Annotated in this window: 138 protein-coding genes, 2 pseudogenes and 1 riboswitch; of the genes and pseudogenes, 74 read left to right on the top strand and 66 right to left on the bottom strand. The window is 70.8% G+C overall.

The annotated features are described in order from the left end of the window. Positions 1-315: 315 nt before the first annotated feature. On the top strand, positions 316-732 hold the full coding sequence (locus tag LR393_RS24245) for an NUDIX domain-containing protein (RefSeq protein ID WP_231486823.1): 417 nt from the start codon (positions 316-318) through the stop codon (positions 730-732). 2 nt (positions 733-734) lie between these two features. Here LR393_RS24245 and LR393_RS24240 read toward each other — a convergent pair whose 3' ends face one another. Further along, positions 735-1,157: a MarR family winged helix-turn-helix transcriptional regulator gene (locus tag LR393_RS24240; protein WP_231486820.1), complete on the bottom strand. Its 423-nt coding sequence runs from the start codon at positions 1,155-1,157 to the stop codon at positions 735-737. Positions 1,158-1,470: 313 nt separating this feature from the next. Between LR393_RS24240 and LR393_RS24235 the strand changes: the two genes are divergently transcribed. The 5 genes from LR393_RS24235 (at position 1,471) to dapF (ending at position 8,096) form a co-directional block, all read left to right on the top strand. Continuing rightward, the gene (locus LR393_RS24235) at positions 1,471-1,674 is read left to right on the top strand and encodes a hypothetical protein (protein ID WP_231486817.1); all 204 of its coding nucleotides are present in this window, start codon (positions 1,471-1,473) and stop codon (positions 1,672-1,674) included. A 26-nt stretch (positions 1,675-1,700) separates the two neighbouring features. Continuing rightward, a complete protein-coding gene (locus LR393_RS35670) occupies positions 1,701-4,994 on the top strand; it encodes a helix-turn-helix transcriptional regulator (RefSeq protein ID WP_269327783.1) in 3,294 nt (1,097 codons plus the stop codon). 425 nt (positions 4,995-5,419) lie between these two features. Further along, a complete protein-coding gene (locus LR393_RS24220) occupies positions 5,420-6,067 on the top strand; it encodes a class III extradiol ring-cleavage dioxygenase family protein (protein WP_231486814.1) in 648 nt (215 codons plus the stop codon). 248 nt (positions 6,068-6,315) lie between these two features. After that, positions 6,316-7,227, top strand: a complete 912-nt coding sequence (miaA, locus tag LR393_RS24215) for a tRNA (adenosine(37)-N6)-dimethylallyltransferase MiaA (RefSeq protein WP_345718935.1) — start codon at positions 6,316-6,318, stop codon at positions 7,225-7,227. After that, entirely contained in the window at positions 7,224-8,096 is an 873-nt protein-coding gene (gene dapF / locus LR393_RS24210) for a diaminopimelate epimerase (protein WP_231486799.1), read from the top strand. The genes miaA and dapF overlap by 4 nt, the downstream gene beginning before the upstream one ends. A gap of 174 nt (positions 8,097-8,270) precedes the next feature. Here the strand turns inward: dapF and LR393_RS24205 are convergent, their stop codons facing one another. Next, positions 8,271-8,912, bottom strand: a complete 642-nt coding sequence (locus LR393_RS24205; protein ID WP_231486773.1) for a class I SAM-dependent methyltransferase — start codon at positions 8,910-8,912, stop codon at positions 8,271-8,273. A gap of 139 nt (positions 8,913-9,051) precedes the next feature. Here LR393_RS24205 and hflX point away from each other — a divergent pair, with 139 nt between their 5' ends. Further along, on the top strand, positions 9,052-10,536 hold the full coding sequence (gene hflX / locus LR393_RS24200; protein WP_407937344.1) for a GTPase HflX: 1,485 nt from the start codon (positions 9,052-9,054) through the stop codon (positions 10,534-10,536). 3 nt (positions 10,537-10,539) lie between these two features. Here hflX and LR393_RS24195 read toward each other — a convergent pair whose 3' ends face one another. Next, positions 10,540-11,058: an ATP-binding protein gene (locus LR393_RS24195; protein ID WP_231486757.1), complete on the bottom strand. Its 519-nt coding sequence runs from the start codon at positions 11,056-11,058 to the stop codon at positions 10,540-10,542. Positions 11,059-11,189: 131 nt separating this feature from the next. Between LR393_RS24195 and LR393_RS24190 the strand changes: the two genes are divergently transcribed. Then, a complete protein-coding gene (locus LR393_RS24190) occupies positions 11,190-13,400 on the top strand; it encodes an ATP-dependent DNA helicase (protein ID WP_231486754.1) in 2,211 nt (736 codons plus the stop codon). Between the two features lie 3 nt (positions 13,401-13,403). On the opposite strand, the gene LR393_RS24185 is transcribed toward LR393_RS24190, so the two are convergent. Together LR393_RS24185 and lexA are read right to left on the bottom strand one after the other, a co-directional pair. After that, positions 13,404-13,664: a hypothetical protein gene (locus LR393_RS24185; RefSeq protein ID WP_231486752.1), complete on the bottom strand. Its 261-nt coding sequence runs from the start codon at positions 13,662-13,664 to the stop codon at positions 13,404-13,406. 389 nt (positions 13,665-14,053) lie between these two features. Next, positions 14,054-14,806, bottom strand: coding sequence for a transcriptional repressor LexA (gene lexA / locus LR393_RS24180; RefSeq protein ID WP_231486749.1), 753 nt, complete (start codon positions 14,804-14,806; stop codon positions 14,054-14,056). Between the two features lie 190 nt (positions 14,807-14,996). On the opposite strand from lexA, the gene LR393_RS24175 reads away from it, so the two are divergent. The 3 genes from LR393_RS24175 to LR393_RS24165 all read left to right on the top strand — a co-directional run bounded on the left by LR393_RS24175 (position 14,997) and on the right by LR393_RS24165 (position 19,505). Beyond that, positions 14,997-15,563: a LysM peptidoglycan-binding domain-containing protein gene (locus tag LR393_RS24175; protein ID WP_231486736.1), complete on the top strand. Its 567-nt coding sequence runs from the start codon at positions 14,997-14,999 to the stop codon at positions 15,561-15,563. Positions 15,564-15,941: 378 nt separating this feature from the next. Beyond that, the gene (gene nrdR / locus LR393_RS24170) at positions 15,942-16,436 is read left to right on the top strand and encodes a transcriptional regulator NrdR (protein ID WP_231486733.1); all 495 of its coding nucleotides are present in this window, start codon (positions 15,942-15,944) and stop codon (positions 16,434-16,436) included. Positions 16,437-16,595: 159 nt separating this feature from the next. Next, positions 16,596-19,505: a vitamin B12-dependent ribonucleotide reductase gene (locus tag LR393_RS24165; protein WP_231486731.1), complete on the top strand. Its 2,910-nt coding sequence runs from the start codon at positions 16,596-16,598 to the stop codon at positions 19,503-19,505. A gap of 69 nt (positions 19,506-19,574) precedes the next feature. Here the strand turns inward: LR393_RS24165 and LR393_RS24160 are convergent, their stop codons facing one another. Beyond that, entirely contained in the window at positions 19,575-20,195 is a 621-nt protein-coding gene (locus tag LR393_RS24160) for a DUF6518 family protein (RefSeq protein ID WP_231486728.1), read from the bottom strand. Positions 20,196-20,243: 48 nt separating this feature from the next. Further along, positions 20,244-21,122 (bottom strand): helix-turn-helix transcriptional regulator, encoded by an 879-nt coding sequence (locus LR393_RS24155; protein ID WP_231486725.1) that lies wholly within the window; start codon positions 21,120-21,122, stop codon positions 20,244-20,246. Positions 21,123-21,224: 102 nt separating this feature from the next. Between LR393_RS24155 and LR393_RS24150 the strand changes: the two genes are divergently transcribed. Then, positions 21,225-22,157 carry an SDR family NAD(P)-dependent oxidoreductase gene (locus tag LR393_RS24150; RefSeq protein ID WP_231486723.1) on the top strand — a complete coding sequence of 311 codons (933 nt, stop codon included), beginning with the start codon at positions 21,225-21,227 and terminating at the stop codon, positions 22,155-22,157. A 22-nt stretch (positions 22,158-22,179) separates the two neighbouring features. Further along, on the top strand, positions 22,180-22,650 hold the full coding sequence (locus tag LR393_RS24145; RefSeq protein ID WP_231486669.1) for a hypothetical protein: 471 nt from the start codon (positions 22,180-22,182) through the stop codon (positions 22,648-22,650). Positions 22,651-22,653: 3 nt separating this feature from the next. Here LR393_RS24145 and LR393_RS24140 read toward each other — a convergent pair whose 3' ends face one another. The 5 genes from LR393_RS24140 to LR393_RS24120 all read right to left on the bottom strand — a co-directional run bounded on the left by LR393_RS24140 (position 22,654) and on the right by LR393_RS24120 (position 29,596). Beyond that, positions 22,654-23,706, bottom strand: a complete 1,053-nt coding sequence (locus tag LR393_RS24140) for a HEAT repeat domain-containing protein (protein ID WP_231486668.1) — start codon at positions 23,704-23,706, stop codon at positions 22,654-22,656. A 52-nt stretch (positions 23,707-23,758) separates the two neighbouring features. Next, positions 23,759-24,424: a response regulator gene (locus LR393_RS24135; protein ID WP_269327809.1), complete on the bottom strand. Its 666-nt coding sequence runs from the start codon at positions 24,422-24,424 to the stop codon at positions 23,759-23,761. Positions 24,425-24,435: 11 nt separating this feature from the next. Then, positions 24,436-25,593 carry a sensor histidine kinase gene (locus LR393_RS24130; protein WP_231486663.1) on the bottom strand — a complete coding sequence of 386 codons (1,158 nt, stop codon included), beginning with the start codon at positions 25,591-25,593 and terminating at the stop codon, positions 24,436-24,438. A 50-nt stretch (positions 25,594-25,643) separates the two neighbouring features. After that, positions 25,644-27,728 carry an MMPL family transporter gene (locus LR393_RS24125; RefSeq protein WP_231486661.1) on the bottom strand — a complete coding sequence of 695 codons (2,085 nt, stop codon included), beginning with the start codon at positions 27,726-27,728 and terminating at the stop codon, positions 25,644-25,646. Positions 27,729-27,955: 227 nt separating this feature from the next. Next, complete coding sequence (locus tag LR393_RS24120) at positions 27,956-29,596, bottom strand: dihydroxyacetone kinase subunit DhaK (RefSeq protein WP_231486660.1); 1,641 nt, start codon at positions 29,594-29,596, stop codon at positions 27,956-27,958. Between the two features lie 160 nt (positions 29,597-29,756). Between LR393_RS24120 and LR393_RS24115 the strand changes: the two genes are divergently transcribed. Beyond that, a complete protein-coding gene (locus tag LR393_RS24115) occupies positions 29,757-30,146 on the top strand; it encodes a DUF2500 domain-containing protein (RefSeq protein ID WP_231486658.1) in 390 nt (129 codons plus the stop codon). A 7-nt stretch (positions 30,147-30,153) separates the two neighbouring features. On the opposite strand, the gene LR393_RS24110 is transcribed toward LR393_RS24115, so the two are convergent. Continuing rightward, positions 30,154-30,681, bottom strand: coding sequence for a calcium-binding protein (locus tag LR393_RS24110; protein ID WP_231486656.1), 528 nt, complete (start codon positions 30,679-30,681; stop codon positions 30,154-30,156). Positions 30,682-30,836: 155 nt separating this feature from the next. Here LR393_RS24110 and LR393_RS24105 point away from each other — a divergent pair, with 155 nt between their 5' ends. From LR393_RS24105 to LR393_RS24090, 4 genes are all read left to right on the top strand, one after another. Further along, positions 30,837-31,721, top strand: coding sequence for a LysR family transcriptional regulator (locus LR393_RS24105; RefSeq protein WP_231486654.1), 885 nt, complete (start codon positions 30,837-30,839; stop codon positions 31,719-31,721). A 480-nt stretch (positions 31,722-32,201) separates the two neighbouring features. After that, positions 32,202-33,203 carry an ABC transporter substrate-binding protein gene (locus LR393_RS24100; protein WP_231486651.1) on the top strand — a complete coding sequence of 334 codons (1,002 nt, stop codon included), beginning with the start codon at positions 32,202-32,204 and terminating at the stop codon, positions 33,201-33,203. Beyond that, complete coding sequence (locus LR393_RS24095) at positions 33,200-34,402, top strand: quaternary amine ABC transporter ATP-binding protein (RefSeq protein WP_231486650.1); 1,203 nt, start codon at positions 33,200-33,202, stop codon at positions 34,400-34,402. Before LR393_RS24100 ends, LR393_RS24095 begins: the two co-directional genes overlap by 4 nt. Then, on the top strand, positions 34,395-35,315 hold the full coding sequence (locus tag LR393_RS24090; protein WP_231486649.1) for an ABC transporter permease: 921 nt from the start codon (positions 34,395-34,397) through the stop codon (positions 35,313-35,315). The genes LR393_RS24095 and LR393_RS24090 overlap by 8 nt, the downstream gene beginning before the upstream one ends. A 76-nt stretch (positions 35,316-35,391) precedes the next feature. Here the strand turns inward: LR393_RS24090 and LR393_RS24085 are convergent, their stop codons facing one another. Then, the gene (locus LR393_RS24085; protein ID WP_231486647.1) at positions 35,392-35,613 is read right to left on the bottom strand and encodes a hypothetical protein; all 222 of its coding nucleotides are present in this window, start codon (positions 35,611-35,613) and stop codon (positions 35,392-35,394) included. 169 nt (positions 35,614-35,782) lie between these two features. Here LR393_RS24085 and LR393_RS24080 point away from each other — a divergent pair, with 169 nt between their 5' ends. Further along, complete coding sequence (locus LR393_RS24080; RefSeq protein ID WP_231486646.1) at positions 35,783-36,175, top strand: ASCH domain-containing protein; 393 nt, start codon at positions 35,783-35,785, stop codon at positions 36,173-36,175. 88 nt (positions 36,176-36,263) lie between these two features. After that, positions 36,264-36,410 carry a hypothetical protein gene (locus tag LR393_RS24075; RefSeq protein WP_231486645.1) on the top strand — a complete coding sequence of 49 codons (147 nt, stop codon included), beginning with the start codon at positions 36,264-36,266 and terminating at the stop codon, positions 36,408-36,410. On the opposite strand, the gene LR393_RS24070 is transcribed toward LR393_RS24075, so the two are convergent. The 7 genes and pseudogenes from LR393_RS24070 to LR393_RS24040 form a co-directional block, all read right to left on the bottom strand. Then, positions 36,407-36,610, bottom strand: a complete 204-nt coding sequence (locus LR393_RS24070; RefSeq protein ID WP_231486644.1) for a hypothetical protein — start codon at positions 36,608-36,610, stop codon at positions 36,407-36,409. The two genes, LR393_RS24075 and LR393_RS24070, sit on opposite strands and share 4 nt — an antisense overlap. 4 nt (positions 36,611-36,614) lie before the next feature. Continuing rightward, the gene (locus tag LR393_RS24065; RefSeq protein ID WP_231486636.1) at positions 36,615-37,541 is read right to left on the bottom strand and encodes an SGNH hydrolase domain-containing protein; all 927 of its coding nucleotides are present in this window, start codon (positions 37,539-37,541) and stop codon (positions 36,615-36,617) included. Positions 37,542-37,636: 95 nt separating this feature from the next. After that, positions 37,637-37,783: pseudogene (locus LR393_RS24060) on the bottom strand (alkene reductase); the annotation flags it as partial. Next, the gene (locus LR393_RS24055) at positions 37,780-38,520 is read right to left on the bottom strand and encodes an aspartate/glutamate racemase family protein (protein ID WP_231486631.1); all 741 of its coding nucleotides are present in this window, start codon (positions 38,518-38,520) and stop codon (positions 37,780-37,782) included. The pseudogene LR393_RS24060 and the gene LR393_RS24055, both read right to left, overlap by 4 nt. Beyond that, positions 38,517-40,022 carry an NCS1 family nucleobase:cation symporter-1 gene (locus LR393_RS24050; RefSeq protein WP_231486617.1) on the bottom strand — a complete coding sequence of 502 codons (1,506 nt, stop codon included), beginning with the start codon at positions 40,020-40,022 and terminating at the stop codon, positions 38,517-38,519. Before LR393_RS24050 ends, LR393_RS24055 begins: the two co-directional genes overlap by 4 nt. Positions 40,023-40,101: 79 nt before the next feature. Beyond that, a complete protein-coding gene (locus LR393_RS24045; RefSeq protein WP_231486606.1) occupies positions 40,102-40,824 on the bottom strand; it encodes a GntR family transcriptional regulator in 723 nt (240 codons plus the stop codon). Between the two features lie 367 nt (positions 40,825-41,191). Next, complete coding sequence (locus LR393_RS24040; protein WP_231486602.1) at positions 41,192-42,259, bottom strand: 5'-3' exonuclease; 1,068 nt, start codon at positions 42,257-42,259, stop codon at positions 41,192-41,194. A gap of 170 nt (positions 42,260-42,429) precedes the next feature. Here LR393_RS24040 and LR393_RS24035 point away from each other — a divergent pair, with 170 nt between their 5' ends. Beyond that, positions 42,430-42,921, top strand: coding sequence for a MarR family winged helix-turn-helix transcriptional regulator (locus LR393_RS24035; protein WP_231486579.1), 492 nt, complete (start codon positions 42,430-42,432; stop codon positions 42,919-42,921). 12 nt (positions 42,922-42,933) lie between these two features. Here LR393_RS24035 and hrpA read toward each other — a convergent pair whose 3' ends face one another. Beyond that, complete coding sequence (hrpA, locus tag LR393_RS24030; RefSeq protein WP_231486576.1) at positions 42,934-46,944, bottom strand: ATP-dependent RNA helicase HrpA; 4,011 nt, start codon at positions 46,942-46,944, stop codon at positions 42,934-42,936. Positions 46,945-47,040: 96 nt separating this feature from the next. Here hrpA and LR393_RS24025 point away from each other — a divergent pair, with 96 nt between their 5' ends. Further along, entirely contained in the window at positions 47,041-47,595 is a 555-nt protein-coding gene (locus LR393_RS24025) for a Rieske (2Fe-2S) protein (protein ID WP_231486564.1), read from the top strand. A gap of 48 nt (positions 47,596-47,643) precedes the next feature. Here the strand turns inward: LR393_RS24025 and LR393_RS24020 are convergent, their stop codons facing one another. Both LR393_RS24020 and LR393_RS24015 read right to left on the bottom strand, forming a co-directional pair. Further along, the gene (locus tag LR393_RS24020; protein ID WP_231486562.1) at positions 47,644-49,920 is read right to left on the bottom strand and encodes a FlgD immunoglobulin-like domain containing protein; all 2,277 of its coding nucleotides are present in this window, start codon (positions 49,918-49,920) and stop codon (positions 47,644-47,646) included. A gap of 561 nt (positions 49,921-50,481) precedes the next feature. Beyond that, the gene (locus tag LR393_RS24015) at positions 50,482-51,474 is read right to left on the bottom strand and encodes a ribose-phosphate diphosphokinase (protein ID WP_231486559.1); all 993 of its coding nucleotides are present in this window, start codon (positions 51,472-51,474) and stop codon (positions 50,482-50,484) included. 179 nt (positions 51,475-51,653) lie between these two features. Here LR393_RS24015 and LR393_RS24010 point away from each other — a divergent pair, with 179 nt between their 5' ends. Further along, complete coding sequence (locus tag LR393_RS24010) at positions 51,654-52,103, top strand: SRPBCC family protein (protein ID WP_231486556.1); 450 nt, start codon at positions 51,654-51,656, stop codon at positions 52,101-52,103. A gap of 53 nt (positions 52,104-52,156) precedes the next feature. Here LR393_RS24010 and LR393_RS24005 read toward each other — a convergent pair whose 3' ends face one another. Genes LR393_RS24005 through LR393_RS23995 form a run of 3 tightly spaced genes read right to left on the bottom strand, consistent with a single transcriptional unit; the run spans position 52,157 to position 56,269 of the window. Next, entirely contained in the window at positions 52,157-52,897 is a 741-nt protein-coding gene (locus tag LR393_RS24005) for a M50 family metallopeptidase (RefSeq protein WP_231486553.1), read from the bottom strand. Positions 52,898-52,914: 17 nt separating this feature from the next. Next, complete coding sequence (locus LR393_RS24000; protein ID WP_231486550.1) at positions 52,915-54,285, bottom strand: glycosyltransferase family 87 protein; 1,371 nt, start codon at positions 54,283-54,285, stop codon at positions 52,915-52,917. A gap of 46 nt (positions 54,286-54,331) precedes the next feature. Then, positions 54,332-56,269: a penicillin-binding transpeptidase domain-containing protein gene (locus LR393_RS23995; RefSeq protein WP_231486541.1), complete on the bottom strand. Its 1,938-nt coding sequence runs from the start codon at positions 56,267-56,269 to the stop codon at positions 54,332-54,334. 20 nt (positions 56,270-56,289) lie between these two features. Between LR393_RS23995 and LR393_RS23990 the strand changes: the two genes are divergently transcribed. From LR393_RS23990 to LR393_RS23975, 4 genes are all read left to right on the top strand, one after another. Then, a complete protein-coding gene (locus LR393_RS23990; protein ID WP_269327781.1) occupies positions 56,290-58,110 on the top strand; it encodes an alkaline phosphatase D family protein in 1,821 nt (606 codons plus the stop codon). Between the two features lie 269 nt (positions 58,111-58,379). Then, positions 58,380-59,411 carry a PadR family transcriptional regulator gene (locus LR393_RS23985; protein ID WP_231486538.1) on the top strand — a complete coding sequence of 344 codons (1,032 nt, stop codon included), beginning with the start codon at positions 58,380-58,382 and terminating at the stop codon, positions 59,409-59,411. 248 nt (positions 59,412-59,659) lie between these two features. Next, a complete protein-coding gene (locus LR393_RS23980; protein ID WP_231486536.1) occupies positions 59,660-60,589 on the top strand; it encodes a PAC2 family protein in 930 nt (309 codons plus the stop codon). Positions 60,590-60,646: 57 nt separating this feature from the next. Then, positions 60,647-60,847: a DUF397 domain-containing protein gene (locus LR393_RS23975; RefSeq protein WP_231486535.1), complete on the top strand. Its 201-nt coding sequence runs from the start codon at positions 60,647-60,649 to the stop codon at positions 60,845-60,847. An 84-nt stretch (positions 60,848-60,931) separates the two neighbouring features. Here the strand turns inward: LR393_RS23975 and LR393_RS23970 are convergent, their stop codons facing one another. From LR393_RS23970 to LR393_RS23950, 5 genes are all read right to left on the bottom strand, one after another. Further along, positions 60,932-61,768 (bottom strand): phosphatase PAP2 family protein, encoded by an 837-nt coding sequence (locus LR393_RS23970; protein WP_231486532.1) that lies wholly within the window; start codon positions 61,766-61,768, stop codon positions 60,932-60,934. Between the two features lie 268 nt (positions 61,769-62,036). Then, positions 62,037-63,629, bottom strand: coding sequence for an ATP-dependent DNA ligase (locus LR393_RS23965; protein ID WP_231486530.1), 1,593 nt, complete (start codon positions 63,627-63,629; stop codon positions 62,037-62,039). A 73-nt stretch (positions 63,630-63,702) separates the two neighbouring features. Beyond that, positions 63,703-65,358, bottom strand: coding sequence for an ABC-F family ATP-binding cassette domain-containing protein (locus LR393_RS23960; RefSeq protein WP_231486529.1), 1,656 nt, complete (start codon positions 65,356-65,358; stop codon positions 63,703-63,705). Between the two features lie 42 nt (positions 65,359-65,400). Further along, a complete protein-coding gene (locus LR393_RS23955; protein WP_345718933.1) occupies positions 65,401-65,805 on the bottom strand; it encodes a YccF domain-containing protein in 405 nt (134 codons plus the stop codon). 107 nt (positions 65,806-65,912) lie between these two features. Next, entirely contained in the window at positions 65,913-67,136 is a 1,224-nt protein-coding gene (locus tag LR393_RS23950; protein WP_231486525.1) for a pyrophosphate--fructose-6-phosphate 1-phosphotransferase, read from the bottom strand. 355 nt (positions 67,137-67,491) lie between these two features. Between LR393_RS23950 and LR393_RS36625 the strand changes: the two genes are divergently transcribed. From LR393_RS36625 to metX, 5 genes are all read left to right on the top strand, one after another. Then, a complete protein-coding gene (locus LR393_RS36625; protein ID WP_231486523.1) occupies positions 67,492-69,150 on the top strand; it encodes a GGDEF domain-containing protein in 1,659 nt (552 codons plus the stop codon). A gap of 131 nt (positions 69,151-69,281) precedes the next feature. After that, on the top strand, positions 69,282-70,139 hold the full coding sequence (locus LR393_RS23940; protein ID WP_231486515.1) for a matrixin family metalloprotease: 858 nt from the start codon (positions 69,282-69,284) through the stop codon (positions 70,137-70,139). Positions 70,140-70,243: 104 nt separating this feature from the next. Next, on the top strand, positions 70,244-71,389 hold the full coding sequence (locus tag LR393_RS23935; RefSeq protein WP_231486507.1) for a DUF4192 domain-containing protein: 1,146 nt from the start codon (positions 70,244-70,246) through the stop codon (positions 71,387-71,389). Between the two features lie 86 nt (positions 71,390-71,475). Next, a riboswitch (SAM riboswitch) is annotated at positions 71,476-71,587 on the top strand. A gap of 93 nt (positions 71,588-71,680) precedes the next feature. Beyond that, positions 71,681-72,997: a bifunctional o-acetylhomoserine/o-acetylserine sulfhydrylase gene (locus LR393_RS23930; RefSeq protein ID WP_231486505.1), complete on the top strand. Its 1,317-nt coding sequence runs from the start codon at positions 71,681-71,683 to the stop codon at positions 72,995-72,997. Further along, entirely contained in the window at positions 72,998-74,185 is a 1,188-nt protein-coding gene (gene metX, locus LR393_RS23925; protein ID WP_231486502.1) for a homoserine O-acetyltransferase MetX, read from the top strand. It abuts the gene before it with no gap. A gap of 133 nt (positions 74,186-74,318) precedes the next feature. On the opposite strand, the gene LR393_RS23920 is transcribed toward metX, so the two are convergent. Further along, the gene (locus tag LR393_RS23920; RefSeq protein ID WP_231486486.1) at positions 74,319-74,807 is read right to left on the bottom strand and encodes an NUDIX domain-containing protein; all 489 of its coding nucleotides are present in this window, start codon (positions 74,805-74,807) and stop codon (positions 74,319-74,321) included. 70 nt (positions 74,808-74,877) lie between these two features. On the opposite strand from LR393_RS23920, the gene LR393_RS23915 reads away from it, so the two are divergent. The 3 genes from LR393_RS23915 (at position 74,878) to LR393_RS23905 (ending at position 77,876) form a co-directional block, all read left to right on the top strand. Further along, complete coding sequence (locus LR393_RS23915; RefSeq protein WP_231486484.1) at positions 74,878-75,372, top strand: universal stress protein; 495 nt, start codon at positions 74,878-74,880, stop codon at positions 75,370-75,372. Further along, on the top strand, positions 75,369-75,950 hold the full coding sequence (locus LR393_RS23910; RefSeq protein ID WP_231486482.1) for an HhH-GPD-type base excision DNA repair protein: 582 nt from the start codon (positions 75,369-75,371) through the stop codon (positions 75,948-75,950). The genes LR393_RS23915 and LR393_RS23910 overlap by 4 nt, the downstream gene beginning before the upstream one ends. 315 nt (positions 75,951-76,265) lie before the next feature. Then, positions 76,266-77,876 carry an RNA polymerase sigma factor gene (locus LR393_RS23905; protein WP_331282974.1) on the top strand — a complete coding sequence of 537 codons (1,611 nt, stop codon included), beginning with the start codon at positions 76,266-76,268 and terminating at the stop codon, positions 77,874-77,876. Positions 77,877-78,044: 168 nt separating this feature from the next. Here LR393_RS23905 and LR393_RS23900 read toward each other — a convergent pair whose 3' ends face one another. After that, positions 78,045-79,271: an MFS transporter gene (locus LR393_RS23900; RefSeq protein WP_231486480.1), complete on the bottom strand. Its 1,227-nt coding sequence runs from the start codon at positions 79,269-79,271 to the stop codon at positions 78,045-78,047. An 82-nt stretch (positions 79,272-79,353) separates the two neighbouring features. On the opposite strand from LR393_RS23900, the gene LR393_RS23895 reads away from it, so the two are divergent. Next, positions 79,354-80,256, top strand: a complete 903-nt coding sequence (locus LR393_RS23895) for a LysR family transcriptional regulator (RefSeq protein WP_231486478.1) — start codon at positions 79,354-79,356, stop codon at positions 80,254-80,256. Between the two features lie 102 nt (positions 80,257-80,358). Next, on the top strand, positions 80,359-82,899 hold the full coding sequence (locus LR393_RS23890; protein ID WP_231486476.1) for a DNA gyrase/topoisomerase IV subunit A: 2,541 nt from the start codon (positions 80,359-80,361) through the stop codon (positions 82,897-82,899). 90 nt (positions 82,900-82,989) lie between these two features. Here LR393_RS23890 and LR393_RS23885 read toward each other — a convergent pair whose 3' ends face one another. Further along, the gene (locus LR393_RS23885; RefSeq protein WP_231486474.1) at positions 82,990-83,847 is read right to left on the bottom strand and encodes a class I SAM-dependent methyltransferase; all 858 of its coding nucleotides are present in this window, start codon (positions 83,845-83,847) and stop codon (positions 82,990-82,992) included. 76 nt (positions 83,848-83,923) lie between these two features. Here LR393_RS23885 and LR393_RS23880 point away from each other — a divergent pair, with 76 nt between their 5' ends. Then, positions 83,924-84,451: a CGNR zinc finger domain-containing protein gene (locus tag LR393_RS23880; protein ID WP_231486473.1), complete on the top strand. Its 528-nt coding sequence runs from the start codon at positions 83,924-83,926 to the stop codon at positions 84,449-84,451. A 69-nt stretch (positions 84,452-84,520) separates the two neighbouring features. Here the strand turns inward: LR393_RS23880 and LR393_RS23875 are convergent, their stop codons facing one another. Together LR393_RS23875 and LR393_RS23870 are read right to left on the bottom strand one after the other, a co-directional pair. After that, a complete protein-coding gene (locus LR393_RS23875; RefSeq protein WP_231486471.1) occupies positions 84,521-85,213 on the bottom strand; it encodes a GGDEF domain-containing protein in 693 nt (230 codons plus the stop codon). Positions 85,214-85,340: 127 nt separating this feature from the next. Then, the gene (locus LR393_RS23870) at positions 85,341-87,530 is read right to left on the bottom strand and encodes a DNA gyrase/topoisomerase IV subunit B (RefSeq protein ID WP_231486470.1); all 2,190 of its coding nucleotides are present in this window, start codon (positions 87,528-87,530) and stop codon (positions 85,341-85,343) included. 413 nt (positions 87,531-87,943) lie between these two features. Here LR393_RS23870 and LR393_RS23865 point away from each other — a divergent pair, with 413 nt between their 5' ends. Both LR393_RS23865 and LR393_RS23860 read left to right on the top strand, forming a co-directional pair. Further along, positions 87,944-88,171, top strand: coding sequence for a DUF7455 domain-containing protein (locus LR393_RS23865; protein WP_231486468.1), 228 nt, complete (start codon positions 87,944-87,946; stop codon positions 88,169-88,171). 58 nt (positions 88,172-88,229) lie between these two features. After that, complete coding sequence (locus LR393_RS23860) at positions 88,230-88,709, top strand: DUF456 domain-containing protein (RefSeq protein ID WP_231486466.1); 480 nt, start codon at positions 88,230-88,232, stop codon at positions 88,707-88,709. Here LR393_RS23860 and LR393_RS23855 read toward each other — a convergent pair. Both LR393_RS23855 and LR393_RS23850 read right to left on the bottom strand, forming a co-directional pair. Next, positions 88,699-90,588, bottom strand: a complete 1,890-nt coding sequence (locus tag LR393_RS23855; RefSeq protein ID WP_231486464.1) for an ABC transporter ATP-binding protein — start codon at positions 90,586-90,588, stop codon at positions 88,699-88,701. The genes LR393_RS23860 and LR393_RS23855 overlap by 11 nt on opposite strands. A 653-nt stretch (positions 90,589-91,241) precedes the next feature. Next, entirely contained in the window at positions 91,242-91,868 is a 627-nt protein-coding gene (locus tag LR393_RS23850) for a nitroreductase family protein (protein WP_231486462.1), read from the bottom strand. 186 nt (positions 91,869-92,054) lie between these two features. Here LR393_RS23850 and LR393_RS23845 point away from each other — a divergent pair, with 186 nt between their 5' ends. The 3 genes from LR393_RS23845 to LR393_RS23835 all read left to right on the top strand — a co-directional run bounded on the left by LR393_RS23845 (position 92,055) and on the right by LR393_RS23835 (position 96,521). Then, complete coding sequence (locus tag LR393_RS23845) at positions 92,055-94,694, top strand: bifunctional acetate--CoA ligase family protein/GNAT family N-acetyltransferase (RefSeq protein WP_231486454.1); 2,640 nt, start codon at positions 92,055-92,057, stop codon at positions 94,692-94,694. Positions 94,695-94,805: 111 nt separating this feature from the next. After that, positions 94,806-95,417 (top strand): DUF5998 family protein, encoded by a 612-nt coding sequence (locus tag LR393_RS23840; RefSeq protein WP_231486452.1) that lies wholly within the window; start codon positions 94,806-94,808, stop codon positions 95,415-95,417. Positions 95,418-95,420: 3 nt separating this feature from the next. Further along, the gene (locus LR393_RS23835; protein ID WP_231486443.1) at positions 95,421-96,521 is read left to right on the top strand and encodes an alkaline phosphatase family protein; all 1,101 of its coding nucleotides are present in this window, start codon (positions 95,421-95,423) and stop codon (positions 96,519-96,521) included. Between the two features lie 101 nt (positions 96,522-96,622). Here the strand turns inward: LR393_RS23835 and sepH are convergent, their stop codons facing one another. Then, positions 96,623-97,957, bottom strand: coding sequence for a septation protein SepH (gene sepH / locus LR393_RS23830; RefSeq protein ID WP_231486442.1), 1,335 nt, complete (start codon positions 97,955-97,957; stop codon positions 96,623-96,625). A 309-nt stretch (positions 97,958-98,266) separates the two neighbouring features. Here sepH and LR393_RS23825 point away from each other — a divergent pair, with 309 nt between their 5' ends. Continuing rightward, positions 98,267-99,409 (top strand): ferrochelatase, encoded by a 1,143-nt coding sequence (locus LR393_RS23825; RefSeq protein ID WP_231486434.1) that lies wholly within the window; start codon positions 98,267-98,269, stop codon positions 99,407-99,409. Beyond that, positions 99,406-100,257, top strand: a complete 852-nt coding sequence (locus LR393_RS23820) for an inositol monophosphatase family protein (RefSeq protein WP_231486432.1) — start codon at positions 99,406-99,408, stop codon at positions 100,255-100,257. The genes LR393_RS23825 and LR393_RS23820 overlap by 4 nt, the downstream gene beginning before the upstream one ends. 48 nt (positions 100,258-100,305) lie before the next feature. On the opposite strand, the gene LR393_RS23815 is transcribed toward LR393_RS23820, so the two are convergent. Then, positions 100,306-100,536, bottom strand: a complete 231-nt coding sequence (locus LR393_RS23815) for a hypothetical protein (protein ID WP_231486430.1) — start codon at positions 100,534-100,536, stop codon at positions 100,306-100,308. 600 nt (positions 100,537-101,136) lie between these two features. Here LR393_RS23815 and LR393_RS23810 point away from each other — a divergent pair. Continuing rightward, a complete protein-coding gene (locus LR393_RS23810) occupies positions 101,137-101,436 on the top strand; it encodes a DUF4193 domain-containing protein (RefSeq protein ID WP_231486427.1) in 300 nt (99 codons plus the stop codon). Positions 101,437-101,480: 44 nt separating this feature from the next. On the opposite strand, the gene LR393_RS23805 is transcribed toward LR393_RS23810, so the two are convergent. Beyond that, on the bottom strand, positions 101,481-101,942 hold the full coding sequence (locus LR393_RS23805) for a DUF3093 domain-containing protein (RefSeq protein WP_231486425.1): 462 nt from the start codon (positions 101,940-101,942) through the stop codon (positions 101,481-101,483). A gap of 102 nt (positions 101,943-102,044) precedes the next feature. Here LR393_RS23805 and dut point away from each other — a divergent pair, with 102 nt between their 5' ends. From dut to LR393_RS23785, 4 genes are all read left to right on the top strand, one after another. Further along, positions 102,045-102,563, top strand: a complete 519-nt coding sequence (dut, locus tag LR393_RS23800; protein WP_345718932.1) for a dUTP diphosphatase — start codon at positions 102,045-102,047, stop codon at positions 102,561-102,563. Further along, positions 102,563-103,345 carry a DUF3710 domain-containing protein gene (locus LR393_RS23795; protein WP_231486415.1) on the top strand — a complete coding sequence of 261 codons (783 nt, stop codon included), beginning with the start codon at positions 102,563-102,565 and terminating at the stop codon, positions 103,343-103,345. The genes dut and LR393_RS23795 overlap by 1 nt, the downstream gene beginning before the upstream one ends. Positions 103,346-103,593: 248 nt before the next feature. Beyond that, positions 103,594-104,025: an OB-fold nucleic acid binding domain-containing protein gene (locus tag LR393_RS23790; RefSeq protein ID WP_231486407.1), complete on the top strand. Its 432-nt coding sequence runs from the start codon at positions 103,594-103,596 to the stop codon at positions 104,023-104,025. Then, positions 104,025-104,774: a DUF3159 domain-containing protein gene (locus LR393_RS23785; RefSeq protein ID WP_231486405.1), complete on the top strand. Its 750-nt coding sequence runs from the start codon at positions 104,025-104,027 to the stop codon at positions 104,772-104,774. The genes LR393_RS23790 and LR393_RS23785 overlap by 1 nt, the downstream gene beginning before the upstream one ends. A gap of 20 nt (positions 104,775-104,794) precedes the next feature. Here LR393_RS23785 and LR393_RS23780 read toward each other — a convergent pair. From LR393_RS23780 to LR393_RS23770, 3 genes and pseudogenes are all read right to left on the bottom strand, one after another. Then, positions 104,795-105,073 (bottom strand): annotated as a pseudogene (locus LR393_RS23780) (GNAT family N-acetyltransferase); the annotation flags it as partial. Positions 105,074-105,440: 367 nt separating this feature from the next. Next, the gene (locus tag LR393_RS23775) at positions 105,441-106,103 is read right to left on the bottom strand and encodes a potassium channel family protein (protein ID WP_231486401.1); all 663 of its coding nucleotides are present in this window, start codon (positions 106,101-106,103) and stop codon (positions 105,441-105,443) included. Continuing rightward, positions 106,103-106,771, bottom strand: coding sequence for a potassium channel family protein (locus LR393_RS23770; protein ID WP_345718928.1), 669 nt, complete (start codon positions 106,769-106,771; stop codon positions 106,103-106,105). Before LR393_RS23770 ends, LR393_RS23775 begins: the two co-directional genes overlap by 1 nt. Before the next feature lie 169 nt (positions 106,772-106,940). On the opposite strand from LR393_RS23770, the gene LR393_RS23765 reads away from it, so the two are divergent. The 9 genes from LR393_RS23765 (at position 106,941) to dxs (ending at position 120,982) form a co-directional block, all read left to right on the top strand. After that, entirely contained in the window at positions 106,941-108,995 is a 2,055-nt protein-coding gene (locus tag LR393_RS23765; RefSeq protein ID WP_231486398.1) for an APC family permease, read from the top strand. Further along, positions 108,988-110,505, top strand: coding sequence for a class I SAM-dependent RNA methyltransferase (locus LR393_RS23760; protein ID WP_231486396.1), 1,518 nt, complete (start codon positions 108,988-108,990; stop codon positions 110,503-110,505). The genes LR393_RS23765 and LR393_RS23760 overlap by 8 nt, the downstream gene beginning before the upstream one ends. 331 nt (positions 110,506-110,836) lie before the next feature. Further along, positions 110,837-113,617 carry an aconitate hydratase AcnA gene (gene acnA, locus LR393_RS23755; RefSeq protein WP_231486394.1) on the top strand — a complete coding sequence of 927 codons (2,781 nt, stop codon included), beginning with the start codon at positions 110,837-110,839 and terminating at the stop codon, positions 113,615-113,617. A 354-nt stretch (positions 113,618-113,971) separates the two neighbouring features. Continuing rightward, a complete protein-coding gene (locus tag LR393_RS23750) occupies positions 113,972-115,090 on the top strand; it encodes a sugar ABC transporter substrate-binding protein (RefSeq protein ID WP_231486385.1) in 1,119 nt (372 codons plus the stop codon). An 84-nt stretch (positions 115,091-115,174) separates the two neighbouring features. Beyond that, positions 115,175-115,978, top strand: a complete 804-nt coding sequence (locus LR393_RS23745) for an ATP-binding cassette domain-containing protein (RefSeq protein WP_231486383.1) — start codon at positions 115,175-115,177, stop codon at positions 115,976-115,978. Beyond that, positions 115,975-117,237 carry a sugar ABC transporter permease gene (locus LR393_RS23740; RefSeq protein ID WP_231486371.1) on the top strand — a complete coding sequence of 421 codons (1,263 nt, stop codon included), beginning with the start codon at positions 115,975-115,977 and terminating at the stop codon, positions 117,235-117,237. The genes LR393_RS23745 and LR393_RS23740 overlap by 4 nt, the downstream gene beginning before the upstream one ends. After that, the gene (locus LR393_RS23735; protein ID WP_231486370.1) at positions 117,234-118,439 is read left to right on the top strand and encodes an ROK family protein; all 1,206 of its coding nucleotides are present in this window, start codon (positions 117,234-117,236) and stop codon (positions 118,437-118,439) included. Before LR393_RS23740 ends, LR393_RS23735 begins: the two co-directional genes overlap by 4 nt. A 55-nt stretch (positions 118,440-118,494) precedes the next feature. Continuing rightward, positions 118,495-118,875, top strand: a complete 381-nt coding sequence (locus LR393_RS23730) for a hypothetical protein (protein WP_231486369.1) — start codon at positions 118,495-118,497, stop codon at positions 118,873-118,875. A gap of 202 nt (positions 118,876-119,077) precedes the next feature. Continuing rightward, positions 119,078-120,982 (top strand): 1-deoxy-D-xylulose-5-phosphate synthase, encoded by a 1,905-nt coding sequence (dxs, locus tag LR393_RS23725; protein WP_231486368.1) that lies wholly within the window; start codon positions 119,078-119,080, stop codon positions 120,980-120,982. Positions 120,983-121,112: 130 nt separating this feature from the next. On the opposite strand, the gene LR393_RS23720 is transcribed toward dxs, so the two are convergent. The 6 genes from LR393_RS23720 to LR393_RS23695 form a co-directional block, all read right to left on the bottom strand. After that, positions 121,113-121,931, bottom strand: coding sequence for a hypothetical protein (locus LR393_RS23720; RefSeq protein ID WP_231486367.1), 819 nt, complete (start codon positions 121,929-121,931; stop codon positions 121,113-121,115). Between the two features lie 207 nt (positions 121,932-122,138). Then, positions 122,139-124,262 carry a 3-hydroxyacyl-CoA dehydrogenase NAD-binding domain-containing protein gene (locus tag LR393_RS23715; protein ID WP_231486366.1) on the bottom strand — a complete coding sequence of 708 codons (2,124 nt, stop codon included), beginning with the start codon at positions 124,260-124,262 and terminating at the stop codon, positions 122,139-122,141. After that, on the bottom strand, positions 124,259-125,476 hold the full coding sequence (locus tag LR393_RS23710) for a thiolase family protein (protein ID WP_231486365.1): 1,218 nt from the start codon (positions 125,474-125,476) through the stop codon (positions 124,259-124,261). The genes LR393_RS23715 and LR393_RS23710 overlap by 4 nt, the downstream gene beginning before the upstream one ends. Positions 125,477-125,728: 252 nt before the next feature. Next, positions 125,729-126,937 carry an HRDC domain-containing protein gene (locus LR393_RS23705; RefSeq protein WP_345718931.1) on the bottom strand — a complete coding sequence of 403 codons (1,209 nt, stop codon included), beginning with the start codon at positions 126,935-126,937 and terminating at the stop codon, positions 125,729-125,731. A 452-nt stretch (positions 126,938-127,389) separates the two neighbouring features. Next, positions 127,390-127,989: a response regulator transcription factor gene (locus tag LR393_RS36620; RefSeq protein ID WP_231486363.1), complete on the bottom strand. Its 600-nt coding sequence runs from the start codon at positions 127,987-127,989 to the stop codon at positions 127,390-127,392. A gap of 344 nt (positions 127,990-128,333) precedes the next feature. Continuing rightward, complete coding sequence (locus tag LR393_RS23695) at positions 128,334-128,903, bottom strand: DUF3000 domain-containing protein (protein WP_231486826.1); 570 nt, start codon at positions 128,901-128,903, stop codon at positions 128,334-128,336. 189 nt (positions 128,904-129,092) lie between these two features. On the opposite strand from LR393_RS23695, the gene hemE reads away from it, so the two are divergent. From hemE to hemQ, 3 genes are all read left to right on the top strand, one after another. Further along, positions 129,093-130,178 (top strand): uroporphyrinogen decarboxylase, encoded by a 1,086-nt coding sequence (gene hemE / locus LR393_RS23690; RefSeq protein ID WP_231486362.1) that lies wholly within the window; start codon positions 129,093-129,095, stop codon positions 130,176-130,178. 139 nt (positions 130,179-130,317) lie between these two features. Then, a complete protein-coding gene (hemG, locus tag LR393_RS23685) occupies positions 130,318-131,814 on the top strand; it encodes a protoporphyrinogen oxidase (RefSeq protein ID WP_231486361.1) in 1,497 nt (498 codons plus the stop codon). A gap of 17 nt (positions 131,815-131,831) precedes the next feature. Then, positions 131,832-132,551: a hydrogen peroxide-dependent heme synthase gene (gene hemQ / locus LR393_RS23680; RefSeq protein WP_231486360.1), complete on the top strand. Its 720-nt coding sequence runs from the start codon at positions 131,832-131,834 to the stop codon at positions 132,549-132,551. Here the strand turns inward: hemQ and LR393_RS23675 are convergent. Next, a complete protein-coding gene (locus LR393_RS23675; RefSeq protein ID WP_231486359.1) occupies positions 132,535-133,032 on the bottom strand; it encodes a GNAT family N-acetyltransferase in 498 nt (165 codons plus the stop codon). The two genes, hemQ and LR393_RS23675, sit on opposite strands and share 17 nt — an antisense overlap. 49 nt (positions 133,033-133,081) lie before the next feature. Beyond that, positions 133,082-133,510, bottom strand: coding sequence for a peptide-methionine (R)-S-oxide reductase MsrB (gene msrB, locus LR393_RS23670; RefSeq protein ID WP_231486358.1), 429 nt, complete (start codon positions 133,508-133,510; stop codon positions 133,082-133,084). 145 nt (positions 133,511-133,655) lie between these two features. Between msrB and LR393_RS23665 the strand changes: the two genes are divergently transcribed. Next, positions 133,656-134,429 carry a hypothetical protein gene (locus tag LR393_RS23665; protein ID WP_231486357.1) on the top strand — a complete coding sequence of 258 codons (774 nt, stop codon included), beginning with the start codon at positions 133,656-133,658 and terminating at the stop codon, positions 134,427-134,429. A 63-nt stretch (positions 134,430-134,492) separates the two neighbouring features. On the opposite strand, the gene LR393_RS23660 is transcribed toward LR393_RS23665, so the two are convergent. Continuing rightward, the gene (locus LR393_RS23660; RefSeq protein ID WP_231486356.1) at positions 134,493-134,978 is read right to left on the bottom strand and encodes a hypothetical protein; all 486 of its coding nucleotides are present in this window, start codon (positions 134,976-134,978) and stop codon (positions 134,493-134,495) included. A gap of 192 nt (positions 134,979-135,170) precedes the next feature. Here LR393_RS23660 and LR393_RS23655 point away from each other — a divergent pair, with 192 nt between their 5' ends. Further along, a complete protein-coding gene (locus tag LR393_RS23655; protein WP_231486355.1) occupies positions 135,171-136,463 on the top strand; it encodes an alpha/beta hydrolase in 1,293 nt (430 codons plus the stop codon). A gap of 56 nt (positions 136,464-136,519) precedes the next feature. On the opposite strand, the gene LR393_RS23650 is transcribed toward LR393_RS23655, so the two are convergent. Continuing rightward, positions 136,520-137,305 (bottom strand): dihydrofolate reductase family protein, encoded by a 786-nt coding sequence (locus LR393_RS23650; protein ID WP_231486354.1) that lies wholly within the window; start codon positions 137,303-137,305, stop codon positions 136,520-136,522. Beyond that, positions 137,302-137,769, bottom strand: a complete 468-nt coding sequence (locus LR393_RS23645; RefSeq protein WP_231486353.1) for a SufE family protein — start codon at positions 137,767-137,769, stop codon at positions 137,302-137,304. Before LR393_RS23645 ends, LR393_RS23650 begins: the two co-directional genes overlap by 4 nt. 82 nt (positions 137,770-137,851) lie before the next feature. Here LR393_RS23645 and LR393_RS23640 point away from each other — a divergent pair, with 82 nt between their 5' ends. After that, a complete protein-coding gene (locus LR393_RS23640; protein ID WP_269327780.1) occupies positions 137,852-140,722 on the top strand; it encodes a glycoside hydrolase family 2 TIM barrel-domain containing protein in 2,871 nt (956 codons plus the stop codon). Positions 140,723-140,796: 74 nt separating this feature from the next. On the opposite strand, the gene LR393_RS23635 is transcribed toward LR393_RS23640, so the two are convergent. From LR393_RS23635 to LR393_RS23615, 5 genes are all read right to left on the bottom strand, one after another. Continuing rightward, the gene (locus LR393_RS23635; RefSeq protein ID WP_231486351.1) at positions 140,797-141,666 is read right to left on the bottom strand and encodes a carbohydrate ABC transporter permease; all 870 of its coding nucleotides are present in this window, start codon (positions 141,664-141,666) and stop codon (positions 140,797-140,799) included. Then, a complete protein-coding gene (locus LR393_RS23630) occupies positions 141,659-142,600 on the bottom strand; it encodes a carbohydrate ABC transporter permease (protein WP_231486350.1) in 942 nt (313 codons plus the stop codon). The genes LR393_RS23635 and LR393_RS23630 overlap by 8 nt, the downstream gene beginning before the upstream one ends. A gap of 7 nt (positions 142,601-142,607) precedes the next feature. Then, a complete protein-coding gene (locus LR393_RS23625) occupies positions 142,608-143,912 on the bottom strand; it encodes an ABC transporter substrate-binding protein (RefSeq protein ID WP_231486349.1) in 1,305 nt (434 codons plus the stop codon). Beyond that, positions 143,909-145,096 carry a Gfo/Idh/MocA family protein gene (locus tag LR393_RS23620; RefSeq protein WP_231486348.1) on the bottom strand — a complete coding sequence of 396 codons (1,188 nt, stop codon included), beginning with the start codon at positions 145,094-145,096 and terminating at the stop codon, positions 143,909-143,911. Before LR393_RS23620 ends, LR393_RS23625 begins: the two co-directional genes overlap by 4 nt. Before the next feature lie 482 nt (positions 145,097-145,578). Continuing rightward, positions 145,579-146,367, bottom strand: a complete 789-nt coding sequence (locus LR393_RS23615) for a DeoR/GlpR family DNA-binding transcription regulator (RefSeq protein WP_231486347.1) — start codon at positions 146,365-146,367, stop codon at positions 145,579-145,581. 132 nt (positions 146,368-146,499) lie between these two features. On the opposite strand from LR393_RS23615, the gene LR393_RS23610 reads away from it, so the two are divergent. From LR393_RS23610 to LR393_RS23590, 5 genes are read left to right on the top strand one after another with little or no spacing between them, the layout of a single operon-like run. Next, on the top strand, positions 146,500-147,384 hold the full coding sequence (locus LR393_RS23610) for an SIS domain-containing protein (protein ID WP_231486346.1): 885 nt from the start codon (positions 146,500-146,502) through the stop codon (positions 147,382-147,384). Positions 147,385-147,432: 48 nt separating this feature from the next. Beyond that, complete coding sequence (locus LR393_RS23605; RefSeq protein WP_231486345.1) at positions 147,433-148,326, top strand: ROK family protein; 894 nt, start codon at positions 147,433-147,435, stop codon at positions 148,324-148,326. Beyond that, positions 148,323-149,444, top strand: coding sequence for an N-acetylglucosamine-6-phosphate deacetylase (locus tag LR393_RS23600; RefSeq protein ID WP_231486344.1), 1,122 nt, complete (start codon positions 148,323-148,325; stop codon positions 149,442-149,444). Before LR393_RS23605 ends, LR393_RS23600 begins: the two co-directional genes overlap by 4 nt. Next, positions 149,432-150,388 (top strand): 1-phosphofructokinase family hexose kinase, encoded by a 957-nt coding sequence (locus LR393_RS23595; protein WP_231486343.1) that lies wholly within the window; start codon positions 149,432-149,434, stop codon positions 150,386-150,388. Before LR393_RS23600 ends, LR393_RS23595 begins: the two co-directional genes overlap by 13 nt. A 10-nt stretch (positions 150,389-150,398) precedes the next feature. Continuing rightward, positions 150,399-151,232, top strand: coding sequence for a class II fructose-bisphosphate aldolase (locus LR393_RS23590; RefSeq protein ID WP_231486342.1), 834 nt, complete (start codon positions 150,399-150,401; stop codon positions 151,230-151,232). A gap of 14 nt (positions 151,233-151,246) precedes the next feature. On the opposite strand, the gene LR393_RS23585 is transcribed toward LR393_RS23590, so the two are convergent. Both LR393_RS23585 and treZ read right to left on the bottom strand, forming a co-directional pair. Further along, the gene (locus tag LR393_RS23585) at positions 151,247-151,687 is read right to left on the bottom strand and encodes a DUF4231 domain-containing protein (RefSeq protein WP_231486341.1); all 441 of its coding nucleotides are present in this window, start codon (positions 151,685-151,687) and stop codon (positions 151,247-151,249) included. A 2-nt stretch (positions 151,688-151,689) separates the two neighbouring features. Beyond that, positions 151,690-153,474, bottom strand: coding sequence for a malto-oligosyltrehalose trehalohydrolase (treZ, locus tag LR393_RS23580; RefSeq protein WP_231486340.1), 1,785 nt, complete (start codon positions 153,472-153,474; stop codon positions 151,690-151,692). 56 nt (positions 153,475-153,530) lie between these two features. Between treZ and LR393_RS23575 the strand changes: the two genes are divergently transcribed. After that, positions 153,531-154,292 carry an SDR family NAD(P)-dependent oxidoreductase gene (locus LR393_RS23575; protein ID WP_231486339.1) on the top strand — a complete coding sequence of 254 codons (762 nt, stop codon included), beginning with the start codon at positions 153,531-153,533 and terminating at the stop codon, positions 154,290-154,292. 13 nt (positions 154,293-154,305) lie between these two features. Next, positions 154,306-155,193: a PPK2 family polyphosphate kinase gene (locus tag LR393_RS23570; protein ID WP_231486338.1), complete on the top strand. Its 888-nt coding sequence runs from the start codon at positions 154,306-154,308 to the stop codon at positions 155,191-155,193. 94 nt (positions 155,194-155,287) lie between these two features. Here LR393_RS23570 and treY read toward each other — a convergent pair whose 3' ends face one another. The 3 genes from treY to LR393_RS23555 all read right to left on the bottom strand — a co-directional run bounded on the left by treY (position 155,288) and on the right by LR393_RS23555 (position 161,923). Beyond that, positions 155,288-157,696, bottom strand: a complete 2,409-nt coding sequence (gene treY / locus LR393_RS23565; RefSeq protein WP_231486337.1) for a malto-oligosyltrehalose synthase — start codon at positions 157,694-157,696, stop codon at positions 155,288-155,290. A gap of 9 nt (positions 157,697-157,705) precedes the next feature. Then, positions 157,706-160,015, bottom strand: coding sequence for a glycogen debranching protein GlgX (gene glgX / locus LR393_RS23560; protein WP_231486336.1), 2,310 nt, complete (start codon positions 160,013-160,015; stop codon positions 157,706-157,708). Between the two features lie 234 nt (positions 160,016-160,249). Next, complete coding sequence (locus LR393_RS23555; RefSeq protein WP_231486335.1) at positions 160,250-161,923, bottom strand: acyl-CoA dehydrogenase family protein; 1,674 nt, start codon at positions 161,921-161,923, stop codon at positions 160,250-160,252. Between the two features lie 209 nt (positions 161,924-162,132). On the opposite strand from LR393_RS23555, the gene LR393_RS23550 reads away from it, so the two are divergent. Together LR393_RS23550 and rsgA are read left to right on the top strand one after the other, a co-directional pair. Then, positions 162,133-163,431 (top strand): YihY/virulence factor BrkB family protein, encoded by a 1,299-nt coding sequence (locus tag LR393_RS23550; protein ID WP_231486334.1) that lies wholly within the window; start codon positions 162,133-162,135, stop codon positions 163,429-163,431. A gap of 348 nt (positions 163,432-163,779) precedes the next feature. After that, on the top strand, positions 163,780-164,844 hold the full coding sequence (gene rsgA, locus LR393_RS23545) for a ribosome small subunit-dependent GTPase A (RefSeq protein ID WP_231486333.1): 1,065 nt from the start codon (positions 163,780-163,782) through the stop codon (positions 164,842-164,844). Positions 164,845-164,913: the final 69 nt, after the last annotated feature.

Here is a 164,913-nt window from a genome sequence, read left to right as displayed (position 1 = left end):
AATTGAAGACAGTAATGGCGGCCCCCGCTGTATGAGGAAACTCAGGCAGCGGCGCGGGCCGCCATTACTGCTTTGACCACCCGAACACCCAGGTCCGGCCGGTATCCACCACCGCACGGCAGGGGCACATCGTCCTTCATCCCTGTGCACGATCACGGAGGGAAAGCAGGGAGGGGGAGTGCAGGCTGGGTTTTCGGTGACCGGAAGCGTGAGGGAGGCTTGCCTCGTCCTCAAACACCTCGTCCGTGATGATGCCAACGTTCCCCGCTACCCTGTCGTGATCATGCAATGTGTCCCCGGCGTTCTGGAACTCTGATGGCTCTGCATCATGTGGTCACCGGCGCCCTGGTCCGAGGTGATCGGCTGCTGCTCTGCCACCGTTCTCCGTCCCGGCGCTGGTACCCGAATGTCTGGGACCTGCCCGGGGGTCATGTGGACTCCGGTGAGAGTGAGCTGGAGGCTTTGCGTCGCGAGCTGCGGGAGGAAGTGGGCGTGGAGGCTGCCCACATCGACAATGAACCGTGCGCCCGTATCCGTGGCGGGTCGGATGATCTGCCGGAAGGCAGACTGCAACAAGGGATCTGGATTGTCCGGGCCTGGTCCGGGGAGCCCGTGAATCTCGAGCCTTTGGAGCATGACGAGATTTGCTGGGCGTCTCTGGACGATATGAGGGGTCTGACACTGGGGCATGCGTACTACCTCGGCGTCTTCGAGCAGATACTCCGGGGCTGACGTTACTTCCGGTCCCTCAACCGCCTCAGCACCTGAATGGCATTCTCGATGCTCTGGGTGTCGTCGCCGAACTCGTCCTCGATGCACTGGGCCAGCCAGCTGGCGCGCAGGTGCCGGTCCCGTTCCAGTTCGGTCCGGCCGACGGCGGTGAGCCGGTAGAGAACGGCGCGGCGATCGGTGGGGTGGGGTTCGGCCGTCGCTTCCCCGCGCTTGGCGATCTGATGCACGATCGCGGTCATCGACTGGTGCCGGATGTGGCAGGCGTGAGCGAGCTCTGCGATCGTGGCCGGCCCGGAGCGGTCGAGGTGGCCGAGGGCCGCCGCGTGATTGGCCGGGAGTTCGTCGGCGCCGCGGGCCCGGCGGACGAGTTCGCCGACGACGGTGCGCAACTCCTCGCCGAGTTCCAGGTACCCCCTACTGATCATCCTCTGACTCTAAGGCTCCGGAATACGGTCGGGGCGGGGTGTTGCGGGCGCCGCCCGTTCCGACGATGTCGTTCTTCCCCAAGATGCTGGCCGGCGGAGTGTCATCCGGCCGTTCGCGGTGCTCCGCCGGACCCCTTAGATGCCGATCCCATGTTCTCTGAGGCCTTAGGCCGCTGAGCCATGACCTTGATCGGAATCTGAGGTCCGAGTCCGGCCGGTGCTGCGTGATCTCCCGATCCGCCGGGTGCGGCCTTAGCGCGAAGGTTGATTCATCAGCAGACGAGAGCAGTTGAATCGACTGGGGGTAGTAGCGATGAGTACGTCGTGGAACGGTTTTCGGCGGGATCTGGCGGCCAGTACGGCGGTCGGTCTCACCCGTGGGGTGACGCTGCCGTACCAGAGGCTCGAGGGATCGGCCGAGGCAGAGATGCGGTATCGCCAGCAGCGGCTGCTCGAGGGGGCCGCGCGCAAGCGGCAGCAGAAACAGGCCCGTGAGGCGGCCAGGAAGAAGTCGTAGGCGATCGACCGGGAAGAGGTGACACGATGGGCGACGTGGCTTTCGTCGGTTCCGCCGCGCCGTTCGTCGCGAGAGTGGGGCAACTCGAGCGCCTGCGCGAACTCCTGACCCTTGCCCGGTCCGGCACCGCGACCGGGGTCATCATCGGTGGCGATGCCGGGGTCGGTAAGACCCGCACCCTCACGGAGATCGCAGAGCACGCGGCGGCGACGGGTTTCCAGGTCCTCACGGGGCGCTGCGTCGATCTGGGTACGGGTTCACTGCCCTACCTGCCGTTCGCCGAAGCTCTGAGCCAGCCGTTGCGGTGGGGAGAACGGGACAGCGAGGAGAAGGGGTGGATGGCAGAGGTCATCCGCCAGGTCTCGGCCGAACGGCAGGGGCTGGCCCAGATCGTCGGGTCGGCGATCGAGGTGATCCCGCGCAGCGTCGGTGAGGCCGGCCTGGATCGGCTGGCCCTGTTCGAGTCCGTCACCCACGTGCTGGGGCGTATCGGGGCCGAGGTCGCGCCGTTGCTCCTGATCCTGGAAGACCTGCACTGGGCCGACGCGTCCACCCGTGACCTGGTCCGGTTCCTGTTCAGCCGGCTGGGGCCCGACCGGCTGCTGGTGCTGGCCAGTTACCGTGCCGACGACCTGCACCGCCGGCATCCCCTGCGTCCGCTCGTCGGCGAGCTGGTGCGGTTGCCGCGGATAGAGCAGATGGATCTGCCGCCGCTCTCCGCCCGCGAACTTGCGCAGCTCCTGGCCGGTGTGAACGGCGCTCCGGTGAAGCCGGCGTTGCTGCGGCGCATCGTGACGCGGTCGGCGGGGAATCCGTACTATGCGCAAGAGCTTCTGGCCGCCGGTGAAGACGGCCGCCTGCCCGAGGGCCTGACCGACCTGTTGCTTGATCGACTGGAACAACTGTCCGACCCGGCCAAGAAGGTGGTGCGTCTCGCGTCGGTACTGGGGTCGGCCCGTATCGACGATGCGTTGCTGCGCGTGGTGATCAGCGGGCCGGACGTCCGGGGTTCGCTGTCGGCCGACGAGGCGGAGTCCGCGCTGAGGGAGGCGATCGCCCAGCAGGTGCTGGTGCCGGAAGAACTGGATCGCTATCGCTTCCGGCACGCTCTTCTGCAGGAAGCCATTTACTCGGACCTGTTGCCCGGTGAACGGGTTCGCCTGCACAAGAACGTCGCCGCGTACCTCAGGCCGCTGATCGGTACGCCGGGTGCCCGGGGAATCGCTGCCGAGGTCGCACGGCACAGTCTCGCGGCCAACGACATGCCGAGTGCCCTGAACGCCTCGCTCCAGGCGGCCTGGTTCGCCGCCTGCGGTAACGCTCCCGCGGAGGCGTTGGAGCACTACGAGCAGGCTCTCCAGCTGTGGGACGTCGTTCCCGACGACCAGCGGACCGAAGACGTCGCGCGCAGCACCGTCAGTCTGCGCGCGGCCGACGTGGCGAGTGACGCGGGGCGGTACGCGCGAGCAGTCGACCTGGCGGCGACCGCCACGGAAGAGGCGGAGGCGGACGGTGACACCATCGCTGCGGCGAAGGCCCGGGCCACGCTGTCCCTGCATCTGTACCAGGCAGATCGGCCCCGGGAGGCGCACTCCCACGCCGTGCAGGTCATCAACGATCTCGCCGGCGACCGGGCGCCGTCGCCCGCGCGGGCCATGGCCTGGGGCATTGTCGCCCGGGTACGTCTGGCGGACGATCCTCGCGATGCCATGAAGGCCGTGAACCAGGCGCTGGCAGAGAGCGAGCCGCTCGGTATGACCGCTCTCCAGGTTGAGCTGCTGACCACCCAGGCCGTGGCCGAGGGAGTGCTGGGGCGTGACGAAGACTCGGCGCGGTCCTTCCGCCTGGCCCGCGCCGCGACCGAGCTCTCCGGAGACACGGCGGCCACGGTGCGGGTGATCTATAACCTCGCCATCAATCATCTGGACGCCGGTGACCTGGATGCCGGTATCGCGGATCTGCTCGCGGCCATCGAGGTGGCCGACTCCAGCGGCCTGACTGCCAGCCCCTACGGGAGTAATGCCCGGTCGTTGCTCATCACCACGTTCTGGCACACCGGGCAGGTCGAGCGGGCGCTCGGCGTGATCCGGCCGGACGAAGGCGCGTCGCGGCTGCCGATGTCGCTGGTCAGTTACCTACGGCTGTATGAGCTTCCGGTCCTGGCCGCCCGCGACCCCGAGCAGGTGCTCCGGGCCGACGAGTGGCTGGTCATCACCGAGGATTCCTGGGAACGCCAGCTCCTGCACTCGGCCCGGGCCGAGGCGATGACGTGGCTCGGGCAGTGGGAAGAGGCCGCGGTCCAGGCCCGGCGAGCGCTTGACTACGTGCTCCGGGAGGCCGAACCCTGGCTGCTGTCCGGCATTGCCATTGATGTCCGGGCCATCAGTGCCCTGGCCGACGGCGCCTCGCGCGCCCGTGAGCTGCGCGACGCCGAGACCGAGCGGTCGGCTCTCGCCGACATCGAGTACTTCCTGGAAGACGGTCGTTCCCGGGGTCGTCTCGGGCTGCCACGTCGCGGCGTGATGGGGCCCGAGGGCAAGGCCTGGTTGTTGCGTATGGAACTGGAGTGGGCGCGGGCCCGGGCCGCTGACGAGACGGCCGGATGGCTCGACCTGGCCGAGGGTTTCGAGGGAGTGTCGGTCTACGAGGCGGCCCGGGCCCGATGGCGTGCGGCCCAGCTCTTGCTCCGCGAGAACCGTCTCACCGAGGCCTGCGAGCAGATCCGCGCCGCCCATGACCGGGCCCTGCGTCTCGGCGCCGCACCGCTGCTCCGAGAACTCGAAAACCTCGCCCTGCTGGCTGGAATGAGCCTGAGCGGGGCCACCGGCGTCCCGGGTGCGAACAGCCAGGACCGCCAGGACGAGCAAAACCTCCACGACGGGAAACTGCGCGGAGGTTCCGGGGGTCGCCGGGACAACCGAGATCTCCGGACCGGGGGAACCCCCGGGCGGTCCGACGGTCGCCAGGACGGCCGTGACCTCCAGGCCGGGGGACCGTACGGGGGTTCGGCTGACCGTCAGGCTTCAGCGGGTGCCGGATCGGGCGGTACCTCTCCGGCGACATTGCCCGGGCCGGGATCCTCCGGTGAACCGACCGGGGGCGCTGATGACGCACCCATCACTCCTCCCACGCTGACGCCACGCGAGCACGAGGTGATGGCCCTCGTCGCCGCCGGCCTGACCAATCGGGCCATCGGCGAGCGCCTTTTCATCAGTGAGAAGACGGCCAGCGTGCATGTCTCCAACGTCCTGGCCAAGCTCGGCGCCTCCGGCCGGGCAGAGGCAGTGGCCATCATGAGCAGGCTGGGGCTGATTCATTGAGAGATGGCATCTGGACCGGTCCGTTCTGGACCAGGGCGGAAGGGGGGCCGGACCGGGCGGTGAAACTCCGGCCTCCGGGTGCGGCATGAGCTGGCCCTCGGGTGCGGCGTGAGTCGGCCCTCAGGTGCGGGGCATGAGTAGGCCCGCGGTCCGTGCTGGCGCGGGTTTAGGGTCGGGGGATGCTCGCCGCCGCTTTCGTGCCCTGTCCGCCCTTGCTCGTGCCGGCATTGACCGGAGTCCGAGTGGGGCAGGAGGCAGCAGATACTCGCACTGCCGGCCGGTCCGACGCGACCGAGTCGTCCGGGCTGAGCGGGCAGCCTGAACCGGATCAGCAGAGTGGTCGGCCTCACCAGGCCGGGCCGACGGATCCGGTCCGGCCTTCGCTCGCGGACAGCGCCGGCGTGGTCGCGGGGGTGGGGGAGTCGTTGGCTGAGCTGACAGGTCCTCTGCTGGCGGCGTGTGAGCAGGCGGTCGCCGAACTGGTGGCGCAGGATCCTTCGACCCTGGTGCTGGTCGGCCCGGGAGAACGCACCTGGCGGCACGAGCCGCGGGAGTGGGGCACCCTGGCGGGCTACGGCGTGGCCGTCGAGGCACCGCGGGATCACCCGGCCACGGCACCTGGTCTGCCCTTGTCCCTGACCGTCGGACGCTGGCTTCTGGAGCGGGTGGGGTGGACCGGACCGGTTGTGCTGCAGGAGGTCTCGGTCTCGACATCGGTTCCGGACTGTCTGGAGCTAGGGCATTCGCTCGATCAGCAGGCCGGTTCGCGCGCTGCGTGGCTGGTGCTGGGTGACGGCAGCAACCGGCGCGGGGTGCGGTCGCCGGGATTCGAGGATCCGGAGGCGGAGTCGTTCGACGCCGCGGTGGTGAAGGCCCTGACCGGCGCCGACCCGAAGGAACTGGCCGACATCGCCCCCGCCGTGGCCGACGAGCTGGGATGCGTGGGCCGGGCCGGCTGGCAGGTGGCCGCCGGAGGGCTCGGCGGGCCCGGATCGGCCACGGCCACCCTGCGGTACGAAGGCGCGCCCTTCGGCGTCGGGTACTTCGTGGCCGACTGGCGGTTCCCGGCATGAGTAACCCGAGCTCGAGTGACCAGAAGATGAGTGGCCAGGACATGAGCAGTCAGCACGAGAACAGCCAGAGCCAGAGCGGTCAGGACCGGGGCGCCCAGAATCAGGGTGGCCAGGACCAGGGTGGCCAGGACCAGGGTGGCCAGGACCAGGGTGGCCAGGACCAGGCCGGTCTGAACCAGGGTCACCTGAACCCGGGCCGTCCGAACCAGGGCATTGGGCAGCAGTTGGACGACCCCACCCGGAACTGGCTGACCATTGCCGTGGTCGGTGCCACGGCGACCGGAAAGTCCGACCTGGCACTGGATCTCGCCGAGGCACTGAATGGTGAGGTGATCAACGCCGACGCCATGCAGCTGTACCGGGGCATGGACATCGGCACGGCCAAGCTCCCGGCCGATGAGCGGCGGGGAGTTCCGCACCACCTGCTCGATGTTCTCGACGTCACGCAGGAGGCCAGTCTCGCGGCCTACCAGCGCGACGCCCGCGCGTCCCGGGACGACATCCTGGCCCGGGGCAAGGTGCCGATCCTGGCGGGAGGTTCCGGGCTGTACGTGCGCGCGGTGCTCGACCAGCTCGAGATCCCGCCGACCGACCCGAAGGTCCGGCTGCGGCTGGAGCGGGAGGCCGAGAGCGCCGGGGCCCCGGAGATGCATCGCCGTCTCGCCGCGCAGGACCCGGCGGCGGCGATCGCGATCCTGCCGGGCAACCTCCGGCGCATCGTGCGCGCGCTGGAGGTGATCGAGCTGACCGGCCGTCCGTTCAGCGCGACGCTGCCCCGGCCGGAGTACGACGTTCCCGCCGTGCAGATCGGCCTGATGGCACCGCGGGAGGAACTCGACGACCGGATCGCGGCCCGGGTCGTGCGGATGTGGCGTGACGGCCTGGTCGAGGAAACGGCGCGCCTGGTCTCGGAAGGGCTGCTCGACGGGAAGACCGCCCCGCGGGCGCTCGGCTACGCCCAGGTGCTGCGGATGCTCGACGGGGAGATGGACGAGGTGGAGGCCCAGGTCGACACCGTGAACACGACGCGTAAGTTCGCCCGCCGGCAGGAGTCCTGGTTCCGTCGCGACGATCGCGTCACCTGGTTGCCGTACGACGCGGACGATCTGCGCGAGCGGGCGCTCGCGGTCGTCACCGGCCCGCGTAGCCTTACCCCGTGACGACGTTCGCGAAGGGCCATGGCACCGAGAACGACTTCGTGCTGCTCGACGACCCCGACGGCCGGCTCGACCTGACCCCCGAGCTGATCCGGCACCTCAGTGACCGCCGGGCCGGGCTCGGTGCGGATGGTGTCATCCGTGTCGTCCGGAGCGCCGCGGCCGGGCAGGACGCGGCCGGCGAGTGGTTCATGGACTACTGGAACTCCGACGGCAGCGCCGCCGAGATGTGCGGCAACGGCAGCCGGGTGTTCGTGGCGCACCTGCTGCGCCGGGGCTGGATCACGCTGGACGAGGGCGACGAGGTGCTCATCACCACGCGCGGCGGGGTGATGCCGGTGAAGCGCCGGGGCGACCTGTTCACCATCGACCTCGGTGCCTGGCGCGTGGCCGGGGGCCCGGCCGCGGTCGCGGCCGGCAGCGACGTGAAGGTCACCTTTCCCGGGATGCCGCCCCTGCCAGGGCTTTCCATCGCGCTGAGCAACCCGCACGTGGTGGTCGCGCTGCCCGACGTCGAGATCCTCGAAGCCCTCGACCTGACCGTGGCGCCGATCGTCGAGCCGGCTCCGCCGAACGGCACGAACGTCGAGATCGTGGTGCCGCTGCACGACCAGAGCGTGCGCTCCGAGCTGGGTCACCTGAAGATGCGCGTGCACGAGCGCGGTTCCGGCGAGACCCGTTCCTGCGGAACCGGAACCGTAGCGGCCGCCCTCGCCGCCCGGGCCTGGGGCGCGAACCTGGCCCCCGACCACTGGCGCATCGACGTGCTGGGCGGAACTCTCTACGTGGACACCGAGGGCACCGCCAGTGAGGGCGACTCAGCCAAGCTGTCCGGCCCCGCCGTGATCGTGGCCGAGGGCGAACTCGTCTGACCCGGATTCGCTTGTGATCATGCAAGGTGTCCTCGGAGTTCCGGAACTCCGAGGACACCTTGCATGATCACGAACAAAGGCGGGGTCCAGGGACGCCCGGGGAGGTTTTGCACGATCACGAAGAGGTTTGGGGCGCTTGGGCCACCCAGCGTGTGAAGGTGACCTACTCGTCCGTTAATTCGACGCAGGAGCCGTGACCCGCAAGACCCGGTAACCCTTCGCGCTGCCCGCCCGCACGACCGTCCAGCCGGACGGGAGCTGCGTCTGCAGCCAGCCCTGCAGGGAGTCGGCGCCGAGATTGCGCTGCACCACCAGGTGCGCGGAGGCCTCGGGCAGCAGGCGGGGGAGCCAGTGCAGCAGCATCGCGTGCAGTTCGGTCTTGCCGATCCGGATCGGCGGGTTCGACCAGATCGCCGCGAACCGCACGTCGTCGGGCACCTGGCCGGGCGTCGCCGTGCGCACGTTCGCTGCCTTCGCCCGGCGGGCGTTGAGCGCCGTCAGCTCGAGGGCCAGCTCGTTCACGTCGACCGCCCACACCGAGGCCTGCGGCGCGAGCAGGGCCGCGCTGAGCGTGATCGGTCCCCAGCCGCACCCCAGATCCAGGATCTCGCCCTCGGGAGGCGGCGGCGGGACCTCACGCAGCAGCACCCGCGTGCCGAGATCGATACGGTCGCCGCTGAACACACCCCCGGCCGTGGTGACGGTGAGTTCACGCCCTGCGAGCATGATCTCGACGTCCCGCCGGTGGGTGGTCTCTTTCGGCGTTCGGAAATAGTGGGCGCCCTCGGCGGGCGCTTCAGAAGATTCGCTGGTCATCGCGAGAAATACTGTAGAGCCACCCGCCGACAGTTCCGGCCACGCCGGCAAGGCCGTCGGGAATCTCAGTAGCCACCTGTGGTGTTGACATGCAAGGCTGGATGCCCTAGGCCAGCCACACCGAACTACGGAGGATGCCCTGAGTAACAAGGAACGCAGCATTGCCGACCGCAGCGAGGCCGTCGAGCGCATCCTGTCCCGCCAGGGGACGGCGCTCTCCGAGGGAACCACCCGCTGGGGCGAGCATGACGGGGACCAGACCGACCTGGCCGATCGCCAGGCCCTGCGGCGAGTCTCCGGGCTGTCGACCGAACTCGAGGATGTCACCGAGGTCGAGTACCGGCAGCTGCGACTGGAGAAGGTCGTGCTCGCGGCGGTCTGGACCACCGGGACCGCCACCGACGCGGAGAACTCCATCCGGGAACTCGCCGCGCTCGCCGAGACGGCCGGCTCGCAGATCCTCGACGGCGTCATGCAGCGCCGCACCTCACCCGACCCGGGCACCTACCTGGGGCAGGGCAAGGCCGAGGAACTGCGCGTCATCGTCGAGGCGACCGGGGCCGACACCGTCGTGTGCGACGGGGAGCTCTCGCCCTCGCAGCGTCGTGGCCTGGAAGACAAGGTGAAGGTCAAGGTCATCGACCGCACCGCGCTCATCCTCGACATCTTCGCCCAGCACGCCAAGTCCAAGGAGGGCAAGGCCCAGGTCGAGCTCGCCCAGTACGAGTACCTGCTGCCGCGTCTGCGCGGTTGGGGTGAGTCGATGTCCCGCCAGGCCGGTGGCCAGGTGGGTGCCGGTAACGGCATGGGCTCGCGAGGTCCGGGTGAGACGAAGATCGAGCTGGACCGGCGGCGCATCCGCACCAAGATGGCCAAGCTGCGCCGGGAGATCGCGGCGATGAAGACGTCGCGGGTGACGATGCGCGACTCCCGTCGCCGCAACGCCGTGCCCGCCGTCGCCATTGCCGGGTACACCAACGCCGGCAAGTCCAGCCTGCTCAACCGCCTGACCGGGGCCGGTGTGCTGGTGGAGAACGCGCTGTTCGCCACGCTGGACCCGACGATCCGCCGGGCGATGGCCCCGGACGGTCGCGAGTTCACCCTGGCCGACACGGTCGGGTTCGTCCGCAGCCTGCCCACACAGCTGGTCGAGGCCTTCCGCTCCACGCTGGAGGAGGTCAGTGACTCCGACCTGCTCCTGCACGTGGTCGACGGGAGCCACCCCGACCCGGAGGGCCAGATCAGCGCCGTCCGCGCGGTGCTCGCCGAGCTCAAGGGCGATGTGCCCAAGGAGATCGTCGTCATCAACAAGATCGATGCCGCCGATCCCGAGGTGATCAACCGCATCGTCCTGCGGGAGCCGCGGGTCATCGCGGTGTCCGCGCGCAGCGGTGAGGGCATCGACAAGCTGCTCGACCTGATCCAGGAAGAGCTGCCGCGCCCGGACGTCGAGATCGACGTGCTGGTGCCGTACGACCGCGGCGACCTGGTCAGCAAGATCCACGAGCGGGGCGAGGTGCTCACCTCCGAGCACGTCGAGCAGGGCACCCGGATCAACGCCCGGGTGAACGCCGGACTGGCCCACCTGCTCGCCTCGTACCGCGTGGGAACGCCTGTCGCCTAGGCGTTATCGATGACGTAGCCGGAGCGTCGCCGATACCACGCAGCCGCCCGCCGGGCGCGGGGTCACCACCAGGTCGTGCGTCAGCTGCGCGACCAGGTAGAGCCCGCGCCCGTGCTCGGAGAGCTCGTCGTCGGGGAGTTTCGGCACCAGACGGTGCATCTCGTCGAGGAGCCCCGGCCGGCGGCCGAAGCCCGGCCCGATGTCGGCCACGCTCAGCAGGGGATGCGTGCCGTTCCAGCTCAGCGTCACCCAGGCCGGTCCCGGGGTGTGGGCGAACGTGTTGGTCAGTAGTTCCGCCACGACGATCTCGGCCGAGTCCAGGTCACTGCCCAGGGCGGCCCGGCAGCGCAGGGCGGCGATCACCTGGTGTCGCACGGCCGGGATCCTCGCCGCGTCGCCGGCCTGCAGTACCCAGGTGGCCATGGCGGTCAGGGCCCAGGTCTCGCGGCGCCAGGCGGACAGCGCCGTGACGGTGTGGCGGCCAGATTTTCGCCCAGCCCCGGACCGCCGGGTGATGCTCATGCGCTCGCTCCTCGACATCTAATACCCGCATTCAGCACAGGCTCAGACCCACGGTGCAGTACGGGGGCGGTGTCCCGGGGGTCAGAGCGGCACATTCAGGTCTTTGGCCGACCGCCCATTAGGCTGGTCCGATGTCTTCCACCATCGATCCCGGGCACGACGAGCGGATCGAGGGGGAGAACACCGGTGCCGAAATTGAGGACGAGGCGGCCGGCGACGATGTCGCCGACACCCCCGCGCGAGCGGGCCGGCGTCCCCCAGCAGAAACCACCCCGAAGAAGACCGGCGGCCGCCGGCGCAAGGTGACCCAGCTGCTCTCCGCCGCGGTGAAGGAGATTGGGGGCGTGCCGCGCGAGGGCCAGGTGCAGATGGCCGAGGCCGTCGACGAGGCGATCAACGCCCGCAAGCACCTGCTGGTGCAGGCCGGTACGGGCACCGGTAAGTCGCTGGGCTACCTGGTGCCCGCGGTGAAGAAGGCCGTGAACTCCGAGCGCCCGGTGATCATCTCGACCGCGACGCTGGCTCTGCAGGCCCAGGTCGTCGAGCGCGACCTGCCCCGCCTGGCCGGTGCCCTGACCGACGAGCTCGGCCGTTCCCCCAGCTGGCAGCTGGTGAAGGGGCGCCGCAACTACGTCTGCGTGCACAAGCTGGCCGGCGGTTTCCCCGACGAGGACGCGCTGTTCGACGCCCCGGCCGAACTGCCGGTGGCCGACCAGACCGACCGGGGTGTCAGCCACCCGGCCCCGGGGACGGGCCAGACCGGGGTCACCTTCAGCGCGGCCGCCAGCCGGCTCGGGCGTGAGGTGGTGCGCCTGCGTGAATGGGCGGAGACGACCCGCACGGGCGACCGGGACGAGCTGGTGCCCGGCGTCTCGGAGAAGGCCTGGCGGCAGGTCTCGGTCAGCGCGCACGAGTGCCTGGGCGCCTCCCGCTGCCCGATGGCGGGAGAGTGCCACGTCGAGCTGGCCCGGGAACGCGCCCGGGACGTGGACATCGTCGTGACCAACCACGCGCTGGTGGCGATCGACTCGTTCGAGGGCCGCGCGATGCTGCCCGAGCACGACGTGCTGGTGCTGGACGAGGCACACGAGTTCGCCGACCGGGTCACCTCGGTGACGACCGACGAGATGACCCCGGCGATGGTGGAGTCGGCCGCCCGGATGGCCCGCCGCGTGGGCGTCGGCGACACGACGATGCTCGAGGTGGCCGGTGAGACGCTCGAGGCGGTGCTGGAGGACACGCCCGCCGGGCGCCTGGAGAACGGTGTGCCGGACGGGCTCCTGGCCTCGATCTCGCAGATCCGGGACTCCGCCCGGGCCGTCACCTCCTCGATCCAGCAGCTGGCCAAAGACGAGAAGGGCGGCGACGGCGAGGGCGCCCTCCAGGTGGCGCGGGCCGCGGTCACCGAGATCTTCGACGTGGCCGAGCGGTTCATCCAGGCCGCGGCGCAGGCCCAGGCCTACGACGTCATCTGGGTCTCCCGCACCCGGCGCCCGGACGGGGGCGAGCGGGTCAGCCTGCACGTGGCCCCGCTGTCGGTGGCCGGGCTGCTCCAGGAACGGCTGTACAGCGACCGCACCGTGGTGCTGACCTCGGCCACGCTGACCATCGGCGGCAACTTCGACTCGGCCGCCGGGGCGGTCGGGCTCGGCGGCGAGGGCGCGCCCGAGTGGACCGGCCTCGACGTCGGCAGCCCCTTCGACTACCCCAGACAGGGCATCCTCTACCTGGCCAAGCACCTGCCCCAGCCCGGCCGGGACGGCGCCTCCCCGCAGGCCATGGACGAGCTCGAGGAGCTCATCAAGGCCTCCGGCGGGCGCACCCTCGGGCTGTTCTCGTCCCGCCGGGCCGCCGAGGCCGCCGCCGAGGCACTGCGCGAGCGCCTGGACCTGCCGATCTTGTGTCAGGGCGACGACAGCATGAACACGCTGGTCAAGGAGTTCGCGGCGGATCCGCGCACCTGCCTGTTCGGCACGCTGACGCTCTGGCAGGGCGTCGATGTGCCCGGGCCCTCGTGTCAGCTGGTGGTGGTGGACCGCATCCCGTTCCCACGACCCGACGACCCGCTGGCCTCGGCCCGGCAGCGTGCTGTGGCCAAGGCCGGCGGCAACGGGTTCATGTCGGTCGCGGCCACCCACGCGGCCCTGCGCCTGGCGCAGGGGGTCGGGCGGCTGATCCGCTCGTCCGACGACAAGGGTGTGGTGGCGGTGCTCGACCCCCGCCTGGCCACGGCCCGCTACGGAAGTTTCCTGCGGGCGTCCCTGCCGCCGTTCTGGACCACGACCGACAAGGACGTGGTGCTCAAGGCACTGCGGCGGATCGACGAGGCCGCACAGGAGTAGGGCTCAGGCGCGCAGCGAGACCCGGACCGCGCTGGTCAGGTCGTTGACGGTGTGCACGCCGTCGAGGAAGTCGTCGGGGAAGGTCGCGTCGAGCGCCTCACCCATCGCGGTCAGCAGCGCCGGGCGGGCGGCGTCGTCGAGCACCGGGGCCAGCGGGCCGGCCCCGGCCAGGGCGTCGGCGGGGACCTGAAGCTGGCGGGCGAGCACAGCGCGCACGGTCGAGTCGATTTCCACGACCGTGAGGTCAACCACGAGATCGGACACAGCTCGATCCTTTCCGTCCGTCCGGCCCGCGTTTTCGGGCCGGTTCGGTGCCATATCTGCCGGTGGGGCGTTCACCGGTGTTTCTCCCGGGGCAACCGGAACGAAACACTTTCGACGCCCGCAGGACAGTAGCGCGACGCCGGGGCGCTCACCGGGCCCCGGCCGGTCAAACCCCTGAACGGCCCCGGTGAGATCGAACACCCGGACGCAGGCCGAACGGCCCTGGACACGGCGAAGCCGGCTCCGCTGGTCGGGCGGAACCGGCTCGGCTCTCGCGTCCACTTCCGTGCGGACGCCCTTCGGGTGGTGTTGCGGCAGTTGCTGCTGGTGTTCTCGACCCGTTGCCTCAGACCCGTTGTCTCAGACCCCGTTGCCTCAGATCTGTTGCTTCAGACCCGGCGCATGACCGCGACCACGCGGCCCAGGATCGTCGCGTCGTTCCCCGGGATCGGCTTGTACGCCTCGTTGTGCGGGAGCAGCCAGATGTCGTCGCCCTTGCGCTTGAACGTCTTGACCGTGGCCTCGCCGTCGATCATCGCGGCCACCACCTCGCCGTTCTCGGCCACCGGCTGACGGCGGACCGCCACCAGGTCGCCGTCGCAGATCGCGGCGTCGATCATCGAGTCACCGACGACCTTGAGCAGGAACAGCTCACCGTCGCCGACCAGCTGCCGGGGCAGCGCGAAGACGTCTTCCACGGCCTGCTCGGCCAGGATCGGGCCACCGGCCGCGATCCGGCCGACGAGGGGCACGTACGACGCCGCGGGCTGCGTGTCACCGGCGGTCTCCACCTGGAAGGCCGCCCCACCCGCGGTCGCGGTCCGGCCCAGGGTCGCCCGCTCGCCCGGCATGATCACCTCGATCGCGCGCGGCCGGTTCGGATCGCGGCGGACGAAGCCCTTCTTCTCCAGGCTGGTGAGCTGGTGGGCCACGCTGCTGGGGCTGGTGAGGCCGACCGCCTCACCGATCTCGCGCATGGTGGGCGGGTAGCCGCGCCGGTCGACGGTCTCCCGGATGGTCTCCAGCACCCGCCGCTGACGAACGGTGAGGCCGTCGCCGTCGGGAGGGCCGTCGGGGAGCGTGCGCACCGTCGCACTCCCCTTCTCCGGTACCGCCGCGCCGGCGGTCCGATCGTCTGCCATCTGCCACCTCCATGACCCTGTGCCCGGCGGTCCGCCGGACACGATCACCCTAGGAAAGCGCGGCGACACTTTCAAACAAGTGTTCGAACGTGTCGCGGATTTTCCGCCGCGCAGTGGTAGACATGGAACACCTGTTCGATCGAACCTGTGTTCGAACAGCTGGTCACAGGCCCGCCGATAGGAGTCGAGGATGAGCCTGACGTCTGCTCCGCCGTCCACCCGTTCCGGGGTCGCGCCGCGCGTGCGATCCGGCCGCTCGCGTGTGTCCCGGGTGCCGTCCCGGCCGCGCCGGGTCACGGCCCATCCGTTGCTGCGGGCCGCCGGCTCGCCCGGCACCGGAGGGGCTGCCGGTGCTTCCGGCGCCGTCGGTGTTCCGGGTCGGCGCCCCCGGCTGCGCGTCGTGCGCGACGGGGAGAGGGTTGTCCCTCGTCGGCCGGCCCCGGTGTCCGGGGTCGTGCCGCTGCGCCTGACCCGCCGGGGCCGGGTCGTCCTGCGCGGTGGGGGTCTGCTGCTCGCCGTCCTCGCCGTCCTCGCCGGGGTGCTGCTCCTCGACCGCCCCGCCGAGGCCGGGTCGCAGGCCCGGCCGGTTCCGGTCAGCTACCACACGGTGCTCCCGGGGGAGACGCTCTGGGGGATCGCCGGCCGGATCGCGCCGGACGCCGATCGGCGTGACACCGTCGCCGACATCATCGAGCTCAATGCTCTTCCCGGTCCGGCCGTGAGTGCCGGCCGACGCATCGCCCTTCCGGGCACCTGACGCCCGCCCGTTCGGGCCGTCGTCCGTCCTGGCCGTACCTCGTGATCATCCGCTATCCGGACGCCGTTGGGCCGCGACTTTCTGTAGCTTTATAGTTGCGCCAGGTAGTCACCCGACTGGAGTAGTTCTGCCCGTAAAGGCGCGGGCGGGTGTGTGGCTCGACAAATATCGCATCGGGGCTCCCACGTGGGCAGCTTGCAACGAGTCCGCCTCCGGCCTAGCGTTGCCCCCAGATGTAGTAGTTACAGAGCTGTAAAGCATCCACATCTAGTCAACAGCCAGTCAGTGGTTACCCACAGGGCGAAGTCACGCATCCTCGGGCCGTCCCCAGATCCACCCACGGTCCTGCCCTGCGAGTGTCCCGGAAGGAGTCGCGCCGTGAACTGTCCCTTCTGTCGTAACGCCGATTCCCGGGTCGTCGACTCGCGGAGCACGGACGACGGTGCCGCCATCCGCCGCCGCCGGCAGTGCCCCGAGTGCGGCCGCCGTTTCAGCACGCTGGAGACCGCCAGCCTGACCGTGGTCAAGCGGTCGGGAGCCACAGAACCGTTCAGCCGCGCGAAGATCGCGACCGGCGTACGCAAGGCGTGCCAGGGGCGCCCGGTCGGCGAGGACGATCTCGCCCGGCTGGCCCAGCGCGTCGAGGAGGCCATCCGGGCCACCGGGTGCGCCGAGATCGAGGCCCACGAGGTGGGCCTCACCATCCTGGTACCCCTGCGCGAGCTCGACGAGGTCGCGTACCTGCGGTTCGCCAGCGTCTACCAGGCCTTCGAGTCGCTCGAGGACTTCGAGTCGGCCATCACGGTGCTCCGGGCCGAGCGGGAACCGACCGGCGTCGAGCCGGGCTCCCCGTCCCCGTCGAGCACCTCTTGAATTACCGCTGAGTCACCGCCGTCGCCCGGCTGGGGAAGGCCGGGCGGCGGCGGTCCACAACAACGCACGTCAATTCGGTGAGCACGAGCCATGACTGGCACAACCACGCCGTCGTGCGGTCGCTGACACCGCCGGCAGCAACCAAAGGGGAACGGACGTATGACGGAGACCGCGTCGGGCCGAGGCTCGCGGAAGACCCGCGACGCCGCACCACAGGTGCGCCGCACCGGCCTGAACATCGAGCGGATCTACACCACCGAGGGGGTCCACCCCTACGACCAGGTGACCTGGGAGCGACGCGACGTCGTCCAGACCAACTGGCGATCGGGTGAGACGATCTTCGAGCAGAAGGGAGTCGAGTTCCCCGCCTTCTGGAGCCTCAACGCGTCCACCATCGTCACCACCAAGTACTTCCGCGGCGCGGTCGGCACCAACGCGCGCGAGTCGAGCCTCAAGCAGCTCATCGACCGGGTCGTGCTGACCTACACCAAGGCCGGCCGCGACAACGGTTACTTCCTGACCGAGGCCGACGGCGACGTCTTCGAGCACGAGCTCACCTGGATGCTGCTCAACCAGGTCTTCGCGTTCAACTCGCCGGTTTGGTTCAACGTCGGCACCAGCGCCCCGCAGCAGGTCAGCGCCTGCTTCATCCTGTCCGTCGACGACTCGATGGACTCGATCCTGAACTGGTACAAGGAAGAGGGTTTCATTTTCAAGGGCGGCTCCGGCGCCGGCCTGAACCTCTCTCGCATCCGGTCCTCGAAGGAACTGCTGAACAGCGGCGGCACGGCTTCCGGCCCGGTGTCGTTCATGCGCGGTGCCGACGCCTCCGCGGGCACCATCAAGTCCGGCGGCGCCACCCGCCGCGCGGCGAAGATGGTCGTGCTCGACGTCGACCACCCCGACATCGAGGAGTTCATCGAGACCAAGGCGCGCGAGGAGAACAAGATCCGCGCCCTGCGCGACGCCGGTTTCGACATGGACCTCGGCGGCCGCGACATTCACAGCGTTCAGTACCAGAACGCCAACAACTCGGTCCGTGTCAGCGACGAGTTCATGCGCGCCGTCGAGTTCGGCGAGCAGTTCGGCCTGACCAGCCGCACCAGCGGCGAGGTCATCGAGCACGTCGACGCCAAGGAACTGTTCGGCAAGCTGGCCCGGGCCGCCTGGGAGTGCGCCGACCCCGGCATCCAGTACGACGGCGTGATCAACGACTGGCACACCACGCCGGAGTCCGGCCGGATCACCGCCAGCAACCCGTGCTCGGAGTACATGCACCTGGACAACTCCAGCTGCAACCTGGCCTCTCTGAACCTGCTCAAGTTCGTCCAGGCCGACGGCGGTTTCGACGTCGAGAAGTTCACCCGGGCCGTCGAGATCGTGATCACCGCGATGGACATCTCGATCTGCTTCGCCGACTTCCCGACGCCGGCGATCACCGAGACCACCCGCGCCTACCGCCAGCTCGGCATCGGCTACGCAAACCTCGGTGCGCTGCTGATGGAGTCGGGCCTGGGCTACGACTCCGAGGGCGGCCGGGCGCTCGCCGCGTCGATCACCTCGCTGATGACCGGTGCGGCGTACCGTCGTTCGGCCGAGCTCGCCGGGGTGGTGGGCGCCTACGACGGTTACCAGCGCAACGCCGAGGCCCACCGTCGCGTCATGCGCAAGCACGCCGCCGCGAACGACACCATCCGCACCGTGCATCCGACGGACGCCGCGGTGCAGCGCGCAGCCACCCAGGAGTGGGAGGCGTCACTCAAGATCGGTGAGGTCAACGGCTGGCGCAACGCCCAGGCCTCGCTGCTCGCTCCCACCGGCACCATCGGCTTCATGATGGACTGCGACACCACCGGTATCGAGCCGGACTTCTCGCTGGTCAAGTTCAAGAAGCTGGTCGGCGGCGGCTCGATGCAGATCGTCAACCAGACCATCCCGCGGGCGCTGCGCAAGCTCGGCTACGCGGAGGAGACCGTCGAGGCGATCGTCGAGTACATCGGCGAGAAGGGTCACGTCATCGACGCGCCCGGCCTGAAGACGGAGCACTACGAGGTCTTCGACTGCGCGATGGGCGAGCGCGCCATCCGCCCGATGGGCCACGTGCGCATGATGGCCGCGACCCAGCCGTTCCTGTCCGGCGCCATCTCCAAGACGGTCAACCTGCCGGAGAACGCGACGGTCGAGAACATCGCCGACGTCTACTTCCAGGGCTGGAAGCTGGGCCTGAAGGCGCTGGCCGTCTACCGCGACAACTGCAAGGTCGGCCAGCCGCTCTCCGACGCCAAGGCGAAGAAGGCCGACGCCCCGGTCGAGAAGGTCGTGGAGAAGGTCGTCGAGTACCGTCCGACCCGCCGCCGTCTGCCGAAGTCCCGCCCGTCGATCACCACCCGCTTCACCGTGGGCGGCGCCAAGGGCTACATGACGGCCGGTTCCTACCCGGACGACGGCCTCGGCGAGGTCTTCATCAAGCTCGGCAAGCAGGGCTCGACCCTGGCCGGAATGATGGACTCTTTCTCCGTCGCCGTGAGTATCGCCCTGCAGCACGGGGTTCCGCTGCAGACGTACGTCGAGAAGTTCACGAACCTGCGCTTCGAGCCGGCCGGCCTGACCGACGACCCCGACGTGCGCATGAGCGCGAGCATCATGGACTACGTCTTCCGCCGCCTCGCCCTCGACCACCTGTCCTTCGAGGAGCGCTCGGCGCTGGGCATCTACTCGGCCGACGAGCGGGCCCGGGAACTGGCCACCGGTTCGTACCTGCCCCAGGACGAGGACGGCGAGGACGTCGAGGAAGAGCTCGAAAGCCTCGCCCAGTCCGCCCAGTCGCAGGAGACCTCCCAGCCCCTGACCACCGGCAAGGCCACCAGCCAGCTGCCCGTCGTCCACGTGAACGGCGCGGCCACGGCCAAGTCCGCCCCGACCGCCGTGCACTCCTCGGCCGAGCTGTTCGAGGCCATGCAGGGCCGCACCGCCGACGCCCCGATGTGTTTCACCTGCGGCACCAAGATGCGCCCGGCCGGTTCCTGCTTCGTCTGCGAGGGCTGCGGGAGCACCTCCGGCTGCAGCTGACGCTCCGGGCCACATCGGACAGAAGCCGTTGCCTCCCACCCTGATCAGGGTGGGAGGCAACGGCTCTTCTCACGCGTACGTGCCCACCGTCCCGTAGACCGGGATGAACACCACGATCACCGCCACCGCACCGGCCAGGGCCACGGCCGTCGGGAGGGGCCCGCGGATGCGCCGGGCGAGCATGGCGGCCAGGAAGGTGATCCCGGCGATCCCACTCAGGATCCAGTAGACCGGGCTGGTGGTCTCGCGCACGTAGGTGAGGCCGAACAGGGCCTCGCCGATCGTCACACCGGCCAGGGCCGCGGTGGCCAGGGCCGGGCGCACGCCGTCGCCGCGCAGCCAGGCCGCCGACAGGCCGATGAAAAGCCCTGCGACAGCGCTGGACAGTGTCCACAGCAGGGGGTCGTAGGGCTTGCCGTACAGGGCCAGGCCCGCGGTGAAGCCGAGCATGAGCAGCACCGAACTCGCCGATCCCAGCAGGGTGGCCAGAGCCGGGCCGGCCCGGACCCCGAGAATCAGCACGACGATCACCAGCACCCAGGCATTCGCCGAATTGGCCAGGGAGTACAGCGAATACGGCAGCACGGTCTGGGCCCAGGCGGTCAGGGCGCCGATCACGAAACTGAGGACGCCCACCATCAGTCCGGCGCGCAGGGAGTCGGTGACGTGGTGGCTGGTTGTCCGGGACACCCTCGCAAGGGTGGCCGCCCGCGGCGGGGCGGGCATCGTCCTCAAGTATCAGAGGCCTGGCTTCCCGGACAGTTTTTCCGCGACCAGCGACTGGGTTCCCAGGACCAGCGCCAGTTCCAGGCGCTCGGCGTGCCCGGTGCCGGGTTCGGCGGTGTACATCATGATCCGGATGTCGTCGGTGGCGACGAACAGGACGTCGCAGTCGAGATCGATCGGCCCAACCGAAGGGTGCAGCACCGTCTTGCGTTTCGGCGACGGTGGCCCGGCCGGGCGCTGTAGTCCGGGGGAGTCCCACAGCTGTGCGAAGAGCGGGCTGTGCCGGGTGAGCTGTTCCACCAGTCGTTGCAGGGCGTGGTCGGCCGGGTAGCGGCTCGCGGTCATCCGCAGGTCGGCGATCTGCCCGGCCCGGAGCGCGGCCAGCTCGTCGGCGCTGTGGACGACCCGGTTGCCCGGCCCGACCAGGTTGCGCCACAGGGCATTGCGCTCCAGGCCGCGCCAGGTGGTGGTCTCGCCCATCAGGGCGTCGTAGGCACGGTTGGCGATGATCAGGGTCCAGGTGGCGTCATAGACCGCGACCGGGGTGTGGTCGAGGCGGCCGAGTAGGCGCTGCACGCTCGGGGTGATGCGGGTGGGCACGATGTCCGGCCCCGGCGGTACGTGCCCGGCCAGGTGGAAGAGCAGGTGCCGCTCGGCGTCGTGCAGGTGCAGGCCCCGGGCGAGCGCCTCGACGACCGGGAGAGACGGTGCGGTGGACCGGCCCTGCTCCAGGCGGGTCAGGTAGTCGGTCGAGATCCCGGCCAGTGCGGCGAGCTCCTCGCGGCGCAGGCCGATGGCCCGGCGACGGCCACCCGGGGGCAGCCCGGCCGTCTCCGGCGATACCCGGTCACGCCACCGGCGTAGTGCCCGCCCGAACTCCCATGACTCCACCGGAACAGTCTGCGACAGGTCGTGGGCGTTGTCGTGGGTCTGTCAGTCCTACGACAACCAGGCTGCTGGCTGTGCCTCGGGGCCGGAGCCAGGATCAGGTCCATGAGCACCGGAACCGTACTGATCACCGGCCCGACCCGAAACCTGGGTCGCACCGCCACCCTCGCCCTGGCCCGGCGCCCACCCGCCGAGCGCCCTGATCTCCTGCTGGTGGGCCGCAGCGGTCCCGCCCTGAGCGAGGTCGCCGGCCGGGCCCGGGCGCACGGGGCCGTGGTCCACGAGATCGGCGCCGATCTGTCCCGGCTGGCCGACGTGCGAGCCGCCGCGGCCACGACCCGGGACCTGCTGGACGCCGGGTCCGTGCGCCCGCTGCGGGCACTGGTCGCCAACGCCGGCACGATGTCGGCCGACACCCGCTCCGCCTCGGCCGACGGCTACGAGATGACCTTCGCCGTCAATTATCTGGCCCACGCTCAGCTCGTCGGGGATCTGCTCGCCTCGTTCGAGCCGGCGTCCCGCATCGTGCTGCTGGGTTCGAACACGTATCACGCCAACATCTGGCGCCGACTGCTCGGTGTGCCGCAGGCCGACTGGCGCGACCCCGTCGACATCGCCCGTCCCGCGCCGCGGGACAGTGCGCCCGGTTTCAAAGCCTCGGGCGTCGCCTACTCCAACGCCAAGCTGGCGGTGCTCTACTACGCCCACGAACTGCAGCGCCGGGCCGGGGACGGCATCAACGTGTCGGTGTTCGAGCCCGGCTGGATGCCCGGCACCGCCCTCGGCCGTCAGACCCCGGCGGCTGCACAGGCGATCGGGCGTGGGCTGGGTCGTCTGCCGGGGGTGGCCACCCCGCGGGAGTCCGGGCCGCAACTGGCGTCGATGGCCGTGGACGAGCGGTGGGCGCACCTGCGCGACGGCGCCTTCGTGGTGCGCGGAAAGCTCCGCGAGACACTGCCGCCCGTCGCCCACGACCGGGCGAGGGAGGCACGGCTGTGGGAGGCGACGCAGGGACTCCTGGCCCGGGCGGCCGCCTGAGCTCCGCGCCTATGCTGGGGCCGTGGCGCTCGACTACGTCCTCTACATGATCACCGACCTCGAGCCCGAACACCTTGCTCACCGGCTGTTTCCGGGCGTCACCCCGACGACGGTGGATCCGGGGGACATCGGGGAGCGTGAGGTCATGTGCATGTGCTGCCAACCGGTGACATTGCCGCACGTGACCTACGACCTGGGGGACGAGCAGGGCATGTCGGTGCGGGTGGAGGCCAGCCCCCACCGTGCTCCGGAGCGCCGGGCGCTGGAGGCCGCCACCCACTTCGCCGGTTCGGGCCCGGAGAACTTCTACTACCTGCACAACCACCACTACCTGCTGCTCTCGCGGGCCCACGGCGAGCTGCGCCGGCACCGGCCGAAATGGTGGGAGTGGCACGGTGGCTTCGACGACCTCGTCCCCTCGGCCGTCCGGGCCCGCACCTACCCGGACCGTCCCGCGGCCCACGCGATCCGCACCCGGCGTCACCGGGGGTGAGGGTCAGAACCGCAGCAGGATCTTCGCCATCGAGCGCTCGGCGGCGAGGCGCACCTTCCGGGTGCCGTGCGCCAGGTGGTTGCGTAGTTCCGGCACGTCGCGGGTGTCGCCGAACCGGCCCAGGCCCTCCAGGCAGGCGGCCCGCACCTGGGAGTCGCCGGCCCACAGGCTGGTGCGGTACCACTCGCCCAGATCCAGGCCCAGTCGCTGGGCGTGCAGGCAGGCGAGCGCCCGGGTGGCCGGGGCCGGGTCGGCCAGCAAGGGCTCCAGGTCGGAGGCGTCGAGATCGTCGGCATCCTGCAGCACGATCCACCGCACGTCGGGGTCGGGTGAGGCGAGAAGTCCGGCGGGGACGGCGATCCGGTCTTCGGACAGCCATCCCGCACCGGCCCGCCGCAACCAGGCGTCGTGGTCGGACAAGGCGATCGTCACCATCTGCGGGGGCGACAGTTCCCCGAGCGAGCGGGCCAGGGAGTGGGCCCAGCGCCGTTCGCTGCGGCTGCCGATCCGGTCGAACGTCTCCAGGAGCACCGGCACCGTCATCTGCTGGAAGAGCAGGTCCAGCAGGGCGTTCAGCGCGGTGCCGGACTGGGCCCAGCGGCGGCGCCGGGCCTCGACCAGACATCGCAGGGCCGAAAGGTGTTGTGTCACGTCGAACCGGGGCAGCAGGGCGTCGGCGGCGGCCGTGCGCACCTGGGGTACCGGGTCGAGCAGGGCCAGAGCCAGGGCGGTGGCGACGGCGGAGGTGCCCGGCATCGCGGCGAGCACCTGGGTGGCCTGCTGCCGCACGTACCCGTCGGGGTGCCGGCTGAGCACCGCGGCGGCGACGACCGGGACCTCCGGCTGCCGCAGACGCTCGCGGGCCGCTGGTGCGGGGACCCAGAGCTTGTGGTCGGTGTGGTCGAGGTAGCCGCAGTACCGGCTCAGCGCCACCCAGGCCCGGCTGTCCATCCGGTCGAGCACGCGACCGGTGGCCGCCATCTCGCCGGCGTCGCCACTCGCGACGCTACGGATCACGTCGAGCACGAGGGTACTGCTGGAGAGGACCGTTACCACGGGGCCCATCCTGGGTTACGCAATCGCTTTCGGCCAGAGAATTTCGCGTATGTCACCCGCGGCCGACCAGTCCGCCCTCGTAGGCGATGACCACCAGCTGTGCCCGGTCGCGGGCCCCGAGCTTGCCCAGCACCCGGGAGACGTGGGTCTTCACGGTCAGGGGCGACAGCACCAGCTCCTCCGCGATCTCCTTGTTCGACATCCCGGCCGCGACCAGGCGCAGGATGTCGCGTTCGCGCTGGGTCAGGCTGTCGAGCCCCTCCACCTCCGTCCGTCCGGCCGGGGCCGGTGGGGGAGCGGTCTGCGCACCGACGTAGGCCTGGATCAGCCGGCCGGTCACCTGGGGCGCCAGCAGCGCCTGCCCGTCGTGCACAAGGCGGACCGCGTCGATGAGCGCCTCCGGTTCGATGTCCTTGAGCAGGAATCCCGAGGCGCCGGCCTTGAGGGCGCCGAACACGTACTCGTCGAGCTCGAACGTGGTCAGCACGATGACGCGGGTGCCGGACAGAGCGGGGTCCGCGGTGATCCGCGCGGTGGCCCGCAGCCCGTCGGAGCGTGGCATCTGCACGTCCATCAGCACCACGTCGGGCCGGGTCTGCCCGGCCAGCAGCACCGCCTGGTCGCCGTCGCCGGCCTCACCGACCACCTCGAGGTCGGGCACGGCCTTCATCAGGGCCCGGAAACCGGCGCGCAGCAACGGCTGGTCGTCGACGAGCATCACCTTGATGGTCACGGTGCCTCCTTCCTGGCCGACAGGGGCAGAGCGGCGCTGACCCGCCACCCGCCGGTGGGCCGGGGCCCGGCCTCGAGTGTGCCCCCGACGGCGGCCGCCCGTTCACGCATACCCCGCACGCCGTTGCCCGACCCGCTGGTACTCAACGGACCGGTGGACGCCCCACCCTCGTCCACCACCTCGACGACCAGCCGGTCCTGCACCGGCCGCACGCTGACCCGGGCGGTGGTGGGTCCGGCGTGCCGCAGGGTGTTGGTCAGGGCCTCCTGGACGATCCGGTAGGCGGTGGTGCCGACCGGGGTGGGAACCGGCCCGGGGTCCAGCTCGACGGTGACGTCGAGCCCGGCGGTGCGCAGGTTCTCGGCGAGTTCGTCCAGCGCCGCGATTCCCTGCACCGGAGGCCCGGGCTCGGAGACCGCCGGCTCACCCGCGTGCAGCAGACCGAGCGTGGAGCGCAGGTCTCCCAGGGCGTCCCCACTGACCTGCTTGATCGTGCGCAGCGTGGCGTGCGCCTCGTCCGGGTCGTTGCGCACCAGGTAGGCCCCGACCCCGGCCTGGACGTTGATGGTGACGAGGGCGTGGGCGACCACGTCGTGCACGTCGCGGGCGATGCGCAGCCGTTCCTCACCGGCCCGCCGCCGCGCGGTCTCCTCCTGGGTGCGCTCGGCCGTGCGGGCCCGCTCGACCAGGGCGGTCATGGCGGCCCGGCGCTCGTGGGCGGCCACGCCCAGGGCCAGCGGCAGCACCACCCAGGCGAGGTTCTGCGCGGTGGGCACGCTGAACAGCGCGTGGGGGCTGTAGATCTGCAGGATGGCCAGGGTCAGGGGCAGGCACGCGATCCCCGTGACGATCGCGGCCCGGCGCCCGTGCCGGTCGGCGACGGCGTAGGCGCAGAGCACGGCGGGGGCCGGGATGGTGGTGAAGATGTCGACCTCGATCTCGAGCCGGGCCAGCGCGTAGAGGGTGACGAAGGCCAGGACCAGCGAGGCCGTGGGGGCCCGCCAGCGGATCAGGGCCGGCAGCGAGGCGGCCACGATCAGGGACGAGCCCAGGACCCCCGGGAACTCGTACCGGTACACGGCCTCACCGAACATCGCGGCCGCGCAGAGCACGGTCAGTGCGACGTCCCAGGGGGCAGGACGGAACCGGATCATCCCCGACAGGTTAGCCGGGGATGATCCGGATCGACATTCGCTCATGAAAGTCAGCGCGCCAGAACCAGTTCGGGCCGACCCTCGGACAGGCCGACCTTGTCGTGCACGCGCCGCAGCCACATCGGCGACCACCAGTTCCACTTGCCCAGCAGCGCCATCAGGGCCGGGACCAGCAGCGAGCGGACGATGAACGCGTCCACCAGCACCCCGACGGCCGTGGCGATCCCGATCTGCTGCATGAACGAGATCTCGCTGGTGCTGAAGGCCCCGATGGCCACCGCGAGCAGGATCGCGGCCGCGGTGACGATGCTGCCCGTGCGCCCCAGACCCGAGGCCACGGCCTCCCGCTCACCCAGGCCCTCCTCCCGGGCCTCCTTGATCCGGCCGAGCAGGAACACGCCGTAGTCGGTGGAGAGGGCGAAGACCAGGGCGGCGGCGACCAGGAAGTTGGTCGGTTCCACCCCGCCGTTGGGCGTGTAGCCGAGCAGTCCGGTCAGGCGACCGTCCTGGTAGACGACGATGATCGACCCCAGCGAGACGCCGACGGTCAGCACGTTCATCAGCACGGCCTTGACCGGCAGCACGACTGACCCGGTCATCAGCCAGAGCACCAGCATGGTGAGCGCCACCAGCAGGGTCACGGCGATCGGCAGGGTGCCGGCGATGGCGTCCTGCTGATCGATGAAGGACGCGGCGGGCCCGGTCACCAGGGCGTCGACACCGGTGTCGGCGGCCAGATCACGGACGTCGTTCACGACGGAGCGGGCCTGGTCACCGGTGGCGTCGCCGTCGACGAGCAGGTCGAGCTGCCAGGTTCCCGCCCCCAGGTCGGCGGGCTCGGTCGGTTCTGCGCCGGCCGCCACGCCGGGCAGGGCGGACGCCGCCCCGGCGAAGTCCGTGACCCGGGCGGCGTCGTCACTGTGCACGGCAACGCTCACGGGGGTACCGGCGTCGGTGCCGTAGTGCTCGGTCAGGGTGTCGGCCACCACCCGGGAGCTGAGGCTCGGCGGGATGATGGTCTCGTCGACCGGGGTCCAGTTCGCCCGCAGGGCCGGGGCGGCCAGCAGCAGCATCACGGCGGCGGTCGCGACGGCGATGACCCCGGGCCGGCGCATCACCGCGTGGGAGAACCGGTACCAGCGGCCCTCGCCCGAGGTGCGCCGGTGGCGTGCGAGTTTCGCGCCCCACAGGCCGAACAGGGCCGGGGAGACGATCAGCGAGGCGAGCGCCGCGACCACGGCGACGGCGGCCCCGGCGATGCCCATCGACCGCAGGAAGCCCATCGGGAACACCGCGAGCGTGGCCAGGGCCACGGCGACGGTCGCGGCCGAGTAGACGACCGTGCGGCCGGCGGTGCGCATCGTGGTCAGCACGGCTTCGGCGCCGTCTCCCTGACGGGTCAGCTCCTCGCGGTAACGGCTCAGCAGGAACAGCGAATAGTCCACGGCCAGGCCCAGTCCCAGGCCGATGACGAGGTTGAGGGCGAAGATGCTCAGGCCGTAGAGCTGGTTGACGCCCAGCAGTGCCAGGAACGTTCCGAGGACGGTCGTGACGCCGACGACCAGCGGCAGCACGGCACCCCGCCCGCCGAAGAAGAGGATCGACAGCAGCACCAGCACCGGGAAGGCGAACAGCTCGGCCCGGGTCAGGTCCTTCTCGGTCTGCTCGCCCAGTTGGAGACCCAGCACGGCCTCCCCGCCGACGGTCAAGCCCCCGCGCCCGTCGAACGCCTGGAGCACGTCGTGGGCGATCTTCTCCTCGTCCAGACCGGCCCGCAGCGTGGCGGTGACCAGCGTGGAGCTGCCGTCGGTGGCGGGACCGGCGGGATCGGCCGAGGCCACACCGTTCACGGCGGACAGGGTGGCGACCGTGTCGGCGACCTTCGCCGGGCTCTCGACCAGTACGAGCACCCCGGCGCTGGGCTGCAGGCCGGTCGCGGCCTCGATCCGCTCGAGCGCCCGGGAGGACTCGGCGTCCGGGGGAGCGAAACCGCCCTCGGTCTGCAGGGCCCCGGCCACCGGACCCCCGAAAACCCCGGCCAGAGCGACGAACAGCAGCACGGCCAGCAGGGAGCGGCGGGGTGCGGCATGCAGGAGCCGCACGAAGCGGCTGATGGGTGAACTCTTCTCGTCCATGCCCCGAGCCTCGCCGGGAGAGGCCGGCCCCCGCGTCCGCCGCGAGATGGCATCCGGAGCGGCCCGGCCGGGCCGCGTACGACATGCGATGTACGCCGAGAGGGAACTCAAACCCCTCCGTGATCATGCAAAACCTCCCCGGAGTTCTAGAACTCCAGCGCCGACTGTTCTAGAACGCTGGGGAGGTTTTGCATGATCACGGAGGAAAAAGGGGGTGGCGGCTTGTCTCAGGCGGGGCGGGTGGTGGTGGCCGCGGCCCGGAACATCACCGCGATCGCCGCCGCGCCCGGGTCCTGGACGTCGGCCAGGTGCTCGGAGGGTACGTAGGCCGATCGGCCGGCGCGCGCCGACGTCATCGAAGCGGTTGCGGCGGCGCCCTTCTCGGCTGCCTCGGCAGCGTCTGTGACCGATCCGGACGACAGCGCGGCGACGGCCGGTACCAGGGCGTCGAGCATGGTGCGGTCACCGACCGAGGCCCCGCCGTACCGCTGCATCGCGCCGATCCCGGCCTGGAGTGCGTCGGTCACGGAAGCACCTTCCGCAGAAGCGGTTCCGGCGGCGGCGAAGAACACCGAGCCGAGCACGCCGCTGGATCCGCCCATGCTGGTGGCGAGGATCCCGGAGAGGGCGGAGAACAGGGCGGGGCGCTCGGCCAGGGGCAGGTCGTCCAGCCCGGCCAGAACCCGGCGCGCGGCGGTGCCGAACGTCGAGCCGGTGTCGCCGTCGCCGACGTACGAGTCGAGGGTGTTGAGCATGCCCTCGGCCTCGACGATGCCGTCGCAGACGGCGGAGAGAACTTTGCGGACGTCGTGGTCGGCGGACGCGGTGAACGTCGGGTGCCCGGCGGCGGGCACCTCGACGACGGCGACCTCACCCACCGGCAGGGCTCCCGGCCAGGCGACGTGCGCGGCCACCGGGGCCTGGAGCAGTGCGGTCAGCTCGGCGTCGACCGGCAGGGCCGAGACCGAGAAACCCTGGGCCGCGAGCGAGGTCATGAGCAGGGCGGGGCCGGTCAGCAGCGACGCCCGGGCCCCCAGGGGAGTGGCGAGCAGGTCGCGCAGCACGATGCCGAGCTCCAGGGCGGCCACGCCACCGAGGTTGTTCAGCAGGAGGGCGAGAGGCCCTGATCCCGGAAGCGCCTCCTCCAGGGAGGAGGCCATCGACGCAACGAGAGCAGCCGCGTCCTCAAGCTGGATGGTGTGGGCTCCGGGCTCGCCGTGGATGCCGAGACCCAGCTCGGCCGTGCCCGGCTCGACCCGCTCGGTGTAGGGGCGGCCCGGGATGGCCACGCCGGTCAGGGAGACTCCCAGTGTCCTGGCGGTGGAGGCCACGCGCCCGGCGACGGCGGCCACCTCGGCCAGCGACGCGCCCGACTCGGCCGCGGCCCCGGCGGTCTTGTGCACGAACAGGGTCCCGGCCAGGCCCCGCGGCTGAGGTGCGTCGGGCAGCGCGATGTCGTCGCCGACCACGACCATCTCCACGGCGAGGCCCAGCGCCCGGGCACGCTCGACGGCGAGGCCGAAGTTCAGCCGGTCGCCGGTGTAGTTCTTCACGATCACCAGGCAACCCGCGTCGCCGGTGACCGACACGATCGCGGCGAGCACCGCGTCCACACTCGGGGAGGCGAAGATGTCACCGCAGACGGCGGCGGTCAGCAGACCCTGGCCGACGAACCCCGCGTGGGCGGGTTCGTGACCGGCCCCACCCCCGGAGACCACGGCGACCCGGTCGCGCTGGGCATCGGTGCGGACGACCACCTTGATGTCCGGATAGCCGTCGAGCCGGGCCAGCTTGCCGCCCGAGGCCCGCACCAGCCCGTCGATCGAGTCCTGCACGGCGTGGTCGACATCGTTGACGAGGTGGCCCATGAATGCTCCTTCGCGCGGCGTGAATCCTCTTCGACACTATCGAAGCGCGCTGTGGGGCACATGAGGCGTCAGAAGTCACAGATCCTGCATGCATCGAATGACCCCTTCACCGTGTCTGTACGGTGTCGCGCCCAACCGCTCACGCTCAGGAGAACCACCGATGGATGGATTCAGGGACTTCGACGGCTCCATCGACCCGTTCTTCTACGTCTGGTTCGCCTTCGCGGGTGTGATCGCGCTGGTCTTCCTGGCCTTCGTGGTGGCAATCGGCAGGGCCACGATCCAGGGGATGCAGCAGCGGAGGCGGGACAACGCCGCGCCCGTGCTCACCGTGCCCGGCACGGTCGTGGCCAAGCGCCAGGACCACCGCCGGAGCAACGAACATTCACACACCGATTACTTCGTGACGTTCGAGATCCAGGGGCACGACCGCATCGAGTTCCCGGTCGAGGGGAACCAATGGGGGACGCTCCTGGAGGGCGACCGCGGTCAGGTCACCTACCAGGGCACCCGCTACCAGGGTTTCAGCCGCACCCCGCAGGACCGCTGAGGTCCCCTCAGTCGTTGTCCGGCTCCTCGCCCTGGTAGACGCGGTCGCGGCCGGCCCCGCCGGAGAGCTTGTCCTTGCCGGAGTCACCCTCGAGCAGGTCGTTGCCCGAGTTGCCCCACAGCCGGTCGTTGCCGGAGCCGCCCTGGATCTCGTCGTGGCCCTTGCCCCCGTGCAGCCGGTCGGCCCCGGAGTCCCCGTCGATCTCGTCGTTCCCCGACCCGCCGAAGACCACGTCCTTCCCGGAGCCGCCGTCGATCTCGTCGGAACCGGCCCCACCGCAGATCAGGTCGTTGCCGCCGTGGCCGTCGATCTCGTCCGCACCCCCGAGCGCCACGATCACGTCCCGGCCGCGGGTGCCCTCGATGTCGTCCGCCCCGCCGGTGCCGACGATGGTGGCCTTCACCCCGTTGCAGGTGCGGGTCGCCGCGGCGGTGGGGGCGGCGGCACTGGCCGGGCCCGCGAGCAGGAGGGTGCCGGCGCCGAGGGCGGCCGCGGCGGTGACGGCGAGGGGAAGGGTGCGGGTCATGCGCTTCATGGCTGGCTCCTGAGGTCTTCGGATTGTCCTTCCGGGCAAGAGAAGTTCACCGGGCGCAGGTGAGCGCCGCAGGAGAGGAACATGAAGGCCCTCTCATGAACCGGTGGGCGCTGGAAGACCCCCACCTGTAACAGGCGAGCCCTACTCTGTGGCCGATGGACCGTCGACAGCTGGAGTATTTCCTCGCGGTCGCGGAGTGCGGGAGTTTCACCCGGGCCGCGGCGGCCCTCACCATCGCCCAGCCCAGCCTCTCCCACGCCATCGGCCTGCTCGAGCGGGAGCTGGGTTCACCGCTGTTCGAGCGTCTGGGGCGGGGAGTACGCCTGACGGCGGCCGGGCAGGCTCTGATGGTGCCGGCCCGCCGGACCCTGCGCTCGTTCCAGCTGGCCACCACCGCCGTACGCAGCGTCACCGACATCGGGTTCGGGCGGCTCACGATCATCTCGAACACCCTGTGGGCGGTCGAGCCGCTGGTGCAGATCATCGGCGAGTTCCGGCAGGCCCACCCGGCGGTGCAGTTCAGCATCGGCGACCCGGCGCGGCGTTCCGACGTGCTCGACCAGGTCCGCTCGGGCGACGCGGACTTCGGCCTGGTCGACGGCACCCCGCCGGCCGGGGTGCTGGAGAGCCAGTGGCTGGTCGAGCACCGGCTGGTGGCGGTGCTGCCGCCCGACGCCCTGCCCGGCCAGACCACGGTGAGCGTCACCGAGCTGGTGCCGCTCGGCCTGATCTGTACGCTGCGGGGCACCGCGCTGCGGGAACTGCTCGACACCGAACTCCAGGTGGCCGGCGAGGCGTCGGAGCTGGCTGTGGAGACCGCGCACCTGGCCGCGGTGATCCCGCTGGTCCTGGCCGGGGCCGGGGCCGCCCTGCTGCCGGAAGGGCTGGCCGAGGACGCCGCCCAGCGCGGGGCCCGGGTGCTGCCGCTGCGCCGGCCCACGGTCGCGGCCGTGCACCTGATCTGGCGGGCGCGGGGGCTCAGCAGCCCGGGACAGCACTTCCGTACCCTCGCGGCGTCGATGTACGGCGACGAGGCATAGATAATCTCTATAGGATTGAGAGAGAATTGGTCTCTCTCTCCAGTTCGGGACTATCGACCCTGGTTCTCCCGGCTGCCACGATCAGGGGCAGCCGAGAGGACGGAGCTATGGGTCGTGGACGCGGACACCCCGCTGCGGACACGGGGACAACGTGTGGTAATCGGCGCATAATTCTCGCCCCCGGCGAGCTTCCGGGCGCGTTTCCTGGCAGGGTGGTGCGTCCCGTATCCACCTGCCGACGATGACGTGAACCCGAAGAACGACCCTGTTCGAGGCCATGACCCGCCCAGCGGGACCGGATCTTTCCGGGACCAGCAACCCTGCGGTGGTCCGGTTTCTTGCAGGACATGAACTTTCGGCCGCACCTTGACGTGTCTTGGTCCAAGAGCGGCCGCCCGGCGCAGTTTCTGTGACGCTCCGGCCCGGGTGGACCACTGAATCGGCAGCATCAGCAGCAGCACCGGAAGAAGGAGAAGTCCGATGAAGCCTCCCGGCCTACGCCGCGGTCGCAGGATGCTGGCCCTCGCGGTCTGCGTGACGGCGGTCGCGACCACCATGGCCTGCTCCAGCGCGCAGGACAAGGGCGACTTCGCCCTGGTCGCCGACAGCGGTGGCGGTGGTGACGACAGTGGTGGCGGCGCCGAGTCCGTCACCCTGATCCAGCAGCCCTGGGTCGACCTTCAGGCCGAGAACGAGATCAGCAAGCAGATCCTGGAGGGTCTGGGCTACTCGGTGAAGGTCGACGAGGTCTCGGTCGAGCTCGGCGCGCAGGCGATGTCCACCGGCGACGCGGACGCCTACCTGGGCAACTGGTGGCCCTCGCAGGAACCCACCTACGGCGACCTGATCGACGCCGGTGACGTGGAGGTCGACAGCACGATCCTCAAGGGCACCGAGTACGCCCCGGCCGTGCCGGCCAAGACCGCCGAGCGCCTCGGCATCAAGTCGCTGGCCGACCTGGACCAGCACGGTGACGAGTTCGGCCGCCGGATCTACGGCATCGAGGCCGGTTCCCCCGGCAACGAGACGATCCAGAAGGCCATCGACGACGACGCCTACGGTCTGGGCGACTGGAAGCTGGTGGCCAGCGGTACGGCGGCCATGCTGACCCAGGTGCAGAAGGCCGACTCCTCCGGCAAGGCCATCGTCTTCCTGGGCTGGAGCCCGCACTGGATGACCGTGGACTTCGGGGCGACGTTCCTGCAGGACCCGGACAAGGTCTGGGGCGGCGCCGGTGAGATCCGCACCGTGTCGCGCAAGGGCTGGGCCGCGGACAACCCCAACATCGCGGCCTTCCTCAAGAACCTGACCTTCACCACGGACGAGGCCGGCCAGTTCTACTACGACAAGGACAAGGACGGTAAGTCCCTGCCCGACATCGCCAAGGCCTGGATCAACGACAACCCGGACAAGGTCCGGGAGTTCCTCAAGGGTGTGCAGTCCAGTGACGGTCAAGACGCGGAGTCGGTGATCCTCAAATGATCGAGGGCAAGGGACTGAGCAAGGCCTACGGGCTGAGCGACAGCGCGGCCCGCCGGGCGCTGGCCAGTGACGACCCGGCCGCCGCGGTGGCCCGGGCCGGTGGCTACCTCGGTGCGCACGACGTCAACTTCACCATCGAGACCGGCGAGATGTTCGTCGTGATGGGACTTTCCGGTTCTGGCAAGTCCACCGTTCTGCGCATGATCAACCGCCTGAACGAGCCGAGCAGCGGTCAGCTGCTCATCGACGGCGAGGACATCGTGGGCATCCCCGACTCCCGGCTGCGGCAGATCCGCAACGAGAAGATCGGCATGGTGTTCCAGCACTTCTCGCTCTTCCCGCACCGCACGGTGCTGGAGAACGCCGCGTACGGGCTCAAGGTGCGCGGGATCTCCAAGAGCGAGCGGTTCGAGAAGGCCGACGCGGCGCTGAACCGGGTCGGGCTGAACGGGCGGGGCTCGAAGTACCCGCACGAGCTGTCCGGCGGTATGCGCCAGCGTGTGGGACTGGCCCGGGCGCTCGCCGTCGACCCACCGATCCTCTTGATGGACGAGCCGTTCTCGGCCCTCGACCCGCTGATCCGCCGCGACATGCAGGACCTGCTCATGCAGTTGCAGGCCGAGGACAAGCGCACCACCGTCTTCGTCACGCACGACCTGAACGAGGCCATGCGCATCGGCGACCGGATCATGGTCATGCGTGACGGCCAGGTCGTGCAGACCGGCGCCGGGGTCGAGATCGTGGCCCGGCCCGCCGACGACTACGTCAGCGAGTTCGTGGCCGACGTCGACCGGGCCCGGGTACTCACCGCCACCGACCTGGTGCGTCCCGCCCTTCTCACCTTCAAGGTCGACGAGGAACCCCGCTCGGCCCTCACCCGACTCGCCGACAACGAGGCCAACGGGGCGTTCGTGCTGAAGGACGACGGGCACCTGCTCGGCGTCGTCACCGACACCAACCTCCTGGATGCCGTCAACCGCGGGCAGAAAGACCTGTCCGGTGCCGTCACGAAGGACTACCACGCCGTGAAGCCGGACGCCGTGATCGGCGACTTCATGCACCTGGCCGGCCGTCAGGTCGTGCCGGTGACCGTCGTCGACGAGGACGGCAAGCTGGCCGGCGTCGTGCCCCGCGCGGCGATCCTGTCCAGCCTGTCGAGTGTTCCCGAGGTCCGCGAGGAGGCGACCGTCAATGCCTGATCTGAAGATCGGTCAGTACGGCGAAGATGTCATCCGGTGGTTCCAGGAGCATTTCGAGGGTCTCTTCGACTTCCTCACCACCTGGCTGAGCCACCTGCTGCGCTGGACCTACGACATCGTGGCCGGGCTGCAGCCCCTGCCGATGACGATCGTGTTCGCCGTGATCGCCCTGGTCATCACCCGTCGCATCGGGCTCACCGCCCTGCTCGTGGTCGGCCTGCTCGTGGTCGACTCGATGGGCCTGTGGTACGAGACCATGCAGAGCCTGGCGACCGTGCTGGTGGCCACGATCATCGCGCTCGCCATCGGTATCCCGGTGGGTATCTGGTCGGCGTTCAACCCGGTGGTGCGGGCGATCGTGGCCCCGCTGCTCGACTTCATGCAGACGGTACCGACCTTCGTGTACCTGCTGCCGACGGTGCTGTTCTTCGGCATCGGCGCGGTGCCGGGCATGATCGCGACGATCGTGTTCGCCGCCCCGCCCGCCGTGCGCCTGACCCAGCTCGGTATCCGCCAGGTCGACCCCGAGACCGTGGAGGCATCGGCCGCTTTCGGAGGCTCGCGCTGGGAGATCCTGCGTGAGGTGCAACTCCCGCTGGCCCGCGCCTCGATCATGGCCGGCGTCAACCAGGTGATCATGCTGGCCCTGTCGATGGTGGTCGTCGCCGGTCTGGTCGGTGGCGAGGGCCTGGGTGGCATCGTGGTCTCCTCGGTACAGAGCCTCGCGATCGGCGACTCGATCGAAGGCGGCCTGGCCGTGGTGGTTCTCGCGATCTACCTCGACCGCGTCTCCGCCGCACTCGGTGGTCAGGGCCGGGGCAACCCGTCCTGGTGGCCGAAGCGCAAGGCGTCCGAGGGGCTGGAGCAGGCCCAGGTCCAGCCGGCCGAGGCCCGCGAGCTGGCTGCTGTGTGAGCTGACTTTCGATCAGGAATGAGGGACGCCTACCAGCCCGCGGGCTGGTAGGCGTCCCTCATTCCTGTGGTCAGTCCTACCGGCCGATCCCGGGCCGCCGGTCGGGGTTCTCGCAGTAGTGACGGACAGCGCGGTAGGCCGGGACCGTCTGGCCGCGGAACGTAGCGGCCGGGCCGACGATGTATGGCAGTTCCCGGACATCGTCTCCGAATCGGCCCAGGGAAGTGCGGGCCCGAAGTCCGGAGGTCAGCGCGAAGTCGATGACGAACGACGGTGCCGGGCCGTTCCCGGCGCGCACATCGGTGATGGTGTCCCAGGGCGTGAACTGATCGGTGAGACCGGTCCTTCGGCCTCGATCACTGTTCTCGTCGATGTCGTACCGTCAAGGCTGATCTCGACGAGGGCTGCGTCTCTTCGGTCGCGGGACGGACATTCGTCTGCGACCCAGGGACGAGAAGGGGCGGACGATGGGCTGGCCACGGATCGACGGGCTGCGGACGATGGAGATCGGCACGCCGGGGGCGATGCGCAAGAAGCTGACCGGGCTGGTGCTGGCCGGGCCGAAGCGGGGCACCGCCGGGCTGCTGTCCGAGTACGCGGACGAGGGTGAGGAGCTCGAGCGGGTCGGCGAGGTGATGGTGCTCGTCGACGACGACATCGCCGAGATCGGGCGCATCCGGATCACGGCGGTGGACGTGGTGGCCTTCGGGGCGGTCAGCGACGGGTTCGCGCGGTCGGAGGGGGAGGGGTACGCCGATCAGCGGGAGTGGGCCGGGGCGCACCGGGCGTTCTGGGAGCGCGGTGGGAACGAGATCACCGACGCCACCCTGGTGGTCTGCGTGGGATTCGACGTGCTCTGAACCCGTCCGGGAGGGCCTTGCGAACCTGGGCAATCCGGCCACCGCGACGTAGTGTGAGGGCGCGGGGGCGGAGCGTGGGAGGTCGCGGATGAAGGCGTCGGCGTGGGTGTGGGTGTTGTGCGGGGTGGCGCTGTTCATCGCGGCCGGGCTCGCGTTCGCCGGGAACCTGTTCCCGGCGGCGGTCGTGTTGTTCCTGATCGGCGGGGGGCTCGTCGCCTACTGGAACACGCCCTAGAAGATCGACGGGATCAGGAGCGCGATCAGGGCCAGGATCAGGCCGGCCCCGCCCAGCTTCATGATCTGCTGGCGCTGCTCCTCGGTGGGTACGTAGCCGCGTCGCGACTGCTTCACCGCCGTGATCACCACGCGCAGCGTCAGGCCCATCACGACGACGGCGGCGAGCATGACGACGATCAGGAGAGCGGCTTCCAGCACCCGCTCAACTATAGGTCAGCAGCTTCCGCGCCTGGGCGGGCGTCAGGCCGCGCTGCAGCCCGGCCTCGAAGGACGGGGCCAGGCTGCGGGCGAAGGTGGCGGTGATGTGGTGGTCGTCACGGTAGAGCAGCAGGTTGCCCAGCACCGCCGGGCAGGTCGTGGCCGAGCAGAAGTGGCTGGTCAGGTCGATGACCGGCACACCGCTGCGCTCGGCCGCGGCGCTGACCACCCCGGCTCCGCCCAGTACCTGCTCACGTGGCCGGGAGCAGGAATCCAGACGGCCGGGGTGGGCCTGCACGCAGGCCGCGGCGTCGAAGCCCATGCGCGGCGTCTCCGCGACGGTCACCACCGGGATGCCGGCGGCCTTCACCTGGTTGATCCGGGTGCTCAGGCCCCGCACCATCTCCGCCCGGTTCGCGGCGCCCTTCAGCGGTTTTCCGTCCACCATCGTCGGGTAGTGGTCCAGCTCGGTGGTCACCACCAGGGCGGGTTTCAACCGGCGTACCGCCTTCAGGGCCGAGGCGTTCCAGGCGACACACGTGCGGTACTCCTTTCCCACCCGCACCCGGTGGATGTCGGAGAAGGCACACCCGGACTTCGTCATGGTGATCAGCTTCCAGTGGTGCCGGGCGGCGAGCACCTGGAGCGTGGGTGCCCACTGGGCCGTCTTGGAGTCCCCGACCGCAACGACCAGGGGAGAGCCGCCGGTCGCGGAGTCGTCGAACACGCAGGGACGCACCACGGCGTCCTGATAGCCCGAGGCGCATCCCCGGGCGTAGAGGTCACCCGAGTCCTGCTTCGCCCGGGCCGGGTCCGGCGTGATCGCCACGCCCGGGGACGCACCCGGCAGCGGCGTGCCCTCTGGGGCGCAGGCGATCAGGACGAGAAGCATTCCGACCAGGCCGATGGCGCGGGCCGCGAACCTGGTCATGTGAAGCGTCGTCCTCCTGGATCGTGATTCCGGCCGGAACCCAGTGTGGAGGATCGGGTGAGCGCGTCAATTCGGGTGAAGCCCGCGCAACCGCGTCAGTAGGCATGCCCCGGGTAGGTCAGGTAACCCTGGTCGCCGCCTGTGTAAGAGGTCTCCTCGTCGGCCGTCGCCAGTGGCAGTCCGGTGCGCAGCCGCTCCACCCGGTCGGGGTTGGCGATGAAGGCCCGCCCGAAGCTGATCACGAACGAGCGCTTGACCGGGCGACGCTCCAGGGGCTGAGGAGGCCGGTGTAGGGCTTCGCCGGTGGACGCGCGAACTCGCCGTGCTTGCCCGTGCTGAGTCCCAGCCGCACCAGGGACTCGGTGAACACCGTCGCCGCCGCGACCCCGTCCACCACCGGTGCCCCGATCACCGCCGAGATCTCCGCGCACAGATCGGCCATCCCGGCACACCCCAGCACGATCGCGTCGGACCCGTCGGTCTCCAGCGCCCGCCGGCACTTCTGGGTGATCACCGAGCGGGCGGCCGGATCGGTCTCCAGCTCCAGCACCGGGATCTCGCAGCTGTGCACGCCCCGGCAGCGCTCGCCGAAACCGTAGGCCCGGGCCAGGTCCCAGGCCCGGCCGGTGGTGCGGGCCAGGGTGGTGACCACGCTGAAGCCCCGCCCCAGGAACGAGGCCGCGTGCATGGCGGCCTCGGCGATCCCGATCACCGGTCCCCGGGCCAGTTCCCGGGCCGCGTCCAGGCCGGGATCACCGAAACAGGCCACCACGTAACCGTCGGCCTCGCCGCGGGCGATCTCGGCCAGCAGCCCGGGCACGGCCAGGGCCTCGTCGTAGTGACTCTCGATCGACACCGGCCCGGTCGCCGGGTTCACCGCCTCGACGACCGTGCCGGGCGAGGCCGCCGCGCGGGCGGCCCTCCCGATCAGGCCGGTCATCGAGGCGGTGGTGTTCGGGTTGACCACCCGCAGGATCATGCGCGCAGGGCCCGCCGGGTGGCTGAGTTCAGGCGCCCGGCGATGACGTAGTAGGCCACGAAACCGATGCCGCACCCGATGAACCAGCTGTAGTCGCTCACCCAGAGACCCGCGTCCATCAATTGGGGAATGATCACCGAGGCGATCGAGAAGACACCGGCCAGGGCCGTGGCGATCACCGCGTCGGGGTTGTAGCCGCCCGAGTACCAGTACCGCCCGCTCTCCGACAGGGTGAACAGGTCGTCCACCACCACCCGCTGGTTGCGCAGCAGGTAGTAGTCGGCGATGAGCACGCCGAACAGTGGGCCGATCAGGGCGCCGAGCACACCCAGCGTGTAGTGGATGGCGTCGTCGTTGTCGTACCAGTTCCACGGGGTCAGGATGACCGAGCCGACCGCCGCGATCATGCCGCCCATCCGCCAGCTGATCCGCTGCGGGCTGACGTTCGAGAAGTCGAAGGCGGGTGAGATGAAGTTCGCGACGATGTTGATGCCGATCGTGGCGGTGGTGAAGGTCAGCGCGCCGAGCACGATGGCGAAGGTGTTGTCGATGCGCGAGACCGTCTCGACCGGGTCGGTGATCAGCTCGCCGAACACCGGCAGGGTGGCGGCCGCGGTGACCACGGTGAGGATGGAGAAGACCAGGAAGTTCACCGGCAGACCGAGGAGGTTGCCACGCTTGACCGCGTCGAAACTGCGCCCGTAGCGGGAGAAGTCACCGAAGTTCAGCATCGGGCCGGAGAAGTACGAGACCACCAGGGCGATCGCCGAGAGCATGGTGGTGACCACCTGCCAGCCAGACCGGTTCTCCGACGACAGGTTTAGCGCCACATGCCATTCCGATTTCCACAGCAGGTAGCCGCAGAGCGCGAACATCACCACGTAGACGGCCGGTCCGCAGAAGTCGATGAACCGGCGGATGCTCTCCATGCCCATCCAGAACACACCCGCCTGAAGCACCCAGAGCAGGGCGTACGTGCCCCAGCCGAGGGTGGAGAGCCCGAGGAACCCGTGTCGCGAGGCGTCGGCGTAGGGCGCGAGGCCGTCGAACAGGCGCACCATCACCACGTCGAGCGCGGCCGAGGCCAGGTAGGTCTGGATGCCGTACCAGGCCACCGCGATCGAGCCCCGGATGATGGCCGGGATGTTCGCGCCCTTCACGCCGAACGGCGCGCGGCAGATCACCGGGTACGGAACACCGGAAACCTGGCTGGGTTTCGCCACCAGATTGCAGAAGAACTGGACGATGACGATGCCGACGACCAGCGAGATGAGCACCTGCCAGGAGGTCAGGCCGAGCGCGAAGAGACTTCCCGCGGTCACGTAGCCGCCGACGCTGTGCACGTCGGACATCCAGAACGCGAAAATGTTGTACGTGCCCCATTTCTGCTCGGCCAGCGGCGCGAGGTCCTGGTTGGTGAGGCGGGGGTCGTAGCCCTCCTTGATCAGCGGCACACCGGCCGGGTGATCGGGGGTCAGGTGGACTGAGAGGTCTTCGGCCATCGACTGCTCCCGGCGGGCATCAGGGGTGAAGGGGCCCTCATGACGCTAGGTGCGGATTGTTGCTGGCCGATGACGCAGTTCATATATCTTCCCCGCCGGGGTCGGCCAGCAGTCCCGCCCGCTCGGGGAGCACGGCGATCACCGACTCCAGACGCTGGTGGTGCCGCGCGGCGACGTCGAGCAGCACGTCACCGTCGCGGGCGACGAATGCCTCCAGCATCGCCGTGTGTTCCCCGTGCAGGTGCTCGCGGGCGGAGGGTTCCAGCCAGCGCATCGGCTGGAACGGCTCGGTCACGTTCCACGCCGACTCGAACATCCGCAGCAGGCGCTGCATCCGGCAGGGCATGATCAGCGCCAGATGGAAGTGCCGGCTCTCCCGGTGATAACTGCGCGGATCCCAGTCGGTCTGGAGCGCCTCGAGAGCCGCATGGGCCTCACGGGCGGCGACCACATCGTCCTGTGTCGCCGTCTCGATCGCCGCCCGCAGGGCCGCGGACTCCAACACTCCACGCACCAGGTAGATCTCGGCCAGCTCGCGGCGGGTCAGCTGCGCCACCACGTACCCGGCGTTCGGCCGGTGCGCCACCAGATTCTCGCCCACCAGCGTCTTCAGGGCCTCGCGCACCGGGATCGGGCTGACCCCGAACAGCGCCGCCACCTCGGCGAGGGGGATCGGGGTGCCGGGCGGCACCCCGCCGTCGAGGATCACGCGCCGCAGCTCGTCGAGGATCGCCTGCTGCGGGCTGCCGGTGCGGCGTGGCTCGAGCTGGTCGAGCAGTGCTGAACGCCGTCCGTGGCTCATCCGCGCACGGTATCGGGGTGAACAGGGCTTTTGCACCCCAGGACGCCGGTCATCGGTGCCCGGGCGGGTCACCGGGGCCTCGCCCAGGCCGGACTGCCGGTAGAGCACCGACCGGCCGGACCGGTCGGAGGTGAGCAGCCCGGCGTGGGGGAAGGGCCGTCGAACATCCGGGCTGCCCGCCACCACGGTCGGCCTGGGGCTGACGATCGCCGGAGCAATCGGTGTCGCAGGGTCTTTCGGGGCCGGACGGGCGTGTGACCGGTTCGGCGCCCGGCGTGTCCTGCTGATCGCCACCGCCGGGCAGGCCTTCGCCCTGCTGGCGTGTACCGGCGCCCGGGAGACCCTGTCCTGCGCCGCGGTGGGACCGCTAGAACAGCGACATCTGCCCGGCGTCGGCCAGGGCCGCGGCTTTCCGGGACGCCCGGTTGCCCAGGGGGCGCGGCAGGGTGATCACCCGGTCGGGAGGCGCGGCCGGCCGGCGCGGGCCCTGGCCGTAGACGCGCTCGCCGTACCAGGACGGCGGCTCGCCGCCGGTGAGCGACCACAACGAACCACCGAGCCGGATGTCGCGGGCGCGCAGCGTGCCCTGAAGGCGGTCCTGATCGAGCGGCAGGGCCATCGTGGCGATCTTCGGCAGACGCAGGTCGCGCCGCAGCTCCATCAGGTGCTGGTTGCGGGCGACGTTGGCCCGGGCCTCCTCGCCGGCCAGCGCGGCCGTGGCGGCCGGCCCGATCAGGGTGGCCACCTCGTCCTCACGCCCCTCGTCGAGGATCTCGTAGACCCTCTCGACCGTGTCGAACTCGGCGAGCAGCTTCGCGGCGCGCTTGGGGCCGACGCCGAAGGCGCCGGGCAGGTTGTCGGAGGCGTCTCCCCGCAGGGCGGCGAAGTCCTTGTACTGGTCGGGCCGCACGCCGTACTGCGCCTGCAGCCCTTGCGGGTCGATCAGCGGGGAGCCGTCGATGCCCCCGTTCATCACCCGCAGCACCGAGGTGTTCTGGTCGACCAGGGCGAACATGTCGCGGTCGCTGGTCACCACGGTGGCCTGCCAGCCGTGCTTGCGGGCGGCCCGGGCCGAGGAGGCCATCACGTCGTCCGCCTCGTAGCCCTTCGGCACCACCACGGTGACGCCGGCGGCGGCCAGGAAACCGGGGGCGGCGTCGAGCTGGAGACAGAGGTCTTCGGATTTCTCCGGGCGGTGCGCCTTGTACCCGTCGTAGTCCCCGCGCCGCACCGACTCACCGGCCGCGCAGTCGAAGCCGACCACCAGCGCATCGGGTCGCAGCCGGGCCGAGGCGGTGGCCAGGAAACTGATGAGACCCTTCAGCGCCCAGATCGGCGCGCCGTCGGCATCGCGCAGATCCCCCTGCGACATCGCGTGGTGAGCGCGGTGCAGGAGGCTGTTGCCGTCGACAGCCAGCAGCAGGGGTACGGGCACGCGTTCCAGGATGCCGCCTGGATCCGGTCCGCGCACGCATCACCGGGCAAAATCTCGAACGAGTGTTCGACCGTGTGCACAGCGTTGTGAGTCATGCCACTTGTTGCTGGGGGAAACGGCCGGAGCGTCCCACGGGGTCACGGGGCAAAAACCCTGGATAAGGTGTCCCGGTGAGTGAACCGCAGTGGCTGAGCGAAGAGGAACAGAAGGCCTGGCGGAAGTTCGCCGCGGTCTTCACCCTGCTACCGGCCTCCCTCGATGCCCAGCTGCAGCACGACGCGCAGCTCACCCACTTCGCCTACTTCGCGCTGGCCATGCTCTCCGAGGCGCCCGACCGGGCCCTGCGGATGAGTGAGCTGGCCGCCCGCTCCAGCAGTTCGCCCAGCCGGCTCTCGCACACCATCAGCCGGCTGGAGAACCGCGGCTACGTGCAGAGGGCCCGGGCCGCCGAAGACGGTCGCGGCCAGGTGGCCCAGATGACCGACGACGGCATGAACGCCATCTCCGAGTTCGCCCCGGGCCACGTCGGGGCGGTGCGCCGCTTCGTGTTCGACGCTCTCACCGCCGAGCAGGTGCAGCAGCTCAACGAGATCTCCTCGGCGATCCTGGCCAAGATCGACCCGGACGGCACGCTGGTACCGCCCCCGCCCGGCGGCGAGTGAGAACAGGGTGGTTCACCGCAGGTCGCTGATCGCCTTGCGCACCCGCTGCTCCGACACCGGGTAGGCGGTTTTCAGGCCGGAGCCGAAGAGGCTGACGCGTAGTTCCTCGAGCATCCAGCGGACCCCGATCACGTCGTCGCTGTGCCGCCGGGGAGCCGGCAGTTTCGCCACGGCCGCCTGGAACTCGGCCCGCAGGGCCAGAACCTGTTCCTGCAGGCCCCGGTCGCGCTGGTAGCGCTCGGGAAGTTTCTCCAGCCGGCGCTGCATCGCCTGGAGATAACGGACGAGGTCGGGCAGCTTGGTCGCACCGGTCGCGGTCACGAAGCCCGGGAACACCAGCGCCGCCAGCTGCGACCGCAGATCGGTCAGGCCGGGCAGCAGGGCCGGGCTCGACGTGGTCTTCAGCTCCAGCTCGATCTCCCGGGCCAGACCCAGAACGGTGGACGTCGTGGCCAGTGCGTCGGTCACGGTCGGGTGGACATCCTGCCGGACCAGGAGCAGGAGCGACTCGAAAGCCGGCTTGTCCCAGGCCGGTCCGCCGCACAGGTCGACGAGATGGTCGACGGCCGCCCCCAGGCAGTCGTCGAACAGGTCGGACGGCGTCTTGTGCGGGGCCTGGGCCAGCGCCAGCTTCTGCCGGTTGCTGAGGCGGGCGAGCACACTCTTGGCCGGCGAGGCCATGTTCAGCAGGAGCAGCCGCCGGGTGCCCGCCTTCATCGCCCGGCGCTGTTCCTCCGGGGTCTCCAGCACCTTCACGTCGACGTGGTCGCCCCGGTCGACCAGCGCCGGGTGGCCCTGCACGGTGAGACCCGCGACCCGGTGCTCCACGCTGCGCGGAACGGCCTTCTCCGGAAAGGTCTTCAGGTTCTTCGCCTCGACCTGGGCGACGGCGGAGGAGATCTCCTGACGCAGCTTCGGCCGGAGCTTCTCCCGCAGCTTCGCCAGGCTCTTGCCCTCGGCCAGGCGCGCGCCCTTCTCGTCGTGCACCCGGAACGTCACCAGCAGGTGGTCGGGCACCTTGGTCAGGTCCCACGAGCCCTCCGGGATGTCGACCCCGGTCAGCTCGTACAGCTCGTCCTCCAGCGCCGGGAACAGCGGCTCGGAGCCGGGTTCGGTGTCGGCCAGCCGATCCAGCACCCCCTTGGCCCGGTCGGGGGCCGGGCTCAGGCCCTTGCGGATCGGCTTGGGCAGTGAGCGGATCAGCTCGGTGACCAGTTCCGTGCGCAGGCCCGGGATCTGCCACTCGAAGTCCTGCTCGCGCACCTGGTTCAGCGCGGCCAGGGGCAGGTGCACGGTCACGCCGTCGGCGGCCGTGCCCGGCTCGAACTGGTAGGTCACCTTCAGGTCCAGCCCGGCGGCCCGCCAGGCGGCCGGGTAGTCCTCGGCCGCGACCTGGGGGGCCTCGGGGGCGAAGAGCATGGAGGTCCAGAAGCTCAGCTGGTCCGGCCGGTCGCGGCGGGCCTTCTTCCACCACGAGTCGAAGTGCGCCACCGACACCACGTCGGCGGGGATGCGCTCGTCGTAGAAGTCGAACAGGGCCTGGTCGTCCACCACGATGTCGCGGCGCCGGACCTTGTCCTCCAGCGACTCGACATCACCCAGCAGCTTGCGGTTCTCGTGGAAGAACTCGTGCTGGGTGCGCCAGTCGCCCTCGACCAGGGCGTGCCGGACGAACAGCTCGCGCGAGACCTCCGGGTCGATCCGGCCGTAGCCCACCGTGCGGCCCGTGACCACCGGAATGCCGTACAGCGTCACACGTTCCGTCGCCACGGCGGAGCCGCGCTTCCGTTCCCAGCGCGGCTCGCTGTAGTGCCGCCTGACCAGGTGCCCGCCCAGCCGCTCGATCCACAGCGGGTCGATGCGCGCGGCGGTGCGGCCCCAGAGCCGGGTGGTCTCCACCAGCTCGCCCACCATCACCCAGCGGGGAGTACTGCGCACCAGGGCCGAACCGGGCTGGATCGCGAACTTCGCGCTTCGGGCGCCCAGGTACTCCCGGGTCTCACCCTCCTTCAGGCCGACCTGCGAGAGCAGACCGGACAGCAGGGAGAGATGCACCTTCTCGGCCGTCCCGTCGTCGACGGGCTCCAACGCGTCCTCGATCTCCTCCACATCGGCCGCGTCGGGATCGAAACTGGACGTCGCGCGTCCACCCGCCACCCGGATCCCGGCGCTGCGCAGCACCTGGCGCAGCTGACCGTGCAGGTCCTGCCACTCGCGGATGCGCTGGCCGTGCAGGAACTCGTCGCGGCACATCCGGCGAAAGCGCCCGGAGCCGTACTCCTTCTGCTTGCCGACGACGTAGTTCCAGAGGTTGATGTAGGCCAGGAAGTCCGAGCGCGGGTCTTTGAAGCGGGCGTGCGACTGGTCGGCCTGGGCCTGTTGGTCGCTCGGCCGCTCGCGCGGGTCCTGGATCGACAGCGCTGCCACGATGACGAGAACGTCGCCCAGGCAGCCGTTCCGGTCGGCCTCGACGAGCATGCGGGCCAGGCGCGGGTCGACCGGCAGCTGGGCCAGGGTGCGGCCCATGCCGGTGAGGCGCTTGCGCGCGTCGGTCTCGGCCGGGTCGATCGCCCCGAGCTCGTGCAGCAGCGCCACACCGTCTTTGATCTGGCGCGGGTCGGGCGGGTCGAGGAAGGGGAACTTCTCCACCTCGCCGAGGTTCAGCGACGTCATCTGCAGGATGACCGCCGCCAGGTTGGTGCGCAGGATCTCGGGATCGGTGAACGGGGGCCGGTTCTCGAAGTCGTCCTCGCTGTAGAGGCGGATGCAGATGCCGTCGGAGAGCCGTCCGCAGCGGCCTTTGCGCTGGTTGGCCGAGGCCTGCGAGACCGGCTCGATCGGCAGCCGCTGCACCTTGGTGCGGAAGCTGTAGCGGCTGATGCGCGCCGTGCCGGGGTCGATCACGTAGCGGATTCCCGGCACGGTGAGCGAGGTCTCGGCGACGTTCGTGGCCAGCACGATGCGCCGGCCGCTGTGCGGGGAGAAGACCTTGTGCTGCTCGGCCGCGCTGAGGCGGGCGTACAGCGGCACCACTTCGGTGTGCGCGCCCACGTGCCGGTTGAGAGCCTCGGCGGCGTCGCGGATCTCGCGCTCGCCGCTGAAGAAGACCAGGACGTCGCCCGGTCCCTGCGCCTCGAGCTCGTCGACCGCCTCGATCACGGCCTCGATCGGGTCGCGGGTGATCTCGCTGACGATGCCCTCTTCGTCGGTCTCCTCGACCAGCACCAGGGGCCGGTAGCGCACCTCGACCGGGTAGGTACGGCCCGAGACCTCGACGATCGGCGCGTCGGCGAAGTGCCGGGAGAACGCCTGCGGGTCGATCGTGGCCGAGGTGATGATGATTTTCAGGTCGGGGCGGCGGGGGAGCAGTTGCTTGAGGTAACCGAGCAGGAAGTCGATGTTCAGACTGCGCTCGTGCGCCTCGTCGATGATGATCGTGTCGTAGCGGGACAGCAGCCGGTCGCGCTGGATCTCGGCCAGCAGGATGCCGTCGGTCATCAGCCGGACCAGGGTCGAGTCGCTCGCCTGGTCGGTGAAACGCACTGTATAGCCGATGGTTTCGCCGAGCTCGGAGCCGACCTCCTCGGCGATGCGCTCGGCCACCGAACGGGCGGCCAGGCGCCGGGGCTGGGTGTGCCCGATCAGCCCGCGCACGCCGCGGCCCAGTTCCAGGCAGATCTTCGGCAGCTGGGTGGTCTTGCCCGAACCGGTTTCGCCCGCGACGATCACGACCTGGTTCTCGGCGATCGCCTTCATCAGGTCGTCACGACGCTGACTGACCGGCAGCTGCTCCGGATAGGTGATCGTGGGCACGGCGGCGCGGCGGGTCTCAACCTTCGCCCGCGCCGTGCCGATCTCCCGTTCGATCCGGGCCAGTTCGGCCGTCTTCTCGTCGTCGCTGCGGCGGCGTGAGTGCAGCACGGAATCGAGCTGACGGCCGATCCGGCGGGCGTCACTCAGGGACACGTCGTTCAGGTCAACCCGCAGCTCGCGTACAGCCCGGTCCCAGGTTTGTGTGCTCATCTTCGCGAAATCCTCGACACGGCAGAAGAACTTGCGTTTCGCACAGTCCCTGTCACTACTATTTGCACATTCAACGACCTCAGGGGAGGACCAACCATGACTGCAACCCTCCGCAGCACCGGAGAGACGCAGACTTCCGTCACCGAGGAAGCCACCGCAGGGACCAACGGGCTGAGCCGCCGGCGGGCCATGGCGGTCTGCTCGTTCACCCTGCTGGGTGCCGCGGGCCTGGCGGCCTGTGGCGGCGGGAGCGATGACGATACTGCCTCGTCGGGCGCGGGCAGCACCTCGAGCGAGACCTCGGCGGCCGGGGAGACGTCGGCCGCGGCCGACGCGACCACGTCGGCCGGTGCGGGAAGCGCGGAGGTGATCGCCCCGGTGTCCGACATCGCGGTGGGCGACGCCGCCAGTTTCACGCTCGACGGCGCACCGATCATCGTCGCGATGCCCGAGGCCGACCAGCCTGCGGCGTTCTCCGCGGTCTGCCCGCACCAGGGTGCCACCGTGGCCGTCAAGGGTGACCAGCTGGTGTGCCCGCTGCACAATTCGGTATTCGAGAAGACCACGGGCGCTTTCGTCTCCGGGCCGGCGAACAAGTCGCTGACCCCCATCACGGTTTCGGTCGAGGACGGCAACATCGTCACGTCCTGACCCATTCCCGCCCAGTTTTCAGCCGGGGGCCCGATGAGTCAACCGACTTTATCGGGCCTTCGGCCTGCTCGGGCCCGTGGAGCTGATCTCGATCGAGCCCCGGGCCCGGGCGAGGGAGGCGGCCGAGGTCAGGGTGCCGCCGCCGTCCACGGCCCGGGCGGTGAGCTCCCAGGTGTAGGGGCCCTCGGCCAGTGGCCGGCCCGCGTCGGAGCGCCCGTCCCAGGTGATGCCGCGCAGGCTGCCGTCGGCGCCGCCGGGGATCCGGAACGTGCGCACCACCCGTCCCGACGGGGCCACGATGCGCAGCCGGGCGTTGCGTACCGGCCGGGTGACATCGAACTGCGGCTGCCAGCGGTCGAACTTCCCGTCGCCGTCCGGGGTGAAGCCCAGCGGTGCGGCGGCGGCGATCAGGCGCGGGCGGGAGTTCACCGGGAACGGCAGCCGGTCGACCACCAGCCCCTGCCCGGTCTGCCGGGCCACCAGGTTCCCGTCCAGCATGAAGCGGGCGGTGGAGCCCGGCAGCACGAGGGGTGAGGAGTGCGGGTCGGCCAGGTCGAGCAGGCTGAGCGCGTCGCCGTCGATCCAGGCCAGCACCCCTTCGCGCAGGCTCAGGCCGGTGATCGGCGCCGGGCCGGAGCCGATGATCAGGCCCAGCCCGGTGTCGACGTCGCGGATCCCGCCGGTCCGCAGGTCCTGCACGGTGATGTGGCTGCCGTCGCAGTTCGCCCAGGCGGCCGAACCCGCCCAGATCGCGACCGGCGGGGCCTGCGCACAGCGGGTGGTGTCCAGGCGCACCGGCAGCGGGCGCTCGACGCCGACCGACCAGACCCCGGCCAGGTCGTGGCCCTTCGTGTCCTTCCCGCCCTCGGGTACCGAGTAGACGACGTCCGCGCCGTACAGGTCGTCCTGCCCGGCGAGGGCGGCCGCGGCCGGCTCCCGCCAGACCAGCTCGCCGTCGGGCCGGAACACCTGGCCCGCGACCAGCGCGTACGGGCCGGAGACGGCGGGGGAGTCGTCGTCGATGCGCTGCTGGACGCCCTTGCGGGTGATCAGGCGCTGGGCCACCCGCGCGGTGGTGGCGCCCTGGTCGAGCAGCTGCCACTCCCCGGGGGCACCCGGGGCGGCGAGGGCACCGCGACCGGCCGAGAAGGCGAGCGGGACCGGCCCGGTGGTCTGCGGCAGCCGGGCCGAGGGGCTGCGGGTGACCGTGTCCGCCGTGCTGGTCAGGGTGGTGCTGAAGACGTTCGTGGTCTTCTTCCCGGCCGACTGGTCGGTGAAGTGCAGCGTGCCGGCGGACAGGGCCCACGACGTGATCGGGTAGCGGGCGGCCGGGATCTTCGCGACCTGGGTCACCGAACGGCCCTGGACCACGTAGACGGCCGGGTCCAGTCCGCTGGAGGCGGTGTAGAAGCGGTCGCCCACGGCGTCGAGCCCGGAGTTGACGTTGATGCCGTGCGGCAGCAGGGCCCGGGTCACCTTCTTCCGGTTCGCCCGGCGGGACTCGAGCACCCAGCGGCCCTCCCGGGCCACGATCCGGGCCTGCATCCCGCCGAACTCCAGCCAGCGGCCCGGTTTCTGGGTGGCGAGCAGGCCGTCCGGGTCGATCTGGGCGTACGGCGCGGTCGCGTCGCCGCCCTGCAGTTTCTGCCGTACGGCCAGCGAACCGGCCCGGTCGTCGGTGAGGTCACGGCCCCCGGCCAGGTCGAGGCGGTGCTCCTGCGGGTAGGCGGAGCTGCCGCCGTCCCCGCCGCCGAGTTCGTACCAGGCCAGCGTGGGGCCGGTCACGCTGAGGCGCAGCAGTGACCCGGCCCGGGTGGGTGCCCCGGCTCCGGGCCGCGCGGCCAGGCGCATCGTGCCGTCCCGGCTGGTCAGGGCCCCGGTGTAGACGGTGGCGGGGGCGGGCGTCCCGTCGCTGCCGACACCCTGGGGGGCGCCCTGCCAGATCGCGATGCCGTCCTCGGAGGCACCGATCAGCCGGACCGCGGTGGACGCCGGGTGCCCGGCGATCCGCAGCGTCGCCGCCGGCGCCACCGTGCGCGCGGCCAGGGCCTGGGCCCGGGTGCGGACCGGTTCGCCGGTGCTGTCCGGGGCGTCGACGGCGCCGGTGAGGACGAGGGAGAGCGCCAGGACGCCGGGGGCCAGGCGGGCGTAGCGGATCGCGTTGTCCGGTGGGTTCTCCGACGGATGGACACCGGCGGGCGGCGGGGTCGGTGGGACGGTCCGGGACACGCTGAGGTCGTCGTCGGGCGAGATCCGGACTTCCAGATCCGGGGCCGAGCGCGGACGCACGACCAGCGACGGGGCGACCGGCGTCGCGCGGCTCATCTGAGGTTCTCCCACCGTGGATCCGGACACCTGGGCATGGTGCCCCCGGAACGGTGTGGATGCACGCATCCCACCAGCCCCACCTCGATGCGGGCCCACGACGAAGGCCTGAAACCGGTCCACCCCGCGTGCCGTTCACCGACCGCGTCCGCAATTGGAAGGGACCCGCCGCAAAACCACCCCTTCGACCCCCCCAACCTTCCGTGATCATGCAAAACCTCCCCGGCGTTCTAGAACTGTGGTTCCGAGAGTTCTAGAACGCCGGGGAGGTTTTGCATGATCACGAAGGGTCTTGGGGGGTTCAGTTCGATTGAAGTATTGCCACAGCACGGCCACACCGGTGGACGAGGCCCCAGGAGTCGCACGTTCCTCACCTGGGCGTGCAGCGGGAGGGTGGACTCGGCGCGGGCGGGTCCGCCGGTCAGGACGTTTCGAATACAGCAGGATCCCCCGGGGACCCGTGATCGTCAGCGACGGTGAGCCTGCCGTTCAGGGCCCACCAAAGCAGGTCGCCGCCTCGGGGGACGACCCCGGAGACGGCGACAGGCGCAGTGGGGCGTACTACTCGCCCGACACCTCGTCCAGGTTGAAGAGCGAGGTGACCGACCCGTCCTCGAAGACCTCGTGGATCGCCTGGGCGATCAGCGGGGCGATCGAGAGCACGGTGAAGTTCGGCAGCAGCCGGTCGGAGTCGATCGGCAGCGTGTTGGTCAGCACGATCTCCGTGGCACCGCAGTCGCGTAGCCGCTCGGTGGCGGGGTCGGACAGGATGCCGTGGGTGGCGGCGATGATCACGTCTTTCGCGCCCTGCTCGAAGAGCTTGGTGGCGGCCTTGGTGATCGTGCCACCGGTGTCGATCATGTCGTCGACCAGCACACAGGTGCGGCCCTCGACGTCACCGACGACCCGGTTCGTGACCACGGTGTTCGGCATGCGCGGGTCACGGGTCTTGTGGATGAAGGCCAGTGGCGTGCCGCCCAGACGGTCGGCCCAGCGCTCGGCCACGCGCACGCGGCCGGAGTCGGGCGCGACCACGGTGATCTCCTCGCCCTTGTACTTGCTCGCGACGTGGTCGGTGAGCAGGTGCAGGGCGAAGAGGTGATCGACCGGGCCGTCGAAGAAGCCCTGCGTCTGGTCGGTGTGCAGATCGACCGTCATCAGGCGGTCGGCACCGGCCGTACGCAGCAGGTCGGAGATCAGCCGGGCGGAGATCGGCTCCCGGCCCCGGTGCTTCTTGTCCTGCCGTGCGTACGGGTAGAACGGCAGCACCACGGTGATCCGGTCGGCCGACGCGCGCTTGAGCGCGTCGATCATGATCAGGGTCTCCATCACCCAGGTGTTGATGCCTGCGCCGCAGGACTGGACCACGAACGCGTCCGCCCCACGCACCGACTCCTCGAAGCGCACGAAGATCTCGCCGTTGGCGAATTCGTAGGCGGACTGAGGCGTCAGGCTCACGTCGAGATACTTGACGATCTCCTCAGCCAGCTCTGGGTATGCCCGGCCGGAGAAGACCTGGAGCGTCTTCCGGCTTTGGATCGAAACAGTATTCACCAGCGGTACCTCTCACGGGGGTGTTGCCGCCATGTTCCCAGACTTTTCATGCGACAAGCTTTTGGGGGATTGAAGCACCCTTCCCATCGGCCGACGGTGTATCGACGATGACCGAAAACTGGCCCCTCCGGCTCGGGGAGGGGGTGCTGATCGGTATGGCTGAATCGCAAGGGGGCTACATGTCCACATTCGTGCAGTTGGGTCGGGTGGAGGCTGGGCTGCCACCCGCACTCACCGACGATGATGTCGTACCCGGACCGCAGCTGGTGTTCGTGCGCAGGGTGCTCGCGGGTAGCGCGGGTCACGTCTGGCACATCTTGGTAAGTCCCGTCGGCACCTCGGTCTGGCTGGGTCCCGGTGCCGTGCTGCGCGGCGAGGGGCACAGCTTCATGAGTGACGAGGGGGAGGCGGGCATGGTGCGGAGCTACCACCCGCTGGAGCAGCTGCGGCTGTCGTGGCACTCCGGGGACGCGGAGGACGAGCCCAGCCTGGTCGAGCTCGATCTGACCCCGGTCGCGGGCGGTACGCGGCTGCGGTTGTGGCACGAGGGCCTGCCCTCGGACCAGCGGCCGCACATGCAGGAGGAGTGGGAGCACCGGCTGGACGACTTCGCCCAGGTCTGTCTCTAGGACCTGGATTCCCCCGGTCGGTGTGAACCCGGCCGGGGGCCCGTCGTGACGACTTACGGGTTCCAGCTCAGCATCAGCCAGCCCCCGGCCACGATCGAGGCCAGGGACAGCAGGAAGAACACCGTGACCCAGAACACCCCCGGGACGTGGCTCAGCCAGGCCAGCTGATCGGCGTCGGAGGTCACCGGGGGCCCACCGCGCCGCCCGCTGCCCTGCGCCCGGCGGGAACTCTGCAGCTCGATCACCGCGCGCAGCCCGCCGATCAGCAGCAGCCAGGTCACCGCGCAGGCGAAGCCCAGGGCCGTGCGCTCGTTGCCCCAGACCATCACCGCGACCGCCGCACCGCCGGTGACGACCACGGTGAGCACCCCGAAGGCGTTGCGGATCTGGGTCAGCAGCACCGCCAGCAGGCCCACCACCACCCACAGCAGCACGGTGATCAGGTCGAGCCCGATCAGTGCCGCCAGCCCCACACCCATCACGGCCGGCGCCGGGTAGCCCGCGAGCGCGGTGAAGATCATGCCCAGGCCGCGTGGCTTGCCCCGGGAGAGCGTCACCCCGGAGGTGTCCGAGTGCAGCTTGATCCCGGCCAGCTCGCGGCCCATGAGCAGCGCGATCACGGCGTGGCCACCCTCGTGGGCGATCGTCACCACGTTGCGCAGCACGTGCCAGGTGGTGCGTTCGCCGGTCAGCACGATGGCCGCGACCCCCAGCACGATCACCATGACGCGCTCGTCGCCGAGGGAGTCCCAGGAGAGGTTGTCCCAGGAGAAATCGGAGTTCACCGCTGACATTTCGCCAAGGGTAGGGGTCATGCCCGTCGGGGAACGAGTCTGCGGTCCGGAAGTTGATCATCGACGGGCCCGAAGGCCGGATCGTCCACACCCCGCTGCCGCACCGGATCGGCCTGGGGCCGGTAGATCGTGTGGACGATCATCGCGCAGATGAGCAGCACCAGCAGGTCACGCAGCACCACCACGGTGAGGAACCGCTCGGGGGAGTTGCCCCGGGCCGGGTCCTGCAGACCGAGGAAGTACCCCAGCCGGGGGTACCAGAGGTAGGCGTCCGTGACCATCCAGACCAGCAGCACCCAGACCCGGGGCAGGGCCAGCACGGCCAGGGGCACCAGCCACAGCGAGTACTGCGGGCTCCACACCTTGTTGGTCAGCAGGAACGCGGCCACCACCAGGAAGACCAGCGAGGCCAGCCGGGGCCGGCGCGGCGAGGTGAGACCGATCACCCCGATCACCAGGCACAGCACCAGGAAGGCCGCCAGGCTGAAGGTGTTCAGCTTCTCCGGCGACTGACCCGCGTACAGCGGGCCGTCGAACCCCCGCCAGCTGGTGAAGGTCGTGAGCGCGTTGTAGATCGAGTCGTGGTCGGCCGGACGGGTCGAGTTCAGCCGGAAGAACTCCCACCAGCCGCGCGGGTAGAGCAGCGCGAACGGGGCGTTGCAGGCGATCCAGGCCCCGGCGGCCGCCAGGGTGGCCTTCCACCACGGCTTCAGCGTTCCCGAGCGCCAGCAGAGGATCAGCAGCGGCCCGAGGATGAACAACGGGTAGAGCTTGGCCGCCGCGCCGATCCCCAGCAGCAGCCCGGCCAGCAGCGGTCGTTGCCGGGCCCAGGCGAGCATCCCGGCGGCGGCCAGGGCCACGGCCAGGGTGTCGAAGTTGGTGAAGGCGTGCACGAACACCAGCGGGGAGAGCGCCATCAGCACCACGTCCCACTTGCGCACCGCCAGCGGGATCGTGCAGGCCACCGCCACCAGCCAGGAGATCGCCAGCACGATCGCCATGATCACGAAGTAGGGCACCACCTCCGGCCCGGTGTCGCCGGTGACGCCCACGTAGACCTTCGTGAACCGCATGCCGACGTACTGGAGCATGCCGGTCACCACCGGGTACTCCATCGCCCGCACGGTGCCGTCGGCGTCGGTCCAGGTGGTCTTGTACGGCAGCGTGCCGTCCTGGAGGTGGTCCACCCCGTAGAGCGGGATCGCGTCGGAGTAACAGTGCAGCGAGTACTGCCGCGCGTCGCGCCAGTCGAGCGCCACCTGGCCGTCCGGGGTGGTGTACGTGTCGACGCAGGGGGCCTTGGCGGCCCAGCCCACCGCCAGGCCCACGCAGGCCAGCAGCATCACAACCAGCCATATCCGCAGCCCTCGGTCGAATCTGCTGGTCATCCCGGTCATCGGCCGGGACTCTACCGATCCTTCCCGTGGGTGGGCACTACGACGCAAGATCGGTCAGGAACTTCTTGGCCACCGGCACCGCACTCTTGGCGCCGAAACCCCCGTCCTCGACCAGGATCGCGAACGCGATGTCGCCCTGGAAACCGGTGAACCAGGCGTTCGTCTTCGGGGGCGTGTCGGTGCCGTACTCGGCCGTGCCGGTCTTGCCGGAGACCGGCCCGCCGGGCACGTTCTTCATGCCGGTACCCGTCCCGCTGGTGACCACCGTGCGCATCAGTGAGCGCATCGTCCGCACGCTCCTGGCATCCAGCTTCACCGGGTCGACATCGGCCGTGGCCTTGTCGTTCCCGGTTCCGTCGAGCACCAGCCGGGGGGCGTGCCAGGTGCCGGAGGCGATCCCGGCGGAGGCGCTCGCCACGGCCATCGGGCTGACGAGCACAGTGCCCTGACCGATCATCGCGGCGGCGTGCGCGACGGTGTCGCCCTTGGCCGGGACCTGGCCGGTGAAGGCCGTCACGCCGGTGGCGTTGGGCTGTCCGTAGCCCAGCGAGCCCGCCGCCTGGGCCAGCTGCGCCTGGCTGATGAGCTTCGCGCTGCCGACGAAGGCGGTGTTGCAGGAGTGGGCGAAGTCACTGGAGAAAGGCACCTTGCCGAGGACCTCGTCCTCGGCGTTGGTGAACTTCTTGCCGCTGACCGTCAGGGCCTTGGGGCAGGCCACGATCTTGTTCGCGGTCATCCCGCCGTACTCCACCAGGCCCAGGCCGGACGCGATCTTGAAGGTCGAGCCGGGTGCGTACTGGCCGAGCAGGGCGCGGTTGTAGCTGTTGCCGTTCGGGCCGCCGTTGGCGATCGCCAGGATGTTGCCGGTCTTCGTGTCGATCGCGACCATGCCGGCCAGGTGCGTCGCCGTGGCGATCGCCTTGTCCGCGGCGTTCTGGATCTCCAGATCGAGGGTGAGCTTCAGGTCCTTGCCGTCGGTCGCGTCGGCCCGGAAGAGCTCCTTTCCCTCGCCCTCCTTCGGCTCGGCCGTCACGACCACGCCCGGGGTGCCGGCCAGCTGCTCGTCATAGGTGCGCTGCAGGCCGGACAGGCCGGTCTCGTCACCGGCCTGCACCCGCCCGTCCGACTCCTTGACGATGTCGGCCGTCGCCGCCCCGACGTTGCCGAACAGCGGCCGGGCGAAGTCGGAGGAGGGGGTGAGCGCGACGTCCTTGGTCTGGAACACCACCCCGGGGATCGGTTTGAGCCGGGCGCTCACCTGGTTGTAGGCGGCCTTGCGCAGCGTGATCACGTCGACGAAGGTGTCGGCGCCGGCCGCCTTCACCCGCTTCAGCAGGGCCGCGCCGTCCACGCCGACCACGCCGGCGACCTTGGTCACCGTCTGTTCCACGTCGTCCGTCTTCGCCTTGTGGATCCCGACCACGACCACCGGGCGGTCCTCGACCAGCACCTTGTCGTTCGCGCCGAGGATCTGGCCACGCCGGCCCGTCACCGTGCTCGCCTTCAGCGTGGCCGTGGCGAGGTCACCGGTCAGGTCCGGGTGCACCAGAGTGGACGCGTACTGCGGCCGCCAGCTGCCGTCCTGGTCCACCAGCGTCAGCGTGGTGTCGTACTCCCACGTCCGGTCGCGGGCCAGCGTCCAGGTCACGTGCAGCGGGGCGGTCGCCGTGTCGCCGCTCGCCGACTCGGTGACCTTGCCCACGGTGATGCCGGAGGGCTTGTCCGTCTTCTCGGACGTCAGGCCGGCCGTGGTGGTCTGGACGGCCTTGGCCGGGTCGTCCGTGGTGCCCGCCTGGCCACTGGCCCAGCCGATGGTGCCGAGATTTCCGCCGGACCAGGCCCGGCCGAAGGCCTCGGCCGCGGTCTTCTGCGCTCCGCTGTTGTCGCCCCCGCGTAACCGGTACAGGGCTGTACCCCCTGCTCCCGCGAGGACCAGCACGGCCACCAGGACATAGATCAGGACACGACGGTTCACGGTGCCCGACGGTAGCGGTCATGCCGGGCCTGCGGTACGAAGGGAAGGTGCCCTCCCTGATCCTCGGTCCTGTCCTCCGGCACGTCGGTGCTGCTCACGCCACTGTCTGGGTCGAGGTGGACACTCGATGTGAAGTCTCCGTGCTCGGCACGACCGACAAGACCTTCGAGGTCAGTGGCCATCACTACGCCCTCGTGGCGGTCACCGGTCTTCCTCGGGGAGAGGTGATCGAGTACGACGTGCGCCTGGACGGCGAACTGGTGTGGCCACCGGTACACAGTTCCGGACTGCCGCAGACGCCCGGCGTGTCGGATTCGCCACATCCGGCCCCCGGCGTTCTCCCCGCCTCACAGATCCGCACGCTCGACCCCGATCGCCCGCAGCGCATCGCCTACGGATCGTGCCGGGTCGCCACCCAGCGCACGGTCGAGGGACAGCGCAAGTACGGGGTGGACGCCCTGGAGGCCTACGCCGTCCGGGTGGCCCACGATCCCGGTGACGGCCGGCCTGATCTGATGGTCATGCTCGGCGACCAGGTCTACGCGGACGAGACCACGGAGATCACCCAGCGGCGCATCGCCGGTCACCGGGACATCTCGAAGCCTCCGCACGGCGAGGTCGCCGACTTCGAGGAGTACACCTGGCTCTATCACGAGTCGTGGAGCGACCCGCAGATCCGCTGGCTGATGTCCACGGTGCCGATCGCGATGATCTTCGACGACCACGACGTGCACGACGACTGGAACACCTCGCGCTCGTGGCGGGCCGACGTGAAGAAGACCGGCTGGTGGGCCGAGCGCATCGTCGGCGGGCTGGTCTCGTACTGGGTGTACCAGCACATCGGGAACCTCTCACCGGACGAGCTGGCCGACGACGAGGTGTACCAGCGGGTGCGGGCGCTGGCCGCCGCCGGGCAGGACTGCGCGCCGATGCTGCGCGAGTTCGCGGTGATGGCCGACGCCGAGGCCGACGGGGGCAAGGGCTACCGCTGGTCGTTCTGGCGGGACCTGGGGCGGACCCGGCTGGTGGTGATCGACTCGCGGTGCGGGCGGATGCTCGACGGCGACCACCGGTCGATGCTGTCCGAGGACGAGTTCGCCTGGGTCGAGGAGCACACCCGGGGCGACTACGACCACCTGCTCATCGGCACCTCCCTGCCCTGGCTGATGGCTCCCGCCCTGCACCAGATCGAGGCCTGGAGCGAGCACCTCGCCGAGGGCACCGGCCGCCGGGCCGTGCTGGGTGAGAAGCTGCGCCGTGCGGCCGATCTGGAGCACTGGCCGGCGTTCCGGGAGTCGTTCGACCGGCTGGCCCGGCTGATCGCCGACGTGGCGTCGGGCCCGCAGGCCCCGGCCACCGTGTGCGTGCTGTCCGGCGACGTGCACCACAGCTACATCTGCGAGGCCGACGTCACCGCGCTGATGTCCTCCGTGCCCGAGAGGGCCTCGAAGGTCTACCAGCTCACCTGCTCGCCGGTGCACAACACCATCCCGTGGGTCATGCGCCTGGCGTTCAGCATCTCCTGGACCAGCCCCGTCACCCGCCTGGCCCGCCTGCTGTTCACCCGTCCGCGCACCATCCCCGAGACCGTGATGTCGTGGGGGTCCATCGGTGGGCCGATCTTCGGGAACGCCATCTCCACGCTGGTTCTCGAGGGTCGGGCGGCCCGCGTGATGCTGGAGTCGACCCGCGACGCGCAGCCCCTGCCCCCACGCAACCGGCTGTCCATCCCCTCCGGCGGGCACGAGCCGGAGAACCAGTGGGCCCTCACCGAGCAGGACTGGGACCCGGCCCGCTACCCACTCAAGATCGCGGTGGCCCGGGACCTCTCGGGCCGCTGAGGGTGGCTTGAGGGAGGCGAAGAACCCCACAACCCGTTCGTGATCATGCAAAACCTCCCCGGCGTTCTAGAACTGTGGGATCGAGAGTTCTAGAACTCCGGGGAGGTTTTGCATGATCACGGCGGGTTTTTTTGGTTCGGGCGCCGGTCGCCTCGTCCTCTGGCGGCTGCTCTTTTCGGGAACCCTATCGACAGCGATACGTTACCGATATATCGTCAACGTATCGCCGAAGCTCATCGGGAGCTCCGGCCGATCTGAAGGAGCAATCGATGAAGCAGGCAGAGAAGAACAACGATGAGCAGGCGTACGAGGCCGGCCACGACGACCCGGCCTGGGGTTCCCCGGATGCCGACGAGGGTGACGGGCGGCGCGGTCGGGGCCGGCGGTTCGGGCGGGGCCGGTTCGGTCCTGGTCGGGGGCTCGGTTCTCCTGGTGGACGCGGGTCCGGTCCGGGTTTCGGTCCCGGCGGTCTGGGTTTCGGTCCGGGTTTCGGGCCGCGGGCGGCCGGGCGGGGCATCGACCCCGAGGACTTCCCGGAGGACGAGGACGGTCGCGGTGGGTTCGGTGACGGGCGTCCCGGTGGGCATCGGGGTTTCGGCCGGTTCGGGCAGGGGCCCTTCGGTCCCGGCGGGTTCGGTCCGGGGGGATTCGGCCCGGGTGGGTTCGGTCCCGGCGGCTTCGGCCGGGGTGGCTGGGGTCCCGGTGGTGGTGGTCCCGGTCGCGGGGAGGGACGCGGTGGCCGGGGCGGGCGTCGTCCGCGGGGCAACGTGCGGGCCGCGATCCTCGCGCTGCTGGCCGAGGAGCCCGCTCAGGGCTACCACGGTTACGCCATCATGGGTGAACTGACCAAGCGCAGCGGTGGCCTGTGGCGTCCCAGCCCGGGATCGGTCTACCCGGTGCTGCAGCAGCTGCAGGACGAGGGACTGGTCCGGGCGGAGGACGCCGAGGGAGGCCGCAAGGTCTTCTCGATCACCGATGCCGGGCGCGAGTCGGTGCAGCAGAACCCGTCCGAGTATGCCGAGCCGTGGGCGATGGCCGGTCCCGGCCAGCGGCAGCGGGTCCAGACCCTGTTCGAGGGCATGGGTGCTCTCGGTCAGGCCACGCAGCAGGTCGCGCGGCTGGGTTCGGACGAGCAGGTCGAGCGCGCGCGGCTGGCGCTGGACGAGGCCCGGCGCCGGATCTACCTGATCCTCGCCGAGGACCAGGCCGCCGGGCCGGCCCCGGAGCCGGGCGCTTCGGGCGGCGCTTCGGACGGCGCTTCGGACGGCGCTCCGGACGGCGCTTCGGATGACGCTGAGTGAACCGGTTGATCCGCACCGTGGATGTCGCGTCCGGTACCTGGCCGGATGCGGCATCCCCGGGTGTGCGGCAGCCTGTTCGCTGAGGGTGGAGCCGGATCGGGGATTTACCGACGTGCCGGTAGCGTTGTAGATGCCGGGTGCCCGTTTCGGCGCATCGGCGCCATCGTCGATGCTCGTCGCGGAACGGGCCGGGACGAGCACAATGCGCGACGGTGAGTAACCGCGCCCGGCGATGGAGGAGGACGCTCGTGCTGGATCCGCGGGATCTTTACACGCTCGCCGACGAGCAGCCCGACGAGGGCGCTCTCGAACACCCTGTACTGCTGCACGCGCTCGGAGGTTTCATCGACGCGGGCAACGCCGGCCGGCTGGCGGGCGAGCACCTGCTCAGCTCGCTGGAGCACCGGGTGCTGGCCACGTTCGATGTCGACCAGCTGTACGACTACCGCGCGCGGCGCCCGGCGATGACCTTCATGGAGAACCGCTGGGAGAGCTACGAGGCTCCCCAGCTGGTGCTCGAGGAGGTCAAAGACGTCGAGGGGCGCGGCTTCCTGATGCTGACGGGGCCGGAGCCGGACATTCAGTGGGAACGGTTCGTGGCCGCGGTCACGGAGCTCGTCGACCACTACAACGTGCGCCTGACCATCGGTGTGCACGCGATCCCGATGGCGGTGCCGCACACGCGCCCCTCCGGTATGACCGCGCACGCCACCCGTAAGAACCTCATCGACATCAAGAACATCTGGGCCGGCAACGTGCAGGTCCCGGGCAACGTCGCCGGTCTGCTGGAGCTGCGGCTGGGCCAGGCGGGTAAGGATGCCGCGGGTTTCGCCGTGCACGTGCCGCACTACCTGACCCAGGCCGAGTTCCCCGACGCCGCCGTGGTGCTGGTCGATGCCGTGGCCGATGTCAGTGACCTGACACTGCCCACCGGCACGCTCATCGAGGCCGGCATCGAGACCCGCGCCGCCATCGAGGAGCAGGTCGCCGGGCAGCCCGAGGTGGCCGCCGTGGTGAGTGCCCTGGAGCAGCAGTACGACGCCTACGTCGCCGGTGAGGGCAATGCGCTGCCGCTCGCGGACGGTCCGGGCGAGCTGCCCACCGCCGACGAGCTGGGCGCCGAGCTCGAGCGCTTCCTCGCCGAGGAGAACGACCGCAAGGGCCGCGGCGACGTCTGACCTATCGCTACGCTGCCGGTGTTCGTACGGTGATTTCCGGCATACGGGGAGTTCGTGATGAGCATCGACAGCGGGTGGATCAGGGCCAGCGGCGCCGACGGCAGTGACGAGTTCGTCGAGATGCGTCGCAGCGGCGAGATGATCGAGGTGCGCTACTCGAAAGACGGCGAGACGGGCGACGTGCTCTCCTTCACCCCCGGTGAGTGGGACGCGTGGCTCGACGGCGCCAAGAAGGGCGAGTTCGACCACCTCGTGTAGGGGGGCGCCTTTCACCTGCACCAATGGTGGACGTCCACCAGCCCCGCCCGGTGCCCGTCACCCGGCGGGGCTGTCGGGTTCGGGTCAGGTGTTCGCCTGTTTCCGCGGCCAGTGTTTCAGCGTGCTGCTCCGGCTGAACGCCACCAGCGTGATCAGCAGCACCGACAGGCCGAAGAAGAACCCGCCGACGACGTCGGTCAGGTAGTGCACGCCCAGGCCGAGCCGGTCGAGCGCGACGAAGACCGGCCAGGCGAACGCTCCCACCCACAGCGCGACCCGCCCCCGGGTGCTGCGCACGGACCGGCCGTCGCCGGGGGCCCGCACGTGGTGGCGCAGGCTGGGCTCGAGCAGCACCAGCACGATGCCGGCGAACATCACGGCGTTGGTGGTGTGGCCCGAGGGAAAACTCGACCCGGAGGCCAGGTAGACCGGGTCGGGCAGGTCCGGCCGGTTCCGCTCGACCAGCAGCTTGATCAGGGGGTTGAGCGTGCCGCCGATGACCAGCGTGGCGACCATCCAGGACACCGCCCGGCGGGCTCCCCGTCGCCAGAGCACGATCGCCGGCACCAGGAAGATCGCGCGGATCGCGAACGGCTCGGTGGCGTGCCCGATCACCGTCAGGATGTCGGCCAGCCAGGGCCGGTCCACCACGTAGCCGTGCGCCCCGGTCGACACGTCGTGATCGATCTTCGGCACGTCGGGAAGACCCGTCGCCACGAGCACACCGATCAGCACGAAGCCACCGAGCAGCGCCGTCCCGAGGAACAGCAGCAACCCGGCCAGCACCAGCCGGCCCTCGTGCTCGGACGGGGTGTCACCGGCCAGGTGCGACTCGAGGTTGCCGGGGTCCAGGTGGTCGTCGTCGTGCACCGCTGTCGAGGCCTCAGGTCCTGAGGCCGCGTTGCCGGGCTGTGATGCCATGCGGTCGCGCGCCTTTCCCTCGTCGTACGGCGGGGCCCCCGTGAGGTGCCCCGGCTGTTCTGCTCCGTCCGGGCCGGTGTCGTGCGGGTCCGGGTCGTGTTGGCCCGGGTCGTGCTGGCCTGCGTGGTGCTGCTCTGGGTTGTGCCGGCCTGAGTCCTGCCGGTCCGGCCTGGCCCGCGTCCGGGGTCACGGTGCGGTCCGTCCCCGGTGCGGGCCGGCGTCCGGCGGCTCATTCATCGGGACCACCCGGCCGGTGCACCCCCGTGTCTCATGTCTCGGCCTCGTCGGCGGATGAGTTCTCTGCGCCGTCTTCCACGACGTGGTGGCTGCGGACGGTCGCGATCGTGTCGGCCTGAGCCGCGGGCTTGTCCGGACGGTGGGCCAGGACCCGGGCGAAGCGCAGGGCGAGGCCGGCCGGGTAGCGCGGCGAGCGCTGCACGCCGTCGAAGGCGATCTCGACGATCAGTTCGGGGCGCACGTGCACGACCCACTTCGACTCACGCTCGGCCAGCTCGCGCAGCTTCCCGGTCTGCCAGTCGAGCATCACGTCGGTGAGGCCCTTGAAGGTCTTGCCCAGCATCACGAAACCGCCGGGCGGGCCGTACTCGCCCTCCGGGTCGCGGGCGCCGAGGTGCAGGTTCGAGAGCTTTCCGGTGCGCCGGCCGTGGCCCCACTCGGCGGCGAGCACCACCAGGTCGAGGGTGATACGGGGCTTGACCTTCACCCAGCCCGCGCCGCGCCGGCCCATCGTGTAGGCGGAGGCCAGCGACTTCACCACCACACCCTCGTGCCCCCGGGCCAGGGTGTCGGCCGCGAACGCCTGCGCCCCGGTCACCGCAGCCTCGTCGGACGGGTCGTCGACGACGTGCCGGGGCACGATCAGTTCCGGGGCCGCGACCTCGAGGCGGGTACGCCGGTCGGCGCCGGGCCGGTCGATCAGGTCGTCGCCGTCCACGTGTAGCGCGTCGAACAGGGTGAGGCTCAGAGGGGTTGCCGCCCGTGCCTTCTCGAGGTCATGGCGGGCCACCCGGGCGGAGGTGACCTGGAACGGTGCGGGCCGGCCGGAGGCGGTGTACGCGATCACCTCGCCGTCGAGGATGGCGTCGGCCACGTCGAGACCCCGCACCGCCTCGACCACTTCGGGCACGCGCGCGGTGATGTCGTCGAGGGTGCGGGTGAACACGGACACGTCGGAGCCCTGCCGGTGGATCTGTACCCGTACCCCGTCGAGCTTCCACTCCACCCCGGCGGGACCGGTCTTCGCCAGGGCCGCACCGAGTTCGGGGGCCGGCGCGGCGAGCATCGGGGCCAGGGCCCGGCCGATCGAGAGCTGGAACGCCGACAGGGCGCTCTCGCCGCCCTCCAGCGCGGCCGCGGCCACGTCGGGCAGGTCGCCGTGCACCGACAGGGCCCGGCGCACCGAGGCCAGGGGGACCTCGGCGGCCTTGGCCACGGCGTCGACGATCAGCCCGGCCGCGGCGCCCTGGCGCAGTTCGCCGGAGATCAGGCCGGACAGCAGCCGCTGTTCGCCGGCGGTGGCCGCGGAGAGGAGCTCGAGCACGATCTTCTGCCGCTCACCGCTCGACCCCGCACCGGTGAGCAGAGAGGCCCGGGCGAGTTGCGCGTCCACCATCTGCACCGTGAGGGACGGCGACACCGCAGGTGGGGGAGCCGACCGCAAGGAGGCCCACCCGAGCCCGGTACGCCGCTGGAAGGTGCGCCCGGACAGCCAGGCCGCCACCACCGGCGCGTCCGAACCGCTGGCCCGGCGCAGGCAGGCCGCCAGCAGCGCGACCTTGTCGCGCCGGGCGGACGCGGCGGCCACGGCCTCGGAGGCCGCGGCGATCTCGGTGAGGAGCACGCACCTACTCTGCCCGCGACCACCGACAAGAACACTTCGAAACCATCACCGGGGAAGGAGGAGCACCTCCCCGTCAGGACTCCGTGACCGTGCCGATCCCGTCCTGGGCGGACACACTCAAGCGGCGGGTCACCCGCACCGCCTCCAGCATCCGCCGGTCGTGCGAGACCAGCAGCAAGGTGCCGCCGAACGAGTCCAGTGCCTGCTCCAGCTGCTCGATGGCGGGCAGGTCGAGGTGGTTGGTGGGCTCGTCGAGCACCAGCAGGTTCACCCCCCGGGCCTGCAGCAGGGCCAGCCCGGCGCGGGTGCGCTCGCCGGGGGAGAGGGTGCCGGCCGGGCGGGCCACGTGGCGGGCGCCGAGCCCGAACTTCGCCAGCAGGGTGCGCACGTCGGCGTCGGGCCAGTCCGGCACCTGCGCGCCCAGAGCCTGCATCACGGTGTTCTCACCGGTGAAGGCCGAGCGGGCCTGGTCGATCTCGCCGACCACCACGCCCGAACCCAGCGAGGCCCGGCCCGACGTGGGGGCGAGCCGGCCGAGCAGCAGGGACAGCAGCGTGGTCTTGCCCGCGCCGTTGGGCCCGGTGATGGCGATCCGGTCGGCCCAGTCGATCTGCAGGGTCAGGGGCCCGAGGCGGAAGTCGCCACGCTCGGCCACAGCGCTGTCGAGCGAGGCCACCACCGCGCCGGAGCGGGAGGCGGTCGCGATCTCGAACTGCAGCTGCCACTCCTTGCGGGGTTCCTCGACCACGTCGAGCCGCTCGATCATCCTCTGCGTCTGCCGGGCCTTGGCGGCCTGCTTCTCCGACGATTCGGCCCGGTGTGCCGCGCCGATCTTGTCGTTGTCGGGAGCTTTGCGCCGGGCGTTGCGCACGCCCTTCTCCATCCAGTTCCGCTGCGTGCGGCCGCGTTCCTCCAGGCCGGACCGGGTGTCGGCGTACTCCTCGTAGGCCTCGCGGGCGTGCCGCCGGGCCACCTCCCGCTCTTCCAGGTACGCCTCGTACCCGCCGCCGTACACGCTGACCTGCTGCTGGGCCAGGTCGAGCTCCACCACGCGGGTCACCGTGCGGGCCAGGAACTCCCGGTCGTGGCTGACCACCACGACGCCCGAGCGCAGGTCGGTGACGAACTGCTCCAGCCGGTCCAGTCCGGCCAGGTCGAGGTCGTTCGTCGGCTCGTCGAGCAGAATCACGTCGTACCGGCTGAGCAGCAGCGACGCCAGCCCCGCGCGGGCGGCCTGGCCGCCCGACAACGACACCATCGGCGTCCCCAGTCCGCCGACCAGACCCGAACTCAGGCCGATCTCGCCGGCGACCTGCTCGGCCCTCTCGTCGAAGTCCGCGGCGCCCAGAGCCATCCAGCGGTCGAACGCGACCGAGTAGGCGTCACCGTCCCCGCCTCCGGCGAGCTCCTCGGTGGCGGCGTCGAACTCGGCCTGGACGGCGGTGATGCCGCAGCGCCGGGCCAGGAACTCGAGCACGGTCTCTTCGGGCCGCCGCTCGTGCTCCTGCGGCAGGTAACCGACGATGGCCTGCTCGGGGCTCAGGGAGACCGTGCCGTTCTCGGAATCTTCCAGCCCGGCAAGGATTTTCAGCAGGGTGGACTTGCCGGCGCCGTTGGCGCCGACCAGGCCCACCACGTCACCGGGGCCGACGACCAGGTCGAGCCCGGCGAAGAGCTGACGGTCACCGTGCCCGGCTGCGAGGTCGCGGGCGAGCAGGGTTGCAGACATGAGGAGAAGCGTCTTGCATGGGCGCCCCGCTCGCCAAATCGTTTACGCCCAGGCCACCGGCAGCGCGCGCGGGTCGTCGGAGGAGACGACCTCCTTGCCCAGGGGCGCCAGCGCCACCAGGGCGAGCTTGATGTTGGCCCAGCCGAACGGGATACCGATGATGGTCAGGCAGAGCCCGATTCCGGTGATCACGTGGGCGATCGCGATCCAGACCCCGGCCAGAACGAACCAGAGCACGTTACCGACGAGCGACGGAGTGCCCGCGTCGTGCTGGGGAACGATCGTGCGCCCGAACGGCCAGAGCACGAACCCGGCCAGGCGGAACGACGCGACACCGAACGGGATCGTGACGATGAGAAGGAACATGAGCACGCCGGCGAGCGCGTAGCCCAGCGACAGCCAGAACCCGGCGAGAACGAACCAGAGAACATTGAGGACGAATCGGATGGCGCTCATGGGGACCCCTTAGCTTCCGTGCGGTTGGGCAGATGAAAACCCCCACCGGTGCGCTGACGCGGTAGAGCCGGTGGGGGTTGCATCCGATGCGCGGAAACCTAGTGGCTCGTCGCCACCGGCTTGCCCTTCTCCTGGCCGATCGCGCCGAGCAGCCCGCCGAACCAGGCCTGCTCGGTGTCGAAGGGCTTACCGCCCTTGATCCGCGGGAACTCGATGGCCCGCAGCCGGCCGCCCTGCTCCTCGTCGTGGCCGATGACGCCGCTGGTGCCCTCCAGCGCGCTCTGCACCGCCAGGTCGACGCAGCCCTGGATCAGGCGCAGGTCCTGCGCGTTGGCCGCGGCCGAGCGGGCGAAGTAGCCGCTCTTCTGCACGAGCACCTTGTTCGCGCCGACCTTCTCGGCGAACTGCTTCGCGAACCACTGACCCGGGTTGATCGTGTCCAGCTTGACGTGACCGAACGCGTCGCGGTCGGGCTCCTCGCCGCGGGCGATGAGTTCCTCGACGATGGTCTCCACCCCTGCCCCTTCGGACAGGAAGATGTTCACCGCACCGACCTCGTCCATCTGCCGGCGCAGGCGGGTGGCCTCGGCCTCGATGTCGAAGCTCAGCTCCGGCACGAACACGGCGTGCACGTCCCAGGCCTTCGGGTCGTTGCCGAAGCCCGCGTACTGCTGGGTGGTGACCCACTCGTGGTACTCGGCGGCGGTGGCGGCGGTCAGCCAGCCGCAGTTACGGCCCATCACCTCGTGCACGATGAGCATGCGCTCGTTCGAGGAGTGCTCGGCGACGACGTTGCGCGCGTAGACGGCGCCCTGCTCGGCCGCGGTCCAGGCGCCCAGGCTCTGGCGGATCGGGATCACGTCGTTGTCGATGGTCTTCGGCAGGCCGACCACGGTCAGCTCGTAGCCGTTCTCGTGCAGGTACGCGGCCAGGTCGGCGGCGGTGGTGTTGGTGTCGTCGCCGCCGATCGTGTGCAGCACGTCGATGCCGTCTTTCGTGAGCTGCTCCGCGGCGACCTGGAGCGGCACCTGGCCCTCCTGCACCAGACCGCGCTTCACGCAGTCGGCGACGTTGGTGAGCTTGACCCGGCTGTTGCCGATCGGGCTGCCGCCGAACTGGTGCAGCAGGTGGGCGCGCTCGCGGATCTGCGGTGTGACCTCGATGTGGTCACCACCCAGGAGGCCGGCGTAACCGTTGCGGTAGCCGATGATCTCGACATCCGGCGCGATCTCGGTATAGCGCTCGATCAGGCCGCCGACGGCGGAGGACAGGCAGGGGGCCAGGCCACCTGCGGTGAGCAGTGCGACACGACGTACGGACATGCTGGGCGCTCCCGAGAAACCGAGTGGCTGTTCCGGCTTCCACACTAGCCGGGGACCTTCGCCCGGCTGGGCTCCGGGCCCTTCGGGTCGGACACGTCGCGCGATGGATCAGTAGCGAATCGTGACATTAGTCTCAGCTGAACTCTTCGCCCCGATGAAACGCCGAAGAATACTTTGTCGTTTATCGGCGGGTGAGGCCCCGATTCTGGCGCTCGGTGCCGAAACATCGGCGTGGAGGGAAGCGCGACGCGGCCGTGAGCGGAATACTACGGAAAGCCCGGTACGTCGCACTGTGCGTGCCGTAGCGACAGGAAGTGACGTTAGCCCTACGAAGCAGACGCACCCGCACCAGGAGGTGGGCACCATCAGTTCGTCCGACGCCCACCACGCACACCCGGCCCCGTCGATGTCCGGCCCGGGCCTGGTCCCGCTCGCCGGTTCCGGCGCGGGCGCCCACGTGCGGTGGACCGCCGAGGCCGTGCTCGAGGCGCGGCAGGACTGGGTCGTCCGGGCCCAGGACGGCTTCGCCGAGGATGTTCTCGCCGAGGTCGAGGAGGCGCTGCGGTCCGTACCCGAACCCCACGCCCACGCGGCGGCCCTCTACGTGCAGGGCCTGTGCCTGATGACGCTGGGGGAGACCTCCATCGCCGTCACGGTCGCCCGGGAGCTGATCGCGCTGTGCCGCCGCACCGGGCAGGTCGCCGGGGCCGTGCAGGCCCGCGCGCTGCTGGTCGAACTGCTGCGCCGCGAGGGGCAGCTGGAGCAGGCCGTCGAGCAGCTCGCCCACGGCGCGGCGGCCGCCTCGGCCCTGGACGACCTGCTCGACCCCCAGGTGCAGACCGCGCTGGCCGCGCTGGTCCTGGCCCACCGCATGATCGGGGTCCGCGAGGGCGCCCGGGAGATCCGGCTGCGCCTCGACACCGTGGAGCAGTTCCTGCCCCGTCACCAGCAGGTCTCCCAGCTGAGCAACCTGGCCTTCGAGCACGCCGAGCGCGGGGTCCGGGCAGCGCACCGCCCGCCCTTCGCCCCCGGTCGCGACGACCTGGCCGAGGCGGTCACCACCATCACCCGGGCCGCCGACGCCGACGGTGGCCGCACGTACCGGGTGGTCGAGCTGGAACGCCAGGTGCTCATCGCCCTGTACGAGGCGATGCTCGGCGACCCCGCCCCGGCCCTGACCCAGCTCACCGCCATCCCCGGCGTTCTCGAGCGGGGTCCCGAGGCCGCGTCCGCACAGGTCTTCTGGGCGATCGGCGTGGTCCGGGCCCTGGCCCGCCAGGGCCGGGCCGTCGAGGGCGCGGCGATCGGGGCCCGGGCCCTGGCGGTCGTGCGCGGGCACGTCGTGGACTCCGAACGGCAGGTGCTCGCCTACGAGGTGGCGCTGGCCGAGCACCCGCCGCTGAACGACCCGGGCAGCGGGACGATCGAGTACCTGACCCTGGCCGGCCGGCGGGCGGACGAGACCTCCACCCTGCTCGACGCGCTCTTCCGGGCCCGGGTCGATCTGCTGCGGGGCGCGGACGAGCGCAAGGTGCTGGCCCGGGCCGCCCGGCTGGACTCGCTGACCAACCTGGTGAACCGGCGCGGGGGAGCCGACGCGATCTCCGAGGCGGCCTCCCTGCCGGTCGGGGAGCCCGTGGCCCTGCTGCTCATCGACCTCGACGGGTTCAAGGAGGTCAACGACTCGCACGGGCACCTGGCCGGCGACGTGGTGCTGCGCGAGGTCTCGACGGCCCTGCGCACCGCGGCCCGGCTGGAAGACGTGGTGGCCCGGTGGGGCGGGGACGAGTTCGTGGTGATCGCGGCCCTGGAGGAGGGGCGCGCGGTGGCCCTGGCGGAGCGCCTGCAGGAGACGATCCGCCACTGCCCGCAGTCGGCGGGGGCGCACATCAGTGCGAGCATCGGTGTGGCCGTGCGCACCGCGCCCATCGACGAGCACGAATGGCTGCGCCGGGCCGACGAGGCGATGTACGCGGCCAAGCGCGCGGGTGGCAATTCCGCGGTGGTCGGGTAGGGATCGACAGCTGAGGACGCACGTCCGTCCGGTCCGGTGGTCGGCTCCGGCGTCCTGTCCACCCGGGTGAACCGGCGTTACCACCCTTTGGGCCGATGTAGCCGCCCGGCCTCCCGGACGACCTCCTTTCCATGGACACGGCCCGTCGGGAGCCGTCGGCGGGCGCTCCGGGCGCCTCCGGCGCGCCACGCCTATCGACCCTCCTGACGGTCACCCTCGCCGTCGGCCTGGTGCTGATGTTCGGCATCTCCCTGGTCTTCGCCTCCGACTCCACCGGACGCTGGATGCGCGGTGGTGGAGAGGGCATGCACCCCGCCCTGCCGCAGGACCTGGCCAGCTCCCCCCTGGCCGCCCCGGCCCCGGCGCCGTCCGGCACCGGCGGCTACAAGCTGCTGGCGTACCAGGACGACGGCTCCACCGTCCCGGTGCGCTGGGACCCGTGCCGGCCGGTGCACTACGTGGTGCGCGGCGCGGGCGCCCCGCCCGGCGGGCAGAAGGCGATCGACCGGGCCGTCGCCGAGGCCGGGCGGATCACCGGGCTGCGGTTCACCTACGACGGCGCCACCGACGAGGTGCCGACGGTCAACCGGCCGGCCCAGAACCGCGAGCGCTACGGGGACCGCTGGTCGCCGGTGCTGGTGGCCTGGACCGACCCGACCGAGTACCCGCACATGAAGGGCTACGCCGGGCTCGGCGGCCCGGACACCGTGTCGGGGGCCGGGCCGGGTACCCGGCGCTACGTCAGCGGGGTGGTCTACCTCAACCGTGAGCACCTGTCCGAGGTGGCCGCCTGGGCCGACGGGCAGGCCCGCATCGACGCCGTGGTGCTGCACGAGTTCGGGCACGTGATCGGCCTGGACCACGTCGACGACCCGGCCGAGCTGATGTATCGCACCCCGACCGCGCAGCCGCACACCGCCGGGTTCGAGGTCGGCGACCGGCGCGGGCTGGCGCAATTGTCCGGCGGCCCGTGCTTCCGCGACTTCTGAACCGTCCTCCGGTCCTGCCGTCCACAGCAGGCACGACGCCGGGGTTGTCCACAGGGGCGGCCGGGACCGCCCGGCGGGGCAGGGCTTCCGGGCAGGGTCGGGGCATGTCCTCCTCCGACCTCACCGTGAACGAAGCCGGGCCCGCCGACCTGATCGCGGCCGTCTGGTACACCCTCGGCTTCCGGCCGCTCAACAGTCTCGTCCTGGTCGCCCTGAACGGCCCGCGGGGGCGGGTCGGCTCGATGCTGCGCATCGACATGACCCCGGCCTGGTTCGGCCCCTCCGGGGTGACCGCGGTGCTCGACGCCGCGGTCGAGGCCCTGACCGGTCCGGCGGCGGCCGCTTTCGGCGGGGCGCCGGGGGAACCGGGGAAAGACGCGCAGGACGGCCTGCCCTCCCGGGTGGTCGCCCTGGTCGCGGTGCCGGACGCACTCGCCGTGCCGCCGCCGATGGTGGTCCGGGCCCTGCCGCAGCGCATCTCCCGGGCCGGGGTGTGGCTGTACGACCTGATCGGGGTCACGCCCACGGCCTACCGGTCGCTGCTCTGCCCGGACGGGTCGTGCTGCCCACCGGACGGGCGGCCGCTGAGCGAGGTGGAGGCCAGCCGGGTGGCGATGGCCCACGTGCTGCGCGGTGACCGGCTGGCCCCGAGCGAGGCCGACGTGATCGGTGACGTGGGGCAGGCCGTGCCGGCCGGGGAGGGAGACGGGCCTCAGGTGCCCGGCGAGCCCGGCGAGCGGGCCCGGCGGATCTGGTGGCGTACCTGGAACGCCCTCCTGGGGAACGCGAAGGGCTGGAGCACCGACCAGCTGGGGCTGGCGCCGCTGCACGACTCGTTCCTGCGCGATGCGATCTTCGTCCGGCTGGCGGCGGCGCCCGGCCCGACCCGGCAGCGGTTCCTGAACCAGTTACTGGCGGGGCAGTCCCCACCCGATCTGTCCGGCTACTGGGAGGAGCTGTTCGGCGAGCTGCCCGACCGGGTGCTGCTGGCCCGGGGCGAGGAGATCCTCGCGGCGCTGGCCCGGCGGGGCACGGCCGCCGAGCGCGCGCCCCTGCTGGCGATTCTGGCCCTGCTGGCCTGGTACCGGGGCAACGGGGTGCGCACCCGGCTGCTGATGGAGCGGCTGCGGGAGGAGGGGCCGGAACTGCCCGATGCCCTGCCCCGTCTCGCCGGGCTGGTCGAGATGCTCTGCACCGCAGGCATTGCCCCGCCGTGGGTGGAGGTTCCGGTGCAGGCGGACGCGGAATGACGTGTCCCGCACGACATCCCCGGAATAGTCCAGATCCTGAGACGGTCGTGGCCAACCCCGGCCGGCTCAATTACTGTGCAGTCCTAGGTCATGAGTACCAGCGACAAGCCCCGGCTTGCTGGTCGGCAACCCTCGTTCCGCGGTGGGGTGCCCCGGGTGATGACCAGGCTGTCGCAGATGCGACAGCAAGCGCGGTCGACGTCAGTCGACCCGTCTCATTGCCGGCGGACCTCCGGGTCCGCCCGGGCACGGGTCGATGGCCTGTGCCCCTGAGCCTGGAGGAGTGCCCATATGAGCACCGGCTGGTCGTTCGAAACTCGTCAGATCCATGCGGGGCAGAGCCCCGACCCCGTGACCGGCGCGCGGGCGCTGCCGATCTACCAGACCACGTCGTACGTGTTCGAGAACACCGAGCAGGCCGCGAACCGGTTCGGGCTCAAGGAGTTCGGGAACATCTACACCCGGCTCAACAACCCCACCACCGACGTGGTGGAGCAGCGCCTGGCCAACCTGGAGGGCGGTGTCGGGGCGCTGCTGGTGGCGTCCGGGCAGTCCGCCGAGACCCTCGCGCTGCTGAACGTGGCCGAGGCCGGTGACCACATCGTGTCCAGCCCGAGCCTCTACGGCGGTACCTACAACCTGTTCCACTACACCTTCCCGAAGCTCGGCATCCAGGTCAGTTTCGTCGAGAACCCCGACGACCTCGCCTCCTGGCGGGCCGCGGTGCGCCCGAACACGAAGGCCTTCTTCGGTGAGACCATCTCCAACCCCAAGCAGGACATCCTCGACATCGAGGGTGTGGCCGGGGTGGCGCACGAGGTGGGCGTGCCGCTGATCGTCGACAACACGGTGGCCACGCCGTACCTGATCCGCCCGCTGGAGTGGGGCGCCGACGTGGTCGTGCACTCGGCCACGAAGTACATCGGCGGGCACGGTGGCGCGATCGCCGGCGTGATCGTCGATGGCGGCAACTTCGACTACACCGCCCAGCCGGAGCGTTTCCCGGGCTTCAACCAGCCCGACCCCAGCTACCACGGGCTGGTCTACGGGCGGGATCTCGGCGTCGGCAGCCCGCTCGGGGCGAACCTGTCCTACATCCTCAAGGCCCGGGTGCAGCTGCTGCGCGACCTCGGCCCGGCCGCGTCGCCGTTCAACGCCTGGGTGATCGCCCAGGGCCTGGAGACGCTGAGCCTGCGGATCGAACGGCACGTGGAGAACGCCCAGGCGGTCGCCACCTGGCTGCAGGGGCGGGACGAGGTGGCCTCGGTCGCCTACGCCAGTCTGCCCAGCAGTCCCTGGTACGAGCTGGCCCAGAAGTACGCGCCGAAGGGTGCCGGGGCCGTCGTGGCCTTCGAGATCAACGGTGGGGTCGAGGCCGGTCGCCGTTTCGTCGACGCCCTCGAGCTGCACAGCCTGGTCGCCAACATCGGAGACGTCCGCAGTCTGGTCATCCACCCGGCCAGCACCACCCACAGCCAGCTCTCCGAGGAGGAGCAGCTGGCCACCGGCGTCACGCCGGGGCTGGTGCGCCTGGCCGTCGGCCTGGAGAACATCACTGACATCCTCGCCGACCTGGAGACCGGATTCCGGGCGGTTAAGGTCGGCTGAATGAGTACGCAGGAGGTTTCCGTGCCCGCTGTGCCACCGGCATCCGGGGCCTGGCGGGCCGGAGATTCCCGTGGGGGCCGCAAGTTCAGCCGGATCGGGAATGTGACGCTCGAACGCGGCGGGCGTCTCGACGACGTCGAGATGGCCTACGAGACCTGGGGCACGCTCTCGCCCACGGGTGACAATGCCGTGCTGGTGCTGCACGCCCTCACGGGTGACAGCCACGTCACGGGTGACGCCGGTCCCGGCCATCCCACCCCGGGCTGGTGGAACGGCCTGATCGGTCCCGGGCGCGAGCTCGACACCGATCGCTGGTTCGTGGTGGCCCCCAACGTGCTCGGGGGCTGCCAGGGCAGCACCGGGCCGTCCAGCCCCGACCCGGGCAGTGCCGACGGCAGCCCGTACGGCAGCCGGTTCCCTTACATCACGGTGCGGGACCAGGTCACTGCCGAGGTGGCACTGTCCGACCGGCTCGGCATCGACCGCTGGGCCCTCGTGGTCGGCGGCTCGATGGGCGGCATGCGCGCCCTGGAGTGGGCGGTCATGGAGCCGGAGCGGGTGGAACGGCTGTTCGTCCTGGCCTCCACCGCGGCCGCGACCGGTGACCAGATCGCCTGGTGCTCGGCGCAGATGATGGCGATCCGGTGCGACGCGAACTTCCACGGCGGTGACTACTACGGTGCCGGGCCCGGTGAGGGCCCGCACAACGGTCTCGGCGTGGCCCGCCGGATCGCGCACACCACCTACCGGTCGGAGGCGGAGATCAACCTGCGCTTCGGCCGTCTGCCCCAGCCCGGGGAGAACCCGCTCGGCGGGGACGGGCGTTTCGCGGTCGAGTCGTACCTCGACCACCACGCGGACAAGCTCACCCACCGGTTCGACGCCAACTCCTACCTGGTGCTCACCCAGACGATGAACTCGCACGACGTCGGTCGCGGCCGGGGCGGCGTGGCCGCCGGGCTGGGGCGGGTCACCGCCCGCACCGCCATCGCCGCGATCTCCAGCGACCGGCTCTACACACCGGGGCAGAACGCCGAGATCGCCGCCGGCATCCCGGACTGCGCCCCGCTGCGTGTCATCGACTCGCCGTACGGGCACGACGGCTTCCTGGTGGAGGTCGAGCGGGTGGGGGAGATCCTCGTCGAGCTGCTGGGCGAACCGGCGCAGCCGGCCCTCGCGACCCACTGAGCCGGGCCGGCCTGCTCACCGGGTCTCCCCGCCGGACCGTGTGCGTTCGTGGCGTTCCGCCCGTCACGAATGCACACGATGCCGCCGGGAGCAGAGCGACCGCCGCGGCCCGGTGGCCGGGGCGGTGCTGCCGTCAGTCCGGAACGACGGCCGGCTCGGCCCGGATCGCGCCGAGCAGGGTCGGCCAGGTCCGGGCGAAGGCGGTGTGCAGGGTGCGGGACGCCACATCGTCCAGGTCGACCCACTCCAGGGCGTCGCTCTCCGGGGTCACGTCGGCGACGGTCAAAGACGGGCCGGCGAGCCCGATCACGTAGGTGTACGACCAGTCGCCGTGGTCCGTGCCGACGAACTCGCCGGAGACGGTCACCAGGGCGGGGTCGACCTCCGCCTCTTCGGCGGCCTCGCGCAGGGCGGCCTCGGCCACGGTCTCGTGACTGTCGCGGGCGCCCCCGACCAGACCCCAGGTGCCGCCCTCGTGCGTCCATTCGGCCCGTAACTGCAGCAGCATCTGCGGCCCCCGCGCGCCGGGGCGCACCAGCGCCAGACCGGCTGCCCCGTGTACGCCCCAGTGCTGATGGCCGCACCCGCAGGTCACCCATCCATTGCCATCGCCGCCGGCCATGGGGATCACCGTACGTTGCCGGTGTCGTCCGGGTGTCCGGTGGGGTAACGTCCCGGGCAGGAGGTTTCCTATGCCAGTACTGGTCGGATTTGTGCCCACGACCGAGGGGCGGGCCGCACTGCGGCGCGCCGTCGAGGAGTGCCGCCTGCGCGGAACCCGGTTGATTGTGGTGAGTTCCGAGCAACCGTCGGTGGATCCCTTCGGCAATCGCCGTCCGGCCCCGGTCGCCCCGGAGGCCGAGGTCCGCCGGGTCTGCGCCGAACTGGGGCTCGACGGGGGCGAACTCGAGATCCGCTGGATCCGCGACGCCTACGAGCCGGCCGACGACATCCTCGCCGTGGCCGAGGAGACCGGCGCCGAGCTGATCGTCATCGGCCTGCGCCGCCGCACCGGGGTGGGCAAGCGCATCCTCGGGGGCAGCGCCCAGCGCATCCTGCTCGACTCCTCCTGCCCGGTCCTGGCGGTGAAGGTCGACCAGCGCTCGCCGCTCGACGACTCCGGTCACGACGGTGAGGTCTTCACTCTCTCCGTGAGCAGTGTCGACGAGCACCAGGGCATCCGGTGACCCTGCGGATCCGTCTGGCTCAGCAGGAAACGGCCGACGAACTGCTCGGCCGTGACCCGTTCGCCCTACTCACCGGCATGCTGCTCGACCAGCAGGTGCCGATGGAGAAGGCCTTCGCCGGGCCGCGGCTGATCGCCGACCGCCTCGGCACCGACGGTCTCGACCCGGAGCGGGTGTCCGCGACCGACCCGGAGCGCTTCACCGAGATCATGTCCGGGCCGCCCGCGGTGCACCGTTACCCCAAGTCGATGGGTGCTCGCGTGCAAGACCTGGCCCGGGCCGTGGTCGAGGAGTACGAGGGCGACGCCGCGGCGATCTGGCGCGATGTGACCACCGGCACGGAGCTGTACCAGCGGCTGAACGCGCTGCCCGGTTTCGGCCCGCAGAAGGCGAAGATCTTCGTCGCCCTGCTGGGCAAGCAGGCGGCGGTACGCCCGGAGGGGTGGCGGAAGGCGGCCGGTGACTACGGCCTGGAGGGCTTCCGCTCGGTGGCCGACGTCACCGACGACGACTCTCTGCTGAAGGTCCGTGACCACAAGAAGTCGGTCAAAGCGGCAGCAAAAGCTGCTCGGGGATGACCTTCCGGTGAACGGGGAGTAGTCACAGCGGCTTCATACGGTCGGCACGCGCCACAATCCAGGTGGTCAGACGGCCTGTAGGCCTTACCCTGGATGTTGCGGCGGGTTTAGCCATCCTGCCCGTAGGTGTGCAACAATGAACAGTTGACTGGGCTTGACGCACAACATCACCGACGCTAACTGGGCATCATCGGGGCCCTTCCTGCGTTGAGTACTTGGGTCGCCCACTCACTCATCAGACGTAGTTCCAAGCCGTAGTTAACAGCGCAGCGTGGCTCAGTCGAGCCCGCATACGCCCACGACGAAAGGTAGTCCGTGTCGTCGGTTCCGTCCCCCCGGCCTCTCCCGCCCGAGTTCGGTCACCCCGCACTCCAAGAGCTGCTCCGCCTCGGCGCCACGCGTGGTTCGGTCGATGCCGCCGCCGTGCGGGTCGCTTGTGAGGAGGCGGCCGTCCCGATGGCGCGTATGCGCCCCGTCCTCCGCGCACTCGACGACGCGGGGGTCGTGATCGAGGTCCCGCAGGAGGCCAAGAGCTCGCGGCGTGCCGTCGCGGCCACGGCCTCGCGGGTCACCGCGGCCACCGCCAAGACCCCGGCCCGGGTGCAGCCCGCCGTGGTCAAGACCACCACCACCACGACCGCCACCGTGGGTTCCGCCGAGGGTGGGGCCGACGCGGCCGCTCCCGCGGCGAAGCCGGCCAAGCCGGCGAAGAAGGCTGCCGCCAAGAAGGCGACGGCCAAGAAGACCGCGGCCAAGCCGAAGGACGCCGCCGACGGCGACGAGGAGATCGAAGACGTCGAACTCGTCGACGGTGACCTCGAAGAGGTCGAGGTCGAGGTCGTCGACGACTCGGACGACGAGACGGACGACTCCGCGAGCCCCGCCGCCAAGGACGGTGCGGCCCCGGCTGCCAAGGAAGCTGCTCCCGCGGCGCCGGCGAAGGAGGAGGAGGGCGCGTTCGTCCTCTCCAACAACGACGACGACGACGCGCCCGCGCAGCAGGTCATGACGGCCGGCGCCACCGCCGACCCGATCAAGGACTACCTGAAGCAGATCGGTAAGGTCGCGCTGCTCAACGCCGAGCAGGAGGTCGAGCTCGCCAAGCGCATCGAGGCCGGTCTGTTCGCCGAGGAGCAGCTGAACTCCGGCGAGAAGATGGAGACCAAGGCCCGCCGCGAGATGCAGTGGATCGCGGAAGACGGTCGCCGGGCCAAGAACCATCTCCTCGAGGCCAACCTGCGACTGGTCGTCTCCCTGGCCAAGCGCTACACCGGCCGTGGCATGCAGTTCCTGGACCTGATACAGGAGGGCAACCTCGGTCTGATCCGCGCGGTCGAGAAGTTCGACTACACCAAGGGCTACAAGTTCTCCACGTACGCCACCTGGTGGATCCGTCAGGCCATCACCCGCGCCATGGCCGACCAGGCCCGCACCATCCGTATCCCGGTGCACATGGTCGAGGTCATCAACAAGCTGGCCCGCGTGCAGCGCCAGATGCTCCAGGACCTGGGCCGCGAGCCCACCCCGGAGGAGCTGGCCAAGGAACTCGACATGACCCCCGAGAAGGTCATCGAGGTCCAGAAGTACGGCCGCGAGCCGATCTCGCTGCACACGCCGCTCGGTGAAGACGGTGACAGCGAGTTCGGTGACCTGATCGAAGACTCCGAGGCGGTCGTCCCGGCCGACGCGGTCTCGTTCACCCTGCTGCAGGAACAGCTGCACTCGGTGCTCGACACCCTGTCCGAGCGGGAGGCCGGCGTGGTCTCCATGCGCTTCGGTCTCACCGACGGCCAGCCGAAGACCCTCGACGAGATCGGCAAGGTCTACGGGGTCACCCGTGAGCGCATCCGGCAGATCGAGAGCAAGACGATGTCGAAGCTGCGTCACCCGAGCCGCTCGCAGGTCCTGCGCGACTACCTCGACTGATCCAGCCCGCCCAGAAGCCCCCGGTCATCACGACCGGGGGCTTCTTGCGTTGGTGCATGCCCCACCCTCCCCGTGATCATGCAAAACCTCCCCGGAGTTCTGGAACTGTGAGCGCAAGAGTTCTAGAACTCCGGGGAGGTTTTGCATGATCACGGAAGAAAGGAGGGGTCACGCAGGCGTGGGCAGGGATGTGGGGTGGGCGTCCTGGGGCATCGGGCGGAGGTTCAGGTCGCTCACGAACAGGCGCCTCGCCACGAACAGCAGCACCGCGCCGGCGCACATCCCGACCGCCATCACCCACCAGGCCACCGGGTAGCCCCAGACACTCGCGACCAGGCCGAACAGGAGGGGGCCGAAACCTCCGCCGGCGAACGCGCCCGCCTGCACCACCGCCGCCGCGCTGTTCGGGCGGTCGCGGCCCAGGCGCACCACGGCGAAGATCAGCAGGCCGGGCCACGACCAGCCGATCGCGAAGGCCAGCAGCCCACCGATCACCACCGCCGGCCCGGTGCCCAGCGCCAGCACGGCGAAACCGATCGCACCCAGCGCCATCTGCCCGGTCACGACCGGCAGGTTCCGGCCGACCCGGCGATCGGCCCCGAAGCCCACGAACAACCGCCCCGCGATCGCCAGCGCACTGCCGGCGGCCACCAGGAAACCCGCCGCCGACGTCCTCAGTCCCGACTCGTGGGCCCACTGCGGCAGGAAGGCGACCAGCGCCATCGCCGCGCCGTTGGCCGTGCACATCGCCACGGCGGTGAGCAGGAGGGCGAGGCGGGGTGCGGCGTCCGGGTCACCGTCCGCGGCCCGCACCTTCGAGATGGAGGACGAGGACGGGCGCGGGATCCGGGTGGCCACCCGGATCAGGACCAGCGCCAGGAGGCCGAGGATCGCGTAGCTCCAGCGCCACCCCAGCCAGAGGCCGACAGCGGGCACGGCCAGGCCCGCGATCAGCGCGGCGGCCGGGGGAGCGGACTGCTTGATCCCGAAGCCCAGGCCCTGCCGGCCGGGTGGGACGTTCGCCGACAGGCTGAAGTTGGCGGCCGTGGTGAGACCGGCGTTGCCGATGCCACCGACGCAGATGAACGCGAGCAGCACCCAGTACGAGTGCGCGACCGCACTGGCGCCGAGGGCGCAGACCAGGGTGCCGGACGCGGCCAGCAGGGTGAGGGCGCGACGGCCCCGGCGCTCGCCGAACCCGGTGATGGCCACGGAGGCCAGGGCGGCGGTGGCGGAGGACGCGGAGATCAGGAGTCCCTGCGCGGCGTCACCGAAGTGCAGGTCGACGCGGATCAGCACGGACTGGTTGCTGAGCAGCTGCATCGGCAGGGTGCCGAGCGAGGCGATGCCCGCGGCCGTCAGGGCGGCGCGGGTGAAGCTGGGGGCCGGGGACACAGCCTCCATGGTCGATTCGCGGCACCCATCTGTGAAATGCATATACCGGCGCGCAAATATGCGTCAGACGTATAGTCCCGGTATGGATGACCGGGATCTGCGCTGGCTGACGGTGCTCGCGGAGACCGAGAACGTGTCGCTGGCCGCCGCCCAGCTGCGGGTGCCGCAACCCACGGTGTCCCGGGCCCTGGCCCGGCTGGAGGCGGATCTGGGGGCGCCGCTGTTCGACCGGGTCGGCGGGCGGCTGCGGCTGAACGCGAGCGGGCGGCTGGCCGTGGGCCACGCGCGGCGGGTGGTGCACGAGATCGACACGGCCCGCGAGCGCATCACCGAGCTGAACCATCCCGAGCGGGGCCTGATCCGGATGGGTTTCGTGGCGTCGCTGGGGGAGTCGGTGGTGCCCCTCGTCCTCAATCGTTATCGGGCCCAGGCTCCCAAGGTGAGATTCGTTCTGCAGGAGGGGCATTCGAACGACATCGCGGACTGGCTGGCGGAGGGCCGGGTCGACCTGGCGCTCACCGGGCGCACCCGTCCGGACACGGTGCCGGACTGGAAGGACGTGACCTGGACCCCGATCGAGCGGCAACGGCTGTGCCTGGTGGTGGCCGACGATCATCCGCTCGCGGAGTGGGGACGGGTGGCCCTGGTCCAGGCGGCCGACGAGCCGTTCATCACCTTCTGGCCCCGGGCGGAGCTCCGGCTGCTCACCGAACATCTCTGTCGTCAGGCCGGTTTCGTCCCGTCCGTGGCGCTCCAGACCGGTGAGGTGGCCACCGCCCGGGCCCTCGTGGCGGCCGGGCTGGGCGTGGCGGTGATCCCGCAGCCGACCACCAGCACCACGCCCGGCACCGTGCACCTGCCGCTGACCGACCCGGGGGCGGAGCGGCAGATCGGTATCGCCTGGCCCTCGCACGGCCGGCACAGCCCCGCGGTGGCTCGCTTCCTGGCCTTCCTGCAGGCACCGAACCCGTCCGAACCGAATTGAAAACACCGAACAGGGCCTCACCGGAGCCACTCCGGAGTAATTCTCACCGCATCCCGCGTGCCCGGTGTACGAACAGGTGTCCGGACGGGGGACAATGCGGGCATGGCCAGTCGTTCGCGCAACACCCCGCCGCCTGAGGACTTCACCGAGCGGATCGTCGACATCGACGTCGAGCAGGAGATGCAGGGCGCGTTCCTCGAGTACGCATACTCCGTCATCTACTCGCGTGCCCTGCCCGACGCGCGTGACGGGCTGAAGCCGGTGCAGCGGCGCATCATCTACACGATGCAGGACATGGGCCTGCGGCCCGAGCGCCCGCACGTGAAGTCGTCCCGCGTGGTCGGCGACGTGATGGGCAAGCTGCACCCGCACGGCGACACGGCCATCTACGACGCGCTGGTGCGACTGGCCCAGGGCTTCACCATGCGGGCACCCCTGGTCGACGGGCACGGCAACTTCGGCTCCCTGGACGACGGCCCGGCGGCCGCCCGGTACACCGAGGCCCGGCCCGCCCCGCTGACCACCGAGCTGACCAACGGTCTCGACGAGGACACGGTCGACTTCGTCCCGAACTACGACAACAGCCTCAGCCAGCCCGAGGTGCTGCCCGCGTCGTTCCCGAACCTGCTGGTGAACGGCGCGAGCGGGATCGCGGTCGGGATGGCGACGAACATGGCGCCGCACAACCTGATCGAGGTGATCGCGGCGGCGCGGCACCTGCTGATGCACCCGAACGCGACGCTCGACGACCTGATGCGGTTCATCCCCGGTCCCGACCTGCCCACCGGTGGGCGCATCATCGGGCTGGAGGGCATCCGCGACGCCTACAAGGGCGGCCGCGGCAGCTTCAAGACCCGCGCGACCATCGCGATCGAGAACGTCACGGCCCGCAAGCAGGGTGTCGTGGTCACCGAGCTGCCGTACCTGGTCGGCCCGGAGAAGGTGATCGGCAAGATCAAGGAGCTCGTGCAGGCCAAGAAGCTGCAGGGCATCTCCGACGTCGTCGACCTCTCCGACCGCACCCAGGGCCTGCGCCTGGTCATCGAGATCAAGACCGGCTTCAACCCCGAGGCCGTGCTCGAGCACCTCTACCGGCTGACCCCGCTCGAGGAGTCGTTCGGCATCAACAACGTCGCGCTGGTCGACGGCCAGCCGCGCACCCTGGGCCTGGTCGAGCTGCTCACGGTCTACGTCGAGCACCGCATCACCGTGGTCCGCCGCCGCACCTCGTTCCGCCGCAAGAAGCGCCAGGACCGGCTGCACCTGGTCGACGGTCTGCTGATCGCCATCGTCGACATCGACGAGGTGATCCGGATCATCCGTTCCAGCGACGACACGGCGATGGCCCGCGAGCGCCTGATCGCGGCGTTCGAGCTGACTCAGACCCAGGCCGACTACATCCTCGAGATGCCGCTGCGCCGCCTCACCAAGTACTCCAAGCTCGAGCTCGACAAGGAGAAGGCCGAGCTGCAGCGCGAGATCGACGAGCTCAGCGTGATCCTGGCCGACGACAAGGTGCTGCGGAAGCTGATCTCCGGCGAGCTCGCCCAGGTCGCCAAGACCTACGGCACGCCCCGTCGCACGGTGCTGCTGGAGGGATCGGGCACCGCGGTCACCACCTCGGCCACACCGCTCGAGGTCGCCGACGCGCCGTGCTGGGTGCTGCTCTCCTCCACCGGACTGCTCGCCCGCACCACGAACACCGAGCCGCTGATCCCGTCCGACCCGGCCCAGCGTCAGGCCCACGACGTGCTGGTGTCGGCCGTGCGCACCAGCGTGCGCGGTGAGGTCGCCGCGATCACCAGCCAGGGCCGGATGATCCGCGTGCCGGTGGTCGACATGCCCGCGCTGCCGCCCACGTCCTCCGCGCCGACGCTGTCGGGCGGGGCCCCGGCCACCGAGTTCGTGACCCTGGCCAAGGGCGAGCGGCTGCTGGCCCTGACCTCGCTGGCCACCGAGACCGCCGGCCTGGCGCTCGGTACGGCGAAGGGCGTGGTCAAGCGCGTCGTCACCGACTACCCCGGCAACAAGGACGAGTGGGAGGTCATCGGCCTGCGCGACGGCGACGAGGTCGTCGGCGTGGTCGAGCTGCCCACCGACGAGGTCGACCTGGTGTTCATCAGCTCCGAGGCACAGCTACTGCGGTTCGGCGCCAAACTGGTGCGCCCGCAGGGCCGCGCGGCCGGTGGCATGGCCGGTATCAACCTGCCCGCCGGGGCCAGGGTGATCTGGTTCGGAGCCATCGATCTCACCGTCAAGGACGGCGAGTGGGGCAACGTCGTGGTGACGGTCTCAGGCGCCGGTTCGGCGCTGCCCGGCACCCAGACCGGGGCCGCCAAGCTGACCCCGTTCGCCGAGTACCCGGCCAAGGGCCGGGCCACCGCCGGCGTCCGCTGCCACCGCTTCGTGCGGGGCGAAGACACCCTGCTGCTCGCCTGGGCCGGTCCCTCGCCCGCCCTGGCCGCCGGTGCCACCGGGGCGGCGGTCGAGCTGCCCGCCCCCGACTCCCGTCGCGACGGTTCGGGTCTGCCGCTCAAGTCCGCCGTGGCCGCGATCAGTGGCCCCAGGCCACTTTTCGGCGCGGACGTCGAGGCCGCGGCCACGGGTGAGACCAGCCGGGAAACGGCGCCCGGCGAGGAGTGATCCCTTCCGTGATCATGCAATCCCTCTCCGGTGAAGTGGGGGCACCTCCCGGCCGAAGGCTGGGGGATTGCATGATCACGAACGGATTTCTCAGACGCGGCCAGTGACCGCGGCGTCCAGCAGACCCCGCCACACCAGCCCGGTTTCGGGGTAGCCGGCCGTGCGCATCGCCTGCAGGTGCCACGCCGACGGCCTGAGCGACTCGGTGTGGTGGTCACCGCGGCGCTCGGCGTAGAAGGCGTCGCGCTCGGCCGTCGGCCCGGCCAGGTCCGGGTCGGCGCGCATCAGTTCCCACCACTTCTCCCAGCTCGGCACCCCGCCCTCCCAGCGGGCGGTGCGCTCCCGTCGTTCCACCCGGGCCAGGCCGTCCGTCAGCGAGGCCAGGCCCTCGTCGGGCATGTAGTCGGCGTTGATGAAGAGCCCGCCGGGCCGCAGCAGGTCGCGGGCCTCGGCGTAGACGCCGGTCACTCGTTCCGGTGTCAGCCAGTGCAGCGCGGTGGCGGTCAGAATCGCGTCGAACGATCCGGTGACCTCCTCGCCCAGCTCGGAAGCCAGTGCGGCGGGCCAGTTCGGGAACCCCAGATCGACGGACGCGACCCGCACCCGCGGGTCGTCGGCGAAGGTTCCACGGGCGATGGCCAGCAGGGCCGCGTCCACGTCGAGCACCACGGTGGAGGCCTGCGGGAACCGCCACAGCACCCGGCGGCTGATCGAGCCGGTGCCCCCGGCCAGGTCGAGGATGCGCGGGGCGATCTGCTCCCGGGGCACCTCGACGCTCTCGTCGTGCCGGCCGGCGGAGCGCTCCGGGCCGGCGGGCAGCCGGGTCGCCTCGACGGCGTCGAGCATCGCGGCGAACCGCTGCTCCCGATCGGGCAGGTACGCCTCCTGCTGCGCGTCCCACTGGTCCTGCCAGGCCTGCCAGTCCGGCCGGGCGGAGGTGCTGGTCATGGGCGTCCCCTGTCCTTGTAATGGGCTGATTGGCAATCTGCTCATTACGCTAACCCGGCGGCTGTAAGCTACACAAGTGGACTTTGCCGCTTACGCACAACGGGCCGTGGATCTGGTGAACACCCCGATCGACACGGAGGACGACGTGCGCACCTATGTGGGGGACCGCCCCTGGGTGACCGACCGGCTGACGGCGGACGACGTCGGCGTGCTCGCCGGTCTGCGGGCCGGGCTGACCGGGATGGTCGACGCGTCGGCGGTCGGCGACGGTGCGGCGGCGGTGGTCGCACTGAACCAGCTGCTCGCGAAACACCCGATCCGGCCGATGATCTCGGGACACGACGAGAGCAGCTGGCACCTGCACGTCTACGACGAGTCCGGCTCCGCCGGTGAGACGGTCTGCGCCGAGGCGCTGTTCGGCCTGGCCCTGCTGGTCGCCGAGCACGGGGCCACCCGGATCGGTCGCTGCGCGGCCACCGACTGCGACAACGCCTTCATCGACACGTCAGCGAACCGGTCACGACGGTTCTGCTCGACGCGGTGCAGTACCCGGATGAATGTCGCGGCGCTGCGCCGTCGTCAGCAGGCCGCGAAAGAAGTTTAAAGGCAACCACAAACCACCATGGTGGACGCCCACGGCCCGAGCGCGTGGACGTCCACCATCGGTTGGCTGTCAGTACTGAACCACGTTGCGGTTGGAGGCCTTTGCCTGCACCAGCGCCCGATCGGCGCGGTCCAGCAGCAGATCCGGTGTCCTGTCCTTGTCCTGCGAGATCGCGAACCCGACGCTGGCCGAGATGGCGATCGGCTCGCCGTGGAAGCTGACCGTCTCGCTGACCGTGTTCACGACGCGCTCGCCGATGCGGGCGATCAGGTGGTCGGGGCCGATCGCGTCCATGATCACCATGAAGGTGTCGTTCGCGACGCGGCAGACCATGTCGCCGGTGCGCAGCTGCGACTGCATGCGGGCCGCGGTCACCTGGAGCACGTGGTCGCCGACCTCACGGCCGTGGATCTCGTTGAGCTCCGCGAAACCGTTGATGTCGAGGATCATCACGGCCAGCCGGTGGTTCCGGTTCCGGGCCCGGGCCAGCCGGGTGTTGAGCCACCACTGGGCCTCGGCCCGGTTGGGCAGGCCGGTCAGCGTGTCCAGGCCGCGTTCGGAGTTCTCGGCCGGCGGCCTGCCCACCAGCTGACGCAGGCGACCCCGCGCGGCGTAGGCCGCGCCGACCGCGGCGATCAGGGCGATCGCCATCCCGGAACCGACCAGGAGCCGGCGGCTGCGGCGCTGTTTCCGGCCGGGGCCGAGACCCGGCAGATGGTTCTGCAGCGTGCTCGGTACCTGCAGGTTCTGCAGGTGGGACATGAGTTGCGTACTGATGGACTTCCCCCGCGGGCTGAGGCTGGAGGGAGTGGCTGATGACAACCTCGGGCGCTTCATGGCCAGATCTTCGGGCCGACTCCGCTCCGCCTTGAGCCCACAGGGTGAAGTTTCAGATGTCGATGCGCTCCCGATCGAGCTGGGCGGCGCCCTCGACGATGAAGTCCTTACGCGGCGCGACGTCGTTACCCATGAGCAGGTTGAACACCTTCTCGGCCACGGCGAGGTCGGCCATCCGGACCCGGCGCAGCGTGCGGCGGCGCGGGTCCATCGTGGTCTCGGCCAGCTGGTCGGCGTCCATCTCACCCAGACCCTTGTACCGCTGGATGTTCTCCTTCCAGCTGCGACCACGCTTCTTCAGGTCGGCCAGCAGCGTGTGGAGCTCCTGCTCGGAGTAGGTGTAGATCATCTCGTTCTTCTGCCGGCCGGAGCCGATGACCTCGACCCGGTGCAGCGGCGGCACCGCGGCGTAGACCCGGCCGGCCTCGACCAGCGGGCGCATGTAGCGGAAGAACAGCGTCAGCAGCAGGGTGCGGATGTGCGCGCCGTCGACATCGGCGTCGGTCATCAGGATGATCTTGCCGTAGCGCGCGGCCGGCAGCTCGAACGTGCGGCCCGAGCCGGCGCCGATCACCTGGATGATCGCCCCGCACTCGGCGTTCTTCAGCATGTCGGCGATGGACGCCTTCTGCACGTTCAGGATCTTGCCACGGATCGGCAGCAGTGCCTGGAACTCGCTGTCGCGGGCGAAGTTCGCGGTACCGAGCGCCGAGTCACCCTCCACGATGAAGAGTTCGGAGCGGTCGACGTCTTCGCTGCGGCAGTCTTTCAGCTTCGTCGGCAGTGACGAGGTCTCCAGCGCGTTCTTGCGGCGCTGCGTCTCGCGGTGCTGGCGGGCCGTGACCCGGGTGCGCATGGCACCCACGACCTTCTCCAGAACCAGGGCCGACTGCGCCTTCTCGGCCCGGCCGGCGGAGTTGAGCTGCGCCGTGAGCTCGCGCTCGATGACCCGGGCGACGATGGCGCGCACCGCGTTGGTGCCCAGGACCTCCTTGGTCTGGCCCTCGAACTGCGGCTCGGCCAGGCGGACGGTGACGACGGCGGTGAGGCCCTCGAGCACGTCGTCCTTCTCGATCTTGTCGTTCTTCTCGTTGAACTTGAGCTTGCGGGCGTTCTCGGAGATCACGCCGCGGAAGGTCTTGAGCATCGCCTGCTCGAACCCGGTGACGTGGGTGCCGCCCTTGGGCGTGGCGATGATGTTGACGAACGACCGCAGCTCGGTGTCGTACCCGGTGCCCCAGCGCATCGCCACGTCGACCGCGCACTCGCGCTCGACCTCGGTCGGCGCCATGTGGCCCTGCGCGTCGAGAACCGGCACGGTCTCCTTGAAGTGGCCGGTGCCCTCGAGCCGCCAGACGTCGGTGACCTGGGGGTCGGTGGCGAGGAAGTCGACGAACTCGCCGATGCCGCCCTCGTGCAGGAAGCGTTCCTCGACCGGGCTCTCCTCGCCCGGCGTGCCGGGCAGGCCGCGCTCGTCGCGCAGCACGATCTCCAGACCCGGCACCAGGTAGGTGGTCTGCCGGGCGCGGGTGACCAGCTCGTCGTAGGAGAACGCGGCGTCTTTCAGGAAGATCTGCCGGTCGGCCCAGTAACGCACCCGGGAACCGGTGACGCCGCGCTTCACCTTGCCCACCACCCGCAGCCCGGAACTGTCCAGGTAGGGCGTGAACTCGGAGTCGGGATCGATGCTCTCGGGGTCGGCGAAGACACCGGGCTCGCCGCGGCGGAAGCTCATCGCGTGGATCGAGCCACCCCGGTCGACCTGCACGTCGAGGCGGGCGGAGAGCGCGTTGACCACGCTCGCGCCGACACCGTGCAGACCGCCCGAGGCGGTGTAGGAACCGCCGCCGAACTTGCCGCCCGCGTGCAGCTTGGTGAAGACCACCTCGACACCGGTCAGGCCGGTCTTCGGCTCGACGTCGACCGGGATGCCCCGGCCGTCGTCGCGGACCTCGACCGAGCCGTCGGCGTGCAGGATCACCAGGATGTGGTGGCAGTGGCCGCCCAGGGCCTCGTCCACCGAGTTGTCGATGATCTCCCACAGGCAGTGCATGAGACCGCGGGAGTCGGTCGAGCCGATGTACATGCCGGGACGTTTGCGGACGGCTTCCAGGCCCTCCAGCACCGACAGGTGGCGCGCGGTGTACTCGGAACCCCCGGAAGAGCGTGAGCCCGCGGTGGACGGCCGCTTGCCGTTGCTGCCGGCGCGGGAACGGGCCGTCTCGCTGGGTTGCACGGCCACGGGCGGCTCCTTGCTGTCGGTGGTGCGTCTGGGGGTGCGGCTGGGGTCTGGCGTGGGTCGGGTGTGCGTGCGGGTCGAACGTCCGTTCGAATATACCCGGGGCGCGACAGGTCCCCGGACCGCACCGGACAGCGTGGTTTCGGCCCGCTTCCGGGCAGATTACCCGGATGCCCGCAAGCCGCGGTTACCAACGCGCCGGACCCGGGGTCTCTCCCGTCACTCCGGACCCGTCGCTCTCGGTAGCACTGGGTGACCGTCGGGATGCGTCCAGTGGTCCCGCTGTGACTACGCGGACAGCGAACGGACCGATCTGACCGTGCCAGGGAAGGGTAAAGCCTGCTTGACTGTTCTCTCAGTGTCACCGATGTCCATTCCCGTCAGGGTCCCGGACGGGATGTTCAAGGAGGTCACCTGTGGGTGCTGCCATTGCTCAAGAAACGCTGACCGCGGCCGACCGCTGTGACCGCTGCGGAGCCCGGGCCTACATGCGGGTCACGCTGCCCGCCGGGGGCGAGCTCCTCTTCTGTGCTCACCACGGGCACGCGCACAAGGATGCGCTGGCGGCCGCCGAGGCCCTGATCCAGGACGAGACGAAGAATCTCTCGCCCACCCCTGCCACCGCTCCCGAGGGCGAGCGCTGAGCCAGGGGCCACCCCAACTCCCTAATCACCACTCCTAGACCGATCTGATGGGCTACCGATGAACACCGCGACCGTCCTGGCCGCGGTGTTCGTCGTGTGCGGGCTCGCCGGCGTGATCGTGCCGGTGCTGCCCGGACTGGTCCTCGTGGCCGTCGGCGTGCTGCTCTGGGCCTACGCCGAGAGCTCCGCCGGCGGCTGGGCCGTGTTCGGCCTGGCCGCCGCCGTGCTGGTTCTGGGCACGGTGGTGAAGTACATCCTGCCCGGCCGGCGGCTCCGGGAAGACGGTGTGCCGTGGATCACCATGGCGGCCGGGGCGTTACTCGGTGTGTTCGGATTCTTCATCATCCCGGTGATCGGGTTGCCCATCGGCTTCGTCCTGGGCATCTACCTGGCCGAGATCCTGCGGCTGGGCAACCATGCGTCCGCGTGGCCCTCCACCGTCCAGGCGGTGAAGGCCGTCGGCCTGTCCATGCTCATCGAACTGGCTGCCGGCCTCCTCGCCACCGCGGTCTGGATCGCCGGGATCGTCATTCTCTGAGTCCCGCCCGGGCCACCGCGGTCCGGGGGGAACGCGCGCGTTCGGATCGGATGCGCTCGGCCCGGCTGCGGTGTGGTCCCGGCCGCCCCTGATCGATCGGCCGGGTCGCGGCCTCGGGCGCCACGACCGTGCGGTGCACCTGGCCGGCTCTCAGCTCGATCACCTGATCGGCGTGCCGGGTCAGCTCCAGGTCGTGCGTGACGAGCAGCACGGTGCGGCCCCGGGCCGTCAGCAGCCGCAGGGTACCGATCAGATGGCCGGCGGCCTCCGGGTCGAGACCGGTGGTCGGCTCGTCGAGCACCAGGACCGGTCCCTCCCGCAGCAGGGCCCGGGCCAGGGCGATCCGCTGCCGCTGCCCGCCGGACAGGGCCCGGCCCCGCTGGCCGACCTGGGTGGCCAGGCCGTCGGGCAGCCGATCGAGGAACTCGGCCGCGCCGCTGTCCCGCGCGGCCCGGGTGATCGCCCCGGTGCCGGGATCGTCGGCGACGCCGTACGTGATGTTCTCCCGCACGCTCTCGTCGAACATGAAGGGTTCCTGGGGCAGCAGGGTCACCTGGTTGCGCAGTTCACTGAGCGGATAGTCCCGCAGATCGCGCCCGTCCAGCAGCACCCGCCCGCGGTCCGGGTCGCGGAACCGCACGAGCAGCTCGACCAGGGTCGACTTCCCGGCACCGCTCGGCCCGGTCACCATCACCAGGGCTCCCGGCGGGATCCACAGGCGCACGTCGTGCAGCCGGTCGGCCCGGCCGGGGGAGTGCACGGTGACATCCTCGATCAGCAGGCCCGACTGCAGCGGCCCGGTCGAGGCCGGCCGGTGGGCCGGGGCGGGCAGCAGCAGGGCGCCGTCGGCCCGGGCCGGGGTCACCGCGGGCTTCAGGTCCAGCAGTTCCGTCAGCCGCGCCGCGCTGGTGCCGGACGAGGCAGCGGTCAGGCCGAGCCGGCCGACCGCGGTGATCGGCGGGTACAGGTAGGTCAGGTACGCGGTGAAGGCCAGCAGCCCGCCGGTGGTCAGCTCGCCGCGGGCGATGTCGTAGACACCGATTCCGATGACGGCGAGAAGCCCACCCATCTCGACGAGTTCGGTGAGCGGGCCCTGCACCGCGGCCAGCCGGGTCTGGCGCAGCCGGGCGCGCATCAGCCGGCCCGAGACGGTGGCCAGCCGGCTGTGCTCGCTGCGCTGCCCGTTGTAGGCCTGCACCAGGGCCGAGTTGGTCAGGCTCTGCTCCAGGGCCGAGGTCAGCTCGCCGAGGGCGACCCGGGTGCGCATCGAGACCTGGTGGGTGCGCCCGGTCAGCCAGCGGTTGAGCAGCCAGAGCACGGGCGCCGCGGCGACGACCACCAGGGCCAGCAGCCAGCTCTGGCGGAACGCCGCCACCCCGAACACGATCACCGCCAGGATCGAGCAGGCGGCGTCGAGCAGGCCGGTGACCACCAGGTGCTCCACCTCCTCGGTGTCGTCGACCACCCGGGAGAGCACGTCGCCCAGGCGCCGGCGGTCGAGTTCCTCGGGGGCCACGGTGAGCAGGTGGTCGTGGGTGCGGGCGCGCAGGCGCCGGCTGAACCGCTCGGCGGCGGACGCGGTGAGCACCGAACCGAGGTAGGTGAGCAGGGCGGCACCCAGGGTGATGGCGGCCCAGAGCGCGGCCGGGTGCCAGAACTCTTCCAGGCTGCCGTTCTCGACCGCGCCGTCGATCAGGGTGGCCAGTAGCCCCACGCCGATCGCGTCGCCGGTCACGGCCGCGGTGTAGAAGATCAGCGCGGCCCCGACGGCCAGGCGCCGGCCGCGGGTCAGGGGCCAGAACCGGCGCAGCACCGCGGGCCAGCTCAGCCGGGCCGAGTCGTCCCCGGTCCCGTCGTCGTCGAAATCTGTGGTGGTCATGGGCGGATCAGGTCACTGCACGCCGGTGACGCGCTGGCGGGGCCTTGACCATGATGAGCTCCTTCGGGTTTCGGGACAGCGGCACTCTCGCCGGTGATCCTCCCGGTGCTGCCTGACCGGTGGCCGATTGCTTGCTGGGAGCGGTCTTTGACCGGCTCTCCGGGTCGGGCGGCAAAATCCGGCGGGGCCGGTGGACACCTGAGGTGTCCACCGGCCCCGGCCTGCCGAGGGTGAGATCGGCGTCAGCGAACGGTTCAGTCCCGCGGTGCGGGGCCCTGCTCCGGCTGCGGCTGCTGCTCGTCCTGGCGCTTCTTCGGCTGCGGCTTCTCGACGGGACGGCGCTTGCGGGCCTTGAGGATCTTCGCCATGACTGTTGCTCCTTGAGTGGGGTTTACGGTGTGGTCGGGTCGGGTCAGCCGCGCTGGTCGGGGGCGGGGCCGCTGTCCCGGTCCTCCGGCCGACGCTGGGGCTGCTCCTGCACCTTCTCGACCGGGCGACGCTTGCGGGCCTTCAGGATCCTCGCCATGGTGGAACTCCTTCTTCGCTGTGCCAGCGACTGTTTCGCTGTCGTGAGAAGAACTCTGCCGGTGCTTCCTGGCAGGACCGGGCGGGAATCCTGGTAGTCACCTCTGACAGGATTGACAGGGAACTGCTCAGGGGCGGAACGGATTCCCGAAAGTTCCTTCATGTGAGACCTCTTCGACACCACGGCGGCCCCGGCGCAGCGACGGGGACCGGCGGTCGGTGCCCGGGGCCGGGGGATGGCCCAGGCTGATCACCCCCACGATGCGCCGGCCGGCCGGGATCGTGAAGGTCTCCAGCACCGCCTCACGACGCTCCGGCGGCACCCCGAAGAAGCAGCCCGCCAGCCCGGCGTCCACCGCGGCCAGCAGGATGATCATCGAGGCCATGCCGGTGTCCACGTCCCAGTACGGCACCGGCCAGCGCGCCTCGTCGCGGTCGGTCCAGCCCTTGTCCGGCTCGGCGTAGCGGTCCAGGTAGGCGTCACGGTCGGACAGGCACAGGATCAGCGCCGGGGCCGTGCGCATGCCGCGCAGCCAGCGGTCCGCCTCGCCCTCCCCGGGCGCGGTGGCGTCCCAGAACCGCTCCACCTGCTCCGGAGTGCTCAGCACCACGAAGTCCCACCCCTGGCTGAACCCGGCACTGGGGGCCCGGACCGCGAGATCCAGGATCCGGCCCAGCACCTCCCGGCCCACGGGGCGATCGGGGTCGTAGGTGCGCACCATCCGTCGTCCGCGGACGACGTCCTCGAATTCCATGCCCCGATCCTGCCGTGCGGGCGACCACAAATCCGGTCGTGATCATGCAAAACCTCCCCGGAGTTCTAGAACTATGGCCCGGAGAGTTCTAGAACGTCGGGGAGGTTTTGCATGATCACGAACAAAGGAAAGGTGGGGGGACCAGGGCCCTGCCCGGCCCGCCCCTTTCCTGCGTAGCCTGGGACGATGGCCCGGGACTACCCCCTGCACTGGGAAGCGGACGTCGTCCTGCGGGACGGCGCGACGGCGCACCTGCGCCCGATCACGGCCGATGACGCCGACGCGCTGCAGCGGTTCCATGTGCACCAGTCACCGGAATCGATCTACCTGCGGTTCTTCGCGCCGATGCCCCGGCTGTCCCCGCGCGACCTGCATCACTTCACCAACGTCGACCACGCCGACCGGGTGGCCCTGATCGCGATGCTCGGTGACGACATCGTGGGGGTGGGCCGCTACGACCGGCTCGACTCCGGCTCCGACGCCGCCGAGGTCGCGTTCAACATCAGCGACGCGCACCAGGGCCGGGGTGTCAGCTCGGTGCTGCTGGAGCACCTGGCCGCGGCGGCCCGGGAGAACGGCATCCGCCGGTTCGTCGCCGACGTGCTGCCGCGCAACCGCAAGATGATCACCGTGTTCCAGGAGGCCGGGTACGAGCTGACCTCACGGTTCGACGACGGGGTGATCGAGGTGCGGTTCACCATCGACCCGACCGAGAGGTCGCGGGCGGTGATGGAGGCCCGGGAGCACCGCGCCGAGTCGCGCAGCATGGAGCGGCTGCTCAACCCCTCGTCGGTGGTGCTGATCGGGGCGAGCCGCCGCACGGCGACCGTCGGGCACCGGCTGCTGGAAGACATCATCGCGGGCGGCTTCACCGGCACCCTGCACGTGGTGCACCAGGAGGCCGGCGAACTGCTCGGACTGGCCACCGTGAAGAGCCTGCGCGACATCCAGGGCCCGGTCGACCTGGCCCTGGTCGCCATCCCGGCCGAGGGGGTGCTCGAGGTGGTGCGCGAGTGCGCCGAGCACGGGGTCCGCGGAATCGTGGTCGTCTCCAGCGGTTTCGCCGAGACCGGCGACGAGGGCCTGGCCCGCCAGCGCGAACTGGTGCGGCTGGCGCGCTCGCACGGCATGCGCGTGGTCGGGCCGAACTCGTGGGGCCTGATCAACGCCGGCCAGGCCGTGCGGCTGAACGTCTCGCTCATCCCCGTCCTGCCGGAAGAGGGCCGTCTGGGCCTGTTCTCCCAGTCCGGCGGGCTGGCCGTGGCGGTGCTCGACGCGGTCGAGCGGCGAGGTCTGGGGGTGTCCACGTTCCTGTCCGCGGGCAACCGCGCCGACGTCTCCGGCAACGACTGCATGCAGTACTGGGAGGAGGACGCGGGCACCGACGCCGTGGGCCTGTACCTGGAGAGCTTCGGCAACCCGCGCAAGTTCTCCCGCATCGCCCGCCGCCTGGCCCGGTCCAAGCCGGTCATCGTGCTGAAGTCCGGCCTGTCGAGTTTCGGTGTGCCGCCGGGTCATTCGGTGCGGGCGAGCACCGCGCCGCGGGAGGCGTTCGACGCCATGCTGCGGCAGTCGGGCTGCATCCGGGTGCAGACCGTGGCCGAGATGCTCGACGTGGCGCAGCTGGTGATGAACCAGCCGCTGCCCGCCGGGCCCAACGTGGCCATCGTCGGCAACAGCGACGCCCTCAGTACCCTGATCGCGGACGGGTGCGTGGCGGCCGGCCTGGTCGTCGTCCACAAGCCCGTCGCCCTGCACCCGCAGGCCGACCCGGCCCAGTTCCGCGCCGCCCTCACCGAGGCGTTCGCCGCCGAGGGCGTGCAGTCGGTGGTGGCCGCGTTCATCCCGCCCATCGCCACCGAGGCCGGGGAGGTGGCCCGGGCTCTGTCCGAGGTGTCCGCCCAGGCCCCGGACATCACGGTGGCCGCGTGCTTCCTCGGCGTGCACGGGGTGAACCGGGCCCTGTCCAACCCGCGCCTGATCCCGTCGTACCCGACGCCCGAAGAGGCCGTGCGGGCCCTGGCGAAGGCCGAGTGGTACGCCCGCTGGCGCCGCCGTGACCCGGGGGAGCGGTTCGACCCGGACGACCTCGACCTGGACGCCGCCCGGGCCGTGGTGGCGCGGGCACTGGCCGCGTCCCCCTGGGAAGACAGCGCCACCCTCGATCCCGATGCCTCGGCGGTACTCCTGAAGGCCTTCGGCATCGACCTCTGGCCGCGGACCCCGGTCACCACCGCGCCGGAGGCCGCCGCGGCCGCCAACCGGATCGGATATCCGGTGGTGCTCAAGACCACCGCACCCCACCTGCGTCATCGCGTCGATCTCGGGGGAGTGCGGCTGAACATCGAGGACGAGGACGAGCTGGTGGCCGACTTCGCCCAGATGCGGGCGACGCTCGGCACGGGTGGGCTGGTGGTGCAGAGCATGGCCGAGCCCGGCGTGGCCTGTGTGCTGCGCACGGTGGAGGACCCGCTGTTCGGCCCGGTGGTCTCGTTCGGGCTGGGCGGTGACGCGAGCGGCCTGCTCGGTGACGTCGCCCACCGCATCCCGCCGCTGACCACGGTGGACATCTCCGACCTGGTGCGCTCGGTGCGCGCCGCGCCCAAGCTCTTCGGCCACCAGGGAGCCGCGCCGGTCGACGTGCCCGCCCTGGAGGACGTGCTCGGCCGCCTCGCCTGCCTGGCCGACGAGCTGCCCGAGGTGGCGGAGCTTGAGCTCAACCCGGTGGTCGTCGCCGGGAGCGGGCTCGCGGTGCTCGACGCCGTGATCCGGGTGTCCCGGCCGGCCGAACGGTCCGACACGGTCCGGCGCGAGCTCTCCACCTGAGCCCGACGGAGCCTCGACCGGCCCGGCCGGAAAAGCCGAATGGTGGACGAGGAACGCCTCCGCCGGGCGTGGGCCTGCGCCGACCTCTTCCCGGAGTGACAAGATGGGGCAATGCGTGAAGGACCCGGGACGGACGCCACCGTGAGCGAGAAGAGCGGCCTGCCCGACGAACTGGTCGCCGAGGTGGAGCGGGCGGGTTTCTACCCCTCGCTCGTGCTCGACGCGCTGGACGTCGCCATCGCCGGTGAGGAGGTGGTGTCGTACCTGGTGCAGCAGGAGACCACCTTCGACAGGGTGGAGGTGCGCCGGCACGTCACCGTGCTGTCACTGACCCCGACCCGGCTGGTGGTCGCGCACGCCGACGACCATGATCCGGACGCCCTCAGCCCGGAGCCCTACGCCTCGGCCTCGACCGAGGCGGTACCGCTCAGCAAGGTCACGTCGGTGGTGCTCTCGCACGCCGTCACGGCCCCCGAGCACCACCGCAAGGGAGTGGTGCCGCGCGAGCTGAGCCTGACCATCGGCTGGGGCTCCCTGACCCGCGTCGACCTGGAGCCCGCCTCCTGCGCCGATCCGGACTGCGAGGCCGACCACGGCTACACCGGCACCCTGGCCGCCGACGACATCACCGTGCGGCTGTCCGCCGAGGCCGAGGGTGAACCGGCCGTGCAGGCGGCCAAGGCCTTCGCCCGGGCCCTGTCCGCGGCGACGGCCCGGGTCTGACCCTTGGCTCTCCCCACCCTCGCGGACGTCCTGCCGTCCGCGGCCCTCTCGCTGTCCGCGAAGAAGGGCGGGAGGCTGCTGCCGAAGGCCCGCACCGTCGTGGTGCTGCTCGTCGACGGCCTGGGTGACCAGCTGCTCGCGGCCAGCTCCGGGCACGCGCCGTTCCTGCGCCGCCTCCGTGAGCACACGCACTCCCGCACCCTCACCTCCGGCTTCCCCAGCACCACGGCCACCAGCCTGGGCATGCTCGGCACCGGGCTCCTGCCCGGTGCCCACGGCCTGGTCGGCCTGGAGGTGCTCGACCCGGACCGTGACCGCGTGTTCAACGAGCTGATGTGGGACCCGGAGGTCGACCCGCGCCGCTGGCAACCCGCGCCCACCGTGTTCGAGCAGGTCGTGGCCACCGGCCGGGATGTGTTCCGGATCGGCCCGGCCTTCTTCGACGGCTCCGGCCTCACCGAGGCGGTGCAGCGCGGGGGCCAGTTCATCGCCGCCCGGTCGCTCGAGGAACGGGTCGACGTCGCGATCGCCGCTGCCCGGAGGTCCCAGGGCGCGCTCATCTACGTCTACTGGGGCGACCTCGACAAGATCGGCCACGAGCAGGGCTGCCGCTCCTGGAACTGGACCGGTGAACTGGAGCGCATCGACGCCTGCGCCCAGCAGCTCGCGGCCGGCCTGCCGGGCAACTGCCTGATGGTGGTCACCGCCGACCACGGCATGGTCGACGTCCCCTTCGAGAACCGCCTCGACCTCGCGAACGAGCCCGAGATGCTCACCGGGGTGCGGCACCTGGGCGGGGAACCGCGCTCGCTGCAGCTCTACTGCGAGAACGGCGCGGCTGACGACGTGGCCGCGGCCTGGCACGCCCGGGTCGGCGGCGACATGGTCGTGGTCACCAGGGAGCAGGCCGTGGCCGAGAACTGGTTCGGGCCGGTCTCACCGCACGTGCTGCCCCGCATCGGCGACGTGGTGACGGCCGCGACCGGGCCGGTCGCGGTGGTGGACTCCCGCACGGCCCGGCCCCAGGTGCTGCGGCTGCTCGGGCTGCACGGCTCCCGCACCAGCGTCGAGACCGAGATCCCGATGCTGGTGCACCAGAGCTAGAGCGGTGGCCGCGAACGTTCGCGGTTGCCGCCGACCACACGATGAAGGACGCCCACCACGACTGTCGTGGTGGGCGTCCTTCATCAGTGGTTGACGGGAACTCAGTCGCGCCGTTGCCCGAAGACGATGTCGTCCCAGGACGGCACGCTCGCGCGGCGCTGCTTGCGGTTGCCACCGGTGCGGCGGCCGGCCGGGACCGGCGCCTCTTCGGGGGCCACCGCGTCCACGTCCACCTCGGCCTTCTCCGGTGTGTCGGCGGCGGAAGCCTCCCGCTCAAGGCGGTCCTGCTCGGCCCGCTCCCGTTCGGCGCGTTCCCGGCGCTCGCGCTCGGCCCGCTCGCGCTCCCGTTCGGAGCGTTCCCGCTCACTGCGGTCGCGGTCGAGACGATCCCGGTCGCTGCGGTCGCTGCGCTGCTGGGCCGTGCGGGTCACCGGGGGTTCGGTGTCGTCGTCATCATCATCATCGTCCGGGTCGCTCAGGTCGTCGAGGTCGTACAGCGACTCGGCGTCGGGCAGCACCAGGACCTCGCCGTCACGGGCGTCTTGCGGCCGGGAGCGGGCCGGGTGGGCGGCCGGCGGCTCACCCATCGTGTCGGAGCGGCTGAGCAGGGAGTCGATCGCCTCGCGCACCGGGTCGGCGTGCCCGGTGTGGCCGTCGTCATCGCTGATCACGCGGCTGCGGCGGCCACGGCGCTCGCGCAGGGTGTCGAGCAGGTTGACGGCGGCGGGCTCCTCGTACGGGGCCCGGGCCACCGGGGAGTCGGCCCGTTCCTGGTCGTAGGGGTCGAAGCCGCGCACCGGGCTGAGGCGGCGCATGCCGTTGGGGGAGGTGGCGGTGGGGGCCGTTCCGGTGCCGCGGTCGGGCTGCGGCTCGTCCTCGGTCAGCCAGCGGGCCTCGTCGTTGTGCGCCGAGACGTTGCGCAGCCCGGCGTTGTACAGCCAGCGGGCCTGACGCAGCGTGGAGCCGGCGATGAACTCGAGTACCAGCACCCAGAGCCCGTCGTCTCCGCGCCAGGCGTCCCAGGTGACGGAGTCGGAGTCCACCTCGCGGGCGGACAGCCGCTCGGCGACGGTGTCGTCCAGCGACAGCGACTCGGCGCCACCACCACGGCGCACCCGCACCCGGCGGGCCTGCTCGGCCACATAGCCGCGCTCGGCGAGGACCGGGCCCTCGTACTTCCGCACATGGTCGATCGAAAGGCCGGCGGTCTCCGCGACCTCCTCGGCCGTTTCTCCCGCCCGGATCCGCGCCTGGATCTCGCGGGGGCGCAGCCGCCCCTCCGACTCGATCTGGATCTGGCTCAGACGGGCGCGGTCGCGACGGATCGCCGCCCGCAACGCATCGTCCACCCGCAACCGGAACCGCTGGCCGTTGGGGCCCGCCACCAGTAGGTGTTCACCGTCATCATGGACGCCGACGAGCGAAAGATCTTCCATGTCCACTCCCTCCGGCAACCGCGGCCTGCGTGAAGACTGTGCCACTTCGTACCTCGTCGGCGAAGCACGTGCATGGGCGAGTCGGCGCCGATTTCGCCCGGCGGCCGATTCCACGGCTGAGCACCCAGTGTCCATCGTGACCTGGGTGCCGATGAAATCACGTTGTGCGGTTGATGGGGAGGCGAACCCGATTATGGACGCGGGTGGGCACCGCCGATGATGCGGCACGCCGGGACACGCGCCCCGACACGAGCCCCGACACGCCACCCGGGCGCGCGGTTCGGTCCCCGGCTTGGCAGGATCTAACCCGTGAGCTCCTTGAAGCCGTACGACGCAGTCCTCCTGCTCTCGTTCGGGGGCCCCGAGGCCCCGGACGAGGTCATGCCGTTCCTGGAGAACGTGACCCGGGGGCGGGGCATCCCGCGGGAGCGATTGCTGGAGGTGTCCGAGCACTACCAGCACTTCGGCGGCCGCAGCCCGATCAATGACGAGAACCGCCTGCTGCTGGCGAACCTGCGCGAGCAGCTCGCCGCCGCCGGTGTCGACCTGGAGACCACCCCGGTCTACTGGGGCAACCGCAACTGGGCGCCGTTCACCACCGACGTGCTGCGTGAGGCGCACGAGGCCGGGGCCCGGCGCGTGCTGGCCGTGGTCACCAGCGCCTACCCCAGCTACTCGGGCTGCCGCCAGTACCGCGAGGACCTGGCCGAGGCCCTGGTCACGCTGGCCCACGAGGGCCGTTCGATGCGGGTTGACAAGATCCGCCACTACTTCGACCAGGACGGGTTCCTGCAGCCGATCGCCGACTCGATCCGCGAGGGTCTGGGGTCGCTGCCGGCCGGTTCGCGCATCGCCTTCGTGACGCACTCGATCCCGGATGCCATGGACGACGCCTCGGGTCCCGACGGCAACGCCTACACGACGACCCACCGCCAGGCCTGCGAGGCCGTGGTCTCCCGGCTCGGCCTCGACACCGTGCCCGAGTGGGACCTGGTCTACTGCTCGCGCTCCGGCCCGCCGTCGCAGCCCTGGCTGGAGCCGGACATCGGTGACCACCTGGCCGCGCTGAAGCAGGCCGGCGCCCCGGGCGTGGTGTGCGTGCCGATCGGGTTCGTGAGCGACCACATGGAGGTCGTCTTCGACCTGGACACCGAGGCGCTCGAGATCGCCCACGACCTCGACCTGCCGTTCGTGCGGGCCGCCACCTCGGGCCGGGCCGCGGCGTTCGCGCAGACGCTGGCCGCCCTGGTGGTCGAGCGCGCCGCCGCCGAACGCGGGGAGAACCCCGACCGGCCCTCGAAGGCCGGTCCGGGTCCCTGGCACGACGTCTGCCCGGCCGGTTGCTGCGCCAATTTGCGGAACCCGGACAAGCCCGCGGCCTGCGGGGTGGACTGGGTGCTGCCCATCGACAAGCCGGTTCAGAGCGGTTCCCCGGCGCCGGTGTCCCGATGAGCCACGACGCCGCGGCCCTGCGCGCCCTGGCCGAGCGGGTCGCCCGGGCCGGGGGCGACCTGATCCGGGCCGGCCTGGCCGACGACCCGGACGCCCGCGCGGTGGAGTCGACGAAGTCCACGGCGACCGACATCGTCACGGCGATGGACCGGGCCGTGGAGAGGCTGCTGCGCGAGCAGCTGGCGGCGCAGCGGCCGGACGACGGCCTGCTCGGCGAGGAGAACGGCTACGCCCCCGGCGACTCCGGCCTGACCTGGGTGCTCGACCCGATCGACGGCACCGTGAACTATCGGTACGGCATCGACGCGTACGCGGTCAGCGTGGCCGTGGTCGAGGGTGACCCGACGGTCGACGGTGCCTGGACGCCGGTCGCGGCCTGCGTGCACAACCCGGCCACCGGGGACACCTGGACGGCCGGCCGGGGGCTGGGAGCGGCGCTGGCTCCCGGTGACGGGTCGGGGGTGCGGGAGCTGAAGCTGGGCACCCCGCCGGAGCTCGATCAGGCCCTGGTGGCCACCGGGTTCGGCTACGCCGCGACCCGTCGGGCGGGCCAGGCCCGGGTGCTGACGGGGGTGCTGCCGCGAATCCGGGACATCCGCCGGATCGGCAGTGCGTCGCTCGACCTGTGCGGCGTGGCGACCGGAACGGTCGACGCCTACTACGAGCGCGGGGTGAACGTCTGGGACATCGCCGCCGCGGTGCTGGTGCTCACCGAGGCCGGTGGGGTGCTGAGCGGCCTGCGGGGTGCCCCGGCGGGCGGGGCGATGGTCGTCGGAGCGGCGTCACCCCTCCTGGAGGGGCTCTGCGACGTCCTTGGGCAGCTGGACGCCGACTCCGACCCGGTGTGACCCCTTACGGGCGCCCACACCGCTGAACCATGGTTCCGGCCCGGTCCCTCAGGCCGTCGCCCCGTTGGCGCGGCCCTGGGGGACCGGCAGGCCGTAGGCACTCAGTGACTCGGCCAGCCCTTCCAGCGGGATCTGGTGGTCGGCCGCGACGCGGGCGATCGACTCGATCTGGTCGAGCGAGACGTTGACGAGGTACTCGTCCCCGCTGGCCTGCGCCTGCTGCAGCCAGGTCAGCGCCTCTTCCGCACGGCCCCGGATCTGCGCGACGAACTCGCTCATGAGCTATCTCCCTCACTCGCCCCCGAACAGTGTCCGGCGAGCCCTTCAGCGACGGGGGCCATCTCCACCCGGCGCTGGTGCATGGTGTTTCCCACAGATGACGACGTACTGCGAACAGGCCGGAGTCATCTGTGAGGCGCACTGCACCGCCTGCCACTCTACGTTCTACCCTCCGTGGTCGTAACGGGTCCCAGGGCCCGGGGAGCCGACCGGTGCGGGAACATTTCGTGACGACCACCCGTTAGGGGCCCTGTCTGACGACGGACAGTGAGCGCTCATCCGCACAGTGACGGGAATTCGTGGCGGTCTGCCGGGGTGGCGGTATGGCCAACGGCGCTGGACTGGTGCACAATCCCTGCCGCGAGAGCGGGCACAAATCAGGCTCCGGATGCGTTGGTCCACAGTCCGGTAGCAACGACCTCGAACGTGCAGGGCGCGAGCACCGTCACCTCGGCGTAAGACAGCAAGGCCAGTACCACCAGTAACGATCAGCAATCCCCGTTCCCAGGGGGCAAACGCGACCTCGACCGTTGCCGCACGTGCGGGCGCGGAGGGAGGGCCCGTCCTCCTGGGTTCCACACACCGGAGCGTGACTCAACCATGGCAACCGACTACGACGCGCCGCGCAAGACCGACGACGACCTCAACGAGGACTCGCTCGAAGAGCTCAAGGCCCGCCGGGTCGACAAGTCGACCGGCTCGGTCGACGAGGACGAGACCGAAGCGGCGGAGGGCTTTGAGCTCCCCGGCGCCGACCTCTCCAACGAGGAGCTCTCCGTCCGGGTCCTGCCCCGCCAGGCCGACGAGTTCACCTGCATGAGCTGCTTCCTGGTACACCACCGCAGCCAGCTGGCGGGCGAGAAGAACGGTCAGCTCATCTGCAAGGAGTGCGCGGCCTGAGGTTCAGGCGGCGGACGAACTGAGTGGGGGGCGCGCGGGTTCGGTCACGAGCCCAGCGCCCGCACCCATTCCTGCGGCCTGCGGGTCGAGATCAGCCAGTAGGGCGTGGGGTCCTGCGGGTCGTTCAGGGTGACCCTGATCCCCGTGTGCACCCAGGCCCGGGTGCAGAGGTACGCGCGCGCGTCCAGATCGACGCCGTGCGCGGCCCTCATCTGAGCCGCGTCCAGCGGCTCGACCTTCGCGACCAGCGATGCGGGCACCTTGGCCCGGCCGGCCGAGAAGACGCCCTTCGCCAGCTGCAGGCGCGGGGTGAAGACGACCACCAGCACCACCGCCAGCACGGCCGTGGCCACCCCGGTGACCACGGCGATCGTGGTGTTGATGGGGCCGGGGATCAGCCCGAACGAGGCACCGAGCACGACGAGGACCAGCCACATCACGGGGGAGGGGCGGAGGGACTCCACGAGGTTCGTGACGCCGGTCTTGCGCTGCTGATCCGAGCTCATGAAATCAGCTTCCCACGCCCGGATCCGGAGTGTGCGCCAGGTGGTGGCGAGCGCTGGCTAGGCTGTTCCACCGTGAGCACGCCTTCCGCGCCCGCCGGCGCCATCGACGAGGGTCCCGGCCGGTCTGGCTTCGCGCCCGGCCAGGTCGAGGTGCTGCTGCAGCGCCTCGACCCCGAGATCCCCGTGCCCGGTTACTCCCATCCCGGTGACGCCGGGGCCGACCTCGTCACGACCGTCGACGTGACCCTGGGGCCCGGTGAGCGCCAGACGGTCCCGACCGGTGTCGCGATCGCGCTGCCCGACGGGTACGCCGCCTTCGTGCACCCGCGGTCCGGTCTGGCCGCGCGGTGCGGTCTGACGGTGGTCAACGCCCCCGGCACGGTCGACGCCGGATATCGCGGGGAGATCAGGGTCACGCTGCTGAACACCGACCGCGAGACGCCGGTCGAGCTGAAGCGGGGTGACCGGATCGCCCAGCTGGTGGTGCAACCGGTGAGCCGGGCGTACTTCGTCGAGGCCGGTCGGTTGCCGGGCTCGGCCCGCGGTGAGGGTGGGTTCGGGTCCACGGGCACGGCGACGGTGCAGGCGACGGGGCAGGCAACGCAACGAGGAGAACACTGATGAGCTGGTTCCGACGTAACAAGGGGGACGACGCCTCCGGCGTCGACGAGGGCACGGCGTCCACGGGCTTCACGGACGACGCGGTGGCCGACGCGGACGGGACGCCGGGTGAGGAGAGCGCAGGCAGGAAACTGTCGCCCCTCACCGACGTCTACGACCGGTCGAAGGGTCCCTGGGACGAGTCGGAGGCCGACGCCGAGGAGACCTACATCGATCTCGGCGCGATCCGGCTGCCCGCCAAGGAGGGCACGATCCAGATCCGCCTCGAGATCGAGGAGGAGACCAGCAAGGTGATCGCGGCGACCGTGCAGCTCGAGGACTCCGCGGTGCAGCTGCAGGCGTTCGCGGCCCCGCGCACCTCCGGCATCTGGGACGAGATCCGCAGCGAGATCTCCGCCAGCGTGAGCCGTCAGGGCGGCGAGGTGGACGACGTCCCCGGGGTGTTCGGCCGGGAGCTCCTGGCCAAGGTGCCGGCCCGCACCCCCGACGGCCGCACCGTGCTGCAGCCCGCCCGGTTCTCCGGTGTCGACGGTCCGCGCTGGTTCCTGCGGGCGGTCTTCCACGGTGCCGCGGCGCTGGACGAGGAGAAGGCGCAGGAGCTGGAGCGGCTGGTGCGTGACGTGGTGGTGGTGCGCGGTGCCGAGGCGATGGCCCCGCGCGAGCTGCTGCCGCTGCGCCTGCCCGAGAACGCCCAGTCGGAGGGTGAGGAGGGCACGGCCGAGCCGGCCGGCGACTCCCTGCGCCCGCCGGAGCGCGGCCCGGAGATCACCGAACTGCGCTGAGTCCGTGGGCCCCTCGACGGCCCGGACGCGCTCGTGAGCCGTCCGTCCGGCATCCCTCTCGGGTGCCTGGCGGGCGGCTCTTTCGTGCGGGTCAAGACTTGATCAAGGTTCCTCCCGCGCCTGGGAATAAAATCTGAATTACCTTGTTGAGCAGGAGTTCGCCAGACAGGGAAAGAGTGCTGTTGGCCACTCTTCCGATACCCGGGGGACGGTCGGAGAGCGGGTCCGGGATGGGTACGCTGAAAACTGTGGGTAAGCAGATCACCGGTGATCAGGCGACGATCGCGTCGGTAGAGAACAGAGCGGCCGAGCGCTTCGGCCTCCGCCGGGCCTTGGCCAAGTTCACGGCACCGCAGCACGTGGTGCACGCGGACGAGGAGCGGGAGCAGGCGGTGCGGCTGGGTGGTACGCCGATCGCCCAGCTGAAGTCGCGGCAGCCCGCCATGGTCTGCGGCACGCTGCGCGCGGTCACGCTGCGGCCCCGGGCCGGTGTCCCGGCGCTGGTGGCCGAGCTGTACGACGGCAGCGGCAGCATCTCCGTGATCTGGCTGGGGCGCCGCCACATCGGCGGGGTCGAGCCCGGCCGGCGCATCCGGGTACAGGGCGTGGTCTGTGAGGCCAGCGGCACCGCCACCATCTTCAACCCGCGGTACGAACTCGTCCCCGGTACGGGAAGCTGATGACCGAGTCGCGGATGCCGGGGGAGCACCACCACGTGGCCGAACAGGCGGAGCACGCGGCCGAGGCCGTGGCCCAGGGCAAGTTCGGCGCGGCCGTGGCGGCCGAGTTCGACCTGAAGAAGAGCATCGGCGGCCCGCGCGGCGTGATCGAGTCGGTGCTGCCGTACGCGGTCTTCTCACTGGTCTTCGCGATCACCAACGAGCTGCGGCCGTCGGTCATCGCCGCCTGTGTGCCCCTGGCCGTGCTGATCGTCTGGCGGCTGATCGCCCGCGAGCCCCTCACCCAGGTCTTCTCGGGGGTCATCGGCATCGCGATCGGTGCCTACGTGGCCAGCAAGACCGGCCGGGCCTCGGACTTCTTCCTGCCCAGCATTCTCAAGAACGCCGCCTCCGCCGCCGGTGCGATCATCTCGGCGCTGGTGCGCTGGCCGATCGTCGGCATCTTCGTGGGGCCGATCACCGGTGAGATGTTCGAGTGGCGCAAGCACCCGGCCCGCAGCCGGGTCTACGTGCTGGCCACCTGGATCTTCGCCGCCCTGTTCCTGGTGCGCCTGGCCGTGCAGATCCCGCTGTGGCTGGCCGACGAGACCGCGCTGCTGGGCACCCTGAACGCCACCGTGCTGGGCCTGCCCCTCTTCGCCCTGGCCCTCTGGCTGATGTGGCTGGTGCTGCGCTCGGTGCCGGTGGTCAAACCGGCCGAACCCGTGATCCTGGTCGACCCGGACGAGACCCCCCAAACCCCGTACTGACGGAGAAGTCTGGGGGCAGGTCAGCCCCGGGACTGCATGAGGGGCGCCAGGTCGCTTCCGTTGCCCGGGGGCAGGTCGTCGCCGCGTACCATCAGGGTCGCCCGCATGATCTCGGTCAGGCCGTTCGCGGTCAGCCACGTGTGCAGCGGAGGGTCGGCCCTCGCCAGGAGGTCCACGCGCACCGGTCCCTCGGCCGAGGTCGCCGGATCGGTCACCAGGGCCCGGGCGACGGCACTGTCCGGTGCCACCACGGGGCCGATCGCCGTCCGGACGGTGGTGCCCCCCGCGGCGGCGTGGCCGAGGGCCGGCCCGCGTCGTCGTGCGCGACCCGGATCTGCTCCGCGAAGGCTGGAGGACGGCGCCGCAGAGCCCTACGGGAGTAGCCGACGGCCTCGGCGTCCAGGGCCGTGACCACCTCGTCCCTCGACGTCACCCTGACCGTCGTCCTCAAGCCGGCGGGGGGCCAGGGCCCCGCGTGCGTCACCAGTTCGTCCACGCACCGGAAGTCCAGATTCTCGTGGATCGGCCGCCCCGCGGCCGGGGCGTGGAGAAAGACGCTGTCCGCGGCGCACCCCCGATGCCCTGCCCGCCCCGGCCGGGGCGGCCAGCCGTGGGCGGTGGCCACGGCCTGGCCGGCCGGGATGCCGGCGGGGGTGAGCGGGCGGATCACGTGCGGGGGTTCAGCAGCTCCTGGAGCGCGTCCTCGCTCTCGGGCACCGTGATGAACATCAGTTCGTCACCGGCCTCGAGGGCGTCGTCCCGGCTCGGGGCGATGGGGCGCTCGCCGCGGATGATGCCGACCAGCACGGTGTCGTCGGGCCAGGCGATCTCGCCGACCGTGGTGCCGGCCAGGGGTGACGCATCGGGCAGGGTGAGCTCGACCATCGCGGCCTGACCCTGCTGGAACGTGAAGATCCGCACCAGCTCACCGATCGACACGGCCTCCTCGACCAGCGCCGTCATGATGCGTGGGGTGGACACGGCCACGTCGACGCCCCAGGCCTCGTCGAACATCCACTCGTTGGCCGGGGTGTTGACCCGGGCCACGGTGCGGGGCACGCCGTACTCGGTCTTCGACAGCAGCGAGACCACCAGGTTCGCCTTGTCGTCACCGCTGGCGGCCACCACCACGTCGCAGTCGGCCAGCCCGGCGTCGGCCAGCGAGCTGATCTCGCAGGCGTCGGCGAGCAGCCACTCGGCCTCGGGCACGCTGGTGACCCGGATGGCGTTCGGGTCCTTGTCGATCAGGAGCACGCGGTGCCCGTTGGTGAGCAGTTCCCGCGCGATGGAGCGGCCGACGCTGCCGGCGCCGACGATGACGATCCGCATCAGAGCTGATCCTTCGAGGGCTGGACGGACAGGCGCTGCTCCACCGAGGTCAGCTGGTCGTGCCGGAGCACGAAGTGCACCAGGTCGCCCTCCTGGTAAACGGTGTCGGCGCCGGGCACGATGCCCTCGCCGAGCCGGGTGAGGAAGGCCACGCGGGCGCCGGAGGCAGCTTCCAGCACGGGCATCCGCCGGCCCACCCAGCCGGTGTGCACCTGCACCTCGGCCAGGATCACGGCCCCGGAAGGGTCGCGGAACTCGGAGATCGCGCCGGCCGGCAGCAGACGGCGGGCCATCTGGTCGGCGGTCCAGCGCACGGTGGCGACGGTGGGTATGCCCAGGCGCTGGTAGACCTCGGCGCGGCCCGGGTCGTAGATCCGGGCGACCACGTTGCTGATGCCGAACGTCTCGCGGGCCACCCGGGCCGCCAGGATGTTGGAGTTGTCACCGTTGCTGACGGCGGCGAACGCGTACGCGTCCTCGATGCCGGCCTCGGTCAGCGTGTCCCGGTCGAAACCCGGCCCGACCACGCGCCGGCCCTCGAAGTGCGGCCCGAGACGGCGGAAGGCGTTCGCGTTCTGATCCACCACCGCGACGGTGTGGCCCCGGTCCTCGACCATCTGGGCCAGTGTCGAACCGGTCCGGCCGCAACCCATGATCACGAAGTGCACGTTCGCCCGGCCCTCTCAGATGACCTTCGCCGTGGTCAGCCCACTCGGCGCTGTCCGCCAGCGAAGGTACACGTTCCCGCGCCCGCCTTCGCCCAGGGGCGGGTCAAGCCTGGGCAGAAGTGACCACCCCGTGACGACACCACCACGAACAGGCCTACCATGACCCGTCGTGCCCAACTATCCCGGCGCCGTCAAGCGGCTGCTCGTCGGGCGGCCGGTGCGCAGCGAACGTCTGGGCGAGACCCTGCTGCCCAAACGGATCGCGCTGCCGGTCTTCGCCTCCGACGCACTGTCGTCCGTCGCCTACGCACCTGACGAAATCCTGCTCACGCTCGCGGCCGCCGGCCTGACGTCCTACGCGCTCTCGCCGTGGGTCGGTGTCTCCGTGGTCTTCGTCATGCTGATCGTGGTGGCCTCGTACCGGCAGAACGTGCACGCCTACCCCTCCGGCGGCGGCGACTACGAGGTGGCCACGGTCAACCTCGGCCCGATGGCCGGCGTCACCGTGGCCAGCGCCCTGCTGGTCGACTACGTGCTGACCGTGGCCGTGTCGATCTCCTCCGGCGCCCAGTACGCCGCCTCGGCCCTGCCCTTCCTGCGGGGGCACGAGGCCCTCCTCGCGGTGGCGGTGGTCGTGCTGCTGACCACCATCAACCTGCGCGGGGTGCGGGAGTCCGGCACCGCCTTCGCGATTCCCACCTACGTGTTCATGGTCTCGATCCTCGGCATGAGCGCCTGGGGCTTCGTCCGGTACTTCCTCGGCGACCTGCCCCTGGCCGAGAGCGCCGACCTGGTGCTGCGGCCCGAGACCCAGTTCGAGCAGGGTCTGGTCGGCCTGGGCGGCGGTTTCCTGCTGCTGCGGGCCTTCTCCTCGGGCTGCGCCGCGCTCACCGGGGTCGAGGCCATCAGCAACGGGGTGCCCGCGTTCAAGAAGCCCAAGAGCCGCAACGCCGCCACCACGCTGGCCCTGCTCGGCGGCATCGCGGTGGCCATGCTGATGTCCACGATCGTCCTGGCCCGGCTGATGCACGTGCGCTTCGCCGAGTTCCCGGCCGAGCAGCTGTTCCGCGACGGCCGGTCGGTCGGCGAGGACTACGTGCAGGACCCGGTGATCGGGCAGATCGCGGGCGCGCTCTTCGGTGGCTTCCCGCCGGCCTTCTACCTGGTCACGTTCGCCACCGGCCTGATCCTCATCCTCGCCGCGAACACCGCCTTCAACGGCTTCCCGGTACTCGGCTCGATCCTGGCCAAGGACGACCTGCTGCCGCGCCAGCTGCACACCCGCGGCGACCGGCTGGCCTACAGCAACGGCATCGTCGCGCTCGCGGTCGGCGCCTGCCTGCTCATCCTGGCCTTCGACGCGCAGGTCACCCGGCTGATCCAGCTCTACATCGTGGGCGTCTTCATCTCCTTCACCGTCAGCCAGACCGGCATGGTGCGGCACTGGACCCGGCTGCTGCGGCAGGAGACCGAGACGGCCGCCCGGCGCAAGATGCAGCAGTCCCGCGTGATCAACGCGATCGGCGTGACCATCACCGGCAGCGTGCTGGTGGTGGTGCTCATCACCAAGTTCACCCGCGGCGCCTACCTGGCCCTGATCTTCATGGCCCTGCTCTTCGTGCTGATGCTGGCCATCCGCCGGCACTACCGTTCGGTGAGCGCGGAACTGGCCGAGGAGGACGACGCCCGCGGGCGCATGCTGCCCTCCCGGGTGCACGCCATCGTGCTGGTCTCCAAGCTGCACAAGCCGACGATGCGGGCCCTGGCCTACGCCCGGGCCTCGCGGCCGTCGTTGCTGGAGGCCGTGACCGTCAACGTCGACGGGGACGAGACCCGGCGTCTGCAGGACGAGTGGGAGCGCCGCGACATCCCGGTGCCGCTGCGGGCCCTGGACTCCCCGTACCGTGAGATCACCCGCCCGGTGCTGAATTACGTGCGCAGCGTGCGCCGGGAGAGCCCGCGCGACCTGGTGGTCGTCTACGTGCCCGAGTACGTGGTCGGACGCTGGTGGGAGCAGTTGCTGCACAACCAGAGCGCGCTGCGGCTGAAGGGCGGGCTGCACTTCATGCCCGGCGTGATCGTGGCCAGCGTGCCGTGGCAGCTGAGGTCGTCGCGGCACCGGCTGGGAGAACTGCGCCGGGGCGCACCCGGTGACGCGCGTCGGGGCGCGGTGCCGCCGCACGGGGAACAGCTTGAACCGAACACGAAGGAGCAGGATGCCTGAGGGCCCGACGGGGGACGGCGAACGCCGCCCCGCCACACCGGACACCACCCGGGACCAGAACGGTCCCGGACTGGTCACCGACGAGCTCATCCAGCTCGAGATCGGTCCGGTCGCCCACGGCGGCCACTGCGTGGCCCGCTACGACGGACGGGTGGTCTTCGTGCGCCACGCGCTGCCCGGTGAGGTGGTGCTGGCCCGGCTGACCGAGTCCGCCCCCGACGCCAAGTTCTGGCGCGCCGACGCGGTCGAGGCGATCGAGCCCTCGCCCGACCGGGTGACGGCGCCGTGCCCGGTGTCCGGGCCGGGCCTGTGCGGTGGCTGCGACTGGCAGCACGCCGACCTGGACGCCCAGCGCCGGATGAAGGGTGACGTGGTCGCCGAGCAGCTGCGCCGCATCGCCAAGCTCGACCCGGCGCCCGCCGTGGTGGTCGAGGGTCCGGAGGGTGACGGCCTGGGCTGGCGCACCCGGGTGCGCTTCACCTCCGACACCGAGGGCCGTCCCGGCCTGCGCAGGCACCGCTCGCACGACGTGATCGCGGTGAAGGAGTGCCTGATCGCGCACCCGGCCGCCGCGGAGCTCGGCGTCACCGGCGCCCGCTGGCCGAACACCCTGGCCGTCGAGGTGATCGCCCCCACCACCGGCACCCCGCTGGTCGTGGCCGAGGCGGTGGCCGGGCGGGCCGGCGACAAGCTGCGCCTGCCCCGGCTGCCGGCCGGCACCAACGTCGCCACCCGTGACACCGAGGGTCTGCACCAGGTCAAGGGTCGCACCTGGGTCACCGAGGAGGTGCTGGTCGGGGGCAAGGTGCGTCCGTTCCGGGTGACCGGCACCGGCTTCTGGCAGGTGCATCCGGCCGCCGCGCAGACCCTGCTCGACGCCGTGCTGGAAGCAGCGCAGGCTCAGCCGGGCGAGCGCACGCTGGACCTGTACGGCGGTGTCGGCCTGTTCGCGGCCGGGCTGGCCGACCAGGTCGGCGTCACGGGCAGCGTGATCCTCGTCGAGGGGGACACCCGCGCCGCGTCCGACGCCCGCCGCGGGCTGCACGACCTCGGGCAGGTGCGCGTGGAGGCCGGTTCGGTGTCCCGCGTGCTGCCCCGCCTGGCCGCGCAGGGTGGTCCCCTGACACCCGAGGGGGAGCAGGGGACGCGTGGGGGAGCCGACGTCGTGGTGCTCGACCCGCCCCGGTCGGGTGCGGGCAGGGAAGTGATCGCCCAGATCGTGGCCCTGGCCCCGCGGGTGGTCGTCTACGTGGCCTGCGACCCGGCCGCGCTCGCCCGTGACCTGGCCACGGCCGATGCCGCCGGGTACGAGCTGAAGGGCATCCGGGCGTTCGACCTGTTCCCGATGACCCATCACGTGGAGTGCGTGGCCGTGCTGGTGCCGAAGGGCGAGCGTCCCGTGGCGAAGGACCTGCCGGTGGCGGTCGAGCGCCCGGTGCGCACGGGCCGCCCCGACCGCCCCAACCGCCGACCCGAACGACCGGGCCGGCGACCCGAGCGCCGGGGCTGACCCGCGTCCCTCATTTATTTTTGTTCGTGATCAGGCAAAGTCTCCCCGGCGTTCCAGAACTCTGCGCGTAAGAGTTCTAGAACGCCGGGGAACTTTTGCATGATCACGAACAGAGGACGCGGGGACGCCCGGCTCGCGGGGCCGCGGAGATCACGGAGATCACGGAGATCACGGAGATCACGGGGCGGCCCGGAAGCTCCCGCGCGTCAACCTGCACCCCGGCTCTTGACGGGGCACCCTCGAGTTAGGTTCGGCTAACTATCTTGACGTCGAGATACTTTAGTATGGTGCCTGGGGAAACGACGATCTACGACGATCTAAGGAGCTCTCGTTGAGCAGTGACAGCCTCGACAGCTTTGGCGCCCGCGGCGAGCTCTCGGCCGGGGACGCGAGCTACGACATCTTCCGGCTCTCGGCCGTGCCCGGTGCCGCCGGGCTGCCGTTCAGCCTCAAGGTCCTGCTGGAGAACCTCCTGCGGACCGAGGACGGCGCGAACATCACCGCGGACCACATCCGGGCCCTGGCCGGCTGGGACCCGAACGCGAACCCGGACACCGAGATCCAGTTCACCCCGGCCCGCGTGATCATGCAGGACTTCACCGGTGTGCCCTGCATCGTCGACCTGGCCACGATGCGTGAGGCCGTCGCCGACCTGGGTGGCGACCCGGCGAAGATCAACCCGCTGGCCCCGGCCGAGATGGTGATCGACCACTCGGTGATCGCCGACGTGTTCGGCCGCTCCGACGCGTTCGAGAAGAACGTCGACCTGGAGTACCAGCGCAACGGTGAGCGCTACCAGTTCCTGCGCTGGGGGCAGACGGCCTTCGACGACTTCAAGGTGGTGCCCCCGGGTACCGGCATCGTGCACCAGGTCAACATCGAGCACCTGGCGCGGGTCATCTTCGAGCGGGACGGCATCGCCTACCCCGACACCTGCGTGGGCACCGACTCGCACACCACGATGGTCAACGGCATCGGCGTGCTGGGCTGGGGCGTGGGCGGTATCGAGGCCGAGGCCGCGATGCTGGGCCAGCCGGTGAGCATGCTCATCCCGCGCGTGGTCGGTTTCAGGCTGAGTGGCGAGATCCCGGCCGGCGTGACCGCCACCGACGTGGTGCTGACGATCACCGAGCAGCTGCGCAAGCACGGTGTGGTGGGCAAGTTCGTCGAGTTCTACGGCGAGGGCGTCGGCGCCGTGCCGCTGGCCAACCGGGCCACGATCGGCAACATGAGCCCCGAGTTCGGTTCCACCTGCGCGATCTTCCCGATCGACGAGGTCACGCTCGACTACCTGCGCCTGACCGGCCGCAGCGACCAGCAGGTGGCGCTGGTCGAGGCGTACACCAAGGAGCAGGGTCTGTGGCACGACCCCTCGACCGAGGCCAAGTACTCCGAGTACCTCGAGCTCGACCTGTCCACGGTGGTCCCCAGCATCGCCGGGCCGAAGCGCCCGCAGGACCGCATCGAGCTGTCGCACGCGAAGAAGTCTTTCCGCGGAACGATTCTCGACTACGTGACGCAGGAGGGTCCGCAGGACGAGGCCCTGGTCGAGTCGTTCCCGGCCAGTGACTCGCCGACGGCCTCGGAGTCGACCGCGGCCGACGAGCCGGCCGCGCCGCACGAGTCGAACGGCCGCCCGCACCAGCGGGTCCCGATCACCATGGCCGACGGCACGAAGACCGAGCTGGACCACGGCCACGTGGCCATCGCGGCCATCACCTCCTGTACCAACACCTCGAACCCCTCGGTGATGGTGGCGGCGGCGCTGCTGGCGAAGAACGCCGTGGAGCGCGGTCTCTCGGTGAAGCCGTGGGTGAAGACCACGATGGCGCCGGGTTCCAAGGTGGTGATGGACTACTACGCCAGGGCCGGCCTGACGCCGTACCTGGAGAAGCTCGGTTACCACCTGGTCGGCTACGGCTGCGTGACCTGTATCGGTAACTCCGGCCCGCTGCCCGAAGAGGTTTCGGCCGCGGTGCAGGAGAACGACCTCTCGGTGGTCTCGGTGCTCTCGGGCAACCGGAACTTCGAGGGCCGGATCAACCCGGACATCAAGATGAACTACCTCGCCTCGCCGCCCCTGGTGATCGCGTACGCGCTGGCCGGCACCATGGACTGGGACCCGGCGACGGACCCGATCGGCACCGGCGGCAACGGCGAGGACGTGTTCCTGGCCGACATCTGGCCGAGCGCGCAGGACGTCGCCGCCGTGGTCGAGAACTCCATCACCAAGGACATGTTCGTCGGGGACTACGCCGACGTGTTCGCCGGGGACGAGCGCTGGAAGTCGCTGCCCACGCCCGAGGGCGGCACGTTCGCCTGGGACGCCGAGTCGACGTACGTGCGCAAGCCCCCGTACTTCGAGGGTATGCAGAGCACGCCCGCGCCCGTGACAGACATCGAGAACGCCCGGGTGCTGGCCAAACTGGGCGATTCGGTGACCACCGACCACATCAGCCCGGCGAGCTCGATCAAGGTGGACTCGCCCGCGGGCATCTACCTGGCCGAGCACGGTGTGGCCCGGAAGGACTTCAACTCCTACGGTTCCCGTCGCGGTAACCACGAGGTGATGATCCGTGGCACGTTCGCGAACATCCGGCTGCGCAACCAGCTGCTGGACGGCGTCGAGGGCGGCTTCACCCGGAACTTCCTGGCCGGGGGCGAGCAGACCACGATCTACGACGCGGCCCAGGCCTACGCGGCCGCCGGGGTGCCGCTGGTCGTGCTGGCGGGCAAGGAGTACGGCTCGGGTTCCAGCCGGGACTGGGCCGCCAAGGGCACCAGCCTGCTCGGCGTCCGCGCCGTCATCACCGAGAGCTTCGAGCGGATCCACCGCTCGAACCTGATCGGCATGGGTGTTCTGCCGCTGCAGTTCCCGGCCGGCGAGAACGCCGGGTCACTGGGCCTGGACGGCACCGAGACCTTCGCGATCGCCGGGGTGACCGAGCTCAACAACGGCACCACCCCGTCCACCGTGAAGGTCACCGCCACCAGGGAGGACGGCTCCACGGTCGAGTTCGACGCGGTCGTCCGCATCGACACGCCCGGTGAGGCCGACTACTACCGCAACGGCGGCATCCTCCAGTACGTGCTGCGGTCACTCGTCGCGTAGCTCCCGCTCGTCACACAGAGCTACCGGGCCCGCCCGGGTTCCCTCCATGTGGGGGAACCCGGGCGGGCCCCGTGTGTTTGGGCCGCAAGTCCCGCGTCCGGCCTGCCGATGTGGCGTTCGCAGATGACTTCGAGCGATCAGTGGCTCTGGCGTTACCGACCTGTAATGACGCAGGCCACATCCGGCGCTGGCGCATCGGGGACCGACGTGCATATGTTGTGAGCGGCAACATATTCGCGTCAGGGCCGACGATGGGGTTCTGACGCGTGAGGAGTCGCCGTCGGGATCCCGCTGACCTGCGGGGTCCCCAGCTAGCACCGGCAGAGTTGCCGGTGCGGAGGAGGACCACAGCACATGCGCAAGCACCTCTTTGCGGCCCTTTCGGTCGGTACCGCCGGCATTCTGGCCCTCTCGGCCTGTGGCGGCGGTTCGTCCGACTCGTCGGGTTCCGGTGGTTCGGGCAGCACCAGCACGGCGAAGGGCAAGGTCGGCGTCATCCTTCCGGACGCCGCGTCCTCGGCCCGTTACGAGAGCATCGACCGCCCCGCTCTCAAGGCCGCCTTCGAGAAGGCCGGTGTCGACTACGACATCCAGAACGCCGGCGGCGACAAGAACAAGTTCCAGTCCATCGCCGAGGGCATGCTCTCCAGCGGTGTGACCGTCCTGCTCATCGACAGCCTCGACGACGCCAGCGGCACCGCGGCGATCAAGAAGGCTACGGACGCAGGCGTTCCCGTGATCGACTACGACCGCCTCACGCTGGGCGGCGGCGCCTCGTACTACGTCTCGTTCGACAACGTCGCGGTCGGCACGGCCATGGGCACCGCCCTGGTCTCGTGCATGCAGGCCAACGGCGACAAGACCGGCAACGTGGTCGAGCTGAACGGCGCGCCCACCGACAACAACGCCACCCTGTTCAAGCAGGGTTACGACAAGGTCGTCACCGACGCCGGTTACAAGGTCACCGACTCGCAGGCGGTGCCGGACTGGGACAACCAGAAGGCCGGCACGCTCTTCGAGCAGATCTACACCCAGCAGAAGGGTGACTTCGTCGGCGTCGCGGCCGCCAACGACGGTCTCGCGGGTGCGGTCGTGGCCCGTCTGGACACCGCCGGTGAGGCCGGCAAGATCCCGGTCACCGGCCAGGACGCCACCGACGAGGGCCTGCAGCGGGTGCTGCTCGGCACGCAGTGCGTGACGATCTTCAAGGACATCAAGAACAAGGAGGCCGTCTCGGCCGCCGACCTCGCCGTGGCGCTGACCAAGGGTGACACCTCGGCCGCGGACGCGCTGGCCACCGGCACCACCAAGGACACCAAGCTGAACAAGGACGTGAAGTCGGTTCTGCTGGTGCCCGAGGCGATCACCGCGGACAAGGTGAAGGACGTGATCTCGGCCGGTCAGACCACCGTCGCGAAGCTCTGCACCACCGCGGAGCTGAAGAAGGCCTGCACGGAGAACGGCGTCTCCTGACGTCTTCGGTTCCACGGGTTCCCGGGCCGGGTATCCGGCCCGGGAACCCGGCCTTCATCACCCGGCTGCGGTAGGAGCGACCAGATGACAGAGAACACCCAGAACGCAGGCGGGGAGCCGATACTCAGCCTGCGGGGAATCAACAAGAGCTTCGGTGCGGTGCACGTGCTCAAGGACGTCGGCCTGGACGCCTGGGCGGGCAAGGTGACCGCGCTGGTCGGTGACAACGGGGCGGGCAAGTCGACCTTTGTCAAGGGCATCGCCGGCATCTACGCCTTCGACTCCGGTGAATACCGTTTCGAGGGGAAGACCGTGACGGTCAACCACCCGAAACAGTCGGCGGCGCTGGGCATCGAGGTCGTGTACCAGGACCTCGCGCTGTGCGACAACCTGGACGTGGTGCAGAACATGTTCCTCGGCCGGGAGATGCGCTCGGGGCTCACCCTGAACGAGACGGCGATGGAACGGCGGGCCCAGGAGACCCTGGCCGGCCTGTCCGTGCGCACGCTGAAGTCGGTGCGGCAGAAGGTCTCCAGCCTCTCCGGAGGTCAGCGGCAGACCGTCGCGATCGCCAAGTCGGTGCTGTGGAACAGCAAGCTGGTGATCCTCGACGAGCCCACCGCGGCCCTCGGCGTGGCGCAGACCGAGCAGGTGCTGCAGCTGGTGCGGCGGCTGGCCGACAACGGCCTGGCCGTGATCCTGATCTCGCACAACATGAATGATGTGCTGCGCGTCGCGGACAGCGTCTGCGCCCTGTATCTGGGCCGCACCGCCGCCCAGATCGACGCCCGGTCCACGAGCACCACCCAGATCGTCGAGCTCATCACATCCGGTCGCAGTGGCGACCTCGGGCTGCCGCCCGCGCTCGCCCAGGAGGCTGTCGCATGACCACCGGAACCGCAGCCCCGAGCCGGCCGTCCGCGCCCCGGCGGCCGGAGGACAGCATCGGCGGAACCGTCCAGGCCTACGTCGACAAACTTCGTGGTGGCGACGTCGGTTCTCTCCCGGCCATTCTCGGGTTCATCGCGCTGGTGATCTTCTTCTCCGCGATGCGGCCCGACAGCTTCGCCTCCACCCGGAACGCCGCGAACCTGCTCAACCAGGCCGCCCCGGTCATCTTCATCGCGATGGGCCTGATCTTCGTCCTGCTGCTGGGCGAGATCGACCTGGCCGCCGGTTTCACCTCCGGCGTCGGCGCCGCCGTGCTCGTGGTGCTGATGACCAACCACGGCGTGGCCTGGCCGGTCGCCGTGATCGCCTGCGTGGCGACCGGTCTGGTCATCGGCTCGGTGATGGGCGCCCTGGTGGCCCAGCTCAACATCCCCTCGTTCGTGGTCACCCTGGCCTTCTTCCTGGCCCTGCAGGGTGTGCTGCTGCTCGTGGTCGGTGAGGGCGGCACGATCAGCCTCACCAACGAGACGATCCTGGCGATCATGAACAAGAACCTCAGCCCGGCCCTCGGCTGGGTGCTCACCGTGCTGGTCGTCGGCGGGTACGCCGCGATCGCGGTGCTCGGTTCGATCTCCCGCCGTAAGGCCGACCTGCCCGTCACCAGCACCTCGGTGACCGCGGCGAAGGTCGGTGCGCTCGCGGTGATCATGGTCGCGGTGACGATCCTGTTCAACCAGGAGCGGGCGGTGAACCCGGCGATCAAGTCGCTCAAGGGCCTGCCGCTGATCGTCCCGGTCACCCTGGTGTTCCTGCTGGTGCTGACCTTCCTGCTGGGCCGCACCGCGTTCGGCCGGCACGTCTACGCGGTCGGCGGCAACGCCGAGGCGGCCCGGCGTGCGGGTATCAACGTGCCGATGATCAAGATCGTCTGCTTCGCCATCGGCTCGGTGCTCGCCGCCTTCGGCGGTGTGCTGTTCGCCTCGTACAACAACGGTGTCTCGCCCACCACCGGTGGTTCCTCGACGCTGCTGTACGCGGTCGGTGCCGCGGTCATCGGTGGTACCTCGCTGTTCGGCGGCAAGGGCCGGATCATCGACGCCATCCTCGGTGGCCTGGTGGTCGCGGTGATCCAGAACGGCCTTCCACTGATTACCCAGAAGTCTGGTATTCAGTTCATCGTGACCGGAGCCGTTCTTCTTCTCGCCGCCAGTGTCGATGCCCTGTCCCGACGGCGGTCAGCCGCGACCGGCAGGTGACGACCCGCCTTCCCGTCGGTCTGACCGGGGAGGCCCCGGACGTCCGCCGGCACAACCTGTCCCAGTTGCTGCGGCTGCTGCACCTGGGCGGCCCGATGCGACGGGCCCGGCTCACCGACCTGACCGGGCTCAACCGCAGCACGGTGGCCGGGCTGGTGGCCGAGCTGGCCACCCTCGGCGCCGTGCTGGAGGAACCCGGCGACGGCCGCAAGGGCAAGGCCGGCCGGCCGTCCGCGGTGGTCCGCACCCGCCCGGAGACGGTGCAGGTGCTGGCCGCGGACATCGCGATCGGCCGGGTCTCGATGGCTCTCATCGGTCTGGGCGGTGTGGTGGTGGCCCGGCGCAGCCGGCAGTTCTCCGACGGTTCCGCCCGCACGGTGGCCCGGCTGCTCGCCTCCCTGGCCCGGGAGCTGCTGTCCGGCCCCCGGGCGGGCCGGCACGTGCTCTCCCTGGGCGTCGCGGTGCCCGGGGTGGTGCGGGGACGGGACGGCAACGTGCGGTTCGCGCCCAACCTCGGCTGGGAGGACCAGCCCCTGGGTGAACTGCTGGACGAGGCACTCGCCGAGAAGGGCGTCGACGACCTGCGCGTCGGCCTGGCCAACGACGGTGACCTGGGTGTGCTCGCCGAGCACCAGCGCGGCGTGGCCCGCGGCTACGACGACGTGGTGTTCGTCGAGGGCGAGACCGGTGTCGGTTGCGGTGTGATCAGCGGCGGTCTGCCGCTGGCCGGATCCGGCGGGTACGCCGGTGAGCTCGGCCACATCACGGTCCGGCGCGGTGGCCGGCGGTGCCGCTGCGGTGCGCGGGGGTGCTGGGAGACCGAGATCGGGGCCGGTTCGATGGCTCGCGCCCTCGGTCTGCGGGAGGACGCCGACGAGGGCGAGGTGGGTGTGCTGCTGCGGTCCGGCGGCGCGGCGCTGGCCTCACGGCTGGACGAGGTGGCCGACTACCTCGGCATCGGCCTGGGCAATGTGGTGAACGTGTTCAACCCGCAGCTCGTCGTGCTCGGCGGTCTGCTGCAGGACCTCTACCCGCTGGTGGCGGACCGGGTGAGGGATGTGCTCGGGGAGACCGCGCTGCGGGCCCCGATGGAGCAGGTGCGGCTGGTGCTGCCCGAGCTCGGCCCGGACGCGGTGCTGCTCGGCGCGGGGGAGTACGCCTGGCAGGGGATCCTCGCCGACCCGGTGGCGGCCCTGTCGTGAGGCCCCCCGGGATCTCTGTCCGTGATCGTGCGAACCTTCCCCGGGAAAAGTTCGCATGATCACGAACCGAAATGGGCCGGTTCCGCCGGGCTGGCCGGACGCGGTCCGGCCCCCGGACACGACCGACTGGGAGCAGACCGCCTCGGCCTGGCTGCTCGACCTGTGCCCCGCCGACTTCCGCGGGTACGGCGTGCTGCGCCGCCAGCCCCTCGGCCTGGCCTGGCTGGCCTACCAGCACGTGGGGGCGCAGCGGCAGGCCCTGGCCCGGGGGCTGGGCCGGATCCGCACCGACCTCTCCCGCGACCTCCCGCCCGCCGCGCTGGACGACATGATCGAGGCCGTCGAGCACGAGCAGGCCCGGCTGATGGCGGCCTCGCGCGGGGTCGAGCTGATCGCGCGGGCGCTCCGCGGGGAGAGGTACATCCCGCGCCTGTGAGTGCCGTGACGGGTGCACAGGGTGATGGTGTGATCCGGTTGAATTACGAAAGTTTCGTGGATCTAATCCATTACGGGCACGGGTACGCAGCACGCCCCGCCGGGCGACCCTAGAATCGTGGTCGGGGCGGCGAACTCGTCAGCGGTTTTCGCCGTCCATCTGCACGTTCTGGATTCCTGGCAGCTGAGGAGATGCGTAGTCGATGGTGGCGCTCACGGACATCCACGGCCCGGACGACCTGCGAGCGCTCGATGCGACCCAGCTCACCGATCTGGCCCAGCAGATCCGGGCGTTCCTGATCCGCGAGGTCTCCCGCACCGGCGGCCACCTGGGCCCGAACCTGGGCGTCGTCGAGCTGACCCTGGCCGTGCACCGGGTGTTCGACTCCCCGAGCGATGCGATTGTGTTCGACACCGGGCACCAGTCGTACGTGCACAAGCTGATCACCGGCCGGCACGACTTCAGTGCGCTGAAGCGCCGGGGCGGCCTGTCCGGCTACCCCTCCCGTGCCGAGTCCGAGCATGACATCGTCGAGAGCAGCCACGCCTCCTCGTCCCTGTCCTGGGCCGACGGCCTGGCCAAGGCCAACCAGCTGACCGGTCGCGGCGACCGGCACGTGGTCGCGATCATCGGTGACGGTGCGCTGACGGGCGGCATGGCCTGGGAGGCGCTCAACAACATCGCCGTCGGCCAGGAGCGCAACCTGGTGATCGTGGTGAACGACAACGAGCGTTCCTACGCCCCGACCATCGGCGGCCTGTCCGAGCGGCTGGCCACGCTGCGCACCCTGAACAGCTACGAGAAGGTCCTCGACCTGGGCAAGTCGGTACTGCAGCGCGGGGGTACGCCGGGCCGGCTGGCCTACGGCACCCTGCACGGCATGAAGAAGGGGATCAAGGACATCGTGGCCCCGCAGGGCCTGTTCGAGGATCTCGGCATCAAGTACGTCGGCCCGGTCGACGGCCACGACCTGGAGGCGATGGAGTTCGCCCTGCAGCGGGCCAAGGGCTTCGGCGGCCCGGTCATCGTGCACGCGATCACCGAGAAGGGCCGCGGCTACGCCCCCGCGCGCAACGACGAGGCCGACCAGTTCCACGCCATCGGCATCATCGACCCGGAGACCGGTAAGCCGGTCAGCAGCAAGTCCGGCCAGAGCTGGACCAGCGTGTTCGCCGACGAGATCGTGAAGATCGCCGACGAGCGGCCCGACGTGGTCGGTATCACGGCCGCCATGCTGATCCCGGTCGGCCTGCACCGCTTCGCCGAGAAGTACCCCCAGCGCGTCTTCGACGTCGGCATCGCCGAGCAGCACGCCGTCACCAGCGCCGCCGGGATGGCCCGGGGCGGCCTGCACCCGGTCGTCGCGGTCTACGCCACGTTCCTCAACCGCGCCTTCGACCAGGTGCTGATGGACGTCGCGCTGCACCGCGAGGGCGTCACCTTCGTGCTCGACCGGGCCGGCATCACCGGTGACGACGGTGCCAGTCACAACGGCATGTGGGACCTGTCGCTGATGGGCCTGGTGCCGGGTATCCGGATCGCCGCCCCGCGCGACGCCGTGCGGCTGCGCGAGCTGCTGCGCGAGGCCGTCGCCGTCGAGGACGGCCCGACGGTGCTGCGGTTCCAGAAGGGGCAGATGGTAAACGAGGTGCCCACCACCGAGCGGATCGGCGGCATGGATCTGCTGCACCGGGAGGGCGACGAGGACGTGCTGGTCGTGGCCGTCGGCTCGATGACCGCCCTCGCGCTGTCCGTGGCCGAGGGGCTGAACCAGCAGGGCATCGGGGTCACCGTGGTCGACCCGCGCTGGGTGGTGCCGGTGAACGAGGCCCTGCCCACCCTCGCCGCGCGCCACCAGCTGGTGGTCGTGGTGGAGGACAACGGGGTGGCCGGCGGTATCGGCGCCCAGGTCGCCGCCGCGCTCGCCCAGGCCCGGGTGCCCACCGCGGTGCGCAGTTTCGGCATCCCGCAGGAGTTCCTCGACCACGCCAGCCGCACCCAGGTGCTGGAGCAGGTCGGCCTCACCGCGCAGGAGGTCTCCCGCGAGGTCGTGGAGCACTTCTCCCGGCAGTCCGAGCACGCGATGGCAGACGTCCCCCGCGCCTGATCGCGCCCAGAATCCCTCGTGATCATGCAAAATCTCCCCGGAGTTCTAGAACTGTGAGGCCAAGAGTTCTGGAACGCCGGGGAGGTTTTGCATGATCACGGAGAGGAAAATCGCGGAGGAGGCGGCTCCCTCACCGGGACGCGTGCCGGCCTCGGCGGTGCTGTTTCGGCACCGCCACCTCGTCGGCCGTCACCAGCAGGGGAATCTCCAGGCCCCGGTCGGGCTCGTCGGTGAGGTGCCAGGCGGCCTGCACGAAACCCGGGTCCATGTGCCGCAGGTCGTACCAGGCCCGCCGCCGGGTGGGGGAGGCCACGGCCCGCATGCCCACCCCGTCGCCCTCGGCCAGGTGCCGGCGCAGGGTGCGAGAGGTCAGCAGGGCCAGCACGTCACAGCCGCCGACCGGGCGGATCACCCCCTGGCGACCGTCCCGCGAGAGCCGGGCCGCCGCGAGAGCCCCCATCCGCTCGGTGTACTCGCGCAGGGAGGCCCAGGTCTGGAGTCCTGTGACCCCGACCTGCTCGGCCAGGGACGGCGCGAGCGGCACGCACCGGTCGGGCTCGTCGAGCAGGCCGTAGACGCCGTACCCGAGCTCCAGGGCCCCGCCGGGCAGCGTCTGCACCGCCCAGTCCGGGCCTAGATGGTCGACATGGCCGGGCGGCAGGGCGATCAGCCGCAGGGCGTCGCGGAAGGTGGCCGGGGCGTCGGCACCCAGATCGACGGCGACCCGGTGCAGCTGCAGCAGGGTGGCCACGCGGTGCCGGGCGGTCGCTCCCTCGGGCGCCTGGCCGCCGATGACCTGGCGGATCATCGACCAGGTGATCAGCACACCGTCGGCGTCGGGCACGAACACCCCGTCGTCGCCGGGCGTCAGGTCGATGTCGTCGATGACGCTCACGGCGAGTACGCAGCGGCGCAGCGAGGTTCCGTCTGTTCCGATGACGTCGGGCATGATGCCCACCGTAATAGCGGAGAGTGCCATCGAAGCCACCAGAAGCCGGTCTGAGGCCCAATCGTAAACGCTGTGTACCCGTGCGTCGGAAAATCCTTACTAGCCGCGCACCCAAGGTGACAGATCGTGCGTCCCTCATGGAACCCGCCGTGATTATGCAAACCTTCCCCGGGGAAGGTTTGCATAATCACGAACTGGGTGACGGGCTCAAACAGGCAGCGTCGACTCACCCGCCGGCAGGAACCGCCGGCCCAGCACGCGCTCGCTGTAGCCCTCGCGGTCCAGGTACGGCGTGATGCCGCCCAGGTGGAACGGCCAGCCGGCGCCCATGATCATGCACAGGTCGAGGTCCTGCGGGTGCCGGACCACGCCCTCGTCGAGCATCAGCCCGATCTCCTGGGTGATCGCGACCAGGGTGCGCTCGCGGATCTCCTCCCCGCTCGAGGCCCGCGAACCGGTCTCGAACAGCGCGGCAGTCTCCTCGTCCACAAATGGCCGGCCGGAAGAGTCGTACGACCAGATCGCCGGCTTGCCCGCCGCGACCAGCCGGCCCAGGTTCTCCGACACCCCGAAGCGGTCGGGGAAGGCGCCGTGCAGGGTCTGCGACACGTGCAGGGCGATCGCCGGGCCCACCAGGTTGAGCAGCAGGAACGGCGACATCGGCAGGCCGAGCGGGGCCAGCGCGTCGTCGGCCACGTGCAGGTCGCTGCCCTCGTCGACGGCCGTGACCACCTCGCCCATCATCCGGGTGAGCAGCCGGTTGACGATGAACGCGGGGGCGTCCTCGGCCAGTACGCAGGTCTTCTTCAGGGCCTTGCCGAGCTGGAACACCGTGGCCAGCGTGGCGTCGTCGGTCTTGCTCGCCTTCACCACCTCGACCAGCGGCAGCACCGAGACCGGGTTGAAGAAGTGGAAACCCGCTACCCGCTCGGGGTGCTCGAGGTCGGCGGCCATGTCCGACACCGACAGGGACGAGGTGTTGGTGAGCAGCACACAGGTCTCGGGCACCACGGCCTCGAGTTCGGCGAGCACCTGCTTCTTCACGGCGAGGTCCTCGAACACCGCCTCGATCACCACGTCGGCCCCGGCGAACGCGGCCTTGTCGGTGCTGCCCCGCACCAGGGCCTTCAGCCGGTTGCCCGCATCGGGGCTGAGGCGGCCCTTGAGCAGCAGCTTGTCGATCTCGTCGTGGACGTACTGCACGCCCTTGTCGACACGGGCCTGGTCGAGGTCGGTGAGGGTGACGGGCACCTTCAGCCGGCGCACGAACAGCAGCGCCAGCTGGCTGGCCATCAGCCCGGCGCCGACCACGCCGACCGACCCGACCTTGCGGGCCAGTGACTTGTCGGGAGCCCCGAAAGGCCGCTTGGCGCGCTTGTTCACCAGGTCGAAGGCGTACAGCCCGGCCCGCAGTTCCGGGCTGGTGGCCATGTCGGCCAGCGCCTCGTCCTCGGCCGCGAAGGCCTCGTCGCGGCTCGCGGTGCGGGCCCCGGCGACCAGCTCGATCGCCCGGTACGGCGCGGGGGCGGCACCACCGATCTTGGAGTCGGCGAACGCCCTGGCCTCGGCGCAGGCCGCGGCCCAGGTCGCCTCGGAGCGGTCCCCGGGCTCCCGGGCCACCGCGATCTCACCCCGCAGTACGGCCGACGCCCAGAACAGCGACTGCTCCAGGAAGTCGGCCGGCTCGAAGATCGCGTCGGCGATCCCGGCCTTGTACGCCTTGGGCCCGTTCAGCATGCGGTTGTTGCTGAGCGGGTTCTTGATGATCACCTCGAACGCGGCGGCCGGGCCGATCAGGTTCGGCAGCAGGTAGGTGCCGCCCCAGCCCGGGATCAGCCCGAGGAAGCACTCCGGCAGCGCCACGGCCGGTACCCCGCCCGAGATCGTGCGGTAGGTGCAGTGCAGGGCGATCTCCAGCCCACCGCCCAGTGCCGCGCCGTTCACGAAGGCGAACGAGGGCACCGGCAGCTCACCCAGGCGGCGGAACACGTCGTGCCCCAGCCGGGCCACCATCAGGGCCTCTTGGCGCGATCCGGAGCCCTTCATCAGGTTCAGGTCGGCGCCGGCGGCGAGGAAGAACGGCTTGCCGGTGACGGCGACGGCGACGATCTCGCCGTCCGCGGCCCTGCGCTGAACCACGGTGAGCGCCTCTTCGAGGCTGCGCAGCCCCCGCAACCCGAACGAGGTGGGACGCGTGTGGTCGAGTCCGTTGTCGAGCGTGATGAGGACGAGGGTGCCGGCGTCGCCGGGCAGGGCGATGTCGCGGGCCAGCGCCTGCGTCACCACCTCGTCCGGGGTTGCGGCCTCGGCCTTTTCGCGAAGAGTGGTCACGCCGCGGCCCCCTTGCCGTAATCGGAGTGGTGCGGGTTCTCCCAGATCACCGAACCACCCATGCCGATCCCGATGCACATCGTGGTGAGGCCGTACCGCACCTCCGGGTGTTCCTCGAAATGCCGCGCCAGCTGCGTCATCAGTCGCACCCCGGAGGCCGCCAGCGGGTGGCCCAGGGCGATCGCGCCGCCGTCCGGGTTGACCCGCGGGTCGTCGTCCTTGAGGCCGTAGAAGTCGAGGAAGCTCAGCACCTGCACGGCGAAGGCCTCGTTGATCTCGAACAGGCCGATGTCGTCGATCGTGAGACCGGCCAGCTTCAGGGCTCTTTCGGTGGCCGGCACCGGGCCGTAACCCATCACCTCGGGCTCGACGCCCTTGAACCCGTAGCTCACCAGGCGCATTTTCACCGGCAGGCCCAGCTCGGCCGCGGTCTCCGCGTCGGCCAGCAGACAGGCCGTGGCGCCGTCGTTCAGGCCGGCGGCGTTGCCCGCGGTGATGCGGCCGTGCGGGCGGAAGGGTGTCTTGAGACTCGCGAGTCCCTCGACGGTGGTGCCGGGACGCGGCGGCTCGTCGGCCACCGCCAGACCCCAGCCCTGCTCGGCGCTGCGCGTGGCCATCGGCACCAGATCGCGCTGGATCCGCCCGGCCTGGTACGCCGCCTGCACCTTGGCCTGGCTGGCCGCGGCGAACGCGTCGGCCCGCTCCTTGCTCAGGTGCGGGAACCGGTCGTGCAGGTTCTCCGCGGTCTCGCCCATCACCAGCGACGCCGGGTCGACGATCTTCTCCGACAGGAAACGCGGGTTCGGGTCGACGCCCTCGCCCATCGGGTGGTGTCCCATGTGCTCCACCCCACCCGCGATCACCACGTCGTACGCACCGAAGGCGATACCCGAGGCGGAGGTGGTGACGGCGGTCATGGCCCCCGCGCACATCCGGTCGATCGCGTAGCCGGGCACGCTCCTGGGCAGTCCGGACAGCAGCGCCGCGGTGCGGCCGATGGTCAGCCCCTGGTCGCCGGTCTGCGTGGTGGCCGCGACGGCCACCTCGTCGACCTTCTCCGGGGGTAGCTCGGGATGCCGTCTGAGCAGTTCCCGGATGCAGCGCACGACCAGGTCGTCGGCGCGGGTCTGGGCGTAGATCCCCTTTTCACCGGCCTTGCCGAAAGGGGTGCGGACGCCGTCGACGAAGACGACATCTCTGGAAGTGCCGGGCACGTGACCTCCCCAGAATCATGAGCCGGCTCAGCTGCCGCCGGCGTTGGCGTAACCACCTGAATGCTACTCGCTAGTAACAGTAGGCGTGAAACCTCTCCGTCACCCGTTGTGAAGAGATTGCCCCGTCGGAGGAGACGTTACGCGTTCCCCTGTTCGTGATCATGCAAAAGGTCCCCGGACCGAATCGTCGGTCCGGGGACACTTCGCAGGATCACGAACGAAAAATTGAGGACGAGGTGGGCACCGACGCGGTTACGCCCTGGGGGAGTCCTCGGTCGGTTCCGGGGCCTGCGTGTGCAGGGCCTCGACCAGGCGATCGGTGATCAGGCCGATCTGCCAGGCCCGGGCGCCGGCGGTCTCCAGGCGGGCGCGCACGGCCCCCTCGGTGATCTCCGGGGGCGGCGTCCAGCTCAGCCGGCGCACGGTGTCGGGGGAGATCAGGTTCTCCACCGGCATGCCCAGCTCACCGGCCAGCTCGCTCATCGACGCCCGGCAGGCCGCCAGCCGCGCGGCCGCGGCGGCGTCGCGCTCGGCCCACACCCGCGGCGGGGGCGGGCCCTCGCTGGGCAGGTGCTGCGGCGGCAGGTCGGAGTCGGCGAGGGCCTTGGCGTGGGTCACGGCCTCGGTCCACTGACGGGCGTAGCGGCGGGCGCCACGGCCGTTGAAGGCGGGCAGGGCGATCAGGCCGCTCTGCGTCGTGGGCATGGCCAGGGCGGCCTCGATGATCGCGGCGTCGCCCAGCACGCGGCCGGGGGAGAGGTCGCGCTGGCGGGCGATCGCGTCACGGGTCTGCCAGAGCTCGCGCACGGCGGCCAGGCGACGACGGTCGCGCACCCGGTGCATGCCCGAGGTGCGGCGCCAGGGGTCGACCCGCGGGGCCGGCGGCGGGGTGGCGGCGACGGCCGCGAACTCCTCCATCGCCCAGTCCAGCTTGTTCTGGCGGGTCAGCTCGGCGCAGACCGCGTCGCGCAGGTCGACGAGCACCTCCACGTCGAGCGCGGCGTACCGCAGCCAGGGCTCGGGCAGCGGGCGGGTGCTCCAGTCGACGGCCGAGTGCTCCTTGGCCAGGCTCAGGCCGAGCATCTCCTCGACCATCGCGGCCAGGCCCACCCGGGGGTAGCCGGCCAGGCGGGCACCGAGCTCGGTGTCGAAGATCAGGCGGGGGCGCAGGCCCACGTCGTAGAGGCAGGGCAGGTCCTGGGAGGCCGCGTGCAACACCCACTCGGCGTCGACGATCGCGGCGTTGAGCCCGCTCAGGTCGGGCAGGGCCACCGGGTCGATGAGCGCGGTTCCCGCACCCTCGCGCCGCAGCTGCACCAGGAAGGCGCGCTGGCCGTACCGATGACCGGAGGCTCGCTCGGCATCCACCGCTACCGGACCGGTACCTGACGCGAAGGCGTCGATGACCTGGTTCAGGGTCGCGATGTCGCTGACTACCGGCGGAACACCGTCCCGGGGCATGTCGAGACGCTCCAGCACGCGCTCTGCCGCACGCTCGCTGTCGGGGCTACCGGCTGCCGGGGCGCCGTCCGGGGTCAATGAATCGCTCCTCCCTTCGTCAATCGACACAAACCCCACCGTAGCCTGCCGCCTGCCGGTGTCGCCTGTTCTACTGCGTCACGTGCAGTGTGCGATGCGACTCGCCAGTGGCGGATGGGGCCAATGGGCCCTGCCACGAGAGCCGGACGGGAGTCCGGCCGACGTTGTCAGGGTGCCACCGATCGGCGTCCGTGTCCGGGGCAGCGCCGGGCCGTTGCCAGAGCGTGACCCTCGTCACTCTCCCGCTCCGTTCGGCGTTGCTGTCCCTATATCACCCGATCAAGGCGCAGAAATCGAGCCTTTTCTTCGGGAGACTCACAATTAAGGACGAGGTTGCCCTCCCGGCGCCCGGGGCGCCGAACGAGGTGGCCGGGTCAGGCGATGACGCCGGAGCGCAACGAGGTCGCCACCATCTCCGCGCGGTCACCGGTGCCGAGCTTGCGGGCGATCCGGGCCAGGTGGCTCTTCACGGTCAGCGCCGACAGGCCCAGGGCCACGCCGATGTCCTTGTTCGACTTGCCCTCCGCGACCAGCTGCAGCACCTGGATCTCGCGGGCCGAGAGCGAGTCGACGCCCTCCCCGCGATCGGCCGACGGACGCGGTGTCCCCGTGCCCGCGGCGGAGACCACGTAGCAACGGATGCCGGCCCCTACGGCGGCCCGCACGCTGTACGGGTCGTCGCTGGTCGCGACCACCATGCCGCGCTGCCAGCCGGCCTGACGCAGTTCCCGCACCAGCGCGATGCCCGAGCCGTCGGGCAGGCCGGCCTCGGCCACCACCAGGTCGGCGATACCGGCGGCGGCCCGCTGACGGGCCTCCGCGACGGTGTTGATCTCGAGCACGTGACGGGCGCCCATGGCCCGCAACGTGTGCGCCACGGTCTCGCGCACGGCGGGACTGTTGACCACGACCATCGCGGCGAACCGGCCCGGCCGCGGCACCGCCACTCCAGTTCGCTCCACGAGTGTGGTCACCTCAGCCTCCCAGGGTTGGCCCGGCCAGGCTGGACCTCAGCTGCCGGAGTGATTGCTCCCCAAGAGGGTCGGCACCGCCCGGTGTCGACTTGAGAACGGCGGGATCCGCCGGTGGGCACGGTCCAGAGCCCGGACGGCTAGTTCTCGCCACGGTTGAGGTCTCCCTTGTCCGTGATCATGCAGAACCTCCCCAGCGTTCTAGAACTCTGGCGGCAAGAGTTCTAGAACGCCGGGGAGGTTCTGCATGATCACGGAGGAGGTGAGGGGGCGCCCGCGGCGGGGGCGGGCCGGGGCCGCCGAGGTCTGGCGGGTCTGGCGGGTCTGGCGGGGTTGGCGGGGTTTGGCTAGGCCTTGCGCTTGCGGGGGAGGGTCGTCACGCCGGGGGCCAGGGGTGGGAGGCCGCCCACGGTGCAGAGCAGCTCCGACCAGGCGGTGAGATGCACCACGGCGTCGTCGACCGGGGTCCAGGAGGCCCGCAGCTCGATGTCGACCGTGGGGGTCTGCCCGGCCAGGGCGCCGAACGACTCCGACACCACGCGGGTGATCGTGCCGCCGGAGGCCCGGTGCTGTGCCCCGGCGGCGGACAGCGACTCCTGCAGCCAGGCCCAGCCGACCTGGCCCATCAGCGGGTCGGTGGCCAGGTCGCTCTCCAGCGCCGCGCGGATGAAGCTGACGACGCGGTAGGGGCCCTCCCAGGGTTCCGGCGACGACGGGTCGTGCAGCAGGACGAACCGTCCGGTGGCCAGGTCCTCGTCGTCCTCGGAGACCACGTCCGCCGAGAGCGCCAGGGCGAAGGGCGCGATCCGCTGGGGGGCGGGGACCTCTTCCAGAACTACTTCCGGGCGCAGCTTGGCGGCGCGCAGCCGCGAGACCACGTCAAGGAAATCCTCGGGGGTTTCGTCGGACATCCTCATGGCAGCCACGCTCGCAGCGTACGGTGACGGATCGCCACTATCGGGGACGACGCGCCCAATCCCGGGGCCGGCCCCACCCTTTTCGCGCACACCGTGTGACGACGAACGCCTCGCCGGGCGCCGGGGGTGTGCGCTGCGGTGCCCGCCCGTCGGCACGGACCAGGGGGAAAGACCTGAGAGAATCGGCCGGTGCCCACCGAGTCCCCCGCCCTCTCCGTCGCCGCCCGTGATCCCCGTCTGAACGATGCACCGCTGCTGTCCGCGGCGCGTCGCCGGCAGCCCCCGGTCACGCCGGTGTGGTTCATGCGGCAGGCCGGGCGCTCCCTTCCGGAGTACCTGAAGGTGCGCGAGGGCATCCCGATGCTCGAGAGCTGCCGGCGGCCGGAACTGGTCACCGAGATCACCCTCCAGCCGGTGCGGCGGTACGGGGTCGACGCGGCGATCTTCTTCTCCGACATCGTGGTGCCGCTGAAGGCCGTCGGCGTCGGGCTCGACATCAAGCCGGGCGTCGGCCCGGTCATCGAGCAGCCGTTCCGTACCCGCGCCGACCTCGAGCGCATCCCGCAGCTGCACCCGGGCATGATCGACGACATCGCCGAGTCGGTGCGGCTGCTCACCGCCGAGCTCGGCGCCACGCCCCTGATCGGGTTCGCCGGGGCGCCGTTCACCCTGGCCTCCTACCTGGTCGAGGGCGGCCCGAGCCGCGACCTGGCCAGGACCAAGGCCCTGATGTACTCCGACCCCCAGCTGTGGGCCGACCTGCTGGCCCGGCTCGCGCAGATCTCCGGCGAGTTCCTGCGGGTGCAGGTCGCGGCCGGGGTCAGCGCCGTGCAGCTGTTCGACTCCTGGGTGGGGGCCCTGCCGCTGGCCGACTACCTCGCCTTCGTGCAGCCGGCGTCGGCGAGCGTGCTGTCCGCCGTGCGCGAGCTCGATCCCGGCGTTCCCCGTATCCACTTCGGCGTGCAGACCGGCGAGCTGCTCGGCGCGATCGGCGAGGCCGGGGCCGACGTGGTCGGGGTGGACTTCCGGGTGCCGCTCGACGAGGCCGTGACGCGCATCGGCCCGGACCGCGCCGTGCAGGGGAACCTCGACCCGGCGCTGCTGTTCGCCCCGCGGGAGGTGCTGCGCGGGCGGGTGCACGCGATCCTGGAGGCCGGCCGCGCCGCGCCCGGGCACATCTTCAACCTGGGGCACGGCGTGATGCCCGGTACCGACCCGGACGCGGTGAAGTTCGTCGTCGACACCGTGCACGCCTGGAAGCCCGCGCAAGAGTAGAAATCCCCCATGTACTACCTCGTGTAGTACCCGCCCTCGATGCGCTCCGGGACACCTCGTACCGTCAGGCGTAGTGATCCCCCCGGAAGGGCCGTTCGACCCTGGCCCGGTGTACCCGGTGACCGGGGAGGATCGAGGCATGAGGAAGGGACTGGACACCATGGAGCAGACAACCGCGGTGCGGCGGTTAGTCGTGGTCGGTGGAGGTATCTCGGGGCTGGTCGCGGCCTATCGGCTGGCGACCCAGGCGGGTCCGGCGGATCCCGGGCCGCAGCCGGAGGGCCGCACCGAGATCGTGGTGCTGGAGTCGTCGCCCACGGTCGGCGGGAAGCTCGCGGTCGCCGAGGTGGGCGGGGTGACCGTGGACGTCGGCGCCGAGTCGATGCTCGCGCGCCGTCCCGAGGGCGTCGGCCTGCTGGCCGAGCTCGGGCTCGACGACGAGGTGGTGCATCCGCGCGCCGCGTCGGCCTCGGTGCTCTCCCGCGGAAACCTCTACCCCCTTCCCCCCGGCACGGTGATGGGTGTCCCCGTCGACCGCACCCGCCTGTCCGGGCTGGCCGGGATCCTCGACGAGGAGGAGGTGGCCCGCGTCGGGCACGAGAGCCGGCGGGAGGTCCTGCGGGTCACCGAGGACATCGACGTGGCGTCCTGGGTGACCTGGCGGATGGGCCGGGCCGTGGTCGACCGTCTGGTCGAGCCGCTGCTGGGTGGCGTCTACGCCGGGAACGCCGACCGGTTGTCCCTGCGCGCCACGGTTCCGCAACTGTGGCAGCGGGCCCGGGCGGGTCGTCCTCTGCTGGACGCCTACACCCAGCCCGAGGTGACCGGCCCCGGTGGCCCCGTGTTCGCCGGACTGCGCGGGGGCGTCGGGCAGCTGCCGCTGGTGCTGGCCCGCGGAATTGAGGACGCGGGCGGCGAGGTGCGCACGGGGGTCACCGTGCGCGGGCTGACGCGTACCGGGCAGGGCTGGCGCCTGGAGACCGGCCCGGCCGGCTCCCCGGACTTCCTCGACGCCGACGGCGTCATCCTGGCGGTCCCGCCGGCCGCGGCCGCCCGGCTGCTGGCGGCCGAGGTGCCCGCCGCGGCGGAGGGTCTGGGCGCGGTGGAGACGGCCAGCGTGGCCGTGGTCGCCGCCGCCGTGCCCCGCGAGCAGCTGGAGGGCGTCACCGGCACCGGCCTGCTGATCCCGCCGATCGAGAACCGGCTGATCAAGGCCGCCACCTTCTCCTCGAACAAGTGGCGCTGGGTCAGTGACGAGAACCGCTCCGAGCACCTGATCGTGCGGCTGTCGCTGGGCCGTGCCCGCGAGGAGACGGTGCTGCAGCGCGACGACACCGAGCTCTCCGACCTGGCCGTGGCCGAACTGAGCGACGTGCTGCGCCGGGAGGTGCGGCCGGCCGACACGAAGGTGGTGCGCTGGGGCGGCGCGCTGCCGCAGTACGAGGTGGGGCACCTGGACCGGGTGCATCGGATCCGCGAGGCTGTGGCCGGCGTACGGGGTCTGGCGGTGTGCGGCGCGGTGTTCGACGGCGTGGGCATCCCGGCCTGCATCGCCGCCGCCGACCGGGCCGTGCACGACCTGGGCACCACCGTGCGGATCGATCTGCGCACCCTGGCCAGCGGGCCACGGGTCTGACACGAGAGAATTGAAGAATGAGCCAGACTGAAAGTGCACCGCACACCGCACCCGACGCGGACAAGATCAACGACACCATCCGCTACACGATGTGGTCGGTCTTCGCCGCGAACCGGCTGCCGGACGAGGCCGAGGACCGCACCCTCCTGATCGAGGAGGCCGAGGCCTTCTTCGCCGGCCTGGAGGCCAAGGGCGTGCAGGTGCGCGGCATCTACGACCTCTCGGGCATGCGCGCCGACGCCGACATCATGGTGTGGTGGCACTCGGACGACATCACCGCGCTCCAGGCCGCCTACAAGGGCCTGCTGCGCACCGAGCTGGGCTCGTACCTGGAGGGTGTCTGGTCGAACGCCGGCCTGCACCGCCCGGCCGAGTTCAACCGCGGCCACGTGCCCGCGTTCATGTCGGGCGAGGACCCCAGGCCCTTCATCTGCGTGTACCCGTTCGTGCGCAGCTACGAGTGGTACATCCTGCCCGAGCAGGAGCGCCGCGACATGCTGATCGAGCACGGCAAGGCCGCCCGCGGCTACGCCGACGTGCGCGCGAACACGGTGGCCTCGTTCGCCCTGGGCGACTACGAGTGGCTGCTCGCCTTCGAGGCCGACGAGCTGCACCGCATCGTCGACCTCATGCGTGACCTGCGGGCCACCGACGCCCGCAAGCACGTGCGCGAGGAGATCCCGTTCTTCACCGGCCTGCGGATGAGCCTCGGCGACCTGGTCAACGCTCTGCCGTAACGGCTTTCGGCTGCGATTCGGCTGCCGCGGGCCGGTGCATCGGGATGTGCGGGATGCCGTCCTCGAGGTACTCCGGCCCGGCGGCGGCGAACCCGAACCGCGCGTACCAGCCGACCAGGTGGGCCTGGGCGTCGAGCACCACGGGGCCCGTCGCCCGGTCGAGGGCCGCGGCCATCAGGCGCCCGGCCAGCGACCGGCCCCGGGCATCGGTCCGGGTGCAGACCCGGCCGATGCGCAGGGTGTCCTGCGGGTCCCGGAGCACCCGCAGGTACGCCGTCGGCCCGGTCTCGTCGTCCAGCCACAGATGCTCCGTGCCCGGCTCGACGTCACGGCCGTCGAGCTCGGGGTACGGGCATTCCTGCTCCACCACGAACACGTCGACCCGCAGCTTGATCAGGGCGTAGGCCGTAAGCGGGTCGATACCGGTCCATCGGGAGCGGTGCAGGGCGGGATGCGGTGCTGCGGTATCTGGTTCGGTCACGCCCGGATGGTGCCACCCGGGCGCCCCTTCGGCGTAATTCGGCCGTCCGTCAGCCCTGGGCCGGCTCGCGGCGGATGCTGATCGAGTTGATGCAGTACCGCTTGTCGGTCGGGGTGTCGAAGCCCTCACCCTCGAACACGTGACCCAGGTGCGAGCCACAGTTCAGGCAGCGCACCTCGGTGCGCACGGAGCCCAGGGAACGGTCTTCGATGTACTCCACCTTGCCCTCGGCCGCGGGGGCGAAGAACGACGGCCAGCCGCAGTTGCTGTCGAACTTCTCGGTGCTGCGGAACAGTTCCACGCCGCAGGCGCGACAGGTGTAGACGCCCTCGCTGTGGTCGTCCCAGTACTCGCCGGTGAAGGCGCGCTCGGTGCCGGCCTCACGGAGCACCTGGTACTCCTGCGCCGTGAGCTTCTCGCGCCACTGGTCGTTCGTGAGCTGCAGCGGGTAGATCTTCTGGGTGCTGTTGGTTGCCATGACCGCCTCAACAAGGTTGTCCGCCGGGTAGTTCCCCAGCCTAGGGGCAGGCCTTCTCAAGTTTCGGGGTCACCCGTTCGGACGTACCGTGACAGCGAGTACAGAGCGCTCGTCCCAGTGCGCATGCTTCGGGGAGATGACACCCATGACCAGCGACACGAATTCCCGCCTGCCGATCCCCCCTAACGACCGGCCGACCAGAGATTCACTCCAGCAGCCGGTCAAGGGGGCGCCCATCGAGGAGTCGTGGCACGAGCAGGAAGCCCCGTCGGCCGTGGCCGACCCGGGCGGAACCGCCCAGGCCCAGCCCGCCCCGACGGCCCGCACCGCCCCGCCGCGCGGCTACGACGCGCCCACCCGCACGGCTCCGGCCTACGCGGACCCGGACTACGTGGAGCCCGGGTACGAGGCCGGTTACGCCTCCGACGCCCCGTCGCCGGGCGCACCCGTGACCCGTACCGCCAGCGTCTCCTCGCCGGGCCGGATGGGTTTCGGCGTCGCGGTTCTCGTGCTCGGTGTGCTGCTCGGCATCTCCGCCCAGCAGGCCGACGACGCCGGCATGATGCTGCGTGTCCCGGCGCTGCTCGCGGCGCTGATCATGGTGGCGCAGGGCATTCAGCTGATCCTGCGCGGGCTGCCGCGGGAGACCGAGGTCGAGGTGGTCGAGGTGATGGACGACTCCGACCCCGGGCACGCCCACACCTCGGTGCGCCCCCGCCCCTGGGCCGGGATGGCTGCCCTGCGCACCGATCCCGGTTCGCTGGGCCTGCCTGCCCTGGTGATCGTCCTGGCCGTCTGGCTGGGCCTGGCCGACCTGCGGGTCACCGACGCCTCGTCGTCGTTCAGCAGCCTGTCGATGCTGTCGGCGTTCGTGCTGTTCGCGCTCGGCTGGACGATGATCCCGCCGCGTCAGCGGTAACTCGCCCGTCCTGTGAAAAGGCCCGCCGTCCCGGTCCGGGAGGCGGGCCTTTCACGCAGTGGATCAGCCGAGGAAGCTGCTTCCGGCGTAGACGTGGAGCACGGGTACGCCGAGGGCCTCCCGGGCGCGGGAGGCCCAGTCGGTGTGGAACGTGTCTTCCACCGCGTGCGGGCGGGTCACGACCATCACCTCGCGCACGGTCTCACCGGCCCCGACCTTCTTCTGCAGCACGGCCACCGGGTCACCCTCGACGACCTCGCCGGTGGCGGGGGTGCCGGCGGCGACGAACGCGGTCAGCGACTGGGCCAGCGCCGCGGCGGCCCCGGTGCGGGTGGGCTCGTCGTCGCGGCGCACGGCCTCCAGGGCCTCGCGCAGCTGGAACAGGCTCAGGTGGTCGAGCACGTCGGCGAGCAGGTTGCGCTCGACGTCGGCCGGGACCAGCAGGTGGTAGGCGAGCTGCTCGTCCGCGTGCACCGAGGTCAGGCGGAGCGCGTCCTCCTCGCTCAGTGCCTCTTCGGTCAGAACCAGGATCGACGATGTCTCGGTCACGGTCCCAGCCTAATGGTCGCGCGCCATCGCTGATCACGGGGAGGTTCCGCATGATCACCGGCCAGAGCCTGTCCGTGATCATGCAAAACCTCCCCGTCACCGGACGGTGCGGGGGTGCCCGGCATCGCTGTGTGGGCGGGAGGTCGGCAGTATGGGTGTCATGAGCGTTGCGGAGACGGCTGGAGTTGCTCGATGAGCCCGCTCGGAGGGCAGCCGGTGCCGGACGGCGTGCGCCGGCTCGCGCTGGCCGCGGCGGTCGCGGGTGCCTCGTCCGCGGTCGCGGCGGGGGTCGCGGCGGCCACGGCGGCCACCGTGTTCGCCCGCCGGGTGGTCACCCCCGACGCCAACCGGCCGGACAACGTCGAGGTCGTCGCGGTGACGGACACGGCGGTGAAGTTCCGGGCCGACGACGAGACCACGATGCCGGGCCGGTACGGGGTCTGGCAGGACGGGGGGAAGACCCACGTGCGCGTGGGGGAGGTGACCCGCCGTGATCCCACGGCCGGCACCGTCACGCGTCCTCTGATCGGGGTGGACGCGGGACGGCTGCGTCCGGGGCGGGCCCGCCTGAACCACTACTACTACGCCGGTGACCCGTTCACCGCGCTCGGTCTGCCGTTCGCCGACGTGACCGTCGAGGGCGACTCGCTGCTGCACGGCTGGGTGGTGCCGGGGGCGCAGCTGAACACCTCGGTGTCCGCGACGGTGGGTACGACGGCCGTGGTGGACCGCGCGGCCGTCACCGAGGGGCGCAAGGCCGACCTGGCGTCGCTACCGCCGACCGGGAGCACCTGGGCGATCCTCGTGCACGGCCGCGGAGCCACCCGGGAGGAGTGCCTGCGGGCGCTGCCGGTGCTGCACCGGCTGGGCGTGACCTCGCTGGTCGCGGGCTACCGCTCGACCGCCGGGCTGCCGCTGACCGCGCCGCTGCAGACCGCGCGCTACCACCTGGGCGACACCGAGTGGCGCGACGTGGAGGCCGCGATCGTCTACGCCGCCGAGCACGGGGCACAGGAGATCGTGCTGGCCGGCTGGTCGATGGGTGGCGCGATCGTCATGCAGACGGTGGCCCGCTCGTGGACCGCCGACCGGATCAAGGGGATCGTGCTGGACGCGCCGGTGATGGACTGGCGCGACACGCTCGCCCACCAGGCCCGGATGAACAAGCTCCCGCCGGTGGTGGGCCGGCTCGGGCAGAGCGTGCTGTCGCACCGCTCGGTGTGGCGTCTGGCGGGCACCGAGGCACCCGTCGACCTGGACCGGCTGGACTGGGTCACGCGGGCGGCCGAGGTGCGGCACCCGATCCTGCTGATCCACAGCAAGGACGACGAGTACGTGCCCGCGGGTCCCTCGCAGAAGTTCGCCCAGGCCCGTCCCGACCTGGCCACCTACCTGTCGATCGACGGGGCGCGGCACTGCAAGGAGTGGAACGTCGACCAGACCGCCTGGGAGGCGGCCGTGGCCCGGTTCCTGCTGCGGTTGTGAGCCCAGGAACCACATGGAGGACGCGTACCCGCACCGGTGCGGGTACGCGTCCGCCATCAGTTGTTGGGAATGTGCTGGACCAGCCAGCGCCCCAGCAGGACGTCCTCGGCGGCGATCAGGTGGGCGGGGCGCGCCCGGACCAGGGCCGGCGGGCCGATCGCGATGCGCGGGCCGTCACCGGCCACCATCAGCGGCGCCCAGGTGAGGCAGAGCTCGTCGACCTGGCCCTGGGCCAGGGCCTGCCCGAGCAGCGACGGGCCGCCCTCCAGCAGGATGCGCCGGAAACCGCGCCCGGCGAGCACCCGCACCGCGTCGTCCAGGTCCACGTCGTCGTCACCGGCCACGATCACCTGGTCGCGCCCGGCCAGATCACGCAGCCGGGCCAGGTCGGCCTGGGCGGTGGTGATCACGAAGGTGGGGGAGGAGCCCTCGAACAGGCCGTTCCCGCCCGGCATCCGGCCGCTGCGGGTCACCACGGCCAGCGCGGGCGCGGGCCGCTGACCCCGTGCCCGGCGGCGGTCGGCGAAGGCCGCGTCGGTCTGCGGGGCGCCGTACCCCTCGGCGCGCACGGTGCCGGCGCCGACCAGGACCACGTCGGAAAGACCTCGCAGCACCTTGAAGGTCGCCCGGTCGACCGCTCCGCCGAGCGAACCGGACACGCCGTCCGGGCCGCTGGCCGAGCCGTCCAGCGTGCTGACCATGTTGGCTCGCACCCAGCCGCGCGAGGACACCGGCTCGGGATAGGCGTACAGGTCGGCCAGGGCCTGCACCGTGGGTTCCGGATCGGTGGTGAGGTTGCCGACCTCGGCCCGCCCCGGCAGCAGGAGCTGCAGCACGGTCACGCGGCCGTGCCCTCCCTCACCTGGCGCTTGATGCGCGCCAGCATCCCGGCCATCCCGCGCAGGCGCAGCGGGCTGACGGCCTCCGACAGACCCAGACGATGGGGGACGTCGTCGGGCACGTCGAGGATCTCCTGCCCGGTCAGTCCTTCCAGGCCGGAGGCGAGGATGCTCGCGAACCCGCGGGTGGTGGGGGCCTCGGGCGGGGCGTCGAAGTAGACGTGCGCCGGCTCGTCCAGGGTGGCGCCGGTCTCGACCTTCACGAACACCGGCGACTGGCACTCGCTGACGGCTTCCATCGCGTCGTGGTCACCGGCGTACTTCGCGGGCAGGAGGGGCAGTTCCCGGCTGAACTCCAGGAGCAGCTCGAGACGGTCCTTCTGGGTGAGCGCGTGGAAGTCGTCCACGATCTCGGTGAAGGCGGGGGGCAGGGCAGGGCCCTCTTCCGTGCTCGATGTGTCTGCCACGAGGCGATCCTGTCATGTCGGGCGACGCTCCGGGACACCCCGGGCTTCCGGGTGCCGCCAGGCGTCTGGGAATCTGTCGGGCATGAACATCGCCCGGAAGGGGCCCGGTACCGGAGCCCGGTCCCCTCGCGCCCGACTGCAGTCGTCCGCCCCACGTCAGAGCCTGAATGGAACCTGGCGGTTCCGGTGGTCCCGAGGGCTCGCCGTGGCTCCTGCGGACGCCTGGAACCAGCCGGAGCAGCCGGACTCCGGGGTGCCGGGCGACGACTGGACCGACATCACGGTCCCCGCCCACTGGGTCTTCGAGGGGCACGGCCGGCCCGCCTACACGAACACCCGGTTCCCGTTCGCCATCGACCCGCCCAACCCGCCGGACGAGAACCCGATCGGCGACTACCGCCTGGTCTTCGACGCCTCGCCGCAGTTCCGGTCCGGCGCCGTGCTGCGCTTCGACGGCATCGAGTCCGCGGCCGAGGTCTGGCTGAACGGTGAGCTGCTGGGTGAGACCCGGGGCAGCCGCCTGACCCACGAGTTCGACGTGACCGGCAAGCTGAACGCCACGGGCAACCTGCTGGCCGTGCGGGTGGCCCAGTTCTCCGACGCCAGCTACCTGGAAGACCAGGACATGTGGTGGCTGCCGGGCATCTTCCGCGACGTCGACCTGGTGGCCACGCCCGCCGACGGCATCTGGGACGCCTTCGCGGTCACCGACTACGAGGCGGCCGACGGCACCGGCACGATCGACCTGTTCATCGATGTCGCCGGGGCGGCCGGTGCCGACGTGCGCCTGAGCATCCCCGAGCTGGACATCGACCTGGACGCCTCGTCCGGTGGCGTGATCGGCGTCGGCGAGGTCGAGCCCTGGTCGGCCGAGAACCCGCGCCTGTACACCGCCACGCTCACGGCGCCGGGCGAGACCGTCACCCTGCAGCTGGGTTTCCGCCGCATCGAGGTGAAGGACTCGGTGCTGCTCGTCAACGGCACGCCGATCCAGTTCCACGGCGTCAACCGGCACGAGCACGACCCGGAGCGCGGCCGGGTGATGTCGCCGGAGCTGATGAAGCGGGACCTGCTGCTGATGAAGCAGCACAACGTCAACGCCGTGCGCACCTCGCACTACCCGCCGCACCCGGACTTCCTGACGCTGACCGACGAGCTCGGCCTCTACGTGATCCTCGAGTGCGACCTGGAGACGCACGGTTTCGAGGAGATCGGGTGGAAGCAGAACCCGAGCGCCGACCCGGGCTGGCGCTCGGCCTACGTCGACCGCATGCAGCGCACCGTGCACCGCGACAAGAACCACGCGAGCATCGTGATGTGGTCGCTGGGCAACGAGGCCGGCACCGGCACCGACCTCGAGGCGATGGCCGCCTGGACGCGCGGTTTCGACCCGTCCCGGCTCATCCACTACGAAGGTGACTGGAGCAGCACCTACGTCGACGTCTACTCGCGGATGTACGCCTCTCATCGGGAGGTGCGGCAGATCGGTGAGGAGGTGCTCGTCCCGGCTCCCTTCGACGCCACCGCGGCGCAGGTGCACCGGCGCTCGCTGCCGTTCATCCAGTGCGAGTACGCGCACGCGATGGGCAACGGCCCCGGCGGCCTCCAGGAGTACGAGGAGCTCTTCGACGCCTACCCACGCCTGGCCGGCGGGTTCATCTGGGAGTGGATCGAGCACGGCCTGGCCGTGACCGGCCCGGACGGGCGCCGCGGCTACGCCTACGGCGGCGACTTCGGCGAGGACGTGCACGACAGCAACTTCGTCATCGACGGCCTGGTCAGTGCCGACCGCGAGGTGCGGCCGGGTCTGGTCGCCCTGGCCCACTGGTACTCGCCGGTGCGCATCGAGGTGCTCGACGCGTCCGTGCGCATCACCAACCGCTACGCCTTCGCCGACCTGAGCGGGCTGCGGTTCGTCTGGTCGGCCGACGCGCAGTCCGGTGACCTGAAGGTCGGTGACGTGCCCGCCGGCCAGAGCGCCGAGGTACCGCTGCCCGACCTCGACCTGCCCGAGATCCTCACGGTGGAGGCCCTTCTGGCCTCCGACACGGCCTGGGCACAGGCCGGTCACCCGGTCGGCCGGGGCCAGCGGCTGTGGCTGAACCCGGCCGAGGCCCCCGCCGATCTGCACGCCCCCGCCCCGGAGGCGTTCGACCCGGTGACGCTGCGCCTGCGCTCGCTGGGCGGCCTGACCCTGGACGGCCCGCAGGTGGGTGTCTGGCGGGCCCCGACCGACAACGACCGTTACCCCGGCTGGGACGAGCGCGACCTGCCGCCCTACGCCGAGCGCTGGCACGCGGCCGGGCTCGACCGCGCCCGCACCCGCGTGGTGTCGTCGTCGTGGGACGAGGACGCGCTGCGGGTCGCCACCCGCACCACCCCGGCCGGCCGGGACTTCTCGGTCGACGCCGACCTGGTCTGGCGCCGGGTCTCCGCGACGGCCCTGACCCTCGACGTCACACTCACCCCGTTCGGCGCCTGGCCGGTCGAATGGGCGCGTCTGGGACTGGACTTCGTGCTCGAGGGCGCTCCGGTGGGTCTGGACTGGCAGGGTCAGGGCCCCGGCCCGTCGTATCCCGACCTGGCAGCGGGCACCTTCTGGGGCTCGCACTCGGTAGAGGCCGACGGCCTGTACACGCCGCACGTGAAGCCGCAGGAGAGCGGGGCCCGGGCCGGTGTGCGCGAGGCCCTGATCCGTACCTCGGGCGGTGCGCTGAAGGTCACGGTGCTCTCGGCCGAGGGTGTGGCCGTGACGGTCTCCCCGTGGAGCCGCGACACGCTGGCCGCGACCGCGCACCACCACGAGCTGGAGGCCGACGGGCGCACACACCTGTCACTCGACGTGTTCCAGTCCGGCGTCGGCACGGCCACCTGCGGGCCGGGCGTGCTGCCGCGCTACCGGCTCACCCCGCGGCCGGGCCGGGTGACGCTGCTGCTGGCGGCCGGAGAGTAGTCGCTCCCGAACGCAACGGACGCGTCGGTGGACCGGGCAACCGGTCCACCGACGCGTCCGTGATCCGGCCGGTGCTACTTCATGCCCGACGTCGCCAGCCCGTCGATGACCCGGCGCTGCAGCACGATGAAGAGGATCAGCACCGGGGCGGTGGCGAGCAGGCTGGCCGCGAGCACGATCGGGTAGTTCACCGTGCGGTCGTTGATCAGGGTGGCCAGGCCCGCCGACAGCGGCATGTCGTCGCTGTTGGTGGTGACCACCAGGGGCCAGAGCAGCTCGTTCCACGACCACAGGGTCGAGGTGATCGCGAGAACGCTGATACTGGGCCGGATCAGCGGCAGCATCACGTGCCAGAACACCTGGAACGGGTTCGCACCGTCGAGGCGGGCGGCCTCTTCCAGCTCGGACGGCAGGGCCAGGAACGCGGTGCGCATCAGGAACGTGCCGAAGGCGCTGAACAGGCCCGGCAGCAGCAGGCCGGTCATGGTGCCGAGCAGGCCCAGGTCTTTGATGATCTGGTACTGCGGCAGCAGGTAGACCTGCGAGGGCACCATCAGGATCGACAACACGGCGCCGAGCACCAGGTTCTTGCCGCGGAAATGCATGCGTGCGAACGCGTAACCGGCCAGCGTGCAGAACGCGATCTGGCCCAGCACCCGGATCACGGTGATGACGACCGAGGTGCGCAGCTGGTCGAGGAACGGCAGCTGGCGGAACACCTCGGCGTAGTTGCCCCACTGGATCTTCGCCGGCCACAGGTGCGGCGTCACCGACTGCACCTCGGCGTTCGTCGACAGGCTCATCAGGATCTGCCAGACGAACGGGAACATCATCACCACGGCGCCGATCGAGAGCACCAGGTGGATCCAGACGTTGTTGCGGCGGGGGCCGGCCGGCCGGCGCCGCTTCGGGGTCCGGGCCGGGGTGGTGGTCAGCTCAGTCAAGGTGCACCCACTTCTTCTGCAGCCGGAACTGCACCACGGTGGCCAGGGCCACCAGGACGAGTACGACCATGGCGATCGCGGCGGCCATGCCCTTCTCGTTGGTGACGAAACCGGCCTGGTAGAACAGGTAGACGATGGACATGCTGTCGAACACCGTGGGGTTCATGTTCGTGGTGCCGAGCACGGCGTAGAGCAGGTCGAACATCTGGAAACCCTGGATCACGCTGACGATCGACAGGAAGGCGATGCTCGGCGTCAGGAGCGGCACGGTGATCGAGCGGAACTGCCGCAGGCGCGAGGCCCCGTCCAGCTCGGCGGCCTCGTACAGGTCGGGCGGGATCTGCTTCAGGCCGGCACCCAGCACGATCACCGAGAACCCGATGAGCGACCAGAGGCCGACGATCGAGACCGCCACGATGGCCGCGCCCGGGGTGCTGATCCAGTACGGGCCGTCGATGCCGAACCAGCCCAGAACGTAGTTCAGCACGCCGAAGTCACCGTTGAAGATGATCCGCCAGACCATCGCCACGGCCGTCGGCATCGCCACGTAGGGCAGGAAGTACAGCACCCGGTAGACCGCGGCGCCGCGCAGGCCGGGGGTGTTGAGCAGGCTGGCCACGACCACCGCGATCGGCACGTTGAACAGCGTGATCACGGTGTAGATCAGGGTGTTGCCGATGGACTTGTACAGGTCGCCGTTCTGGAACAGCGTCTTGTAGTTGTCCAGCCCGGTGAAGGTGGTGCCGCCGAACACGCCGAACTCGGTCAGGGAGAACCAGGCGGTCTGGACGATCGGCCAGAGGAAGAACACCGCGACGCCACCCACGAGTGGTGCCACGAAGAGCCAGGGCCAGAAGCCGTCGCGGCGCAGGCCGCGTTTCCTGACCGTGGTGGCGGGGGCGGCACCACGCGGGGGTGACGTCACGGAACTCATACCGGTACTACTCCTTCGCGAGGGCCGCGTCCATCTGGGAGGCCAGGTCGGCCGTCACGTCCGCCACCGGCTTGGAGCCGGAGAACGCGTCGGGCAGCAGCTTGGTCTCGAAGGCGTTCCAGGCGGCCGTGTTGGCGCTGACCGGAAGCGGTTTGGCGTACTCGACCGCGTCCAGGAAGACCTGCAGCCCGGCGTCCGGCATGGATTTGGTGAAGGCGGCCTGGGTGCCGGTGAACGCCGGGATCACCGAGCCCGCCTCGCCGAGCGCCTGCTGCGCCTCCTGGCTGACCAGGTAGGCCTGGAGGGCGTGGGCGGCCTGCTTGTTCTGCGAGTTCGCGGCGACCAGGTTGGCGACGCCGTGGATGACCGTGGCCTGCTGCGCGCCCTTCGGCAACGGCAGTGCCTGGATCGACTTCTCCAGGTCGGTGCCGGCCAGCGCGGCCCGGAACCAGCTTCCGCCCCAGTACATCCCCAGCTTGCCGGAGGTGAACCACTGGTCGGCGGTGGTGTCGGTGAGCTGGGCGATGGTCGGGGAGCCGCCGGAGGCGATCAGGTCGGCCCAGAACTGCAGGCCGGCCTGGGACTGCGGGGTGTTGTAGCCGGATTTGCCGTCCGCCACGACGCTGCCGCCGGCTTCGAAGATGGTGTTGTAGTAGGTGGTCTGGCCGTCCATGCCGCCCGCGCCGCCATAGATGCCGTCGCTCTTGAGGGCCGTGGAGATGGCCGTGGCCGCCGTCTGGAAGTCGTCCCAGGTCCAGTCGGCGGTGGGCACGTCCACCTTGGCCTTCTTGAAGATCTCGGTGTTGATCCACACGCCGATGGTGTCCATGTCCTTCGGCACGCCGTACTGCACGCCATCCAGGCTGTACAGGCTGGTCAGCGCCTCGGGGTAGTTCGCGGGGTCGATCGCGCCGGCCTTGACCGGGCCGGTGATCGGGTCGATCTTCTTGCCGCCGGCGTAGAGCTGGAAGTTCGGGCCGTTCATCCAGAACAGGTCGGGCAGCGTGTCGCTGGAGGCCTGGGTCTGCAGCTTGGTCCAGTACTGCGCGAACGGGGTGACGCTGATGGCCACCTCGATGCCCGGGTACTTCTGGTTGAACGCGTCGATGTTCTTCTGGATCGCGTCGACCTGGGTCTGGTCCCAGACGCCGTAGGTGAGCTTGGCCTTGAGGTCGGCGCTCGGCTCGGTGTAACCCGCACCGGCGGTGTCGGAGCCGGAGTCGCTGTCCCCGCCGCAGGCCGCGGTGGTGATCATGACGCCGAGGCCGAGAGCACCGGCCAGGATGTTGCGGCGGGAGAGTTGGGTGGTCATCGGGGGGACCTTTCGCTTGCGCCGGCGGAGAAGTGCTGGAAGACGTGCGGGGGCAGTTCGGGGACGGTCTCCGGACGGGAGCCGTTGCGGAGGGACTGTGCGGCCAGGGCTCCCGCGGCCACCGCCTCGCGGGCGGCGATCGGGGAGACGAGAGTGGGGGCGCCGGTGGCGGCGTGCTCGAGGAACTCGGCCATGGTCAGGCGGTCGGCATCCTCGTGGCCCTCGACGACGCCCGGGATCGGGTACTCGGCGTCGCCGTTCGGCTGGTACAGGTGGCGGCGGTTCCAGACCCGGATCACGCCGCCGCCCGTGTCGCCGAAGTTCTCGACCCGCCCGTGCGTGCCGATCACCGTGTAGTTGCGCCAGTAGTCCGGCGTGAAGTGACACTGCTGGTAACTCGCGAGCACCCCGTTGTCCAGGGTCATGAGCATCATCGAGACGTCCTCGACGTCGACCACCGGGTTCAGCCCGGTGTGGCTCTCCGGCGGCCAGTTGTCGAACGAGAACCAGTCGGGCATGGTCTCTCCCGGCCGTTCCCGGCGGTCGGTGAGACCTGCGAACATCACCTGTCCGCCCATCCCGGACACCTGGCGGGTGTAACCGCCGGCCAGGTAGTGCACCACGTCGATGTCGTGACTGGCCTTCTGCAGCAGCAGGGTGTTGGTCTTCGAGCGGTCGGCGTGCCAGTCCTTGAAGTAGTAGTCGCCGCCGTTACCGACGAAATGCCGCACCCATACGGCCTTCACCTCGCCGATCTCGCCGCGCTCCACCACCTGGCGCAGCCCCTGGACCACGCCCGCGTGCCGGAAGTTGTGGCCCACGTAGAGCGGAGTGTTCGTCTCGGTGGCCGCCGCGAGCACCCGGTCGGCGTCGGGCAGCGTGGTGGCGAGCGGCTTTTCGAGGTAGACGGCGATCTTCGCGCGCAGCAGCTGCACCGCGATGTCCGCGTGCGTGTGGTCCGGCGTGGTGACGACCGCCGCGTCCACCCCCAGCGCGATCAGGGCCTCGACACTGTCGAGCACCTGCGCCCCGGGGAAGATCTCCGCACCCCGGCGTCGCCCTTCCGGCTCGGTGTCCACCACGGCCGTGACCCGCGATCCGGGCCGTACGCCGGCCACGTGCAGCCCGATGACCGAGCGAGCGCCGCAGCCGATAACTGCTACCGAGAGGCCTGATGTGATCATCCTGCGCAAGCTCCTGAGCGATTTTGACTGATCGTGGCTCCTAATGAGCGTGAATAGACAGTAGCGGCGAATCCCGGGTCCGCCTAGGGGTGTTCCGGTGCTGGATCCACAGAAGTAACGCGCACGCAACATAAGAGGGCTCGAACGGGGCGAAGGGGGCGCGCAAGCAGTACGAAAGGGGCACGTGGGGTGCCTCGCAGCCCTCGCAGCCCTCGCAGCCCTCGCAGTCCCCGCAGCCCCCGAGACCCCTGCGACTCCTGACCCCCTGGGGTCCGCCCGATCGCCGCCGCCCCCCTCGTGATCATGCAAAACCTCCCCGGAGTTCTAGAACTGTGAGGTCGAGAGTTCTAGAAGACTGGGGAGGTTTTGCATGATCACGGAAAGGTTGGGGGGCGGCCTTGTGTCACCCCGCGGACGGGACCGGCGGGCATCGCCGTGGTGGGCGTCCACCATCGGCCCTGGCCTGACCATGAAACCGCAGGTCAGCCCGCTACCAGCACCTCCACGCCGGCGGTCTCCATCGCGGCGTTGAGTTCCGGGGTCAGGGGGAGGTCGGTGACCAGGGTGTCGATCTGCTCCAGGGGGCAGATGCGGGCGAAGGTGGTCTTGCCGAGCTTGGTCGAGTCGGCGGCTACCACCACGCGGCGGGCGACGGCGGCGATCTGCCGGCTGGCCTCGCCCTCGCCCTCGTGGATGGTGGTGGCCCCGAAGCGGCCCGTCAGCCCGTCGACGCCGAGAACGGCCAGGTCCAGGCTGAATTCCCGCAGCGACGCCGCGACCAGGGGGCCGACCAGTTCGTACGACTGGGCCCGGGGCACACCGCCGGTCACGACGATCTTCACGTGTTCGCGCACGCTCAGTTCGTAGGCGATGTTCAGGGCGTTCGTGACGATCGTGATGCCCGGTGTGGACCCGCGGGCGAGCAGGCGTTCGCTCGAACCGAGCACGCGGGCGACCTCACTGGTGGTGGTGCCCCCGTTGAGGCCCACCGAGTCACCGGGCGAGACCAGCGCCGCCACCGCCCTCGCGATCGCCGTCTTGCCCTCGGCCTGGCGCACCAGCTTGTACTGCAGCGGCAGCTCGTAGCCCGAGCCGAGCGCCGACGCGCCACCGTGCGTACGGGTGACAAGTCGTTGCTGCGCCAGGAGATTCAGGTCGCGGCGCACGGTCGCGGGGGAGACGTCGAGTGCGTCGGCCACCTCGGCGATCGAGACGTTGCCGCGTTCGGTGACGAACTCGAGAACCTTGTTGAGGCGTTGCTGGGCCGTCATCTCTCTCCATCCGGGGGTCGTCCATGCTCTCACGCGGAGAGGGGTTGACTCGCTCTGTTCAATTCTGATCGTATGGCTCAATATTGATCAGAACTAGTCTGATATCAATCCCCCGACACCTGGGAAGAGGGCATGACCACCTTCGTCGATGCCGAGATCGCCTCGCAGCCGGATGTCTGGCAGCTCGCGGGCGCACTCGCCTCCACCGTCACGAACGACCTGCCGAAGAGCGGCGAGCGGGTGGCTGTCGTCGGGTGCGGCACCAGCTGGTTCATCGCCGCGAGCTACGCCGTTCTGCGCGAGAGCGCGGGAGAGGGCGTCACTGACGCCTTCGCCGGCTCCGAGTACCCCGCGAGCCGCCGGTACGACCGGGTGATCGCGATCTCCCGCTCCGGCACCACGACCGAGATCATCGAGCTGCTGCAGGGACTCAGCACCCCGAGCACGCTGATCACCGCCGTGCCCGACGCCCCCGCCGCACAGTACGCCGACGCCGTGATCGGCATGCCCTTCGCCGACGAGCAGTCGGTGGTGCAGACCCGGTTCGCCACCAGCGCGCTGGTGCTGCTGCGCAGCTCGCTGAGCACGGCCCCCGACCTGACGGCGCTGGCCGCGGACGGGGCCAAGGCGCTGGAGGCGCCGATCGACGAGCTGCTCGGCGCGAGCCAGGTCACCTTCCTGGGCCGGGGCTGGACCGTCGGCCTGTCCAGCGAGGCGGCGCTGAAGACCCGTGAGGCCGCCCAGTTCTGGGCCGAGTCGTACCCGGCGATGGACTACCGGCACGGCCCGATCGCGATCGCTCAGCCCGGCCGCCTGGTCTGGGCGTTCGGCGAGGTGCCCGAGGGGCTGGCCGACGACGTCGCCGCCACCGGCGCGACCTTCGTGCAGCACGACCTCGACCCCCTGGCCGCCCTGGTGGTGGCCCAGCGTTTCGCGATCGGGCTGGCGCACTCGCGGGGTCTGGACCCCGACAACCCGCGCTCTCTGACCCGCTCGGTGATCCTCACCGGAGATTGATCGGGATCGGCTGAGGGCGTCCGGCGTACAGGTGGAACGATCAGGGGCATGAATGGCATGAGCGGTGACGCCAGTAGTGACGGGCAGTCCGTCGGCATCGATGTCGGGGGCACCTCGATCAAGGGGGTGCTGCTGGGGAAGGACGGCTCGATCCTCGCCGTCCACCGGCTGCCCACCCCGAGCCCCGATCCCACCGGTGAGGGCGTGGTCGAGGCCGTGGCGCAGGTGCGTGACGCCCTGACCGGCGATCTGCGGGTGCCGGTGGGTGTCGCCCTGCCCGGGGTGGTGGACGAGGAGCACGGTCTGGCCGTGGTCAGCGTCAACCTCGGCTGGCGGGACCTGCCGATGCACGACCTGCTGGTGAAGCGGCTCGGCACCCCGGTCGCGCTGTCGCACGACGTGCGCGCCGGTGGGGTCGCCGAGGCCCGCACCGGGGCCGCGCGCGACGTCACCGGGGTGGTGGCGTTCGTGCCGATCGGTACCGGCATCGCGGCGGCCGTGCTGGTCGACGGCCGTCCCGTGGTGTCCGGCGGCTGGGCCGGGGAGATCGGCCAGCTGCTGATCACCCACGGCGACTTCGCCGGCCGGCGAGTGGAGGAGGTCGCCTCGGCCCGGGCCACGGCCCTGCGCGCCGGGGTGGCCAGCGCTCGCGAGGTGGCGAGTGCCGCCGCCCGCGGAAGCGCGGTGTCGCAGCAGGTCTGGACCGAGACGATCGAGGTGCTCGCGCACGCCCTGGCCGGTCTGAGCGCCACGGTCGCGCCGTCGGTGATCGTCGTCGGGGGCGGCCTGGCCCTGGCCGGTCGTCAGCTGATCGGCCCGCTGGGCGACGAACTGGCCCGGCTGCTGCCCGGTCTGCGGGTGCCCGAGCTGGTCGCGGCCGCTCACGGCGATGCCGCCGCGGCCGTCGGTGCGGCCCTGCTGGGTCTGGAGGTGGCCGCGTGAACGGCATTTTCGCGATCCGCCGGCTCGTCGACGCGGTCAGTCACGACGGTCCGGGCTGGCTGCGCATTGAGGACGGGGTGGTCACCGCCCGCGGCGGCGGCGAGCCGCCGTCGGCACCGGTGGAGACGCTCGACGTCGTCATCCCGGGCGCCGTCGACACCCATGTGCACGGGGCCGTCGGTATCGACCTGGCCACGCCCGGCGTCGATCCGCAGCCGGCCCTCGATCACCATCACCGGGCGGGCAGCACCACGCTCATCGCCTCGCTGGCGACCGGGCAGATCGACGACACTCGTTCCCGGGTCGAGGAACTCGCTCCACTGGTGCGCCAAGGTCGGCTCGCCGGGCTGCATCTGGAAGGGCCGTGGATCTCCCCGGCCCGGCGGGGCGCCCACAACCCTTCACTGCTGCGCGAACCCAGCCGCGCCGACGTCGCCGACCTGCTCACCGCCGGCGACGGCACCGTGCGCATGGTGACGATCGCGCCCGAGCTGCCCGGTGCCTTCGACGCCATCGACGAACTGGTCCGTGCCGGGGTGGTGGTCGCGATCGGACACACCGACGCGGACACCGACACCGTGCACCGCGCCGTCGACGCCGGGGCCCGCGTCACCACGCACCTGTTCAACGGCATGGCGCCGATGCACCACCGCCGGGCCGGCACGGTCGGGGTCTCCCTGAGCGACGACCGCGTCACCGTCGAGCTGATCGCCGACGGTGAGCACGTCAGCCCCGAGGTCATCGACGTGGCCCGCCGGGCCGCGACCGGGCGCATGGTGCTGGTGTCCGACGCGATGTCCGCGACCGGTCTCGGCGACGGGTCGTACGACCTGGCCGGCTCCGAGGTCGTGGTGGCGGGCGGCGTCGCGGTGCTGAAGGAAGGAAACTCCCTGGCCGGCAGCACGACCGAGCTGGTGCGGGCGGCGGTCGCGCTGCTCAACCGTGGTGTGCCGCTGCCCGAGGTGGTCGCCGTGTCCAGCGCGACCGCGGCCGGGGTCTTCGGCCTCGGCGGGCACTCCCTGCAGACCGGCGATCCCGCCGATCTGATCGAACTGCACTTCCCCGACGGTGTCGCGGAGGTCGCCCGGGTGGCCCGGAGGGGTACATGGCTCGGCTGATCGTGCTCACGCCGAATCCGGCCGTGGACGTGACCTATGACGTTCCGGCCTTCGACGTCGGTGCCACCGTGCGGGTCTCGCAGGTGCAGCGGCGTCCCGGCGGCAAGGGTCTCAACGTGGTGCGCGTGCTGCGCACGCTGGGCGAAGAGGCGGTCGCGGTACTCCCGCTGGGTGGGTCGGCGGGGCGGTGGGTCGCGTCGATGACGGACGCGGAACACCTCGCCTCCGAGGTCGTCACCGTGGACGGGGAGACCCGCAGCACGGTGGCGATCGTCGATCCGGTCGGGCATCCCACGCTGTTCAGCGAACCCGGCCCGGCGCTGTCACCGGCCGAGGGCGACCGCCTGATCGAGGCCACCGTCAAGCACTGCGAGCCGGGCTGTGTGGTGGTGGTCTCCGGATCGCTGCCGCGCGGTGTGGGCGCGGACTGGGTCGGGCGAATGGTCCGGGCCGTGCGCGAGGCGGGCGCCCGGGTGCTGGTCGACACGTCCGGCCCGGCGCTGATCGCAGCCGCCCGGGCCGGGGCTGATCTACTGAAACCCAATGCGGCAGAGGCAATCGAGGCGGTCGCACAGGATGGCGGTGGCGATAACGGGCTTGCACCGGCCGGTGAGGCCGACCGCCTGGTGCGGGCCGTTCAGTACCTCCAGAGTCTCGGCGCCTCAACCGTTGTCGTCTCCCGGGGAGCCGACGGCCTGATCGCCTTTCCCCCGGGCGCCGACCCCATCACCCAGCGAGCGGTGCGGGGCGTCACCGGGAATCCCACCGGTGCCGGCGATGCCGCCACCGCCGGGCTGGCCCTGGCCTGGGCCCGGGGCGAATCGACGGAAACGGCGTTGCGGCGGGCCGCCGGGCTCGGCGCGGCCGCCGTGAAGCAGCCCACGGCGGGCGAGGTCGATCTCGCCGATGTGCGGGCGTTCGACCAGCAGCTGTCAGCGGAATAGAGGAATTCAGATGAGCGCGCGCAAACCCGTGGTGCTGGAGCAGGCCCGGAAGAACGGCGTCGGTGTCGGTGCTTTCAACGTGATCCTGCTGGAGCACGCCGAGGCGATCGTGGCCGGGGCGCAGGCGGCGAACCTTCCGGTGATCCTGCAGATCAGCGAGAACTGCGTCAGCTATCACGGCGCGCTCGAGCCGATCCTGGCCGGGACCCTCGCGGTGGCCCGCCGGGCCGGGGTCGACGCTGTCGTGCACCTGGACCACGCCGAGAGCGAGGACCTGGTCAAGGAGGCCGTCGAGCTGGGCGTGCACAGCGTCATGTTCGACGCCTCGCGCGACGACTACGAGGTGAACGTGCGCCGCACGGCCGCGATGGCGCAGTTCTGCCACGCGGCCGGTGTCCACATCGAGGCGGAGCTCGGCGAGGTCGGGGGCAAGGACGGCGTGCACGCCCCCGGAGTCCGCACCGACCCGGCCGACGCGGTGTCGTTCGTCGCCGCGACCGGCGTGGACAGCCTGGCCGTGGCGGTCGGCAGCTCCCACGCGATGACCGAGCGCACGGCCCGGCTCGACCTCGACCTGATCGCCGGCCTGGCCCGGGCCGTGCCCGTGCCGCTGGTGCTGCACGGCTCGTCCGGGGTCTCCGACGACCAGCTGGCCGGGGCGGTGCGGGCCGGGCTGGTGAAGGTGAACATCTCCACGCACCTGAACGGCCTGTTCACCCGGGCGATCCGGCAGCGTCTGGAGGCCGACGAGAAGCTGGTCGACCCGCGCAAGTACGTCGCCCCGGGCCGTGACGCGGTGGCCCACGAGGTGGAACGCCTGGTGAAGCTCCTGGCCGGCCGGTGAATCAGGGGCGCTCTTCATGACGGGTTGTCGCGGACGGGGTCGGGGGTGCGCTGGGTGACCACGCGCACCCACTGCCCCATCTCTTCCTGCTCGATGCGGTTGATCGTCTCGACCAGCACCCGGTCGCGGGTGGAGTCGTAGTCGTACGGCTCGGAACCGATGGTGTAGAGGCGGCGTTCGGCGTTCACGGCCTCGCGCGCCCGGCTGAAGCGCACGTAGTTCTCGTGCCACTGGAACAGGTTGCGCAGTCCGGTCAGCACCACCAGGCAGGCGCCGAGCACCGCCGGCACGACCGGCACCCCGGGCGCGATCACGGCCGCCACCGGGATCGCCGCCGAGAGCGCCACGAACAGGACCTCGGTCAGGCGGTACCGGTTGCGGGAACGGTCGGCGTGCCGCCGGTACCGCTCGTACGACTCGTCGGCGAGCGCGGCCGCGTAGGAGGCGCCCTCCACGGTCAGCCCTGGATCTGCAGCACAGCCACGGCATCCGGCTGGAGCCGCACGGTTTCCTCGTCCACTGTCTGGATGGAACCCCAGGTGAGCCGCGGCACCGAACCGGTCGCCACCACGATGTCGGCCTCCGGGCCGATGTTCACCACGGTGGTGAACGAGCCGCGCCGCATGGCGATCCAGCTCTCGCCGTGGGTCACCGTGACCGCATCGAACGAGTCGTTCAGCAGGTCGGGGGAGGAGGCCCGCAGGGCGATCAGGTCGCGGTACCAGCGCAGCATCGCGCCGTGGTCGAGTTCGCCGTCCACCCGGCCGATCTCGGACCAGTCGAGCACGGACGCGTCGCGGGTCGAGAGGGCCTGCGGGTCGGGGACCTCTTCGGGTGCCCACCCGTGGGAGCCGAACTCCGCGCGCCGGCCCTGGCGCACCGCGTCCGCCAGTTCGGGGCTCTCGAACGAGGTGAAGAACTGCCAGGGGGTGAGCGCTCCCCACTCCTCACCCATGAAGAGCATCGGCGTGTAGACGCTGGTCAGCATGAGGGCGGCCGAGGCGGCCAGCCGGCCGGGGGCGATCGTGGCACTGGGCCGGTCGCCGGTGGCGCGGTTGCCGACCTGGTCGTGGTTCTGGGTGGCGACCACGAACTGGTGCCCGCGGTGCTTTCCCGGGGAAATCGGCTTGCCCCAGTGCTTCCCGCGGAAGGTGGAGTAGTCGCCGGCGTGCCGGAACGCCTCTTTCAAGACCCGGGCGAGCACCGACGCGGTGCCGAAGTCGGAGTAGTAGCCCTGGGTCTCGCCGGTGATGAAGGAGTGGATCGAGTGGTGCACGTCGTCGTCCCACTGCCCGGTCAGCCCCCGCCCGCCCTCGGCGACCGGCTCGACCATGAAGGGGTCGTTCAGGTCGCTCTCGGCGACCAGGCCCAGCGGGCGGCCGAGCTCTTTCGACAGGCCGGCGGTGCGCTCGGAGATCTCGGCCAGAATGTGCCGGGGCGAGGAGTCGACCAGCGCGTGCACGGCGTCGAGCCGCAGGCAGTCGATGTGGAAGTCGCGGAACCAGCGCAGCACGTTGTCGACGATCCAGGAGCGCACGCCGTGCGAGCCCTCGTCGTCGAGGTTGATGGCGTCGCCCCACGGCGTGGTGTGGGCGTCGGTGAAGTACGGACCGAACTCGCTCAGGTAGTTGCCGTCGGGGCCGAGGTGGTTGTAGACGACGTCGAGACAGACGCCCAGGCCCTTGCCGTGCGCCGCGTCGACGAACCGCTGCAGTGCCTCGGGCCCGCCGTAGGAGTGGTGCACGGCGTAGAGCCCGACCCCGTCGTACCCCCATCCCCGCACTCCGGAGAACTCGGCGACCGGCAGCAGCTCGATCATCCGCACGCCGAGCTCGACGAGGTGGTCGAGCCGGCCGACCGCGGCGTCGAGGGTGCCCTCGGGGGTGAAGGTGCCGATGTGCAGCTCGTAGAACACGGCCCCGCGGCTGTCCAGACCCGGCCAGGCACCGTCCGACCAGGAGTGCCGCGCGGCGTCGAACACCCGGCTGGCCTGGTGCACACCGTCGGGCTGCCAGGCGCTGCGCGGGTCGGGACGGGGGTCGCCGCCGTCGAGGGCGAACGCGTAGTCGGTGCCGTGCTCCGCCTCGGCCACGGATACGTGCCAGAGACCGGCCGTCTCGGGAGTGGCCTCCTGCCCCAGGGCCGGGTCGGCAACCGGCCTCAGTGGTTCACGGCGGTCGAGGCCGGGCAGATGAAGCATGACGCGACTGGCGCCAGGCGCCCAGAGGGTGAACTCGTGCACGGGTCCAGCCTCTCAGAAGATCGGCTGAAACACCTGCTCACGGGTTACGGTGGCGCATGCCTACCGCACTCGTGACAGGCCCCACCGCCGGAATCGGTACCGCCTTCGCCCGTCGCCTCGCGCGGGACGGCTACCACCTCGTCCTGGTCGCGCGCGACGCCGCCCGTCTGGAGACCCTCCGCGCCGAACTGGGTGACGCCGAGGTGATCGTGGCCGATCTCGGCGATCCGCAGCAGCGCCGGTCCGTGGTGGAGAGACTGACGGACGCGGCCCGCCCGGTTGATCTGCTGGTCAACAACGCGGGGATCGGCGGGCAGGGCGAGTTCTGGACCACACCCTTCGAGAAGCTGCACCATCAGCTCGAGCTCAACGTCACCGCGGTGATGGAGCTGACCCACGCGGTGCTGCCCGGCATGAAGCAGCGGGGTGCGGGTGGCGTGATCAACGTGGCCAGCGTGGCCGGGCTGACCCCCGGGAGAGGTTCCACCTACACCGCGAGCAAGGCGTGGGTGATCGCGCTGAGCGAGGGCCTGGCCAACGGTCTGCAGGGCACCGGCGTGCGGGTGCTGGCCCTGTGCCCGGGATTCACCCACACCGAGTTCCACGCCCGCGCGGGTATCGACATGGCCTGGGCCCCCGACCTGCTCTGGCTCGACGCCGGCTACGTGGTCGACCAGGGGTTGCGTGATCTGCAGAGGGACGCCGTGGTCTCGATCCCCAGTCTGCGCTATCAGGCGCTGGTCACCTTCTCGCGGCTGGTGCCGCGGGGCGTCACGCGTTTCGTCGCGGCCCGGCTGGGTGGCCGCTCCCGCAACTGACAGGATCGGTCCCATGGCGAAGAAGGCGAAGAACCAGCAACGGACGCACGACCCGGCTCATCTTTCCGAGTTGCTTCGGGTGGGGGAGGGTTTCGACCTTGCCGCGACAGATTCGTCGGGTACGCCGGGGTTCTCCGGCTCGAAGGCCGAGGGAGAAGCCGCCCTGGAGGCCGGGGCGGACGCCCTGTCCCAGCTACAGGAGCGGCTCTTCGCCGGGGGATTCAGCGGCACCAGCGCCGACCGGGTGCTGCTGATCATCCAGGGCATGGACACCTCCGGCAAGGGCGGCATCGTGCGCCACGTCGTCGGGGCGGTCGACCCGCAGGGTGTGCGGCACACGGCGTTCAAGGCGCCCACCCCGGAAGAGCTGGCCCACGACTTCCTCTGGCGGGTGCGGCCCCAGGTACCGGGACCGGGCCTGATCGGGGTCTTCGACCGCTCGCACTACGAGGACGTGCTGATCGTGCGCGTGCACGACCTGGTGCCCGCGGACGAGTGGGAGGCCCGCTACGACACGATCAACGCGTTCGAGGCCGAGCTGGCGGCCCAGGGCACGGCGATCGTCAAGGTCATGCTGCACATCTCCCCGGACGAGCAGCTGCGGCGCCTGGAGAAGCGGCTGTACCGGCCGGACAAGTACTGGAAGTACAGCACCGCCGACCTGGACGAGCACGCGTACTGGGACTCCTACCAGGAGGCGTACCAGGCGGCCCTGACCCGCTGCTCGACGGCGGTGGCGCCCTGGCACGTGGTGCCCGCCGACCGGAAGTGGTACGCCCGCTGGGCTGTTCAGAGCCTGCTGCTCAACACCCTGACCACGCTGGACCCGCAGTGGCCGGCCGCGAAGTTCGACGTCGAGGCGGAGAGGGCGCGCCTGAAGGCGCTACTGACGGCCGGCTGAACCTCGTTCGTGATCAGGCAAGGTGTCCCCGGGCTCTAGAACTTCGCTCGGCAGTTCCAGAACTCCGGGGATGCCTTGCCTGATCACCAAGGTTTTAGGAGGAGGTGGTGAGGAGGGCGACCGGGTAGGTGCTCAGGAGGTCGGCCAGTTTGACCGCGCCCCCCGGGAACTCCTGTCCGGTCAGCTTGTTCGTCCAGGTGCCCTCGGGGAGCACCACCACCGCGTCGCCCCATTCGCCCAGGGACAGCGCCAGGCGGGTGGCTACGGTGACCGCCTTCACCGAGCCCGAATCCGGGCCCCGGCCGAAGGCCACGGCGTGCGCCGAGGAGGTGGGGATCGGTGCGTACGAGCCGCCGGTGAACCAGTCCGGGTGCTCGCGGCGCAGGTGCAGGGCGGCGCGGGTGATGAGGAGCTTCTCCGCGTCGGCCAGTTCCTCGCCGGTGAGCCGGCCCAGTGACCCGGACTCGACCAGGTCGAGAAGCCGCTCCCGGTAGGTGTAGTCGACGGGGCGGCGGTTGTCGGGGTCGACGAGGGAGTGGTCGACGATCTCGGTGCCCTGGTAGACGTCGGGCACGCCGGGCATGGTCAGCTGCACGAGCTTCTGGCCCAGCACCGTGGCCCGCACGGCCGGGGCGGTGCGGGCGCTGAACCGCGCGACCGACTCCAGGATCGAGGTGTCGGCCAGCACCGAGCGCGCATAGGAGGCCACGGCCTCGTCGAACTCGGTGTTCGGGCTGGTCCAGGTGGTGAGCTGCTTGGCCTCGCGGGTGGCCTTGGACAGGTAGTCGGTCAGGCGCTCGGGCGAGATGCCCGGCACCGCGAGCAGCGTCTGCCAGAAGAGGTACTCGGTGGACGCGTCGGGATAACCGCCGGACGACCGGTACGGCGCGGCCGCCGCCGACCATTCCCGCACGGCCTCGGCCCATTCCGCCGGGATCTCGCTGAGCGGGGCCAGGGTGGCCCGGGCGTCTTCGGAGCGCTTGGTGTCGTGCGTCGACAGCGTCGTCATGGTGCCCGGCCAGTCACGGGCCAGGCGGGCGCTGAAGGCGTGGAACTCGTCGGTGCTCACGCCGAAGTGCGCGGGCTCACCGCCGACCTCGTTCAGCGCGATCAGCCGGTGGTAGCGGTAGAACGTGGTGTCTTCGATGCCCTTGGCCATCACCGGGCCGCAGGTCTGCTGGAACCGGGCCACCAGTTCGGCCCGGACCGGGTCCTGACCGGCCGCGACCCCATCCAGCAGAAGGTCTTTCACCAGGTCCAGGGCGGGGACGAGTTCCGGGGCGACCCGCTGCGCGGCGATCGTGGAGGCCCGGTCGATGGTCGCGACGGCCTCGGCCGGCGCGGCCTCGCCCGGCACCACGTAGGCCCGGTAACGGTCCATCGCCACGAGCAGCTCGACCACGGCCGCGTGCAGCCCGCGGCGGGTGAAGTCGGCCAGCTCGCGGTCGGCGTCGCAGATCTCCTCGAGCAGGTCGACCAGGCGCCGCACCTCGGTGTTCAGGCTGGAGTCGGTGATCTGGCGCTTGGAGGCCCCGACGATCTCCTCGAGGGTGCGCTCGTCACCGGTGAACTCGGTCAGCAGGTCGGTCAGCGGGGCGGCGCCGGCCGGGTCGACGAACAGGCCGCCGATCCGGTTCAGGGCGTCGTACCCGGTGGTGCCGGCGCAGGGCCAGTCCGTCGGCAGGGTCTCGTCGCCCTCGAGAATCTTCTCCACGACGACCCAGGCACCGTCGGTCGCGGCGGCCAGGTCGCGCAGGTACCCGCGCGGGTCGGCCAGGCCGTCGGGGTGGTCGATGCGCAGGCCGGCCAGCGAGCCGTCCTTGATCAGGGAGGCGATCAGCTCGTGCGTGGCGTCGAACACCGAGCGGTCTTCGACCCGCACCGCGATCAGCGTGGTGACGTCGAAGAAACGCCGGTAGTTCAGCTCCTCGTCGGCCGTGCGCCAGAACGCCAGCCGGTACCACTGCGCCTCGAGAAGCTCGTCCAGCGGCAGGTTCTCGGTGCCGGGCCGGATCGGGAACTCATGGTCGAAGTAGCGCACCACCGAACCGTCCACCGCGATCTCACCCGCGGCCAGCACCGTCGGCAGCCGGTCGCCGAGCACCGGCACGATGATCCGGCCGGGCGCCCAGTTCACGTCGAACCAGGAGGCGAACTCCGACTCCGGCCCGTGCTGCAGCAGCGACCAGTACGGCGCGTTCAGCCGGGCCGGCGTGGGCACGGCCATGTGGTTGGGCACCACGTCGGCCACGGCCGCCAGCCCCGCGGCCCGCAACGACGCGACCATCGCGTCGAAAGCCGGTCGCCCACCCGCGTCCTCACTCAGCTCGGCGTGCGACACCACGTCGTACCCGTGCGCCGAACCGGGGGTGGCCCGCAGGATCGGGGACAGGTAGGCGTGGGTCACCCCGAGCCGTTCCAGATAGGCCGCCCGGTCACCCACGTCCGCGAACCCGAACGAGTCGCGGACCTGGAAACGATAAGTGCTGACGGGCACGCTCACTCGGGTCGTCTACCTTCCAACGCGGGGAGCCGGGGTCGGGGTCAGCCGGGGTGCCGCCCTTGGCACCATGTCGATCGGTCGCTGCCCGAATCCGGCGGACTGGTCGCTGTTCGCCGACACAGTATGGCCGCCCGGGCCGGAACCGCGTTTCGACGTGGCCATCTGGTGCGGAGGGGTGTTCGCGTCGATCGTCGGGCGCTTCAGCACCACCACCGACCGGGCCACCACGTGCACGAGTTCACCCGGCGCGTAGGCGTCCCCGCCGTCCTCGGCGGTCACGTCGTCCACCGCGGTGTCGAGCAGCACCGTCCACCACGTGCCGTACTCCACCGAGGGCACGGTGAACTGCAGGTCTTCGTAGTGGGCGTTGAAGAGGATGAGGAACGAGTCGTCGACGATCTTGCGGCCCCGCTTGTCCGGGGCCATGATGCGCTCGCCGTTGAGGAACGTGGCGACGGCCCGGGCGTAACTCTGGTGCCAGTCGTCGTCGGCCATCGCCTGCCCGGCGGGCGTGAACCAGGCGATGTCACCGACCTCGCTCTGGCCACCGCGGGAGGCGGCGCCGTTGAAGAACCGGCGGCGGCGGAACACCGGGTGCTCGTGCCGCAGCCGCACCGCGCGCCGGGTGAAGGCCAGCAGGTCGTTGTCCGGCCCGGCCATCTTCCAGTCGATCCAGGCCAGTTCGTTGTCCTGGCAGTAGACGTTGTTGTTGCCGTTCTGGGTGCGGCCGAACTCGTCGCCGTGGGCCAGCATCGGCACGCCCTGCGACAGCATCATCGTGAGGATGAAGTTGCGCTGCTGCCGGGCGCGCAGGGCCTGCACGTTCTCGTCGTTGGTCTCACCCTCGACGCCGCAGTTCCAGGACCGGTTGTGGCTCTCGCCGTCGGCGCCGCCCTCACCGTTCGCGTCATTGTGCTTCTCGTTGTAGGACACCAGGTCCCGCAGCGTGAAGCCGTCGTGGGCGACCACGAAGTTGATGCTCGCGATCGGGTGCCGGCCGTCGTCCTGGTAGAGGTCGGACGAGCCGGTCAGGCGGGAGGCGAACTCGCCCAGCGTCGAGGGCTCGCTGCGCCAGAAGTCGCGCACGGTGTCGCGGTACAGGCCGTTCCACTCGGTCCACAGGGGCGGGAAGTTGCCGACCTGGTAGCCGCCGTCGCCCAGGTCCCAGGGCTCGGCGATCAGCTTGGTCTGCGAGATCACCGGGTCTTGCTGCACCACGTCGAAGAACGCGCTGAGCCGGTCGACCTCGTGGAACTGCCGGGCCAGGGTGGCCGCCAGGTCGAAGCGGAAACCGTCGACGTGCATGTCGAGCACCCAGTACCGCAGCGAGTCCATGATCAGCTGCAGCACGTGCGGGCTGCGCATGAGCAGGCTGTTCCCGGTGCCGGTGGTGTCGTAGTAGTGCGAGCGGTCGTCGTCCACCAGCCGGTAGTAGGCGTTGTTGTCGAGGCCGCGGAAGGCGATGGTCGGCCCGAGGTGGTTGCCCTCGGCGGTGTGGTTGTAGACGACGTCGAGGATGACCTCGATGCCGGCCTCGTGCAGCGCCTTCACCATCACCTTGAACTCCTGCACCTGCTGACCACGCTGGCCGGCGGCGGAGTAGGCGTTGTGCGGGGCGAAGAAGCCGATGGTGTTGTAGCCCCAGTAGTTCGACAGGCCCTTGGTGACGAGCGTGGTGTCCTGCACGAACTGATGCACCGGCATCAGCTCGATCGCGGTCACACCCAGCTCCACCAGGTGGTCGATGATCACCGGGTGGGCGATCGCGGCGTAGGTGCCGCGGATCTCCTCGGGAACCCCCGGGTGCGTCATCGTGAGGCCCTTGACGTGCGCCTCGTAGAACAGGGTCTCGTGGTACTCGCGACGGGGCGGTCGGTCGCTGCCCCAGTCGAAGTAGGGGTTCACCACGATCGAGAGCATGGTGTGGCCGAGGCTGTCGTCGGAGTTGAGTTCCCCGGTGCCGTCGGTGTTGGCGTCGAAGTGGTAGGAGAACAGCGACTCGTCGCCGTCGATCTGCCCCTCGATCGCCTTGGCGTACGGGTCGAGCAGCAGCTTGGAGGGGTTGCAGCGATGCCCGCGATCGGGGTCGAAGGGGCCGTGCACCCGGTAGCCGTAGCGCTGGCCCGGCCCGACGCTGGGCAGGTAACCGTGCCAGACGAAGCCGTCGACCTCGGACAGCTCGATCCGGGACTCGGTGCCGTGGTCGTCGATCAGGCAGAGCTCCACCCGGTCGGCCACCTCGCTGAACAGCGCGAAGTTGGTCCCGGCGCCGTCGTAGGTGGCACCCAGAGGGTAGGGATGGCCTGGCCAGATCTCCATGTACGTCCCGAATCTGCGTCTGGTGCGTCGATCAACAGGTGTGCGGAACCGGCACGTCCCGCCACGCTGCGCGAGGCGCCGGGAACACGTGCATTGTTGCGGCTCCCGCACCCCGATGCGGAGTGAGGGGGTGCCGACGCGCCGGTTGGAACCGGAAGCGGCCGATATGTCCAGGCCTGCGGGTGGGCCGTCGGTCCAGGGTATCCAGCCGATGGTGACCGTTCGTCGTTCTGCCTATCCGGGCAGTGAGCGCTCGACGATCATCCGGGTGGCCTTACGTCCCACCGGCAGGGTGCCGTAGAGGGTGCCGCCGCTGCCGGCGACCCGGGTGGTGAGGAAGGTGGACGAGACCGGTTCGGGGGCGTTGCGCACCAGCAGGGACGCCTGGAGCACCACCCCGAGCCGCTCCACCATCCAGCGCGCCCCGGCCTCCACCGCCGCCGGGTCGCGGCGGGCCTCGCGGGAGGCGGCCATCAGGAACCCGGCCACCTCGTCCATCGCCCGGTCCAGACGCGGGTCGGCGCCGCGACCGCGGTCGATCTCGGCGAGCAGCACCTCCATCGACCGGGGCTGCATCGCCATGGCGCGCAGCACGTCGAGGGCGCTGATGTTGCCCGGGCCCTCCCACAGCGGCCCGACCAGCGAGTCGCGGAACACCCGGGCCAGGCCGTGCTCCTCGACGAACCCGTTGCCACCGAGGCATTCCAGGGCCTCCGCCACCACCCCGGTCGCGCGCTTGCAGATCCAGAACTTGGCCACCGGCACCGCCGCGCGCAACAGCTCGGTCTCGCCGGCGTCCACCGCCGCCGCGAGCCGCATGGCCAGCACGGTCGCGGCCTCGCTCTCCAGCGCCAGGTCGGCCAGCACGTTCTGCATGAGCGGCTTGTCGGCCAGTGGCGAGCCGAACGTCTCGCGGTGCCGGCAGTGGTGTACCGCGCGGGCCACGGCCTGGCGCATCTGCCCGGCCGAGCGCAGCACGGCGTCGAGACGGCTGGCGGTGAGCATGCCGGTGATCGTGTGCTGGCCCCGGCCCTCCTCACCGAGCCGGGCGGCCCAGGTGCCGTCCAGCTCGACCTCGGCGGGCAGGTTGGAGCGGGTCCCGACCGCGTTCTTGAGGCGCAGCAGTCGCCAGGTGTTGCGTGATCCGTCATGGAGGACGCGGGGCACGACGAACGCTGTCAGCCCACCGGGCGCCGTCGCCAGCACCAGGAACATGTCACTCATGGGCGAGGAGACGAACCACTTCTGCCCGGTCAGCCGGTAGATGTGCTCGCCCTCGACCGGGCCGTTGCCGGTCAGGTCGGGCTGCGGGCTGGCGACCGTGGTGCCGGCCTTGGGGTCGGAACCGCCCTGTCGCTCGGTCACGGCCAGCCCGGCCAGACAGCCCAGCTTCTCGCCGGGGGCGCGGAACGCCGAGTCGTACGAGCGGGCAGCCAGGCGGGGGCGCCAGATGCTGTCCAGCTGGGCGTCGGCCCGCAGCGAGGGGATCGCCGCGTAGCTGGTGCTCAGCGAGGACAGGTGCCCGCTCTCGACCTGTGACCAGATGATCATCGCGGCGGCCCGGCCGGTGTGTGCGGCCGGCGGGGCGTCGGTGTCCCAGGCCGCGGCGGTCAGGCCCGTGCGCACCCCGGTCTGCATCAGGCGGTGCCAGGCCGGGTGGTAGTCGACCTCGTCCACCCGGCGGCCGAAGGGGTCGTGGGTGCGCAGCGTCGGCGGGAACCGGTCGACGGCCTCGGCCCAGCCCAGCGATCGCGGCGCCCCGGCCAGCCGGCCCAGGTCGCGCAACTTGGCCAGGTGCAGCTTGCCCTCGTGCCGCTCGACCGCCTCGACGAGCACCAGGTCCTCGGAGAAGACGTCGCGGTCGACCGGGGCGGGCACCAGATTCAGTGCATCGTCGGAGTCGGCCACGGACGTCACCGTACCCATGACCACCCGCTTATTCCGACAGGCCGGTAGCCGGGGCCGTGTCGGCGGCGCGTCGTGCCACCTTTCGTGTCCCCGGTGCTGTCGCCTTCCTGTCGCCCGGGGAACACGCCTCGTGTTCCTCGTCACCAGGCCGGGCGGTGTTCGTCCCATCCGTTACGAGTGCAGGTCGAAAGGTCTGTACGGTGACCGGCGTGGTCGCAGAGACGGGTACCAGTGGGCCGACGGCCACGGGGAGGGCAGTTCGGCCCTCCGCCGGGGGGTACGTCCGCCGGGTCCTGGCCCTGGTCTGGTGGCTGGCGGGCGAGACGGTCCGGATCTGCCTGCGCTACCGGGTGACCGGCCTGGCGGCCGAGGTGGGCTTCTTCGCCCTGCTTTCGCTGCCGCCGCTGGTGCTGGGGATGGTCGGCAGCCTCGGTTTCGTCGGTGACCTGATGGGGGACGAGGCGGTCGGCGACCTGCGTCAGCGGCTGCGTGAACTGACCCTGACCTTCCTCACCGCCGACAGTGTCAGCTCGGTCATCCTGCCCACGTTCGACCAGGTCATCGGGGCCGGGCGGGCCGACATCGTCTCCATCGGGTTCGTGCTCTCGCTGTGGTCCGGCTCGCGCGTGCTGAACGTGTACCTGGACACCGTCTCGATCATGTACGGGCTCGGCGGCCTGCGCGGCATCGTCCGGGCCCGGGTGCTCTCCTTCTCCCTCTACTGCCTGGCGCTCGTCGTCGGCATCGTGCTCATCCCGCTGGTGCTGATCGGTCCCGGCTGGCTGTCGAAGGTGATGTACGGCGCCCACTTCGACCTGCTCGGTGACCTCGGCGGTTCGGACTGGGTGTACTGGCCCGTGGTCTCGATCGCCGCCCTCACCGGCATCACCGGGCTCTACCACCTGTCCACCCCGATCCGCTCGCGGTTCTACCGCGACGTGCCCGGGGCTGCGCTGGCGCTGATCATCTGGGTGGTCGCCAGCTTCGTGCTGCGCTGGACCCTGAACGAGTCGGTCGGCGGCACCTCGATCTACGGCCCGCTGGCCACCCCCATCGTCATCCTGATCTGGCTCTACTTCCTGGCCATCGCGCTGCTCATCGGGGCCGCGCTGAACGCCGCCATCGACGAGCGCTGGCCGATTCAGGCCCGCGTCGAGGCCCGCGCCCTGGTGCGTGAGCGCCAGGCGGACGACCGCGCCGAGCGGGCCGCCCGGGGGGTCCCGCAGGACGAGAAGCCCAGCACCCTCACCCCGCTGGCCCCGCGTCACGACGAGATGGATCTGGACGCCGACCTCGTGGCCCTGCCGCCGGCCGTGCCCGGACCCCGGCCCGACCTCATCGCCGGACCCGACCTCACTGACCGGTCCGGCCTCACTGACCGGTCCGGCCTCACGAACCGCACCGACCTCACGAACCGCACCGACCTCACGAACCGCACCGGCCTCACTGACCGGTCCGGCTGGATAGATCTGGACCCGGCCGGCGAGCCCGGTGAGCGCACCCACTGACGTCCGCCCCCTGACCGGACACCCGCTCACCGGCGCCCACGCACCGGGTCTCGACGACGTCCGTCATCGGCCCGCACCTCGCCGGTAAATCAGGCGACAACCCCCAACGCGGTTCTTACTGTGGTGAGTGCGCCCGGGGAGGTCCCGGGAGCCGTCCCAGCCACCGCCGGCCCCACCCGGTCGTGGCGCGGGAGTCGCAGCGAAGCGCGCCCGCGCGCGGGGAGGAGGTCGAGATGTCCATACCCGTTCGGGAGCGACGTCCCACGCAGATCTGCGTGCGTACCCCTCCCGCCGCTCCTCCCGCGCCCGCCTGACCGGTCGGGCACCTTCATCCGAGAGGTACCAGCCATGTCTTCAGCGCGCCCGAAAATCGGTATGAACAGTTTCCAGCTGCGACGGGGAGTCGTGGTCCGTGTCGACCGGGGGGTGTCCACGGTCGAGTTGCCCGGCGGCGGTACGTTCCGCGCGAGCTGGGGCGGTGCCCTGCTGGGAGCCGTCCACCGCGATCCCGATGCCGCCCCGACCACCGGTGACCGCGTGCGGCTGCGGTTCTGGCCGGACGAACGGATCACCGTCGAGAGCGTCGATCCGCGCACCACCCTGCTCACCCGTGCCGACGCCGACGGCAGTTCCCGGCGGCAGACCCTCGCGGCCAACATCGACGTCGTCGCCGTGGTCGAGGGCCTGGTGCCCGACCCCGACCGCAACCGCATCGCCCGCCTCCTGGCGCCGGCCCGGGCCGGGGGCGCGCAGCCGGTGGTGATCCTGACCAAGGCCGACCTGGAACCCGAGGCCCCGCGCATCGCCGCCGAGCTGCAGGCCCTGAGTTCCTGTCCGGTGCACGCGGTGTCCTCGGCCCGGGGGACCGGCCTGGAGCAGGTGCGCGCCCTGTTCGCCGACGGGCGCACCGTGGCCCTGCTCGGTGCGCCCGGGGCGGGGAAGTCCAGCCTGGTCAACGCCTTGTCGGGTGACGAGGTCAGGCGCTTCGACGCCCCGCGTCGCGACGGCCAGGGACGCCCCACCACCGTCACCCGCGAACTGCGTCCCGTGGCCGGGGGCTGGGTCATCGACGGCCCCGGACTGCGCAGCGCCGGTATCAACACCGCCGTCGGCCTGGACGACACCTTCGCCGACCTCACCACCTTCGCCGACCTCACCACCCTGGCCGGGCAGTGCCGCTTCGCCGACTGCACCCACGCCGTCGAGCCCGGCTGTGCCGTCATCGCCGCGATCGGCGCCGGCGGCCTCCACCCCGACCGCCTCGACTCCTACCGCCAGCTCGTGGCCGAGGGATTCCGCCAGGAACTCCGCCACGACGTCCGCCTGCGTCAGGAGGAGATCCGCCGGCACAAGGTGATGCACAAGTCCCTGCGGAGGCAGTACCGGAAACCCCTGGACCGCGGCCGCTGGTAACCCTTCCCCGGACCCCGGACCCCGGACCCCGGACCCCGGACCCCGGACCCCGGACCCCGGACCCCGGAC

The organism is Kineosporia mesophila (genome assembly GCF_021129235.1).
Classification (GTDB): domain Bacteria; phylum Actinomycetota; class Actinomycetes; order Actinomycetales; family Kineosporiaceae; genus Kineosporia; species Kineosporia mesophila.
This window is presented reverse-complemented; position numbering and strand designations above follow the sequence as displayed.

Excerpts from the sequence above, each read along its gene's own strand:
- LR393_RS24245 (WP_231486823.1), top strand. The coding sequence starts at position 316 with ATGGCTCTGCATCATGTGGTCACCGGCGCCCTGGTCCGAGGTGATCGG.
- LR393_RS24240 (WP_231486820.1), bottom strand. The coding sequence starts at position 1,157 with ATGATCAGTAGGGGGTACCTGGAACTCGGCGAGGAGTTGCGCACCGTC.
- LR393_RS24235 (WP_231486817.1), top strand. The coding sequence starts at position 1,471 with ATGAGTACGTCGTGGAACGGTTTTCGGCGGGATCTGGCGGCCAGTACG.
- LR393_RS35670 (WP_269327783.1), top strand. The coding sequence starts at position 1,701 with ATGGGCGACGTGGCTTTCGTCGGTTCCGCCGCGCCGTTCGTCGCGAGA.
- LR393_RS24205 (WP_231486773.1), bottom strand. The coding sequence starts at position 8,912 with ATGACCAGCGAATCTTCTGAAGCGCCCGCCGAGGGCGCCCACTATTTC.
- LR393_RS24195 (WP_231486757.1), bottom strand. The coding sequence starts at position 11,058 with ATGAGCATCACCCGGCGGTCCGGGGCTGGGCGAAAATCTGGCCGCCAC.
- LR393_RS24190 (WP_231486754.1), top strand. The coding sequence starts at position 11,190 with ATGTCTTCCACCATCGATCCCGGGCACGACGAGCGGATCGAGGGGGAG.
- lexA (WP_231486749.1), bottom strand. The coding sequence starts at position 14,806 with ATGGCAGACGATCGGACCGCCGGCGCGGCGGTACCGGAGAAGGGGAGT.
- LR393_RS24175 (WP_231486736.1), top strand. The coding sequence starts at position 14,997 with ATGAGCCTGACGTCTGCTCCGCCGTCCACCCGTTCCGGGGTCGCGCCG.
- LR393_RS24165 (WP_231486731.1), top strand. The coding sequence starts at position 16,596 with ATGACGGAGACCGCGTCGGGCCGAGGCTCGCGGAAGACCCGCGACGCC.
- LR393_RS24150 (WP_231486723.1), top strand. The coding sequence starts at position 21,225 with ATGAGCACCGGAACCGTACTGATCACCGGCCCGACCCGAAACCTGGGT.
- LR393_RS24135 (WP_269327809.1), bottom strand. The coding sequence starts at position 24,424 with ATGCTCGTCGACGACCAGCCGTTGCTGCGCGCCGGTTTCCGGGCCCTG.
- LR393_RS24130 (WP_231486663.1), bottom strand. The coding sequence starts at position 25,593 with ATGATCCGGTTCCGTCCTGCCCCCTGGGACGTCGCACTGACCGTGCTC.
- LR393_RS24125 (WP_231486661.1), bottom strand. The coding sequence starts at position 27,728 with ATGGACGAGAAGAGTTCACCCATCAGCCGCTTCGTGCGGCTCCTGCAT.
- LR393_RS24120 (WP_231486660.1), bottom strand. The coding sequence starts at position 29,596 with ATGGGCCACCTCGTCAACGATGTCGACCACGCCGTGCAGGACTCGATC.
- LR393_RS24115 (WP_231486658.1), top strand. The coding sequence starts at position 29,757 with ATGGATGGATTCAGGGACTTCGACGGCTCCATCGACCCGTTCTTCTAC.
- LR393_RS24110 (WP_231486656.1), bottom strand. The coding sequence starts at position 30,681 with ATGAAGCGCATGACCCGCACCCTTCCCCTCGCCGTCACCGCCGCGGCC.
- LR393_RS24105 (WP_231486654.1), top strand. The coding sequence starts at position 30,837 with ATGGACCGTCGACAGCTGGAGTATTTCCTCGCGGTCGCGGAGTGCGGG.
- LR393_RS24100 (WP_231486651.1), top strand. The coding sequence starts at position 32,202 with ATGAAGCCTCCCGGCCTACGCCGCGGTCGCAGGATGCTGGCCCTCGCG.
- LR393_RS24095 (WP_231486650.1), top strand. The coding sequence starts at position 33,200 with ATGATCGAGGGCAAGGGACTGAGCAAGGCCTACGGGCTGAGCGACAGC.
- LR393_RS24090 (WP_231486649.1), top strand. The coding sequence starts at position 34,395 with ATGCCTGATCTGAAGATCGGTCAGTACGGCGAAGATGTCATCCGGTGG.
- LR393_RS24080 (WP_231486646.1), top strand. The coding sequence starts at position 35,783 with ATGGGCTGGCCACGGATCGACGGGCTGCGGACGATGGAGATCGGCACG.
- LR393_RS24075 (WP_231486645.1), top strand. The coding sequence starts at position 36,264 with ATGAAGGCGTCGGCGTGGGTGTGGGTGTTGTGCGGGGTGGCGCTGTTC.
- LR393_RS24065 (WP_231486636.1), bottom strand. The coding sequence starts at position 37,541 with ATGACCAGGTTCGCGGCCCGCGCCATCGGCCTGGTCGGAATGCTTCTC.
- LR393_RS24055 (WP_231486631.1), bottom strand. The coding sequence starts at position 38,520 with ATGATCCTGCGGGTGGTCAACCCGAACACCACCGCCTCGATGACCGGC.
- LR393_RS24050 (WP_231486617.1), bottom strand. The coding sequence starts at position 40,022 with ATGGCCGAAGACCTCTCAGTCCACCTGACCCCCGATCACCCGGCCGGT.
- LR393_RS24045 (WP_231486606.1), bottom strand. The coding sequence starts at position 40,824 with ATGAGCCACGGACGGCGTTCAGCACTGCTCGACCAGCTCGAGCCACGC.
- hrpA (WP_231486576.1), bottom strand. The coding sequence starts at position 46,944 with ATGAGCACACAAACCTGGGACCGGGCTGTACGCGAGCTGCGGGTTGAC.
- LR393_RS24025 (WP_231486564.1), top strand. The coding sequence starts at position 47,041 with ATGACTGCAACCCTCCGCAGCACCGGAGAGACGCAGACTTCCGTCACC.
- LR393_RS24020 (WP_231486562.1), bottom strand. The coding sequence starts at position 49,920 with ATGAGCCGCGCGACGCCGGTCGCCCCGTCGCTGGTCGTGCGTCCGCGC.
- LR393_RS24010 (WP_231486556.1), top strand. The coding sequence starts at position 51,654 with ATGTCCACATTCGTGCAGTTGGGTCGGGTGGAGGCTGGGCTGCCACCC.
- LR393_RS24005 (WP_231486553.1), bottom strand. The coding sequence starts at position 52,897 with ATGTCAGCGGTGAACTCCGATTTCTCCTGGGACAACCTCTCCTGGGAC.
- LR393_RS24000 (WP_231486550.1), bottom strand. The coding sequence starts at position 54,285 with ATGACCAGCAGATTCGACCGAGGGCTGCGGATATGGCTGGTTGTGATG.
- LR393_RS23990 (WP_269327781.1), top strand. The coding sequence starts at position 56,290 with ATGCCGGGCCTGCGGTACGAAGGGAAGGTGCCCTCCCTGATCCTCGGT.
- LR393_RS23985 (WP_231486538.1), top strand. The coding sequence starts at position 58,380 with ATGAAGCAGGCAGAGAAGAACAACGATGAGCAGGCGTACGAGGCCGGC.
- LR393_RS23975 (WP_231486535.1), top strand. The coding sequence starts at position 60,647 with ATGAGCATCGACAGCGGGTGGATCAGGGCCAGCGGCGCCGACGGCAGT.
- LR393_RS23970 (WP_231486532.1), bottom strand. The coding sequence starts at position 61,768 with ATGGCATCACAGCCCGGCAACGCGGCCTCAGGACCTGAGGCCTCGACA.
- LR393_RS23960 (WP_231486529.1), bottom strand. The coding sequence starts at position 65,358 with ATGTCTGCAACCCTGCTCGCCCGCGACCTCGCAGCCGGGCACGGTGAC.
- LR393_RS23950 (WP_231486525.1), bottom strand. The coding sequence starts at position 67,136 with ATGTCCGTACGTCGTGTCGCACTGCTCACCGCAGGTGGCCTGGCCCCC.
- LR393_RS23940 (WP_231486515.1), top strand. The coding sequence starts at position 69,282 with ATGGACACGGCCCGTCGGGAGCCGTCGGCGGGCGCTCCGGGCGCCTCC.
- LR393_RS23935 (WP_231486507.1), top strand. The coding sequence starts at position 70,244 with ATGTCCTCCTCCGACCTCACCGTGAACGAAGCCGGGCCCGCCGACCTG.
- LR393_RS23930 (WP_231486505.1), top strand. The coding sequence starts at position 71,681 with ATGAGCACCGGCTGGTCGTTCGAAACTCGTCAGATCCATGCGGGGCAG.
- metX (WP_231486502.1), top strand. The coding sequence starts at position 72,998 with ATGAGTACGCAGGAGGTTTCCGTGCCCGCTGTGCCACCGGCATCCGGG.
- LR393_RS23920 (WP_231486486.1), bottom strand. The coding sequence starts at position 74,807 with ATGGCCGGCGGCGATGGCAATGGATGGGTGACCTGCGGGTGCGGCCAT.
- LR393_RS23915 (WP_231486484.1), top strand. The coding sequence starts at position 74,878 with ATGCCAGTACTGGTCGGATTTGTGCCCACGACCGAGGGGCGGGCCGCA.
- LR393_RS23895 (WP_231486478.1), top strand. The coding sequence starts at position 79,354 with ATGGATGACCGGGATCTGCGCTGGCTGACGGTGCTCGCGGAGACCGAG.
- LR393_RS23890 (WP_231486476.1), top strand. The coding sequence starts at position 80,359 with ATGGCCAGTCGTTCGCGCAACACCCCGCCGCCTGAGGACTTCACCGAG.
- LR393_RS23885 (WP_231486474.1), bottom strand. The coding sequence starts at position 83,847 with ATGACCAGCACCTCCGCCCGGCCGGACTGGCAGGCCTGGCAGGACCAG.
- LR393_RS23875 (WP_231486471.1), bottom strand. The coding sequence starts at position 85,213 with ATGTCCCACCTGCAGAACCTGCAGGTACCGAGCACGCTGCAGAACCAT.
- LR393_RS23860 (WP_231486466.1), top strand. The coding sequence starts at position 88,230 with ATGAACACCGCGACCGTCCTGGCCGCGGTGTTCGTCGTGTGCGGGCTC.
- LR393_RS23855 (WP_231486464.1), bottom strand. The coding sequence starts at position 90,588 with ATGACCACCACAGATTTCGACGACGACGGGACCGGGGACGACTCGGCC.
- LR393_RS23850 (WP_231486462.1), bottom strand. The coding sequence starts at position 91,868 with ATGGAATTCGAGGACGTCGTCCGCGGACGACGGATGGTGCGCACCTAC.
- LR393_RS23845 (WP_231486454.1), top strand. The coding sequence starts at position 92,055 with ATGGCCCGGGACTACCCCCTGCACTGGGAAGCGGACGTCGTCCTGCGG.
- LR393_RS23840 (WP_231486452.1), top strand. The coding sequence starts at position 94,806 with ATGCGTGAAGGACCCGGGACGGACGCCACCGTGAGCGAGAAGAGCGGC.
- sepH (WP_231486442.1), bottom strand. The coding sequence starts at position 97,957 with ATGGAAGATCTTTCGCTCGTCGGCGTCCATGATGACGGTGAACACCTA.
- LR393_RS23820 (WP_231486432.1), top strand. The coding sequence starts at position 99,406 with ATGAGCCACGACGCCGCGGCCCTGCGCGCCCTGGCCGAGCGGGTCGCC.
- LR393_RS23815 (WP_231486430.1), bottom strand. The coding sequence starts at position 100,536 with ATGAGCGAGTTCGTCGCGCAGATCCGGGGCCGTGCGGAAGAGGCGCTG.
- LR393_RS23810 (WP_231486427.1), top strand. The coding sequence starts at position 101,137 with ATGGCAACCGACTACGACGCGCCGCGCAAGACCGACGACGACCTCAAC.
- LR393_RS23805 (WP_231486425.1), bottom strand. The coding sequence starts at position 101,942 with ATGAGCTCGGATCAGCAGCGCAAGACCGGCGTCACGAACCTCGTGGAG.
- LR393_RS23795 (WP_231486415.1), top strand. The coding sequence starts at position 102,563 with ATGAGCTGGTTCCGACGTAACAAGGGGGACGACGCCTCCGGCGTCGAC.
- LR393_RS23785 (WP_231486405.1), top strand. The coding sequence starts at position 104,025 with ATGACCGAGTCGCGGATGCCGGGGGAGCACCACCACGTGGCCGAACAG.
- LR393_RS23775 (WP_231486401.1), bottom strand. The coding sequence starts at position 106,103 with ATGCGGATCGTCATCGTCGGCGCCGGCAGCGTCGGCCGCTCCATCGCG.
- LR393_RS23760 (WP_231486396.1), top strand. The coding sequence starts at position 108,988 with ATGCCTGAGGGCCCGACGGGGGACGGCGAACGCCGCCCCGCCACACCG.
- LR393_RS23750 (WP_231486385.1), top strand. The coding sequence starts at position 113,972 with ATGCGCAAGCACCTCTTTGCGGCCCTTTCGGTCGGTACCGCCGGCATT.
- LR393_RS23745 (WP_231486383.1), top strand. The coding sequence starts at position 115,175 with ATGACAGAGAACACCCAGAACGCAGGCGGGGAGCCGATACTCAGCCTG.
- LR393_RS23740 (WP_231486371.1), top strand. The coding sequence starts at position 115,975 with ATGACCACCGGAACCGCAGCCCCGAGCCGGCCGTCCGCGCCCCGGCGG.
- LR393_RS23730 (WP_231486369.1), top strand. The coding sequence starts at position 118,495 with ATGATCACGAACCGAAATGGGCCGGTTCCGCCGGGCTGGCCGGACGCG.
- dxs (WP_231486368.1), top strand. The coding sequence starts at position 119,078 with ATGGTGGCGCTCACGGACATCCACGGCCCGGACGACCTGCGAGCGCTC.
- LR393_RS23720 (WP_231486367.1), bottom strand. The coding sequence starts at position 121,931 with ATGCCCGACGTCATCGGAACAGACGGAACCTCGCTGCGCCGCTGCGTA.
- LR393_RS23705 (WP_345718931.1), bottom strand. The coding sequence starts at position 126,937 with ATGCCCCGGGACGGTGTTCCGCCGGTAGTCAGCGACATCGCGACCCTG.
- LR393_RS23695 (WP_231486826.1), bottom strand. The coding sequence starts at position 128,903 with ATGAGGATGTCCGACGAAACCCCCGAGGATTTCCTTGACGTGGTCTCG.
- hemG (WP_231486361.1), top strand. The coding sequence starts at position 130,318 with ATGAGGAAGGGACTGGACACCATGGAGCAGACAACCGCGGTGCGGCGG.
- hemQ (WP_231486360.1), top strand. The coding sequence starts at position 131,832 with ATGAGCCAGACTGAAAGTGCACCGCACACCGCACCCGACGCGGACAAG.
- msrB (WP_231486358.1), bottom strand. The coding sequence starts at position 133,510 with ATGGCAACCAACAGCACCCAGAAGATCTACCCGCTGCAGCTCACGAAC.
- LR393_RS23665 (WP_231486357.1), top strand. The coding sequence starts at position 133,656 with ATGACCAGCGACACGAATTCCCGCCTGCCGATCCCCCCTAACGACCGG.
- LR393_RS23655 (WP_231486355.1), top strand. The coding sequence starts at position 135,171 with ATGAGCCCGCTCGGAGGGCAGCCGGTGCCGGACGGCGTGCGCCGGCTC.
- LR393_RS23640 (WP_269327780.1), top strand. The coding sequence starts at position 137,852 with ATGAACATCGCCCGGAAGGGGCCCGGTACCGGAGCCCGGTCCCCTCGC.
- LR393_RS23630 (WP_231486350.1), bottom strand. The coding sequence starts at position 142,600 with ATGAGTTCCGTGACGTCACCCCCGCGTGGTGCCGCCCCCGCCACCACG.
- LR393_RS23625 (WP_231486349.1), bottom strand. The coding sequence starts at position 143,912 with ATGACCACCCAACTCTCCCGCCGCAACATCCTGGCCGGTGCTCTCGGC.
- LR393_RS23620 (WP_231486348.1), bottom strand. The coding sequence starts at position 145,096 with ATGATCACATCAGGCCTCTCGGTAGCAGTTATCGGCTGCGGCGCTCGC.
- LR393_RS23615 (WP_231486347.1), bottom strand. The coding sequence starts at position 146,367 with ATGACGGCCCAGCAACGCCTCAACAAGGTTCTCGAGTTCGTCACCGAA.
- LR393_RS23610 (WP_231486346.1), top strand. The coding sequence starts at position 146,500 with ATGACCACCTTCGTCGATGCCGAGATCGCCTCGCAGCCGGATGTCTGG.
- LR393_RS23605 (WP_231486345.1), top strand. The coding sequence starts at position 147,433 with ATGAATGGCATGAGCGGTGACGCCAGTAGTGACGGGCAGTCCGTCGGC.
- LR393_RS23595 (WP_231486343.1), top strand. The coding sequence starts at position 149,432 with ATGGCTCGGCTGATCGTGCTCACGCCGAATCCGGCCGTGGACGTGACC.
- LR393_RS23590 (WP_231486342.1), top strand. The coding sequence starts at position 150,399 with ATGAGCGCGCGCAAACCCGTGGTGCTGGAGCAGGCCCGGAAGAACGGC.
- LR393_RS23575 (WP_231486339.1), top strand. The coding sequence starts at position 153,531 with ATGCCTACCGCACTCGTGACAGGCCCCACCGCCGGAATCGGTACCGCC.
- LR393_RS23570 (WP_231486338.1), top strand. The coding sequence starts at position 154,306 with ATGGCGAAGAAGGCGAAGAACCAGCAACGGACGCACGACCCGGCTCAT.
- glgX (WP_231486336.1), bottom strand. The coding sequence starts at position 160,015 with ATGGAGATCTGGCCAGGCCATCCCTACCCTCTGGGTGCCACCTACGAC.
- rsgA (WP_231486333.1), top strand. The coding sequence starts at position 163,780 with ATGTCTTCAGCGCGCCCGAAAATCGGTATGAACAGTTTCCAGCTGCGA.